At 60.5% G+C, this 230,686-nt stretch carries 196 protein-coding genes, 1 tRNA gene and 6 pseudogenes (2 of these 203 running past the window's edge); 122 read left to right on the top strand and 81 right to left on the bottom strand.

The window, feature by feature from the left end; all coding sequences use genetic code 11:
* From ACWHXD_RS21705 to ACWHXD_RS21530, 36 genes are all read left to right on the top strand, one after another.
* Nucleotides 1–74 carry the 3' portion of a flagellar basal body rod protein FlgF gene (locus ACWHXD_RS21705; protein WP_003192988.1) on the top strand. 667 nt of this gene lie to the left of the window's left edge, so the window shows 74 of its 741 coding nt (coding positions 668–741); the start codon falls outside the window, past its left edge; its stop codon occupies nt 72–74.
* A 62-nt stretch (nt 75–136) separates the two neighbouring features.
* Nucleotides 137–922 (top strand): flagellar basal-body rod protein FlgG, encoded by a 786-nt coding sequence (gene flgG / locus ACWHXD_RS21700; RefSeq protein WP_003192986.1) that lies wholly within the window; start codon nt 137–139, stop codon nt 920–922.
* Nucleotides 923–974: 52 nt separating this feature from the next.
* On the top strand, nt 975–1,670 hold the full coding sequence (gene flgH / locus ACWHXD_RS21695) for a flagellar basal body L-ring protein FlgH (protein WP_032895934.1): 696 nt from the start codon (nt 975–977) through the stop codon (nt 1,668–1,670).
* Nucleotides 1,671–1,676: 6 nt separating this feature from the next.
* Entirely contained in the window at nt 1,677–2,786 is a 1,110-nt protein-coding gene (locus ACWHXD_RS21690) for a flagellar basal body P-ring protein FlgI (RefSeq protein WP_177327585.1), read from the top strand.
* Between the two features lie 4 nt (nt 2,787–2,790).
* A complete protein-coding gene (flgJ, locus tag ACWHXD_RS21685) occupies nt 2,791–4,050 on the top strand; it encodes a flagellar assembly peptidoglycan hydrolase FlgJ (protein WP_032895935.1) in 1,260 nt (419 codons plus the stop codon).
* A gap of 10 nt (nt 4,051–4,060) precedes the next feature.
* The gene (gene flgK / locus ACWHXD_RS21680) at nt 4,061–6,106 is read left to right on the top strand and encodes a flagellar hook-associated protein FlgK (protein WP_138762475.1); all 2,046 of its coding nucleotides are present in this window, start codon (nt 4,061–4,063) and stop codon (nt 6,104–6,106) included.
* A 14-nt stretch (nt 6,107–6,120) separates the two neighbouring features.
* Complete coding sequence (locus ACWHXD_RS21675; protein ID WP_138762474.1) at nt 6,121–7,731, top strand: flagellar hook-associated protein 3; 1,611 nt, start codon at nt 6,121–6,123, stop codon at nt 7,729–7,731.
* A gap of 276 nt (nt 7,732–8,007) precedes the next feature.
* Nucleotides 8,008–8,937 (top strand): ketoacyl-ACP synthase III, encoded by a 930-nt coding sequence (locus ACWHXD_RS21670; protein WP_003192977.1) that lies wholly within the window; start codon nt 8,008–8,010, stop codon nt 8,935–8,937.
* A 386-nt stretch (nt 8,938–9,323) separates the two neighbouring features.
* The gene (locus ACWHXD_RS21665) at nt 9,324–11,036 is read left to right on the top strand and encodes a flagellin N-terminal helical domain-containing protein (RefSeq protein ID WP_138762473.1); all 1,713 of its coding nucleotides are present in this window, start codon (nt 9,324–9,326) and stop codon (nt 11,034–11,036) included.
* 76 nt (nt 11,037–11,112) lie between these two features.
* Nucleotides 11,113–11,460, top strand: a complete 348-nt coding sequence (locus tag ACWHXD_RS21660; protein WP_032895940.1) for a flagellar protein FlaG — start codon at nt 11,113–11,115, stop codon at nt 11,458–11,460.
* Nucleotides 11,461–11,542: 82 nt separating this feature from the next.
* A complete protein-coding gene (gene fliD, locus ACWHXD_RS21655; protein ID WP_044274984.1) occupies nt 11,543–12,910 on the top strand; it encodes a flagellar filament capping protein FliD in 1,368 nt (455 codons plus the stop codon).
* Between the two features lie 128 nt (nt 12,911–13,038).
* Complete coding sequence (gene fliS / locus ACWHXD_RS21650) at nt 13,039–13,428, top strand: flagellar export chaperone FliS (protein WP_014719355.1); 390 nt, start codon at nt 13,039–13,041, stop codon at nt 13,426–13,428.
* 25 nt (nt 13,429–13,453) lie between these two features.
* A complete protein-coding gene (fliT, locus tag ACWHXD_RS21645) occupies nt 13,454–13,750 on the top strand; it encodes a flagellar protein FliT (RefSeq protein WP_003192968.1) in 297 nt (98 codons plus the stop codon).
* A gap of 169 nt (nt 13,751–13,919) precedes the next feature.
* A complete protein-coding gene (locus tag ACWHXD_RS21640) occupies nt 13,920–15,392 on the top strand; it encodes a sigma-54 dependent transcriptional regulator (protein ID WP_138762472.1) in 1,473 nt (490 codons plus the stop codon).
* Nucleotides 15,393–15,502: 110 nt separating this feature from the next.
* Nucleotides 15,503–16,714 carry a sensor histidine kinase gene (locus ACWHXD_RS21635; RefSeq protein ID WP_138762471.1) on the top strand — a complete coding sequence of 404 codons (1,212 nt, stop codon included), beginning with the start codon at nt 15,503–15,505 and terminating at the stop codon, nt 16,712–16,714.
* 7 nt (nt 16,715–16,721) lie between these two features.
* Nucleotides 16,722–18,098, top strand: a complete 1,377-nt coding sequence (locus tag ACWHXD_RS21630; protein ID WP_032897832.1) for a sigma-54-dependent transcriptional regulator — start codon at nt 16,722–16,724, stop codon at nt 18,096–18,098.
* A gap of 282 nt (nt 18,099–18,380) precedes the next feature.
* A complete protein-coding gene (fliE, locus tag ACWHXD_RS21625; RefSeq protein WP_003192959.1) occupies nt 18,381–18,710 on the top strand; it encodes a flagellar hook-basal body complex protein FliE in 330 nt (109 codons plus the stop codon).
* Nucleotides 18,711–18,726: 16 nt separating this feature from the next.
* Nucleotides 18,727–20,502, top strand: a complete 1,776-nt coding sequence (gene fliF, locus ACWHXD_RS21620; protein ID WP_032895944.1) for a flagellar basal-body MS-ring/collar protein FliF — start codon at nt 18,727–18,729, stop codon at nt 20,500–20,502.
* Nucleotides 20,495–21,511, top strand: a complete 1,017-nt coding sequence (gene fliG, locus ACWHXD_RS21615) for a flagellar motor switch protein FliG (protein ID WP_003192957.1) — start codon at nt 20,495–20,497, stop codon at nt 21,509–21,511. Before fliF ends, fliG begins: the two co-directional genes overlap by 8 nt.
* Nucleotides 21,512–21,521: 10 nt before the next feature.
* On the top strand, nt 21,522–22,286 hold the full coding sequence (gene fliH / locus ACWHXD_RS21610) for a flagellar assembly protein FliH (protein WP_138762470.1): 765 nt from the start codon (nt 21,522–21,524) through the stop codon (nt 22,284–22,286).
* Entirely contained in the window at nt 22,276–23,634 is a 1,359-nt protein-coding gene (fliI, locus tag ACWHXD_RS21605) for a flagellar protein export ATPase FliI (RefSeq protein ID WP_138762469.1), read from the top strand. The genes fliH and fliI overlap by 11 nt, the downstream gene beginning before the upstream one ends.
* Nucleotides 23,635–23,637: 3 nt before the next feature.
* Nucleotides 23,638–24,087, top strand: coding sequence for a flagellar export protein FliJ (fliJ, locus tag ACWHXD_RS21600; RefSeq protein ID WP_032895946.1), 450 nt, complete (start codon nt 23,638–23,640; stop codon nt 24,085–24,087).
* A 582-nt stretch (nt 24,088–24,669) separates the two neighbouring features.
* Nucleotides 24,670–24,975: an STAS domain-containing protein gene (locus tag ACWHXD_RS21595; RefSeq protein WP_138762468.1), complete on the top strand. Its 306-nt coding sequence runs from the start codon at nt 24,670–24,672 to the stop codon at nt 24,973–24,975.
* The gene (locus ACWHXD_RS21590; RefSeq protein ID WP_032895948.1) at nt 24,972–26,690 is read left to right on the top strand and encodes a fused response regulator/phosphatase; all 1,719 of its coding nucleotides are present in this window, start codon (nt 24,972–24,974) and stop codon (nt 26,688–26,690) included. Before ACWHXD_RS21595 ends, ACWHXD_RS21590 begins: the two co-directional genes overlap by 4 nt.
* Before the next feature lie 30 nt (nt 26,691–26,720).
* Complete coding sequence (locus ACWHXD_RS21585; protein WP_138762467.1) at nt 26,721–27,077, top strand: Hpt domain-containing protein; 357 nt, start codon at nt 26,721–26,723, stop codon at nt 27,075–27,077.
* Between the two features lie 160 nt (nt 27,078–27,237).
* The gene (locus tag ACWHXD_RS21580; protein ID WP_138762466.1) at nt 27,238–28,521 is read left to right on the top strand and encodes a flagellar hook-length control protein FliK; all 1,284 of its coding nucleotides are present in this window, start codon (nt 27,238–27,240) and stop codon (nt 28,519–28,521) included.
* 221 nt (nt 28,522–28,742) lie between these two features.
* The gene (fliL, locus tag ACWHXD_RS21575) at nt 28,743–29,243 is read left to right on the top strand and encodes a flagellar basal body-associated protein FliL (protein WP_032895951.1); all 501 of its coding nucleotides are present in this window, start codon (nt 28,743–28,745) and stop codon (nt 29,241–29,243) included.
* 9 nt (nt 29,244–29,252) lie between these two features.
* A complete protein-coding gene (gene fliM, locus ACWHXD_RS21570) occupies nt 29,253–30,221 on the top strand; it encodes a flagellar motor switch protein FliM (protein WP_014719344.1) in 969 nt (322 codons plus the stop codon).
* 43 nt (nt 30,222–30,264) lie between these two features.
* Nucleotides 30,265–30,732 (top strand): flagellar motor switch protein FliN, encoded by a 468-nt coding sequence (fliN, locus tag ACWHXD_RS21565; RefSeq protein ID WP_003192941.1) that lies wholly within the window; start codon nt 30,265–30,267, stop codon nt 30,730–30,732.
* A 1-nt stretch (nt 30,733) separates the two neighbouring features.
* Entirely contained in the window at nt 30,734–31,168 is a 435-nt protein-coding gene (fliO, locus tag ACWHXD_RS21560) for a flagellar biosynthetic protein FliO (RefSeq protein ID WP_044274977.1), read from the top strand.
* Nucleotides 31,168–31,911 (top strand): flagellar type III secretion system pore protein FliP, encoded by a 744-nt coding sequence (fliP, locus tag ACWHXD_RS21555; protein ID WP_003192937.1) that lies wholly within the window; start codon nt 31,168–31,170, stop codon nt 31,909–31,911. The genes fliO and fliP overlap by 1 nt, the downstream gene beginning before the upstream one ends.
* Before the next feature lie 4 nt (nt 31,912–31,915).
* The gene (fliQ, locus tag ACWHXD_RS21550; RefSeq protein ID WP_003192936.1) at nt 31,916–32,185 is read left to right on the top strand and encodes a flagellar biosynthesis protein FliQ; all 270 of its coding nucleotides are present in this window, start codon (nt 31,916–31,918) and stop codon (nt 32,183–32,185) included.
* A gap of 4 nt (nt 32,186–32,189) precedes the next feature.
* Nucleotides 32,190–32,975: a flagellar biosynthetic protein FliR gene (gene fliR, locus ACWHXD_RS21545; protein WP_138762465.1), complete on the top strand. Its 786-nt coding sequence runs from the start codon at nt 32,190–32,192 to the stop codon at nt 32,973–32,975.
* Between the two features lie 3 nt (nt 32,976–32,978).
* Nucleotides 32,979–34,115 carry a flagellar biosynthesis protein FlhB gene (gene flhB / locus ACWHXD_RS21540; protein WP_044274975.1) on the top strand — a complete coding sequence of 379 codons (1,137 nt, stop codon included), beginning with the start codon at nt 32,979–32,981 and terminating at the stop codon, nt 34,113–34,115.
* Nucleotides 34,116–34,475: 360 nt separating this feature from the next.
* The gene (locus ACWHXD_RS21535; protein WP_238344567.1) at nt 34,476–34,850 is read left to right on the top strand and encodes a hypothetical protein; all 375 of its coding nucleotides are present in this window, start codon (nt 34,476–34,478) and stop codon (nt 34,848–34,850) included.
* A gap of 17 nt (nt 34,851–34,867) precedes the next feature.
* On the top strand, nt 34,868–35,071 hold the full coding sequence (locus ACWHXD_RS21530; protein ID WP_032895957.1) for a cold-shock protein: 204 nt from the start codon (nt 34,868–34,870) through the stop codon (nt 35,069–35,071).
* A gap of 142 nt (nt 35,072–35,213) precedes the next feature.
* On the opposite strand, the gene ACWHXD_RS21525 is transcribed toward ACWHXD_RS21530, so the two are convergent.
* Together ACWHXD_RS21525 and ACWHXD_RS21520 are read right to left on the bottom strand one after the other, a co-directional pair.
* Nucleotides 35,214–35,477 carry a DUF6124 family protein gene (locus tag ACWHXD_RS21525; protein WP_032895958.1) on the bottom strand — a complete coding sequence of 88 codons (264 nt, stop codon included), beginning with the start codon at nt 35,475–35,477 and terminating at the stop codon, nt 35,214–35,216.
* Between the two features lie 120 nt (nt 35,478–35,597).
* Nucleotides 35,598–35,852: a DUF6124 family protein gene (locus ACWHXD_RS21520; RefSeq protein WP_138762464.1), complete on the bottom strand. Its 255-nt coding sequence runs from the start codon at nt 35,850–35,852 to the stop codon at nt 35,598–35,600.
* Nucleotides 35,853–36,406: 554 nt separating this feature from the next.
* On the opposite strand from ACWHXD_RS21520, the gene flhA reads away from it, so the two are divergent.
* The 15 genes from flhA (at nt 36,407) to yegS (ending at nt 52,197) form a co-directional block, all read left to right on the top strand.
* The gene (flhA, locus tag ACWHXD_RS21515; RefSeq protein ID WP_032895960.1) at nt 36,407–38,521 is read left to right on the top strand and encodes a flagellar biosynthesis protein FlhA; all 2,115 of its coding nucleotides are present in this window, start codon (nt 36,407–36,409) and stop codon (nt 38,519–38,521) included.
* A gap of 11 nt (nt 38,522–38,532) precedes the next feature.
* Complete coding sequence (flhF, locus tag ACWHXD_RS21510) at nt 38,533–39,849, top strand: flagellar biosynthesis GTPase FlhF (protein WP_019818351.1); 1,317 nt, start codon at nt 38,533–38,535, stop codon at nt 39,847–39,849.
* A 105-nt stretch (nt 39,850–39,954) separates the two neighbouring features.
* Nucleotides 39,955–40,788, top strand: coding sequence for a flagellar synthesis regulator FleN (gene fleN, locus ACWHXD_RS21505; RefSeq protein ID WP_003192912.1), 834 nt, complete (start codon nt 39,955–39,957; stop codon nt 40,786–40,788).
* Nucleotides 40,785–41,525, top strand: a complete 741-nt coding sequence (gene fliA, locus ACWHXD_RS21500) for an RNA polymerase sigma factor FliA (RefSeq protein WP_003192909.1) — start codon at nt 40,785–40,787, stop codon at nt 41,523–41,525. Before fleN ends, fliA begins: the two co-directional genes overlap by 4 nt.
* A 167-nt stretch (nt 41,526–41,692) precedes the next feature.
* Nucleotides 41,693–42,067, top strand: coding sequence for a chemotaxis response regulator CheY (locus ACWHXD_RS21495; RefSeq protein WP_003192908.1), 375 nt, complete (start codon nt 41,693–41,695; stop codon nt 42,065–42,067).
* 18 nt (nt 42,068–42,085) lie between these two features.
* Nucleotides 42,086–42,874, top strand: coding sequence for a protein phosphatase CheZ (locus tag ACWHXD_RS21490; RefSeq protein WP_003192906.1), 789 nt, complete (start codon nt 42,086–42,088; stop codon nt 42,872–42,874).
* An 11-nt stretch (nt 42,875–42,885) separates the two neighbouring features.
* Nucleotides 42,886–45,093 carry a chemotaxis protein CheA gene (locus tag ACWHXD_RS21485; RefSeq protein WP_138762463.1) on the top strand — a complete coding sequence of 736 codons (2,208 nt, stop codon included), beginning with the start codon at nt 42,886–42,888 and terminating at the stop codon, nt 45,091–45,093.
* Between the two features lie 48 nt (nt 45,094–45,141).
* Nucleotides 45,142–46,272 (top strand): protein-glutamate methylesterase/protein-glutamine glutaminase, encoded by a 1,131-nt coding sequence (locus ACWHXD_RS21480; protein ID WP_032895963.1) that lies wholly within the window; start codon nt 45,142–45,144, stop codon nt 46,270–46,272.
* Complete coding sequence (locus tag ACWHXD_RS21475; RefSeq protein ID WP_003192902.1) at nt 46,272–47,012, top strand: flagellar motor protein; 741 nt, start codon at nt 46,272–46,274, stop codon at nt 47,010–47,012. Before ACWHXD_RS21480 ends, ACWHXD_RS21475 begins: the two co-directional genes overlap by 1 nt.
* 151 nt (nt 47,013–47,163) lie before the next feature.
* Nucleotides 47,164–48,051: a flagellar motor protein MotD gene (motD, locus tag ACWHXD_RS21470; protein WP_032895965.1), complete on the top strand. Its 888-nt coding sequence runs from the start codon at nt 47,164–47,166 to the stop codon at nt 48,049–48,051.
* 51 nt (nt 48,052–48,102) lie between these two features.
* On the top strand, nt 48,103–48,891 hold the full coding sequence (locus tag ACWHXD_RS21465; protein WP_014719332.1) for a ParA family protein: 789 nt from the start codon (nt 48,103–48,105) through the stop codon (nt 48,889–48,891).
* Nucleotides 48,891–49,682 carry a CheW domain-containing protein gene (locus ACWHXD_RS21460; RefSeq protein WP_138762462.1) on the top strand — a complete coding sequence of 264 codons (792 nt, stop codon included), beginning with the start codon at nt 48,891–48,893 and terminating at the stop codon, nt 49,680–49,682. Before ACWHXD_RS21465 ends, ACWHXD_RS21460 begins: the two co-directional genes overlap by 1 nt.
* A 79-nt stretch (nt 49,683–49,761) precedes the next feature.
* Complete coding sequence (locus ACWHXD_RS21455) at nt 49,762–50,244, top strand: chemotaxis protein CheW (protein WP_003192896.1); 483 nt, start codon at nt 49,762–49,764, stop codon at nt 50,242–50,244.
* Entirely contained in the window at nt 50,245–50,637 is a 393-nt protein-coding gene (locus ACWHXD_RS21450) for a DUF2802 domain-containing protein (protein WP_098950739.1), read from the top strand.
* A 639-nt stretch (nt 50,638–51,276) separates the two neighbouring features.
* Nucleotides 51,277–52,197, top strand: a complete 921-nt coding sequence (gene yegS / locus ACWHXD_RS21445; RefSeq protein ID WP_032895969.1) for a lipid kinase YegS — start codon at nt 51,277–51,279, stop codon at nt 52,195–52,197.
* Here the strand turns inward: yegS and ACWHXD_RS21440 are convergent.
* The 3 genes from ACWHXD_RS21440 to ACWHXD_RS21430 form a co-directional block, all read right to left on the bottom strand.
* Entirely contained in the window at nt 52,156–52,815 is a 660-nt protein-coding gene (locus ACWHXD_RS21440) for a response regulator (RefSeq protein WP_032895970.1), read from the bottom strand. The two genes, yegS and ACWHXD_RS21440, sit on opposite strands and share 42 nt — an antisense overlap.
* Complete coding sequence (locus ACWHXD_RS21435) at nt 52,812–53,705, bottom strand: sensor histidine kinase (RefSeq protein WP_138762495.1); 894 nt, start codon at nt 53,703–53,705, stop codon at nt 52,812–52,814. The genes ACWHXD_RS21440 and ACWHXD_RS21435 overlap by 4 nt, the downstream gene beginning before the upstream one ends.
* A 357-nt stretch (nt 53,706–54,062) precedes the next feature.
* Nucleotides 54,063–54,506, bottom strand: a complete 444-nt coding sequence (locus ACWHXD_RS21430; protein WP_186931852.1) for a hypothetical protein — start codon at nt 54,504–54,506, stop codon at nt 54,063–54,065.
* A 547-nt stretch (nt 54,507–55,053) separates the two neighbouring features.
* On the opposite strand from ACWHXD_RS21430, the gene ACWHXD_RS21425 reads away from it, so the two are divergent.
* Nucleotides 55,054–55,989: a chemotaxis protein CheV gene (locus tag ACWHXD_RS21425; protein WP_003192887.1), complete on the top strand. Its 936-nt coding sequence runs from the start codon at nt 55,054–55,056 to the stop codon at nt 55,987–55,989.
* A gap of 38 nt (nt 55,990–56,027) precedes the next feature.
* Nucleotides 56,028–56,834: an MOSC domain-containing protein gene (locus tag ACWHXD_RS21420; protein ID WP_138762460.1), complete on the top strand. Its 807-nt coding sequence runs from the start codon at nt 56,028–56,030 to the stop codon at nt 56,832–56,834.
* A 49-nt stretch (nt 56,835–56,883) separates the two neighbouring features.
* Here the strand turns inward: ACWHXD_RS21420 and ppnP are convergent, their stop codons facing one another.
* From ppnP to ACWHXD_RS21380, 8 genes are all read right to left on the bottom strand, one after another.
* Complete coding sequence (ppnP, locus tag ACWHXD_RS21415; RefSeq protein WP_003192883.1) at nt 56,884–57,168, bottom strand: pyrimidine/purine nucleoside phosphorylase; 285 nt, start codon at nt 57,166–57,168, stop codon at nt 56,884–56,886.
* Between the two features lie 190 nt (nt 57,169–57,358).
* On the bottom strand, nt 57,359–57,901 hold the full coding sequence (locus tag ACWHXD_RS21410) for a 3'-5' exonuclease (protein WP_019818536.1): 543 nt from the start codon (nt 57,899–57,901) through the stop codon (nt 57,359–57,361).
* 75 nt (nt 57,902–57,976) lie between these two features.
* Complete coding sequence (locus tag ACWHXD_RS21405) at nt 57,977–59,860, bottom strand: acetyl-CoA carboxylase biotin carboxylase subunit (RefSeq protein ID WP_138762459.1); 1,884 nt, start codon at nt 59,858–59,860, stop codon at nt 57,977–57,979.
* Nucleotides 59,861–59,969: 109 nt separating this feature from the next.
* A complete protein-coding gene (locus tag ACWHXD_RS21400; protein ID WP_138762458.1) occupies nt 59,970–60,731 on the bottom strand; it encodes an enoyl-CoA hydratase/isomerase family protein in 762 nt (253 codons plus the stop codon).
* Nucleotides 60,728–61,885, bottom strand: coding sequence for a citronellyl-CoA dehydrogenase (atuD, locus tag ACWHXD_RS21395; RefSeq protein WP_032895979.1), 1,158 nt, complete (start codon nt 61,883–61,885; stop codon nt 60,728–60,730). Before atuD ends, ACWHXD_RS21400 begins: the two co-directional genes overlap by 4 nt.
* A gap of 68 nt (nt 61,886–61,953) precedes the next feature.
* The gene (gene atuC / locus ACWHXD_RS21390) at nt 61,954–63,567 is read right to left on the bottom strand and encodes a geranyl-CoA carboxylase subunit beta (RefSeq protein WP_138762457.1); all 1,614 of its coding nucleotides are present in this window, start codon (nt 63,565–63,567) and stop codon (nt 61,954–61,956) included.
* 4 nt (nt 63,568–63,571) lie between these two features.
* A complete protein-coding gene (locus tag ACWHXD_RS21385; RefSeq protein WP_138762456.1) occupies nt 63,572–64,444 on the bottom strand; it encodes an SDR family oxidoreductase in 873 nt (290 codons plus the stop codon).
* 12 nt (nt 64,445–64,456) lie between these two features.
* The gene (locus ACWHXD_RS21380) at nt 64,457–66,235 is read right to left on the bottom strand and encodes an acyclic terpene utilization AtuA family protein (protein ID WP_138762455.1); all 1,779 of its coding nucleotides are present in this window, start codon (nt 66,233–66,235) and stop codon (nt 64,457–64,459) included.
* A gap of 153 nt (nt 66,236–66,388) precedes the next feature.
* Here ACWHXD_RS21380 and ACWHXD_RS21375 point away from each other — a divergent pair, with 153 nt between their 5' ends.
* Nucleotides 66,389–67,012, top strand: a complete 624-nt coding sequence (locus ACWHXD_RS21375; protein WP_032895985.1) for a TetR/AcrR family transcriptional regulator — start codon at nt 66,389–66,391, stop codon at nt 67,010–67,012.
* 92 nt (nt 67,013–67,104) lie between these two features.
* On the top strand, nt 67,105–67,893 hold the full coding sequence (locus ACWHXD_RS21370) for a substrate-binding periplasmic protein (RefSeq protein WP_138762454.1): 789 nt from the start codon (nt 67,105–67,107) through the stop codon (nt 67,891–67,893).
* A gap of 600 nt (nt 67,894–68,493) precedes the next feature.
* Here the strand turns inward: ACWHXD_RS21370 and ACWHXD_RS21365 are convergent.
* A complete protein-coding gene (locus tag ACWHXD_RS21365; RefSeq protein ID WP_005789991.1) occupies nt 68,494–69,045 on the bottom strand; it encodes an RNA polymerase factor sigma-70 in 552 nt (183 codons plus the stop codon).
* A 301-nt stretch (nt 69,046–69,346) separates the two neighbouring features.
* Here ACWHXD_RS21365 and ACWHXD_RS21360 point away from each other — a divergent pair, with 301 nt between their 5' ends.
* The 3 genes from ACWHXD_RS21360 to ACWHXD_RS21350 all read left to right on the top strand — a co-directional run bounded on the left by ACWHXD_RS21360 (nt 69,347) and on the right by ACWHXD_RS21350 (nt 85,909).
* Entirely contained in the window at nt 69,347–70,099 is a 753-nt protein-coding gene (locus ACWHXD_RS21360; protein ID WP_138762453.1) for a thioesterase II family protein, read from the top strand.
* Between the two features lie 50 nt (nt 70,100–70,149).
* On the top strand, nt 70,150–83,046 hold the full coding sequence (locus ACWHXD_RS21355; RefSeq protein WP_138762452.1) for a non-ribosomal peptide synthetase: 12,897 nt from the start codon (nt 70,150–70,152) through the stop codon (nt 83,044–83,046).
* Between the two features lie 166 nt (nt 83,047–83,212).
* Nucleotides 83,213–85,909: a hypothetical protein gene (locus ACWHXD_RS21350; RefSeq protein ID WP_138762451.1), complete on the top strand. Its 2,697-nt coding sequence runs from the start codon at nt 83,213–83,215 to the stop codon at nt 85,907–85,909.
* A 57-nt stretch (nt 85,910–85,966) separates the two neighbouring features.
* Here the strand turns inward: ACWHXD_RS21350 and dsbG are convergent, their stop codons facing one another.
* The 3 genes from dsbG to dsbD are packed head-to-tail and all read right to left on the bottom strand — an operon-like array spanning nt 85,967 to nt 89,276.
* Nucleotides 85,967–86,728 carry a thiol:disulfide interchange protein DsbG gene (dsbG, locus tag ACWHXD_RS21345; RefSeq protein WP_078803553.1) on the bottom strand — a complete coding sequence of 254 codons (762 nt, stop codon included), beginning with the start codon at nt 86,726–86,728 and terminating at the stop codon, nt 85,967–85,969.
* Entirely contained in the window at nt 86,704–87,549 is an 846-nt protein-coding gene (locus tag ACWHXD_RS21340; RefSeq protein WP_032895990.1) for a TlpA disulfide reductase family protein, read from the bottom strand. Before ACWHXD_RS21340 ends, dsbG begins: the two co-directional genes overlap by 25 nt.
* The gene (gene dsbD / locus ACWHXD_RS21335) at nt 87,549–89,276 is read right to left on the bottom strand and encodes a protein-disulfide reductase DsbD (protein WP_138762450.1); all 1,728 of its coding nucleotides are present in this window, start codon (nt 89,274–89,276) and stop codon (nt 87,549–87,551) included. Before dsbD ends, ACWHXD_RS21340 begins: the two co-directional genes overlap by 1 nt.
* 175 nt (nt 89,277–89,451) lie before the next feature.
* Between dsbD and ACWHXD_RS21330 the strand changes: the two genes are divergently transcribed.
* From ACWHXD_RS21330 to ACWHXD_RS21310, 5 genes are all read left to right on the top strand, one after another.
* On the top strand, nt 89,452–90,132 hold the full coding sequence (locus ACWHXD_RS21330) for a response regulator (protein ID WP_032895992.1): 681 nt from the start codon (nt 89,452–89,454) through the stop codon (nt 90,130–90,132).
* Complete coding sequence (locus ACWHXD_RS21325; RefSeq protein WP_014719306.1) at nt 90,132–91,451, top strand: ATP-binding protein; 1,320 nt, start codon at nt 90,132–90,134, stop codon at nt 91,449–91,451. Before ACWHXD_RS21330 ends, ACWHXD_RS21325 begins: the two co-directional genes overlap by 1 nt.
* A 122-nt stretch (nt 91,452–91,573) precedes the next feature.
* On the top strand, nt 91,574–92,341 hold the full coding sequence (locus tag ACWHXD_RS21320; protein WP_138762449.1) for an N-acetylmuramoyl-L-alanine amidase: 768 nt from the start codon (nt 91,574–91,576) through the stop codon (nt 92,339–92,341).
* Between the two features lie 640 nt (nt 92,342–92,981).
* The gene (locus ACWHXD_RS21315; protein WP_138762447.1) at nt 92,982–94,382 is read left to right on the top strand and encodes an aspartate aminotransferase family protein; all 1,401 of its coding nucleotides are present in this window, start codon (nt 92,982–92,984) and stop codon (nt 94,380–94,382) included.
* Nucleotides 94,383–94,464: 82 nt separating this feature from the next.
* The gene (locus tag ACWHXD_RS21310; RefSeq protein WP_003192847.1) at nt 94,465–94,689 is read left to right on the top strand and encodes an MbtH family protein; all 225 of its coding nucleotides are present in this window, start codon (nt 94,465–94,467) and stop codon (nt 94,687–94,689) included.
* 109 nt (nt 94,690–94,798) lie between these two features.
* Here ACWHXD_RS21310 and ACWHXD_RS21305 read toward each other — a convergent pair whose 3' ends face one another.
* The 8 genes from ACWHXD_RS21305 to minC all read right to left on the bottom strand — a co-directional run bounded on the left by ACWHXD_RS21305 (nt 94,799) and on the right by minC (nt 103,079).
* Nucleotides 94,799–96,145 carry an amidohydrolase gene (locus ACWHXD_RS21305; RefSeq protein WP_138762446.1) on the bottom strand — a complete coding sequence of 449 codons (1,347 nt, stop codon included), beginning with the start codon at nt 96,143–96,145 and terminating at the stop codon, nt 94,799–94,801.
* Between the two features lie 16 nt (nt 96,146–96,161).
* Nucleotides 96,162–98,327 carry a mechanosensitive ion channel family protein gene (locus ACWHXD_RS21300; RefSeq protein WP_138762445.1) on the bottom strand — a complete coding sequence of 722 codons (2,166 nt, stop codon included), beginning with the start codon at nt 98,325–98,327 and terminating at the stop codon, nt 96,162–96,164.
* Nucleotides 98,328–98,399: 72 nt separating this feature from the next.
* Nucleotides 98,400–98,576 carry a hypothetical protein gene (locus ACWHXD_RS21295; RefSeq protein ID WP_164545339.1) on the bottom strand — a complete coding sequence of 59 codons (177 nt, stop codon included), beginning with the start codon at nt 98,574–98,576 and terminating at the stop codon, nt 98,400–98,402.
* Between the two features lie 193 nt (nt 98,577–98,769).
* Nucleotides 98,770–100,059 carry a M18 family aminopeptidase gene (locus ACWHXD_RS21290; protein WP_138762444.1) on the bottom strand — a complete coding sequence of 430 codons (1,290 nt, stop codon included), beginning with the start codon at nt 100,057–100,059 and terminating at the stop codon, nt 98,770–98,772.
* A gap of 171 nt (nt 100,060–100,230) precedes the next feature.
* Complete coding sequence (locus ACWHXD_RS21285; protein WP_032895998.1) at nt 100,231–100,866, bottom strand: RluA family pseudouridine synthase; 636 nt, start codon at nt 100,864–100,866, stop codon at nt 100,231–100,233.
* A 205-nt stretch (nt 100,867–101,071) separates the two neighbouring features.
* On the bottom strand, nt 101,072–101,326 hold the full coding sequence (gene minE / locus ACWHXD_RS21280; protein WP_003175252.1) for a cell division topological specificity factor MinE: 255 nt from the start codon (nt 101,324–101,326) through the stop codon (nt 101,072–101,074).
* A gap of 3 nt (nt 101,327–101,329) precedes the next feature.
* A complete protein-coding gene (minD, locus tag ACWHXD_RS21275) occupies nt 101,330–102,142 on the bottom strand; it encodes a septum site-determining protein MinD (protein ID WP_003192835.1) in 813 nt (270 codons plus the stop codon).
* 199 nt (nt 102,143–102,341) lie between these two features.
* Nucleotides 102,342–103,079: a septum site-determining protein MinC gene (minC, locus tag ACWHXD_RS21270; protein ID WP_032895999.1), complete on the bottom strand. Its 738-nt coding sequence runs from the start codon at nt 103,077–103,079 to the stop codon at nt 102,342–102,344.
* Between the two features lie 119 nt (nt 103,080–103,198).
* On the opposite strand from minC, the gene ACWHXD_RS21265 reads away from it, so the two are divergent.
* A complete protein-coding gene (locus ACWHXD_RS21265; protein ID WP_138762442.1) occupies nt 103,199–104,134 on the top strand; it encodes a lipid A biosynthesis lauroyl acyltransferase in 936 nt (311 codons plus the stop codon).
* Nucleotides 104,135–104,164: 30 nt separating this feature from the next.
* Nucleotides 104,165–105,313, top strand: a complete 1,149-nt coding sequence (locus ACWHXD_RS21260) for a patatin-like phospholipase family protein (protein WP_138762441.1) — start codon at nt 104,165–104,167, stop codon at nt 105,311–105,313.
* A 108-nt stretch (nt 105,314–105,421) separates the two neighbouring features.
* On the opposite strand, the gene ACWHXD_RS21255 is transcribed toward ACWHXD_RS21260, so the two are convergent.
* The 8 genes from ACWHXD_RS21255 to puuE form a co-directional block, all read right to left on the bottom strand.
* Nucleotides 105,422–106,207 (bottom strand): outer membrane protein OmpK, encoded by a 786-nt coding sequence (locus tag ACWHXD_RS21255; protein WP_003192827.1) that lies wholly within the window; start codon nt 106,205–106,207, stop codon nt 105,422–105,424.
* A 23-nt stretch (nt 106,208–106,230) separates the two neighbouring features.
* Complete coding sequence (locus tag ACWHXD_RS21250) at nt 106,231–106,599, bottom strand: hypothetical protein (protein ID WP_138762440.1); 369 nt, start codon at nt 106,597–106,599, stop codon at nt 106,231–106,233.
* Nucleotides 106,600–106,643: 44 nt separating this feature from the next.
* Nucleotides 106,644–107,987 (bottom strand): nucleobase:cation symporter-2 family protein, encoded by a 1,344-nt coding sequence (locus ACWHXD_RS21245; protein ID WP_138762439.1) that lies wholly within the window; start codon nt 107,985–107,987, stop codon nt 106,644–106,646.
* 194 nt (nt 107,988–108,181) lie between these two features.
* Nucleotides 108,182–109,465: a urate hydroxylase PuuD gene (locus tag ACWHXD_RS21240; RefSeq protein ID WP_003192825.1), complete on the bottom strand. Its 1,284-nt coding sequence runs from the start codon at nt 109,463–109,465 to the stop codon at nt 108,182–108,184.
* A 51-nt stretch (nt 109,466–109,516) separates the two neighbouring features.
* The gene (locus ACWHXD_RS21235; protein WP_003192823.1) at nt 109,517–110,020 is read right to left on the bottom strand and encodes an ureidoglycolate lyase; all 504 of its coding nucleotides are present in this window, start codon (nt 110,018–110,020) and stop codon (nt 109,517–109,519) included.
* Between the two features lie 135 nt (nt 110,021–110,155).
* On the bottom strand, nt 110,156–111,151 hold the full coding sequence (gene alc / locus ACWHXD_RS21230; RefSeq protein WP_014719294.1) for an allantoicase: 996 nt from the start codon (nt 111,149–111,151) through the stop codon (nt 110,156–110,158).
* A gap of 41 nt (nt 111,152–111,192) precedes the next feature.
* A complete protein-coding gene (gene uraD, locus ACWHXD_RS21225) occupies nt 111,193–111,708 on the bottom strand; it encodes a 2-oxo-4-hydroxy-4-carboxy-5-ureidoimidazoline decarboxylase (RefSeq protein ID WP_116667581.1) in 516 nt (171 codons plus the stop codon).
* The gene (gene puuE, locus ACWHXD_RS21220; RefSeq protein WP_032896005.1) at nt 111,705–112,631 is read right to left on the bottom strand and encodes an allantoinase PuuE; all 927 of its coding nucleotides are present in this window, start codon (nt 112,629–112,631) and stop codon (nt 111,705–111,707) included. Before puuE ends, uraD begins: the two co-directional genes overlap by 4 nt.
* Nucleotides 112,632–113,070: 439 nt before the next feature.
* On the opposite strand from puuE, the gene uraH reads away from it, so the two are divergent.
* Complete coding sequence (uraH, locus tag ACWHXD_RS21215) at nt 113,071–113,424, top strand: hydroxyisourate hydrolase (protein WP_032896006.1); 354 nt, start codon at nt 113,071–113,073, stop codon at nt 113,422–113,424.
* Between the two features lie 163 nt (nt 113,425–113,587).
* On the top strand, nt 113,588–118,768 hold the full coding sequence (locus tag ACWHXD_RS21210; protein WP_138762438.1) for a dermonecrotic toxin domain-containing protein: 5,181 nt from the start codon (nt 113,588–113,590) through the stop codon (nt 118,766–118,768).
* On the opposite strand, the gene ACWHXD_RS21205 is transcribed toward ACWHXD_RS21210, so the two are convergent.
* Nucleotides 118,743–119,381 (bottom strand): LysE family translocator, encoded by a 639-nt coding sequence (locus ACWHXD_RS21205; protein ID WP_032896007.1) that lies wholly within the window; start codon nt 119,379–119,381, stop codon nt 118,743–118,745. The two genes, ACWHXD_RS21210 and ACWHXD_RS21205, sit on opposite strands and share 26 nt — an antisense overlap.
* A gap of 65 nt (nt 119,382–119,446) precedes the next feature.
* Nucleotides 119,447–120,793 carry an NCS2 family permease gene (locus tag ACWHXD_RS21200; protein ID WP_003192809.1) on the bottom strand — a complete coding sequence of 449 codons (1,347 nt, stop codon included), beginning with the start codon at nt 120,791–120,793 and terminating at the stop codon, nt 119,447–119,449.
* Between the two features lie 290 nt (nt 120,794–121,083).
* Between ACWHXD_RS21200 and ACWHXD_RS21195 the strand changes: the two genes are divergently transcribed.
* Nucleotides 121,084–121,686: a glutathione S-transferase family protein gene (locus ACWHXD_RS21195; RefSeq protein WP_098950761.1), complete on the top strand. Its 603-nt coding sequence runs from the start codon at nt 121,084–121,086 to the stop codon at nt 121,684–121,686.
* Nucleotides 121,687–121,793: 107 nt separating this feature from the next.
* Here the strand turns inward: ACWHXD_RS21195 and ACWHXD_RS21190 are convergent, their stop codons facing one another.
* Nucleotides 121,794–122,690, bottom strand: a complete 897-nt coding sequence (locus ACWHXD_RS21190) for a LysR family transcriptional regulator (RefSeq protein WP_032896009.1) — start codon at nt 122,688–122,690, stop codon at nt 121,794–121,796.
* Between the two features lie 125 nt (nt 122,691–122,815).
* On the opposite strand from ACWHXD_RS21190, the gene ACWHXD_RS21185 reads away from it, so the two are divergent.
* From ACWHXD_RS21185 to ACWHXD_RS21175, 3 genes are read left to right on the top strand one after another with little or no spacing between them, the layout of a single operon-like run.
* The gene (locus ACWHXD_RS21185; RefSeq protein ID WP_098950763.1) at nt 122,816–124,108 is read left to right on the top strand and encodes a CitMHS family transporter; all 1,293 of its coding nucleotides are present in this window, start codon (nt 122,816–122,818) and stop codon (nt 124,106–124,108) included.
* Nucleotide 124,109: 1 nt separating this feature from the next.
* Nucleotides 124,110–125,435: an acyclic terpene utilization AtuA family protein gene (locus ACWHXD_RS21180; RefSeq protein WP_138762437.1), complete on the top strand. Its 1,326-nt coding sequence runs from the start codon at nt 124,110–124,112 to the stop codon at nt 125,433–125,435.
* On the top strand, nt 125,432–125,752 hold the full coding sequence (locus ACWHXD_RS21175) for an AtuA-related protein (RefSeq protein ID WP_138762436.1): 321 nt from the start codon (nt 125,432–125,434) through the stop codon (nt 125,750–125,752). Before ACWHXD_RS21180 ends, ACWHXD_RS21175 begins: the two co-directional genes overlap by 4 nt.
* 468 nt (nt 125,753–126,220) lie before the next feature.
* Here ACWHXD_RS21175 and ACWHXD_RS21170 read toward each other — a convergent pair whose 3' ends face one another.
* The 5 genes from ACWHXD_RS21170 to ACWHXD_RS21150 all read right to left on the bottom strand — a co-directional run bounded on the left by ACWHXD_RS21170 (nt 126,221) and on the right by ACWHXD_RS21150 (nt 128,998).
* Nucleotides 126,221–126,592 carry a glutathione S-transferase N-terminal domain-containing protein gene (locus tag ACWHXD_RS21170; protein WP_138762435.1) on the bottom strand — a complete coding sequence of 124 codons (372 nt, stop codon included), beginning with the start codon at nt 126,590–126,592 and terminating at the stop codon, nt 126,221–126,223.
* Nucleotides 126,593–126,693: 101 nt separating this feature from the next.
* Entirely contained in the window at nt 126,694–127,239 is a 546-nt protein-coding gene (gene folE / locus ACWHXD_RS21165; RefSeq protein ID WP_003192797.1) for a GTP cyclohydrolase I FolE, read from the bottom strand.
* Nucleotides 127,240–127,317: 78 nt separating this feature from the next.
* Nucleotides 127,318–127,875 (bottom strand): Smr/MutS family protein, encoded by a 558-nt coding sequence (locus ACWHXD_RS21160; protein ID WP_003192796.1) that lies wholly within the window; start codon nt 127,873–127,875, stop codon nt 127,318–127,320.
* A 75-nt stretch (nt 127,876–127,950) separates the two neighbouring features.
* The gene (locus ACWHXD_RS21155) at nt 127,951–128,271 is read right to left on the bottom strand and encodes a hypothetical protein (protein WP_032896015.1); all 321 of its coding nucleotides are present in this window, start codon (nt 128,269–128,271) and stop codon (nt 127,951–127,953) included.
* 136 nt (nt 128,272–128,407) lie between these two features.
* Nucleotides 128,408–128,998, bottom strand: coding sequence for a cysteine hydrolase family protein (locus ACWHXD_RS21150; protein ID WP_003192792.1), 591 nt, complete (start codon nt 128,996–128,998; stop codon nt 128,408–128,410).
* Between the two features lie 239 nt (nt 128,999–129,237).
* Between ACWHXD_RS21150 and prmB the strand changes: the two genes are divergently transcribed.
* Nucleotides 129,238–130,146, top strand: a complete 909-nt coding sequence (gene prmB, locus ACWHXD_RS21145; RefSeq protein ID WP_047711471.1) for a 50S ribosomal protein L3 N(5)-glutamine methyltransferase — start codon at nt 129,238–129,240, stop codon at nt 130,144–130,146.
* Between the two features lie 530 nt (nt 130,147–130,676).
* On the opposite strand, the gene ACWHXD_RS21140 is transcribed toward prmB, so the two are convergent.
* Both ACWHXD_RS21140 and ACWHXD_RS21135 read right to left on the bottom strand, forming a co-directional pair.
* On the bottom strand, nt 130,677–131,480 hold the full coding sequence (locus ACWHXD_RS21140; protein ID WP_032896017.1) for a hypothetical protein: 804 nt from the start codon (nt 131,478–131,480) through the stop codon (nt 130,677–130,679).
* 99 nt (nt 131,481–131,579) lie between these two features.
* Nucleotides 131,580–132,542 carry an alpha/beta hydrolase gene (locus ACWHXD_RS21135; RefSeq protein WP_138762433.1) on the bottom strand — a complete coding sequence of 321 codons (963 nt, stop codon included), beginning with the start codon at nt 132,540–132,542 and terminating at the stop codon, nt 131,580–131,582.
* A gap of 143 nt (nt 132,543–132,685) precedes the next feature.
* Here ACWHXD_RS21135 and aroC point away from each other — a divergent pair, with 143 nt between their 5' ends.
* From aroC to ACWHXD_RS21115, 4 genes are all read left to right on the top strand, one after another.
* Nucleotides 132,686–133,777, top strand: coding sequence for a chorismate synthase (aroC, locus tag ACWHXD_RS21130; protein ID WP_032896019.1), 1,092 nt, complete (start codon nt 132,686–132,688; stop codon nt 133,775–133,777).
* A 76-nt stretch (nt 133,778–133,853) separates the two neighbouring features.
* Nucleotides 133,854–135,017: an MFS transporter gene (locus ACWHXD_RS21125; RefSeq protein WP_138762432.1), complete on the top strand. Its 1,164-nt coding sequence runs from the start codon at nt 133,854–133,856 to the stop codon at nt 135,015–135,017.
* Nucleotides 135,014–135,544 carry a cupin domain-containing protein gene (locus tag ACWHXD_RS21120; protein WP_032896020.1) on the top strand — a complete coding sequence of 177 codons (531 nt, stop codon included), beginning with the start codon at nt 135,014–135,016 and terminating at the stop codon, nt 135,542–135,544. Before ACWHXD_RS21125 ends, ACWHXD_RS21120 begins: the two co-directional genes overlap by 4 nt.
* Before the next feature lie 210 nt (nt 135,545–135,754).
* Nucleotides 135,755–136,024, top strand: a complete 270-nt coding sequence (locus tag ACWHXD_RS21115) for a response regulator transcription factor (protein ID WP_003192780.1) — start codon at nt 135,755–135,757, stop codon at nt 136,022–136,024.
* A gap of 59 nt (nt 136,025–136,083) precedes the next feature.
* Here the strand turns inward: ACWHXD_RS21115 and ACWHXD_RS21110 are convergent, their stop codons facing one another.
* Complete coding sequence (locus ACWHXD_RS21110; protein WP_003172952.1) at nt 136,084–136,362, bottom strand: DUF3509 domain-containing protein; 279 nt, start codon at nt 136,360–136,362, stop codon at nt 136,084–136,086.
* A gap of 957 nt (nt 136,363–137,319) precedes the next feature.
* Here ACWHXD_RS21110 and ACWHXD_RS21105 point away from each other — a divergent pair.
* From ACWHXD_RS21105 to ACWHXD_RS21085, 5 genes are all read left to right on the top strand, one after another.
* Nucleotides 137,320–139,146 carry a long-chain-acyl-CoA synthetase gene (locus ACWHXD_RS21105; RefSeq protein ID WP_138762429.1) on the top strand — a complete coding sequence of 609 codons (1,827 nt, stop codon included), beginning with the start codon at nt 137,320–137,322 and terminating at the stop codon, nt 139,144–139,146.
* 106 nt (nt 139,147–139,252) lie between these two features.
* Nucleotides 139,253–139,768, top strand: a complete 516-nt coding sequence (locus ACWHXD_RS21100) for an ankyrin repeat domain-containing protein (RefSeq protein WP_032896022.1) — start codon at nt 139,253–139,255, stop codon at nt 139,766–139,768.
* Nucleotides 139,769–139,809: 41 nt separating this feature from the next.
* Complete coding sequence (locus tag ACWHXD_RS21095; protein ID WP_138762428.1) at nt 139,810–140,340, top strand: hypothetical protein; 531 nt, start codon at nt 139,810–139,812, stop codon at nt 140,338–140,340.
* A 68-nt stretch (nt 140,341–140,408) separates the two neighbouring features.
* Entirely contained in the window at nt 140,409–140,600 is a 192-nt protein-coding gene (locus ACWHXD_RS21090) for a PLDc N-terminal domain-containing protein (RefSeq protein WP_003192770.1), read from the top strand.
* A 408-nt stretch (nt 140,601–141,008) separates the two neighbouring features.
* The gene (locus tag ACWHXD_RS21085; protein WP_032896024.1) at nt 141,009–143,096 is read left to right on the top strand and encodes an LTA synthase family protein; all 2,088 of its coding nucleotides are present in this window, start codon (nt 141,009–141,011) and stop codon (nt 143,094–143,096) included.
* Between the two features lie 168 nt (nt 143,097–143,264).
* Here the strand turns inward: ACWHXD_RS21085 and ACWHXD_RS21080 are convergent, their stop codons facing one another.
* Nucleotides 143,265–143,417, bottom strand: a complete 153-nt coding sequence (locus ACWHXD_RS21080) for a DUF3309 family protein (protein WP_003192767.1) — start codon at nt 143,415–143,417, stop codon at nt 143,265–143,267.
* Between the two features lie 328 nt (nt 143,418–143,745).
* Between ACWHXD_RS21080 and ACWHXD_RS21075 the strand changes: the two genes are divergently transcribed.
* Nucleotides 143,746–144,561 (top strand): SDR family oxidoreductase, encoded by an 816-nt coding sequence (locus ACWHXD_RS21075; RefSeq protein ID WP_138762427.1) that lies wholly within the window; start codon nt 143,746–143,748, stop codon nt 144,559–144,561.
* A 127-nt stretch (nt 144,562–144,688) separates the two neighbouring features.
* Complete coding sequence (csrA, locus tag ACWHXD_RS21070; RefSeq protein WP_138762426.1) at nt 144,689–144,892, top strand: carbon storage regulator CsrA; 204 nt, start codon at nt 144,689–144,691, stop codon at nt 144,890–144,892.
* A gap of 10 nt (nt 144,893–144,902) precedes the next feature.
* Here the strand turns inward: csrA and ACWHXD_RS21065 are convergent, their stop codons facing one another.
* From ACWHXD_RS21065 to mnmC, 5 genes are all read right to left on the bottom strand, one after another.
* A complete protein-coding gene (locus ACWHXD_RS21065; RefSeq protein ID WP_003192759.1) occupies nt 144,903–145,130 on the bottom strand; it encodes a YheU family protein in 228 nt (75 codons plus the stop codon).
* A gap of 72 nt (nt 145,131–145,202) precedes the next feature.
* Nucleotides 145,203–146,387: an osmoprotectant NAGGN system M42 family peptidase gene (locus ACWHXD_RS21060; protein WP_032896028.1), complete on the bottom strand. Its 1,185-nt coding sequence runs from the start codon at nt 146,385–146,387 to the stop codon at nt 145,203–145,205.
* A 135-nt stretch (nt 146,388–146,522) separates the two neighbouring features.
* A complete protein-coding gene (gene ngg, locus ACWHXD_RS21055) occupies nt 146,523–148,268 on the bottom strand; it encodes an N-acetylglutaminylglutamine synthetase (RefSeq protein ID WP_138762425.1) in 1,746 nt (581 codons plus the stop codon).
* Between the two features lie 3 nt (nt 148,269–148,271).
* On the bottom strand, nt 148,272–150,044 hold the full coding sequence (locus tag ACWHXD_RS21050; RefSeq protein WP_138762424.1) for an N-acetylglutaminylglutamine amidotransferase: 1,773 nt from the start codon (nt 150,042–150,044) through the stop codon (nt 148,272–148,274).
* Nucleotides 150,045–150,180: 136 nt separating this feature from the next.
* On the bottom strand, nt 150,181–152,181 hold the full coding sequence (mnmC, locus tag ACWHXD_RS21045; protein WP_138762423.1) for a bifunctional tRNA (5-methylaminomethyl-2-thiouridine)(34)-methyltransferase MnmC2/FAD-dependent 5-carboxymethylaminomethyl-2-thiouridine(34) oxidoreductase MnmC1: 2,001 nt from the start codon (nt 152,179–152,181) through the stop codon (nt 150,181–150,183).
* 154 nt (nt 152,182–152,335) lie between these two features.
* On the opposite strand from mnmC, the gene pap reads away from it, so the two are divergent.
* The 3 genes from pap (at nt 152,336) to ACWHXD_RS21030 (ending at nt 156,770) form a co-directional block, all read left to right on the top strand.
* Complete coding sequence (gene pap / locus ACWHXD_RS21040; protein ID WP_032896033.1) at nt 152,336–153,850, top strand: polyphosphate:AMP phosphotransferase; 1,515 nt, start codon at nt 152,336–152,338, stop codon at nt 153,848–153,850.
* A gap of 92 nt (nt 153,851–153,942) precedes the next feature.
* On the top strand, nt 153,943–155,127 hold the full coding sequence (locus ACWHXD_RS21035; RefSeq protein WP_138762422.1) for a thiolase family protein: 1,185 nt from the start codon (nt 153,943–153,945) through the stop codon (nt 155,125–155,127).
* 686 nt (nt 155,128–155,813) lie between these two features.
* Entirely contained in the window at nt 155,814–156,770 is a 957-nt protein-coding gene (locus ACWHXD_RS21030) for a DMT family transporter (RefSeq protein ID WP_138762420.1), read from the top strand.
* Here the strand turns inward: ACWHXD_RS21030 and ACWHXD_RS21025 are convergent, their stop codons facing one another.
* The gene (locus ACWHXD_RS21025; protein WP_032896037.1) at nt 156,771–158,153 is read right to left on the bottom strand and encodes a class II fumarate hydratase; all 1,383 of its coding nucleotides are present in this window, start codon (nt 158,151–158,153) and stop codon (nt 156,771–156,773) included. It abuts the gene before it with no gap.
* Nucleotides 158,154–158,349: 196 nt separating this feature from the next.
* Here ACWHXD_RS21025 and ACWHXD_RS21020 point away from each other — a divergent pair, with 196 nt between their 5' ends.
* The 4 genes from ACWHXD_RS21020 to ACWHXD_RS21005 all read left to right on the top strand — a co-directional run bounded on the left by ACWHXD_RS21020 (nt 158,350) and on the right by ACWHXD_RS21005 (nt 165,257).
* Complete coding sequence (locus tag ACWHXD_RS21020) at nt 158,350–158,868, top strand: DUF2059 domain-containing protein (protein WP_014719258.1); 519 nt, start codon at nt 158,350–158,352, stop codon at nt 158,866–158,868.
* A gap of 6 nt (nt 158,869–158,874) precedes the next feature.
* The gene (locus tag ACWHXD_RS21015) at nt 158,875–159,168 is read left to right on the top strand and encodes a BolA family protein (protein ID WP_032896038.1); all 294 of its coding nucleotides are present in this window, start codon (nt 158,875–158,877) and stop codon (nt 159,166–159,168) included.
* A 145-nt stretch (nt 159,169–159,313) separates the two neighbouring features.
* The gene (locus ACWHXD_RS21010) at nt 159,314–162,064 is read left to right on the top strand and encodes an RHS repeat-associated core domain-containing protein (protein WP_138762419.1); all 2,751 of its coding nucleotides are present in this window, start codon (nt 159,314–159,316) and stop codon (nt 162,062–162,064) included.
* A gap of 205 nt (nt 162,065–162,269) precedes the next feature.
* Nucleotides 162,270–165,257, top strand: a complete 2,988-nt coding sequence (locus ACWHXD_RS21005; RefSeq protein ID WP_138762418.1) for an RHS repeat-associated core domain-containing protein — start codon at nt 162,270–162,272, stop codon at nt 165,255–165,257.
* Between the two features lie 39 nt (nt 165,258–165,296).
* On the opposite strand, the gene ACWHXD_RS21000 is transcribed toward ACWHXD_RS21005, so the two are convergent.
* The 3 genes from ACWHXD_RS21000 to ACWHXD_RS20990 are packed head-to-tail and all read right to left on the bottom strand — an operon-like array spanning nt 165,297 to nt 177,522.
* On the bottom strand, nt 165,297–169,871 hold the full coding sequence (locus tag ACWHXD_RS21000; RefSeq protein ID WP_138762417.1) for a SpvB/TcaC N-terminal domain-containing protein: 4,575 nt from the start codon (nt 169,869–169,871) through the stop codon (nt 165,297–165,299).
* The gene (locus tag ACWHXD_RS20995; protein WP_138762416.1) at nt 169,868–174,706 is read right to left on the bottom strand and encodes a Tc toxin subunit A-related protein; all 4,839 of its coding nucleotides are present in this window, start codon (nt 174,704–174,706) and stop codon (nt 169,868–169,870) included. The genes ACWHXD_RS21000 and ACWHXD_RS20995 overlap by 4 nt, the downstream gene beginning before the upstream one ends.
* Nucleotides 174,707–174,750: 44 nt before the next feature.
* The gene (locus tag ACWHXD_RS20990) at nt 174,751–177,522 is read right to left on the bottom strand and encodes a Tc toxin subunit A (RefSeq protein ID WP_238344568.1); all 2,772 of its coding nucleotides are present in this window, start codon (nt 177,520–177,522) and stop codon (nt 174,751–174,753) included.
* 349 nt (nt 177,523–177,871) lie between these two features.
* Between ACWHXD_RS20990 and ACWHXD_RS20985 the strand changes: the two genes are divergently transcribed.
* Nucleotides 177,872–178,678 (top strand): hypothetical protein, encoded by an 807-nt coding sequence (locus tag ACWHXD_RS20985; protein WP_499084641.1) that lies wholly within the window; start codon nt 177,872–177,874, stop codon nt 178,676–178,678.
* On the opposite strand, the gene istB is transcribed toward ACWHXD_RS20985, so the two are convergent.
* Both istB and istA read right to left on the bottom strand, forming a co-directional pair.
* Nucleotides 178,629–179,369, bottom strand: coding sequence for an IS21-like element helper ATPase IstB (gene istB, locus ACWHXD_RS20980; protein ID WP_064491510.1), 741 nt, complete (start codon nt 179,367–179,369; stop codon nt 178,629–178,631). The genes ACWHXD_RS20985 and istB overlap by 50 nt on opposite strands.
* The gene (gene istA, locus ACWHXD_RS20975; RefSeq protein ID WP_081273177.1) at nt 179,366–180,886 is read right to left on the bottom strand and encodes an IS21 family transposase; all 1,521 of its coding nucleotides are present in this window, start codon (nt 180,884–180,886) and stop codon (nt 179,366–179,368) included. Before istA ends, istB begins: the two co-directional genes overlap by 4 nt.
* 179 nt (nt 180,887–181,065) lie before the next feature.
* Between istA and ACWHXD_RS20970 the strand changes: the two genes are divergently transcribed.
* From ACWHXD_RS20970 to ACWHXD_RS20945, 6 genes are all read left to right on the top strand, one after another.
* Nucleotides 181,066–183,084 carry an RHS repeat domain-containing protein gene (locus tag ACWHXD_RS20970; protein ID WP_499084638.1) on the top strand — a complete coding sequence of 673 codons (2,019 nt, stop codon included), beginning with the start codon at nt 181,066–181,068 and terminating at the stop codon, nt 183,082–183,084.
* Nucleotides 183,085–183,216: 132 nt separating this feature from the next.
* Complete coding sequence (trhO, locus tag ACWHXD_RS20965) at nt 183,217–184,158, top strand: oxygen-dependent tRNA uridine(34) hydroxylase TrhO (RefSeq protein WP_032896045.1); 942 nt, start codon at nt 183,217–183,219, stop codon at nt 184,156–184,158.
* Between the two features lie 3 nt (nt 184,159–184,161).
* Nucleotides 184,162–184,797 (top strand): DsbA family protein, encoded by a 636-nt coding sequence (locus ACWHXD_RS20960; protein WP_032896046.1) that lies wholly within the window; start codon nt 184,162–184,164, stop codon nt 184,795–184,797.
* Nucleotides 184,790–186,592 (top strand): ABC transporter ATP-binding protein, encoded by a 1,803-nt coding sequence (locus tag ACWHXD_RS20955; protein WP_044274460.1) that lies wholly within the window; start codon nt 184,790–184,792, stop codon nt 186,590–186,592. The genes ACWHXD_RS20960 and ACWHXD_RS20955 overlap by 8 nt, the downstream gene beginning before the upstream one ends.
* 71 nt (nt 186,593–186,663) lie before the next feature.
* Nucleotides 186,664–189,126: an EAL domain-containing protein gene (locus tag ACWHXD_RS20950; RefSeq protein ID WP_032896048.1), complete on the top strand. Its 2,463-nt coding sequence runs from the start codon at nt 186,664–186,666 to the stop codon at nt 189,124–189,126.
* 78 nt (nt 189,127–189,204) lie between these two features.
* Nucleotides 189,205–189,978 carry an iron-containing redox enzyme family protein gene (locus tag ACWHXD_RS20945; RefSeq protein WP_178110423.1) on the top strand — a complete coding sequence of 258 codons (774 nt, stop codon included), beginning with the start codon at nt 189,205–189,207 and terminating at the stop codon, nt 189,976–189,978.
* A gap of 44 nt (nt 189,979–190,022) precedes the next feature.
* Here ACWHXD_RS20945 and ACWHXD_RS20940 read toward each other — a convergent pair whose 3' ends face one another.
* Together ACWHXD_RS20940 and lldD are read right to left on the bottom strand one after the other, a co-directional pair.
* A complete protein-coding gene (locus ACWHXD_RS20940; protein WP_032896050.1) occupies nt 190,023–190,949 on the bottom strand; it encodes a GGDEF domain-containing protein in 927 nt (308 codons plus the stop codon).
* A 412-nt stretch (nt 190,950–191,361) separates the two neighbouring features.
* Nucleotides 191,362–192,492 carry an FMN-dependent L-lactate dehydrogenase LldD gene (gene lldD / locus ACWHXD_RS20935; RefSeq protein ID WP_003192725.1) on the bottom strand — a complete coding sequence of 377 codons (1,131 nt, stop codon included), beginning with the start codon at nt 192,490–192,492 and terminating at the stop codon, nt 191,362–191,364.
* 100 nt (nt 192,493–192,592) lie between these two features.
* Here lldD and ACWHXD_RS20930 point away from each other — a divergent pair, with 100 nt between their 5' ends.
* From ACWHXD_RS20930 to ACWHXD_RS20920, 3 genes and pseudogenes are all read left to right on the top strand, one after another.
* Nucleotides 192,593–193,516: a LysR family transcriptional regulator gene (locus ACWHXD_RS20930; protein ID WP_098950786.1), complete on the top strand. Its 924-nt coding sequence runs from the start codon at nt 192,593–192,595 to the stop codon at nt 193,514–193,516.
* Between the two features lie 33 nt (nt 193,517–193,549).
* Nucleotides 193,550–193,625 (top strand) — tRNA-Asn (locus ACWHXD_RS20925).
* 70 nt (nt 193,626–193,695) lie between these two features.
* A pseudogene (locus ACWHXD_RS20920) lies at nt 193,696–193,878 on the top strand (ParA family protein); the annotation flags it as partial.
* Here ACWHXD_RS20920 and ACWHXD_RS20915 read toward each other — a convergent pair.
* The 5 genes from ACWHXD_RS20915 to tnpA all read right to left on the bottom strand — a co-directional run bounded on the left by ACWHXD_RS20915 (nt 193,830) and on the right by tnpA (nt 197,483).
* Nucleotides 193,830–194,033: a hypothetical protein gene (locus ACWHXD_RS20915; RefSeq protein ID WP_044274449.1), complete on the bottom strand. Its 204-nt coding sequence runs from the start codon at nt 194,031–194,033 to the stop codon at nt 193,830–193,832. The pseudogene ACWHXD_RS20920 and the gene ACWHXD_RS20915 sit on opposite strands and share 49 nt — an antisense overlap.
* 161 nt (nt 194,034–194,194) lie before the next feature.
* The gene (locus tag ACWHXD_RS20910; RefSeq protein ID WP_044274447.1) at nt 194,195–194,569 is read right to left on the bottom strand and encodes a hypothetical protein; all 375 of its coding nucleotides are present in this window, start codon (nt 194,567–194,569) and stop codon (nt 194,195–194,197) included.
* Nucleotides 194,570–195,180: 611 nt separating this feature from the next.
* Nucleotides 195,181–196,737, bottom strand: coding sequence for an IS66 family transposase (gene tnpC / locus ACWHXD_RS20905; protein ID WP_019818069.1), 1,557 nt, complete (start codon nt 196,735–196,737; stop codon nt 195,181–195,183).
* Nucleotides 196,738–196,818: 81 nt separating this feature from the next.
* Nucleotides 196,819–197,154: an IS66 family insertion sequence element accessory protein TnpB gene (gene tnpB / locus ACWHXD_RS20900; RefSeq protein ID WP_019719038.1), complete on the bottom strand. Its 336-nt coding sequence runs from the start codon at nt 197,152–197,154 to the stop codon at nt 196,819–196,821.
* The gene (gene tnpA, locus ACWHXD_RS20895) at nt 197,151–197,483 is read right to left on the bottom strand and encodes an IS66-like element accessory protein TnpA (RefSeq protein ID WP_019818068.1); all 333 of its coding nucleotides are present in this window, start codon (nt 197,481–197,483) and stop codon (nt 197,151–197,153) included. Before tnpA ends, tnpB begins: the two co-directional genes overlap by 4 nt.
* 150 nt (nt 197,484–197,633) lie before the next feature.
* Between tnpA and ACWHXD_RS20890 the strand changes: the two are divergent.
* Nucleotides 197,634–197,734, top strand: a pseudogene (locus tag ACWHXD_RS20890) (integrase domain-containing protein); the annotation flags it as partial.
* A gap of 7 nt (nt 197,735–197,741) precedes the next feature.
* Here the strand turns inward: ACWHXD_RS20890 and ACWHXD_RS20885 are convergent.
* Nucleotides 197,742–198,587 carry a helix-turn-helix domain-containing protein gene (locus ACWHXD_RS20885; protein ID WP_032896055.1) on the bottom strand — a complete coding sequence of 282 codons (846 nt, stop codon included), beginning with the start codon at nt 198,585–198,587 and terminating at the stop codon, nt 197,742–197,744.
* 83 nt (nt 198,588–198,670) lie between these two features.
* Here ACWHXD_RS20885 and ACWHXD_RS20880 point away from each other — a divergent pair, with 83 nt between their 5' ends.
* From ACWHXD_RS20880 to ACWHXD_RS20865, 4 genes are all read left to right on the top strand, one after another.
* Nucleotides 198,671–199,294 (top strand): glutathione S-transferase family protein, encoded by a 624-nt coding sequence (locus ACWHXD_RS20880; protein WP_138762972.1) that lies wholly within the window; start codon nt 198,671–198,673, stop codon nt 199,292–199,294.
* Between the two features lie 126 nt (nt 199,295–199,420).
* Nucleotides 199,421–200,764: a SidA/IucD/PvdA family monooxygenase gene (locus tag ACWHXD_RS20875; protein ID WP_138762971.1), complete on the top strand. Its 1,344-nt coding sequence runs from the start codon at nt 199,421–199,423 to the stop codon at nt 200,762–200,764.
* A 49-nt stretch (nt 200,765–200,813) separates the two neighbouring features.
* The gene (gene ectB / locus ACWHXD_RS20870) at nt 200,814–202,151 is read left to right on the top strand and encodes a diaminobutyrate--2-oxoglutarate transaminase (RefSeq protein ID WP_238344582.1); all 1,338 of its coding nucleotides are present in this window, start codon (nt 200,814–200,816) and stop codon (nt 202,149–202,151) included.
* Nucleotides 202,141–203,046, top strand: coding sequence for a DMT family transporter (locus ACWHXD_RS20865; RefSeq protein WP_032896059.1), 906 nt, complete (start codon nt 202,141–202,143; stop codon nt 203,044–203,046). Before ectB ends, ACWHXD_RS20865 begins: the two co-directional genes overlap by 11 nt.
* Nucleotides 203,047–203,405: 359 nt before the next feature.
* Here ACWHXD_RS20865 and ACWHXD_RS20860 read toward each other — a convergent pair whose 3' ends face one another.
* Entirely contained in the window at nt 203,406–204,329 is a 924-nt protein-coding gene (locus ACWHXD_RS20860; RefSeq protein WP_222615078.1) for an Abi family protein, read from the bottom strand.
* A 299-nt stretch (nt 204,330–204,628) separates the two neighbouring features.
* Here ACWHXD_RS20860 and ACWHXD_RS20855 point away from each other — a divergent pair.
* Nucleotides 204,629–204,781 (top strand): annotated as a pseudogene (locus ACWHXD_RS20855) (transposase domain-containing protein); the annotation flags it as partial.
* Here ACWHXD_RS20855 and ACWHXD_RS20850 read toward each other — a convergent pair.
* Nucleotides 204,712–205,722 (bottom strand): annotated as a pseudogene (locus tag ACWHXD_RS20850) (zinc-dependent alcohol dehydrogenase family protein). The pseudogenes ACWHXD_RS20855 and ACWHXD_RS20850 overlap by 70 nt on opposite strands.
* 183 nt (nt 205,723–205,905) lie before the next feature.
* On the opposite strand from ACWHXD_RS20850, the gene ACWHXD_RS20845 reads away from it, so the two are divergent.
* Nucleotides 205,906–206,805 carry a LysR family transcriptional regulator gene (locus tag ACWHXD_RS20845; protein WP_098952639.1) on the top strand — a complete coding sequence of 300 codons (900 nt, stop codon included), beginning with the start codon at nt 205,906–205,908 and terminating at the stop codon, nt 206,803–206,805.
* A 91-nt stretch (nt 206,806–206,896) separates the two neighbouring features.
* Here the strand turns inward: ACWHXD_RS20845 and ACWHXD_RS20840 are convergent, their stop codons facing one another.
* From ACWHXD_RS20840 to ACWHXD_RS20815, 6 genes and pseudogenes are all read right to left on the bottom strand, one after another.
* On the bottom strand, nt 206,897–207,448 hold the full coding sequence (locus ACWHXD_RS20840) for a hypothetical protein (RefSeq protein WP_032896061.1): 552 nt from the start codon (nt 207,446–207,448) through the stop codon (nt 206,897–206,899).
* 211 nt (nt 207,449–207,659) lie between these two features.
* Nucleotides 207,660–208,025, bottom strand: a complete 366-nt coding sequence (locus tag ACWHXD_RS20835) for a BrnA antitoxin family protein (protein WP_032896063.1) — start codon at nt 208,023–208,025, stop codon at nt 207,660–207,662.
* Nucleotides 208,000–208,209, bottom strand: coding sequence for a BrnT family toxin (locus ACWHXD_RS20830; RefSeq protein WP_098950790.1), 210 nt, complete (start codon nt 208,207–208,209; stop codon nt 208,000–208,002). The genes ACWHXD_RS20835 and ACWHXD_RS20830 overlap by 26 nt, the downstream gene beginning before the upstream one ends.
* A gap of 286 nt (nt 208,210–208,495) precedes the next feature.
* Nucleotides 208,496–208,630: pseudogene (locus ACWHXD_RS20825) on the bottom strand (benzoate transporter); the annotation flags it as partial.
* 125 nt (nt 208,631–208,755) lie between these two features.
* Entirely contained in the window at nt 208,756–209,103 is a 348-nt protein-coding gene (locus ACWHXD_RS20820; protein WP_032896065.1) for a hypothetical protein, read from the bottom strand.
* A complete protein-coding gene (locus ACWHXD_RS20815) occupies nt 209,084–209,257 on the bottom strand; it encodes a hypothetical protein (protein WP_164692209.1) in 174 nt (57 codons plus the stop codon). Before ACWHXD_RS20815 ends, ACWHXD_RS20820 begins: the two co-directional genes overlap by 20 nt.
* Before the next feature lie 137 nt (nt 209,258–209,394).
* On the opposite strand from ACWHXD_RS20815, the gene ACWHXD_RS20810 reads away from it, so the two are divergent.
* Both ACWHXD_RS20810 and ACWHXD_RS20805 read left to right on the top strand, forming a co-directional pair.
* Nucleotides 209,395–210,069, top strand: coding sequence for a response regulator transcription factor (locus ACWHXD_RS20810; RefSeq protein ID WP_098950791.1), 675 nt, complete (start codon nt 209,395–209,397; stop codon nt 210,067–210,069).
* Entirely contained in the window at nt 210,062–211,372 is a 1,311-nt protein-coding gene (locus ACWHXD_RS20805) for a sensor histidine kinase (RefSeq protein WP_138762969.1), read from the top strand. Before ACWHXD_RS20810 ends, ACWHXD_RS20805 begins: the two co-directional genes overlap by 8 nt.
* 75 nt (nt 211,373–211,447) lie before the next feature.
* On the opposite strand, the gene ACWHXD_RS20800 is transcribed toward ACWHXD_RS20805, so the two are convergent.
* Nucleotides 211,448–211,888: a hotdog fold domain-containing protein gene (locus ACWHXD_RS20800; protein WP_499084633.1), complete on the bottom strand. Its 441-nt coding sequence runs from the start codon at nt 211,886–211,888 to the stop codon at nt 211,448–211,450.
* 134 nt (nt 211,889–212,022) lie between these two features.
* Here ACWHXD_RS20800 and ACWHXD_RS20795 point away from each other — a divergent pair, with 134 nt between their 5' ends.
* The 5 genes from ACWHXD_RS20795 (at nt 212,023) to ACWHXD_RS20775 (ending at nt 216,348) form a co-directional block, all read left to right on the top strand.
* On the top strand, nt 212,023–212,640 hold the full coding sequence (locus ACWHXD_RS20795) for a TetR/AcrR family transcriptional regulator (protein WP_138762968.1): 618 nt from the start codon (nt 212,023–212,025) through the stop codon (nt 212,638–212,640).
* Between the two features lie 340 nt (nt 212,641–212,980).
* A complete protein-coding gene (locus tag ACWHXD_RS20790) occupies nt 212,981–214,192 on the top strand; it encodes a YeeE/YedE family protein (RefSeq protein ID WP_138762967.1) in 1,212 nt (403 codons plus the stop codon).
* Complete coding sequence (locus tag ACWHXD_RS20785) at nt 214,182–214,715, top strand: GNAT family N-acetyltransferase (protein WP_098950794.1); 534 nt, start codon at nt 214,182–214,184, stop codon at nt 214,713–214,715. Before ACWHXD_RS20790 ends, ACWHXD_RS20785 begins: the two co-directional genes overlap by 11 nt.
* Nucleotides 214,716–214,805: 90 nt before the next feature.
* Nucleotides 214,806–215,348: a cysteine hydrolase family protein gene (locus ACWHXD_RS20780; protein ID WP_138762966.1), complete on the top strand. Its 543-nt coding sequence runs from the start codon at nt 214,806–214,808 to the stop codon at nt 215,346–215,348.
* A 4-nt stretch (nt 215,349–215,352) separates the two neighbouring features.
* The gene (locus ACWHXD_RS20775) at nt 215,353–216,348 is read left to right on the top strand and encodes a GlxA family transcriptional regulator (protein WP_138762965.1); all 996 of its coding nucleotides are present in this window, start codon (nt 215,353–215,355) and stop codon (nt 216,346–216,348) included.
* On the opposite strand, the gene ACWHXD_RS20770 is transcribed toward ACWHXD_RS20775, so the two are convergent.
* Nucleotides 216,320–216,490, bottom strand: coding sequence for a DUF2986 domain-containing protein (locus ACWHXD_RS20770; RefSeq protein WP_084571028.1), 171 nt, complete (start codon nt 216,488–216,490; stop codon nt 216,320–216,322). The genes ACWHXD_RS20775 and ACWHXD_RS20770 overlap by 29 nt on opposite strands.
* A gap of 43 nt (nt 216,491–216,533) precedes the next feature.
* Nucleotides 216,534–217,562 carry an alpha/beta hydrolase family protein gene (locus ACWHXD_RS20765; protein ID WP_138762964.1) on the bottom strand — a complete coding sequence of 343 codons (1,029 nt, stop codon included), beginning with the start codon at nt 217,560–217,562 and terminating at the stop codon, nt 216,534–216,536.
* Nucleotides 217,563–217,877: 315 nt separating this feature from the next.
* On the opposite strand from ACWHXD_RS20765, the gene ACWHXD_RS20760 reads away from it, so the two are divergent.
* A complete protein-coding gene (locus ACWHXD_RS20760) occupies nt 217,878–219,239 on the top strand; it encodes a hypothetical protein (protein ID WP_138762963.1) in 1,362 nt (453 codons plus the stop codon).
* Between the two features lie 29 nt (nt 219,240–219,268).
* Here the strand turns inward: ACWHXD_RS20760 and ACWHXD_RS20755 are convergent, their stop codons facing one another.
* Entirely contained in the window at nt 219,269–220,099 is an 831-nt protein-coding gene (locus tag ACWHXD_RS20755; protein WP_032896079.1) for an alpha/beta fold hydrolase, read from the bottom strand.
* Between the two features lie 177 nt (nt 220,100–220,276).
* Between ACWHXD_RS20755 and ACWHXD_RS20750 the strand changes: the two genes are divergently transcribed.
* The gene (locus ACWHXD_RS20750; RefSeq protein ID WP_138762962.1) at nt 220,277–220,735 is read left to right on the top strand and encodes a MerR family transcriptional regulator; all 459 of its coding nucleotides are present in this window, start codon (nt 220,277–220,279) and stop codon (nt 220,733–220,735) included.
* A 14-nt stretch (nt 220,736–220,749) separates the two neighbouring features.
* On the opposite strand, the gene ACWHXD_RS20745 is transcribed toward ACWHXD_RS20750, so the two are convergent.
* From ACWHXD_RS20745 to ACWHXD_RS20735, 3 genes are all read right to left on the bottom strand, one after another.
* Nucleotides 220,750–221,676 (bottom strand): acetoacetate decarboxylase (ADC), encoded by a 927-nt coding sequence (locus ACWHXD_RS20745; protein WP_138762975.1) that lies wholly within the window; start codon nt 221,674–221,676, stop codon nt 220,750–220,752.
* Between the two features lie 106 nt (nt 221,677–221,782).
* Nucleotides 221,783–222,523, bottom strand: coding sequence for a type 1 glutamine amidotransferase domain-containing protein (locus ACWHXD_RS20740; RefSeq protein ID WP_138762961.1), 741 nt, complete (start codon nt 222,521–222,523; stop codon nt 221,783–221,785).
* Nucleotides 222,524–222,711: 188 nt separating this feature from the next.
* Nucleotides 222,712–223,047, bottom strand: coding sequence for a DUF6124 family protein (locus ACWHXD_RS20735; protein WP_032896083.1), 336 nt, complete (start codon nt 223,045–223,047; stop codon nt 222,712–222,714).
* 624 nt (nt 223,048–223,671) lie between these two features.
* Between ACWHXD_RS20735 and ACWHXD_RS20730 the strand changes: the two genes are divergently transcribed.
* From ACWHXD_RS20730 to ACWHXD_RS20715, 4 genes and pseudogenes are all read left to right on the top strand, one after another.
* A complete protein-coding gene (locus ACWHXD_RS20730) occupies nt 223,672–223,974 on the top strand; it encodes a type II toxin-antitoxin system RelE/ParE family toxin (RefSeq protein ID WP_032896084.1) in 303 nt (100 codons plus the stop codon).
* Nucleotide 223,975: 1 nt separating this feature from the next.
* Nucleotides 223,976–224,359, top strand: coding sequence for an addiction module antidote protein (locus ACWHXD_RS20725; RefSeq protein WP_138762960.1), 384 nt, complete (start codon nt 223,976–223,978; stop codon nt 224,357–224,359).
* 209 nt (nt 224,360–224,568) lie between these two features.
* Complete coding sequence (locus ACWHXD_RS20720; protein WP_032896086.1) at nt 224,569–225,204, top strand: lytic polysaccharide monooxygenase auxiliary activity family 9 protein; 636 nt, start codon at nt 224,569–224,571, stop codon at nt 225,202–225,204.
* A gap of 40 nt (nt 225,205–225,244) precedes the next feature.
* Nucleotides 225,245–226,246 (top strand): annotated as a pseudogene (locus ACWHXD_RS20715) (chitinase); the annotation flags it as partial.
* 196 nt (nt 226,247–226,442) lie between these two features.
* Here the strand turns inward: ACWHXD_RS20715 and gudD are convergent.
* Together gudD and ACWHXD_RS20705 are read right to left on the bottom strand one after the other, a co-directional pair.
* Nucleotides 226,443–227,768 (bottom strand): glucarate dehydratase, encoded by a 1,326-nt coding sequence (gene gudD, locus ACWHXD_RS20710; protein WP_138762958.1) that lies wholly within the window; start codon nt 227,766–227,768, stop codon nt 226,443–226,445.
* Between the two features lie 19 nt (nt 227,769–227,787).
* Nucleotides 227,788–229,137: an MFS transporter gene (locus tag ACWHXD_RS20705; protein WP_138762957.1), complete on the bottom strand. Its 1,350-nt coding sequence runs from the start codon at nt 229,135–229,137 to the stop codon at nt 227,788–227,790.
* 335 nt (nt 229,138–229,472) lie between these two features.
* Here ACWHXD_RS20705 and ACWHXD_RS20700 point away from each other — a divergent pair, with 335 nt between their 5' ends.
* Nucleotides 229,473–230,186, top strand: coding sequence for a FadR/GntR family transcriptional regulator (locus tag ACWHXD_RS20700; protein ID WP_138762956.1), 714 nt, complete (start codon nt 229,473–229,475; stop codon nt 230,184–230,186).
* A gap of 10 nt (nt 230,187–230,196) precedes the next feature.
* Nucleotides 230,197–230,686, top strand: the 5' portion of a protein-coding gene (locus ACWHXD_RS20695) for a tRNA (adenine(22)-N(1))-methyltransferase (protein ID WP_138762955.1). Its footprint extends 206 nt past the window's final position; the window shows 490 of its 696 coding nt (coding positions 1–490); its start codon is at nt 230,197–230,199; the stop codon falls past the right edge of the window.

Genomic DNA, 230,686 nt, shown 5'->3' with positions numbered 1-230,686 from the left:
AGCTGCACATCAAGATGATGAACAGCGCTAAAGAAGACGACCAGGCCATGACGCGCGTCATGCAGATGAGCTGATTCAAGCCCACTAACTAATTTGCAACGCAGCGCCAACCATCCGGCGCACGAAGGAGAACAGCATGCTTCCGGCTCTATGGGTTGCCAAGACAGGCCTGTCCGCCCAGGACACCAACCTGACGACCATTTCCAACAACCTGGCAAACGTGTCGACCACGGGCTTCAAACGTGACCGCGCCGAGTTCCAGGACTTGCTCTATCAGATCAAGAAGCAACCGGGCGCCCAATCGACCCAGGACAGCGAACTGCCGTCGGGCCTGCAACTGGGTACCGGTGTGCAGATCGTCGGCACCCAGAAAAACTTCAGCGCCGGTAACCTGCAGCAAACCGGCCAGCCCCTGGACATGGCGATCAATGGCCGCGGCTTTTTCCAGGTGCTGCAGCCAGATGGCACCACCTCTTACACCCGTGACGGCACCTTCCACTTGGATTCCAACGGCCAGATCGTGACCGCCAACGGTTTCGCCCTGGAGCCTGCTGTCGTGGTGCCGCCAGACGCCAAGACCTTCACCGTCGGCAACGACGGCACCGTGTCCATCACCGTGGCTGGCAACCCGGCCTCCCAAGTGATCGGCAACCTGCAAACCGCCGACTTCATCAACCCGGCCGGCCTGCAGGCGATGGGCAACAACCTGTTCCTGGAAACCGCCTCCAGTGGCGCGCCGCAAATCGGCACCCCTGGCTTGAACGGCTTCGGCACCACGCTGCAAAGCACCCTGGAAACCTCCAACGTCAGCACCGTTGAGGAGATGGTCAACATGATCACCACCCAGCGCGCCTACGAGATGAACTCCAAGGTGATTTCCACCGCCGACCAGATGCTTTCGTTCGTTACGCAGAATCTGTAATCAGTCTATGGGGCGCCCTTGAGGGTGCCTGCAACACCGTGAGGTTAGGGTCATGAATCGCTATGTTTGTGTGTTGGCATTGAGTGGGATCGCCGTGCTTGCGGGCTGTGTCGCCCCCTCGCCAAAGCCTAATGACCCGTACTACGCGCCGGTGTTGCCACGCACGCCGCTGCCGGCGGCGGCCAACAATGGCTCGATCTACCAGGCCGGGTTCGAGCAGAACCTGTACAGCGACCGCAAGGCGTTCCGGGTCGGTGACATCATCACCATCACCCTGAACGAGAAGACGCAGGCCAGCAAGAACGCCAACTCGCAGATCGGCAAGAACAGCAAGACCAGCATCGGCCTGACCTCGCTGTTCGGCGGTGGCCTGAACACCAATAACCCGCTGGGCAGCGGTGACCTGAGCCTGGACGCCGGCTACAGCGGCGACCGTGCCACCAACGGCAAGAGCGCGGCAGGGCAGGGCAACAGCCTGACCGGTTCGATCACCGTAACCGTCGCCGATGTATTACCCAACGGCATCATTGCCGTGCGCGGTGAAAAGTGGATGACCCTCAACACCGGCGACGAACTGGTGCGCATCGCCGGCATGGTTCGCGCCGATGACATCTCCACCGACAACACCGTGCCGTCGACGCGCATTGCCGATGCACGCATTACCTACTCGGGCACCGGTTCGTTTGCCGATGCGAGCCAGCCGGGCTGGTTCGACCGCTTCTTCCTCAGCCCGCTGTTCCCTTTCTAGGTGGCCATTTTGAAGTTCAAACAGCTGATGGCGATGGCGCTCTTGTTGGCCTTGAGCGCTGCGGCCCAGGCCGAGCGCCTGAAGGACATCGCCAGTATTTCCGGCGTGCGCTCCAACCAGTTGATCGGCTATGGCCTGGTGGTGGGGCTCAACGGTACGGGTGACCAGACCACCCAGACGCCGTTCACCCTGCAAACCTTCAATAACATGCTCTCCCAGTTCGGTATCAAGGTACCGCCTGGCTCGGGCAACGTGCAGTTGAAGAACGTCGCAGCAGTGTCGATCAGCGCCGATCTGCCTGCGTTCGCCAAGCCGGGGCAGGTGGTGGACATCACCGTGTCGTCCATGGGTAACTCCAAGAGCCTGCGCGGCGGTACCTTGCTGATGACGCCGCTCAAAGGTATCGACGGCAACGTCTACGCCATCGCCCAGGGCAACCTGGTGGTGGGCGGTTTTGACGCCGAAGGCCGCGACGGTTCGAAGATCACCGTCAACGTGCCGTCAGCCGGGCGTATCCCCGGTGGCGCCACGGTTGAACGCACCGTGCCGAGTGGTTTCAACCAGGGCAACAGCCTGACCCTGAACCTCAACCGCTCCGACTTCACCACCGCCAAGCGCGTGGTCGACAAGATCAATGACATGCTCGGCCCTGGCGTGGCCCAGGCCATCGATGGCGGCTCGATTCGTGTCACTGCGCCGCTGGACCCAAGCCAGCGCGTGGACTACCTGTCGATCCTGGAAAACCTTGAGGTGGACCCCGGCCAGGCCGTGGCCAAAGTCATCATCAACTCGCGCACCGGCACCATCGTGATCGGCCAGAACGTCAAGGTCTCGCCAGCGGCGGTGACCCACGGCAGCCTGACGGTGACCATCACCGAAGACCCGATCGTCAGCCAGCCTGGGCCGTTGTCCGGTGGCCAGACTGCCGTGGTCCCGCGTTCGCGCGTCAATGCCCAGCAAGAAGCCAAGCCGATGTTCAAGTTCGGCCCGGGCACCACCCTGGACGAGATTGTCCGTGCGGTGAACCAGGTGGGCGCTGCGCCCGGCGACTTGATGGCGATCCTCGAAGCTTTGAAGCAGGCCGGCGCGTTGCAAGCCGACCTGATCGTGATCTGAGGCCATGGCCATGGATATGCGCAAGAGCGGCATCAGCAGCACGGCGGACTCGGGGTCTTACTCCGACCTGAACCGGCTTAACCAGCTCAAGGTGGGCGACGACAAAAACAGCGAAGGCAACCTGCGCAAAGTGGCGCAGGAATTCGAGTCGCTGTTTTTGAACGAGATGCTCAAGTCCATGCGTTCGGCCACCGAGGCCCTGGGCAAGGACAACCCGCTGAACACCCCGGCCGCCAAGCAGTACCAGGAAATGTACGACCAGCAACTGGCGGTGTCGATGTCCCGCGAAGGCGGCGGTATCGGCCTGGCCGATGTGCTGATGCGCCAGATGCAGAAGAACAAACCGGTGGAGGCCCAGGCCGCCACCTTGCAAGGCCCGGCGGCGGATGTGCCGGTGAAGAAAGTCGATGTGCCGACCGAGATTGCCGCCGGTACCCAGGCTGAAGGCCCGTTGGGCCGCTCCAATGGCCAGCGGCCTTTGTGGGCGTATCGCGTGGCTGTGCCTGAGGGGGCCAGTACCCATGCCAACGACATGGAGCTGATGAACCAGCGCCGTATCGCCTTGCCCAGCAAGTTGGCCGACCGCCTGCTGGCGGGCATCGTGCCGAACGCCCCGGTCGAAGCCAAAGCCGCGCCCCTGCGTAACAGCGCTGCCGACGATACGGTCATCAACAGCAGTGCGCGTAGCTTTGCCGTGCCGAGCGGGCGCATGCAAGTGTATGGCCGCGCCATTGCCCAGCCACCGCTGGCGCCGGCCAAGAAAGCCTTCAGCTCCCAGGATGAATTTGTCGCCACCATGCTGCCGATGGCCAAGGCCGCCGCCGCACGGATTGGTATCGACCCCAAATACCTGGTGGCCCAGGCGGCACTGGAAACCGGTTGGGGCAAATCAGTCATGCGTGCCGAAGACGGCAGCAGCAGCCACAACCTGTTCGGCATCAAGGCCGGGCAGAGCTGGCAGGGCGGTCAGGCCCGGGCGATCACCAGCGAGTTTCGCGATGGGGCGATGGTCAAGGAAACGGCGCAATTCCGTTCCTACAGCTCCTACCAGGACAGCTTCCACGACCTCGTGACCCTGCTGCAAAGCCATGATCGCTATAAAGAAGTTGTGAAATCAGCCGACAACCCGGAACAGTTTGTACGCGAGTTGCAAAAAGCCGGTTATGCAACCGACCCGGATTACGCCAGCAAGATTTCGCAGATCGCAAAAAACATGAACAGTTACCAGAACTACGCTGCCGCTGGCGCAACCACACATTTATAAGGTCTGAACCATGAGTTTGCTCAGTATCGGGATGTCAGGGCTCAATGCCGCTCAAGGATCGTTGTCGGTCTTGAGTAATAACATCGCCAACGTGAATACCCCGGGGTACTCGCGTCAGCAGACCACGCAAAATACCAACGCGTCGAACCCGTTCGGCGGCGTGTACATCGGCAGCGGCACCACCCTGGCCGATGTGCGCCGGGTGTACAACGAGTACCTGGACACCGCTTACCAGAACAGCACGGCGCTCAATAACGATGCCAAGGCATACCTGGACCAGGTGGGGGCCGTCGACAAAGTACTGTCGGACAAAACCACCGGCTTGTCCTCGGTGCTCAGTTCGTTCTTTGCCACCCTGCAAACCGCCGCGTCCAACCCCAGCGACCTGTCGGCCCGCCAATTGCTGGTGACCAACGCCCAGACCCTGAGCAGCCGTTTCAACGCGATCTCCACGCAGTTGACCCAGCAGAAAGAGACGATCAACAACCAACTGAGCAGCATGAGTGACCAGGTCAACCAATTGACCGCCTCGATTGCCTCCCTTAACCAGCAGATCTCCCAGGCCCAAGGCAGCTCCAACAGCGCCCCGGCCAACCTGCTGGACTCGCGTAACGAGGCAGTACGCTCGCTCAATGAGTTGATTGGCGTGACGGCCACCGAGAAAAACGGCCAGTTCAGCGTGACCACAGGCAGCGGCCAGTCCCTGGTAGAGGGCGGGATCTCCAACAAGATTTCCGCCGCGCCAAGCAAAACCGATAACAGCCAATACACCATCCAGCTGGACATGAACGGCACCACCCTGGACCTGGGCTCGGTGATCAGCGGCGGCAGCATCGGCGGCCTGTTGCGCTATCGCAGCGATGCCTTGATGCCGGCCATCAATGAACTGGGCCGTATCGCCATCGCCACGGCAGATACGCTCAACAACCAACTGGGCCAGGGCCTGGACCTCAACGGTGACTTTGGTGTTTCGCTGTTCAAAGACATCAACAGCGCCGCCGCCATTGCCTCGCGCAGCCAGGGTGCCTCGGGCAACAGCGCCGGGGCGGGCAACCTGAACGTGACGATCAAGGACAGCAGTCAGTTGTCCACGTTTGACTACACCGTGACCTTCAACGACAAGACCGATCCTAACAAGATCACGGTGTTGCGTTCGGACGGCAAGGCCATGGGCACCTTTGACATGAGCGCTACACCGCCGCCGACCATGGATGGTTTCACCCTGGCGCTGGACGGCAAGGGCACCATGGCGTTTGGCGACAGCTTCAAGGTCAGCCCCACCGCCACGGGCGCCAGCGGTATTGGCGTGGCGCTCACCGATGCGAACAAACTGGCGTTCGCCGGCCCGTTGGCAGGTACCAGCAGCACGACCAACAGCGGCACGGGTACCTTCACCCAGCCGGCCTTGACGGTGCCGCTGGATATCCATGGCGGCACCGACACCGCGCAGCTGCGCGCCGGTATTGAAAACTCGATGCCGGTGAAGATGGTGTTCGGCAAGCCCGCCGCCGACGGTACGCAGTCCTATACCATCAACGATTCCAAGGGCAACCCGATTGGCACTGGCTCGATCATTCCGGGGCAGGGCAACAAGATCACCGTGGACGTGCCGATGCGCGACGCCAGCGGTGCCGCCATTCCCGGCAAGAGCTTCAAGTTCGACACCACCGTCAACGGCTCGCCGGCAGACGGCGACAGCACCACCTTTGCCTTCAACAGTGGCGGTAAGTCCGACGGCCGCAACGCCCAGGAACTGCTGAACCTGCAAACCAAGGCCACCGTCGGCATGGGCGACGGCAACGGGGGCACCAGCCTGGTGGGCGCCAATAGCAAGCTGGTCTCGACCGTAGGTGCCAAGGCCAGCCAGGCCGGGGTCGACACCGCCGCCACCGGCGCGTTGCTCAGCGCCAACAAGGAAGCACGCAACTCGGTATCCGGGGTCAACCTGGATGATGAAGCGGGCGACATGATCAAGTTCCAGCAGTACTACACCGCGTCGTCGCAGATCATCAAGGCTGCGCAGGAAACCTTCACCACACTGATGAATGCTCTTTAAGGGAGGCTGGGACGATGCGTATTTCTACACAGCAGTATTTTGAGACCAGCTCTGCCAAGTACCAGAGCAACTATTCCAGCGTGGTCAAGGCCCAGGACCAGGCCAGCTCCGGCGTGCGCGTGCAAACCGCCGCGGATGATCCGGTGGCGGCGGCGCGGTTGTTGATGCTGCAGCAGCAGAAAGACATGCTGGCGCAGTTCAATGGCAACATCGACACCTTGAAGAACTCGCTGACCACCCAGGACGGCGTGCTGGAAAATATCAATATCGCGATTCAAAGAGCCAGTGAGTTGGCGCTCAAGGCGGGTAACGTCGGCATCAGCGACGCCGACCGCAAGTCGACGGCCGCCGAGATTGGCGCCATTGAAGACCAGGTTTTGGGCCTGCTCAATACCAAGGACGCCAGCGGCAATTACTTGTTCTCCGGCAGCAAGACCGACACGCCGCCCTACGCCCGCAACAATGACGGCACCTACAGCTACCAGGGCGATGACACGCCGCTGAGCTTGAAGATCGCAGAGAACCTGTCGGTTGCCATGGGCAATACCGCCAAGAGCATGCTTGAAAGCTCGGCGAATACGGGCCGTACGCAAACCGCGCCAATCCTCGTGCCGCCAGCGGTCGACGATGGCAAGGTCACCGTTTCTGCCGGGCTGATCGCGGCCAACAGCAGCTATAACAGCAGTTTTTCCGATGGCCAGCCGTATAAACTGACCTTCACCAGCAGCACCCAATACGTCGTCACGGACAATGCCGGCAAGGACATCACCTCGGAGATCCCGGGCAACGGTACTTTCGATGCCACCAAGGAAGGCGGTTCGACTGTCAGCCTGCGCGGGGTCAAGTTCGACATCGGCTTGAACCTGGGCAAAGACGCACTGGGCAAGGACATACTGCCTGGCGCGCCGTCGGACGCCATCGTCAAGGATCGAGAGTTCAGCCTGTCGGTCAAACCAGACACCTTCAGCGTTTCGCGCACCCCGAGCAATCCTTCCACCGCGCAACTGAGCGGCGGCACGGTGAGCGATCCGGCGGCATACGCCAGCACCTTTCCCAACTCGGGTGTCGTCGTCAAGTTTGGCGCGGCCGGTGCTTATGACCTGTATGCGCAGCCGTATAGCGCAGACAGCAAATCCATCGCCAGTGGCACCCTGGCGGCCGGCGCAACCACCATCACGGCGGCAGGGGTGACCTTTGATGTCACCACCGCACCGGCGCCGGCCGCCGGCGACCAGTTTGCGATCAGTGCCACCAGCAACAAAAACGAGAACGTTCTCGATACCCTGAGCCATCTGCGCAAAATTCTGGAAACGCCGTCAGACGGCAACCCAGCGGCGCAGAAGGAGCTCAAGGATGTGGTGGCCAAGTCGATTGGCAACTTGACCAATGCCTACGGGCAGATCGACCAGGCGCGTGGCTCCCTGGGCGCGCGCCTCAATGGCCTGGACATTCAGTCCAAGGAAAACGTCAGCCTGGACCTGGCCAATACCACCACCATGAATGCCCTGGGCAACGTCGACTTCGCCGAAGCCGCCGTCAACCTGAGCTTGCAGCAAACCATGTTGCAGGCTTCGCAACTGGCCTTCGTGAAAATCTCGCAGTTGAGCCTGTTCAACAAGATGTAAACGGCGTTCAGTCAAGCGGCCCGCTCTGGAAACAGGGCGGGCCGTTGTCGTTTCTGGGGGTTAATTGTTGAAACGTTTTGCATAAACCACGCAAAATTGAGTGACCTGTGAGTCATAAAGCGCATCTTCACTGTATCGTGTGAAAAGGATAAGTCGTCACAGGGCCTTCATCGGGCGGCTTTCAGCGAGTTTTTCATGGGGTTATCCCCTTTATTGTCAGCACTCCCGGCGTAGCCCGAGGGGTGTTCTCCAGCTATTTAGTATTGGGAAGCCACAATGATTGGCATAAAAAGCATCGCCAGTTACGTGCCGGCAGACGGGATCGATAACTACGCCCAGGGTGCCAAATTCGCCAAGGATGAAGAGTTCATCATCGGCAAGATCGGTTCGGCGTTTCTGCCGCGCAAGGAAGCTGCACAGGAGACGTCCGACCTGTGCGTCGAAGCCGTCAACGCATTGTTCGCCAATAACCCGGATTTAAAGCGCGAGTCCATCGACGCGCTGATCGTCGTTACCCAGAACGGCGATGAAGAGGGCTTGCCCCACACCGCCGCCATCGTGCAGGACAAACTGGGCCTGCCGACTCACGTGGCCGCCTTCGATATCTCCCTGGGCTGCTCCGGCTACGTCTACGGCATCTACGCGATGAAGGGCTTCATGGAAGCCGCGGGCCTTAAAAACGGCCTGCTGATTACCGCAGACCCGTACTCCAAGATCGTCGACCCGGAAGACCGCAACACCACCATGCTGTTCGGCGATGCCGCCACCGCCACCTGGATGGGCGAGGACGCACCATGGCTGCTGGGCAAATCCAAGTTCGGCACCGACGGTTCCGGCGCGCCGCACTTGAAGGTCAGCGATGGTGTGTTCTTCATGAATGGCCGCCAGGTGTTCAACTTCGCCTTGCTCAAGGTGCCGGCGCACTTGCACGAGCTGCTCAATGAGTCGGACCTCAAGGCCGATGACATCGATGCGTTCTGCATCCACCAGGGCAGCGCGGCCATCGTCGACGCCGTGGCGCGCCGCTTTGAAGAGGCGCCGGTGGACAAGTTCATCAAGGACATGGTCGAGACCGGCAATACCGTGTCGTCGAGCATCCCGCTGCTGCTGGAAAAGCACGTGATGGACGCCACCTGGAAGCGCGTGGCCATCAGCGGCTTTGGCGTGGGCCTGTCGTGGGGCTCGGCGATTCTCTATCGTCCGTGATGCTTTAGCAGCTGTACAAAAAAACGCCGATGATCCCACGATCATCGGCGTTTTTTTTTCGCCCCCTCCCTGTAGGAGCGAGCTTGCTCGCGAAGAACCTGAGAACGCCGCGTGCATCCTGAATACCCGCGTCATCGTTAACGTTCTTCGCGAGCAAGCTCGCTCCTACAAGGGCGGAGTTTTGGCGCCAGTAACCCGTGATTGGGGCGTTTCACGCCTTTATAAGGCCTTGAAATACAAGGGCTGGCACAGGGCTACTAAAAAAAATCAAAAAAATCCTCAAGCAACCGGCTACCACGACGATAACTATTACGTAGGTTCTCTAGGCCACACCCGGCGGTCGCCAGGGCCGGAAGCCGCAGTATCCAAACCACGAGGATTTCGTCATGGCATTATCAGTAAACACCAACATCACCTCCCTGGGTGTCCAGAAGAACCTGAACAAAGCTTCCGACGCTCTGAGCCAGTCGATGAACCGTCTGTCCTCCGGCCTGAAAATCAACAGCGCCAAAGATGACGCTGCCGGCATGCAGATCGCCAACCGTCTGAACAACCAGGTCAAAGGCCTGAACGTTGCCATCGCCAACGCCAACAACGGCGTGTCGATTGCCCAGACCGCTGAAGGCGCGATGCAAGAATCCACCAACACCCTGCAGCGTCTGCGTGAACTCGCCCTGCAAGCGGCCAACGGTGATAAAAGCGACGCTGACCGTGTTTCCCTGCAGCAAGAATTCACCGCTAAAGTGGGCGAGCTGAACCGTATCGCCAGCACCACCACCTTCGGTGGTCGTAACCTGCTGGACGGTTCGTTCAGCAACGTAGCATTCCAGATCGGCGCCAACGCCAACGAGACTATCTCGTTCGGTATGACCGACATCAGCTCGACTGCGCTGAAGGGTAACTACAAAGAAGCGGCGGTTGATGGCGCTGCGATGAAAGGCCTGGCCGCTACCGCTACTGGTTCGGTATTGGGCAATAGCGCAATGAAAATTGGCGCAGCCGCAGCATCCGCTACCGTTGCTACCGACGCGTTCACTATCAACGGTACTGAAATTGCTCTCGGTGTTGCCGCCGCAGGTGTTCCGGCAGCTACTGCTGCACTGACTGCCATCAACGCTCAAACCGCAACCACTGGCGTTACCGCTACTGCCGATGCCGCTGGCGTCGTAACCCTGACCTCGAAGAATGACATCGTTCTGGGTACTTCGGGCGTGACTGGTGCAACAGACGGTCTGGCCAAGCTCGGTCTGGGTGCAGCAGCCACCGTTCCTTCCAACAGCAACCTTAAAGCTGACGGTGCCATCTCTGTCAATGGCACTGCCGTGACTTGGGCTGCTAATGACACCATGGCTACCGTGTTGACCAAGCTTGAAAACGCGGCAGGTGGTGCTGCTGCAGGCGCTTCGGCCACGTTCACCGACGGCCGTGTCAAATTGACTTCGGGTGACGGTGCAGACATCAAGCTGTCCAACACTTCGAGCGGTTCGCTGTCCCAGTTGGGTCTGTCGGCCGGCACTACCCAAGCCAAACTGACCGCTGACACTTCGATTGACGTAAACGGCGTTGAAGTCAAGTTCAAGAAGGGTGACACCGCTGACGCAGTTGTAGCTTCGATCAACAGCGCCAGCACCGGTGTTCAAGCCAGCAAAAACGCTGACGGCACCCTGAACCTGTTCGCCGACAAAGACATCACCATCAAGGACGGCAGCGCCGGTACTGGCCTGGCTGCACTGGGTCTGACTACCGTTGCTAGCAACGGCACCAAAACCGCCGTCACCATGGAAACCAGCGTTTCCGACCTGAACATCCTGACTGCCGCTTCTTCGCAGCAGGCCATCCAGGCTCTGGACGACGCCATGCAGCAGATCGACAGCCAGCGTTCGCAGCTGGGTGCCGTACAAAACCGCTTCGCCAGCACCGTGGCCAACCTGCAGAGCATTTCGCAGAACTCCTCCGCTGCCAAAGGCCGCGTAGAAGATGCTGACTTCGCTTCTGAAGCCGCTGAGCTGACCAAGCAACAAACCCTGCAACAGGCTTCCACTGCGATCCTGTCCCAGGCCAACCAACTGCCATCGTCTGTTCTGAAGCTGCTTCAGTAATAGCGCTAGCGGTTAAATAACGGGAGGGTGCGTTTAACAACGTGCCCTTCCGTTTTTTCAGTTTGGAGGTGGTGACATGGACATGAGCATCAAGCTGACCTCGTCTTACCCCGCAGCCCCGGCCCCGGCCAACCTTGGCGCAGTGGTGACCCAGGCCAAGCCTGTGGCCAGCAATGAGCCGATCAAAAGTGAAGAGCCTCAGCGCGTTGCGCTGGAAAAGGCTGTGACCGATATGCGTGAGTTTGTGCAGGCTTCACAGCGCAACCTGGATTTTTCCATCGATGACTCTACCGGTAAGGTAGTGGTCAAGGTGATCGCCACTGACAGTGGTGAAGTGATTCGACAGATTCCATCGGAGACCGCGCTGAAATTGGCGCAGAACCTGAGCGATGCCGGCAGCCTGTTGTTTGATAGCAAGGCTTGAGTTGGCACGAAACATGTTTCTGATTGCGGTCTAGGCGTATAAGCGCCAAAAAACGGCCGCTGCAGGACAAGGAGAATGGCAAATGGCTAGTTCAACGATTTCCGGCCCAGGTTCGGGCTACGACACCCAAGCAATCGTCAAGGCGCTGGTCGGGGCCGAGCAGGCACCCAAGCAGGCTCAGATCACCAACGAGCAGAAGAAAGCCACCGTGCAGTTGTCTGCCGTGGGCTCGGTCAAGACGGCGTTGGAAGCCTACCAGGCGGCGATCACCAAGTTGAACAATGCCTCGGCCTTCAACGGGCTGGCGGCGACTTCTTCGGAAGAGAAAAACGCCAAGGTCACCCTGACCGACGGTGCGTCCAGCGGCAAGTACCGCTTGGAAATTGCCAACCTGGCCACTGCTTCGAAAGTCACTACGGCAGTCAATGCCGAAGGCGCATCGGGCAAGGCCAACAGCACCGACGAAGACCAGACGCTGACCATCAACCAGTCGGGCAAAAGCTACGACGTGGTGATCCCTGGCGGCGCGACCTTGCAACAGGTGCGCGAGTCGATCAACACCCAGCTCTCGTCCCAAGGCATCAGTGCCAACGTACTGAGTGACTCCAATGGCGCGCGGCTGGTACTGACCTCGACCACCATGGGCGAGGGCACCGACATCACCCTCAGCGGTGATTCGCAGCTGGCTGTCGGCTACGACAAAGGCACGCCGCCAACCAATGCCAAGTACTCCATCGACGGCATTCAAATGTCATCGAACAGCAACAAGATCACCTCGGCGATCAGTGGGGTGACCCTTGATCTGCTGGACACGGTAGACATCACCAAACCGACCACCATCACCGTGGCCAGCAACACCGACACCTTGAAAACCTCGGTGCAGTCCTTCGTCAGCGCTTACAACACGCTGATGACGGCGATCAACACTCAAACCAAGGTCACCGCAACCGGTGATGCCTCCACCACCACCGCAGGTGCATTGACCGGCGATGCGTCGATGCGTCAATTGGTGAACAGCCTGCGTTCCGAGTTGGTCAACGGCTCCGGCGCGGGCACGATGACCAGCCTGGCGCAGATGGGCATTACCACCGACCAGAAAACCGGCCTGCTGAGCCTGGATGACAAAACCTGGGACAAGGCCGTGGTCAAGGGCGCTGGCGACATTGCCAAGCTGTTCACCGGCGACACGGGCTTGATCACCCGTATGAACAAGGCGACCAACAGCTACGTCGGCACCACCGGCACCCTGGCGACACGGGCCACCGATCTCAATAACAAGTTGACCGACTTGAACAAAGAGACCGACGACCTGACGCGGCGCATGGATGCCTTGCAGAAGTCCCTGACCGCCAAGTACACGGCGATGGACACCATGATCGCGCAGATCAACGCCAGCAGCTCCAGCATCCTGACCACCCTCAACTCGCTGAACAATCCTAAGTCGAACTGATGAGCGGTGCGCGCCAGGGCCCTGTCCAGGGGCTCTCGCGCAGGGTGCTGGATTAAAGTTTTTATCGCCGTGGTCGAAAAACTGGTTAAGCAAACCTATTCGATTGTCGCCAGTAACGAGGTAGCAACATGAACCCGATGAGAGCCCTTCGCCAGTACCAGAAGGTCAATGCCCACGCTCAGGTCTCTGAAGCCAGCCCGCACCGCCTGGTGCAGATGCTGATGGAAGGTGGCCTGGACCGCATGGCGCAGGCCAAGGGTGCGTTGAGTCGCGGGGACATCGCGCAAAAAGGCCTGATGCTGGGCAAGGCGATCGAAATCATTTCGGGCCTGCGCGATGGCCTGGAGCCGGAGAAAGCCGAAGATCCAGCCGCGATCCAGCGTCTGGATGCCTTGTATAACTACATGGGCAATCGCCTGGTCGAGGCCAACCGAGTCAATGATGTCGAGATGATCGACGAAGTCGCCCGTCTGCTGATCACCGTCAAGACCGGCTGGGATGCCATCGCTCCACAATAAGGCCGATTGCCTTGAGGTACACATCATGAGCCACGCACTGCAACGCATCGACGAAACCCGCGAAGCCCTGATCGGCGCGCTGGCCGAGCGCAACTGGGAAGCTGTCGGCGAGTTGGACCTGGGGTGCCGGGCGGTGATTGATGAGGTGCTCAGCGAGGCGCCGGTAGATGAGGATGCACTGCGCGAGAAACTGGAAAGCCTGCTGGTGGTGTATCGGCAGTTGCTGGAGGTGACGACCGGCGAGCGCCAGGCGATTTTCGAAGAGATGTCGCAGATCAACCAAGCGAAAAATGCGTCAAAGGTTTACCATCTGTTCGGTTGAACGGGCGCAGTTAATCCGAACGGCGCGTCATATATTTGACTGTGCCAACATTTTTGACTTAACTAGTGCTGTTTTCAGATTTCAGACGTCTAGAAGGTAAGAAATCTTACAGACGTCTAGATTGCCCTCATTCCGGGGCAGGAAGTTTTACTAGGGAAGTTGCTATTGCATGTGGCGTGAAACCAAAATTCTGCTGATCGATGACGATAGCGTCCGCCGCCGCGATTTAGCGGTGATTTTAAATTTTCTCGGTGAAGAAAATTTACCCTGCGGCAGCCACGATTGGCAGCAGGCGGTCAGCTCGTTGTCGTCGAGCCGTGAAGTCATTTGCGTATTGATCGGGACGGTAAACGCTCCTGGCGCAGTTCTGGGCCTGTTAAAGACACTGTCTACCTGGGATGAGTTCCTTCCGGTGTTGCTAATGGGCGATATTTCTTCCGTGGACCTGCCGGAAGACCAGCGCCGCCGCGTGCTGTCCAACCTGGAAATGCCGCCCAGCTACAGCAAATTGCTCGATTCCCTGCACCGCGCCCAGGTCTATCGCGAGATGTACGACCAGGCCCGCGAGCGCGGCCGTCATCGTGAGCCCAACCTGTTTCGCAGCCTCGTCGGCACCAGCCGTGCCATCCAGCACGTACGCCAGATGATGCAGCAAGTGGCCGACACCGACGCCAGCGTGCTGATCCTCGGCGAGTCGGGCACCGGCAAGGAAGTGGTCGCGCGTAACCTGCACTATCACTCCAAGCGCCGCGACGGGCCCTTCGTGCCGGTCAACTGCGGGGCGATCCCGGCAGAGCTGCTGGAAAGCGAATTGTTCGGCCACGAGAAGGGCGCCTTTACCGGGGCGATCACCAGCCGTGCCGGGCGCTTTGAGCTGGCCAATGGCGGCACCCTGTTCCTCGACGAAATCGGCGACATGCCACTGCCGATGCAGGTCAAGTTGCTGCGCGTGTTGCAGGAGCGCACCTTCGAGCGAGTGGGCAGCAACAAGACCCAGAGCGTGGACGTGCGCATCATTGCCGCCACCCACAAGAACCTCGAAAGCATGATCGAGGTCGGCAGCTTCCGCGAAGACCTGTACTACCGCCTCAACGTATTCCCTATCGAGATGGCCCCGCTGCGCGAGCGCGTGGAAGACATCCCGTTGCTGATGAACGAACTGATCTCGCGCATGGAGCACGAAAAGCGTGGCTCCATTCGCTTCAACTCCGCGGCAATCATGTCCCTGTGCCGCCACGGCTGGCCGGGCAACGTCCGCGAGCTGGCCAACCTGGTGGAGCGCATGGCGATCATGCACCCGTACGGGGTGATCGGCGTGGTCGAGTTGCCGAAGAAATTCCGTTACGTCGACGACGAAGACGAACAGATGGACAGCCTGCGCACTGACATGGAAGAGCGCGTGGCGATCAACGGCCATACCCCGGACTTCGGCGCCACCGCGATGTTGCCGCCCGAAGGCCTGGACCTCAAGGACTACCTCGGCAGCCTGGAACAAGGGTTGATCCAGCAGGCCCTGGACGATGCCCATGGCATCGTGGCCCGCGCCGCCGAGCGCCTGCGCATCCGTCGCACCACCCTGGTGGAGAAGATGCGCAAGTACGGTATGAGCCGCAAAGAAGGTGATGAACAGGCGGATGATTGACGCCTGTTTTTCAACTGCCTGATTTATAGGTAGATTTTTTTCGGCACGGGTATTGCTACAGCCCTCGCAACGTTCCGTTTAACTGACGGTCAGCCAAGCGAGAGAGCATCATGCCCCACGCCGCCCAACTATCTTCGGCCCCTGCCATCCAGGGGCTGGTTCCGCCTGTAGAACCGCCGACCCGCCAGGGCCTGGAGCACGCGTTCTCGCAGTTCAACCAGATGTCGAGCCAGCTGACCGACTCCTACAGCCTGCTTGAGGCTCGGGTTTCCGAGCTTAAAGGCGAACTGGCGGTGGTCAGCGCCCAGCGCATGCAAGAGCTGGCCGAGAAAGAACGCCTGGCCAACCGCCTGCAAAACCTGCTGGACCTGTTGCCCGGTGGCGTAATCGTCATCGACGACCAGGGCCGCGTGCGCGAAGCCAACCCGGCCGCCTGCGACCTGCTCGGCCTGCCGCTGGAAGGCGAGCTGTGGCGTGAAGTCATCACTCGCTGTTTTGCCCCCCGTGAAGACGACGGCCACGAAGTCTCCCTCAAGGACGGGCGCCGGCTGTCCATCGCCACCCGTTCCCTGGACGCTGAGCCTGGCCAGCTTGTGCTGCTCAATGACCTGACAGAAACCCGGCACCTGCAAGATCAGTTGGCCCGCCATGAACGGTTGTCGTCCCTGGGCCGGATGGTCGCTTCCTTGGCGCATCAGATTCGTACGCCATTGTCGGCGGCATTGATCTACGCCAGTCATTTGACTGACGAGCAATTACCGGCGGCCACCCATCAACGCTTTGCCGGGCGCCTCAAGGAGCGCCTGCATGAGTTGGAGCACCAGGTGCGCGACATGCTGGTGTTTGCCCGTGGCGAACTGCCGCTGACCGATCGCGTTACCCCTGCCGGCTTGATGCAGTCGCTGCAAGCGGCAGCGGCGACCCATGTGCAGGAGGCCAACCTGCGCTGGCAGTGCGACAGCCACCAGGGCGAGTTGCTGTGCAACCGCGACACCCTGGTGGGCGCGCTGCTCAACCTGATCGAAAACGCCACCCAGGCCAGCGGCCCAGGTGCGCGATTGAAGGTGCACTTGTACACCCGCGAGCAAACCCTGCGCCTGTGCATCAGCGACAGCGGCAGCGGTATTGCCCCGCAAGTGCTGCAACGCCTGGGCGAGCCGTTTTTTACCACCAAGACCAACGGCACTGGCCTGGGCCTGACCGTGGTCAAGGCAGTGGCCCGTGCCCATCAGGGACAATTGCAGCTGCGTTCCCGCGTGGGGCGTGGCACCTGTGCATTGATGACCTTGCCGCTGTTTTCCAGCGCGGCAAGCGCGGAGTAAGAGGATGATGGCTATCAAGGTTTTATTGGTGGAAGACGATCGCGCCCTGCGTGAAGCATTGGCAGACACGCTGCTGTTGGCGGGCCATGACTACCGTGCGGTCGGCTCTGCCGAGGAAGCCTTGGAGGCGGTCGAACAGGAAACCTTCAGCCTGGTGGTCAGCGACGTCAACATGCCCGGCATGGACGGCCACCAGTTGCTCGGCCTGCTGCGCGTGCGCCAGCCGCAACTGCCAGTGCTGCTGATGACCGCCCATGGCGCGGTGGAGCGGGCGGTGGATGCCATGCGTCAAGGCGCGGCGGATTACCTGGTCAAGCCGTTCGAGCCCAAGGCGTTGATCGAACTGGTCGCCCGGCATGCCCTTGGCGTGATGCCCGCAGCCGACGGCGATGGCCCGATTGCCTTTGAGCCGGCCAGCGCGCAATTGCTGGAACTGGCGGCGCGGGTGGCGCGCAGTGATTCCACCGTGCTGATTTCCGGCGAGTCCGGCACCGGTAAAGAAGTGCTGGCGCGGTATATCCACCAGCAATCGGGCCGTGCCAAGCAACCGTTCATTGCGATTAACTGCGCGGCGATCCCCGACAACATGCTCGAAGCCACCTTGTTCGGCCATGAAAAGGGCTCGTTCACCGGCGCCATCGCGGCCCAGGCCGGCAAGTTCGAACAGGCCGACGGTGGCACCATCCTGCTCGACGAAATCTCGGAAATGCCCCTGGGCCTGCAAGCCAAGTTGCTGCGCGTACTGCAGGAGCGGGAAGTGGAGCGCGTGGGCGCACGCAAGCCGATCCAGCTGGATATCCGCGTGGTCGCCACCACCAACCGCGACCTGGCGGGCGAAGTGGCGGCGGGGCGCTTCCGTGAAGACCTGTTCTACCGGCTGTCAGTGTTCCCCCTGGCCTGGCGCCCATTGCGTGAGCGCCCGGCGGACATCATTCCGTTGGCCGAGCGCCTGCTGAACAACCACGTCAAAAAAATGAAGCATGCCCAGGCGCGCTTATCGCCTGAGGCCCAGGCGTGCCTGGTCAGTTACCCATGGCCGGGCAACGTGCGCGAGCTGGACAACGCGATCCAGCGTGCGTTGATTTTGCAGCAGGGCGGTTTGATCCAGCCGCAAGACTTTTGCCTGGCCATGGGCAATGGGGCTGCGCCGCTGCCGAGCCTAGCCCCGGCTCCCGTGGTCGCCGAGGCGGAATCGGCCGGCGCCCTGGGCGATGACCTGCGCCGCCGCGAATTCCAGATGATCATCGACACCCTGCGCGCCGAACGCGGCCGCCGCAAAGAAGCGGCCGAGCGCCTGGGCATCAGCCCGCGCACCTTGCGCTACAAGCTGGCGCAGATGCGCGACGCCGGGATGGACGTGGAAGCCTATCTTTTCGCCACCTGACCTCGCGCCAATCCCGTCTGTAGGAGCGAGCTTGCTCGCGAAGAACCCATAGGCGCCGCGGGCATCCTGGAAGCACGCGTTATCGTTGACGTTTTTCGCGAGCAAGCTCGCTCCTACAAAAAAGCGGGCGGTAAGAAGGGCCAAAAAATCTGCGGTAACAAGTTTGACAAGCTTTGTCGCCTTTTCTTACGAGTTGCTCCAGAGCTGGCACCCTTGTTGCTACCACCCCTGGTAACCGCTGCGTAGTGTCAAAAAATTGCGGGTCGTCGGAGAGAGAAGGTCATGAGCCAGGGTATTGAGTTCAATCGGTTGATGTTGGATATGCGCGCCATGCAAATGGATGCCATGGCTCAACCGAAATCCGTCGCGCCAGCGCCGGAATTGGGCCAAAGCAATTTTGCCGACATGCTCGGTCAGGCAATCAATAAAGTCAGCGATACCCAGCAGGCATCCAGCCAGTTGGCGACGGCTTTCGAGATCGGTAAAAGCGGCGTGGACCTCACCGATGTGATGGTCGCCTCGCAAAAGGCCAGTGTGTCCTTCCAAGCCTTGACCCAAGTGCGTAACAAGCTGGTTCAGGCGTATCAAGACATCATGCAGATGCCGGTTTAAGGACGAGATTTAAGTCATGGCTGAAGCACTCTCCGACAACCTCCCCGCCAAGGCCGACGGCAAACCGCCGTTGTTTGGCCTGTCGTTCCTGGAAAACCTCTCGGAAATGACCATGCTGCGTCAGGTGGGCCTGATGGTGGGCCTGGCAGCCAGCGTGGCGATTGGTTTTGCCGTGGTGCTGTGGTCGCAGCAACCCGATTACCGCCCCCTTTACGGCAGCCTGTCGGGCATGGATTCCAAGCAGATCATGGAAACCCTCGCCGCCGCCGACATCGCCTACACCGTAGAGCCCAACTCCGGGGCCTTGCTGGTCAAGGCCGATGACGTGGCCCGCGCACGGATGAAACTGGCCGCCGCTGGCGTGGCGCCGTCCGACAGCAATATCGGTTTTGAAATCCTCGACAAAGACCAGGGCCTGGGCACCAGCCAGTTCATGGAAGCCACCCGTTATCGTCGTGGCCTGGAAGGCGAACTGGCGCGCACCATCTCCAGCCTGAATAACGTCAAGGCCGCCCGTGTGCACCTGGCGATTCCGAAAAGCTCGGTGTTCGTGCGTGACGAACGCAAGCCCAGCGCCTCGGTGTTGGTCGAGCTGTTTGCTGGCCGCTCCCTGGAGCCTGGCCAGGTACTGGCGATCGTCAACCTGGTGGCAACCAGTGTTCCCGAATTGAGCAAGTCGCAAATCACCGTGGTGGACCAGAAGGGCAACCTGCTGTCCGACATGGCCGAAAACTCCGCGCTGACCCAGGCCGGCAAACAGTTCGACTATAGCCGCCGCATGGAAAGCATGCTCACCCAGCGCGTGCATAACATTCTGCAGCCGGTGTTGGGCAACGACCGCTACAAGGCTGAAGTGTCGGCCGACGTGGATTTCAGCGCTGTCGAATCCACCTCCGAGCAGTTCAACCCCGACCAACCGGCCCTGCGCAGCGAGCAGTCGACCAGCGAACAACGCACCGCCAGCAATGGCCCCCAAGGTGTGCCGGGCGCCCTGAGCAACCAGCCGCCTGCGCCGGCCTCGGCACCGCAGACCACCGGTGGCGCCGCCGCTACCGCTGGGGCGATCCAGCCTGGCCAGCCGCTGTTGGACGCCAACGGCCAGCAAATCATGGACCCGGCCACCGGCCAGCCGATGCTTGCGCCGTACCCTGCGGACAAGCGTAACCAGTCCACCAAGAACTTCGAGCTCGACCGTTCCATCAGCCACACCAAGCAGCAACAGGGCAAGATCAATCGCCTGTCGGTGTCGGTGGTAGTCGATGACCAGGTCAAGGTCAACCCCGCAGACGGCGCGGTGACCCGTGCGCCCTGGACGGCTGACGAGCTGGCGCGTTTCACCCGCCTGGTGCAGGACGCGGTTGGCTTCGATGCCAGCCGTGGTGACAGCGTCAGCGTGATCAACATGCCGTTCTCCGCCGAGCGCGGTGAAGTGATCGCTGACCCTGCGTTCTACACCCAGCCGTGGTTCTGGGACATCGTCAAGCAAGTGCTCGGGGTGTTGTTCATCCTGGTGCTGGTGTTTGGCGTATTGCGCCCGGTGCTCAACAACATCACCGGCGGCAGCAAGAAGCAACTGGCGCTGGCCGGTGGCGACGTCGAGTTGGGTGGCATGGGCGGCCTGGACGGCGAACTGGCCAACGACCGCGTCAGCCTCGGCGGCCCGCAAAGCATTCTGTTGCCAAGCCCGAGCGAAGGCTATGACGCTCAGTTGAACGCAATCAAGAGTCTGGTGGCAGAAGACCCGGGCCGTGTGGCTCAGGTCGTGAAAGAGTGGATTAACGCAGATGAATGATCGAGCCGCTGTGGCCAAGCTGTCCCGGGTCGACAAAGCCGCCGTGCTGCTGCTGTCCCTGGGTGAAACCGACGCTGCCCAAGTGCTGCGCCACATGGGCCCTAAAGAGGTCCAGCGAGTGGGCGTGGCCATGGCGCAAATGCGCAATGTGCACCGCGAGCAAGTCGAGCAGGTGATGAGCGAGTTCGTTGAGATCGTCGGCGACCAGACCAGCCTGGGCGTCGGCTCCGACAGCTACATTCGCAAGATGCTCACCTCGGCCTTGGGCGAAGACAAGGCCAACGGCCTGATCGACCGTATCCTGCTGGGTGGCAACACCAGCGGTCTGGACAGCCTCAAGTGGATGGAGCCGCGCGCAGTGGCCGACGTGATCCGCTACGAGCACCCGCAGATCCAGGCGATCGTGGTGGCCTACCTCGACCCGGACCAGGCCGGTGAAGTGCTCGGCCACTTCGACCATAAAGTGCGCCTGGACATCATCCTGCGCGTGTCGTCGCTCAACACCGTGCAGCCGGCGGCGCTCAAAGAACTCAACACCATTCTGGAGAAGCAGTTCTCCGGCAATTCCAACGCCTCGCGCACCACCCTGGGTGGCATCAAGCGCGCGGCCGACATCATGAACTTCCTCGACAGCTCGGTGGAAGGCCAGTTGATGGACTCGATCCGCGAGATCGACGACACCCTGTCCGGCCAGATCGAAGACCTGATGTTCGTGTTCAACAACCTGGCCGATGTCGACGACCGTGGCATCCAGGCGTTGCTGCGCGAAGTATCCTCGGACGTGCTGGTGCTGGCGCTCAAGGGCTCGGACGAAAACGTCAAAGAAAAGATCTTCAAGAACATGTCCAAGCGCGCCTCGGAGCTGTTGCGCGACGACCTGGAAGCCAAGGGCCCGGTGCGCGTCAGCGACGTGGAAACCGCCCAGAAAGAAATCCTCACCATTGCCCGCCGTATGGCCGAAGCCGGAGAAATCGTTCTCGGCGGGAAGGGCGGCGAAGAAATGATCTAAGGCGCCTTGCATGTCGAATAAAGATGAGGCGCCCAGCGATCTGATTCGCGCGCGGGATGTCGGCGGTTTCGACATCTGGTCGCTGCCCAGCTTCGACCCCCATGTGCCGGAGCCCGAGCCTGAACCGGTGGAGGAACCTCCAGCGGAAATGGAAGAAGTGCCGCTGGATGAAGTCCAGCCACTGACTCTCGAAGAGTTGGAAACCATCCGCCAGGAGGCCTACAACGAAGGTTTTGCCGCGGGGGAAAAAGACGGTTTTCGCAGCACCACCCTCAAGGTTCGCCAGGAAGCCGAGGCGGCGCTGGCCTCCAAGTTGGGCAGCCTGGAGCGCCTGATGGGCAACCTGTTCGACCCTATCGCCGAACAGGACTCACAGCTGGAAAAATCCATGGTCGGCCTGGTGCAGCACATCGCGCGCCAGGTGATCCAGCGCGAACTGGTGCTTGATTCCAGCCAGATCGAAGCGGTGATGCGTGAAGCCCTCAAGCTGCTGCCCCTGGGCGTCGGCAATGTGCGGCTGTACATCAACCCCCAGGATTTCGAACAGGTCAAAGCCCTGCGCGAGCGCCATGAAGAAACCTGGCGCATCGTCGAAGATGCTTCGTTGCAGCCCGGCGGTTGCCGCGTCGAGACCGAACACAGCCGCATCGATGCAACGGTGGAAACCCGCATCAGCCAGATCATGGCCAAGCTGTTCGATCAACTGCATGAACAGGCCCTGCACCCCGCTGAGCCGGACCTGAGCGTTGACCTGGACGCCACCGATGCGTCTTGACCGCACCAGCTTCGCCAAGCGCCTGGGCAGCTACGCCGAGGTCACCGAGTTGCCCGGCCAGCCGATCCTCGAAGGGCGCCTGTTGCGCATGGTCGGCCTGACCCTCGAAGCCGAGGGCCTGCGCGCCGCCATGGGCAGCCGCTGCCTGGTGATCAACGACAACAGTTACCACCCGGTGCAAGTCGAAGCTGAAGTGATGGGCTTCTCTGGCAGCAAGATCTTCCTGATGCCGGTCGGCAGCCTCGCCGGCATTGCCCCGGGTGCCCGCGTGGTGCCACTGGCCGACACTGGCCGCCTGCCCATGGGCATGAGCATGCTGGGCCGCGTACTCGATGGCGCCGGCCGTGCGCTGGACGGCAAGGGCGGCATGAAGGCCGAAGACTGGGTGCCGATGGACGGCCCCACCATCAACCCGCTCAAGCGCAACCCCATCAGCGTGCCGCTGGACGTGGGCATTCGCAGCATCAACGGTTTATTGACGGTCGGTCGCGGCCAGCGCCTGGGCCTGTTCGCCGGTACCGGTGTGGGTAAGTCGGTGTTGCTGGGCATGATGACGCGCTTTACCGAGGCCGACATCATCGTGGTGGGGCTGATCGGCGAGCGGGGCCGCGAAGTGAAGGAGTTCATCGAGCACAGCCTCGGTGAAGAAGGGCTCAAGCGTTCTGTTGTCGTCGCTTCTCCGGCAGACGATGCACCGCTGATGCGCTTGCGTGCGGCGATGTACTGCACACGCATCGCCGAATATTTTCGCGACAAGGGCAAGAACGTCCTGTTGCTGATGGACTCGCTCACGCGTTTCGCCCAGGCCCAGCGCGAGATCGCCCTGGCCATCGGCGAGCCGCCCGCGACCAAGGGTTACCCGCCATCGGTATTTGCCAAGCTGCCCAAGCTGGTGGAACGTGCCGGTAATGCCGAAGCCGGCGGCGGCTCGATCACCGCGTTCTACACGGTGTTGTCCGAAGGCGACGACCAACAGGACCCGATTGCCGACTCGGCGCGGGGCGTGCTCGACGGCCACATCGTGCTGTCGCGGCGCTTGGCGGAAGAGGGGCATTACCCGGCCATCGACATCGAAGCGTCCATCAGCCGGGTGATGCCGGCGGTGGTCACGCCGGAGCATATGGCCCGTGCGCAGCAGTTCAAGCAGCTGTGGTCGCGCTACCAGCAAAGCCGTGACCTGATCAGCGTCGGCGCCTATGTGGCCGGTGGCGACCGCGACACCGACCTGGCCATCGCCTTGCAGCCGCAACTGGTGACCTACCTGCGCCAAGGCCTCAACGACAAGATCACCATGGGCGAAAGCCAGTCGCACTTGCAGTCCATCTTCGCCCCGGCGCCGGGCGGCTAAGCCATGGCCAACAGCCGCGCCGCCCGCCTGGCCCCGGTGGTGGACATGGCCGAAAAGGCCGAGAAAGCCGCCGTACAGCGCCTTGGCTACTTCCAGGGCCAGGTGCGTTTGGCCCAAAGCAAGCTGGGCGACCTGGAGCGTTTTCGAGGCGAGTACCAGCAACAGTGGATCGAGCGCGGCAGCCAGGGCGTGTCCGGCCAGTGGCTCATGGGATACCAGGGCTTTCTCAACCAGCTTGAAACCGCCGTCGGCCAACAACGCCAAAGCCTGGCCTGGCACGAGGCCAACCTCGACAAAGCCCGCGAGGCCTGGCAAGCGGCGTTTGCCCGGGTTGAGGGGTTGCGCAAACTGGTGCAGCGCTACATCGACGAAGCGCGAGCCATCGAAGACAAGCGCGAGCAAAAACTGCTCGATGAACTCTCCCAGCGCCTTCCCCGCCCAGAACAGTTCTAAGTGTGGGAGCTGGCTTGCCTGCGATGGGCATAGGTATCTACACGACTCCGTAGCGCTCACCGGTAACCACGATGCGAAGCGAGCCGCTCTTGATCTGCTTTTGATCTTGATCTTAGGCGCCCCATCAAACCACGCTGGCCGTAATTCGACAGTGATTTGGGGGGTAAACCGGCAGGGATGCCGGTTTAGCCGCCCCGCGCCATGGATGGCGCGTGGCGGCGGCCCCCCAAATCACTGGCGGATTACGGGCACACCGAGCCCAAGCGAGGTGCCGAGTGGTGGGGCAAGAGCCTTTTGCTTACTTTTGGGCTCTTTTCAAAAGTGAGCCGCTGTCAGAGCGGAACCCTAAGTGGCCGTTACCTAAATAACGGATATGTACCCGGTCCAACTGTGTTGACTGTTAGGCCGCCTTCGCGAGCAAGCCCGCTCCCACAGTTGGGTTGTGGGGTGTCAGGGAGAGAAGTATCGGCTGGCAGGCCGCCATCGCAGGCAAGCCAGCTCCCACAGTTGATCCACCGTGTTGCTCAGATGCTCTTCAGCTGCTACACCTTGTGTCTAGCGCAATGACAAGGAAGCAGTCACATGTCAGTCGAGTCAGAAGTATCCCTGGATGGGAAGAAGTTGACGATCGCAATCAGGGGCCGGTTCGATTTCGGCAGCCACCAGGCGTTTCGGGATGCGTACGAGCGTTTCTACAAGGTCCCCGAGACCTATATCGTCGACCTCAAAGAGGCCACCTACATGGACAGTTCAGCCCTCGGCATGCTGCTGTTGCTACGGGATCATGCCGGCGGTGATGACGCCGAGGTCCGCGTGACGAACAGCAACTCCGACGTGCGCAAGATCCTCGCCATCTCCAACTTCGACAAGCTGTTCGACATCAGTTGAGCGCCTTGGCCCCTGTTCTTGAAGCGCTGACCATCCTGATCGCCGAAGACAGCGCCGCCGACCGCCTGTTGCTGGCGAGCATCATCCGTCGCCAGGGCCACCAGGTGCTGACGGTGAGCAATGGTGCCGAAGCGATTGAGGTGTTTGCCCGCGAGCGCCCGCAACTGGTGTTGATGGACGCGCTGATGCCGGTGATGGACGGCTTTGAAGCCGCGCGGCAGATCAAGCAACTGGCGGGGGAGGCGCTGGTGCCGATCATCTTCCTCACGTCGCTGCGCGAAAGCGAAGCCCTGGCCCAGTGCCTGGACGCCGGTGGCGATGACTTTTTGCCCAAGCCCTATAACCCTTTGATCCTGGCGGCGAAGATCAACGCCATGGATCGCCTGCGCCGCCTACAGGCCACGGTTTTGCAACAGCGTGACCTGATCGCCAAACACCACGAACACCTGATGCATGAACAGCGGGCGGCCAAGGCAGTGTTCGACAAGGTTGCCCATTCGGGTTGTATCAACGCCGCGCCCAACATCCGCTACCTGCAATCGCCTTATGCGCTATTCAACGGTGACTTGTTGCTGGCGGCCTACACGCCATCCGGCGATATGCACGTGCTGCTCGGTGATTTCACCGGCCATGGCTTGCCGGCCGCCATCGGCGCCATGCCCCTGGCCGAAGTGTTCTACGGCATGACTGCCAAGGGCTACGGCCTCACGCAGACCCTGCGGGAAATGAACGCCAAGCTCAAGCGCATCCTGCCGGTGGACATGTTCTGCTGCGCCACCTTGCTGTGCCTGAGCGCCCAGCGGCGGGCGGTGGAGGTGTGGAACGGCGGCATGCCCGAAGGCTATGTGCATGAAGTCGCCACCGGCAGGCGCACGCCGTTGATGTCGCGGCACCTGCCCCTGGGGGTGTTGTCGGCAGAGGCGTTCGATGACAGCACCGAGGTCTGGCCCATGGCGTTGGGCGACCGGGTGTTTTTGCTCTCCGATGGTGTGTTGGACACCGCTGACGCCAATGATCAACTGTTCGGCGCCGAGCGCTTGCAGCAGGTGTTCGCCGCCAACCGCGAGCCTGACCGCCTGTTCGAGGACATCGAGCAGGCCCTGGCGGCCTTTCGCGGCCAGGCGCGCGATGACGTCAGCATGGTCGAGATCACCTTGCAGGCGGGCCAGCCCTTGCGGGCGGCCGAACCGATGTATGCCGACAGCGGCCAGTCGTGCCCACTGGATTGGTCGGTGAGTTTCGAATTTCGCGCCCAGACCCTCAGAACCTACAACCCGCTGCCGTACCTGCTGCAACTGCTATTGGAGATCCACGGCCTGCGTGAGCAGAGCGGGGCGCTTTACAGCGTGATGGCCGAGTTGTATTCCAACGCGCTGGAGCATGGCGTGCTGGGCCTGGACTCACGGCTCAAGCGCGATGCCCAGGGGTTTGCGCAGTATTATCACCAGCGCCATGAGCGGCTGGCGCAGTTGGACAGCGGTTACGTGCGCGTGCATGTTCAGGTGGTACCCACCGACAAGGGCGGCAAACTGACCTTGCGCCTCGAAGACAGCGGGCAGGGTTTTGATGTGGAGCAGGAGCTGGCACGCCCCGTGGACATCGACCGTCTGTCTGGTCGGGGCCTTAGCCTGGTGCGTCAACTGAGCAGCGCTGTAGGCTGGTCCGATGGCGGGCGCAGTGTCTGCGTGGAGTTTTGTTGGGAGGCTCTGGCATAATCCGCCGATTCTTGATCAAGGAGCGAGCAAGTGGCTGAGATTCATTTGGACCCCGAGGTGTTGTCGGACTTGCAGGAAGTGATGGAGAGCGAGTACCCGACGTTGCTCGACACCTTTATCGAGGACTCGCAAAAGCGCGTCGCAGCACTGCGCAAGGCTGGGGGCGACGCCAAAACGTTGGGACGGATTGCCCACAGCTTCAAAGGCAGTAGCGGCAATCTAGGGGCGGTGCGTTTGGCCCGATTGTGTGAGCTGCTGGAGACCGAGGCCGTCGAGGCGGCCTCTGATCTAGGTGCACTGGTTGATCAGATTGATCATGAGTTCGCGCTGGTCAAGCCACTGTATGAATGTAGGAGCGAGCTTGCTCGCGAAAAACGTCAACGATAACGCGTGCTTCCTGGATGAATGCGGCGCCTGTGAGTTTTTCGCGAGCAAGCTCGCTCCTACATTGAATCGGATATGTCCAGGCATTTTGTAAACCTGGCCCGACTCTTGCTGTACCTCCACAGACTGCATCCCCGACCCCATGCAGTGGAGACCCTTACTTATGCCAGTCGCCCCCAATTCGCTCCTTCAGGCTGCCACCGCAGCCAAGCCTCAAGCGCCGGCCGCCACGCCTGCGGTAGCGCCTGTGGCCCCGCGGGAAAAGGGCCCTGGCTTCGCTCAAGTGTTTGCCAACCAAGCTGCCAAGCCGCAGGCCAAGAGCGACGACGCGCCAGCCAAACCCGTGCGCGACAAAGCGCCTGACGCCAGCGATAAACCTGCCGCCAGCGCGCCAGCGGTTGCCGATAGCGGCAATCCCTTGCCTGCCAAGCCGGCCAAGAGCGACGACAGCGCAGACAGTGAAGGCGAGCCACCGGCCGACCCGTCCCTGGTGCAGCACCCGGTGGCCGACCCGGCGCTGGTCGCCGCCGTGACGCCCGTGGCGGTCCCTGTGCCCGTACAAGCGCCTGCCGTCGCTGCCGAAGATGACCAGGCCCTGCCGCTCATTACCGTGACCGAGGAGCCCAAGCAGCCGGCCTTCGACCCGCAGGCTGATCCCCTGGATTCGATGCCGGCCGTGCGCCTGGCGATGGAGCAGGGCGGTCACGTCTCGGCCAGCAGCCAGGCGCCGCAGAAAGCCGCGCCCACCACCCAGGACCAACCGACCGCCGCGCAGAACTTTGCCGCTGGCCTGGCCAACATGGTTGACCAGCAAGCCACCAAGGACAGCACCGACCAAGGCGGTGACAAGGCCTTCGGCGCGCTGATCGATGACGGCCTCAAGGACCTCAAGAACGCCAGTAGCGACACCCGCGTAGATGACTTCGCCAACCGCCTGGCCGCGCTGACCCAGGCGGCCACACCGAAAACCGCGAATGCCTTGCCGCCCGTCACCAATGCACCCCTGGCCATGCACCAGAGCGGCTGGACCGAAGAGGTGGTCAACCGCGTGATGTACCTGTCCAGCGCCAACCTCAAGTCGGCCGAGATCCAGTTGCAGCCCGCTGAGCTGGGGCGCCTGGACATCAAGGTCAACATGACGGCGGACCAGCAGGCCCAGGTCAACTTCATGAGCGGCCATGCGGTGGTGCGTGAAGCGCTGGAGAGCCAGTCCGGCCGCTTGCGGGAGATGTTTGCCCAGCAGGGCATGGGGCAGGTGGATGTGAATGTCTCCGACCAATCGCGGGGGCAGGACCAGCAGCAACAGCAGAGCCAGGCGCGGGGCATCAGTGGCAGCGGCAGGCGTGCTGACAACGGCGACGCCGGTGGCCCTGTGGATGTGGCCGAAGTGGCAGCGCCCGTGAGCCAGAGCGTGATCGGCTCCAGCGCCGTCGACTACTACGCCTGACTTGAGGGCTGTATAGGCCTGAATGTGGGAGCGGGCTTGCTCGCGAATGCAGAGTGTCAGTCAGTATATGTGTGACTGATACACCGCATTCGCGAGCAAGCCCGCTCCCACATTTGTTTTGTGGTGTTCGCTCTTCCCTCATTACCAGCCAACTCTGGCATAACACTTGCTCTTGCCTTGCCATAGATCTACGAATCCCCGAATAGTGACGGATTATTGGCATGGCGAAGAGCGACGACGCAGCAACTCCCCCCGCAGGCAAAGGCAAGCTCAAGCTGATCCTGTTGATTGTGCTGGGCCTGCTCCTGGCCATCGGTGCCTCGGTGGGCGGCACCTGGTACATCATGCACAGCAGTGCGAGCAAACCGGCGCCCGCTGCCGAAACCGCCACTAACGTCAAGCAACCGGCAATCTTCGAGCAGATGCTTCCGGCCTTTGTCGCCAACTACAACCAGAATGGTCGCCAACGCTACCTGCAGGTGAGCATCACCTTGCTGGCGCGCAACCAGGCGGACCTCGATGCCCTCAAGGTGCATATGCCGGTGATCCGCAACAACCTGGTGATGCTGTTCTCCGGGCAGAGCTTCGACAGCCTGGCCACGCCCGTCGGCCAGGAAATGCTGCGCCAGAAGGTCACTGCCAGCGTGCAGGAAGTGGCCCAGAAAGAACTCGGCAAAGTCGTGGTCGAGCAGGCGCTCTTCACTAACTTCGTATTGCAGTAGGATCACGACATGGCCGTGCAAGACCTGCTGTCCCAGGATGAAATCGACGCGCTGTTGCATGGCGTGGACGATGGTCTGGTACAGACCGAAATGGCTGCCGAACCCGGCAGCGTCAAAAGTTACGACCTGACCAGCCAGGATCGCATCGTGCGGGGACGCATGCCGACCCTGGAGATGATCAACGAACGTTTTGCCCGCTACACCCGCATCAGCATGTTCAACATGCTGCGCCGCTCGGCGGACGTGGCCGTGGGCGGTGTGCAGGTGATGAAGTTCGGTGAATACGTACACTCGCTGTACGTGCCCACCAGCCTCAACCTCGTCAAGATCAAGCCGTTGCGCGGCACTGCGCTGTTCATCCTCGACGCCAAACTGGTGTTCAAGCTGGTGGACAACTTCTTCGGTGGCGACGGCCGTCACGCCAAGATCGAAGGGCGTGAGTTCACCCCCACCGAACTGCGCGTGGTGCGCATGGTGCTGGAGCAGGCCTTCATCGACTTGAAGGAAGCCTGGCAGGCGATCATGGAAGTCAATTTCGAGTACATCAACTCGGAAGTGAACCCGGCCATGGCCAACATCGTCGGCCCCAGCGAAGCCATTGTGGTGTCGACCTTCCACATCGAACTCGATGGCGGTGGCGGCGACCTGCACGTGACCATGCCGTATTCGATGATCGAGCCGGTGCGCGAGATGCTCGATGCCGGTTTCCAGTCCGACCTCGACGACCAGGACGAACGCTGGGTCAAGGCCCTGCGCGAAGACCTGCTGGACGTCGACGTGCCGCTGAGCGCCACTGTGGCCCGCCGCCAGTTGCGCCTGCGGGACATTTTGCACATGGCGCCTGGGGACATCATCCCCGTCGACTTGCCGGAAGAGTTGATCATGCGCGCCAACGGCGTGCCGTCATTCAAGGTCAAGCTCGGTTCCCACAAGGGCAACCTGGCGCTGCAAGTGGTTGAGCCGATCAACCGCCGCTGATTCAACCCTAATTCATGATTGTTTGCTGCGCCGAGGACATGTAATGGCTACCGAACACGAAAACACTTCCGCCGAAGACCAGGCCCTGGCTGACGAGTGGGCTGCGGCCCTGGAAGAAACCGGCGATGTTGGCCAGGACGACATCGACGCGCTGCTGGCCGCCGACGCCGCCACCGCACCGGCCGGCAACCGCCTGGCCATGGAAGAATTCGGCAGTGTGCCGAAGAACAACGATCCGGTGAGCCTTGATGGCCCGAACCTGGATGTGATCCTCGACATCCCGGTGTCGATTTCCATGGAAGTGGGCAGCACCGAAATCAACATCCGCAACCTCTTGCAGCTTAACCAGGGCTCTGTGATCGAACTGGACCGCCTGGCCGGCGAGCCGTTGGACGTGCTGGTCAACGGCACCCTGATTGCCCATGGCGAGGTGGTGGTGGTCAACGAGAAGTTCGGCATCCGCCTGACTGACGTGATCAGCCCGAGCGAACGCATCAAGAAGTTGCGCTGAGATGAAGTACGCGATGGCGGGACTGTTGCTGGCGCTGCCATTGAGCGCCCTGGCGGCTGAACCGGTGGCGCAGGCAGTCACGGCACCTGCGGTCGGCAGCGTCGGCGGGCAGTTGACGCAACTGGTGCTGGGCCTGTTGCTGGTGATCGGCCTGATCTTTGTGCTGGCCTGGCTGATGCGCCGCGTACAGCGCATCGGCCCGGGCAACGGCCAGGTGATCGAGCTGGTGGGCTCGCGCGCCCTCGGCCCGCGTGATCGGTTGGTGCTGGTGCAGGTGGGCGAGGAGCAGATCCTGCTCGGCATCACCCCTGGTCGCATCACCCCGCTGCATGTACTCAAGACCCCGGTGGATGCGGTCAAGACCGAAGCCGCCACGCCAGAATTCGCCCAGCGCCTGATGGAATTGCTGGGCAAGGATCAGAAGGATAAGAAGTAATGCGCGTTTTGTTGACGCTCATGCTGTTGTTGGCCGCGCCGATGGCCCTGGGCGCCGACCCGTTGTCGATCCCGGCGATTACCCTGGGCACCAACGCGGCCGGCGCGCAGGAATATTCGGTCAGCCTGCAGATCCTGCTGATCATGACGGCGCTGAGTTTCATCCCGGCGTTCGTCATGCTGATGACCAGCTTTACGCGGATCATCATCGTCTTCTCGATCCTGCGCCAGGCCCTGGGCCTGCAGCAGACACCGTCGAACCAGATCCTCACCGGAATGGCGCTGTTTTTGACGCTGTTCATCATGGCGCCGGTGTTCGACAAGGTGAACCAGCAAGCCCTGCAACCTTATCTGGCAGAAAAGCTCACGGCCCAGGATGCGATCGACAAGGCCCAGGGCCCGATCAAGGACTTCATGCTGTCGCAAACTCGCTCCAGCGACCTTGAACTGTTCATGCGCCTGTCCAAGCGCACCGACATCGCCACCCCAGACCAGGCACCGCTGACCATCCTGGTGCCGGCGTTTGTCACCTCAGAATTGAAGACCGCGTTCCAGATCGGCTTCATGATCTTCATCCCGTTCCTGATCATCGACCTGGTGGTGGCGAGCGTGCTGATGGCCATGGGTATGATGATGCTGTCGCCGTTGATCATCTCGTTGCCGTTCAAGATCATGCTGTTTGTGCTGGTGGACGGCTGGGCGCTGATTATCGGCACCCTGGCCGGCAGTTTCGGAGGGGTATAGCGCCATGACCCCAGAAGTCGCCGTCGACCTGTTCCGTGAAGCGCTGTGGCTGACCACCCTGATGGTCGCCGTGCTGGTGGTGCCGAGCCTGTTGGTCGGCCTGCTGGTGGCGATGTTCCAGGCCGCCACCCAGATCAACGAACAGACCTTGAGCTTCCTGCCGCGCCTGCTGGTAATGCTGGTGACCCTGATTGTCGCCGGCCCGTGGCTGGTGCAAACCTTCATGGAATACATCCTGCAGTTGTACGGCAGTATTCCGCAGTTGATCGGCTGAGCCGATGCAATCCTTGCTGGCCTTGACTGACACCCAGATCAGTACCTGGGTGGCCTCGTTCATCCTGCCGCTGTTTCGCGTCACGGCCATGCTGATGGCCATGCCGGTGTTCGGCACCACCCTGGTACCGCGTCGCGTGCGCCTGTATTTTGCCGTGGCGATCACGGTGGTGATCGTGCCTGGCCTGCCGCCGATGCCGCCGGTGAACGCCCTCGACCTGAGCGCCTTGCTGCTGATTGCCGAACAGATCCTGATCGGCGCCATGCTGGGGTTTTCCCTCACGTTGTTCTTCCAGGCGTTTGTGATCGCCGGGCAAATCATTTCGATCCAGATGGGCATGGGCTTTGCGTCCATGGTCGACCCCACCAACGGGGTGTCGGCGGCGGTGATCGGGCAGTTTTTGACCATGCTGGTGACCTTGCTGTTTCTGGCCATGAACGGTCACCTGGTGGCGTTTGAAGTCTTGACCGAAAGCTTCGCCACCTTGCCGGTGGGCTCGGGGTTGGTGGTTAACCATTTCTGGGAACTGGTGGGGCGCCTGGGTTGGGTGTTGGGCGCAGCGCTGTTGCTGGTGCTGCCGGCGATCACCGCGCTGCTGGTGGTCAATATCGCGTTTGGCGTGATGACCCGGGCGGCGCCGCAACTGAACATCTTCTCGATTGGTTTTCCCTTGACCCTGGTGCTGGGCATGGGGATTTTCTGGGTCGGCCTGGCTGACATTCTCAATCAGTATCAACCGCTGGCGAGCGAAGCCTTGCAGTTCTTACGTGATCTGGCACGGGCGCGCTGAGCCATGGCCGAGAGCGAGAGTGGTCAGGACAAAACAGAAGACCCCACGGAGAAACGTAAAAAGGACTCCAGGGAAAAGGGCGAAATCGCGCGCTCCAAAGAGCTCAACACCTTCGCCACCATGATCGCCGGCGCAGGCGCCTTGCTGATCTACGGCGGTGGTCTGGCGCTGGACCTGCTGGAGATGATGAAACACAACTTCAGCCTGCCGCGCGAAGTGTTGCTCAACCCCGACGCCATGGCCCAATACCTGCTGCACTCGGGCAAAATCGCGCTGCTGGCGGTGCAGCCGATCCTGATCACCTTGCTGCTCGCCGCGCTGATAGGCCCGGTGGCCCTGGGCGGCTGGCTGTTTGCGGCGGGCAGCATGGCGCCCAAGTTCAGCCGCATGAACCCGGGGGCAGGGCTCAAGCGCATGTTTTCGGTCAAGGCCCTGGTGGAATTGCTCAAGGCCCTGGCCAAGTTTTTCTTGATTCTGTTCGTGGCCTTGGCGGTGTTGTCGTCCGACATCGACGATTTGCTGCGCATCGCCCATGAGCCGCTGGAGTCCGCGATCATCCACAGCGTGCAGGTAGTGGGCTGGAGTGCGTTGTGGATGGCGGCCGGGCTGATCCTGATCGCCGCCGTGGATGCGCCGATTCAACTGTGGGAAAGCCACAAGAAACTGCTGATGACCAAGCAGGAAGTGCGCGACGAGCACAAGGACCAGGAAGGCCGCCCCGAGGTCAAGCAACGCATCCGCCAGCTGCAGCGGGAAATGTCCCAGCGCAAGATGATGGCCTCGGTGCCCGACGCCGACGTGATCATCACCAACCCGACCCACTACGCCGTGGCCCTCAAGTACGACCCCGAAAAGGGCGGTGCACCGATGCTGCTGGCCAAGGGCAGCGACTTTACCGCGTTGAAAATTCGCGAAATCGCGGTGGCCAACGACATTCTGCTGCTGGAGTCGCCAGCATTGGCGCGCTCGATTTTCTACTCCACCGACCTGGACCAGGAAATTCCGGCCGGCTTGTACCTGGCTGTTGCCCAGGTGTTGGCCTACGTGTACCAGATCCGCCAATACCGCGCCGGCAAGGGCAAGCGGCCTGATCCGCTCAAAGACCTGCCGATCCCGCCGGACCTGCGCCGCGATTCCTAGTGGGAGCGAGCTTGCTCGCGAAAAACTCACCGTCGCCGCGTTCATCCTGACTCCCCGCGTTATCTTTACCACCTTCGCGAGCAAGCTCGCTCCTACAACCTGTCAACTTTGACAGTAGCCAATACGCCGCCTTCACTGTTTGATACAGCGATGAGACGTGCAGCCCTGCGCGACTCGGGAGGCGGTGATGGATAGGGGTACGGTCAGGTGGTTTGATGCGGTCAAAGGCATCGGCTTTATTGCCCGGGATCGTGATGGCAACCCGGTTGCCGTCCAATCGGCAGGCACGCAATGCAGTGACCTGCCACCCAATCCTCCCAAGCTGCGAAAACCCCGCAAACGCAAGAAATCATCGGATGCATGAATCGCTTGCTGTTCCACCGCTACCACCCATCGGCAGCTCGCGTCTACCTGTCAACTCTGACAGTAGCCAAAGCTCGTTTCCCCGTTGTTTTATGGATGAACCAAACACTGCGCGTACGTAGTCAACGAGATGCAGGGAGAGCGGGATTGAACGAGGTCACAGGGACTGTCAGATCCTACGACTGGATCAGGGGCGATTGGCTGGTCGAATTGGATGAGGGGACAGAAGAGGTATTTATCAATCGCAAGGATTGGCGCTGCACCGCGCTGTCGGTGGGTAAGCGTCTGAGGTTTCAAATGGTCCATCGGCCCAAGGGCATCTATGCGGTGCCCGTCAGGGGGCATGATCGAGGTGGATTGGGTTCTGAGTAAGGGTAAGGAGAGCGGCAATGGCAACGGGTACTGTGAAGTGGTTTAGCACGGAGAAGGGGTTTGGTTTTATTACCCCGGAGGATGGAGGGGCGGACGTGTTCGCTCATTACTCGGCTATTCAGACTAGCGGGTACAAGAGCCTGGATGAGGGCCAAAAAGTAGAATACGAGGTTGCTCAAGGCCCCAAAGGCCCGCAGGCCGAACGTATACAGTTGCTCTAGCGCCCAAATAACCGCTTATTTCAAGACAGGACACAGTCCAAATGTGGGAGCTGGCTTGCCTGCGATAGCTAACTCACAGCCAATACCCTTAGCGACTGGCACACCGCATCGCAGGCAAGCCAGCTCCCACCCTTGCCCCGTATTATCCGCTGCTTGCTTTGCCCGCCATTGCTGCGCCAAGGTGCAAGCGATCAGCCAATAACTGCGCCAGTTCGATCAACTGCGCAACGCCGAGCAATTCCTCTCGTTTGGAACCTTCCAAGTCAAAGGCCAGGTCGCAGCTCAAGGCAGTGGCCGAAGCGAGTGTTTCACTGAGGTTGACCAGCAGGTCTTCGCTGCTGATGCCGTCGGCTACGGTAAACAGCCGGGTGGGGGCATGATCGTTCCCACGCTCCCGCGTGGGAATGCATTGCGTGACGCTCTGCGTCGCCCTTGCGCAGTGCTCAAGTCGTGCGCCTGGCTCGGGACGCGGAGCGTCCCAGGCGGCATTCCAACGCGGGGCGTGGGAACGATCGAGGGGGCCGCGTTATCCGCTGTTTGCGGTGTCCAACATTCCGCCTTCACCGTGCAAGCGATCAGCCAATAACTGCGCCAGTTCGATCAACTGCGCAACACCGAGCAATTCCTCTCGTTTGGAACCTTCCAGATCAAAAGCCAGGTCGCAGCTCAAGGCATTGGCCGAAGCGAGTGTTTCGCTGAGGTTGACCAGCAGGTCTTCGCTGCTGATGCCGTCGGCTACGGTAAACAGCCGGGTGGGGGGATTTGGGGTAGGTTTGATCACTGTGAAGCTCCTTATGAAAGTGAAGCCGCCACTGATCGCCGCGACGCGATGGAGGGTGGCAGCTGTACGCAGGTTCGCGGACCGGTGAAGGAGCAACCCGGCATACCCGAAGGTATCCCGCGCACAGCCGCCATAGCGCCGCACAGTAGACGATAAAAAACCGCTTACTGAAAGGGAGATGGTGCTTTTGCTCCTTTGTGAACCGGGCCGCGACGCCCGTCCGCTGCGTTTGCAGCGGTGTACGGAGACTAGAGATCACATTTCCTAGGGGCAACCCCAAATCCATGTCGGAAATTTCCTCGATATCCACGATGCACACAAATCCAAATGTGGGAGCTGGCTTGCCTGCGATGGCTGACTCGCAGCCACTATCCCAGTGGCTGACACACCGCAATCGCAGGCAAGCCAGCTCCCACACTTGAATCGGTTACCACCCGAAAATCGCCCCAAAAGCAAAGTTGGAAGGCTTCTTGCAACCCCGCCTCCAAGTCGCCCTCCAGCGTCAAAACTTTGCTTCAAGGACCCGAGGAATACCGGTGGTAGATCGCTCTCAAATGCTCAACACGGCCCGTGGCACCCTGACTGACTTGTCGCGGGGCAATCTGGGTGTGCCGTTGTTGTTGCTGGTGATGCTGGCAATGATGATGTTGCCGATGCCGCCGTTCCTGCTCGACGTGTTCTTTACCTTCAACATTGCCCTGTCCGTCGTCGTGTTGCTGGTGTGCGTGTACGCCTTGCGACCACTGGATTTTGCGGTATTCCCCACCATTCTGTTGGTGGCGACCCTGCTGCGCCTGGCATTGAACGTGGCCTCCACGCGGGTGGTGATGCTCCACGGCCAGGACGGCCACGCCGCCGCCGGTAAGGTGATCCAGGCGTTCGGTGAGGTGGTGATCGGCGGTAACTACGTGGTTGGTATCGTGGTGTTCGCGATCCTGATGATCATCAACTTCGTCGTGGTGACCAAGGGCGCCGGGCGGATTTCCGAGGTGAGCGCGCGGTTTACCCTCGACGCCATGCCCGGCAAGCAAATGGCCATCGACGCCGACCTCAACGCCGGCCTGATCGACCAGGGCCAAGCGAAGGCTCGCCGGGCCGAAGTCGCCCAGGAGGCCGAGTTCTACGGCTCCATGGACGGTGCCAGCAAGTTTGTGCGCGGTGACGCCATCGCCGGCCTGTTGATTCTGTTCATCAACCTGATCGGCGGCGTGGCCGTCGGTATGTTCCAGCACGGCATGACATTCGGCGATGCTGGCAAGGTGTACGCCTTGCTGACCATCGGTGACGGTTTAGTGGCGCAATTGCCATCACTGTTGTTATCCACAGCGGCGGCCATCATGGTCACCCGTGCTTCGGGCTCCGAAGACATGGGCAAGCAGATCAGCCGGCAGATGTTCGCTTCGCCCAAGGCCCTGGCCGTGGCGGCGGGCATCATGGCGATCATGGGTATTGTGCCGGGCATGCCGCACTTCTCGTTTTTGAGCATGGCGGCCCTGGCGGGGGGGGCGGCGTACCTGTTCTGGAAGAAGCAGAACCAGGTCAAGGTCCAGGCCGAGCAGGAGATCGCCCGTCAACAGGAGCTGCTGCCATCCCCGGCCCGTGCCCAGGAAACCAAGGAGCTGGGCTGGGACGACGTCACGCCCATCGACATGATTGGCCTGGAAGTCGGCTACCGCCTGATCCCACTGGTCGACCGCAACCAGGGTGGGCAACTGCTGGCGCGGATCAAGGGCGTGCGCAAGAAGCTGTCCCAGGACTTGGGCTTCCTGATGCCCACCGTGCATATCCGCGACAACCTCGACCTGGCCCCCAGCGCCTATCGCCTGACGCTGATGGGGGTGATTTTGGCCGAAGCCGAGATCTACCCGGACCGCGAACTGGCGATCAACCCAGGGCAGGTGTTCGGTACGCTCAACGGCATCACCGCCAAAGATCCGGCTTTCGGCCTGGAAGCGGTGTGGATCGAAGTGAGCCAGCGCAGCCAGGCGCAGTCCCTGGGTTACACCGTGGTGGATGCCAGTACCGTGGTCGCCACGCACCTCAACCAGATTCTCTACAAGCACTCCCACGAGTTGATCGGCCACGAGGAAGTCCAGCAATTGATGGGCTTGCTGGCCAAATCGTCGCCAAAACTGGCCGAAGAACTGGTGCCGGGCGTGCTGTCGCTGTCGCAGTTGCTCAAGGTGCTGCAAGCGCTGTTGGCCGAACAGGTGCCCGTGCGCGACATTCGCAGCATTGCCGAGGCCATCGCCAACAATGCCGCCAAGAGTCAAGATACTGCCGCTCTGGTGGCGGCGGTGCGTGTCGGCGTGTCCCGCGCAATCGTGCAAAGCATTGTAGGCACTGAGTCCGAGCTGCCTGTGATCACCCTGGAACCCAGGTTGGAACAAATATTGCTCAATAGTATTCAGAAGGCAGGGCAAGGCCAGGAAGAGGGCGTTTTACTGGAGCCAAGCATGGCTGAAAAGCTGCAGCGTTCGTTGATCGACGCCGCACAGCGCCAGGAAATGCAAGGCAACCCGGTGATCCTGCTGGTGGCCGGCCCGGTTCGCGCGATGTTGTCGCGGTTTGGACGCCTGGCTGTACCGAATTTGCACGTGTTGGCTTACCAGGAAATTCCTGACAATAAGCAAGTGACTATCGTCGCGACAGTTGGGCCCAATGGCTGAGGTAGTGGGTTATGCAAGTTAAGCGTTTTTTCGCCGCCGATATGCGTCAGGCCATGAAATTGGTCCGCGATGAGCTGGGCGCCGATGCCGCGATTATCGGTAACCGTCGGATTGCCGGCGGTGTCGAGCTGACGGCTGCCCTGGATTACACACCCCAGGCGCTGGCCCCGCGCGTGCCGAACATGGAACTCGAAGACGAGCTGCGCAAGACCGCCTCGCGTATTGTGTCGGCCCAGGCTGAGCTGAGCATGCGTGGCGACAGCGATGCCAGCACCAATCGCCAATTGTTCGCCGGCCTGCCGCTGACCGCCGCCGAGCCGCTGGTTGAACCCACCTTTGTCGAACCGCCGCGTCCTGCAGCGCCTGCCCCGGCTGCCGCAGTTGACCAGCGCGTGATCGACTCGATGCGTTTTGAACTCAATGGCCTGCGTGAATTGCTCGAAGTGCAGCTCGGCTCGCTGGCCTGGACCCAACTGCAAGGCAGCAAGCCGCAGCAAGCCAACCTGTGGCGTCGCTTGCAACGCATCGGCCTGTCCGGCCCGTTGTCCCGCGACCTGCTGGCCTTGACCGCTGAAGTCGAAGAGCCCCGTCAGGCCTGGCGCATGTTGCTGGCGCACTTGGCGCGCATGATCGCCACGCCGGAAATCGAACCCCTGGAAGAGGGCGGTGTGATCGCCATGGTCGGCCCCGCCGGCATGGGCAAGACCACCACCCTGGCCAAGCTGGCCGCCCGTTATGTGCTCAAGTACGGTGCGCAGAATATCGCGCTGGTGAGCATGGACAGCTACCGCATCGGTGCCCAGGAGCAGCTCAAGACCCTGGGCCGCATCCTCAATGTGCCGGTGACCCATGTCGACCCGGGCCAGTCCCTGGCCAATGCCCTCGAGCCGTTGCTGCGCAAGCGCGTGGTGCTGATCGACACCGCCGGCCTGCAAGCCAGCGACCCGGCGCTGCGCATGCAGCTCGAAAGCCTGGCCGGGCGTGGCATCAAGTCGAAAAATTACCTGGTGCTTGCAACCACCAGCCAGAAACAGGTTCTTACCGCTGCCTATCACAGCTACAAGCGTTGCGGCCTGGCCGGCTGCATCCTCACCAAGCTCGACGAAACCGCGAGCCTGGGCGAGGTATTGAGCCTGGCCATCAGCCATGAATTACCGGTTGCCTACCTCACCGACGGGCCGCGGATCCCGGATGATCTGCATCTGCCGCGCCGTCATCAGTTGGTCAGCCGTGCCGTGAGTGTGCAAATGCAAGACGAGCCTAGCGAGGAAGCGATGGCCGATATGTTCGCCGACCTTTACCACCACCCCGCAAAACGGGTGGGTTGAGGCAGGATGAACACCGTGAAATGTACCTACATCGATGGTCTGCAAGCGATTCACGCGGCCAAGCCATGTAGCCTGCGTCTAAGCAAGACAAGGTAAAGAAATAAAATGGGCAGCATGCATCCCGTACAGGTGATCGCGGTGACCGGCGGCAAAGGTGGCGTCGGGAAAACTAACGTGTCAGTGAATTTGTCCCTGGCGCTGGCAGAGCTTGGCCGTCGCGTCATGCTGCTGGATGCTGACCTGGGCTTGGCGAACGTGGACGTTCTGCTGGGGCTGACACCCAAACATACCCTGGCCGATGTGATCGAGGGCCGCTGTGAGCTGCGCGATGTGCTGCTCCAGGGCCCCGGAGGCATTCGCATCGTGCCGGCGGCCTCGGGCACCCAGAGCATGGTGCACCTGAGCCCCGCGCAGCATGCCGGGTTGATCCAGGCGTTCAGCGACATCGGCGACAACCTCGACGTGCTGGTGATCGACACCGCCGCCGGCATCGGCGAATCCGTGGTCAGCTTTGTGCGCGCCGCGCAAGAAGTGCTGCTGGTGGTGTGCGACGAACCCACCTCGATCACCGATGCCTACGCACTGATCAAACTGCTTAACCGTGACTACGGCATGAACCGCTTTCGCGTGCTGGCCAACATGGCCCAGAGCCCGCAGGAAGGGCGCAACCTGTTCGCCAAGTTGACCAAGGTCACGGATCGTTTCCTCGATGTGGCTTTACAATACGTCGGCGCAGTTCCCTATGACGAGTGTGTGCGCAAGGCCGTGCAAAAGCAGCGTGCGGTCTATGAAGCGTTCCCTCGTTCGAAATGCGCACTGGCGTTCAAGGCCATTGCCCAGAAGGTCGATACCTGGCCGTTGCCCGCCAACCCGCGGGGGCATCTGGAGTTTTTCGTCGAGCGTTTGGTGCATCAGACGAGCGCAGGACCGGTGCTATGACATCCAGCGGCTACAACCTTTACAAAAAGTCGGCACGTGACAGCCAGGGCGAATTGATCGAGCGCTATGCGCCGCTGGTCAAGCGCATTGCCTATCACCTGTTGGCGCGCCTGCCCGCGAGTGTGCAGGTTGAAGACTTGATCCAGGCCGGCATGATCGGCCTGCTGGAAGTCTCGACCAAATACGACGCCAGCAAGGGCGCCAGTTTCGAAACGTATGCGGGTATCCGTATCCGTGGCGCGATGCTCGATGAAGTGCGTAAAGGCGATTGGGCGCCGCGTTCGGTACACCGCAATACGCGCATGGTCAGTGATGCAATTCGTGCAATTGAAGCAAAAACCGGTCGTGACGCTAAAGATCATGAAGTTGCGGCCGAACTCCAATTGAGTCTCGACGATTACTACGGGATTTTGAACGATACCTTGGGCAGCCGCCTGTTCAGTTTCGACGACCTTTTACAGGACGGCGAACACGAAGGGCTGCACGAGGACGGCGCGAGCGCCCATACGGAGCCGTCGCGCGACCTGGAAGACGAACGTTTCCAGGGCGCGTTGGCCGATGCAATCGCCAACTTGCCGGAGCGTGAGCGGCTGGTGCTGGCGCTGTACTACGACGAAGAGCTGAACCTCAAGGAAATCGGTGAGGTCCTGGGGGTCAGCGAATCGCGTGTCAGCCAGTTGCATAGCCAGTGCGCAGCCCGCTTGCGGGGGCGATTGGCCGAGTGGCGCGCGCGCTGACAGGCAGTGTGGGGACACTGCAGACGCTACCGTGAAACCGCAGGGTTTTGCGGGTGAGTACCGTGGTGCCCTGGGCAGTCCTTTTTGTGTAACGCCTGTTGATTGAAATGGCGCGTCCAGGTGCTGGGCGCGTTTAAGACTGCTTGGAGGTCGAATTGGACAAGAACATGAAAATCCTCATCGTTGATGACTTCTCAACGATGCGGCGGATCATTAAAAACCTGTTGCGTGACCTTGGGTTCACCAACACGGTCGAGGCGGATGACGGCCTGACGGCCATTCCGATTCTCAACAGCGGGAGCATCGACTTTCTGGTGACCGACTGGAACATGCCGGGCATGACTGGTATCGACCTGCTGCGCCACGTGCGCGCCGATGAAAAACTGCGCAGCCTGCCTGTGCTGATGGTGACCGCCGAAGCCAAGCGTGAACAGATCATCGAAGCCGCCCAAGCCGGGGTCAACGGTTACGTGGTCAAGCCATTCACGGCACTGGCCTTGAAAGAGAAGATCGAGAAAATCTTCGAACGCATCCACGGCTAATGCCATCGCGGGGGAGCTATGGAGCATAACGAAACGTCACAGGGCGACTTTGAGTCGACCCTGAAAAAACATGCTCACCAGTTGGTCGACAGCCTGGAAAAAGGCCAGTTCGCCGATGCGGTGCAGTTGATCCATGAGCTTAACCAGACCCGTGACCGCGGCCTGTACCAGGAAGTGGGCAAGCTCACACGCGAGCTGCACAGCGCAATCGTCAATTTCCAGATTGACCCGCGCATGCCCCAGGCCGAAGAAATTTCCCAGATTACCGATGCCACTGAACGCCTGTCCTATGTGGTCAGGCTGACTGAGGCGGCGGCCAACCGCACCATGGACCTGGTGGAAAACGCCACGCCTCTGGTCAATGGCATGGCCACCGAAGCCCAGGCCTTGAGCCAGGACTGGGGCCGCTTCATGCGCCGCGAAGTCGGTGCTGAAGAGTTTCGTGAATTGGCGCGTCGCGTCGACGGGTTCTTGTCGCGCAGCGAACAGGAAAACCGCACGGTGGCCAGCAACCTCAACGACATCCTGCTGGCCCAGGATTACCAGGACCTTACCGGTCAGGTGATCAAGCGCGTGACCCAGTTGGTCACCGAAGTGGAAAGCAACTTGCTCAAATTGGTGCTGATGGCCGGCCAGGTCGATCGTTTTGCCGGCATCGAACATGACCGCGAAGCGATCCTCTCGGAAAAAGATCCACAAAAACATCTCGCCAAGGGTGAAGGTCCGCAGATTCATGCCGATAAACGTGAAGACGTTGTGTCAGGTCAGGATGACGTAGATGACCTGTTATCCAGTTTAGGCTTCTAAGGAGCACCCACATGAGCTTCGGCGCCGATGAAGAAATCCTTCAGGATTTCCTTGTAGAGGCCGGCGAAATTCTAGAGCAACTGTCCGAACAACTGGTCGAGCTGGAAAGCCGACCGGATGATGCGAACCTGCTCAATGCAATTTTTCGCGGTTTTCACACTGTAAAAGGGGGCGCCGGCTTCCTCCAGCTCCATGAGCTGGTGGAGTGCTGTCACATCGCCGAGAACGTTTTCGACATCCTGCGCAAGGGTGAGCGTCACGTCGACTCGGAACTGATGGACGTAATTCTCGAAGCACTGGATGCGGTCAACGGCATGTTCAGCCAGGTGCGTGAACGTGCACCGATCACCGCCGCCACGCCGGAACTGCTGGCCGCCCTGGCGCGCCTGGCCGAACCTGCCGACACCGCGGCTGCGCCGGTGGTCGAGGCCGCGCCGGAGCCGGTGGCGCAAGCCGAGCCGGACGTGACCGACAGCGAGTTCGAACAACTGCTCAACTCCCTCAGCGCGGTCAAGGCCCAAGCTGAATCGCCGGTGCAGCCTGCCGCGACGCCGAGCAGTGAAGACATTACCGACGCTGAGTTCGAGTCGTTGCTCGACCAGTTGCACGGCAAAGGCCAGTTCGCAGCAGATGCCGTGGCACCGCCTGCCGCAGCGCCAGAAGCGCCCGCTGCCAACGCCAGCACCGATATTACCGACGACGAATTCGAGGCACTGCTCGACCAACTGCATGGCAAAGGCACCTTTGTGGCCGAAGCCCTGCCCGAGGTTGCTGCCACGGCCGCCGCTGCGCCAGCGGCCAGTGCCGCACCGGCCGGCGACGGGCTGATCTCTGATCACGAATTCGAAGCCCTGCTCGACGAGTTGCACGGCAAAGGCAAGTTCAGCGAAGTGGCCCCGGCCGCTGCCGCCCAGGTTGCAGCGCCAGCCGCTGCCACTGCGGCACCGGTTGCTGCCAAACCTGCGCCGGCTGCCAAGCCTGCACCTGCCGCCGCCCCGGCCCCTGCGCGTGCAGCGGCGCCGGCAGCAGCGGAAAAACCCGCCAGCGAAGCCGAGACCACCGTGCGCGTGGATACCGCGCGCCTGGACGACATCATGAACATGGTGGGCGAATTGGTGCTGGTGCGTAACCGCCTGGTGCGCCTGGGCCTGAACAGCGGCGACGAAGCCATGCAGAAGGCCGTGTCGAACCTCGACGTGGTCACCGCCGACCTGCAAACCGCGGTGATGAAAACGCGGATGCAGCCGATCAAGAAAGTCTTCGGCCGTTTCCCGCGTCTGGTTCGCGACCTGGCACGCCAACTCAAGAAAGAAATCAACCTGGAACTGGTGGGCGAAGAAACCGACCTCGACAAAAACCTTGTCGAGGCCCTGGCCGACCCGCTGGTCCACTTGGTGCGCAACGCGGTCGACCACGGCGTAGAAACCCCGGAAGAACGCGAAGCCGCCGGCAAGTCCCGCAACGGCAAAGTGATTTTGGCGGCGGAACAAGAGGGCGACCACATCCTGCTGTCGATCACCGATGACGGCAAGGGCATGGACCCGACCATCTTGCGCAATATCGCAGTCAAGCGCGGCGTGATGGACAAGGATGCCGCCGACCGCCTGACCGACACCGAGTGCTACAACCTGATCTTTGCCCCGGGCTTTTCGACCAAGACCGAGATCTCCGACGTGTCCGGGCGTGGCGTGGGCATGGACGTGGTGAAGACCAAGATCAGCCAGCTCAACGGCTCGATCAATATCTACTCGACCAAGGGCCAGGGCTCCAAGATCGTCATCAAGGTGCCGTTGACCCTGGCGATCATGCCGACCCTGATGGTAATGCTGGGCAACCAGGCGTTCGCCTTCCCGCTGGTCAACGTCAACGAGATCTTCCACCTCGACCTGTCGCGCACCAATGTGGTGGACGGCCAGGAAGTGGTGATCGTGCGCGACAAGGCGTTGCCGCTGTTCTACCTCAAGCGTTGGCTGGTGGCCTCGGCTGCCCACGAAGAACAGCGCGAGGGCCATGTGGTGATTCTGTCCGTGGGCACCCAGCGCATCGGCTTTGTGGTCGACCAATTGGTGGGCCAGGAAGAAGTGGTGATCAAGCCTTTGGGCAAGATGCTGCAGGGCACCCCAGGCATGTCGGGCGCAACCATTACCGGTGACGGTCGCATCGCACTGATTCTCGATGTTCCGAGCATGCTCAAGCGTTACGCCGCACGGCGTATTTGATTCTGGTGGGGCAGGGCGGTCATGCCCGCCCCGCCTAACGGAGTGTTTATGGCAGTCAAGGTCCTGGTGGTGGACGATTCGGGTTTCTTCCGCCGCCGCGTCTCGGAAATTCTTTCCGCTGATCCAACGATCCAGGTGGTCGGCACGGCCACTAACGGCAAAGAGGCGATCGATCAAGCCATTGCCTTGAAGCCAGACGTGATCACCATGGACTACGAGATGCCGATGATGGATGGCATCACGGCCGTGCGCCACATCATGCAACGTTGCCCCACACCGGTATTGATGTTTTCCTCGCTGACTCACGAAGGCGCGCGGGTGACCCTCGACGCCTTGGATGCCGGCGCGGTGGATTTTTTGCCGAAGAATTTCGAAGACATCTCGCGCAACCCCGACAAGGTCAAGCAGATGCTGTGCGAGAAGGTGCACAGCATTTCCCGCAGTAACCGTCGCAGCCTGTTCAGCACACCCGCGCCAGCCCCCACGCCTGCGCCCGCAGCAGCGGCGCCGACGTCGTCGTTTGCGCGCCCGGCGCCTGCGCCCGTGGCCCGGCCTGCGGCAGCGCCGGTACGTGCCGCCGCAACGCCGAGTGCCCATTCGCCCGCGCCCAAGCGCAAGGCTTACAAGCTGGTCGCCATCGGCACCTCCACCGGCGGCCCGGTGGCCTTGCAGCGGGTGTTGACCCAACTGCCGGCCAACTTCCCGGCGCCGATTGTGCTGGTGCAGCACATGCCTGCGGCGTTCACCAAAGCCTTCGCAGAGCGCCTGGACAAGCTGTGCCGCATCACCGTCAAGGAAGCCGAGGATGGCGACATCCTGCGTCCTGGCCTGGCCCTGCTGGCGCCGGGCGGCAAGCAGATGATGGTGGACGGGCGTGGCGCGATCAAAATCCTGCCGGGCGATGAACGCCTGAACTACAAGCCGTGTGTGGACATCACCTTCGGCTCGGCAGCCAAATCCTATGGCGACAAAGTTCTGGCGGTGGTGCTCACCGGCATGGGCGCCGATGGCCGTGAAGGCGCGCGCTTGCTCAAGCAGGGCGGCAGCGCCATCTGGGCCCAGGATGAAGCCAGTTGCGTGATCTATGGCATGCCCATGGCCATCGTCAAGGCTGACCTGGCCGATGCGGTCTACAGCCTGGACGACATCGGCAAGCATCTGGTGGAGGCCTGCCTCTGATGGATGTGTTGAGCCTGATCGGCATCACCATGGCGTTTGTCGCCATCATTGGTGGCAACTACCTGGAAGGCGGCCACCTCGGCGCCTTGGCCAACGGCCCGGCAGCGCTGATCGTGATCGGTGGCACCGTGGGCGCGGCGTTGTTGCAGTCGCCCCTGAGCTCGTTCAAGCGTGCCATGCAGATTCTGGTGTGGATCATTTTTCCGCCACGGGTCGATCTGGCAGGCGGCATCGACCGCGTGGTCAATTGGAGCCTTACCGCCCGCAAGGAAGGCCTGCTGGGCCTGGAAGGTGTGGCGGATGCCGAGCCTGACAGCTACGCGCGCAAGGGCCTGCAACTGCTGGTCGATGGCGCCGAACCGGAAGCGATCCGCAGCATCCTCGAAGTGGATTTCTACACCCAGGAAAGCCGTGACATCAATGCGGCCAAAGTCTTTGAAAGCATGGGCGGCTACGCGCCGACCATCGGCATTATCGGTGCGGTGATGGGCCTGATCCACGTGATGGGCAACCTGGCCGACCCTTCGCAACTGGGCAGCGGCATTGCCGTGGCGTTTGTCGCCACCATCTACGGCGTGGCCAGTGCCAACCTGGTGTTGCTGCCGGTGGCCAGCAAGCTCAAGTCGATTGCCATGCGCCAGTCGCGTTATCGCGAAATGCTGCTCGAAGGCATCCTGTCGATTGCCGAGGGCGAAAACCCGCGCTCCATCGAATTGAAGCTTCAGGGCTTCATGGATTGATGCACATGAACACCCGTCCCCCCGTAGGAGCGAGCTTGCTCGCGAAGAACCCGAGAGCGCCGCGTGCATTCAGGATGCCCGCGTTTTCGTTAACGATCTTCGCGAGCAAGCTCGCTCCTACGGTGGGGTGGGTGTGTGGGGGGGAGTGCCCGTGAGCCGTCGCCGTCGCGAGCCTGAAGAACACGTCAATCATGAGCGCTGGCTGGTGTCCTACGCGGATTTCATCACCTTGCTGTTCGCGTTTTTCGTGGTGATGTACTCGATCTCGTCGATCAACGAAGGCAAGTACAAGATCATTTCCCAGGCGCTGGTCGGTGTGTTCAACGATGCCGAGCGGTCGCTCAAGCCCATTCCTATCGGCGAAGAGCGGCCCAAGACCGTGACCCCGGCCAAGCCTCTGGTCAATGACAGTGATGAAACCGCCGCTGGCATCCAAGGCACCAGCGACCCGCTCAAAAGCATCGCCGACGATATCAGTGCCGCCTTTGGCGACCTGATCAGTTCCAACCAGATGACCGTGCGTGGCAATGAGCTGTGGGTGGAGATCGAACTGAACTCCAGCCTGCTGTTCGCCAGTGCCGATGCGTTGCCCAGTGACCAGGCATTCACCATCATCGACAAGGTCGCGGCGATCCTCAAACCGTTTGAAAACCCCATCCACGTGGAAGGCTTCACCGACAATTTCCCCATCAGCACCGCGCAGTACCCGACCAACTGGGAACTGTCCTCGGCCCGTGCGTCGAGCATCGTGCGCATGTTGGCGATGCAGGGTGTGAACCCCCAGCGCCTGGCGTCTGTGGGCTATGGTGAATTCCAGCCGGTGGCCAATAACGCCACGGTCGAAGGCCGCGCCCGTAACCGCCGGGTGGTGCTGGTGGTCTCGCGCAACCTGGATGTGCGTCGCAGCCTGACCGGTACCGGCACCGCCAATGCCACCCCGGATGCAGCGTTGAAGCGTGCTGGCACACAAACTGCACCGCCCGTTGTCAAGCCGCCGGTCCGACCGAGTAACGTCAATTCTCCGTCGCCGGCTCAATAACCGTATGCAATGTCTCGGTCGCGCCTGTGCCCGCCGGGAGGAACCAACCGAATGAGAGTCTGGGCAGTTGCCAATCAAAAGGGTGGAGTCGGCAAGACCACCACTTCCATCGCCTTGGCCGGCTTGCTGGCCGAAGCGGGCAAGCGTGTGGTCGTGGTGGACCTGGACCCCCACGGTTCCATGACCAGCTATTTCGGCTACGACCCGGATGCGCTGGAACACAGCTGCTATGACCTGTTTTTGCACAAGGGCAGCGTGCCAGCGGATCTGCCTGGGCAACTGCTGTTGCCCACCAGCAACGAGAGTATTTCGCTGTTGCCGTCGAGCACCGCCCTGGCCACCCTGGAGCGTCAGTCGCCGGGCCAGAGCGGCCTGGGCCTGGTGATCGCCAAGACCCTGGCGCAACTGTGGCAGGACTTCGACTACGCGATCATCGACAGCCCGCCGTTGCTCGGCGTGCTGATGGTCAACGCGTTGGCGGCCAGCCAGCAATTGGTGATCCCGGTGCAGACCGAGCACCTGGCGGTCAAGGGCCTGGAGCGCATGGTCAGCACCCTGGCGATGATCAACCGCTCGCGCAAGCAGGCGCTGCCGTTCAGCATCGTGCCGACCTTGTTCGACCGTCGCACCCAGGCGTCCCTCGGCACGTTGCGCGTGTTGCGCGATGCCTACCCGGACACCATCTGGAACGGTTACATCCCGGTGGACACGCGCCTGCGTGACGCCAGCCGTGCCGGGCTCACACCGTCGCAGTTCGACGGCAAGAGCCGTGGCGTGCTGGCCTACCGTGCGTTGCTCAAGCACCTGCTGTCGCAACAGCTTGTGGCGCAGGTGGCGTGATGAACCGTCCTGTCCAATTCAAGACCCGCCCGCAACTGGCACTGGAATCCTACCTGGATGCCTTGCTGCAGGATGCGACGGCCGAAGAAATGCCCGAACCTATTCTGGTACTCGAGCCTGCTGTCGAGCCCGACAGCCCGCTGGATGAGTTTCAGCAGGCGGTGATGGAAGAACAGGCGCGGGATGCGCAGGTGGTGGAGGCGCCCGTCGTGGTGCCGAGCGCCCCGGCAGTGGCGGCGCCGCCGGTGGTCGAACCGCTGGTGGACGTGCACCTGCCGCCCAGCATCACGCCGCCACCGGTGACGGGCGACGGTCGCCCTTCGTGGGCTGCCGAGCCGTTCGAGTGCCTGCTGTTCGACGTTGCCGGGTTAACCCTGGCGGTGCCGTTGGTGTGCCTGGGATCGATCTATTCCCTGGAAGGCCAGGAGCTGACGCCGTTGTTCGGGCAGCCAGAGTGGTTCCTCGGCATCCTGCCCAGCCAGGCCGGCAACCTCAAAGTGCTGGACACCGCGCGCTGGGTGATGCCCGACCGCTACCGCGATGATTTTCGCCAGGGCCTGCAATACGTGATCTCGGTGCAGGGCTACGAGTGGGGGCTGGCAGTGCATCAAGTCAGCCGCTCGTTGCGCCTGGACCCCAATGAAATCAAATGGCGCAGCCACCGTGGCCAGCGGCCGTGGTTGGCGGGCACTGTGATCGAACACATGTGCGCGTTGCTGGATGTCGCCGAACTGGCCGAGTTGATCGCCAGCGGTGCGGTGAAGGCAATGCCACAGAACAAACGCAGTTGATTGAACAATAAGGGCCGTGCGGTTGCGCGGCCCACTTGCACACACGCCGTCGATAGCGGCATTTGAAGGGGTCAGATGAATGAACAAGTCAGCGTCCGCACAAGGTTTGGATGATCCGATCCTGCAATGGGTGACCTTCAAGCTGGACAACGAAACCTACGGCATTAACGTGATGCGCGTGCAGGAAGTGCTGCGCTACACCGAGATCGCCCCGGTGCCAGGTGCGCCAAGCTACGTGCTGGGCATCATCAACCTGCGCGGCAACGTGGTGACGGTGATCGACACCCGCCAGCGGTTCGGCCTGGACACGGTTGAAGTCAGCGACAACACCCGTATCGTGATCATCGAAGCCGACAAGCAAGTGGTCGGCATCCTGGTCGACAGCGTGGCCGAGGTGGTTTACCTGCGCCAATCGGAAGTGGAAACCGCACCGAACGTCGGTAACGAAGAGTCGGCCAAGTTCATCCAGGGCGTGTGCAACAAGAACGGCGAACTGCTGATTCTGGTTGAGCTGGACAAGATGATGAGCGAAGAAGAGTGGTCGGAACTGGAGAGCATCTGATTGTTCCTTGAGGCAGCGGTGATTGTCCTGGCCCTGTTGTGGGCCGGGACCTTGGCGTTTGTGCTGCGCTATCTGCGCCAGCAGCGGGAGTTGGCCTTGCAACAGGCCGAGCGCGATGCGGTGCGTGACCGGCGCATTCTGGAGCTGGTCAAGCGCGTTGATCATTTCCAGCAAAGTGCGGTGCGGGTGGGGGATGAGGTGCATGAATTGCGTGCGATTCTTGCGCCGTTGCCGGACAGGTTGGTGCAGTTGGAGCAGCGTGATCCGTCGAACCTGTCGTTTGCCCAGGCGGCCAAGCTGGTGGGCATGGGGGCGACGGTGGATGAGTTGACCCAGTCGTGTGGGTTGACTCAGGCTGAGGCGCAGTTGATGAGCAAGTTGCACAAGAGCTGATTGGGGCTGGGCTTGCTTGGTTCATGTGGGAGCTGGCTTGCCTGCGATGACGCCCTGACAGCCGACGCCTATCTACCTGACACCCAACGATCCAACTGTGGGAGCGGGCTTGCTCGCGAAGGCGGCCTGACAGGCGACACAGTTGGATTGTGTGCATATCCATTGCTGCGGTAACGGCCACTTAGGGTTCCGCCCTGACGGCGGCTCACTTTTGAAAAGCGCAAAAGTAAGCAAAACGCTCTTGCCCCACCACTCGGCACCTCGCTTGGGCTCGGTGTGCCCGAACACAGGCTTGAATCCGTGGGCCGCCGCCACGCGCCATCCATGGCGCGGGGCGGCTAACCCGGCGTCCTGCCGGGTTACCCACGAATTCAAGCCTGCGTTCGGCCAGCGTGGTTTAACGGGGCGCCTAAGATCAAAAGCAGAGCAAAAGCAGATCAAGAGCGGCTCGCTTCGCATCGTGGTTACCGTTGGGTGGCAGGTTTGAGATGTTTGTCGATTGAGCCGCCGCCATCGCAGGCAAGCCAGCTCCCACAGGTTGATTGGTGTACTTCAATCAATTTTCTTCAGCCCACAGACTTTTCCGGTGCCCCAAGGGTCAACATCCTTCATGCACCTTGACCCAGGAGATTCCCTCAAATGACCGCCCCCAAAGCCCTGTTGATCCTCCACGGCAAACAAGCCCTCAACGAGGATGTGCGTGCTGCCGTGCTGGCGCGGCGGGAGCAGGGTGGGGAGTTGGCCGTGCGGGTGACGTGGGAGGGCGGCGATGCTCAGCGCCTGGTCAATGAAGCCTTGGCCGCGGGCTACACCCACATCATTGCTGGCGGTGGCGACGGCACCCTGCGCGATGTGGCTGAAGCCATGGCCCATGCCAACACTGATGCCAGCCTGGTGCTGATGCCCCTGGGCACCGCCAATGATTTCGCCAAGGCGGCCGGCGTGCCGTTGGAGCCGGCTGGCGCCCTGGCCTTGCTGGACGTGCAGCCTAGGGCCATCGACCTTGGCCAGGTGGGTGGGCAAATTTTTCTGAACATGGCCACCGGTGGGTTTGGTAGCCAGGTCACGGCCAATACCTCCGAAGATTTGAAGAAGGTTTTGGGCGGTGCTGCTTACCTGTTTACCGGTTTAACCCGCTTCAGTGAATTGAAAGCCGCCTATGGTGAATTGGAAGGCCCGGATTTCCACTGGAAAGGCGAGTTGCTCGCGCTGGGCATCGGCAACGGTCGCCAGGCCGGTGGTGGGCATGTGTTGTGCCCCGGTGCATTGGCTGATGACGGGCTGCTGGATGTCAGCATCCTGCCGGCGCCGCAGGAAGTGGTTGGCACGCTGCGTGAGTTGATGAACAACGGCTGGGGCCTGGACACCATGTTTGTGCGCGCACGCCTGCCGTGGGTGAAGATCAAGGTGGCGCAGGGCTTGTACATCAACCTCGACGGTGAGCCGCTGGAGGGCGACGACCTGCATTTCGAGGCGCTGCCCAAGGCCCTGCGCGTGCACTTGCCGCTGGGTTCGCCGTTAGTCGTCCAGGCTGATGATCTGCTCACGCACGGCAAATAACACCAGGCCCGCCACGTCAAAAATCTGCAAGCGTTTCATGATCTGTGAGCGGTGGGCTTCGACGGTCTTGATGCTCAGGCCCAGGCCGTGGGCAATTTCCCGGGTGGATTTGCCGCGCACGATCAAGCGCAGGATCTCCAGTTGCCGCGCCGTCAGGTTGTGGCTGTGGGCAACAGGCGTGCTCGGGCCCTGGCTGCGAACCAGCGCCTGATTGATCACCGTGTGGGCAATGGCGGGGCTCAGGTAGCGTTCATTGTGACGCAGCGCCTGCAGGGCGTGTTCCAGCTCGTTGGCGGTGGTGTCCTTGAGCAGGTAGCCGTGGGCGCCAGACTCCAGGGCGCGCATGATCATCTCGGGGTCGGTGTGCATCGACAGGATCAGCACCTTGCACTTGGGGTAGGCGCGCTTGAGTTGCTGCAAGGCATCCAGGCCGCCGGTGTGTTTCATCGACAGGTCCAGTAGCACAATGTCGGGCTGCAGGGCGCTGAATGCCTCAAGCAGTTGTGCGCCATCGCTGGCCTCGCCCACCACGGCGTACCCGGGGATATCCAGGATCAGTGCGCGCACGCCGGCGCGGATCAAGGCATGGTCATCGACCAGGAGCAAATTGCAGGTCACTGCAGAACCTTATGGGCACTGGCCCGTTCGAGGGCGCGGGGTGCCCAGGGGAAAAGTGCGTGGATGCGTGTGCCGTTGCCCGGCTGGCTGCTGACGGACAAGGTGCCGCCCAATTGGTGCGCCCGTTCGCACATGCCGGCCATGCCCCGTTGGCCTACCTTGGCGGGGTCGGCGGCAGGTTCGAAGCCTTGGCCGTCATCGCAGATCATCAGCGACAGCCCTTCAGGCAAGCGTTGCAGGCGCACGAGCAGGTTGTGCGCGTTGGCATGGCGCAGCATGTTGGTGACCGCTTCCTGGGTGATGCGAAAGGCCGCCACGGCCATTTCTTCGGGAATGCCGGTGAGCCGTTGCTGGCACTCCAGGCTCCAGCACACCTGGGTATTTTCCAGGGTCTTGAGCAGGTGCGCGCGCAGGCTCGCTTCCAGCCCCAGGCTTGCCAGTTGGCGCGGGTTGAGGATGGCGGACACGTCGCGCACCTTGGCCAGGGTTTCATTGAGGGTGTTGCACAGCACCGAGCAATGGCTTTGCAGGTCTTGGGGCAGGCGACGCTGCAGCCATTCGCTTTGCAGCTTGGCGGCGGTCAGCAATTGGCCGATGTCATCGTGCAATTCGCGGCTGAGGCGGTGGCGCTCGTTTTCCTGGACTTGCAGCAAGCGGTCGGCCAGTTCCTGGGGCTGGAACTTGATGGCGTTGCGCGAGCGCCACTGGTGCAGGGCTACCACCGCCAACGTGACCAGGTTGAGCAGCACAATCAGTAACGGCAACGGCGCGCCTTGCAGGTAAACCCATAGGCTGACCAGCAATGAACACAGGCACAGGGCAAGGATGAGGCTGCGCGCATGGCAGTGGGACACGAACCTTGCGATGAGTGACTTGAGGCTGGCGTACATAGCGGATGGAGCCAATGAGGGTTCACTGCGCGAAGACCGGTCACGGCGGTTGACTGGGCTCTGTCGAGCGTGCGGTGCCGGATCGTGGTTATCCATAATGAAGTTGCTTCATTTCGAGCGGGGCATGGTACCACCCCTGTTACCGTTGGTCGCCTGGCATATTCCTCGGTCGATATATTAACCACGGAAATGCCCTGGCAGCCCGGCCAGCGCTATTGAGTTGTATTAGTTAGCCTGGTTTGTACAATTTTTAAGGTGCTGGCTAATTGATACTTCTTCAAGCTCTAAAAGCGCTTTCATAGTTGACGTAAAGGGTCGTTTTTAGATAACTCTGATATTAAATACGACCTTTTTGCTTTAAGACCTCTGCTGTAAACGCGGCTGATGGCAGTAGTCTTTTTGCGGAATCTGCGAAGTCACCGTGGCAATCAGCGAAGTTTGCTCACTCTCATCCAGGCCCAGTTCCCCGGTACGGATGTCAATCAGTTCCAGTTGCCAGGCCAGCAACGTCAGGCAGTCGTGCAACGCATCCAGGGCTTGGTCATGCAGTTGCACCGGGCTCACGGCATTGGCAATCAGGTATTGAATATGCCGGGAGAATTCGCTGATCGCCTGCAGGGCCAGGCCGTCGGCCTTTTCAGCCAGTTTGGCCAGGCTGGTTTTCATGCAGTCGATGGCGTCGCTGTCATTGCGGATCAAATGCAGGTGGTTCAGGCATTCCTCGGACTTGGCCAGCAGCATTTCGGCTTCCAGCAAAAACTCGGGAAGTGCGGTTTGCCATTCGTTCGCGCTATTCATCATGCAAGTCTCCACAACTTAAGGTCGGGTGATGAGATGTCGCACCGGGTGAATGGCTTAAAACTAGCGCTGAAATACGACTGGGGCGTGTAGGCTGCTTCCGATAATCCAGTAGGACGTTTATTGAATCGCTCACGAATGCCGCCTTTAGCCGCTGTTATGCGAGATGACGCAACTTCAGTTGCCGATACGTGAGTGCCTGAAAGGCCCGTAGACCAAGGGCTTGGGTTGGCAAACAAAAGCCTGACTCCATTCATGCAATGAGAATGGCGTCACATTAATGGCTATTAGATATCGCGAATATCAGGTTGGGCCCGATTGCGCATAGGGGAATCCCTTACAAGGCGGAACCGCGCGCCGATTCGAGTGTCGTGCGGGGTCGTTGCAAGCGTTCTGAGGGGTGAATGCAGTAAAGCATGATGTCAGTGTGACATCAATGTGTTTGCGTGGCATTTTAACAGGGTCAAGGTTTGGCGCTTGCCGCCGATAACCGCCTATACGAACCGCACATCCCTTCAGCGCACACCTGCGTGTACACCAGGAGCTTTCAATGGCCGGCATTCTCGACACGGTAGATCAACGCACGCAATTGGTGGGTGAGAATCGCCTGGAAATTCTCATGTTCCGCCTCTTCGGACGGCAGTTGTTCGCGATCAACGTGTTCAAGGTGCAGGAAGTGCTGCAACTGCCCAAACTGACCCTGATGCCCCAGCGCCATCCCTTTGTTTGCGGCGTGGTCAACCTGCGTGGCCAGACCCTGCCGGTGATCGACCTTTCCCAGGCCATCGGCATGCGGCCTTTGGTGCCGGGCCCCAACAGCACCATTATCGTCACCGAGTACAACCGCTCGGTGCAGGCGTTCCTGGTGGGCGGCGTGGACCGCATCGTCAACATGAACTGGGAAGCCATCCTGCCGCCGCCGACCAGCGCCGGTCGCCAGCACTACCTCACGGCCATCAGCAAGGTCGATGAGCAACTGGTGGAAATCATCGACGTGGAAAAAGTCCTCGCCGAGATCGTGCCCTACAACGCCAAGGTCTCCCGGGACAAACTTGAAGACCCGGTGCTGGAGCGAGCCCGTGGTCGCGAAGTACTGCTGGTGGATGATTCCAACGTGGCCTTGTCGCAGTTGCGTGACACCCTGGGCCAGTTGGGCGTGAAGATGCACATTGCCAGCGACGGCCTCAAGGCACTGAACATGCTCAAGGCCTGGGCCGACAGCGGCCAGGTGATGACCGACAAACTGCTGATGATCTTCACCGACGCCGAAATGCCCGAAATGGATGGCTACCGTCTCACCACCGAGATCCGCAATGACCCGCGCCTGCGTGGCCTCTATGTGGTGATGCACACCTCGTTGTCGGGCAGCTTCAACGACTCGATGGTCAAGAAGGTCGGCTGCGACAATTTCCTCTCCAAATTCCAGCCGGACAAGCTGGTGGATGTGGTGCGTCAGCGTCTGATGTTGGACGAAATGCCCGCCTGACTTTAGGATGACACTTTGTTTCCTAGGAAGGCAGGCCCATGCTGCGTCTCAGCGCGTTGTACCGTTACCCCTTGAAGTCCGGCAAGGCCGAAGCCTTGCAGCAGATTGGCTTGGATAAACTCGGGTTGGACGGGGATCGACGCTGGATGCTGGTGGATGAAGCCAGCGGACGGTTCCTGACGCAGCGGGCCGTTGCGAAGATGAGCCAGCTCATCGCGTTGTGGAACAGCAGCGGGGGCCTGACCCTGAGTTCGCCGGGCTACGCGCCGCTGGACGTGGCATTGCCGGGCAGCGCCAGCGAACTGCGCGGTGTGACCATCTGGCGTGACACCCTGCGCGTGCCGGATGCTGGCGATGAGGCTGCGGCCTGGGTCAGCGAGTTCATTGGCAAGCCGACGCGCCTGGTGCAACTGCCCCTGGAGCGAGCGCGCACCACTGAAGCCGGGTATGGCAAGGATGACGACAAGGTCGGCTTCGCTGACGGCTACCCCTTGCTGTTGATCGGCCAGGGCTCCCTCGACGACTTGTGTGAAAAGATCGGCCGCCCGATGCAGATGCTGCGTTTTCGTCCCAACCTCGTCATCGAAGGCGCCGAGGCCTTCGCCGAAGATGGCTGGAAGCGCGTGCGCATCGGCGACGTGGAGTTTCGGGTGGTCAAGCCGTGCTCGCGGTGCATCCTCACCACCATCGACCCCCAGACCGGCGAACGCAGCCCCGACCGCGAGCCCTTCGCCACGCTGGAAACCTACCGCAAGACCGAAAAGGGCGCGATGTTCGGCCAGAACCTGGTCAACGATGGCATTGGGCGCCTGGAAGTCGGCATGCCGGTAACGGTGCTGGAATAAAAAAAGCCCGTCTCGTGGGAGACGGGCTTTTTTGTGGGGCGGGTACTGCTTAGCCGCGGTATTCGCACAGGTAAGCGGTGTCCACCGCGACCTTCAACTGGAACTTGCTGTTGGCCGGTACGTGGAACTGGCTGCCGGCGGCGAAGGTTTCCCAGTCGCTGCTCTCAGGCAGCTTCACGGTCAGGGCGCCGGAGACCACATGCATGATTTCACGCTGGGCGGTGCCGAATTCGTATTCACCCGGAGCCATCACGCCGATGGTCGCTGGCCCTTCTGCGGTGCCGAAAGCGATCGACTTGACGGTGCCGTCGAAGTACTCGTTGACTTTGAACATGGGTGAATCCTCGGAAAAAGGTCAAGGCTTACGCCAACCACTGTAGGAGCGAGCTTGCTCGCGAAAAACCTGAGAACACTGCGTTTAAGCAGAGGCGCTGCGTTTTCGTTGGCGATTTTCGCGAGCAAGCTCGCTCCTACAGGGCAGCAGGAAAATGGTTGGCCAGTATGCCCAAGGCTGCAAGCGCTGCCTAGACCGGCAAAATCAAGGGCAGCAGGCGCGCGGTATTGCGTGCATCCTCCAGGGCGCGATGCTGCTGGCCATTGAACTGCATCCCGGCCAATTGCAGCGCCCCATTGAGCCCCAGTGGTTTGTCCAGGCGCCGGGCCTTGGCAAAGCGTTGCTTGAGGTTCACATGCGGGGTGTCGCCCAGGGCGCTGGCGAGGCCATGGCGCTGCCACTCCAGCTCAAGCTGCACGCGGTCATAATCCCCCCAGCTGGCCCAGCCTTCCAGGCGTGGCTGATGTTGGCCCAGCCAGCGCTCGAACAGCGGCCACACCTCGGTGATCGGCGCGGCCATGTCGATATTGGCCTGGGTGATATGGGTGAGTTTGCGGCAAAAGGGCGTCAGCAATGGCCGCCGCAAGGGCCGCACAAAGCGCTGGAAGTGATCCAGTTCGCGGCCTTGGCGGTTGACCAGGCTGGCGCCGATCTCGATGACTTCCATCTCCGTCACGGGCCAGCCGCCGTCATCCGTTGTGGCTTCAAGGTCAATAATCAGCCAATGAGGCATGGTGCAGGTTCCCGTACTCGTCCCTTCCTGATGGGGATAGAGCGTAGCCCGGCCCTGTAGTTCCGCCTAGGGGCGTTATTCGATCTCCAGCAAAACCTGGCGGTTGCGCACCTGATCGCCCGTCACGACGCGCAGTTCCTTGACCGTGCCATCGATACCGGCCTTCAACGGGTGCTCCATTTTCATCGCTTCGAGCACCAGCAAAAGCTGGCCTTTGCTGACGCTTTCACCGACGCACACCCGTATATCGACGATGGCGCCGTCCATGGGCGCCTGGACCGTGCCACTGCTGGCATCGGCCGGGCGGCTGGCGACTTGCTGGGTGCGGTCGGTGACGGTCAGCCCTGGCAGCCACAGCCGGTTGCCGTCCAGGTGATAGGCGATGCGGCGGCGAACCCCCTTGATGACAAAGGTGGCGTGGCGACCGTCGGTGGTGAGTGGCAGGTCGTCAACGCTGACGCTGTGGACTTGGCCGTTGACCTCCAGGCGGTATGTCACCGGGGCACTCGCCGTGTTGCGCCAGCGTGCGAGGGGGTGTGAGTGCTGGTTGGCGCTGTGTTGATAAAACAGCGCGGCGGCCAGCGAGAGCTGTTCAGCGCTCGCTGTGTGCTGTGGGATGACGCTGAAATGTTCGGCGATCAAGCCCGTGCTGAAGTCGCCGGCGATAAAGTCCGGGTGCTTGAGCAGGTCGATGAGCAAGCGCTGATTGGACGCCACGCCGAGTAACACCGTGTCTTCCACGGCGCGCAGCAATTTTCGCCGGGCTTCTTCGCGGCTGACGCCGTGGGCGATGATCTTGCCCAGCATCGGGTCGTAGAACGGGCTGATGGTTTGGCCTTCACGCAAGCCATGGTCGATGCGCACGCCGGGGGCGGGTTCCCAACGCAACACGTCACCGGTTTGCGGCAGGAAGCCCTGGGCCGGGTCTTCGGCGTACAGGCGCACTTCCATGGCGTGGCCGGTCAGGGACACCTGTGATTGGGTCAGTGGCAGCGCTTGCCCGGCGGCGATCTGCAACTGCCAGTCCACCAGGTCGAGGCCGGTGATCATCTCGGTGACGGGGTGCTCCACTTGCAGGCGCGTGTTCATTTCCAGGAAATAGAACTGGCCGTTGCGGTCGAGCAGAAACTCCACAGTGCCGGCGCCCACGTAGTTCACCGCACGCCCAGCCTTGAGCGCGGCGTCACCCATGGCCTGGCGCAGTTCGGCGGTCATGACGGGGCAGGGCGCTTCTTCGATGACTTTTTGATGGCGGCGCTGGATCGAGCAGTCGCGCTCGCCGAGGTAGATGAGGTTGCCATGGCGGTCGCCGAACAGTTGCACTTCCACGTGGCGCGGGTCGATCAGCGCCTGTTCGAGGATCAGCTCGTCGCTGCCGAACGCATTCATGGCTTCCGAGCGTGCGGTGCGCAGTTGCTCCAGCAACTGTTCGCGCTGGTGCACCAGGCGCATGCCACGCCCGCCGCCACCGGCGCTGGCCTTGATCATCAGTGGGAAGCCGATGCGCTCGGCTTCCTGCTGCAAGGTGGCGTCATCCTGGGCACTGCCCTGGTAGCCGGCGATGCAGGGCACGCCGGCGTCGAGCATGGCGAGTTTGGACAGGCGTTTGCTGCCCATCAGTTCGATCGCCTCGACGCTGGGGCCGATGAAGGTGAGAGTGGCCTGCTGGCAGGCGCGGGCGAAGTCAGGGTTTTCCGAGAGGAAGCCGTAACCGGGGTGAATGGCGTCGGCGCCGGTCAATTCGGCGGCGGTGAGGATGGCCGCTGTGTTCAGGTAGGACTGATGCACGGGCGCCGGGCCGATGTGTACGGCTTCGTCGGCCATCTGCACGTGCAGGGCATCGGAATCCGCGTCGCTGTAGACGGCCACGGTGCGGTAGCCCAGGGCCTGGGCGGTGCGCTGGATGCGGCAGGCGATTTCGCCGCGGTTGGCGATCAGGATCTTGGTGAATGCGGGCATTGGGTTATCCCTTGATGAATGCGGCGTGCGTTGGGGCCTCTTCGCAGGCAAGCCAGCTCCCACATTTGAAATGTGTTCCCCTGTGGGAGCTGGCTTGCCTGCGATGGCGTCATCCAGACCAACTCGGCTTTCGCTTCTGCACAAACGCCTGCGTCCCCTCAACCCCTTCCTCACTCCTCACCGCCTCGGCAAACCACTGCGCCCCGCGATCCAGCACGGTCTCAAGCGGCTCATCCGCACTGGCCAACAACAAGGCCTTGGTCCGCGCATTCGCCCCCGGCGCACACTGCAACACCTGCCCCAACACCTCATCCACACGCTGCGCCAATGCCTGCGGGTCGTGCTCGACAAAATGCACCACGCCCAACCGCCCAGCCTCCGCCCCATCAAACCGCGCCGCCGTCAGCGCCAGGCGCCGCGTGTGAGTAAGGCCAATACGCTTGACCACAAACGGCGCAATCTGCGCCGGTAGCAACCCCAGGCGGGTCTCGGGCAAGCCGAACTGCGCCTGGCCCGCTGCAATCGCAATATCACTCACGCACGCCAGCCCGAACCCACCGCCTAGCACCGCGCCTTGCAGCACCACGATCACCACCTGCGCCAGCGCCTGAATCTCTTGCAGCAAGGTGCCAAACGCACGGTTCAATGCTTGCAACTGATCCCCGGCGCCGGCCAGATCCTTCACATCGGCCCCCGCGCAAAAATGCCCGCCCGCGCCGCTGATCACCACGGCACGCACCTGGCTGTCCAACTGCGCCAGTACCGCACGCAGTTCATTGACCATTTCAAGGCTCATCGCATTGCGGCATTCGGGGCGGTTGAGGGTGATGTGCAGCACGCCGTTATGGGCTTCGAGCAGCAAGGTATTCATGGCTTTTTACCGGGCAGGGTGCCCATCAGTTTGCAGATGATGCCCAGCATGATTTCGTCGGCACCGCCGCCAATCGACACCAGGCGCACGTCGCGATAGGCGCGGGCCACCGGGTTGTCCCACATGAAACCCATGCCGCCCCAATATTGCAGGCAACTGTCGCTGACCTCACGGCCCAGCCGCCCGGCCTTGAGCTTGGCCATGGAGGCCAGCCGCGTGACGTCCTGGCCCTTGATGTACTGCTCGGTGGCCTGGTAGACCAAGGCGCGCAGGCATTCGATTTCGGTGGCCAGTTCTGCCAGGCGAAAGTGGATCACCTGGTTGTCGATCAGCGCCTTGCCGAAGGTCTGGCGCTCTTTGCAGTACTCGATGGTGCTGTCGATGCAGTGCTCCAGGCCCTTGATCATATTCGCCGCGCCAAACAGGCGTTCTTCCTGGAACTGCAACATTTGCATCATGAAGCCTGCGCCTTCGTGGCCGATGCGGTTGCGTTGCGGCACGCGCACGCCGTCGAAAAACACCTGGGCGGTCTCGGAGCTGTGCATGCCGAGTTTTTCCAGGGGCGGGCTGACGCTGATGCCGGGGCTGTTCATTGGCACCATGATCAGCGACTTGTTGATGTGCGGCTTGTCATCGGACGTGTTGGCCAGCAGGCAGATGAAGTCGGCGCTGGGCGAATTGGTGATCCACATCTTGCTGCCGTTAATCACATAGTCGTCGCCATCCTTGCGCGCATGGGTCTTGAGCCCGGCCACGTCGGAGCCGGCACCGGTTTCCGAGACGCCGATGCAGCCGACCTGTTCACCGCTGATGGCTGGGCGCAGGAACTCCTCGCGCAGCTCATCGGAGCCGAAGCGCGCCAGGGCCGGGGTGCACATGTCGGTCTGTACGCCGATGGACATGGGGATGCCGCCGCAGCGGATGGTGCCGAACTCTTCGGCGGCGACGATGGAATAGCTGTAGTCCAGGCCCATGCCGCCGAATTTTTCTGGTTTGGAAATGCCCAGCAGGCCGAGGTCGCCGGCCTTGCGGAAGATCTCGTGAATGGGAAAACGCCCGGCTTTTTCCCATTCATCCACGTGCGGGTTGATCTCGCGGTCGACGAAGGCGCGCACGGTGCGGCGCAGTTCCTGGTGTTCCTGGGTGAAGATCATTTTTATTGTTCTCCCGGTTGGGACGCGCAGCGTCCTGGTTGGCGTTACCACGCGGAGCGTGGGAACGATCAGCGCGCTACGCCGAAGGTGTTGGGTTGCAGTTGCCGCCGTTCGGCTTCGTGACAGATATCCAGCAAAAACCCGAGCAAGGTGCGGGTGTCCCGTGGATCAATCAGCCCGTCGTCCCACAAGTTGGCGCTGCCGTAGAGGGCAGTGGACTGGCTGTCGAGCTTCTGCGCGGTGACCTGTTCAAGCATGTCGAGCACCTTGGGGTCGGGCACCAGGCCGTCCTTGAGTTGCTTGGCCTCGGTGACAATGCGCAGCACTTTGCCGGCCTGTGCACCGCCCATCACCGCAGTACGGCTGTTGGGCCAGGCGAAGATAAAGCGCGGGTCCAGGCCGCGGCCGCACATTGCGTAGTTGCCCGCACCGTAGGAACCACCGACCACGATAGTGAGTTTAGGCACACGGGCATTGGCCACTGCCTGGATCATCTTCGCGCCGTGCTTGATCACCCCTTGCTGTTCCGACTCGGTGCCCACCATGAAACCGGTGGTGTTGTGCAAAAACAGCAGCGGCGTGCGGCTTTGGTCGCACAGCTGGATAAACTGCGCGGCCTTGCTCGCGCCCTTCGGCGTAATGGGGCCGTTATTGCCAATCACCCCCACGGCACGCCCCTGGATGTGTAAATGGGCACAGACGGTGTGGGGGTCGAACTCGCCCTTGAATTCCAGCAGGTTGGAACCGTCGGCCAGGCGCGCCAGGATCTCGCGCACGTCGTAGGGTTTTTTCGGGTCATCGGGGATCAGCCCCAACAGCTCATCAATCGGGTACAGCGGTTCGCGATAGGCGCGTTGGGGCTCGTGCGCCAAGCGGTCATTCCAGGGCAGCAGGCCCACTATCTCACGCACGATGCGCACGCCATCGGCATCGTCCTGGGCCAAGTACTCAGCGGTGCCGGCGGTTTGCGCGTGCATCTGCGCGCCCCCCAGTTCTTCATCGGTGGCGATTTCGCCAGTGGCGGCCTTGAGCAACGGTGGCCCGGCGAGAAACAGCTTGGCCTTGCCGCGCACCACCACCACGTAATCCGACAAGCCCGGCTGATACGCACCGCCCGCCGTGGCCGAGCCGTGCACCACGGTGATCTGCGGCAAGCCCATGGCCGACATGCGCGCCTGGTTGGCAAAGCTGCGCGCGCCTTCGACGAAAATTTCGGCGGCGTAGTTGAGGTTGGCGCCGCCGCTTTCGGCGAGGGTCACCACCGGCAGTTTGTTCTCCATGGCGATCTGTTGCAGGCGCAGGGATTTCTTCAGCCCGGAGGGGGAAATGGTGCCGCCCTTGATCGCGCTGTTATTGGCGACCACCAGCATGCGCACGCCGCTGACATAGCCGATACCGGCGATCAGCCCGCCGCCGGCGGCACTGCCGTCTTTGTCGTCGTGGAGCTTGTAGCCCGCCAGGCTGGCCAGCTCCAGGAACGGCGCGCCGGGGTCCAGCAGCAGGTTGAGGCGCTCGCGGGGCAGCAATTGGCCGCGCTTGTCGAACTTGGGCTTGGCTTCCTGGGCTTTGGCCAGCAGGGTGTGTTCCAGCTGGCGCAACTGGGCGATGGACGCCAGCATGGCTTCGCGGTTTTGCGCGAACGCTGGGCTGTTGGGGTCGATCAGGGTTTCAATGACTGGCATGGCGTTATTGCTCCGCCTTGAGCACATCCGGCAGGTAGGCGCGGTGGAACCCATTGAACGGCTCGCTCGGCGCCTGCGCCTTGTGCAGCGGCCATGCGCGGCTGCCCAGGCTGGCGGCGCCGTCGATGCGCAGGGTGCTGCCGCTGATAAAGGCCGCAGCCGGGCTGAGCAGGAAGACGATGGCCGCGCTGACTTCCGACTCGGTGCCGATGCGCTTGAGCGGTACATGCTCACGCAGGGTGGGAATCACCGCCTTGAAGGCGCCTTCGTAGGTGTCCATGCCGCTGGAGGCGATCCAGCCAGGCGCCACGGCGTTGACGCGCACCCCGGCATAGCCCCACTCAAACGCGGCGGTCTTGGTGAAGTTGTCCATGCCGGAGCGCGCCGCGCCGGAGTGGCCCATGCCGGGCATGCCGCCCCACATGTCGGCGAGCATGTTGACGATTGCGCCGCCGTGCTTGCTCATCGACTGGTTGAACACCTCCCGGGCCATCAGGAAACCGCCCACCAGGTTGGTGCGCAGCACGGTTTCAAAGCCCTTCTGGTTGATCGCGGCCAGTGGCGACGGGTATTGGCCGCCGGCGTTATTCACCAGGCCATGGATGGGGCCGTGGTCGTGCAGGGTTTGCGTGACCAGTGCCTTCACCGCCTCTTCATCGCGGATATCACAGGCCTGCCAATGGGCGACCCCGCCGTCTTCGGTAATTTCCTGGGCTACCTGCTGCAACTTGTCCGGCTTGCGCCCCACCAGGATCACGCGGGCGCCCAGGGCCGCCAGTTCATGGGCGGTGCAGCGGCCAATGCCACTGCCGCCACCGGTGACGATCAGGGTGTGCCCCTGGAACAGGTCGGCTTTGAAGATCGAATCGAAGGCCACGGCGACGGTCCTTTAGCTGAGTTGATCGGCAATGTGTTGCGGTACGGCGATGGGGATTTCCAGCAGTTGCTGGGCGAAGGCCTTGCCTTGGGGATCGATGCGCAAACTGGCGATGCCGCCGCCGCCCAGGGCATTTTCCAGCAGGAAGTTGAGGCTGTGGGTGCCGGGCAAGTACCAGCGCTCGACGCGGCCATGGATCGGGTCGAGCACGTGGTCCATCCAGTCGACGATCACCTCCGGGGTCAGGGCTTCGGCGATCCACGGCAGGTAGTCCGGGTGGCGGGCGATCACCCCGATATTGCTGTGGTTGCCCTTGTCACCGGAGCGCGCCACGGCGAGTTTGACCAGCGGCACGCTGGCGTCGGCACGGCCCTGGGGCTTGGCCGGCTCGATGGGCGCGGCAGGTGTGAGCATAGGCGCGCAGGCGGGCAACTCAACGGCATGACGTTGGCCCTGGTAATCGATGGCGACGGAGCAGGACGATTTGTCGACCAGGAACGAAAACAGCCGGATCAGCGGATACACCGTCGGCCGCCCGCCGACAATGCCGGTCAGGCCCGGCGCCATGCCGGTGGCCGCCTGGGCGATCTCGCGGGCGAACAGCACCAGCGCCTGCTTGCTCGGGTGCCGCACCGCCAGCTTCACCACCACTTCACGGCAATCCGCACGCCGGGCATGGGCGCCGTAGGTGGCTTCGCTGCCCAGCAGTTCGATGTTGACGTCGGTGTAGGGCGCCCAGCCGCGCTGGCTGAACAGCTCCGAGGTCTTGTTGATGAGCGCCTGGCTGACCCGCTCGGCCTTGGCCACCGCGTCGATGCCGGCGATCAGGCAGCTGGCGGTACAGCGAAAACCATCGGGGTAGGTGGCGCTGACCTTGTACTGATCGGTGGGTGGCAGGCCCTTGGCGCCGTGCAGGCGCACCGCGTGTTTGCCTTGTTGCTGCAGTTTGACCTGGCTGAAATCGCAGATCACATCCGGCAGCACATAGGCGCGCGGGTCACCGATTTCATACAACAGTTGTTCGGCCACGCTGAGTTCGCTGATCAGGCCGCCGCTGCCTTCGACCTTGTTGACGGTGAACTGGCCGTCGGCGCTGACTTCGACGATAGGGAAACCGATGTGTTCGTAGTCGGGCACGTCACGCCAGTCGGTGAAGTTACCGCCGGTGCACTGCGCGCCGCACTCGATGATATGCCCGGCCAGGGCGGCCTGGGCCAGGTGATCGTAGTCCTGCCACGACCAGTTGAATTCATGCACCAGTGCCGCGCTGACCACTGCGCTGTCGACCACCCGGCCGGTGATGACAATATCGGCGCCGAGCTCCAAAGCCTGGGCAATGCCCGGTGCGCCGAGGTAGGCATTGGCGGACACGCACAGGGGCGGCAGTGGGGCGCCGTTGTAAAGGTCGGTGACAGGCGGCAGGTGTTTGAGTTGAGGGTGCAGGTCATCGCCGAGCAACACGGCGATTTTCAGCGGGATGTGCGCGTTATCGCAGGCCGCTTGCAGGGCAGCGGCGCAGGCCTGCGGGTTGATGCCGCCAGCGTTACTGATCACCCGGATGCCCTGGCGCTGGATATCCGCCAGCAGGGGCGTCAGCACCTCGACAAAATCTGTGGCGTAACCGGCCTTGGGGTCTTTCAGGCGGGCACCGGCGAGGATCGACATGGTGACTTCCGCCAGGTAATCGAACACCAGGTAATTCAGGGCGCCGCCCTGCACCAATTGGGCGGCGGCGGTGCAGGTGTCGCCCCAGAAGGCGCTGGCGCAGCCGATACGTACCGTCTTGCTCATGAGAAATCCTTCCTCCAAGGGCTGGCGTCGAGACTACCAAGCAAGCGCTTGGTTTGTAAACTCCAGTCACAAGTTTTACCCAAGCGCTTGCTTGGGTGGCAGTCACGGCCTAAATTGCCGGCCAAGACGACAGTAGACGTGAAGGAGAGCAGCATGGATGAGCACAAAGCCCTGGGGGTGATGCGCACCATGGTCGATGGTGGCCAATTGACCGACCCCGAGAGCGCCCGCGGCAAGTTGCTGCAAACCGCGGCTCATCTGTTTCGCAACAAGGGGTTCGAGCGCACCACCGTGCGAGATCTGGCCAGCGCCGTGGGCATTCAGTCCGGCAGCATCTTTCATCACTTCAAGAGCAAGGATGAGATCCTGCGCGCAGTGATGGAGGAAACCATCCATTACAACACCGCGATGATGCGCGCCTCACTGGAGGAGGCGAGCACGGTGCGCGAGCGCGTGCTGGCGCTGATCCGCTGCGAGTTGCAGTCGATCATGGGCGGCAGTGGCGAGGCCATGGCGGTGCTGGTCTACGAATGGCGCTCGCTGTCGGCTGAAGGCCAGGCGCACGTGCTGGCCCTGCGTGACGTGTATGAGCAGATCTGGTTGCAGGTGCTGGGCGAGGCCAAGGCCGCTGGCTACATCCGGGGCGATGTGTTTATCACCCGGCGCTTCCTCACCGGCGCTTTGTCCTGGACCACCACCTGGTTTCGCGCCCAAGGCAGCCTGACCCTTGAAGAGTTGGCCGAAGAGGCCTTGTTGATGGTGCTGAAGGCGGACTGAGGCGCAAGCCATTAATTTGCTGGCGAAAGTTGTCTCCCCCGGTAAAAACGCCTAGCTTATCGGCATTGAACTCTTCAACGGTGTGTGCCTCGATGTTTTCGCCATGGCGGCTGGCTGCAGGACTTACTTTATGGGCACTGGGCACCGCCGCGTGGACGCAGGCCGGTGCCGCGCAGTTGGTGAGAATCGGCGCTGCGCATTTTCCGCCCTACACCGTGCGCCCCGAGCAAGGGGCCGACACCGGGTTGTTGCCGCAATTGGTCGAAGCGTTGAACGCTGCGCAAACCGATTACCAGTTTGTGGTGGTGCCTACCTCGATCCCCCGGCGTTTTCGCGACTTCGAGCAAGGCCGGGTCGACATGGCGATCTTCGAAAACCCGGCCTGGGGTTGGCAGAATATTGCGCATACCAGTGTTGATATGGGGCTGGAAGATGCGGAGATTTTTGTCGCTCAGCGTCAGCCCGGGCGCGACCAGGGTTATTTTTCCGACCTTACCGGTAAACGTCTGGCGGTGTTCAGTGGGTATCACTATGCCTTTGCTGACTTCAATCCTGATCCCAAGAACATGGCCGAGCGTTTCAATGCGACGTTGACCTATTCCCATGACAGTAATCTGCTGATGGTTGCTCGTGGGCGTGCGGATATTGCGTTGGTTACCCGTTCGTACCTGAGTGATTTCATGGTGCGCAACGCGGACATGGCGGGGCAGTTTTTGGTGTCGGAGCGTATTGACCAGGTGTATCACCACTATGCGTTGCTGCGGCCAAAGGCACCGATCACCGGGCCGGCGTTTGCCGGGTTGCTCAAGGGGCTGCGTGATAATGGTCAGATGTTGAAGATTTTCGAGCCGTATCGTATTGATGTGACGCCACTGCCTTGAAATCTCAATAAATAAAAGCCTTCGGGCCCAGCGGGATCAACTGTGGGAGCTGGCTTGCCTGCGATGATGGCCTGCCAGCCGACACCTATCGACCTGACACCCCACGATCAAAAGTGTGGGAGCTGGCTTGCCTGCGATGACGGCCTGAAAGCCGACACCTATCGACCTGACACCCCACGATCCAACTGTGGGAGCGGGCTTGCTCGCGAAGGCGGCCAGACAGTCAACACAGTTGGATTGTGTACATATCCATTGCTGCGGTAACGGCCACTTAGGGTTCCGCCCTGACGGCGGCTCACTTTCGAAAAGCGCGAAAGTAAGCAAAGCGCTCTTGCCCCACCACTCGGCACCTCGCTTAGGCTCGGTGTGCCCGAACGCAGGCTTGAATCCGTGGGCCGCCGCCACGCGCCATCCATGGCGCGGGGCGGCTAACCCGGCGTCCTGCCGGGTTACCCACGAATTCAAGCCTGCGTTCGGCCAGCGTGGTTTAACGGGGCGCCTAAGATCAAGATCAAAAGCAGATCAAAAGCAGATCAAAAGCGGCTCGCTTCGCATCGTGGTTACCGTTGGAAGCTGCCGCCCATACATTTTGCGCTTCTCTCAAACCCGCCGCGCAAACGTATCGCTATGGCTACCCGACACCTTGCGGCAATGCACCAGCGCATCGCGAATCATGAAGTTCACCAGCGTCGGCGACACCCCAAGCTCCTTGGCGATGTCTTTTTGCGGCACGCCATGCAGGCGGTACATCTCGAACGCGTAGCGGGTGCGCTGTGGCAACTCCGTCAGGGCGTCGGCGATGTTTTCCAGGGTGTTGAAATTGATGTGCGAGGTTTCCGGTGAAGCGCCGTGAATAACCACATTCAAGCCTTCCTCTTCGGTCCCGGAGTATTTGAGCTCCAGGGCCTGCTTGCGGTAGTGATCGATCGCCAGGTTGCGCACGATCTGGAACAGATAACTCAGTTGGGCCTTGAACGATGAGGTGATGGTCGGTGCCGACTGCAGCCGAAAATAGGCGTCTTGCACCACGTCTTCGGCGCGGGAGCGGCACCCGGTGATGCGGGCCGCGATCTTCACCAGGATCAGCCGATTGTCGACGAACGCCTGAAGAAGGGGTGAATCGCACCTGCCTGTGGATACTTGTTCCGTCATGGAAATCACCTTGTTGCTAATAGGTTAGGGGAGGGCTTCCCTGCTGAGGCCTCCTACACATCGGGCAACAAATTATGCTGAATGATAATGATTGTCAAATGAGAAGACGAACTAATCTTATGCCTTGGGCAAAGGTGTGAACCACGTCTCGCTCGCCCCCGGCGACTAATTATTTGAAGGCTCCGTCCGTTCTCATGGGTGACAGGTTCGTTAGTACAACGGCCAAGGATCAGCACCCGCAGGAGGACCAGATGGGTTTTTATCGTGCATTCAGCGTGTTTCAGTTTGGAGTACTCGCCGGATGAGTACGCCCCTGCGGCTACGCCTGTTTTGCCTGCCCCACTCAGGCGCCAGCGCCTCGGTCTATGCGCGCTGGCGCCGGGTGCTGCCGGACTGGCTGCAGGTGTGCCCGCTGGAATTGCCGGGGCGCGGCATGCGCATGGACGAGCCGTTGCAGCGCGATATCAAGGCCTTGGCCGCGCAGCTTGCTGAAGAGATCAGCCGTGATCTGGATGGCCCTTATGCCTTGTTCGGTCACAGCCTTGGCGGGCTGTTGGCGTTTGAATTGGCCCACGCTTTAAACGCACGCAGTCTGCCTGCGCCGCTGGCGTTGTTCGCGTCTGGCACGGCGGGCCCGGCGCGTCGTGATGTGAGCGAGTACGCCGTCGAAAAGACCGATGCCCAACTTGTAGCCCGCCTGCGCGAATTGCAGGGCACCGCCGAAGAAGCCCTGGCCAACCCTGAGTTGATGCAACTGATGTTGCCGATCCTGCGCGCCGATTTCCTGCTGTGCGGCAGTTTCACCTATGGCGAGCGCCAGCCCCTGGCGCTGCCGATCCATGTGTTCGGTGGCAAGCAGGACAGCGTGCGTGCCGACCAGTTGCTCGACTGGCAACTCGATGCCGCCAGTGGGTTTTCCCTGGACATGTTTGACGGCCACCACTTCTTCCTTGTGCAGCACGAAAGCGCGGTGCTGCGCTGTGTGCGTCGCTATGCCGACGAGCACCTGACGCGCTGGCGCATTGGCGCGGCGCGGCAGCTCGCCGCCGGCTGAACTCCACCGTTTCCCGAATTTCCCGTAAGCCGATTTCAGGCAGGAACCCCATGATGGACGCCTTCGAACTCCCCCGCACCCTGGTCCAGTCCCTTCAACAGCGTGCTGCGCAGACGCCGGACCAGGTGGCGTTGCGCTTCCTCGCCGAGAGCGCCGAGCACAGTGTGGTGCTCAGTTATCGCGACCTCGACCAACGCGCCCGCACCATCGCCGCTGCCTTGCAAGCCAATGCTGGCTTGGGCGAGCGCGCGGTGTTGCTGTTCCCCAGTGGCCCGGACTATGTGGCGGCGTTCTTTGGTTGCCTATACGCCGGGGTGATCGCGGTGCCGGCGTATCCGCCCGAATCCACGCGCCGTCATCACCAGGAGCGTCTGCTGTCGATCATCAGCGATGCCGAGCCGCGGCTGCTGTTGACTATTGCCAGCCTCAGCGAAGGCCTGGCGCAGATTGAAAATGCGCCCGCGGTGTTGAGCGTCGACACCCTGGAGGCGCAGCAGGCCGACCAGTGGGTCGAGCCCGACCTCAAGGCCGACGACATCGCGTTTCTGCAATACACCTCCGGCTCCACCGCCTTGCCCAAGGGCGTGCAAGTCAGCCACGGCAACCTGGTAGCCAACGAAGTGCTGATTCGTCGCGGCTTCGGGATCGACCTCAACCCTGACGACGTGATCGTCAGCTGGTTGCCGCTGTACCACGACATGGGCCTGATCGGCGGCCTGCTGCAACCGATTTTCAGCGGCGTGCCCTGCGTGTTGATGTCGCCGGCCTATTTCCTCGGCCGGCCCTTGCGCTGGCTGGAGGCGATCAGCGAATACGGCGGCACCATCAGCGGTGGCCCGGATTTCGCCTACCGCCTGTGCAGCGAACGGGTCAGTGAGTCGGCCCTGGAACGCCTGGATTTGAGCCGCTGGCGCGTCGCCTATTCGGGTTCCGAACCGATCCGCCTCGACACCCTGGAACGCTTCGCGGAAAAATTCGCCACCTGTGGTTTCACCCCGAATAATTTCTTCGCCTCCTACGGCCTCGCCGAAGCCACCCTGTTTGTCGCTGGCGGCAGCCGTGGCCGTGGCATTCCCGCCCTGCGCCTGGACGAACAGGCGCTGGCCGCCAACCGTGCCGAACCGGGGCAGGGCCCTGCGATCATGAGTTGCGGCACTAGCCAGCCGGACCACGCCGTGTTGATCGCCGACCCGCACACCCTCACCGAGCTGCCCGACCAGTGCGTCGGCGAACTCTGGGCCGCCGGCCCGAGCATCGCCCACGGCTACTGGCGCAACCCTGAAGCCAGTGCCAAGACCTTCGTCCAGCATGCTGACCGCACCTGGTTGCGCACCGGTGACCTGGGCTTTATCCGCGACGGCGAGGTGTATATCACCGGGCGCCTGAAAGACCTGCTGATCGTGCGCGGCCACAACCTCTACCCCCAGGACATCGAACAGACCATCGAGCGCGAAGTGGAAGTGGTGCGCAAGGGCCGGGTCGCCGCGTTTGCGGTGAATGACCAGGGCGTGGAAGGCATCGGCATCGCTGCGGAAATCAGCCGCAGCGTGCAGAAAATCCTGCCGCCCGAAGCGCTGATCAAGGCGATTCGCCAAGCCGTGGCCGAGGCCTACCAGCAAGCCCCGAGCGTTGTGGTACTGCTCAACCCCGGCGCGTTGCCGAAGACCTCCAGCGGCAAAGTGCAGCGTGCAGCCTGTGCGCTTCGGCATGCCGATGGCAGCCTCGACAGCTACGCGCAATTCCCCGGGCTGCAGGGGCCGGCGAGCGAAGTGGCGCTGGAATCGGACCTGCAACAGCAGATTGCGGCGATCTGGTGCGAGCAACTGCAACTGGCTCATGTGGCGGGCGATGATCACTTTTTCCTGCTGGGTGGCAACTCCATCACCGCGACCCAAGTGGTCGCCCGCCTGCGCGAAAGCCTCGGGCTGGAGTTGAACCTGCGCCTGCTATTTGATGCGCCGACCCTCGCGGCCTTTGCTGCGGCTGTGGCGCAACTGCAACAGGACGGCGGCGTGGCCCAAGGCGCAATCCACGCGCTGTCGCGTCAAGAAGACCTGCCCCAATCCCTGGCACAGAACAGACTGTGGATCACCTGGCAATTGGACCCCAACAGCAGCGCCTACACCATTCCCGGCGCCTTGCACCTGCGCGGCGAGCTGGATGAAGACGCACTGCGCCACAGCTTCCAGCAACTGATCCAGCGCCACGAAGCCCTGCGCACGCGCTTCTACGAACGCGACGGCCAGGCGTTCCAGCGTGTCGAGGCGTCGGCGGATTTCGAACTGCCGATCATCGACCTCAGCGACTTGCCCCACGCCGAGCGCGAAGCCCGTGCGCAACAGGTGCGCGAAGAGCAGGCGCGCAGCCCGTTCGACCTGGAAAAAGGCCCGTTGCTGCGGGTAACCCTGGTGCGCCTGGACGATGAAGAGCACCAATTGCTGGTGACCTTGCACCACATCATTGCCGACGGTTGGTCGCTGAATATCCTGATCGACGAGTTCTCGCGCCTGTACGCCGCTGCCGCCCAGGGCCAACCCCTGGAGCTGCCGCCGTTGGCCTTGCAATACGCCGACTACGGCAGCTGGCAGCGCCAATGGCTGGCCGAAGGCGAGGGCCAACGACAGCTGGCGTACTGGAGAGCGCAGTTGGGTGACGAGCATCCGGCCCTGAACCTGGCCACCGATCACCCGCGTGCCGGCCAGCACCGGCACAGCGCCGCGCGCCATAGCGTTCGCCTGGATGCGCGCCTCAGTGCGGCGATACGCCAGACCGCCCAGGCCCATGACTCGACGCCGTTCATGCTGCTGCTGGCGACGTTCCAGACCTTGCTCTATCGCTACAGTGGCCAGCGCGATATCCGTATCGGCGTGCCCAATGCCAACCGTCCGCGCCAGGAAACCCAGGGCCTGATCGGCTTCTTTATCAACACCTTGGTGCTGCGCGCCGATCTGGACGGGCGCCTGCCGTTCAACCAGTTGCTGGCCGCCACTCGCGAGACCACACTGGCTGCCCAGGCCCATCAGGACCTGCCCTTTGAGCAACTGCTGGAAGCCTTCCCCCAGGCCCGCGAACAGGGCCTGTTCCAAGTGATGTTCAACCACCAGCAACGTGACCTCAGTGCCTTGCGCCGCCTGCCGGGCCTGCTGGCCGATGAGTTGCCCTGGCACAGCCGCGAAGCCAAGTTCGACCTGCAACTGCACAGCGAAGAAGATCGCAATGGACGCTTGAGCCTGTCGTTCGACTACGCCGACGAGCTGTTCGATTGCGCGACCATCCAGCGCCTGGCCGAGCAGTTCATTCATCTTCTTCAAGCTGTGTGTTCGCAACCGCAACACGCCATCGGCGACCTGCCGTTGATGCAGGCTGACGAACAGCAACCCTGGAGCGAAGCCCCCTGCGCGCCGGCCCGGCACTGGCTGCCCGAGTTGCTCAGCCAACGGACGTCGGACGCCACCGCGCTGGTCTGGCAAGACGGCAGCCTGACCTTCGCCCAACTGCACACCCAGGCCAACCGCCTGGCCCATTACCTGCGCGACAAGGGCGTGGGCCCGGACGTGTGCGTGGCCATCGCCGCCGAGCGTTCGCCGCAACTGCTGATCGGCCTGCTCGCCATCATCAAGGCCGGTGGCGCCTACGTGCCGCTGGACCCGGATTACCCCGCCGAGCGCCTGGCCTACATGCTCAAGGACAGCGGCGTGCAACTGCTGCTCACCCAGACCGCCTTGCTGCCCCAACTGCCCAGTGCCGAAGGCGTGTGCGTGATCGCCATGGACAGCCTGCACCTCGACAGCTGGCCGACCCAGGCGCCCGGCTTGCACCTGCATGGCGATAACCTCGCCTACGTGATCTACACCTCCGGTTCCACCGGCCAACCCAAAGGCGTGGGCAACACCCACGGCGCCCTGGCCGAGCGGTTGCAGTGGATGCAGGCCACCTATCAACTGAACGACACCGATGTGCTGATGCAAAAGGCGCCGATCAGTTTCGACGTGTCGGTGTGGGAGTGCTTCTGGCCATTGATTACCGGCTGCCGCCTGGTACTGGCCGGGCCGGGCGAACATCGCGACCCGCACCGTATCGCGCAGCTTGTGCAGGAACATGGGGTGACCACGCTGCACTTCGTACCGCCGCTGTTGCAGCTGTTTATCGACGAGCCGCTGGTGGCCGAATGCACCAGTCTGCGTCGCCTGTTCTCCGGTGGCGAAGCCTTGCCCGCCGAGTTGCGTAACCGCGTATTGGCGCGCTTGCCAGCGGTGCAATTGCATAACCGCTACGGCCCGACCGAGACCGCGATCAACGTCACCCACTGGCAATGCGCCGCCTCGGATGGCGAGCGCTCGCCGATTGGCCGGCCACTGGGCAATGTGATCTGTCGCGTGCTGGACGAGCAGCTCAACCCGCTGCCGGTCGGTGTGCCGGGCGAACTGTGCATCGGCGGCATCGGCCTGGCGCGGGGTTACCTGGGCCGTGCCGGGTTGACGGCCGAACGTTTTGTCGCCGACCCGTTGGGCGCGGCGGGCACCCGCCTGTATCGCACCGGTGACCGTGCGCGCTGGAACGCCGATGGCGTCCTCGAATACCTCGGGCGCCTCGATCAGCAGGTCAAGCTGCGGGGTTTCCGGGTGGAACCGGAAGAAATCGAAGCGCGCCTGCTGGCCCTCGCAGGCATCGCCCAAGCCGTGGTGCTGGTGCGTGATGCCCAGTTGATCGGCTACTACACCGCCGACGCCGAACTGGATGAGCAAACGGTCAAAATCGCCCTGGCCGCCGAGTTGCCAGAGTACATGGTGCCCGCGCTGCTGATGCGCCTGGACGCCATGCCCCTGAGCCCCAGCGGCAAGCTCGACCGGCGTGCCTTGCCAGAGCCAGTATGGCAAACCCGCGAACACGTCGAACCGCACACCCCCTTGCAGCTGCAAATCGCCGCGATCTGGCGCGAGGTGCTGGGCCTGCCACGCATCGGCCTGCGCGATGACTTTTTCGCACTGGGCGGGCACTCGTTGCTGGCCACGCAAATCATCTCTCGCACCCGCCAGGCTTGTGACGTCGAGCTGCCGCTGCGCACCTTGTTCGAAGCCAGCGAGCTGGGCGATTTTGCCGAGCAGGTCGGGCTGATCCAGGCGGCGGGCCAGAGGAACCAACAGACTGCCATCGCCAAAGTCGACCGCAGCCAGCCGGTCCCCTTGTCCTATTCCCAGCAGCGCATGTGGTTCCTCTGGCAGATGGAGCCGGACAGCCCGGCCTACAACGTCGGTGGCATGGCGCGCCTGCGCGGGGTACTGGATGTGGGGCGTTTCGAGGCGGCCTTGCAAGCCTTGATCATGCGTCATGAAACCCTGCGCACCACCTTCCCCAGTGTCGACGGCGTGGCCTGCCAGAAGGTCTCGGCGCAAACCACTGTGCGCATGGGTTGGCAGGATTTCTCCGCGCTGAATGAGCCGCAGCGCCAGCAGCGTTTGCAGCAACTGGCCGATGTCGAGGCGCACACGCCGTTCAACCTGGAAACCGGGCCACTGTTGCGGGCCTGCCTGGTCAAGGCCGGCGAGCAAGAGCATTACCTGGTGCTGACCCTGCACCATATCGTCACCGAAGGCTGGGCCATGGACATCTTTGCCCGTGAACTCAGCGCCCTGTATGAAGCCTTTATCGACGAGCGCGACTCGCCGTTGCCAGCGTTGCCGGTGCAGTACCTCGACTACAGCGTGTGGCAACGCCAGTGGATGGAAGCCGGTGAGCGCCAGCGCCAGCTGGACTACTGGACCGCGCAACTGGGCAACGAACACCCTTTGCTGGAACTGCCCGGCGACCGTCCACGGCCACCCGTGCAAAGCCACCGGGGCGAGCTTTACCGTTTTGATTTAAGCGATGAACTGGCCGCCCGCGTGCGTGCCTTCAACGCGCAACACGGCCTCACGCTGTTCATGACCATGACCGCGACCCTGGCGGTGTTGCTGTACCGCTACAGCGGCCAGACCGACCTGCGCATCGGCGCGCCAGTGGCCAACCGAATCCGCCCGGAAAGCGAAGGCTTGATTGGCGCGTTCCTCAATACCCAGGTGCTGCGTTGCCAGCTCACTGGGCAGATGCAGGTCAGCGAGTTGTTCGAGCAGGTGCGTCACACCGTGATCGAGGGCCAGTCCCATCAGGACCTGCCGTTCGACCATCTGGTAGAGGCTCTGCAACCACCGCGTAGCGCGGCGTACAACCCGTTGTTCCAGGTGATGTGCAACGTGCAGCGCTGGGAATTCCAGCAAAGCCGCCAACTGGCCGGCATGACCGTGGAGTACCTGGCCAACGATGCGCGGGCGACCAAGTTCGACCTCAACCTGGAAGTCACCGACCTCGACCATCGCCTGGGTTGCTGCCTGACCTACAGCACCGACCTGTTCGACGAGCCGCGCATTGCTCGCATGGCCGCGCATTGGTGCAACCTGCTCGAAGCGCTGATCGCCGATCCCGGCCAGCGCCTCAGCGAATTGCCGTTGCTGAACGCGGATGAGCAACGCGCCTTGCAAGACAGCATGGGGGTGGAGAAGGGCGAGCATCGCCTCGACCAGTACATCCATCAGCTGTTCAGCCAGCAGGCGAGCCAGCGGCCGGATGCCCCGGCGCTGACCTTTGCCGGTGTGACTCTCACGTATGCGCAACTGGATGAACGCGCCAACCGCCTGGCCTGGATGCTGCGCGAGCGTGGCGTGGGCCCGCAGGTGCGCGTGGGCCTGGCGCTGCCGCGTTCGCTGGAAATGGTCATCGGTTTGCTGGCGATCCTCAAGGCCGGCGGCGCCTACGTGCCGCTGGACCCGGAATACCCGCTGGACCGCCTGCATTACATGATCGAAGACAGTGGCATCGGCCTGCTGCTCAGTGATGCGGCCCTGTTCGAAGCCCTGGGTGAATTGCCGGCGACGGTGGCGTGCTGGTGCCTGGAGGATGACTCGCCGGTGCTGGCCAATTACCCCGCCGAGGCGCTGCCGTTCGTGAGTCTGGCCCAACACCAGGCGTACCTCATCTACACCTCGGGTTCCACGGGCAAGCCCAAAGGCGTGGTGGTGTCCCATGGTGAGATCGCCATGCACTGCCAGGCGGTGATCGAGCGCTTTGACATGCGCCCGGATGACTGCGAGCTGCACTTTTACTCGATCAACTTTGACGCTGCCACCGAGCGTTTGCTGGTGCCGCTACTGTGCGGGGCGCGGGTGGTATTGCGCGCCCAGGGCCAGTGGGATGCCGAAGAAATCTGCGCGCTGATCCGTACCCATCGCATCAATGTGCTCGGTTTTACCCCCAGCTACGGCAGCCAGCTGGCGCAGTGGCTGGCGACCCAACAACAGACGCTGCCGGTGCGTATGTGCATCACCGGTGGCGAAGCCTTGACCGGCGAACACCTGCAACGCATCCGTGCGGCGTTCACGCCCCAGCTGTTCTTCAACGCCTACGGCCCCACCGAAACCGTGGTGATGCCCTTGGCCAGCCTGGCGCCCGAGCAGTTAGAGGAGGGCGCCGGCAGCGTGCCGATTGGCAGCATCGTCGGCGAGCGCGTGGCCTATATTCTAGACGCCGACTTGGCGCTGGTGCCCCGGGGCGCCAGCGGTGAGCTGTACATCGGTGGCGCCGGCCTGGCCCAGGGTTATCATCAGCGGCCGGGGATGACGGCGGAGCGCTTTGTCGCAGACCCGTTTGCCGCCAAGGGCGGGCGCCTGTACCGCACCGGCGACCTGGTGCGCCAGCGTGCCGATGGCCTGGTGGAGTACCTGGGGCGTATCGACCATCAGGTGAAGATCCGCGGTTTCCGCATCGAGCTGGGCGAAATCGAAACGCGCTTGCTCGAACATGAAGCTGTACGCGAAGCAGTGGTGCTGGCTCTGGATGCGCCGAGCGGCAAACAGTTGGTGGCGTACCTGGTCAGCGATGCCGAGCACGTCGCCTTGCGCGACGCGTTGAAGGCGCACCTCAAGGCGCAGCTGCCGGACTACATGGTGCCCGCGCATCTGATCGTGCTGCAAAGCATGCCGCTGACCGCCAACGGCAAGCTCGACCGCCGCGCCTTGCCGGAGCCGGACCCAGAGGCCAATCGCCAAGCCTACGTGGCCCCTCGCAGTGAGCTGGAACACAGCCTGGCCGCCATCTGGTGCGCGGTGCTGAACGTGGAGCAAGTCGGCCTCGACGATAATTTCTTTGAACTGGGCGGCGACTCGATCCTGTCGATCCAGGTGGTGAGCCGTGCGCGCCAGGCCGGGATTCATTTCAGTCCCCGTGACCTGTTCCAGCACCAGACTGTACAAAGCCTGGCGGCCGTGGCGACCCGCTCGGAGCGCGTCATCGCCGAGCAAGGGCTGCTGACCGGTCCTTCGGGCCTCACGCCGATCCAGCACTGGTTCTTCGACACCGACATCCCGGCTCGCCAGCACTGGAACCAGGCGTTGGTGCTCAAGCCACTGCAACTGCTCGATGCCCATCGCCTGGAGCAAGCGCTGCTGGCCGTGCTGGAACACCACGACGCGCTGCGCTTGAGCTTTACCCCGCGTGGCGCGCAATGGCATGCCGAGCACTTGGGCGTGCCGGAAGGTGGCGTGCTGCTGCAGGCGCAGGTGCGCGACATGCAGGCGTGCACGGCGTTGTTCACCGACACCCAGCGCAGCCTCGACCTGGCACAGGGGCCGCTGCTGCGCGCCTTGCTGGTGGATGGGCCGCAAGGCCAGCAACGCTTGCTGATCGCCATCCATCACCTGGTGGTGGACGGCGTGTCGTGGCGCGTCCTGCTGGAAGACCTGCAAAACGTTTATCGCCAACTGAGTGAAGGCCAGTCCGTCAGCCTGCCGGCCAAAACCAGCGCGCTGCGCGATTGGGCCGCGCGCTTGCACGCCTATGCCCACAGTGAATCCCTGCGCGAAGAGCTGAGCCTGTGGCAAGCGCAATTGGCTGGCCCGGCCGTGGCCTTGCCGGTGCAGCGCCCACAAGGAGCATTGCGAAACTGTGATGCCGAGACGGTCAGCGTGCGCCTGGATGCCGAGCGCACCCGGCAGTTGCTGCAACAGGCGCCGAGTGCCTATCGCACCCAGGTCAACGACCTGTTGCTGACCGCCCTGGCCCGCGTGCTATGCCGCTGGAGCGGGCACGCCTCGGCGCTGATTCAACTGGAAGGCCATGGCCGCGAAACCTTGTTCGATGACATCGACCTGACCCGCAGCGTGGGCTGGTTCACCAGTGCCTATCCGCTGCGTCTGACGCCCCAGGCCGAGCAGGGCGACTCGATCAAGGCGATCAAGGAACAACTGCGCGGTGTGCCCCATAAAGGCTTGGGCTATGGCGTGCTGCGTTACCTGGCCGATGACCTGTGCAAGCAGAGCATGGCCGCGTTGCCGAGCGCGCAGATCACCTTCAACTACCTGGGCCAGTTCGACCAGAGCTTTGGCACTGAGGCGCTGTTCCATCCACTGGAGGAATCCGCCGGCCTGGCCCATGACCCGGATGCGCCGTTGCCCAATGAACTGAGTATCGACAGCCAGGTCTACGGCGGCGAGCTGGTGCTGCGCTGGACCTTCAGCCGCGAGCGTCATGATCAACAGGTGATTCGCGATCTGGCCGAGGCTTACCTGGGCGAATTGCACAGCCTGATCGCCCATTGCCTACAGGACGATGCCGGTGGACTCACACCGTCCGACTTCCCCCTGGCGCACCTGACCCAGGTGCAACTGGACGCCTTGCCGGTTCCGGCCAGCGCCATCGAAGACGTCTACCCGCTGACCCCGATGCAGGAGGGCCTGCTGCTGCATACCCTGCTGGAGCCCGGCACCGGCCTGTATTACATGCAGGACCGCTACCGCATCAACAGCGCCCTGGACCCGGAGCGTTTTGCCCAGGCCTGGCAAGCGGTGATCGCCCGCCACGAAGCCTTGCGTGCCTCGTTCTGCTGGAACGTCGGCGAAGACATGCTGCAAGTGATCCACAAGCCCGGCAGCACGCCGATTGAGTACCTGGACTGGAGCGCCGACCCGCAGGACGAGCAGGAGCCGCGTCTGCAAGCCTTGCTCAAGGCCGAACGCGAAGCCGGTTTTGACTTGCTCAACCAGGCGCCTTTCCACTTGCGCCTGATCCGCGTGGGCGAGGCGCGCTACTGGTTCATGATGAGCAACCACCACATCCTGATCGATGCCTGGTGCCGTTCGCTGCTGATGAATGACTTCTTCGATATCTACACGGCCCTGGGCGAAGGCCGCGACGCGCAACTGGCGACGCCGCCGCGCTACCGCGACTACATCGCCTGGCTGCAACGCCAGGACCTCAACGAAGCGCGCCAGTGGTGGCAGCAAAACTTGCAAGGCTTCGAGCGCGCCACGCCGATCCCGAGCGACCGCCCGTTCCTGCGCGAACACGCCGGTGGCAGCGGCGGCATGGTGGTGGGCGACTGCTACACCCGCCTGGATGCCCGCGACGGTGCGCAACTGCGCGAACTGGCCCAGGCGCATCAGCTCACCGTCAACACCTTCGCGCAAGCGGCGTGGGCCCTGGTGCTGCGGCGTTTGAGTGGCGATCGCGACGTGCTGTTCGGCGTCACCGTGGCCGGGCGCCCGGTGGACATGCCCGAGATGCAACGCACCGTCGGCCTGTTTATCAACAGCATCGCGTTGCGGGTAAAACTGCCCGAGGACGGCCAGACGTGCAGCGTGCGCCAGTGGTTGAGCGCCTTGCTCGACAGCAATATGCAACTGCGCGAGTACGAATACCTGCCCTTGGTGACGATCCAGGAACACAGCGAATTGCCCAAGGGCCAGCCGCTGTTCGACAGCCTGTTCGTGTTCGAGAACGCGCCGGTGGAAGTCTCGGTGCTGGACCGAGCGCAAAGCCTGAACGCTACCTCGGATTCTGGCCGCACCCACACCAACTTCCCGCTGACGGCGGTGTGTTATCCGGGCGATGACCTCGGTTTGCACCTGTCCTACGACCAGCGTTATTTCGACGAAAGCACCGTGCAAGGCATGCTCGCTGAGTTCAAACGCCTGTTGCTGGCGCTGGTGCAGGGCTTCCATGGCGACATGGCCGAGCTGCCATTGATTGGCGAGCAGGAGCGTGAATTCCTTGTGGAAGGCTGTAACCAGAGCGCACATGCCTACCCGCTGGAACGCAGCTACATCGAGTTGTTCGAGGAGCAGGTCGCGCAGCATCCGCAGCGCATCGCCGCCAGTTGCCTCGACCAGCAATGGAACTACGACGAGCTGAACCGCCGCAGTAACGGCCTCGGCCACGCGTTGATTGCGGCCGGTGTGGGCCTAGACCAACCGGTGGCGTTGCTGGCTGAACGTGGGTTGGACTTGCTCGGCATGATCATCGGCAGCTTCAAGGCCGGTGCCGGTTATCTGCCGCTGGATCCTGGGCTGCCTGGGCCGCGCCTGAGTCGTATCATCGGCATGAGCCGCACGCCGTTGCTGGTGTGCACCGAAGCATGCCGGGAACAGGCGATCGAACTGCTTGAAGGCTTCGACTGCCAGTTGCTGGTGTGGGAGGAAATCCCCGCCCGTGGCGAAAACCCAGGCGTCTACAGTGCCCCGGACAACCTTGCCTACGTGATCTACACCTCAGGCTCCACCGGCTTGCCCAAGGGCGTGATGGTCGAACAGCGCGGCATGCTCAACAACCAGTTGAGCAAGGTGCCGTACCTGAACCTGAGCGATGCCGATGTGATCGCCCAGACCGCTTCGCAAAGCTTCGATATTTCCGTCTGGCAGTTCCTCGCCGCGCCGCTGTTTGGTGCGCGGGTGGACATCGTGCCGCCTGCCATTGCCCATGATCCGCAAGGGCTTTTGGCTCACGTTCAAGCACAGGGCATCACCGTGCTGGAAAGTGTGCCATCGCTGATTCAGGGCATGCTGGCCCAGGAGCGCATCAGCCTCGACGGCCTGCGCTGGATGTTGCCGACCGGGGAGGCCATGCCGCCGGAGTTGGCCCATCAGTGGCTGCTGCGTTATCCGCAGATCGGCCTGGTGAACGCCTACGGCCCGGCGGAATGCTCCGATGATGTGGCGTTCTTCCGCGTCGATCTGGCCTCCACCCGTGGTACTTACCTGCCGATTGGCACGCCGACCGACAACAACCGTTTGTACCTGCTCGATGGCGCCTTGGAGTTGGTGCCCCAAGGGGCGGTGGGCGAGTTGTGCGTCGCCGGCACCGGTGTCGGTCGCGGCTACGTCAGCGATCCGCTGCGCACTGCCCAGGTGTTTGTACCCAACCCCTTTGGCGCGCCTGGCGAGCGGCTCTACCGTACCGGCGACCTGGCACGGCGCCGCAGCGATGGCGTGCTGGAGTATGTCGGGCGTATCGACCACCAAGTGAAGATTCGCGGCTATCGCATCGAACTGGGTGAAATCGAAGCGCGCCTGCATGAACAACCCCATGTGCGTGACGCGGCGGTGGGTGTGCAAGAGGGGGCCAACGGCAAGCACCTGGTCGGCTATCTGGTGGCAGCCGATGCCACGCTGGAACCGAATGAACAGCTGGAGCGCATCAAGCAACGCCTGCGTGCCGAACTGCCCGAATACATGGTGCCGCTGCATTGGCTCTGGCTTGACCGCCTGCCCCTCAACGCCAACGGCAAACTCGACCGCAAGGCCCTGCCGGCCCTGGAAATCGGCCAGTTGCACAGCCAGGACTATGTGGCGCCACGCACTGAACTGGAAATCACCTTGGCGGCTATCTGGGCCGAGGTGCTGAAGGTGGAGCGGGTCGGGGTGCAGGACAACTTCTTCGAACTGGGCGGGCACTCGCTGCTGGCTACGCAGATTGCTTCGCGGGTGCAGAAGACGTTGCAGCGGGATGTGCCGCTGCGGGCGATGTTCGAGTGCAGCACGGTGGCGGAGTTGGCCGGGTATATCGAGGGGTTGGCCGCCAATGAAATCGGTGCCGAGAAGGTGGATCGGTTGAGTGATTTGATGGCTGAACTGGAGGGGTTCTAAGGCGCAAAGGGCGCTGTCCGTTGGTCGGGCAGCGCCGTTTTTTCAGCGCGAACTGTCAATTCTGACAGTAGGCGGGGTCGAAAAAATAGGACTCACTTAAGGGAGTGCCTTGGCCGGATTGGGCTGGTCGAGGATACCTACCTCTCTTGAACACGGAGTTCTGAAAATGGCCAAGCAAACCTCCACGCGTGAAACCCCCTCAAATACCGACAATGCGCCAACGCCTTCAATTACGCCACAGCCGCAGGCGCTGGAAGTCGACGCGCCCATCATCTCCAGTGAGCTGTACGGGACGATTACGGCAGAAGCGATGGAGAAGGACTCATACCTGACTGTCGACTCGCGCATGGACAGGTTGGACATCACCATAAAGTTCAGCATAAAGGAGGCGCCAGAGATCCGCTTGAATGATGTTGTTGACTCAAGCGGGCAGCCGGGTGCCAGGGAAATCCTGATTCCGCAGAAATACCTGACCATGTCCATGGGGTACACGCTGGTCGTATGGTACGAGGGCACAGTGAGCGGTAAACCAGCTGTTTCACTGACCAAGGAAGTGGGGGTGACTTTTTACTCGGCAGAACAAAGTAAAGCGCTAGCGCCTCGATTAAAAGATGAACATATATACCAAAATACGCCAACCTATGACATGCACGATCACCAAGGCGATGAGATAGTTGAAATACCTATTCCTCCACTCGCCCAGGTTGGAGATAAAATTTATTGCAGTGTCGTTATTGAGCAATTCAGTGGAAAACCCGTTTTCTATATCGTGGCTTACGGGGATGCATTAACGCTCAAAGATATAGCATCAGGAAAAAAACTTGAATTTGAGATTCCTCGTGGTTGGCTGGCACGTCAAAAGCCACTTTACGAATCAATTACTTGTCAGGCTGCCTGGATCACCAGTGGCGAGGAGCCCCAACCGCCGGCTGAAGTTGAAAATCCTGATGAAGAGACCCGTCTTCCCAGGAACGCTCTTCAAATCCAACATCGTCGTACCGCTGCTTTCATTGGGGATCAAGGCCTGGAGAATTTGCAGCCGCCCCATTTGCGGCAATCTGCGTTTTTCGACGATAAGTGGTGCCTTAACCCGGAACTCACCAAAAACGGGGGCGATGTGGACGCGCCGCAGCTGGACACTTATGCAGGTGATCAGGTCTGCTTCTATGTCAGCGGGCCCGGCTATGGATCGAAGTTACTGGGTTGTGTGGAGATTAAAAACGATGGGGACCCGGCGTCCGTCAAGTTACCGCGCTGTGTGATTGCTTGTTTCTTTAATAAATCGATGACGCTGAGCTATACCGTTCAATTTCCTAATCTGATGGGGCCAGAGCCTCAGTCGCCGGAGCGGGTGGTCGATGTGCTGAAGCCTAGACTTTCCATGTCTGAGATCGCAGAGGCCACTCACGGTAAGATTAACCTCAATATTTTTTCAGAGGACGCAACGGCGTTTGTTCATCTAGGGGACTATGCCACCTGCTCCGCATATTGCTGGATGTGGGTCACGGGCGAACATGAGGACGGGAGTGACTACCGTTTCGATATTTTGACCGGGGCCCCCGTCACTGAAGAATGGCAGGCTAAAGGGGTAGAAGTATTGGTCTCCAGGCATAAGCTGCAGCAACTGGCCGATTGCAGCGACTTTACGTTGTGCTTTGCCGTGTCGTTCTGCGAGGGTTCCGATCGATCAGAAGCCATTGAGGCTCCGCCGGCGAGTTTCCATGTCATCCAGGAATACCTAGTGTTGCCCGCACCTGAAGTGGACAAGGCTGAGGGCGACGAGTTGGAGCCGTGGAACGCCCAAGATGGCGTTGATGTGGTAGTGAGTTACCAGCGTATGAGTGACAGGCAAACCATCAAACTCTGCTGGAAGGACGATGAAGGCAATTATTGGCCGGTGGCCCCTCAAAAAGGTAACGCAACAGGTACCGTAAGCTTCCATATACCGGTAGACGCGGTGATTGCCGCCATCGGTACCATGGTGGAAATCAGGTACACAGTGACCACCTCCTGTGGGACTACGACGTCCGAGAGCCTGCCCCTGAAGGTGCTGGTGCCTCACCGTTTACCGACGCCTGTGGTGCGCCAGGCAACACCCGTCGCTACTCAGGACGGTGTCTTGAATCTAAGTACCTTTGCCGGTAACGCCGATATCGACATAGAGAAATGGTGGTTTATCCTGCTGCAGCAAAAAGGCAGGATGCACGCAGAAGGAACGCGGCAAAACGGCAGTCCATATGTGTTTGATGTATATCTGAAAAAACCAGTGACAGATACCAGCGTAGGATTATCAGATATCGTCAGGCGATCTGACTTGGCGGTTTTGAAGAATAACTCTGCGCTGACGTTTACATTTTTTGCCAGGCCCAACCCTCGTTCCGATCAAGGTGTTGAGGTCGAGTTTCCATCGTTAAGGCTGATTGCCCGCTATCAGTACAGAGATTTCACATCGTTTGCAGGCGGCAATCGAAACGGTTGGCTAGACGGAGCGGCATCTCAAGGCGAAAACAGAAGCGCCACGTTCTTTGGCAAGCCTTGCATAGCCAACGGCACGGCTTCCTCGGGCACCGCTGGCGTCATTCTGTACAAAAATCTGACTGGGCTTGAGGTGGGCCGTAGCTATCGCTTCAGTATGCTCGGCTGCACCTATAATGGGGCCGCCCCGTTACCACAGTTATATCTGCGTACTGATGCAGGTAACGTTGGCGCGGTAACAACGTTCACAGCCATGGCATGGAGAGAAATAGCGTTGGTTTTCGTCGCTTCCCGCTCCTCGATGCAGATGCAAATTCTATCTGACGTCGGTTCGGGAGCCAGCGGCAACGACTTCGCGATGACGGATTGTTTGATCGAGGACGTATAGCCTTGATGAAAGCTTGATCGAAAATGCTCCCGCCACATTGGCGGGAGCGTTTTGCGTCTACTGACTGCCCAAAATCTTCACCAACTTATCCGGCGACGGCGCCCCCTGCTGCTGTTGCAACCCCCCCTTGTCATCCAGATAGAAAATCGCCGGCGTCGCCGACAACTCCAGTTCATCCATCAGCTTCATATTCGCATCAAGCTTGGCCTCGACCTCGGCCGGGATCTTTTCCAAGGCCTTGAGCTTGCTGCCCTTGCCGGCCGCTTCGTGCTCTTGCAGGGCTTTTTGCGGGTCTTTGGCGGCGAGCAGGGCGGCGGATTTGCCTGGGCTGTCTTCGCGAATGATGCCGACCATGATGTGGCGCAACTGCACCTTGCCGGCCTTGACCCACGGGCGGGCCTGTTCCCAGAACATGTTGCAGTACGGGCAGTTGGGGTCGCTGAACAGGTAGACGGTGCGCGGGGCGTTTTTGTCGCCGTCCTGGATCCAGCTGCTGTTTTCCATCTTGGCCCAGACTTCCTTGGCCATCGGCGCATACACCAGTTTTTCCAGGGGCGCGGTGCTCAGGTCATTGCCCTGGGCGTCGTACAGGTTGCCGGCGATGACGTTTTTGCCGTCGGCGGTCAAGTACAGGGCCATGCCACGGTTCTGGTACTGGGCGGCGTAGCCGGTGAGGCCGCTGGGGGCATCGAATTTGCCGATGATCTTGGCGCCCTTGGCTTCGATCTGTTTGATCGGGGCCGGCAGGTCTTCGGCCTGGGCCAGCGCAGCGGCTAGCGTCAAAGGCAGCAGGGTCAGCAGGTGGCGGAGGCGAGGCATGTCGGTTTCCTTATCGTGGCGTTGTCGAAGGGTTCCATGGCGCGGGCCAGGCTGGCTTCGGAGAGTTCGCCCAGGTGGCTGTTGATCAGGCGCCCATCGGCTTGGTAGAACAGCGTAGTCGGCAGGGCCATGGAACCCACGGCCTGGCCAAGGCGGCCGCTGGCGTCGAACAGCACGTTGTCCAGGTTCAGGCCCTGGGTGGCCAGGTAGGTGCTGACGCTTTGCATGCTTTCGGCCTGGTTGACGAACAGGAAGGTCACGTCGGGGCGCATGCGCTGGGCGTTTTCCAGCACCGGCATTTCGCGTCGGCACGGCGGGCACCAGGTGGCCCACAGGTTGATCACCAACGGGCCGCCCTGATAATCCGCCAGTTGCACCACGTCGCCATTGGCATTGCGCAGGGTGATGTCCGGCAGGCGCGTGCCTTTTTCATACAGGCTCAGGGACAGGCTGGTCATGCCCCAGAACAACAGGCCGGTGATCACCCCGGCGCTGAGGGGCTTGCGCAGGGCTGGGCGACGCCAGCCGTACGCCAGCGCGCCAAGGATCAGCGCGATGATCCCGGGCCAGGCGAGAAAGCCGCCGTCACGCAGGTCGACCATCTCCACCCAGTCGTTGCTGTAATAACTCCAGTACATCAGCACAAAGCTGACCCGGGCGGCGAGCAGGCCCAGCAGGAACAGGCTGAACAGCACCGACTCCGGGTTTTCGCCGCCGCGCTTGGCCACGCGCCAGCCCACCAGGGTGGCGAGAATCAGCGCGCTGATCAGCAGCAGGTGATTCAGGGCGATGGCGAAGGTGCCGATGGTGAGGGTCAGCATCAGAGAGCGTCCCGCGTCTGGGTCCAGCGTTGTAGGAACGCGGCGGCGTCTACTTCGCCGGTGATGCGTTGGGCGCGGCGTTCTTCACCGTCCGGGCCGATCCACACGAAGCTCGGTGGCCCTGGCACTTTGTAGCGGCCCAGCAGCTCGCGGCTGGCGGCGTTGTCAGCGGTGACGTCCAGGCGTAACAGGCGCACGTCTTTGAGCGCGTCCATCACCTCGGGTTTGCCGAACACCTGTTTCTCCATGATCTTGCACGACACGCACCAGTCGGCGTAATAGTCCAACAGCACCCACTGGCCCTGGGCTTTGGCGCTGTCGAGCTGACTTTGCAATACCGCCGGGTCGCTTACGGTGGTGAAGGCATCGTGAGCGCTGGGTGCAGCGGCGAGCCGCGAGCCGCTGTAGACCTTCAACGGCTGCCACAGCTCATCGCTGCCACCGGCCGCACCCACCACCAGCACCGCGCCCCACAGGCCCAGCACCAGGGAACCGGCGCCGAATACCTTGGCCGCCAGGCCGGACTCACGGGCCAGCGCCCAGCCACAGTACGCCATCACCAGCGCCAAGGCGCCCCACAGGCCGATCCACAGGCTGTCGCCGACCACCGGGCGAATCATCAGCACCGCGGTGCCCAGGAACAGGAAACCGAAGATGCCCTTGAGCACGTTCATCCAGGTGCCCGGCTTGGGCAGGAAGCGATTGCCCACGGTCACCAGCAGCAACAGCGGAATGCCGATACCGATGCCCATGGCGAACAGGATCAGCCCACCGTGCAGCGCATTGCCGCTCTGGGCGATGTACAGCAGGGCGCCAGCCAGGGGCGCGGTCATGCACGGGCCCACCAGCAGGCCGGACAACGCGCCGAGCACACCGGCACCCACCAGGCTGCCACCGCTTTGCTGGCGGCTGACGTTATCGAGGCGGTCGCGCAGGAAGGCGGGCAGTTGCAGTTCAAAGAAGCCGAACATCGGCAGGGCGAGCAGCACGAACAACGCCGCAAAGCTGCCGAGGATCCACGGCGTTTGCAAAAGCGCGGCGAGGTTGGCGCCGAGCAACGCGGCCATCACCCCCAGGGCGGCATACACCAGCGCCATGCACACCACGTAGCTGCCGGCCAGGGCAAAGCCACGGCGCGGGCTGGCGCCACTGCCCACCACCAGGCCGGCGAGGATCGGCAGCATCGGCAACGAGCAGGGCGCAAACGCCAAGAGCAGGCCCAGGCCGAAGAAGACCAGCAGGCTCCACCCCAGGCTGCGCTGCTGCAGGCCGCTGGCCAGGCTTTGATCCTGGGCTTGTGCGGTGACGGCGACGGCCGGGTTGCCGCCCAGGTCCACGGTGATCGACTGCGGCGGATAGCACAGGCCCGCATCGGCGCAGCCCTGCCAGCCGAGCTTGACCTGGCCGGTGGTGCCGGCGGGGATCTTCACTTCCAGGCCCTGGCGATACACTTGCTGCTCGCCAAAGAACTCGTCGCTATGGGCTTCACCCTCGGGCAGCACGGGTTTTTCGGCCAGGCCGTCGAACTTCATGCGCTGCTGGTACAGGTAATAACCGTCGGCAATCTGCCAGAACAGCTGGGTTTCGCCGCTTTCAAGACGTTCGGAGGTAAAGGCGAAGGCTTTGCCCACCGGGAGGAAGTCGGGTTTGGTTTCGAAGGGGTTGCCCGGCGCTGCCTGGGCGAATCCCGCGAACAACACCAGCAGAAAGGTAAACAGATGCCGCATGGTCAAGCCTTAGTTCGATGCAAGTGAGGCACACAATGTGTGGCGTTGATTAACCGATGATTAAACGCCGCTATTCTAGAGTGTAGGGATTATCCGGTGTTGCCAACTTTAACGGCATAATGCGCGCTTAATCCGTGGCTTTTCTAATCGCGCCATCATTCATGAAGGGTTAACCATGCACGTACTGGTCTGTGAAGACGACGAACTGATCGCCAGTGGCATCGTGGCCGGCCTGACCGCCCAGGGTTTTACCGTGGAACGCGTGGCCACGGCCTCGGCTGCGCGGGCGATGCTCAAGGCCGCCGCCTTCGACATCATGGTGCTCGACCTTGGCTTGCCCGACGAGGACGGCCTCAAGCTGCTGCAACAACAGCGCAGCCAGGGGCTGGAGATTCCGGTGCTGATCCTCACCGCGCGGGACTCGGTGACCAACCGCGTCGACGGTCTGCAAGCCGGCGCCGACGACTACCTGCTCAAGCCCTTCGACCTGCGTGAACTCGCCGCGCGCCTGCAAACCCTGCTGCGCCGGGTGGCGGGGCGTAGCGTCAACCTGATCGAGCATGGCCGCCTGGCCTACGACCCCAGCAGCCGCGAGACCTTCCTCGGCGGCCAGCCGGTGGACCTGTCTCGGCGTGAACAGGCGTTGTTGCAGGCGCTGTTGCACAACAAGGGCCGCGTACTGTCCAGCGAACAGCTCAAGGACAGCGTCTACGGCTTCAGCGACGAACTGGAAAGCAACGCCCTCAACGTGCATATCCACCACCTGCGGCGCAAGTTGGGCAACGGCATTGTCGAAACCGTCAGGGGGCTGGGCTATCGCCTGGGCACGGCTGATGGGGGAGAAAACACCCCGTGATGAGCTTGCGTCTGCGCCTGACGTTCAAGCTGGGCGCCGCTTTTGTACTGATCTGGGTGCTGGCGGCTGCCTGGATGCTCAACGATTTGCGCAACCAGATGATGTTTTCCCTCGACCAGCGCCTGGTGGCTTCGGCGCGCATGGTGGCCGGGCTCACCGAGCAGATGCCGGGCCTGGCCAGTGTCAGCGGTGGCGCGCATTTGCGCACCGAACAACTGAATGTGCCGGGCGGCATGGCCTGCCAGGTCAGTTCGTTGCGCGGCGAGATCCTGGCGCGCAGCCATACCACGCCTGAGGAAGGGCTGGAGTCGCGCCGCAGCGGCTTTCGCGACCAGATCATCGACGGCGTGGGCTGGCGCAGTTTTACCCTGTCCCGTGGCGACTTGCTGATCACCACCGCCGACCGCCAGGTGGAGCGCGAGGCCCTGAACCTGTCGATCCTGCTGGCGGCGTCGGTGCCGGTCGGCGTGGCGTTGCTGGGCTGCCTGTGCCTGCTGTGGTTGGGCATCGGCCAGAGCCTGGTGCCGCTCAACCGGATGCGTGACGCGCTGATGCGGCGCAGTGCCGATTCCCTCGAACCCTTGCAGATTCACCCATTGCCCAGCGAACTCAAACCGTTGCTCGACACCCAGAACCAACTGCTGCAACGCATTGCCAAGACCATCGAGCGCGAACGTCGCCTGACCGGTGACGCCGCCCATGAACTGCGCAGCCCGTTGACCGCGATCAAGACCCACCTGCAAGTCGCACGCATGACCGAGGGGGCGGCCCGCGACCAGTCTCTGGCGCACGCCGAGGAGGGCGCCGACCGCTTGCATCGCACCCTGGAGCAACTGCTGTTGCTGGCGCGGGTGGAGGGCAGCCTGTCGTTTGATGATGGCCTGCAATCCAGTGCCGAGGAAGTCGCCAGGTTGGCGATCCAGGATGCCAACGCCGGTGACAATTCACGCATCGATCTGATCCTGGCGCCGGATCTTTCCCCTGTTCCAGTGGCAATGCCCGTGGGCTTGGCCGTCGCGGCCTTGCGTAACCTGCTGGACAACGCCTTGCGCCATACCCCGGCCGATACCCGCGTGGAACTGCAGGTGTTTTCTACCCCGGATAACGTGGTGTTCCGCGTGCGTGACCATGGTCAGCAGATCTCCAGCGAAGACCTGCAATACCTCACCCAACGTTTCTGGCGCAATGGCAGCAGCGAAGGCTGTGGCTTAGGCTTGGCGATTGTCCAGGCGATCGTGCAGCGCTGTTCTTGCTCGTTGCATTTTGACAGCCAGCCCGATGGTATGCGGGTCGACCTGGGTATGCCATTGCGGCGCTGAACTGACTTTTCACGTGGCAAATAATTACCGCCCGCCTGAGGCTCAAGCCTTCAGGATGGCGGTAATTTTTTTGCGTTTGAACGGGCCGAATGAGTCGGCCTGAATTGAAAAGGACCGTTCTTATGTTGGTGATCGACACCAGTTTCCCCGCCAGGGATTTCAACGACCGCCGCGGCGAAACCGTGCAACAGGTGGTTTTGCACTACACCGCTTCGCCCTTTGCTTGCTCGCTGCGCACCCTCACCCAAGATGGCGTCAGCGCCCACTATCTGCTGCCCGACCCCGATGAACCCAGCTACCGCGCTGCCGGTTATGAAGAGCTGCGGGTGTTTCGCCTGGTGGACGAGGGGCAGCGCGCCTGGCATGCAGGCGTGAGTTATTGGGCGGGGAAGGCCGACCTCAACAGCCGCTCGATGGGCATTGAAATCGTCAACCTGGCGCGCGATGACGCGGGCGTCTTTACCTTTCCTGAATATGCACCGGCGCAGGTTGATGTATTGATTGCATTGCTTCGCGACCTGCTGGAACGCTATCCGCAGGTCGGCCCTACGGACTGGCTCGGGCATTCGGACGTGGCCTACTGGCGCAAGAGCGACCCAGGGCCTCGGCTGCCCTGGCGGGTGCTGCATGAAGCCGGCATCGGGGCCTGGTTTGATGAGTCGACCCGGGCAATGTACCAGCGCCGCTTTTGTGTTGGCTTGCCGCCGGAGGTGGAGGTGGAGCGGGCGTTTCAGCGGTATGGTTACAAGCCCGCGCAGAATCGCAGAGCCTTTGAGCAGCGCACCCGAGCGTTCCAGATGCACTTTCGGCCACGGGATTATTGTGGGTTTCTGGATGCAGAGACTTGCGCGATCTTGTATGCACTGAACGAAAAGTACCGTGGGATTTGATGCCGAGCACTGTTCAAATGTGGGGCCCGATGTGGGGGAGGGCTTGCCCCCGTGTCGGCCTGACAGCCGACACCTATCTCTCTGACACCCTGCAATCAAACTGTGGGAGCGGGCTTGCTCGCGAAGACGGCCTGACAGTCAACACAGTTGAATTGTGTACATATCCATTGCTGCGGTAACGGCCGCTTAGGGTTCCGCCCTGACGGCGGCTCACTTTCGAAAAGCGCGAAAGTAAGCAAAGCGCTCTTGCCCCACCACTCGGCACCTCGCTTAGGCTCGGTGTGCCCGAACACAGGCTTGAATCCGTGGGCCGCCGCCACGCGCCATCCATGGCGCGGGGCGGCTAACCCGGCGTCCTGCCGGGTTACCCACGAATTCAAGCCTGCGTTCGGCCAGCGTGGTTTAACGGGGCGCCTGAGATCAAAAGCAGATCAAGATCAAGATCAAGAGCGGCTCGCTTCGCATCGTGGTTAGCGGTGGCTGCGGCGAACTGCATAGTCGGTAAATATCCGACCAACCTCCTAAATCCCTATGCATCTGAAGCGTCTCCACAACAGGAAATCCGTGCGCATGCCCTTGGGCCAGACGCCAACGGATCGGCAGTTTGGTCACGATCATCAGCGTATTGAGGGATCCAGAGATGTCAGTCGCTACCAGCCGTATCGAAGACGCCCCGGTGCAGGCCGCGGAAACGCTCTATCAGTTTGACGAAAGCCCGCTGCTGGCCCGTCAGCGCCAGCAGGAATCCAACGCCCGCAGTTACCCACGGCGCATCCCCCTGGCGCTCAAGCGCGCCAAGGGCATTTATGTGGAAGACGTTGAGGGACGCCGGTTCATCGATTGCCTGGCCGGTGCCGGCACCCTGGCGCTGGGGCATAACCACCCGGTGGTGATCCAGGCCATCCAGCAAGTGTTGAGCGACGAACTGCCCCTGCACACCCTGGACCTGACTACGCCGGTCAAGGATCAATTCGTGCAGGACCTGTTCGGTTTGCTGCCTTCGGAGCTGGCGCGGGAAGCGAAAATCCAGTTCTGCGGCCCCACCGGTACCGATGCGGTGGAAGCCGCGTTGAAGCTGGTGCGCACCGCCACCGGGCGCAGCACTGTGCTGTCGTTCCAGGGCGGCTATCACGGCATGAGCCAGGGCGCGCTGAGTTTGATGGGCAGCCTGGGGCCGAAGAAACCCTTGGGCGCCTTGCTCGGCAATGGCGTGCAATTCCTGCCCTTCCCGTATGACTACCGTTGCCCGTTCGGTCTTGGTGGCGCTGAGGGTGTGCGGGTCAACCTGCATTATCTGGAAAACCTGCTCAACGATCCGGAAGCCGGCGTGTTGCTGCCAGCGGCGGTGATTGTCGAGGTGGTCCAGGGTGAGGGCGGTGTGATCCCGGCGGACCTCGACTGGCTGCGTGGCCTGCGCCGTATCACCGCGCAAGCGGGGGTGGCGTTGATTGTCGATGAAATCCAGAGTGGTTTTGGGCGCACCGGCAAAATGTTTGCCTTCGAACACGCCGGCATCACCCCCGATGTGGTGGTCATGTCCAAAGCCATTGGCGGCAGCCTGCCCCTGGCGGTGGTGGTGTACCGCGACTGGCTCGACACCTGGCTGCCGGGCGCCCATGCCGGGACCTTCCGTGGCAACCAGATGGCGATGGCGGCGGGCTCGGCGGTGATGCGCTACCTCAAGGATCACGACCTGGCGGGCCATGCGGCGGCCATGGGCGAGCGCCTGGGTGAGCACCTGCGCCTCCTGCAGCGCGATTTCCCGCATCTGGGGGATATCCGTGGGCGTGGGCTGATGCTGGGGGTGGAGCTGGTAGACCCGACGGGCACGCCTGATAGTCAGGGCCACCCACCGGTGCATCGCCAGTTGGCGCCGCTGGTGCAGCGCGAATGCCTCAAGCGCGGGCTGATCCTGGAACTGGGCGGGCGCCATGGCAGTGTGGTGCGCTTTTTGCCACCGCTGGTGATCACCGCTGGCGAAGTCGACCAGGTGGCCGAGATTTTCGGGCGCGCCTTGGCGGCGGCCGTAGCCAGCGTCTAATTTTCCAGGCCCTTGGTACGTTTCTACAGATATCAGTGCTGCGCGTGGTGCGCAGCCAGCCTTTGAGCGACGGAGAACAGCAATGACCTCAGTATTTGACCGCGACGACATCCTCTTTCAGGTAGTGGTCAACCACGAAGAACAGTATTCGATCTGGCCCGACTACAAAGCCGTGCCGGAAGGCTGGCGCACCGTGGGCAAGAGCGGCATGAAGAAGGAATGCCTGGCCTACATCGAGGAGGTGTGGACCGACATGCGCCCGCTGAGCCTGCGCCAGAAAATGGATGGCGCGGCCCTCGCCAACTGATTCACCCCAATACCCTGTAGGAGCGAGCTTGCTCGCGAAGAACGCAAGAACGCCGCGTTTACCCTGAATAAACGCGGCGTTCTGAAGTTTTTCGCGAGCAAGCTCGCTCCTACAGGGGAGGGTGGGTGTAGAGGTAATCCGTCGCCAACGACGCCAGTGTTCTCACGCCCACCACCAACGCCGATTCATCCACAAAGAACCCTGGGTTGTGATTCGGCGCCGCCTTGCTCATGTCCTGGTCCCTTGGGGTCACCCCCAGGAACACAAACAGCCCCGGCGCCTCCTTGGCATAGAACGAGAAGTCTTCGGCGCCACCTACCAATGGGCCTTGCACCACGTCATCCTGAGCCGCCCAGCGCAGGCTTGGCAGCATCTTCTCGGTCAGCGCCGGGTTGTTGATGGTGGGGTCGTACTTCTCGATGATCGTCACTTCGGCCTTGGCGCCACCGCTTTCGGCGATTTTCTCTACGGTTTGACGCACGTCTGCATGCAGCTTCTGGCGAATGCCGTAGTCGTAGGAGCGAATGGTGCCGCTCATGTCCACCGACTCGGGGATGATGTTGTAGCGGGTGCCGCCGTTGATGGTGCCGATGCTCACCACAGAGGGGAATGACGAAATATCGGTACGGCGGCTGACCACGGTCTGCAGGCCGACAATGGTTTGCGCGCCGACGGTGATCGGGTCGATACCGTCCCAGGGGCGGCCGGCGTGGGTCTGTTTGCCGAGGATTCTGATGCGCAGGTCATCGGAACTGGCCAGGGTCGGGCCCGGGCGGTAGGCGATTTGCCCGGCAGGTACACCGGCCCACACATGCAGGCCGAACACCGCGTCGGGCTTGGGCGCTTTCATCACGCCTTCCTGCACCATCATCTTCGCGCCCCAGGTGTTCTTGCCGTCAGGGATAAAGTCGCTGGGGCCTTCTTCCGCCGGTTGGAAATAAAACACCACGGTGCCGGGCAGGCGCTCGCGCATCCCCGTAAGAATCTTCGCAGTGCTCAGCAGGATAGCGGTATGGGCGTCGTGGCCGCAGGCATGCATCACGTCGACTTCCTTGCCCAGGTAGGTGCCCTTGGCTTTGGAGGCGAAGGGCAGGTCGGCGACTTCCTTGACCGGCAGCGCATCCATGTCGGCGCGCAGGGCCACGGTCGGGCCGGGCAGGGCGCCTTTCAAGATGGCGACGACGCCGGTGCGGGCCACCCCGGTCTTCACTTCAAGGCCGAGTTCGCGCAACTGTTTGGCGACCAGCTCGGCGGTGCGGGTTTCGGTATTGCCCAGTTCGGGGTGGGCGTGGATATCGCGGCGGGTTTCCAACAGGCTGGGTTCGAGGATTTTCGCCTGGGCGGCAATTTCCTCCCGGGCGTTGTCCTGGCCGCTGTTGGCGGCGATCACTGCGCTACTCGCCACCGCGCACAGCAAACCCAATACCCATTGGTGTGTCAGACCGTTCATACGCATACCAACCTCTCCTTGCTTATTGTTGTGGATCTTTCTCCTGCACGCTGCCGGCGGTCAGCACCTGCACGCTCAAACGCGGCGTTGCCAGGTCAAGCCCGGCTTCATCCAGGTGCCGCTTGAGCGACAGGTTGAATGCCCGCGACACTTCCCACTGCTTGATCGGCGCGGTCTTGAAGCGTGCGCGCAGGATCGCGCTGCCGGACTCGAAACTTTCCACGCCCTGGATCTCCAGCGGCGACCAGATATTGCGGCGTTGCAGCGGGTCGTTGCGCATGGCATGGCCGACCTCACGCATCAGTTTGATCGCGTCGTCGATTTCCATGTTGTAGGGGATCGCCACGCGGAAGATCGCGTAGCCGAACTCACGGGAGTAGTTCTTGATGCTCTTGATTTCGCTGAACGGGATGGTGTGCACGATGCCGTCGATATCGCGCAGGCGCACGGTACGGATAGTCAGGCCTTCCACCGTGCCGAGGTGGCCGCCCACATCCACGTAGTCGTCGATGGCCAGGGAGTCTTCGATGATGATGAACAGGCCGGTGATCAAGTCCGCCACCAGCGACTGCGCACCAAAACCGATGGCGATACCGATCACACCCGCACCGGCCAGCAGGGGCGTGACGTTCATGCCCATATTGGCCAGGGCGACGATGGCGGCGATGATGAAAATGGTCACGAACAGCACGTTGCGGATCAACGGCATCATGGTCTGCGCACGGGCGTTGGCCAGGCCTTTGCGCGAGCGCGTCAGGGCGTGGTGAATGGCCGTGTCGCTGAGGATCCAGATCAACCAGGCAAACAGCAAGGTCCCGCCAAGGCCCACCAGCTTGACGGCGATTTCATGGCCGTCGCCTTCGGCAAAGCGAATCATCGACAGGCCCCATACGCGCAAACCCAGCTCGATGAATACCAGCCACACCGCCAGGTGCACCAGGGTGTAGACGAAGCCTTTGAGGCGCTCGGAATACAGCGCGTGGCGCTTGTGCCCGCGTTGCGGCTTGAGGGCATGGCGGCGCACCAGGCCGTTGATCACCATGCACAGCACCAGCAACACCGTGCACAGCAGCGACTGGCGCAGGGCGGTGCTGGTGTCGCCGGCGGACAGGAAGGTGGCGAACAGCGAAATGCCCACCAGCAACAGCGCCGGCAGGTACCAGAAGGTGCCGATGATCGACAGAGTATCGGTGAGGGCGCGGCGGGTCAGTCGGCGCGACAGCGGCTGGTTGCGGATCAGGTGCGCAATGGGTCGGCGGAAACGCAGGATAAACACCCCGGTGGACAACGCCGCCATTACATTGGCCACGGTCGCGGCGGTGTGGGCCAGATGCTGGCCGAGCGCGGCAACCAGGCGCGGGTCGCTCAAGGCTTCACCGAAGGCGGCAAAACTGCCGATCCACCACAGCGGGCGGAACGCCTGGTGGCGCAGGATATACAAGGCGCGGTGGCGGTGCGGGCCGTCGAGCAGCGAGAAGGCAATCACACAGATAGCCGAGAAGCAGGTGCCGACCACCAGGGCATAGGCCAGCACCATGGCCAACGATTTACCCAGGGATGAGGGCAGGGCGTAGCTCAGGTACACCGTGATCACCAGGGCGATCAGCCAGGGGCCCAGCTTGCGCAGGGCGAAGCGCAGCATGTCCCAGGTGCGCGGATGCTGCGGCAACTCTTCGGGCAGGCCGAAGCGCTCGCGCACCCGGTGGCTGAGCCAGATCAGCGCGGCGGCCAGCAGGCTCCAAACGGCCAGAATCACAGCAAAGCCGAAGATGATCGGCAGCCATTCGCTGGCCGGCAACATCAGCGCGGCGAGTTCATCCTTGGCCAGGTCGACTTCATTGGACCAGCGCCCCAGCGGGCTGTCGGCGCCGGAAAACTGCTGCTCAAAGCCCGACAACGTACTGCCGATCAACCCGAGTACCCCGAGTTCGGCGGCGGGCTGGGCCTTTTGCGTGGCGGCGCGCAGCTTCTTCAGGTCGCTGAGCAACTGGGTGCGTTGCTGGTCGTTTTCGAGGGTCTTGATCACTTCGTCCAGCGACTGCCCCAGGGGCACTTCGGCCTGGGGTTGGGTCTTGCTGGAACCGCCCAGCATCCCCGGCAAGCCTACGGCTTGGGCGGACGTTAGCGGCAGCAGCGTGAGCAGGGCGATCAGCAGGTAGCAGGGCAGGGCAAACAGACGGGAGAACACGAGGCGGTCAACCTTGAAAACGACGAATTGACCGAGTGTACGAGGCCGCTATGCCCAATGCGAGCGCATTTGTCACTGCGCCAGTTTGGCGAGGATCTTGTAGAGCACGGTGCCGAGGATCAACAGCATGCCGATCCACATGCCAAACACGCCCAGAGGCTTGTCGCGAAAGTTGAAGCCGACCGCGAGCATGATCATGCCGATCAGGATGGGGATCAGCATGGCGTGGAACGAGGACATTGAGATCATGGCGGGGGCGGCCTTGTCGGATTGGAAGTTCTGACAAGTCTAGGCCGGATTGTAAAAGTTGCAGATGATTCAGGTCAGGTGTACTCAGCGTTAAATGTGGGAGCGGGCTTGCTCGCGAATGCGGTGTGCCAGTCACTGAATCTGTTGGCTGATGTACCGCATTCGCGAGCAAGCCCGCTCCCACAGTGCGCTATCAGGGCAAATCGCGGCTGGCGTAGAACGCTCCCAGCACCTTGACCAGATGCGCCAGGTCATGGCTGCCGCACAGCTCGCGGATCGAGTGCATGGCAAAGGTCGGCAAGCCGATGTCCACCGTGCGCACGCCCAGGTGGCTGGCGGTGATGGGGCCGATGGTCGAGCCGCAGCCCATGTCACTGCGCACCACGAAGCTTTGCACCGGCACTTCTTGGGCCATGCACAGGTGGCGGAAGAACCCGGCGGTTTCGCTGTTAGTGGCGTAGCGCTGGTTGCTGTTGACCTTGATCACCGGGCCGGCGTTGAGTTTCGGGCCGTGGTTGGCGTCGTGTTTCTCGGCGTAATTAGGATGCACGCCGTGGGCGTTGTCTGCCGACACCAGCAGGGATTTCTGAATGGTGCGTACGAATTCTTCACCTTCGGGCAACAGGCGACGCAGGGTCTGTTCCAGCATCGGGCCATCGGCACCGCAGGCCGAGCAGGAACCGACTTCTTCGTGGTCGTTGCACACCAGCACGCAGGTTTCATCGGTGTCGCTGGTGAGCAAAGCCTGCAAACCGGCGTAGCACGACAGCAGGTTGTCCAGGCGCGCGCCGGCGATGAAGTCGCCATTGAGGCCGATCACGGCAGCATTCTGGGTATCGTAGAAACTCAGCTCGTAGTCGAGCACCACATCGGCATTCAACCCATGCTCGCGGGCCAACTGTTCGGTGAGCACGGCGCGAAAGTCCACGCGCTCGTCACCGGCAAACTGCGCGAGGATCGGCGGCAGCTCGGTCTGGGCATTGATCGCCCAGCCTTGGTTGGCTTCACGGTTGAGGTGAATGGCCAGGTTGGGAATGATGGCGATCGGCAGCTTGAAGTCGATCAGTTGGCTCTCGACCTTGCCATCGCGGCGGAAGGTGACACGCCCGGCCAGGGACAGGTCGCGGTCGAACCAGGGCGCCAGCAGCGCGCCGCCGTAAACTTCCACGCCCAGTTGCCAGAAGCCCTGGCGTTGCAGCTCCGGCTGGGGCTTGACCCGCAGGCATGGGCTGTCGGTGTGGGCGCCGACCATGCGGATACCGTCTTGCAGCGGCGATTGGCGGCCGAGCTTGAAGGCGATGATCGAGGAGTCGTTGCGGGTCACGTAGTAGCGCCCGTTGGCCTCGGTGGCCCAGGTGTCGCGCTCGTCGAGACGCTGGTAACCGGCCGCTTCCAGGCGCTGGGCCAGGGCGGCAGTGGCATGAAAAGGAGTAGGGGAGGCCTTGAGGAAGTCGATCAGGCCTTGATTCAACGCTTCGCGCATAAATAGCTCCAGACAGCAATGCGCGGAGTTTACCGTATTGGCCCCGCCGATTCATTGTAGGAGCGAGCTTGCTCGCGAAAAACTCAATGGCACCGCAGTCATTCGGGTTGTACGCGGTGTTCTTAGGTTCTTCGCGAGCAAGCTCGCTCCTACAGGTAAGCGTCTGTGCCTTCAAAAAGGTGCTGGGCACTCGAAGCGCAGGCGCTCGCCGCTTTGCGGATGGGTGAAGCTGAGCATGCTTGCATGCAGGCACAGGCGTGGCCAGGCGGCCAGGGCTTGTTCATGGGCATACAAACCATCACCCAGCAACGGATGCCCGATGGACAGCATATGCACGCGCAACTGGTGCGAGCGCCCGGTGATCGGTGTCAGTTCCACGCGGCACCAGTCGCCGCAACGCTCCAGCACTTTCCAGAAGGTCAGTGCATGTTTGCCGAACTCATGGTCGACCACATGGCGGGGCTTGGTCGGCGGGTCGTAGCGCAGGGGCAGGTCGATGCTGCCGCTGTCCAGTGCCGGTTGGCCCCAGGCCAGGGCGGTGTAGGCCTTTTCTGTTTCGCGGTCGTGAAACTGGCGGGACAGCTCGCGGTGGCTATCCGCGTCCCGGGCCAACAGGATGATCCCTGAGGTTTCCCAGTCCAGGCGATGGACGATACGGGCTTCGGGGTAGCCGTTTTCCTGCAGGCGGGTGATCAGGCAGTCCTTGTTGTCATCGGCGCGGCCAGGCACCGAGAGCAGCAGGGTGGGCTTGTTCACCACCAGGACAGCGTCGTCCTGATGCAGGATATGGATATTGGACAGCGGCATTAAACAGCCTCGTAACAAACGCCAACGGCGGCTCCGCTGACTGCCCCCTCACCCTGTAGGAGCGAGCTTGCTCGCGAAGAACCTCAGAGCACCGCGTTTCACCTGAATGAACGCGGTGCCGTTGAGTTCTTCGCGAGCAAGCTCGCTCCTACAACAGCAGTACAGGGGCCAGGTAGCAGAGCCGCCGTGGCGACCGCCCGTTCGATCAACGATCGGGCAGGGTGATATTGAGTTCCAGAATCGAGCAGCTGCCGTCATTTTCCAGGGCGACATGCACGTCATCGTTGCCGATATTGACGTACTTGCGGATCACCTCGACCAGTTCCTTCTGCAAGGCTGGCAGGTAGTCCGGGGTGCTGCGTTGGCCGCGTTCGTGCGCCACGATGATCTGTAGACGCTCTTTCGCGACCGATGCGGTACTGGGTTTTTTGTTGGCGCGAAAGAAGTCGAGAAATTTCATTGTTTAGTTGCCTCCAAAGATACGCTCGAAGAATCCCTTCTTCTTGACATCGAGGAAGCGGTGTTCCACGGTCTTGCCCAGCAAGCGATCCACGGCATCGCTGTACGCCTGGCCGGCGTCGCTCTGGTCGTCGAGAATCACCGGTACGCCCTGGTTGGATGCCTTGAGCACGGCCTGGGATTCTGGAATCACGCCCAGCAGGGTCACGGCGAGGATTTCCTTCACGTCTTCAACACCGAGCATTTCGCCGTTGTTGACGCGCTCCGGGTTGTAGCGGGTGAGCAGCAGGTGTTCCTTGATCGGGTCCTGGCCTTCTTCGGCGCGCTTGGACTTGCTGGCCAACAGGCCCAGCATGCGGTCCGAGTCACGTACCGAGGACACTTCCGGGTTGGTCACCACGATGGCTTCGTCGGCGAAGTACATCGCCAGGTGAGCACCGGTTTCGATACCGGCCGGCGAATCGCATACTACGTATTCGAAGGTTTCCTTGAGCTCGGCCAGGACTTTGCCCACGCCTTCTTTGGTCAGCGCGTCTTTGTCACGGGTCTGGCTGGCGGCCAGCACGTACAGGTTCTCAAGGCGCTTGTCCTTGATCAGGGCCTGTTGCAGGTTGGCTTCGCCGTTCACCACGTTGACGAAGTCGTACACCACGCGGCGCTCGCAGCCCATGATCAGGTCAAGGTTACGCAGGCCGACGTCGAAGTCGACGATGACTGTCTTGTGGCCGCGCAGAGCGAGGCCGGTACCGATAGCGGCGCTGGTGGTGGTCTTACCCACACCACCCTTGCCGGATGTAACCACGAGAATCTTGGCCAAGGTGTTTCACCCCTAAGGAAAAAGGACTTTCGGTCCCTGAAAAACATCTCTTGAAACTCGCCGCAGGCGGACAGCCTTTGCAGGAAAAAGCCGGGGTTTCCATGGGAAAACACCAACTTCAAAAAAGTCCTACACAAGTCTTGCCGGTTTCGCTTTGCTATCAGAGTCTAGAGATGCTTGGAAAATGCGGCAGTATCCGTTAAAGACGGATGATGTTCAACACATCGCCCGACAGGTTGACCTGTACCGAAGCGCCCCACAGTGGATCGCGGCGCAAATCTTCGGAAACCTTGTACTGACCCGCGATGGAAACCAGCTCAGCGGTCAACTGCTGGCAAAAAATACGCGCCTTGGTATCACCCTTGATGCCGGCCAGGGCGCGTCCGCGCATCGGGCCGTATACATGGATGTTGCCATCGGCAAGAAGTTCCGCCCCCGGGCTGACCGAGGAGACCACCACAAGGTCGCCGCCCTGGGCGTAAATCTGCTGCCCGCCGCGCACCGGCGAGGTGATGATCTTGGTAGGCCTGATCGTAGGCTCGGGCGGTTTTTCCGGTTTTTTCTTTTCTTCGCCGACCGATGGTTCCAGCGCACGCTCGCGAGCGCCGGACGGTGGCAGTACTGGCAGTTCAATGGCGATGGCGGCGGCAATGTCTTCGATGCGGCTGGCGCGGATGGCCAGTGTACGCAGGCCATGGGAGCGGCATACGCGCATCAGCCCGGGCAAATCAATCACGCCCTGGCCGGCCGGCAGCTTGTCCAGGGCCAGCACCAGCGGGGCGTTGTTGAAGAAGTTCGGCGCCAGGGCGACCTTGGCGGCCAGTTGGCGGTCCAGGGCGTCGAGGTCATTGCGGGCCAGTTCCAGCACGGTAATGGCGAGCATGCTGCCTTTTAGCTGGAACACGGGATCTTGGTCTAGCGGTTCGGTTTGGCTCATGGTCGGCGAAAGCGGCTTGTCACGAAAAGTGTCGAGACTTATAACGAGAACACTCACCCGCCGCAAGCCGAGTCGAACCGTTGTAGAATGCGCGGCCCTTGTCTTTACCGGAATCTGTAATGGATCGCCCGCGTTTTCGAGCTGTATTTCTTCACCCGCGTTTTTGGCTGTTATGGCTGGGGCTCGGCCTGCTGTGGCTGGTCACTCAATTGCCGTATCGGGCGCTGTTGACCATTGGTCGCCTGCTGGGCGCGGGCATGTACCGCGTGGCCGGTGATCGTCGCCGTATCGCGGCGCGCAACCTCGAGCTGTGCTTCCCGGAAAAATCCGCCAAGGAACGCAAACGCCTGCTCAAGGAAAACTTCGCTTCCACCGGCATCGCCTTCTTTGAAATGGCCATGAGCTGGTGGTGGCCCAAGCCGCGCCTGGCGCGCCTGGCCCATGTCGAAGGGCTGCAGCACCTCACGCAGGCGCAGTTGGAAGGCAAGGGCGTGATCCTCATGGCGCTGCACTTCACCACCCTGGAAATCGGCGCGGCGCTGCTGGGGCAAAAGCACACCATTGACGGCATGTACCGCGAACACGGCAACCCGTTGTTCGACTTTATCCAGCGCCGTGGCCGCGAACGCCACAACCTCGATTCCCTGGCCGTGGAGCGTGACGACGTGCGCGGCATGCTCAAGCTGCTGCGCGCCGGCCGGGCCATCTGGTACGCGCCAGACCAGGACTATGGCGCCAAGCAAAGCATCTTCGTGCCGCTGTTCGGCATCCAGGCCGCCACCGTCACCGCCACCAGCAAGTTCGCCCGCCTGGGCAAGGCGCTGGTGGTGCCGTTTACCCAGGAGCGCCTGGCTGACGGCAGCGGTTACCGCCTGGTGATCCATGCGCCGCTGACCGACTTCCCGGGTGAAACCGACGAGGTCGACTGCCTGCGCATCAACCAGTGGGTGGAAGCCTCGGTGCGCGAATGCCCCGAGCAATACCTGTGGACGCACCGCCGGTTCAAGAGCCGGCCAGCGGGTGAGCCCAAGTTGTACGAAAAGCGCCGTCGATAACCCCAACCCCTTCTCACATGGAGTGACGCAATGCGCCCAGCGGAACCGGTCACAGGCCTGATTCTTTCCGGCGGCGGGGCGCGCGCGGCGTATCAGGTGGGGGTGTTGGCGGCGATTGCCGAGTTGCTGCCTGCGGGGGCAGCGAATCCTTTTCCGGTGATCGTCGGCACCTCCGCTGGCGCGATCAATGCGGTGAGCCTGGCCAGTGGCGCCAGCGATTTTTCCGCGGCCATCCAACGGCTGACGGCCTTCTGGCAGGGCTTTCGTAGTCATCAGGTGCTGCGCAGCGACTGGCCGGGGGTGATGCGCCAGGCCAGTCGTTTCCTGATCCACAGCCTGCTGGGCCTGGGCGCCCAGGTGCCGGTGGCGTTGCTCAACAGCTCACCGCTGCGCGAGCTGTTGCAGGAGCGCTTGAACCTGGACGGCATCGACGAGGCGATCCGTCGCCAGCATTTGCAGGCGGTGGCGGTGACCGCGTTTGGCTATGAGTCCGGGCAAGCGGTGACCTTCTATCAGGGCGGCGGCACCATCGATGCCTGGTTGCGCCATCGGCGTATCGGCGTGCCCACCCAATTGACTGTGGAGCACCTGCTGGCCAGTTCGGCGATTCCGCTGCTGTTTGCCCCGGTCAAGCTTGGCCAGGAGTACTTCGGCGATGGCGCGGTGCGCCAGTCCGCCCCCATCAGCCCGGCCTTGCACCTGGGTGCCAGTCGCGTGTTGGTGGTGGGGGTGAGTGGCAACCCACGGGGCAATGAACCGTCGGTGCAACGCACCTACACCGGCCAGCAACCGACCCTGGCGCAAATTGGCGGGCACATGCTCAACAGCACGTTCATTGACAGCCTGGAAAGCGATATCGAGCTGCTGGAGCGCTTGAACCAGTTCAGCCGCGTCGTGCCTGCGGATGCGGCGGTACAGGGCCTGGCGCCGGTAGAGGTGCTGGTGATTGCCCCCAGCCAGCCCATCGATGAAATCGCCGCGCGACATCGCCAGGAATTGCCGGCGGCACTGCGTGTGTTTTTGCGAGGGCCTGGGGCGACCAAGACCAGTGGGGCGGGGGTGTTGAGTTATCTGTTGTTCGAGGCGGGGTATTGCAGCGAGTTGATCGAGCTGGGGCGCAAGGATGCGCTGGCCAAGCGCGAAGAAATCACCCGGTTCCTCGGCCTGATGCCGAACTGACTGTGGGAGCTGGCTTGCCTGCGATAGCGGTATGCCAGCCAACACTTCTGGCACAGACACACCGCGATCGCAGGCAAGCCAGCTCCCACAGGGAACCGCGATCAACCTTTAGAAGTGGTACTTGACCAGGAAGCTTGCTGTGTCCTGAGTCGTCTTGAAGGCGCCGCTGTCTTCAATCCCGTATTTGTTCTTCCAGTAGTCGTACTCAAAACCCACATACAACTGCTTATCGCCCCAATGCAGCGCCTTGCCCAAGTCGTATTTGACCTGTGGGTTGAAGTGCAGGTTGGCGTGGTAAGTGCCACGGGCGTTCTTGTCGTTGTCCACCACCCAGTCCATAAAGCCGTCGATCAACACGTCGGAATTGCCCACCGGAATCGTGTAAGACCACACCGGGGTGATCTGCCATACGCCGTCACCTGGGCGATTGCCTTCGGTCTGGCGCTGGTAGAAGTTCAACTGGAAGTAGTCGAAACCGGGGATGTTCAAATCGAATGCCGGGCCCAGCAAGTAGGACTCGTTATCGCCTTCGCCGAACTCGTAGGTGAAGGCCAGCAACACATCCTTGATTGGGCCGAATGACAAGTCCTTGTCCAGGATCTTGCCGAACGACAAGCGCGGGCTGAACTCGCCGTAGTAAGTGTTGGGCCCGACGTTGCCGTCTTCCTTGCCGTTGTAAAAGATACGGTCGAGGAAGAAGAAGTTGTCGCCATACTTCCACGCGTCGGCATGTTCGAAGGTGACGGTTTGCTGGATCTGCGGGTTGACGGTAAAGCTCTTGCCCCATAGGTAAGTCAGGCTGTTGTTTTGCCACTGCAACAAGTCACCAGCCACGGCTTGGCCACCGGCCAACAGCGATCCTGCCAGCATCAGGCCTTTGAACATAGGTTTCATTCGGTTGCTCCCGAGTTAAAGTTTTATGGTTTTTCTTCTACGCAGGCGCTCTGGTGTGGCGCCTTTTGGTTCGCTGCAAAAATCGTCTGTTCGGTCAGCTTTGATGCTTTTAGCAAGAGCTGCGCCAAGGTGTTCAAAAAGCCAAAAAATCCCCGTCGGCTGCAGCGAATGCAGTCGAATTCAGGGGACTTTTGCGCACTTTGGCAGCAAACATCAGGCCGGGATAAGTTGGCCTTGAGGTCAGCTTTTACATTCGCTGTTTTTTTTTGAGTCGATTCGAGCGGGCGCGGAGAATACTGGCTCCCAGGCCTGGGCTCAAGTGCGCTGTAACAGAGCGCGAGGGGCAAGAATGGGGCGCGGCGTATGGCCGGCCCCACGTCAAGGCTGTGCATGTGGGTGTTCCCTGTTTGTTGTTATTTTTGTACTAACAAAGGAATCAATGCGTATGGGCGACTTCGGGGCGCTCAGCGCCACCAAGGATGTTGAACAGAATGTTCAGCGACAACGCGCTGAGGGTCGCCATGGCGATGCCGCTGTGGGTAATCGGGCTCATCCACAACGGCAGATGTGCGAAGAACTCCGGGCGCACCACGGGGATCAGTCCCATGCCGATGCTCACCGCCACCAGCAACTGGTTACGCCGATCAGCGATGTCGGCTTCCTGCAGGATCTTGATCCCGGTCGCCGCCACCATCCCGAACATCGCAATCGCCGCGCCGCCGAGCACTGCGGGCGGAATCGACGCCACCAGATAGGCCGCCTTGGGCAACAGGCTCAGCACGATCAAGAATGCCCCGGCCATCAGCGTGACCGAGCGGCAGCGCACGCCGGTCATCTGCACCAGGCCGATATTCTGCGCGAAGGAGGAGTGGGTAAAGGTGTTGAAGAAGCCGGCAAAGAACGACGCGCCGGCATCACACAGCAGGCCGCGCCGCAGCATCTTCGGCGTGACCTCCTGGCCAGTGATCTTGCCCAGAGCGAGGAACATGCCGGTGGACTCGACAAAAATGATCACCACCACCAGGCACATCGACAGGATCGGCGCCAACTCGAACTTGGGCATGCCAAAGTGCAACGGCGTCACCACCTGCACCCACGGCGCCTGGGCCAGGCCGCTGAGGTCGACCATGCCGATCACACCACACAGCGCGTAACCCAGGCCCATGCCGATCAGCACCGAGATGTTCACCCAGAAGCCGCGCATGAAGCGGTTGATCAGCAAGATCGTGGCCAGTACCAGGGCGGCAATCGCCAGGTAGACCGGCGAGCCAAACGTGGCGGCGGCGCTGCCTCCGCCGGCCCAGTTCACGGCCACGGGAAACAGCGAAAGGCCGATGGCCGTGATCACCGTACCGGTCACCAGCGGTGGGAAAAAGCGCACCACCTTGGACATGAACGGCGCGATCAGCATGCCGAAGAACCCGGCGGCGATGGTCGCGCCGAAGATGCCCTGCAAACCGATACCGGGCATGCCGGCCATGGCGACCATGCTGCCCACGGCGGCAAAACTGGCGCCCATCATCACCGGCATGCGGATCCCCATCGGGCCGATACCGAACGACTGCACCATGGTGGCAATACCGGCTACGAGTAGGTCGGCGTTGATCAGAAAGGCGATTTCTTCACGGCTCAGGCCGGCGGCCTGGCCAATGATCAGAGGCACGGCGACGGCACCGCCGTACATCAGCAAGACGTGTTGCAGGCCTACCAGAATCAATTGCAAGAGGGGCAGCCGCACCATGGCGGGCGCGGCAGGAGTCTGCGTTTCTAACTGGGACATGCAACACCTCGAATCTTTTTATTTTTGTGTTGTTTGGCATTCAATTGCCATTTGGAACGCGATTTCAAATCACCGCGTATCCCCTGTGGGAGCGGGCTTGCTCGCGAAAGCGCCGGTTCAGTCACCTTAAGGGTTGAATGACACACCGCATTCGCGAGCAAGCCCGCTCCCACATTTGGATCTGCGTCAGACTGTCAGTTGGTGCGCGCCCCCTGGTTGATCCAGGTGCCAATCAAATCCCGCTCCTGCTGGGTCATCTGGGTAATGTTGCCCAGTGGCATGATCTGGCTGGCCACGGCCTGCGCTTGAATGCGCGCGGCTTGCTGCTGGATCTGCGCCGGTGTGTCGAACATCACCCCAGCCGGAGCGGTGCTGAATAGCGGGCTGGTGGGCTTGGCCGAGTGGCACACGGTGCAGCGTTGCTCGATCACGTGGTGCACCTGGCCGAAGTCCGTGGTGGCCTGGGCCGGTGCCGGTTCAGCGGCGGGTGCGGCAGGCGCGGCCGGTTTCAAGCCACCGCCCAAGGCGGTTTCCGGCAGGGGTTGGTACTCGATGGCAGCCGGTGCCTTGGCAATCGGCTCAGCGGGCTTGGGCCCGGTCACGTAGGCCAGGCTGATCATCGCCAAGGCGCCCACGGGCAAGGTCCACGCATACTTCTGGCTGTCATGCCGGGTGTTGAAGTAGTGGCGCACCAACACCGCCGCCACCGCGATCCCGGCCAGGATCAGCCAGTTGTATTGGCTGCCATAGGTGCTCGGGAAGTGGTTGCTGATCATGATGAACAGCACTGGCAAGGTGAAGTAGTTGTTGTGGCGTGAACGCAGCAGGCCCTTGGCCGGCAGCGCCGGGTCGGGCGTGCGGTTCTCGGCGATGGCCGCCACCAGCGCACGTTGGGCCGGCATGATGATGCGGAACACGTTACCGACCATGATCGTGCCGATCACCGCACCCACGTGTAGGTAGGCACCGCGGCCGCTGAACACCTTGCTGAAGCCGTAGGCCGCTGCAATCAACAGCACGAACAGGATCAAACCGAGCAGGGCAGGGCGTTTGCCCAGGGCCGAGTCGCACAGGAAGGAGTAGATGAACCAGCCGGCGAACAGTGAGCCGATGCCCAGCAATACGCCTTCGGTGCCGCTGAGGCTGCTGCCGGGGGCGAGCAGGTACAGCGTGGGGTTGAGGTAGAACACCACGCACAGCAGCGCGACGCCCGACATCCAGGTGAAATAGGCTTCCCATTTGAACCAGTGCAGGTTGTCCGGCATGGTCGGTGGGGCCAGTTTGTATTTTTCCAGGTGGTAGATACCGCCACCGTGGATCGCCCACAAGTCGCCGGCCAGGCCGTTCTTGGGGTTGACGCGATTAAGGTTGTTTTCCAGCCAGACGAAGTAGAAAGAAGCGCCGATCCAGGCGACGCCAGTGATCATGTGAACCCAGCGCACGCTCAGGTTCAGCCATTCCAACAGATGTGCTTCCACAGTCTTTACCTCTCGCCTGTCACCCTTGTTGTCGGGTGATCAGACCTTCTCTTATTGGTGGGGGGCGAGGATCAACCGCTCATCCTCTTTGAAAAAATGCTCATCGCAGTTATTGCCTGTGCCACTGCGATCAACCACCAGGAAGTCATCCCGCTTTTCGATCGTCAGCACCGGGTGGTGCCAGACGCCGCGATGGTAATTAATGCCCTGCCTGCCGTTGGTGACGAAGGCACGGACCAAGCCCGATACAGGTTCATCGCCAAGTGGCGCGACCACGATCAGAAAGGGGTTGCCGAGCAGCGGGATGAAAGCCTGGCTGCCCAGCGGGTGTCTCTCCAGCATGCACACAGTCAGCGGCATGTCCTGCGCATCGGCGCGGAAGATGCTGATGATGGCGTGGTCTTCCGGCTTCGCGGTTTCGACCGTGGCCAGTTTGTGAAAGCGCATGGTCGACCCGTTGTTGATCATGAAGTGGTCGCTGCCGTCGGTTTCGATAACGTCTCCGAAGGGGGCGAAGGCTTCTTTGGTCAAAGGTTCGATCATCAGTGTGCGCATGGCTGTCTTCTTGTCTTGTCTATAGATCGTTCCCACGCTCTGCGTGGGAACGCTGCCCTGGACGCTCTGCGTCCGCTGTGTGACGCGGAGCGTCACGGGGTGCATCCCCACGCAGAGCGTGGGGACGATCGGGTGTTATTTCGACACTTTGCCCAGGACACGCAGGCGACTCACACCACCATCCGGGAACACGTTCAAGCGGATGTGGGTAATCGGCCCCAGCGCCTTGATCTGCTCGGCGAAGGTGTGTTCGGCGTGCATTTCCAGCTTCTGTGCCGGCAGCAGTTCGCGCCAGAACAGCGATTGGGTTTCGATCTGGCTGTCGGTGCCGCCTTTCACAAAGGCGCCCTGGATCGAGCAGGTGTCCGGGTAGTTGCCCTTGAAGTGCAGGGTGTCGACCACGATTTTCTCGATCTCGCCCGGGTGGCCCAGAGCTACGATCACCCAGTCATTGCCTGGCGTGCGACGACGCGCGGTTTCCCAGCCGTCGCCCATGTTGATGCCACGGCCCGGGTTGAGGATGTTGCTCATGCGGCCGAAGTGTTCGTCGGAGCAGGCCAGGGCACGGCCCCCATTGAGCGCGGCGGCCAGGTCGACCTGTTCGTTGTCGCCCACCGAAGACCAGTCGCGGAACGGCACACCGTACACCCGCAGACGCGCTACGCCGCCATCCGGGTAGATGTTGAAGCGCAGGTGGCTGAACGCCTGGTCATTGTTGATCTCGTGGTAGTGATGGCTGTTGCCTTGCAGCTCGACGGCCGACAGCACTTCCACCCACTGGGTGTTGGCATCCGGCTCGCCCGAGGCCAGGAAGCAGGCTTCCAGGGAGGCCGACGGCGGGAAGTTGCCGGTGAAGAATGAAGTGTCGATGTCCACGCCTTTGATCGAGCCCGGTACGCCCAGGCGAATCACCGCGCTGTCGTAGCCTTCGAAGCGCTTGCGGCGTGATTCCCAGCCGTCCATCCACTTGCCGTTGTCATCGAAAACGCCCTCCTTCCACACGGCCGGGGTCGGCTGGAACAGGCGGTTGGCGTCAGCGAACCAGTCATCGGTCACCGAGATGATCTTGGTGCCCAGGCGGGCGTCGGCCAGGTTGACGAACTTTTCGAAAGGTACGGCGTAAGCTTTCATTCTTCTTGTCTGCCTTAGATAGAGTGGCTGGGGATGGACTGCTAGAGGGTCAGTAAACGGAACAACGCGATCTTGTTGATCTCGTCCAGCGCGCACTTGAACTCAGCGTCTGCCGAGTTGTGGATGCGCGTTTCGAACGCGGCGAGGATCTGGTGCCGGTTGCTGCCTTTTACCGCCATGATGAAGGGAAACTTGAACTTGGCTTTGTAGGCCTCATTCAGCTCGGTGAAGCGAGAAAACTCTTCGGCCGTGCATTGGTGAATACCCGCGCCCGCTTGTTCATCGGTGCTGGCTTGGGTCAGTTGGCCCTGGACGGCCGCACGGCCTGCCAGGTCCGGGTGAGCATTGATCAGCGCCAGTTGCGAGGCGTGATCAGCGCTCAACAGGATATCGCTCATGCGCTGGTGCAGGGTTTCGATCTGGTCGATCGATGCGTCCTGGCCCAGGTCGAAGGCCTTTTCGGCCACCCATGGCGAGTGTTCGTAGATATCGGCGAAGGCCTGGACGAAGGCGTCGCGGCTCAAGGTCGAAGGTTTCAGGGTTTGGAACGCAGTCATTTCGCCGCTCCCGGGAAAGGGTGGGTTTGGTGCCAGTGACGGGCGATGTCCACGCGGCGGGTGAACCACACCTGGTCATGGCCTTTGACGTATTCAATGAAGCGCTTGAGCGAGGCCAGGCGTGCCGGGCGGCCGATCAGGCGGCAATGCAAGCCGATGGACAGCATCTTCGGCGCCTCGGCACCTTCGGCATACAGCACGTCGAAGGCGTCCTTGAGGTACTCGAAAAAGTCGTCGCCCTTATTGAAGCCCTGCACCTGGGTGAAGCGCATGTCGTTGGTGTCCAGGGTGTAGGGGATCACCAAATGCGGCTTGCCGTTGGGGGTGTTGGGTTCCCAGTAGGGCAGGTCGTCGTCGTAGGTGTCGCAGTCGTACAGGAAGCCACCTTCCTCCATCACCAAACGGCGGGTGTTGGGGCCGGTGCGGCCGGTGTACCAGCCCAGTGGGCGTTCGCCGGTGAGTTCGGTGAGGATGCGAATGGCTTCGAGCATGTGCTCGCGCTCCTGGGCCTCGTCCATGTACTGGTAGTCGATCCAGCGGTAGCCGTGGCTGCAGATCTCATGGCCGGCCTCGACCATGGCGCGGATCACATCCGGATGACGCTGGGCGGCCATGGCCACGGCGAAGATGGTCAGCGGGATGTCGAATTCTTTGAACAGCTTGAGGATGCGCCACACGCCGGCACGGCTGCCGTACTCGTACAGCGACTCCATGCTCATGTTGCGCTCGCCTTGCAGCGGCTGGGCCGAGACCATTTCCGAGAGGAAGGCTTCTGACTCTTTGTCACCGTGCAGAATGTTGCGCTCGCCGCCTTCTTCGTAGTTGAGTACGAACGACAACGCAATGCGTGCCTTGCCCGGCCAGTGGGGGTGAGGAGGGTTACTGCCGTAACCGATCAGGTCGCGTGGGTAGTCAGCGCTCACTGCAGTCTTCCTTCTTGTTCGTGGTAGCAAATGTGTGGCGGCCGGGCAGTGGAATGACTGAGTGGCGTCACAGCGATAAGTGATTGTATACAACTTATCGCGAACTTTGTAAGCCTGCATTTCTGCATTTTTTCTGAACGGGCTCTCTACGGGTCTCTGCAAGAAACTTGCCTAAGTGGTCAGGTTAAGATCAAAAAGCCCACTGTAGGAGCGAGCTTGCTCGCGAATAACCTGAGGGCGCCACTTTTCATCCTGAGAGCCCGCGTTATCGTTGGCGTTTTTCGCGAGCAAGCTCGCTCCTACGGGGGGTTGAAGCGCTGTGAAATTTATTGTGTACAATTTTCTTTGAAAATGTCTTAATCAGCCATCGCCGGCTTTTTCACTGCCCTGAAAGAGTGCGGGTTTTTCTATGACTGACTTCGGGAGGCGCATAAAAGCCATGGGACGTTTGACCACACACGTTTTGGACGCCGCGCACGGCTGCCCCGGCAGCGCCATCAAGGTTGAGCTGTACCGCGTCGAAGGCGCGCAGCTGGAACTGGTTGCCACCGCCACCACCAACAGCGATGGCCGTTGCGACGCGCCGCTGCTGCAAGGCGACGACTACCGCAGCGGCGTGTACCAACTGCAGTTCAGCGCCGGTGATTACTACCGTGCCCGTGGCGTGCAGTTGCCCGAGCCGGCTTTTCTGGACGTGGTGGTACTGCGCTTTGGCATCAGTGCCGAACAGGACCATTACCATGTGCCTTTGCTGATTTCGCCTTACAGCTACTCCACCTATCGCGGTAGCTGAGTCGTCACCTCGCTTCACACCCCCAAATGCTCTTCGTTGGTTTCGCCCGCGCACACTGCGGGCTTTTTTTTGCCCGTGGCTTGTGAATTGGCCGCTCAAGTATGTAACGCACCCTGGGCGGCAGCGGTGCCTAGTCTCGGCTTTTCTGAACGGAATAGTCGCTATGAGCACCGACACCACGGCCTGGGCCGACAAGCTTGATTTCGATGACCCACACACCTCTTCCCTGGAGCGTGACGAGGCCATTCGCGTGTTGCTGACCCGTCGGCTCAATGCGGTCGCGCACCCCAGCCACGAAATCAACCAGATCCACCAGGCTCAGGTCAGGGGACGCGAATCGGCCAAAGCCCTCAGCGGCCTGATTGGACGCGCACCGAGGATACTGGGGGTCATTCGTGGCGCATTGCGCGAAGCCTTCTCCCTCGACCCTGACACCTTACTGTTCACCGAACCTCTGCCCCCGGCTCCCGCGCGCAAGGTCAACAGCTTGACCGAGCGGGCCCTGGCGTTGCTGATCCAGCCCAATGTACCGCTCAATATCAACCAGTTCACCTCATTGAGCCTCAAGGATGATCCGACCAAGCGTCTAACGTTTACCGCCAGGGAAGCATTGGTTCGGGTCAAGGACTTGGCGCTGCTCGCTCGGTTCGAGCGCGCGGTAGCCGAGTATTGGCAGCAGTTGGCCCACGGTTCCTGGCTGACACGTCGAGAGCGCTGGGTGCAATTGCGCACATCGTTGTTCGCCGAAAATGCGTTTTTGGCCCATCGCACGTCTCAACTGACGGACAGTGGCTATGACATGCTAAGCAAACTGCTGCAAATACCTGACGCCGGCTTGCGTCAGAAGGCCGGCGGCGAATGGGCTGCGATTCAGGTGAGCCACATCATGTGGCCTGGGACTAATCGGGCCATGGTGGCCATCCCAGGGGCTCTGCATATTTATCGTGATGGCGTCGTCGGGGGGACGCCCCAGGTTATTTATCTGCCCGGTCTGTTCCGCGAATTCTATGAGTTCGACTCCTTTAACCAGATGCAGTGTGATTTGCCGCTATTGGTCAACGGCCCCTTGAGCAGCGCTTTATGGCAATGCCTGCCGCTGCGTCGTAGGCATGAGGCGTGTAACACCATAGGCGCAACGCCCATGACATTCGTCCGGCAACATGGGGACGCGTTGCAAAACAGTGCGCGCGAATTGCTGGACGGGCAATGGGATAATGAGCTGGCGTGTGCGTTATCGATCAATCATGGGGTGATGGGCATTCAGGACGCGGGACAGCCAGCTATCGCCGGTATCCAACGCTTTCTCAGGTTTATCCAAAAAGGGCGCCAGCGTGTGGTGGCGTTCACTCGGTTGGGCCGCACCCTGGATGCCTTGTTGGAGTGGGATTACAAGCGCCGCAGTGACGAAATTGTACTTGGGCGCCTGACGCCGGACCTCGCGTTCAAAACCCAGCAAGCACAGCTCAAGCGTTACGAAAAAAAACTGATGGGCTTGCTGGACGCCAAGGATGTGGGCAGCCCCAGCGCGGACTACCAGGAATTTTTGCGCCTTGAACGCCAATGGCAGGACCAGGTTGCGGTGGCGCGCAAGTGGGCGCAAAGCCCGCTTGAACGCGTGTTTCAGAGTGATTACTGGCTGGAGAAACCCGAGGGCTCACGCACACGTGGTTCGTTGGTAATGCAAGCACAGCGTGACGCCCTGCTTGGGGAGGCGCAGATGCAACACCGCTTGGGCCTGATGAGTCGCGCCCATCTGGAGTGTCTGGATGCTGTGTTGAATGAAGCATGGGTACCCGGGGCCAAGTCCACGGACAGCTGTGTACTGCAAGTATCCGTGGGTGGCAAGGCAACCAAATTGTACCCATTGCTGGGCGCAGTAGTGGTAACCACCCAAGCGGCTCGGACTCAGCCGGGGGCCCTGTATCCCGTAGTGTTATATGTGATGGGCCAGCACGGCGGGCTGGTGACGTTCGATAGCTTGAACGCCTTTGTCGCGGGCCTGCAAGCCAGCCTGAAAAGCCGCGATGGCTCGGTGTTATGGCGCTGCATCGAGCGTCACCGGCGCGAGGCGGTGCGCACGTCGATCGGTTTGCTGCCGCAGACGGCTGCACTGGTGGTGAGCTACACCGCGATCGAGCGTTACATGTTCAAAGACCTGTTCATGAAACTGACGGTACACCATATCGCGCTGAACAAGCGTATTGACAAGGGTAAGAGACTGTTCAGCGAAGTGAGTGATCCGCAGCTTAGCCGGATGTTGCTGGCTCGGGAGCTGTTCGAGTGTCTGCAAGTACCTGACAATGATGCTCGAACACTGGCCTTGGCCAACATCGACTTGTTGCAGGCGGCAGCCACTCAGGCCAAAAAACTCCCTTCTTGGCTCGGCATCGCATCGCCCGCTGAGCGCAAACACTATAAGCGTTTGTTACGCCGCTATCTGGTCAGCATTTTTGCACTGGAAACCAAGCTCTGGCAGGACTTGCCTGACTTGGAGCCCTTTGCTCGCAAAGCCCTGATTGCCAAATTGACCGAGGACGGTTTCTACCCGCAATTGGATATCGATACCCCCCTGTTCGACATGCCCGATGATGTCAGCACTCACTACGAGGGCTGGACGAGCCAGGGGGCGTTGGGTGATCGTCAGATTAAAACGGTGGTCAGTAAGGAACGTACCACCTTCAGCATGCTGCAATTGGCGTTGCACAACCTCGACCCTGAAGCGCCTTGGACCCGCTGGCGCTTGAACCGGGCGCGCTGGCTGGAACCCGCCTGGAAAGAACGCTTGAGTGTGAGCTACCTGATCAAAACGATCGCATCCCTGAATGTGGGGGGCGAATACGACAAGCAGATACGTAGCGCTTTTTATCCGAGCCCTGGCTCGTCCTTCGGGTTGTCTCAGGCGCTGATTGATCGAGGCTTTAAACAGCGCGCCGAGATGCAGTTGTACTCGGCGGTACGACAAGGCTTGAAGGATTGGGGTCAGCGTCTGTTTACCTTCGCCATGGCCGCGCGCAAGGCGGGCGATTTGAAAAACGACGAGTTTGACGTGCAACTGGCTGTCCTGCGCCTGGTGGGCGTTACGCTGGAATATGATCGCCACATCGCCGGGGTACTGGTGATTCATGACAAGCCCACGGGGAAATGCGTGGTGTACTGGCCCACGGCAGTGGCAAGTCGGGTGCTGGTCGGGTACCCCAGTTTGGCCGAGGCCGAGCAAGCCCTGAATCGGTTGGGCGCATTACCTGCCAACCTGAAAGAGTTGGCGCGCCTGGTGGCTCCCGGCTGGGAGCATCAGGCGGTGCAAGATTATCCCGGCGAAAGCCTCCAGGTAGAGCCCAGGCTGCCTGACTCGGCCCAGCATCGTCTCACCGGCGGGGTCGACCTGATCGCTGTTCTCGTTGAGTTTTTCCTGCTCAAGCATAAAGACCCGGCTGCCGGGCTTGAAGCTGTCGAAGCGCAAATCGAGGAGCAGATTGCGCTGCAACCAGAAAGTTGGTTGGAGGTTGTGACCACCTCCCATTCCAATCCCACGGCGCTGCTGGCCCATGCCCGGGTGTTCGAGCTGCAACGACGTACGCAGGCTCGGTCCAATTCCTCCCAGGCACTGGGGGAGTACCGTGAGCGACGCCTGAGAGAACAGTTCGAGGCCACGATTCGTGGGTTACTGGCATTTATTCCAGTGCTAGGGGTGGGCATCAGCTTGTATGAGATGCTGCTGGCGGCGCGGCGCTATCATTTGAGCGGTTCTGGTCATGACGCGGTAGATGTGGTGGCTTTGACGCTCTTTGCATTTATTGATGTGCTGTCTACCTTTGCCCCAGGCCCCAAGGGTGCTCGCGTCGCACGGGGCGCTCTGCCTCGCTATAAAGGCAACACACTCGCTCTCACAGGCCTGAAGGCGCCGTCGACCAAGCCGACTCATCTGCTTGCGCGCTTCAAATCAACCGACGTATTGGAAGGCGCCGTTGAGTTGAAGGGGCCAGCAAGCAAGACTCAGTACGTGAAGAATGGCCAGCAGTTGCTTGCCGAGGGGGGCGAGCTCTACACGGTGTATCAGCGCAAGGCCGAATCAGTCGTGCGCTTTAAAGAATCGCAAAATGAACTGGTATTGAATATCCATCAGCCCCCAGAGTGGTTACTGGGGGCCGATACGCCTCAACCGGTGGCGGGAAGCAGTTCGGCGGCCCGTCAGCCGTGGCCTGCGGCCGTGCCGACCTGGCGGCCATCCACTGCACGCGGGGTGACTGAAAGCGCCATTCTTCAGTCGTCTGCAATGGGGGACCATTGGTTCAGTTGGCGTATTTCACCTGGGTTGGATGCCGATTTTGCTTCTGCCGCTCCTGGGGTTTTTTACATCGGGAAGGATGCCCGCAGGGGGCCGCACCACGTTCTCAGGGTGGCTCCTGTTTATACCAACATAAGGGACCCTTCGAACGTTTATTACAGGTTGCTGCCCCAAGGTGATCAGGCGCCGTTGACGGGTATCGTGTTTATCACCAGGGACTGGACGCCGGTTTCAGCCGCACGGGTTGATATTGGGCGTTGGACAGCCACTGAACTCGCGGAACAACCCCTTCCGGCGTCATATAACACCCTGACGAACCAATGGCGGTTCCATGCGCGCTTGTTTGACAGGCCGCTGCAGCAGTATATCGGTACGGCATTCCCTACCATGACCGTCAATAGCCAAAGGTTCGCCGCCGAAAGGCTGATTGAGTTGTCAGGCTCTACGCGCCAGGTAACGGCCACTCACTTACTTAATGTGCGTTCGACGCTCGATACGTGGTTAACCCCGACCCAGGGGAACATTGGCCAGACAGATGATTTATTGCGAATGTTGCGGCCCACTGATAAGCCGTACACCAGGGTACACATCGGTTACGAAGACCAGGCGCCTGGTTTCACCCGCGTTGACTTTAACGTGGCGGGATTAGACCCATCGCTTTTATTCGGTGGCCGGTCGGTCGCGGTTGAGCGAAGCACTGCCCAACGCGCGGCGATCAAGAGCGTATTGGAGCAGCAGGGTTTCAATGTCCGCGAAGTAAAAGTGAAGCACGGTAGGGCAATGGATGATCTGATCGCGACTCACCCCAACTCAAACCAGCTGTACTACGTGTCACCCAGCTGGGTGGAGGAGGGCAGTATTCAGCTAAATACCCGACTCTCGGATCTTTGGTTTAGCGACGCACTCAGCAAACACTCCAATGCGCTTCCATTGCAGGGCGTCAAGCTCGCGCTGGACGAAGGGCGCCTGGTTCGGATCGTGGCAGGCATTCAATGGCCGACCAAGAGGACGCTTTCTCCCACCGTCTATTTCGTCAAAGTGAGCCCCTCGCCCCGATAAGCGACACCGCGCCGGCGCCGCCGAACAGCGCGGCGCTGACCCGGTTGAACCAGCTCTGGCCTGCGCCAGAACGCAAGTACCGCGCCGCGCCATGGGCGCCGAGGCCGTAAGCCAGCTTGCACAGCAGGTCGAGCACCGTCCAGGTGGCGATCATGATCAGCAACTGCGGTAAAAAGGCCTGCTGGGCATTGAGAAATTGCGGCAGGAAGGCGGCGAAAAACAGAATGTCCTTGGGGTTGCTGGCGCCCAGTACAAAGGCACGGCCAAACAAGGCGCGAAAGCGCGGCACGGCTGGCGTCTGCGGTACTTGCGCCCCTTGGCTGGGCTGGCGCGACTGTTGCCAGCTCTGCCAGGCGAGGTAGAACAGGTACAGCGCGCCGACGATCTTCAGCGCGCTGAACAACTGCTCGGAGGCCAGCAACAGCGCGCCCAGGCCCAGGGCCGAGGCGCTCAACAGGCAGATCGAGGCGAACACGCCGCCGAGAAACGCAGGGTACGAGCGGCGCAGGCCGTAGTTGAGGCTGTTGCTGATCATCAACAGCGACAGCGGGCCAGGTATCAGGATTACCACCAGCGCAGCACCACTGAACAGAAGCCAGGTTTCCAAGGTCATTTACAGTCCTCCCTTCATGCAAAAGCCCCACCCGAAGGTGAGGCGGTTTTTCAGCCGTTCCCGAACTACAGGAAGATGAACTTGGCGATAAAGATCGCGCACAGCACCCACAGGCTGATGGAAATCTCGCGGTACTTGCCGGTGCCGGCCTTCAACGCCACATACGTGATAAAGCCCAGGGCGATGCCGTCGGCGACCGAAAACGTCAGCGGCATCATGATCGCGGTGACGATCGCCGGAATGCTGTCGGTAGCCTCATCCCAATTGATATGGGCCATGCTCGCCATCATCAGCATCGCAACATAAATCAGCGCGCCGGCCGTTGCGTAGGCAGGGATCATGCCGGCCAGCGGCGCGAAAAACATCGCCGCCACGAACAGCACACCCACGGTCACTGCAGTCAAACCCGTACGGCCGCCGGCAGCCACACCCGCGGCACTTTCCACATAACTGGTCACCGGCGGCACACCGACCATGGCGCCGAACACGCTGGACGCACTGTCAGCCTTCAATGCGCGCGACAGGTTGTCGATCTTGCCATCGGCATTCACCAGGCCTGCGCGTTGCGCAACGCCCATCAGTGTACCGGCAGTGTCGAACATGTGTACAAAAAGAAAGGCAAATACCACGCTGATCATGCTCACATTGAACACACCCATCACGTCCATTGCCATCCAGGTCGGTGCCAGGCTCGGTGGGGTGGCGAGAATGCCGTTGTAGTGCACCAGGCCCAGGCCCCAGCCGGCCAGGGTTACGGCGATGATGCTGATCAGGATGGCGCCGAAGACGCGGTGATAACTGAGGATGGCGATCAGCAGGAAACACACGGCCGCCAGCAGCGGTGCCGGCTCGTGCAGGGAACCGAGCTTGATCAGCGTGGCGGGGCTGTCGACGATGATGCCGGCGGTTTTCAGGCCGATCACCCCCAGGAACAAGCCCACGCCGGCGCCCATGGCATGGCGCAGGCTGACCGGAATGCTGTTGAGCAGCCACTCGCGGATGCGCGACAGCGTCAGGATCATGAACAGCACGCCGGAAATAAACACCGCGCCGAGGGCGGTCTCCCAGGTGTAGCCCATGGTGCCGACCACGGTGTAGGTGAAAAACGCGTTCAAGCCCATGCCCGGCGCCAGGCCCACGGGCCAGTTGGCGTACAGGCCCATCAGCAGGCAACCCAGCGCCGCCGCGATGCAGGTGGCGACGAAGGCCGCGCCGTGATCGATACCGGCATCGGCCATGATATTGGGGTTGACGAAGATGATGTAGGCCATGGTGATAAAGGTGGTGAGGCCGGCGATCAGCTCGGTCTTCACTGTGGTGCCATGCAAGCGCAGTTTGAACAGGCGTTCCAGCCAACCGCCTCGGGGCGCGGCCAGGTCCAACGTAGGGGCTTCGGTTTTGCGGCTATCCACAGCGAGTACTCCTCAATCGTTTTATTGTTATTTCCAGCGCCGGTTACATGAGTGGGCAACGGCGCTTTGAGGTACTGGCGGGTTTGTTGACCAAAAGGTCAGGAACTCGCACGAAGCGAATTATGCTTTTGTATACAAATAAAGCAAATAATGTTTTCGATTATCTGGGCGAAAAGGGATGAAAGGCCCACGCCAGGGGATTTATTCTGCGGCACGCCTTGAAACAAGCTCTCGATACCCGCACCTTGTGGGCGCAAGCATTCGGTCAGCGCGGCGAAAAGGGGAGCCCCATGTACAAGGTTTATGGCGATTACAAGTCGGGCAATTGCTACAAGGTCAAATTGATGCTCACTCTGTTGGGCATCCCGTATGAATGGATCGATATCGATATCCTCAAGGGCGATACCCAGACCCCTGAGTTCCTGGCCAAGAACCCCAATGGCAAGGTCCCGGTATTGGAGCTTGAAGACGGCACCTGCCTGTGGGAGTCCAACGCGATCCTCAACTTCCTCGCCGATGGCAGCGAATTCCTGCCCACCGAACCGCGCCTGCGTACCCAGGTATTGCAGTGGCAGTTTTTCGAGCAGTACAGCCATGAGCCCTACATTGCGGTGGCGCGGTTTATTCAGTTCTACCTGGGGCTGCCGGAAGATCGCCTGGAGGAATACAAGAAACTGCACAAAGGCGGCTACAAGGCCCTTAAGGTGATGGAGCGCCAACTGCAGTTGACCCCGTATCTGGTAGGCGACCAATTCTCCATCGCCGATGTGGCGTTGTATGCCTATACCCATGTGGCCCAAGAGGGCGGCTTTGATCTGGATGCTTATCCGGGTGTACAGGCATGGTTGCAGCGGGTGGCCAGCCATCCCAAGTACGTGGCGATGCTCGACTGAGTTAACGCCGTCAAACTGTGGGAGCGGGCTTGCTCGCGAATGCGGTGGGTCAGTCTCAGTATTCAGTGACTGACACTGCGCATTCGCGAGCAAGCCCGCTCCCACATTTAGCTCAATGGTGAGTCAGATAATTCTCTATTTAGCAGTTCAAAGCAGCGCTGCGCCGCCGGGCTCAAGCCCATCCCGCTGCGGCTGATCAAGCCGATCTCCCGATTCACCCCGGGATGATCGATGCTGATCCGCTGCAAACCCTCCAGGCTATCCGCCGCCGATTCCGGCAGCACACTGATGCCCAACCCCTGGCGCACCAGGGCCAATACGGTCGACATGTAGTTGGCTTCCATGCCGGCGTTCAACGTCAGCCGTGTCTCATCGAACAACGTATCCACTTGCTCGCGCACACTGCTGTCGCGCCCGGTCAGGATGATCGGCTGGTCTGCCAGTTGCTCCAGGGTCAATTGGCGGTGATGGGCGAGCGCATGACCCGACGGCACAAACGCGCACAGCCGATCATTGAGCACCGGCACGAAGTCCAGGCCGTGGCTCAGGCGGGCGCGCACGCCGATGCCGAAATCCACTTCGCCGTTGCGAACCTTTGCGTGAATGCGTTGGGCCACCAGGTCATGCAGGCGCACTTCGATGCCGGCGAAGCGTTCGCGGAACAGGCGCAAGGCCGGGGGCAGAGCGCCGGCGCAAACTGAGGGCAGGGCGGCGATGGTCACCACGCCACGGCGCAAGGCGGCCAGGTCGCGGGAGCCGGTGACGATGTTGTCCAGGTCCAGCAGCAGTTTTTCCATGGGCCCGCGCGCGTCCTGGCCCGCAGCGGTAATGCTCACATGGCGCGGGCTGCGGTCGAGCAGGGCGACGCCGAGCCAGTCTTCCAGTTGCTGCACCTGCACGGTGAGGGCCGACGGCGACAGATGCAGTTCGTTGGCCGCCTTGGTGAAGCTGCCCGTACGGGCAACCGCGAGGAAGGCTTGAATGTGCTGGATGCTGTTTTTCATAAGCGTCGCTTCATTTTGTTTTTCCGAACGCTGGTGACTGAATATTGCAATTTACAAAGCCTAGCGCGATTCCAATACTCCAGGGAAAACAATAACCGGCCAACCAGGCCGCCCTGGAGTAACCCATGCTCGCAACCCTGGGTGTCATCACCATCCTGTGCCTGCTCGCTGCCGTCATGAGCAAACGCCTCTCGCCGCTGGTGGCCCTGATCGCCTTGCCGATCATCGCTGCACTGCTCGGTGGCTTCGGCCTGCAGACCAGCGCCTTCATCATTACCGGTATCAAGAACGTCGCCCCCGTGGTGGGCATGTTTGTGTTCGCGATCCTGTTTTTCGGGATCATGACCGATGCGGGCATGCTCGATCCCATTATTGATCGCATCCTGCGCACGGTCGGGACCCGTCCTACACGGATTGTCGTCGGTACTGCGACCTTGGCGTTGCTGGTACACCTGGACGGCTCTGGCGCGGTGACCTTTCTGGTGACAGTGCCGGCGATGCTGCCGCTGTATACGCGCCTGGGCATAGATAAACGCATCCTCGCCTGCGTGTGTGCGATGGCCGCCGGGGTCAACTTCCTGCCCTGGACCGGCCCGGTGCTGCGTTCTTCGGCGGCGCTGCATGTGCCGGTGGCCGACCTGTTCCAGCCATTGATCCCGGTGCAGATCGTCGGGCTGATCTTTGTCTTCGCCTGCGCCTGGTGGCTGGGCCATCGTGAAGAAAAACGCTTGGGCCTGGGCGCGGGTTCCAGCGTGGAGGCGGTACCGCAACGAGTGCTCAGCGATGACGACATCAAGCTGCGTCGTCCACGGCTGTTCTGGGTCAACCTGATCCTCACTGTGCTGGTGATGGTGGTAATGATCGCCGGCTGGGTCGACCCGGTGGTGATGTTCATGCTCGGCACGGTGGTTGCGTTGTGCATCAACTACCCCAACGTCGACGCCCAGCGTGCGCGCATCGACGCCCATGCGAAAACCGCGCTGACCATGGCCAGTATCCTGCTCGCCGCCGGGGTATTTACCGGCATCATGCAAGGCACCGGCATGCTCAAGGCCATCGCCGAAGTGGCGGTGGCGCAGATCCCGGCGGGCCACGGCAAATTGATCCCGGCCGTCGTGGGTTTTTTGTCCATGCCCCTGAGCATGTTGTTTGACCCCGACTCTTACTATTTCGGCGTGATGCCGGTGATCGCCGAAGTCGGCAAGGCCCTGGGCGTCGACCCGCTGCAAGTGGCCCAGGCTTCGCTGCTGGGCGTGCACACCACCGGTTTTCCGGTCAGCCCGCTGACGCCTGCGACCTTCCTGCTGGTGGGCCTGTGCAAGATCGAACTGGCCGATCACCAGCGCTTCACCATTCCTTTCCTGTTTGCCGCTTCGGTGTTGATGACCCTGACGGCGTTGCTCCTGGGAGTGATTTGAGATGAACACCTTGCGCATCGGCTCCGGCGCCGGCTACTCCGGCGACCGTATAGAACCTGCCGTGGAACTGGCCGAACACGGCGACCTGGATTACCTGGTCTTCGAATGCCTGGCCGAACGTACCATCGCCCTGGCGCAACAGGCGCGTATCAGCGACCCGCAGGGCGGTTATGACCCGCTGCTGGCTGAGCGCATGCGCCGTGTCTTGCCCTTTGTGGGGCAGCGGGTGGGACGTCGACGCCTGCGGGTGATCACCAACATGGGCGCGGCCAACCCGCTGGCGGCGGCCAGGGAAGTACGGCGTATTGCGGGCGAGCTGGGCCTGGGCCTCAAGGTTGTGGCCGTGGTCGGCGATGACGTGCTGCACGCCTTGCCTACCGAGCAGATGCTGGATAACGGCCAGACCGTGGGTGCGCTGGGCGAGCGGCTGATTTCCGCGAATGCTTACCTGGGCGTGGAGGGCATTGTTGAGGCGCTACGCGCCGACGCCGATGTGGTGATCACCGGGCGCGTGGCCGACCCTTCGCTGTTCCTGGCGCCGCAGATGTTTGAATTCGGCTGGGCCTTCGATGATTGGCAGCGGTTGGGCCGGGGCACGTTGGTGGGGCATTTGCTGGAGTGCGCGGGGCAGGTCAGTGGGGGTTACTTCGCCGATCCCGGCTTCAAGGATGTGGAGGATCTGGCACGCCTGGGCTTTCCCCTGGCCGAGGTCGACGCCGACGGCAATGCAGTGATCACCAAGGTGGCAGGCTCCGGTGGGCGGGTCAGCCGCGCGACCTGCGCCGAACAACTGATTTACGAAGTTCACGACCCGGCAGCCTATTTGACCCCGGATGTGACGGCTGATTTTTCCGGGGTGGGGTTTGTCGAGGAGGGCGTGGACCGGGTGCGCGCCCAGGGAGCCAGTGGGCGTGCCCGGCCTGATCTACTGAAGGTCAGCGTCGGTTATCTGGACGGTTGGATCGGTGAGGGGCAGATGTCCTACGGCGGTCCCGGTGCTGTCGCACGGGCCGAGTTGGCGCGGGAAGTGGTGCTCAAGCGCCTGGCGTTGATCGGCGTAAAGATGCAGGACCTGCGCGCCGAGTTGATCGGCATGGACTCACTGCACGGCCCACGCAGCAGCGTCGAGCCTTGGGAGGTGCGCCTGCGGGTCGCCGCCCGGTGTGACGAGCGCGGCGATGCCGTACGGGTTGGCAATGAAGTAGAGACCCTCTACACCAACGGCCCGGCCGGCGGCGGTGGGGCGAGCAAGAGCGTGCGCCAGGTGGTGGCGGTGGCGTCGTTGCTGTTGCCCCGTGAAGCGGTCAAACCGAGGATTGAAGAATGAAACTGCATACGCTGGCCCATTCCCGCACCGGGGATAAGGGCGATACGTCGAACATCTCGATCATTGCCTATCGCGTGCAAGACTATCCGTTGCTGTGCGAACAGCTGACGGCCGAGCGCGTGGCAGCGTTCTTCGCGGATTTACTGGAACCCGGCGCTGAGCCGGTTCGGCGTTATGAATTGCCGAACGTGCAGGCGCTTAACTTCGTGTTGCCGGGCATCCTGCGTGGCGGCGTGACCCGCTCGCTGGCGCTGGATGCCCACGGCAAGTGCCTGGGCTCGGCACTGCTGGATCTAGACCTGGCAATACCGACTTAAGAACACCGCAGAGCAAATGTGGTGGCTTGCCTGCGAAGACGGCCTGAAAGCCAACGCTTATCTACCCGATACCCCACGGTCCAACTGTGGGAGCGGGCTTGCTCGCGAAGGCGGCCTGGCAGGCGACGCAGTTGGATTGTGTACATATCCATTGCTGCGGTAACGGCTACTTAGAGTTCCGCCCTGACGGCGGCTCACTTTTGAAAGGAGCCCAAAAGTAAGCAAAAGGCTCTTGCCCCACCACTCGGCACCTCGCTTAGGCTCGGTGTGCCCGAACACAGGCTTGAATCCGTGGGCCGCCGCCACGCGCCATCCATGGCGCGGGGCGGCTAACCCGGCGTCCTGCCGGGTTACCCACGAATTCAAGCCTGCGTTCGGCCAGCGTGGTTTAACGGGGCGCCTAAGATCAAAAGCAGATCAAGATCAAGAGCGACTCGCTTCGCATCGTGGAGTGTGTGGCCGTGTGCTTCAGATCGCCGCGAAGCGCTTGTCCAGATACTCGATGATCACCTTGGAGTCATACATCCAGGTGGTCTGGCCGTTCTCTTCGATGCGCAGGCACGGCACTTTGATCTTGCCGCCTTGCTCCAGCAGGGTCTGGCGGTCCTGTTCGTTGTTCTTCGCGTCCCTCAAGGCGACCGGCACATTCAGGCGGTGCAGGGTGCGACGGGTCTTCACGCAGAACGGGCAGGCGTGGAACTGATACAGGGTCAGGTCCTTGGCGGCAGCATTGACCTTGGCCTGTTGTTCGGCAGGGCGTTGTTTTTTGCGTGGGCGGGTAAGAAAGTCGCCCGCGATGATGACGTGGCCGAGGCCCACTCGAAGTGCTTTGACGAACATGGCTGAAACCTCTTGCCCATGACTGAGGGGGCGCAGCTTACCTGATTTCTGCAGGCGAAAAAAAACCGGCGATGAACGCCGGTTTTTTCCTGCCTGGCCGGTTATTTGATCAGGCTGAGAAATTCGCTGCGGGTGGCCGCGTTTTCGCGGAACTCACCCAGCATCACCGAGGTGATCATCGACGAATTCTGTTTCTCGACACCGCGCATCATCATGCACATGTGCTTGGCCTCGATCACCACGGCGACGCCCAGGGCGCCTGTCACTTCCAACACGGCGTCAGCGATCTGGCGGCTGAGGTTTTCCTGGATCTGCAGGCGGCGTGCATACATGTCGACAATGCGCGCGACCTTCGACAGGCCCAGCACTTTGCCGCTCGGGATATACGCCACGTGGGCCTTGCCGATAAACGGCAATAGGTGGTGTTCGCACAACGAGTACAGCTCGATGTCCTTGACCAGCACCATTTCGCTGTTGTCAGAGCTGAACAAGGCACCGTTGGTGACTTCTTCGAGTGTCTGTTCATAGCCGCGGCAGAGGTACTGCATTGCCTTGGCGGCACGCTTTGGCGTGTCGAGCAGGCCCTCGCGGGACACGTCCTCGCCGAGTTGGCCGAGAATCTCTGTGTAATTCTGTTCCAGGGACATGAAACTACCTGTGGGATTTTCGCAAAGCGCAAGGTTACGGTGGCGGACACATCGCTGCAAGCCTGACGATGGCACTTGTTACTCGTCGCGCCCTTCCATCATGGTGCGCTTGAGCATCACATACACCGCGCCGGCACCGCCGTGACGGGCCTGGCAGGAGGTAAAGCCGAGCACCTGGGCATGCTGGCGCAGCCAGGTGTTGACGTGGCTCTTGATCATCGGCCGCTTGCCGTCCAGCCGCACAGCCTTGCCATGGGTGACGCGCACGCAGCGAATTTCGAATTTGGTCGCTTCGGCCAGGAAGGCCCAGAGGGTTTCCCGGGCTTTTTCTACGGTCATGCCGTGCAGGTCGAGGCTGCCTTCAAAGGGGATCTGGCCGGCCTTGAGCTTGCGCATCTGGCTTTCCTGCACGCCGTCGCGGGCCCACATCAGTTCATCTTCAGGGCCGACGTCGATCACAAACTGGTCTGACAGGCCGTCCACGGTAGTGGCATCGGTGCGCACGGTCGCGGCCTGGCGCAGCTTGGCGATCTGCGCCCGGTCAGTCTTGGGTTTGCCGGTGTCGGCGCGGTCGTGCTTGATCGGCTTGACGCCGCGCAGCTCGTTTTTGAACAGGGAAAAATCGTCGTCTTGCATGTCAGCCTCCGCGAAGGGCGGGCAGTTTACCTAAATCGCGGCGGCCAGGGCGCAGGAAACGCTATCCAAGCGCCATCAGTCGTGCTTTTTCATCAGGTGAGAGGCGATATTCAACGACAGCGGTTGGCGCATTTTCCGACGGCTGCGACGCCACAGCCACACACCCAACCACAGCACCAGCAAGCCGACACCCAGCAGGAGCGCCGAGCCGCCCGGGCTGGCATTCAGTTCGCCGAGTGCCGGCGAACGTCCAAACAGGCCGGCGCCACCAGCGCCCGCCAACAACAAGCCTACTATCGCCAGCAACGCGGCAATGCACGCTACCAGGCGCAGACGCCAATTGCTCGGGCCCTTGGGGCGCAAGCGACGAGCATCAAAACCATCGGATATCTTCATTCCGACCTTTCCTCCAGGGTATCGGCCCTTCGACCGGAAGATACACAGGTTGTTCCGGGGGGAGGGGTAAATGCGCCAAATGAAAGGGCTTTGCGGATGAGCGGAGCAATAAACACGCCGCTCACCGCCAACGGGATCAGATCAGATCTTTGGCCAGCGCCAGGGTGGCGAAGTTGTCGGCCATGATGGCCATTTCAGTTTGCTGCACGTGCTCGGCGCTCAGGATGCCGCCTTTGTACGGCAGGTCGCGGGTAGCGCAGGCGTCTTCCACCAGGGTGCAGCGAAAGCCCAGGTTCTTGGCGGCGCGCACGGTGGTGCTGACGCTGGAGTGGCTCATGAAACCGCAGACGATCAGGTCCAGTGAGCCCAGGTCTTGCAGGTGTTTTTCCAGGCCGGTGCCATGGAAGGCGCTGGGCAGCAGTTTGCCGATGATGGTTTCGTCACCTTCAGGCTCAAGGCCCGGAATGAATTCGCCGCGCTCGCCCTGGGGGTCAAACAGGCCGCCCACGGTGCCCAGGTGGCGCACGTGCACAATCGGGCGCCCGGCACTGCGCGCTGCGGTCACCAGTTGCTTGATGTTCTGCACCGCTGCGTCCATGCCCGAGAGGGCGAGCGGGCCGCTGAGGTATTCTTTCTGGGCGTCGATGATCACCAGGGTCGCATGATTGAGGTTGGCTGCTGCGTAACCGCGACCGCTGAGTTGAAACATCGTCTTTGGAACGGACATTCTGGGGCTCCTGTGAGTGGGGCTTTTGCGACATTGTCCACTGGCTGAGCGCTTCTGTGAATCGCTACTATCGTAAGGTACGCCGTTGCTGGCGTGCAGCCATGTCAAGAGGCAGGCCTGTTTAACACAATGCGGGCAAATTGGATGAAATCCGACGTACGGTGCCAGGTGTTTCGTACATCGTCGGTACAGGTGAAGGCTGTTAGAATCGCCAGTCGTTTTTTCCAGGAGCTTGCCCCGTGATCACTTCCCGCCTGCGCACCTTGCGCGACCATATTCGTTGGGCTGTCAGCCGTTTCCATGGGGAAGACCTGTTTTTTGGCCATGGCACCGACAATGCCTGGGACGAAGCCCGGCAATTGGTGCTGGGCGCCTTGCACCTGCCGTGGGAAATCGCCGACAGCTATTTGGATTGCAACCTGGAAGAAGAGGAAATCTCCCACGTGCAGCGCCTGCTGCATCGGCGTATCCATGAGCGAGTGCCTACCGCATACCTGTTGAACGAAGCCTGGTTTTGCGGCATGTCGTTTATCGTCGATGAGCGCGTACTGATTCCGCGTTCACCGATAGGCGAGCTGATTGAAGACCGTTTTGAACCCTGGCTGGCCCAGCCGCCGGCACGCATCCTCGACCTGTGCACCGGCTCCGGCTGCATCGGCATTGCCTGTGCCTATGAATTCCCGGAGGCCGAAGTGGTGCTGGGAGACCTGTCCTTCGAAGCCCTGGAAGTGGCGAACCAGAATATCGAGCGCCATGGCGTCGACGAGCGCGTCTACACCGTGCAGGGCGATGGTTTTGACGGTTTGCCCGGCCAGCGTTTCGACCTCATTGTGTCGAACCCGCCCTACGTGGATGCCGAAGATTTCGCCGACATGCCCGATGAATACCAGCACGAACCGGAACTGGGCCTGGCCTGCGGTGACGACGGCCTGAACCTGGTACGTCGGATGCTGGCTGAAGCGGCGGACCATCTGACCGAGAAGGGCTTGCTGATTGTCGAAGTGGGTAACAGCCAGGTGCATGTCGAGGCGCTGTACCCGGAAGTGGACTTTGCCTGGCTGGACTTCAAGCGCGGTGGGCATGGGGTGTTCATGCTCACGGCTGAACAGTGCCGTGCGCACCAGGCAGTATTTGCCGCGCGGGTATAACTGCACAAACGCGGTCAATGTGGGAGCTGGCTTGCCTGCGATAGCGGCCTGTCAGCCGACGCCTATCTACCTGACGCTCCGCAATCCAACTGTGGGGGCTTGCTCGCGAAGGCGGCTTGGCAGTCAACACAGTTGGATTGGGTACATATCCATTGCTGCGGTAACGGCCACCTAGGGTTCCGCCCTGACGGCGGCTCACTTTTGAACAGCGCAAAAGTAAGCAAAACGCTCTTGCCCCACCACTCGGCACCTCGCTTAGGCTCGGTGTGCCCGTAATCCGCCAGTGATTTGGGGGGCCGCCGCCACGCGCCATCCATGGCGCGGGGCGGCTAAACCGGCATCCCTGCCGGTTTACCCCCCAAATCCCTGTCGAATTCCGGCCAGCGTGGTTTAACGGGGCGCTTCAGATCAAAAGCAGATCAAAAGCAAGATCAAGAGCGGCTCGCTTCGCATCGTGGAGTGTGTGGTCGGGCGCGGTTAACTGTGGGAGCAGGCAAGCCAGCTCCCACATTGGATCGTATTTCAGTCTGTTAACGGTGTGTGGCAATCCAGATCAACAACCCCGCTTGGAACACCGTAAACGCCACCAGGCAGGTGATGGTAAAGCGCAGCCCGCTGTCTTCTCGCTTGAACTTGGTGACTTTCTCCTCTTCCTTGCGCAGCTTCACTTCCTGCTCCGCCAGGTTCTGCTCGGCCTGTTGCAGCATTTGCGCGGCTTCCAGGATCTCCACGAACTGCACTTTCTCGGTGTTCCAACTGTCCAGCACGTCGCTGACCTTGCCCGGTTGCACATTGCCTTTGAGGTGCTGCACATCGGCGTAGGCCACATCGAAACCTTGGATGCGCAGGAAGTGATCGCGGCGCAGGCGCGTGGCTTCGTTGAGGGCGTCTTTGTTGGCCAGGTCCACGCCGTCGACGCGGTAGTGGGACCACTTCTTCTTCGCCCAGGCAGCGCCTTGGGCCACCAGGAATCGCCCGATACCGCGGTTGGCCGGCTCGATTTCCAGGCTGTTGCCGGGGCCGAAGTGCACGCGGTGTTTATCGTGATCCACCCAGATATCCAAATGGTTCTGCTCGCGCCGTACGCGCTGGCCCGGTAACTGGATGACCATGCGCAACAGGCTGTGGTGTTTGTCATGGCGTTCGGCATAGCCGAACTGCACAAAGCGCAAGGGCCGTGCGCCGGTGGCGCGGTCGGTGGCCAGTGGGGCCAGGCGCAGCATCTTGAAATGTTCGGCGTGAACGTCGGCCCACGGCAGTGCCGCTGCTGCGCTAGCCTCGGTTGCGGCCGGGGTCTCGGCGGTCGATTCGGGTGTTGTTTCGGTGGTTGTCATGCGGCGCGATCCTGTCCAAGCCCTGCGAGCCGACAGTCTTTTTACTGTCGACTCTGGACTTATCGGCCGTTTTTTCCAGGACTGGAGGCCAATTGCCGCTTAACGGGGTTGAAGTCCTTCGATAAAGCTGACGATACGTTGGCCTAGCTCCGCAGCCAGCGGTAGTTTCGGGTCGTTGTAGGAGGCCAGTTGCTGCTTCACGTTATTGGGCACGATGCGCATCACGTGGTTCATGCCTTCGATCACCGTCAACTGCGCGTCGGGCTTGGCCTTCTTCAGTTGTCTGGCATCGCCTACGCCAACCTGGATATCGTTGGTGCCCTGGATAATCAGCGCCGGCATATCCAGGCAGGCAAAAGCGGCCGACGGATCGGCGCGGAACAGGCTGATCAGATACGGCTGCACGCTGGGTCGGAAAATGCCTTCCAGCGGGCGCGGCACATCGGCGTCCACCTGGCCGGCCTTGAGGTGATCGAGGATTTCATTGCTGCGCAGCAGCAGGGCAGGGGGCAAGTGATCGGCCAGTTGCTGGCGGATGACCTGGTCCACCGGGCGGGCGCTGCCAGACAAGGAAATGACCCCGGCCGGTTCCAACTGGGGCGCGGCGAGGGCGGCGACCAGCGCGCCCTCACTGTGGCCCAGCACAATCAGCGGGCCCATGCGCTTGTCGGCCTTGAGCAACTTGCCCCAGGCCACGGCGTCGGCCACATAGGCCTCCAGGGTCAGGTTGCGCTCGTCCGGCGTGGCCGCCAGGCTCGCGGCCACGCCGCGCTTGTCGTAGCGCACGCTGGCGATGTTATGCCTGGCCAGCACCCAGGCCAGGCGCTTGAGGCTGTCATTGCGCGCGCCGTCGGCGCTGTTGCCGTTGCGGTCGGTGGGGCCGGAGCCGGCGATGATCAGCACCACCGGCACCGGTTTATCCGATTGCGGCAACAGCAACGAGCCAAAGAGTTGGCCGCTGCCGGTGTCCAGGCTGATCGGGCGTTGCAGCACCACAGGGGAGGCGGCCTGGGCCACGGCGGTAAACAGGGTGAGGGTGAACAGCAGAACTCGCAGCATCATAGCGCCATCATTGGAGAGGTGCCGGTTGGACCAACGTCTACCGGTAAGGTTTCGAGGATGAACTAGTCGGTTAGCCTGCGTATACTGGCCGCCTTAAGTTATTACGGTTGACTTGATTCAACTGATTTCACGGAGCGCCCTGCATGTCCGGCAATACCTTCGGCAAGCTGTTCACTGTCACCACCGCGGGCGAAAGCCATGGCCCGGCGTTGGTCGCCATTGTCGACGGCTGCCCGCCAGGCCTCGAGCTGAGCCTGGACGACCTGCAGCGTGACCTCGACCGCCGCAAGCCCGGCACCAGCCGCCACACCACCCAGCGCCAGGAACCGGATGAAGTCGAAATCCTCTCGGGCGTGTTCGAAGGCCGCACCACGGGCTGCGCCATTGGCCTGTTGATCCGCAACACCGACCAGAAGTCCAAGGACTACTCGGCGATCAAGGACCTGTTCCGCCCGGCCCATGCCGACTACACCTACCACCACAAATACGGCGAACGCGACTACCGTGGCGGTGGCCGCAGTTCGGCGCGGGAAACCGCCATGCGCGTGGCCGCCGGCGCCATCGCCAAGAAATACCTGGCCACCCAGGGCATCGTCATCCGTGGCTACATGAGCCAGTTGGGCCCGATTGAAATCCCGTTCAAGACCTGGGACAGCGTCGAAGACAACGCCTTCTTCTGCCCCGACCCGGACAAGGTGCCGGAACTGGAAGCCTACATGGACCAGTTGCGCCGCGACCAGGACTCGGTCGGCGCGAAGATCACCGTAATAGCCGAGGGCGTAAAGCCGGGCCTGGGCGAGCCGATCTTCGACCGCCTCGACGCCGAACTGGCCCATGCGCTGATGAGCATCAACGCGGTGAAGGGCGTGGAAATCGGCGCCGGGTTCGCCTGCGTCTCCCAGCGCGGTACCGAGCATCGCGATGAGATGACTCCTGAAGGTTTCCTCAGCAACAACGCGGGCGGCATCCTCGGCGGTATTTCTTCCGGCCAGCCGATCGTGGCGCACCTGGCGCTCAAGGCGACGTCGAGCATCACCACGCCAGGCCGTTCGATCGATGTACACGGCAACCCGGTGGACGTGATCACCAAGGGCCGCCACGACCCGTGTGTCGGCATCCGCGCCACACCGATTGCCGAAGCCATGATGGCCATCGTGCTGATGGACCACCTGCTGCGTAACCGTGGGCAAAATGCCGATGTGCGCGTGAGCACCCCGATACTGGGCCAGCTGTGATCGCCTGGGGCAATGAGCGCGCTTGTTGTGGCGAGCGAGCTTGCTCGCGCTGGGCTGCGAAGCAGCCCTGAATAAAATGACCCCAGCCCTCCCATACTGGCGCCTCTCCAGCTTCTACCTCTTCTACTTCGCCCTGCTGGGGGCGACCGCGCCGTTCCTGGCGCTGTACTTCGATCACCTGGGCTTTTCCAGCGCACGCATCGGCGAGTTGGTAGCCATCCCCATGCTGATGCGCTGCGTGGCCCCCAACCTGTGGGGCTGGATCGGCGACTACACCGGCCGGCGCCTGGCCATCGTGCGATTCGGCGCGGTGTGCACCCTGGCCAGCTTCTGCCTGATTTTTGTCAGCAAGACCTACGCCTGGCTGGCGCTGGTGATGGCCCTGCATGCGTTCTTCTGGCACGCGGTGCTGCCGCAGTTCGAAGTCATCACCCTGGCCCATCTGCACAGGCAAACCTCGCGCTACAGCCAGATCCGTCTGTGGGGCTCCATTGGTTTTATCCTCACCGTGGTGGTCATGGGGCGCCTGTTCGATTGGCTGAGCCTGGATATTTACCCGATGGCGGTCGTGGTGATCATGGCCGGCATCATCGGCGCCAGCCTTTGGGTACCGAACGCGCAGCCGGCCAGCCACGGCAACCGCCTGGCCGGCGATGGCTTTCTCAAGCAATTGCGCAGCCCCGGCGTGCTCGCGTTTTATGCCTGCGTGGCGCTGATGCAAATGAGCCATGGCCCGTATTACACCTTCCTCACCCTGCACCTGGAGCACTTGGGCTACAGCCGTGGTGTGATCGGCCTGCTGTGGGCGCTGGGGGTGGTGGCGGAAGTGCTGATGTTCCTGGCCATGAGCCGTATTCTTACGCGCTTTTCGGTGCGCCGGGTGCTGCTCGCCAGTTTCCTGCTGGCCGCGCTGCGCTGGTGGCTGCTGGGTTCATTTGCCGAGGTTTTCTGGCTGCTGCTGGTGGCGCAACTGATGCACGCCGCCACGTTTGGCAGCTTCCATGCGGCGGCGATTGCCTTTGTGCAACGCAGCTTTGGCGACCGCCAGCAAGGCCAGGGCCAGGCCCTTTATGCCGCACTGGCCGGCACCGGCGGCGCGCTCGGCGCCCTGTATTCCGGCTACAGCTGGAACCTGCTGGGGCCAACCCTCACGTTCAGTATCGCCAGCCTCGCGGCCCTGGCCGCCGCCATTATCATTGGCCTTCGATTGCAAGAGCCGAACCAAGGAACCGTGCAATGAGCTATGTAGCCGTCTACTCCATCGCCACCCCGGACACCCCAAACAAAGTGTTGACCCATGCCGACGACATCCAGTCGACCCTGGCCGACCACGGTGTGCGGTTCGAACGCTGGCAGCCCAGCCCACTAGAAAAGGGCGCCACGGATGCTCAAATGATTGCCGCCTACCAGGCTCAGATCAAAGCCCTCGGCTACGCCGCTGTGGAAGTGGTGCGCGTGACCCAAGACCATCCACAGAAGGACGAGTTACGTGCGCAGTTCCTGGATGAACGTACCTACAGTGAAGACGAGGTGCGTTTCTTTATCGCAGGCCAGGGGCTGTTTACGCTGCACATAGGCGACTATGTGTACAGCCTGCGCTGTGAGAAGAATGACCTGCTGATCATCCCGGCCGGTGTACCGCACTGGTTCGACATGGGCGAAAACCCGCACTGTGTGACACTGCGCTTGTTCAACACAGCCCAGGGCAGCGTGCCCTCATTGACGGGCAATGAGATTGCCACACGCTTTCCAGGACTCGATGACTAAGCACAGATAACTGAATGTTCAACCCTGGCAAGTTGGAAGTTGCTGTGGGAAGAAACTTAATTATTTGTAGGGCAAAGCTGTTTGTTCTGTGCTGTGCGCTTTGATTCCACTGATTATGTAACTCTCTGCTTAACGTCAATGTTTATGCCATCTGTCAATAGGAGGAATCCGAAAAGTGGCAGCGCATCAGCAGACATAAAGGAGAGAACAATGAGTGGCCCCGAGGAGACGTATCGCCCGTTGGTTATTGTGCCGACGGCTATCAGAAAACGCCTGAGCTTGTGCGGCAAGCCCCTGACTGCCACAGAGCTGGAAATCCTGCGATGGGCCTCCGAGGGCAAGACGGTCTGGGAAATCAGCCAGATTCGCGCCACCTCTGAAGCCACGGTGAAATTTCATCTGCGCAACATCTACGGCAAGTTGGATGTCACCAACCGCGTACAGGCAAAGAATGAGGCCGCCCGCCAGGGCTTATGTTAACGACATGAAAAAGGGCCGCGACGCTGAGTAGCGTCGCGGCCCTTCTTCAGATGTGTAGCTTAGGCCGAGTGATAAGTCGGCAGCGCAAAGCGGTTCTGGCTTTGCAACATCGAAATCTGCGGCAGTTCGCTGGCTTGTTCGGCCAAGTCACGACGAATGGCGCTGATCACCCAAGTCAGTTGGTCGGCAGTGTGCAGCTGCTGATAAGAGATCGAGCGCTTGACCTGCTTACCTTCGCTGTTGCGCAGGGTCAACAGGATGCCGCCGTCCGGACGTGGCTGGGTGGTGACGTCGTAGTTGGAGAATACCGAAGCGAATTTATCTTGGATCAGGCTCATGTCTATCAGCTCCATTGGCTCAAGTTGGCAAGCATGGAGTGATAGGTGCAGTGATTGTGCCAGTATTGGATTTTCTAAAAAATCCTTATAAATCAGCAGCTTATAAATTTATAGGATTTTCATTTTCGTGCAATTTGCATGAAGGGCCATCGTGCATCCTGCATTTTGCGCTATCTGCCCGGCGATTTTCCGCAAGGAGCGGGAGGGCTGTAATCATACTGACCGCCTTTTGCTCGGAAAAATCCATCTACACGATATTGGTGGTATCCCCCGCCCTAACCACGATGCGAAGCGAGCCGCTCTTGATCTTGATCTGCTTTTGATCTTGATCTTAGGCGCCCCGTCAAACCACGCTGGCCGGAATTCGACAGGGATTTGGGGGGTAAACCGGCAGGGATGCCGGTTTAGCCGCCCCGCGCCATGGATGGCGCGTGGCGGCGGCCCCCCAAATCACTGGCGGATTACGGGCACACCGAGCCTAAGCGAGGTGCCGAGTGGTGGGGCAAGAGCGTTTTGCTTACTTTTGCGCTTCTCAAAAGTGAGCCGCCGTCAGGGCGGAACCCTAAGTGGCCGTTACCGCAGCAATGGATATGTACACAATCCAACTGTGTCGCCTGTCAGGCCGCCTTCGCGAGCAAGCCCGCTCCCACAATTGAATCGTGGGATGTCAGGTAGAGAAGTGTCGGCTGGTAGGTCGTCATCGCAGGCAAGCCAGCTCCCACAGTTGGATTGTGGGGTGTCAGGTAGATATGGAGCGGCTGGCGGGCCGTCATCACAGGCAAGCCAGCTCCCACAGTTGGAGCGCGGGACGGCAGGGAGATAAGCATCGGCCGGCCGCCACGGGATACAAAACTTTTCAAATCCCGCATGTACAGCCAAAGAACCGCTGACGTACTTTCCGCTACACCAGTCGATGTACCTGGACCCGACCAAGAATAAGAAAAGAGACGTCCCGCCATGACTCACCAGCAAAACGACATGATCACCTGGAGCATGATGCTGCGTAAGGTGCCTGCCATCGTTCGAGCCCTCCCACGCGTGGTGCGCGGCATGCGCGCGGCCAACGTCACCGACCCCAGGCAACCCTGCGGCCTGGGCTGGCATTTCGAACAAGCCACCTTGCGCAACCCGGACGGTGCTGCACTGCTTTATGGGGACAGCGTGATCAGCTACCGCGACGCCAATCAGCGCGCCAACCGTCTTGCCCACCACCTGCAAGCCCAAGGCATCGGCAAGGGTGACGTGGTGGCGCTGTTTATCGAGAATCGCCCCGAGTTGCTGCTCAACGTACTGGCCGTGGCCAAGCTGGGCGGCATCTGCGCCATGCTCAACACGGCGCAAACTCAAGGGGCACTGGTACACAGCCTGACCCTGGTCAACCCGGTTGCCATCGTGGTCGGTGCCGAATTGCTGAGCCCTTACGCAGCAGTGCGTGAACAAGTGCAGATCCCGGCCGAGCGCACCTGGTTCGTGGCCGATCAGCCCGGCAGTGCAGTGCCCGATGGCTATATCGACCTGATGGCCGCCAGTGCCGAAAGCCCGGTGGACAACCCGGTGAGTTCCGCGCAGGTGTTCTTCAATGATCCCTGCTTCTATATCTATACCTCCGGCACCACCGGCTTGCCCAAGGCCGGCATCATGAAGCACGGGCGCTGGACCAAAACCGCCGTGAGCTTCGGCAGTATCGCCCTGGACATGGGCCCGCAGGACGTCCTCTATTGCACCTTGCCGCTGTACCACGCCACTGGCTTGTGCGTGTGCTGGGGGTCGGCGATTATCGGCGCATCGGGCTTTGCCATTCGACGCAAATTCAGCGCCAGCCAGTTCTGGGATGACGCGCGCAAGTTCAAGGCGACCACCCTGGGTTATGTCGGTGAGCTTTGCCGCTATCTGCTCGACCAGCCTGCCAGTGCGCAGGATCGCGATAACCACGTGACCAAGATGGTCGGCAACGGCTTACGCCCCGGTGTGTGGGCGCAGTTCAAGCAGCGTTATGGTGTGGCGCATATCTGCGAGCTGTATGCCGCCAGCGACGGCAATATCGGCTTTACCAACGTGCTGAACTTTGACAACACCATCGGCTTTTGCCTGCAGCATTGGGCGCTGGTGGATTACGCCCATGACACTGGCGAACCCCTGCGCGGCAGCAATGGGTTGATGGTCAAGGTGCCCACCGGCGGGCAGGGCCTGTTACTGGCGCGCATTGATGAAAAGTCGCCCTTCGACGGTTACACCGACCCGGAAAAGAACCGCAAGGTGGTACTAACGGACGTGTTCGAAAAAGGCGACCGCTATTTCAACACCGGCGACCTGGTGCGCAGTATCGGTTTCGGCCATGCGCAATTTGTCGATCGCCTGGGCGATACCTATCGCTGGAAGGGCGAAAACGTCTCGACCACCGAGGTGGAAAACGTTTTGCTGCAACACCCGCAGATTGCTGAAGTGGTGGCCTATGGCGTCGAGATCGACAACACCAACGGCCGCGCCGGCATGGTCGCCATCACCCCCAGCGAATCCCTGGCCAGCCTGGACATGCGCGAACTGCTGCAATTCGCCCACGGCCAGTTGCCCCCTTATGCGGTGCCGTTGTTTTTGCGGATCAAGGTGAAGATGGAAACCACCGGCACGTTCAAGTACCAGAAAGTGACGCTCAAGGAGCAAGGGTTCGACCCGGACAAGGCCGGCAATGATCCGGTTTATGCCTGGTTGCCGGGTTCGGACAGCTATGTGCCGGTGACCGGGCAATTGCTGGCGCAGATCCAGGGCGGCCACTTCCGTTATTGATTCTGGCTATGGCGGCTTTTGACAAAAAAGCCATGACACCGGGGAACTCCCTCGCGACACTGGGCGCCTTAAACAGTTATATCAGTCGCCTCAGCAAGGAGCCCCCATGTCACAACAGCCTAAACAAATGACCGAAGACGAAGCCGCCGAATTTGCCGAGCAAGTCTTTGACGTGGCCCGTCGCGGCGACGCCGCCATGCTTGCCGCACTGTTGGCCAAAGGCCTGCCGGCCAACTTTCGTAATCACAATGGTGACACCTTGTTGATGCTCGCGGCTTACCACGGCCATGCCGAGGCGGTCAAAGTGCTGCTGGAGTTCAAGGCCGATCCCCTGATCGCCAACGACAAGAACCAATTGCCGATTGCCGGTGCGGCGTTCAAAGGCAACCTGCCGGTGGTCCAGGCGTTGATCGAAGGCGGCACGCCGGTTGAGGCGGCCTCCTCGGATGGGCGTACGGCGTTGATGATGGCGGCGATGTTCAACCGCGTTGAGATGGTTGATTACCTGCTCGGTAAAGGCGCAAACCCCAAGGCCACTGATGCACAGGGCGCGACGGCGCTGGCTGCGGCCCAGACCATGGGTGCGGTGGATACGGCGGCGAAGTTGCAGAAACTGGTGTAGGCTACGCGCCCTTCAAAACTTGCCCGTTACAGGATCGCCCCATGAAAACCGCCCTCGTCGAACTCATCAGCAAAATCAGCGCCGGCGTCATGGGTGAGGACGAAGTAGCGCGTATCGCCGACGAAGCGGCCCAGGCCTATGCGGACCCGGCAGCGTTCCTGGCGGCCAACCCGGATATCAACTACGACGACAGTTTCACGATCCCGCTAGGGGAGTGGGTGGTGGTGGGTAGCTTGCCGGACACGGTGTTGTTCCAGGCTGATACCTATGGCGACCTGTTTGCCCAGATCGTCGCGTCGTTCGGTCCGGGTGTGGCGTTCAACCTCAAGCCCAAGCAACTGGCCAAGACCGAAGACCTGACCGCGCTCAACCGCATCCAGATCCAGATGAGCGCCCTGAGCCCGGAAGACGGCGGTTATGTGCTGGTGAACTTCAGCCAGTTGCTGGACGACGAGATCCAGGCGGTGCTGGTGTTCGGCAACGACCTGCCACGAGTGCTGGAACTGTGTGCCGAAGTCGGCATCAAGGCCGAGCCCTCGCTTGAAGCCTTGAAGATTGCCGTACACGTCTGAAATAAAACGGAACCCCCGCCAAGGCTGACTATCCTACAAGGGCATGCCCTCACTTTAGGAGCGACACCATGGGTTCCACGTTTAATAGCCTGATTGGCCTGATCATCCTCGCGCTGGACATCTGGGCGATCATCAACGTGTTCAAAAGCGGCGCCAGCACCGGTGCCAAAGTGCTGTGGATTCTGTTGATCCTGCTGTTGCCAGTGCTGGGCCTGATCATCTGGGCTATCGCCGGGCCGCGCGGTAACGTGCGGATCTGACGACCTGCTCGATTTGCGGTGGGCACCGTCAATGTGGGAGCTGGCTTGCCTGCGATTGCGGTGTGTCAACCAAGACAATGCGAGCTGACCCACCGCTATCGCAGGCAAGCCAGCTCCCACACGGGTTTCACGGCATTAAGTAGATTTGTGTGTCGAAACTATTCGCCGCACGAAATTTTCACATCCCATCCAAGACAATTCGCCGGCTTTAACCGGCTGCCAGGGCTCTATCTCCAGTGCCCTTAAAGGCATGGCCGTGCCTTACGTTCAGTAATTAATAGCCTTGCCGGCCTTGATCGGGCACCATTTGTGCCACCGCGTTAACCGCCTACCCCAGCCAGCCTGGGCGAGGGACGGACGCCACTGCATTATTTCGCAACTTAAACTTCCAATGGGTCCTAAAACGACATGGCAAACCCGGACGCCCTGAATCAGCAGCGAGCTTCAAATCGCCTGCTGCAACCGACCGTCAAATCCCATCTGGCGTACACGCTGCTCTGCGCACTGGTCATGATGGTGATGTTTTCCCTGCTGCGCCTGGCGTTGCTGGTCTACAACCGCGAGATGATCCTGGACACGCCGGCCTCGACGTTCCTTGAAGCGTTCGCCAACGGCCTGCGCCTGGACATTCGCCTGGTAATGTACCTGCTGATTCCGCTGCTGCTGGCGCTGTTCAGCGTGCGGGCCATGGCGGCGCGTGGGTTCTTCCGTTTGTGGCTGACCGTCGCGTCCAGCATCGCCTTGTTCCTGGGCCTGATGGAGATGGACTTCTATCGCGAGTTCCACCAGCGCCTCAATGGCCTGGTCTTCCAGTATGTGAAGGAAGACCCGAAAACCGTGATGAGCATGCTCTGGTACGGTTTCCCGGTGGTGCGCTACCTGCTGGCCTGGGCCGTGGGCACGCTGATCCTGAGCATGGCCTTCAAGGGCGCTGACCGCGCAACGCGCCCACGCGGCCCCTTCAGCGGCGGCACGATCAGCACGCGCCAGGTGGCGCCGTGGTACAGCCGCATCGCGGTGTTCATGGTCTGCCTGCTGGTTGCCGTGGTCGCCATCCGTGGCACCTTGCGCCAGGGGCCACCGCTGCGTTGGGGTGACGTCTACACCACCGATTCGAACTTCGCCAACCAGTTGGGCCTCAATGGCACCTTGTCGCTGATCGCGGCGGCCAAGGCGCGCTTTGGTGAAGACCGCGCCAATATCTGGAAGGCCACTCTGGAACAACCGCTGGCCACCCAGACCGTGCGCGACATGCTGGTGCTGCCGCAAGAGAAGCTGGTAGACACCGACACCGCTGCCGTACGCCGTGACTTCACGCCACCGGCCGAGAAAACCCTGCCGATCAAGAACGTCGTGGTCATCCTGATGGAAAGCTTCGCCGGTCACTCGGTGGGCGCATTGGGACGTCCGGGCAATATCACCCCGTACTTCGACAAGCTGACCCAAGAGGGCCTGCTGTTCGACCGCTTCTTCTCCAACGGCACTCACACCCACCAGGGTATGTTCGCCACCATGGCCTGCTTCCCGAACCTGCCGGGTTTCGAATACCTGATGCAGACCCCGGAAGGCAGCCACAAGCTGTCGGGCCTGCCGCAGTTGCTCAGTGCGCGTGATTTCGACGACGTGTATGTCTACAACGGCGATTTCGCCTGGGACAACCAGTCGGGCTTCTTCAGCAACCAGGGCATGACCAACTTCATCGGCCGTAATGACTTCGTCAACCCGGTGTTCTCCGACCCGACGTGGGGCGTGTCCGACCAGGACATGTTCAACCGTGGCCTGGAAGAACTGAAGGCACGCGAAGGCGGCAAGCCGTTCTACGCACTGCTGCAAACCCTGTCCAACCACACGCCGTACGCGTTGCCGACCCCATTGCCGGTTGAGAAAGTCACCGACCGTGGCAGCCTCAACGAGCATTTGACGGCCATGCGCTACTCCGACTGGGCCCTGGGCCAGTTCTTTGAAAAGGCCCGCAAGGAACCGTACTTCAAGGAAACCCTGTTCGTGATCGTCGGTGACCACGGCTTCGGCAACGAGCAGCAGATTACCGAGATGGACCTGGGCCGCTTCAACGTGCCGATGCTGATGATCGCACCGGGCATGCGCGAGAAGTTCGGTGAGCGTGACCACACTGTGGGCACCCAGATCGACATCGTGCCCACCATCATGGGCCGCCTGGGCGGCGACACCTTGCACCAGTGCTGGGGCCGTGACCTGCTGAACCTGCCGGAAGGTGATAAAGGTTTCGGCGTGATCAAGCCATCGGGCAGCGACCAGACCGTGGCCTTGCTCACCGGTGACCGCGTACTGGTATTGCCCAAGGAAATGCCACCCAAGTTGTGGGAATACACACTGGGCGCCGAGCCGACTGGCAAGGTGATTCCTGAGTCGCCGGACGAAGCCGCACTCAAGCAGAAACTTGAGTCGTTCCTGCAAACCGCGACCAAGAGCCTGCTGGATAACACCGCAGGTGTGGTGGACGGTAAGCCGGACTAACTGACCGGCAATAAAAAAGAGGCCTTCTAGAAGGCCTCTTTTTTTTGCTTCTCAATTGTAGGAGCGAGCTTGCTCGCGAAGAACCTCAACGCTAACGCGCGCGTACTGAGTAAACGCGGCGCTTGCAAGTTTTTCGCGAGCAAGCTCGCTCCTACAAAACCGCGGCGTTTATATCTTGCCGAGCAACAACAGCACCAGCAGAACAACCAGTACCACACCCAGGATACCCGACGGTCCATAACCCCAGTTACGCGAGTGCGGGAACACCGGTAGGCCGCCGACCAGCAGGAGGATCAGGATAATAATCAGAATGAGGCTCATGGTTTTATTCCTTATAGGTTCTTTGTAAAAACCGGCTGTTTAACCGTTGGTTCGTCCATGTACAGTGGGACGCCTTACCCCTTCCGACTCTGCCGCTTCGTAGAAAATTCATTGTTTTTATAAAACATTTTGATGCGTTGCTTATTTCTTTTAACGCGTACGCAACTTGAACTAATTAGTTGAAAAAAATTGAACTTAGTCTATGCGCGCAGCTGCGACCGAGCCCGTGGTTTGCCTGGGGCATTCATCACCCTGATGGTGCGTGGGTGGAGCAAAAACCTTCGCTACACTGCCGGTCACTTCTTCGTGAACCACAAGGCTACCTCCTATGCAAAACCGCATGATGATCACTGGCGCCGGGTCTGGCCTGGGTCGCGAAATCGCTCTGCGCTGGGCCCGTGAAGGCTGGCAGTTGGCGTTGTCCGATGTCAGCGAGCCCGGTTTACAGGAAACCCTCAAGCAGGTTCGCGAGGCGGGCGGTGATGGTTTTACCCAGCGGTGTGACGTGCGTGACTACAGCCAGCTCACAGCCTTTGCCCAGGCCTGTGAAGTAAAGCTCGGCGGCATCGATGTGATCGTCAACAACGCCGGCGTGGCCTCGGGTGGGTTCTTCGCTGAATTGTCCCTGGAGGATTGGGACTGGCAGATCGCAATCAACCTGATGGGCGTGGTCAAAGGTTGCAAGGCGTTCCTGCCGCTGCTGGAAAAGAGCAAGGGGCGCATCATCAACATCGCCTCAATGGCCGCGCTGATGCAAGGCCCGGCCATGAGCAACTACAACGTGGCCAAGGCGGGGGTGGTGGCATTGTCCGAGAGCCTGCTGGTGGAGCTCAAGCAACAGGAAGTGGGTGTGCATGTGGTGTGCCCATCGTTTTTCCAGACCAACCTGCTCGACTCCTTCCGTGGGCCAACCCCAGCCATGAAGGCCCAGGTGGGCAAACTGCTTGAGAGTTCGCCCATCTCGGCGGCGGATATCGCCGACCACATTTACCAGCGCGTGGCCGCAGGCGAATTCATGATTCTGCCCCATGAGCAAGGCCGCATGGCTTGGGCGTTAAAGCAGAAAAATCCGCAACTGCTGTATGACGAAATGACACTGATGGCCGACAAGATGCGCGCCAAGGCGCAGGCTGTGAAGGGCTGATTCGGCTGGGGTCTGTCAGACAAATTACCTACCTGCGTAGGCAGTGCCTGATTTTCCCGCAAGCCATTGCCGGCCCAGCGCCAAGGGGGCATGGTCAAGGTCCTGCTACTGGAAAAGGACAACCGCCATGCTGGTCTTAAGCCGTGCCACAGGCGAAGCCATCGCCATTGGCGATGACATCACCGTGCATATCCTGGAAGTGAACGGTACTCATGTGAAATTCGGCATCGAGGCGCCCGTGGGCGTCAACGTGCACCGCGCCGAGGTGTACCGCAAGATACTCAAAGGTGAGGGCCAGGCTACCCATCCCGTGCCGGCGCCCAACCCTTAGGCGCCGCTGTTCAGTCGAACAGGTGCTTGGGCACATCGTGCTTGAGCATCAACTGGCATTGCTCGCTCTCGGGGTCGAAGACGATCAGCGCCTGGCCTTTGGTCAGCGCCTGGCGCACGCGCAGCACGCGTGTTTCCAAGGGCGTGTCGTCGCCATTGTCGGTGCCGTCGCGGGTGACGAAGTCTTCGATGAGGCGGGTGAGGGTGTCGACTTCAAGTGCATCGTAGGGAATCAGCATACAAGCCTCAGGTGTCAGGTCCCGGCGATGCTACTGCGCCGGGACCTTTGTTGCCAGTATCAACTCACCGCGTCAGGACTTCTGGCCGACCAGGCTGTCCACCGACGGCACACGGGTGTCGCTCTCCATTTGCGTTTCATGCTCGATCTGATGACTGAACCGGTCCAGTGAACCCTGCGCCGGTTGCGCATCGCTGGCAAACACCGGCGGGCTGAGGATGTAGGCGCCCAACAAGCGGCTCAGGGCGGCCAGGCTGTCGATATGGGTACGCTCGTAGCCATGGGTGGCGTCACAACCGAAGGCCAGCAACGCGGTGCGAATATCATGGCCGGCGGTGACCGCCGAGTGGGCATCGCTGAAGTAATAGCGGAACAGGTCGCGGCGTACCGGCAGGTCGTTGTCCGAGGCCAGGCGCAGCAAGTGGCGGGACAGGTGATAGTCATAGGGGCCGCCGGAGTCCTGCATGGCCACGCTCACTGCATGTTCGCTGGACTGCTGGCCGGGGGCGACCGGGGCGATATCGATGCCGACAAACTCACTCACATCCCAGGGCAGGGCGGCCGCTGCGCCACTGCCGGTTTCTTCGGTGATGGTGAACAGCGGGTGGCAGTCGATCAGCAGGGGCTGGCCACTGTCGACGATGGCCTTGAGCGCAGCGAGCAGGGCGGCGACGCCGGCCTTGTCGTCCAAGTGGCGGGCGCTGATATGCCCGCTCTCGGTGAACTCGGGCAATGGGTCGAACGCCACGTAGTCACCGACGCTGATTCCCAGGGAATCGCAGTCGGCGCGCGTGGCGCAGTAGGCGTCCAGGCGCAGTTCCACATGGTCCCAGCTCACCGGCATTTCATCCACGGCGGTGTTGAATGCGTGACCGGAAGCCATCAGCGGTAATACGCTGCCGCGAATCACGCCGTTGTCGGTGAACAGGCTGACGCGGCTGCCTTCGGCAAAGCGGCTCGACCAGCAGCCCACCGGTGCCAGGGTCAGACGCCCGTTGTCCTTGATCGCACGCACGGCGGCGCCGATGGTGTCCAGGTGCGCGGAGACGGCGCGGTCAGGGCTGTTTTTCTGGCCCTTGAGGGTGGCGCGAATGGTGCCGCGCCGGGTCATTTCAAACGGAATGCCGAGTTCTTCCAGGCGTTCTGCGACGTAGCGCACGATGGTGTCGGTAAAGCCGGTGGGGCTGGGAATGGCGAGCATTTCCAGCAGCACTTTTTGCAGGTACGCCAGATCAGGTTCGGGAATGGTTCGGGTCATGGAAACTCCTGATGAGTTGAGGGCGATCGTTCCCACGCTCTGCGTGGGAACGCCTCAGGGACGCTCTGCGTCCGCTGTGGTGACGCAGAGCGTCACAGGCTGCATTCCCACGCGGAGCGTGGGAATGATCGGTAGTCAGGTAGTCGGCTGACTGTGTGGAAACAACAAATCCACAAACTTCTCAGCCGTAGGTTGCGGTTCATGGTTGGCCAGGCCGGCCCGTTCGTTGGCTTCGATAAACACATACTCCGGCTGGTCGGCCGCAGGCACCATCAGGTCCAGGCCGACCATAGGGATATCCAGGGCACGGGCCGCACGCACGGCCGCATCCACCAGTGTGGGGTGCAGGATCGCCGTGACATCTTCCAGGCAACCCCCGGTATGCAGGTTGGCGGTACGTCGCACGGCCAGTTGCACGCCACGGGGCAGGATGCTGTTGTAGTCGTAACCTGCGGCTTTGAGGGTGCGCTCGGTTTCTGCATCCAGCGGGATTTTGCTCTCGCCGTCGGTGGCCGCCTGGCGACGACGGCTTTGTGCCTGGATCAACGCACGAATCGAATGTTGGCCGTCGCCGATCACTTCGGCAGGGCGGCGAATCGCAGCCGCGACCACTTCAAAACCGATCACCAGAATGCGCAGGTCCAGGCCTTCGTGGAAGCTTTCCAGCAACACGCGGCTGTCGAACTGGCGCGCCGCTTCAATCGCCTGCTGCACCTCTTCGATGCTCTGCAAATCCACGGCGACGCCATGGCCTTGCTCGCCATCCAGCGGCTTGACCACGATGCGCTGGTGTTCGTCGAGAAACTCCAGGTTGTCGTCGGCACTACCCGCCAACTGTTGCACCGGCACCTGCAGGCCAGCAGCCTTGAGTACCTTGTGGGTCAGGCTCTTGTCCTGGCACAGGGTCATGCTGATGGCGCTGGTCAGGTCGCTCAGGGACTCACGGCAACGCACGCGACGCCCGCCGTGGCTAAGGGTGAACAGGCCCGCATCGGCATCGTCGACCTGCACATCAATGCCGCGCCGATGGGCTTCTTCGACAATGATGCGCGCGTAAGGGTTGAACTCCGCCTGCGGCCCCGGGCCTAGAAACAGCGGTTGATTGATGCCGTTCTTGCGCTTGATTGCAAAGGTGGTCAACGCCCGAAAACCGAGCTTGGCGTAAAGGCTCTTGGCCTGGCGGTTGTCGTGCAGCACCGACAAGTCCAGGTAGCTCAAGCCTCGGCTCATGAAGTGTTCCACCAAGTGGCGCACCAACACTTCACCGACCCCAGGGCGTGTGCATTGAGGGTCGACGGCCAGGCACCAGAGGCTGCAACCGTTCTCCGGGTCGTGGAAGGCCTTGTGATGGTTGAGGCCCATCACGCTGCCAATCACCGCGCCGCTGTCTTCATCTTCGGCCAGCCAATACACCGGGCCGCCTTGATGACGTGGGGTGAGGCGTTCCGGGTCAACCGGCAGCATTCCGCGCCCCTGGTACAGGTGGTTGACCGCTTGCCAGTCGGCCTCGCTCTGCACCCGGCGAATGCGAAAACCGCGAAACACCCGGGTGGCCGGACGGTAGTCGGTGAACCACAGGCGCAGGGTGTCGGACGGGTCGAGGAACAGTTGCTGCGGGTCAATGCCCAGGATTTGCTGGGGCGCGGCTACGTACAGCGCGATATCGCGCTCGCCGGGCTGCTCGTTGAGCAGTTCCTGGGCCAGGCTTGCCGGGTCGGGAAAGGTGTGGCCGATCAACAACCGGCCCCAGCCGCAATGCACGGCAATCGGGTCGGCGGCCAGTGCGCTGCCATCTTCGGCCAGGCGCGCTTGCAGGCGCTCGTAGGTCGGCGCCTGGCCTTTGAGTAAGCGTTGGCTGTAAGCCGCGGCATTCGGTTTCATGGATCAGATTCCTTGTTCGCTCAGCCACAGGTTCAGCGCCGCCAGCTGCCACAGCTTGGAGCCGCGCAGCGGGGTCAGTTGGCCTTGCGGGTCGGTGAGCAAGCGGTCGAGCATGGCCGGGTTGAACAACCCACGGTCCTGGCTCGGGTCCAGCAGCAACTCGCGCACCCAGTTCAAGGTATCGCCCTGCAGATGCTTGAGGCCGGGCACGGGGAAGTAGCCTTTCTTGCGGTCGATGACTTCGCTGGGGATCACCCGACGCGCCGCTTCCTTGAGCACCTGTTTGCCACCGTCGGGCAGCTTGAATTTGGCCGGCACTCGGGCCGAGAGTTCCACCAGGCGGTAGTCGAGGAACGGTGTGCGCGCTTCCAGGCCCCAGGCCATGGTCATGTTGTCTACGCGTTTGACCGGGTCGTCTACCAGCATCACCGTGCTGTCCAGGCGCAGGGCCTTGTCCACGGCCGCGTCGGCGCCCGGCATCGCGAAATGCTCGCGCACGAAGTCGCCGGCAGCGTCGTTGGCGGTCAGCCATTTGGGCGCGACGGTGGCCGCGTAGTCGTCGTAGCTGCGGTCGAAAAACGCCTCGCGATAGGCCGCATACGGGTCGCTGGCGCCATCCACTTGCGGGTACCAGTGGTAACCGGCGAACAATTCATCGGCGCCCTGGCCGCTTTGCACCACTTTGCAATGCTTGGCCACTTCCCGCGACAGCAGGTAGAAGGCGATGCAGTCATGGCTGACCATCGGCTCGCTCATGGCGCGGAAGGCTGCCGGCAGTTGCTCGATGATCTCGCTTTCGGCAATGCGCAGTTGGTGGTGATGGGTGCCGTAGTGCTTGGCGATCAGGTCTGAGTACTGGAACTCATCGCCACGCTCACCGCCAGCGTCTTCAAAACCGATGGAGAAGGTCGACAAATCCTCCACGCCCACTTCGCGCAACAGGCCGACGAGCATGCTCGAGTCGACGCCGCCAGAGAGAAGCACGCCCACATCCACCGCCGCACGTTGGCGAATGGCCACGGCTTCGCGGGTGCTGTCGAGCACGCGGTCGGTCCAGTCTTCCAGGGTCAGGTGTTTTTCGTCCTCATGGGGGCCGTAGGGCAGGGTCCACCAGGTTTTCTGTTCAGTCTTGCCGCTGGCGTCGATGCGCATCCAACTGGCAGGCGGCAGTTTTTCGATGCCGGCCAACAGCGTGCGCGGTGCGGGCACCACGGCGTGGAAATTCAGATAGTGGTTGAGGGCGACCGGATCGAGGATCGGGTTGATGTCACCACCCTTGAGCAACGCGGGCAACGCCGAGGCAAAGCGCAGGCGTTGGCCGGTGCGCGACAGGTACAGAGGTTTGACCCCCAGACGGTCGCGGGCGATGAACAGGCGCTGGGCATCACGCTCCCAAATGGCAAAGGCGAACATGCCGTTGAGCTTGGGCAGCAACGCTTCGCCCCAGGCGTGATAACCCTTGAGCAATACTTCGGTGTCGCCACCGGAATAGAAGGCGTAACCCAGGGCTTCCAGCTCTTGGCGCAGCTCCGGGAAGTTATAGATGGCGCCATTGAACGCCAGGGACAGCCCCAGATGGGCGTCGACCATCGGCTGGGCGGAGCCGTCCGACAGGTCCATGATTTTCAGGCGGCGGTGGCCCAGGGCAATCGGCCCTTGGGCATGAAAACCCCAGGCGTCGGGGCCTCGGGGGGCGAGGTGATGGGTGATGCGTTCTACGGCTGCCAGGTCGGCAGGTTGATGATCAAAGCGTAACTCGCCAGCTAATCCACACATAAATTCCTTACCGGTTTTTCCGTTGGGGAGGGGTCAACACTCAATACGCCCAAAAGGGCGCGTACCCAGAAACTGACCCAGTGCTATGCGTGGAGTTTTAGACCGATAAGTTATAAGGCGGCTAATCACTTTGCCATCAATCGGTCTCTTTGCGAGGCGCGGCTTGGCCTCGAACCAGAGCCCGCAGGGCAAAGCGGTTGGGGTGGCAAGCCTCGGCTACGCTGGTTGGCACTGGCAGGGGCTCATCACTCAGCCACGCAGCCAGCAGTTCGCCGCACAACGGCGCAGTGATCAATCCACGCGAGCCATGGCCGCTATTGAGAAACAGACCCGGCAGCCACGGGCATGGCGTTTGCGGCACTTGCCGGGCGTCTTTGCCCAGTACCGCATAAGCCTGCTCAAACGCCGCATGGTCAGCCAGTGGCCCAACGATGGGCAAGTAGTCAGGGCTGGTACAACGAAACGCGGCACGCCCCTCCAGCTGTTCGGGCGCCAAGCGATCAGCACCCAGGCGCTGCAGCAGGTCGGTAGAAATCTCACCCAGCATCTGCAGGTTGCCGTGGTGTTCGGCCGGCGTGGGCGTGAGGTCCTGATTGGTGAAGTCAAAACTGGCGCCCAGGGTGTGTTCGCCAAGCCGAGCCGGTGCGACGTAGCCCTCGGCACAGACGACAGTGGCCAGGGCCTTACTTGCCGGGGTTTGCGCCAGCCGCGTGATCTGCCCACGGATGCGCTTGAGCGGTATGTCAGCACTGAAGGGGAAACGCTTGATCTCCGCAGCCCCGGCGAGCACCACGACACCGGCGCTGGCCAGTACGCGGTCACCGGCGCGGGCTTGCCATTGGTCGTCGAGCCGGTGCAGTTCCAGTGCCTCGTGGTGGGTGAGCACTTCAATCAGGGGATGTTTCGCCTGCCACTGGCACAGCGCGGGTGGATGCACCCAACCGCCCTGTGGGAAAAACAACCCGCCGTGGGCCAGTTCGATTCCCGCCTTGTGCTGCGCCTGCTCGCGGTCCAGCAGGTGCAGCAGGTCTGGAGCGAAGGCGTGTGCCAATTGAGCCTGACGCTGGCTCTCCTTGGCATCAAACGCCAGCTGCAACACGCCACAGCCGTCCCAATCGACGCCTCGGTGCAAGTGTTCCAGCAGACGCCGGGTGTGGCCAAAACCGCAGAGTATCAGTTGGGACAAGGCCGTGCCATGGGCCGAAAGCTTGAGGTACAACACACCCTGTGGGTTGCCCGAAGCTTCCTGTGCCAAGCCGGCATGGCGCTCCAGCAGGCTGACACGCCAGCCCCGGGCGGCGAGGCTGGCGGCGGTCGCACAGCCGGCCAAGCCGCCGCCGATGACCAGGGCGTGACGTTCACCCTCGATGGCGGGAGGCCGGGCGAACCAGGGTTTACGTGGGGCTGGCGCGGGAGCGTCCTCGGGCCAACCGACAAACTCCCCACGCAGGATCTCCCATTTATGCCCGATGCCCGGCGTGCGTTTCATCTTGAACCCGGCGGCATTGATCAACCGCCGTACCCAGCCGGTGCTGGTGAAGGTGCTGATGGTCGAGCCCGGTGCCGCCAGGCGTGCCAGTTCGGCGAACAGCTCGGCGGTCCACATGTCGGGGTTTTTCGCCGGGGCGAACCCGTCGAGAAACCACGCATCGATTTGGGCGTCCAGTTGCGGCAACTGTTCCAGCGCATCGCCGATCAACAGGGTCAGAGTCACTCGGCCGTTGTCCAGTACCAGGCGCTGGAAGCCCTGGTGGATGGCAATGTAGTGCGCCAGCAGTTGCTCAGCCAAGGGTTGCAGCTCGGGCCAGAGGGCGAGGGCGCGTTGCAGGTCGGCGTGGCTGAGGGGGTATTTCTCCACGCTGACAAAGTGCAGCCGCGCACCGGCCACCGCGTGCTGTTGGAACAACTGCCAGGCGCAGAGGAAATTCAAGCCGGTGCCGAAGCCGGTCTCACCAATCACCAGGCGCCCACCTGCCGGCAAGGCGGCGAAGCGTTCCTGCAAGCGGTTCTGCTCCAGGAACACGTAGCGGGTTTCTTCCAGGCCCGACTGGTCGGAGAAATACACATCGTCGAACACCCGCGAATGCGGGCGGCCTTGATCATCCCAGTCGAGCTGGGCGTGGGTGATGGGGTTCATGGCGACTCATAAAATGAAAGCGGGCAAAGACAAGGCGGCCATTCTAGCCGATCAACAGGCATTGAATTGATCCATGGCAAGGCTGGGTTGTATTTCCTTGCGCGTGTCGGGGCCCAATCCGCTAGTCTTGAGCCATCTTGAAACGGAGCTGCCCATGTTCGAATCCGCCGAAATCGGTCACGCCATCGACAAAGACACCTACGACGCCGAAGTGCCGGCCCTGCGGGAAGCCTTGCTGGAGGTTCAATACGAGCTGCAACAGCAGAAGCGCTTCCCGGTGATCATCCTGATCAACGGCATCGAGGGCGCAGGCAAGGGCGAAACCGTCAAGCTGCTCAATGAATGGATGGACCCGCGCCTGATCGAAGTGCGCACCTTCGACCAGCAGACCGACGAAGAACTGGCGCGCCCGCCGGCCTGGCGCTACTGGCGGCAACTGCCGGCCAAGGGCCGCATGGGTATTTTCTTCGGCAACTGGTACAGCCAGATGCTGCAAGGCCGCGTGCATGGGCAGATCAAGGATGCGCGCCTGGACCAGGCCATCGCCGGCGCCGAGCGCCTGGAAAAGATGCTCTGCGATGAAGGTGCACTGATCTTCAAGTTCTGGTTCCACCTGTCCAAAAAACAGATGAAGGCGCGCCTCAAGGCCTTGGCCGACGACCCGCTGCACAGCTGGCGCATCAGCCCGCTGGACTGGCAGCAGTCCAAGACCTACGACAAGTTCGTGCATTTCGGTGAGCGCGTGCTGCGCCGCACCAGCCGTGATTACGCGCCGTGGCATGTGATCGAAGGTGTCGACCCGCATTACCGTGGGCTGACGGTGGGCAAGATCCTGCTGGATGGGCTGCAAAGTGCCCTGAAGCAGGCCAAGGTCAAGGCCAGCGGCATGAACCCGGCGCCGTTGCTGGCCTCGGTGGACCGCAAGAGCCTGCTCGACAGCCTCGACATGACCCTGCGCCTGGACAAGGACGATTACGAAGAACAACTGATTACCGAGCAGGCGCGCTTCTCTGGGCTGATGCGCGACAAACGCATGCGCAAGCACGCGCTGGTAAGCGTGTTCGAGGGCAACGACGCGGCGGGCAAGGGCGGGGCGATCCGTCGTGTGGCAGCCGCGCTGGATCCGCGCCAGTACCACATCGTGCCGATTGCCGCGCCCAGCGAAGACGAACGTGCCCAGCCGTATCTCTGGCGGTTCTGGCAGAAAATCCCGGCGCGCGGCATGTTCACCGTGTTTGACCGCTCCTGGTACGGCCGCGTGCTGGTGGAGCGCATCGAAGGCTTTTGCACCCCGGCGGACTGGATGCGTGCCTATGGCGAGATCAATGACTTTGAAGAGCAACTGCGCGATGCGGGGGTGATTGTGGTCAAGTTCTGGCTGGCCATCGACAAGGAGACGCAGCTGGAGCGCTTCCAGGCCCGAGAGGAGATCCCCTTCAAACGCTTCAAGATCACCGAAGACGACTGGCGCAACCGCGACAAGTGGGACGACTACCGTGCGGCGGTGGGCGACATGGTTGACCGCACCAGCACCGAGGTGGCGCCCTGGACCCTGGTAGAAGCCAACGACAAGCGCTGGGCGCGGGTCAAGGTGCTGCGCACCATCAACCGTGCGCTGGAAGAGGCGTTTGATAAAAGCGATAAGCACGACAAAAAGAAAAAGAAATAGCCCATGCTTTTGCATCCACGCAGTGAATGATCATCGCGGTCGGCCAGGCATGGATCTATCCTCGATCCACAACCACAAGATCGAGGTAGCCCATGCGTGAAGTAGTGATCGTCGACAGCGTGCGAACCGGCCTGGCCAAATCCTTTCGCGGCAAGTTCAACCAGACCCGTCCCGATGACATGGCGGCCCATTGTGTCAATGCGCTGCTGGCCCGCAATGGTATCGACCCGGCGACGGTGGAAGACTGCATCGTCGGTGCCGGCTCCAACGAAGGCGCCCAGGGCTATAACATCGGGCGCAACGTGGCGGTGCTCTCGCAACTGGGCACCGGTACGGCGGGCATGACCCTCAACCGTTTCTGTTCGTCGGGCTTGCAGGCGATTGCCATTGCCGCTAATCAGATCGCTTCGGGCTGTAGCGACATCATTGTCGCCGGTGGCGTGGAGTCCATCAGCCTGACCATGAAGAGCGTCAACACCGATAACCTGATCAACCCGCTGCTTAAAGAACAGGTGCCGGGCATTTACTTCCCCATGGGGCAGACCGCCGAAATCGTTGCGCGGCGCTATCACGTCAGCCGCGAAGACCAGGACCTTTATGCGCTGCAAAGCCAGCAGCGCACCGCAAAGGCCCAGGCTGATGGCTTGTTCAACGATGAAATCGTGCCGATGGCGGTCAAGTACAAGGTCGAGGACAAGAACACTGGCGCGGTGCAGATCCTGGATGACGTGGTCGACCGGGATGACTGCAACCGCCCGGACACCACCCTGGCCAGCCTCAGCGGCTTGAAGCCGGTATTTGCCGAGGATGGCTCGGTGACGGCAGGTAACTCCTCGCAGCTTTCCGACGGTGCGTCGATGACCCTGGTGATGAGCCTGGAAAAAGCCTTGGAGCTGGGGCTCAAGCCCAAGGCGTTCTTCCGTGGTTTTACCGTGGCTGGTTGCGAGCCGGATGAAATGGGCATTGGCCCGGTGTTCTCGGTGCCCAAGTTGCTCAAGGCCAAGGGCTTGCAGGTGGCGGACATCGACCTTTGGGAACTCAATGAGGCTTTTGCTTCTCAGTGCCTCTACGCGCGTAACCGCCTGGAGATTGATAACGCCAAGTACAACGTCAACGGGGGTTCGATTTCCATTGGGCATCCGTTTGGCATGACTGGTTCGCGGCAGGTGGGGCATCTGGTGCGGGAGTTGCAACGGCGCAATCTGCGTTATGGGATTGTCACCATGTGCGTGGGGGGCGGGATGGGGGCCACCGGGCTTTTCGAAGCCGTGCGCTGACTCAGGTTGGAATAGCGCCAGTGTGGGAGGGCTAATGTGGGAGCTGGCTTGCCTGCGATAACGGCCTGCCAGCCGACACTTCTCTCCCTGACACCCCAAGATCCAATTGTGGGAGCTGGCTTGCCTGCGATGACGGCCTGCCAGCCGATACTTCTCTCCCTGACACCCCACGATCCAATTGTGGGAGCGGGCTTGCTCGCGAAGGCGGCCTGACAGGCGACACAGTTGGACCGGGTACATATCCGTTATTTAGGTAACGGCCACTTAGGGTTACGCCCTGACGGCGTCTCACTTTTGAGAAGCGCAAAAGTAAGCAAAACGCTCTTGCCCCACCACTCGGCACCTCGCTTAGGCTCGGTGTGCCCGAACACAGGCTTGAATCCGTGGGCCGCCGCCACGCGCCATCCATGGCGCGGGGCGGCTAACCCGGCGTCCTGCCGGGTTACCCACGAATTCAAGCCTGCGTTCGGCCAGCGTGGTTTAATGGGGCGCCTGAGATCAAGATCACAAGCAGATCAAGATCAAGAGCGGCTCGCTTCGCATCGTGGTTACCGTTGATCGCGACAGCGTTGTACCTATGGCCATCGCAGGCAAGTCAGCTCCCACATTCAAAACTGTGACGTATCCCAATTCAGTGACTTGCCCCTAGAATGCCTGCTCCACTTCCTCTGGCATCTGGGGCTCTCATGCACATTTCTTCCGGCCGCTGGGTCTACGGTTTTTTCCTGACCCTGCTGACCGCGTTTCTGTGGGGCATTCTTCCGATCAAGCTCAAGCAAGTGTTGCAGGTGATGGACCCGATCACCGTGACTTGGTTTCGCCTCATGGTAGCGGGCACTTGCCTGTTCGTTTACCTGGCCGCTACCAAACGCCTGCCCAGCCGCAAAGTGCTTGGCCCCAAGGGTGGTTGGCTGGTGGGCATGGCGGTGTGTGGCCTGGTGGGCAACTACGTGTTGTACCTGGTGGGCCTGAAAATGCTCAGCCCAGGCACGGCGCAGTTGGTGGTGCAGATGGGGCCGATCTTTTTGATGGTTGCCAGTGTGTTTGTGTTCAAGGAGCGCTTTAGCCTGGGGCAAGTTATCGGGCTGGTGGTGTTGATCGCAGGCTTTGGCTTGTTCTTCAACCAACGCCTGGTGGAACTACTGACCTCCATGGGTACCTACACCGCCGGTGTGCTGACGATCCTGCTCGCTACCACCATCTGGGTGTTCTATGCACTGGGGCAGAAGCAGTTGCTGACGGTGTGGAATTCATTGCAGGTGATGATGGTGATTTACCTGTCGTGTGCGCTGTTGCTCACGCCCTGGGCACATCCGCTGGAGGCGTTGCAGTTGAGCCCATTGCAAGGCTGGCTGTTGTTGGCGTGCTGCATGAATACCCTGGTGGCCTACGGGGCATTTGCCGAAGCCCTGGCGCATTGGGAAGCCTCGCGGGTCAGTGCAACCCTGGCGTTGACGCCTTTGGTGACCTTTGTGGCCGTGGCCGTGGCGGCGTGGTTGTGGCCGGACTATGTGCAGGCTGAGCAGATCAATGCCCTGGGGTATTTCGGCGCCTTGGTGGTGGTGCTGGGTTCGGCGACCGTGGCGCTGGCACCTTCGCTGCTCGCCGGGCTCAAGGCCCGGCGGCTGCGTACGGCGGTGTAGTCAGCTACCCAGCATGTTTTCCGGGCGTACCCACTGGTCGAACTCGGCATCGGTGAGGTAGCCCAGCTCCAGCGCGGCCTCGCGCAGTGTCAGGCCCTCGGCGTAAGCCTTCTTGGCGATCTCGGCCGACTTGTCGTAGCCGATATGCGGGTTCAGCGCGGTAACCAGCATCAGCCCGCGTTCCAGGTGTTGGGCCATTTGCTCGGCGTCGGGTTCGAGGCCGGCAATGCAATGTTCCTGGAAGTTGTTGCAGCCATCGGCCAGCAGGCGGATGGACTCCAGCAGGTTGTGGATGATCACCGGTTTGTACACATTCAACTGCAAGTGCCCCTGGCTGGCGGCCATGCCGATGGTCACGTCGTTGCCCAGCACCTGGCAGGCCAGCATCGACAGCGCTTCGCATTGGGTGGGGTTGACCTTGCCCGGCATGATCGAACTGCCCGGTTCGTTGGCCGGCAACTTGACTTCGGCCAGCCCGGCGCGAGGGCCGGAACCCAGCAGGCGCAGGTCATTGGCGATCTTCATCAGCGCCACGGCCAGGGTTTTCAGCGCGCCGTGCAGGGTCACCAGCGGCTCATGGCCGGAGAGGGCGGCGAATTTGTTCGGCGCGGTTACAAAAGGCAAGCCTGACAATGCGGCCAGTTCGGAGGCAATCGCCTCGCCAAAGCCATGGGGTGCATTGAGGCCGGTGCCGACGGCGGTGCCGCCCTGGGCCAGCTCGCACACCGCGGGCAGGGCGCTGCGGATCGCCCGCTCGGCGTAATCGAGTTGGGCGATAAACGCCGACAGCTCCTGGCCGAAGGTGATTGGCGTAGCGTCCATCATGTGGGTACGGCCGGTCTTGACCAGCTTCATATGCCGCGCGGCCAATTCCGCCAGGCCGCCGGACAAGGTGGCGATCGCCGGCAGCAGTTGCTTGTTCACCGCTTGCACCGCAGCAATGCTCATGGCGGTGGGGAAGCAGTCGTTGGAACTCTGGGAGCGGTTGACGTGATCGTTAGGGTGTACCGGGCTCTTGCCGCCTCGGTTGTTGCCGGCCAACTCGTTGGCGCGGCCGGCGATCACTTCGTTGGCGTTCATGTTGCTCTGGGTACCACTGCCGGTCTGCCAGACCACCAGCGGGAACTGGTCGTCATGCTGGCCGTCCAGGACCTCGTCGGCAGCCTGTTCGATCAGGCGGGCGATGTCGGCAGGCAGGTCGCCGTTACGGTCGTTGACCCGTGCCGCAGCCTTCTTGATCAAGGCCAGGGCATGCAATACCGCCAGCGGCATGCGCTGCTCGCCAATCGCGAAATTGACCAGCGAACGTTGGGTTTGCGCGCCCCAATAGGCGTCATCAGGGACCTGTACTTCCCCCAGGCTGTCGGTTTCGATACGGCTCATCGGTCACCCTCCTTATGCTGTCGTGATTGGTCAGTTTAGGCCCTGGCGGCCAGCGTGGGTTCCCTAAAAGCGCTTTTGTGTCACCGCGCCCCGTGAAACCGGGGCTTGCGATGGGGTGGGGTTGAGCCGCGAGGTTTTTTAGGCGCAGAATGGTCGCCCTTGGGGTCTTACCTCGCCTGCTAGAAAAGGAAACTCGATGACTCGTCTTCGTGCCATCTGTACCGCGGTTGCTCTGGTTTGCGCCAGCGGCCAGGTTCTTGCCGATACCGCCAGCCACAACGCCAGTGCCGAAGCCTTCCTTACCCTGGCCCATGCTGACAAGCTGGGTACCCCGGTGTACATGCAAGTGCAGCAAATGTTCGCCCAGCGTTTCGAACAGACCAAGGCGCCTGCCGCCAAGCAGTCCGTACTGGACAGCTACCAGGCCAAGGCCAACGCCGCTCTGGACCAGGCCATCGGCTGGCCGAAGCTCAAGCCTGACATGGTCAAGCTCTACACCACCAACTTCAGCGAATCCGAACTCAAGGACCTGGTAGCGTTCTACCAGTCGCCACTGGGTAAGAAAGTCCTGGAAAAAATGCCCCAGCTGACCCAGCAATCGGCCCAGATGACCCAGGCCAAGCTGGAAAGCGCCGTACCGGTGGTGAACAAGCTGTTGGAAGACATGACCAACGAGCTGGCGCCCAAAGCCGCCGCACCGGCCAAGAAGAAGTAAGCAGGAATGAGCATGCAACAGCGTATCGAAACGGCCCTTGCCGCCCTGGAGCCGGAACATTTGAGCGTGCTGGATGAAAGCCATATGCACAGCCGTGGGTTGCAGACCCACTTCAAGGCCGTGCTGGTCAGTAAGCAGTTCGCGGGGCTCAACCGCGTCAAGCGCCACCAGAAGGTCTACGCCACCCTGGGTAGCCTGATGAGCGAGTTCCATGCGCTGGCGCTGCATACCTACACGCCTGAAGAATGGGCGACAATCGACGCAGCCCCGGCCTCGCCGACCTGCGCCGGCGGGCACTGAAAACCTTTGAGACCGGCAGGTGCCAGCCTGCTGGTCTCGATAGGTGCTATCAGGATCTGGTTACAAAAGGCCGTCTTCAATACCCCCTTCCCAATGCCGAGACCTCTAGGATTTTTTGACCTTAGTGCAAACAGGTCATGAATTCATGTCTAACGCTCTTCATCGAAATACACCTACCTTGACGGCCATTGACCCTCGCGGGTTAGCCGTGCGCACTGTGCAGTATCACCGCGCAACGCTTGCGCACTCCCCACAGCCGCGCGTCAATCGCCAAGTGTTTGGGGCCAGTGGCTTCTTACTGGAACAGTGGGACCCACGTCAGTTCGCCCTCGGCTCGACCGGGGTGGCGGCGCAATCGAACCTTTATAGCCTCTCCGGCGAGGCCGTGCGTACCCTGAGTGCGGATGCCGGCTGGCGCCTGATCTTGCACGGCGCAGCGCGGCAGCGCCTGCATAGCTGGGACTCGCGTGGCGCCCATCAAGCGTTTCACTATGACCGTTCGCTGCGCCCTGTGGCGGTGTTCGAACAATCGGCAGAGGACCCGTCACCCCGTTGTGTCGAGCGTATGACGTACGCGCCCGCAGTCCCTGCCGAGGCCGTCGGTAATCGCTGCGCACGCCTGATTCGGCATACCGACCCGGCAGGCGTTCTGCTGATGGAGGCGTACGGGATCGATCAACGCGTCATCAAGCAAACCAGGCGGTTTCGCGCCGACACCGCGCTGGTCGACTGGCCACAAAGCGATGAGGCCCAAGATGAGCTAGTGGAACGCCAGGCCTATACCACTACTTGGCGTTACGATGCATTGGGTGCGCTGCTTGAGCAGACCGACGCCAAGGACAACCGCCAACAGTGGCGCTATGGGCAACAGGGCTGGCCGGCGGAAGTGGCGCTGACGTTGAAGGATGGCGAGCGCCAGGTGTTAATGGATCAGCGCGCTTATAATGCCGGCGGCCAGATCGTGTCCGAGCGGGCGGGTAATGATGTCACTAAAGTCGCCCGTTATTGCGAGCAAGATGGCCGGTTGCTGGAACTTAAGGTCTATCGTAAAGGGCAGGCCGCCGCGCCGTTGCAGCAGCTTGTTTATGAATACGACCCAGTGGGCAACATTCTCAGTCTTAGCGATCTGGTCCAGCCGACGCAATGGCACAGCAACGCCCGGATCGACGCAATCAGTCGATACCAGTACGACACGCTTTATCAGTTGATCCAGGCCAGCGGCCGGGAAAACAGCGCCAACACTGGCGGCCAGAAGTTCCCGACCGCGGTGCAGTTCGGGGCGACGGATCGGGGGCTCTGGCGCAATTACACCCAGCATTATGCCTATGATGCGGCGGGCAATCTGACGCGCCTTCGACACGTGCCCTCCAGCGGCACAGGCTATACCCGCGAAATGCAGGTGGCTGCGTTCAGCAACCGCGCCGTGCCTGCGGTGCAAGGGCGGCAGGTTCAATGGGATGAAGCGTTCGATGCCAATGGCAATCAGTTGTCGCTCGACGGCGTACAGCAAGCCGTCTGGGATGTGCGCAACCAATTGACCTACACCACCCAGGTACAGCGTGAGAACGGTGACCCGGATGTGGAGAGTTACCTGTATGACAGTCAAGGCCTGCGCGCACTCAAGGTGCGCAGCCGCGAAGCGCGTACAAAACCCTACACCCAGGGAACCTATTACCTGCCAGGCCTGCAGGTCCACAAGCAAAGCACACAGCGCTTCAATGTGCTGGACATCGATACGGGCGGTGGGCGAGTCACCGTGGTGCAATGGGAGTCGGGTAAGCCCCGCGAGATGAGCACCCATCAGTTGCGATTCAGCGTTCTGGATCACCTCAAGAGCTGTGCGCTGGAACTGGACGAACAGGCTCGGTTGTTGAGCCAGGAGCATTACTATCCTTATGGCGCAACGGCGTGGTGGGCAACCAGCAATAGTATTCGGGGGGACCACAAGGTTCGTCGTTACTCAGACACGGAGCGCGATGCCACGGGCTTGTATTACTACGGCGCCCGTTATTACGCGCCGTGGTTGCAGCGTTGGATCAGCCCGGACCCGATGGGCGATGTGGACGGCTTGAACCTGTATGCGATGGTCCGGGGCAATCCCGTGGGGTTCAGGGATGCCGGTGGCACGCAAACGACGTTTGGCGAGCAATTCCAGCCCAGTCGAGGGGATATCATTTTCGGCCTGGCCGCCACAATTACTGCCTACAGGAGTTTCTGGTCGAAGCTGAGTGCGCGAGGGGATGCGATGGTGGCCTATTTTTCAGGCGCGGAACTGCAGCGCTGGACTGCCGGGCTGGCGTCTCCCGTTCGCGCCTTCTCTGCTTTTCGCAACGCGAATGCGGACCTCTTCAGAGACTTGACGCAAAACCCAGACGATCCAGCGAAAGCTAACGAACTCAAGGCTGAGCTCATTGAGCAGCTTTCGGTCGGCGTCCGGCCGTTTTACGAGGGCATTGTTTTGAAGTACTCAGGGTGTACGTCAACTGCCTGCAACCAGCAATTCGCCAGGAAGTTTGTCAGTGATCTTGGCGCAGGCAAATATTCACTTGTAGCGACGGCTCACCAATACATTGGCACAGACCTTTTGACCATCCAGCAAAAGATCGTCACTCGAAGCAGCAAATCCGCTTTGGAAACCTTGACCAGCTTGCACAGTGCGGCGGTGGTCCATTTCGCTCTCGACAATTTGGACATAGGAGCCGTCATCAGCAAGCAGGGGGTATCTGCTACGGCTTCCGAGCTGCGCTGGCTCTATCGGCACAGGACGCAACTGGCAGGCCGCGTGAGGTTCTATCAAAACCAACAACGGGTCGACGCGCCTTGGGAGTCAAACGCGTCTGCTTGGCGTCGCTACACCCCGCGGCGTCCCGGGGTATCAGGGCGGGCGGCACGCTGACCAAACGCCTCGGCCTGTGAGCACATACCCTATGGGAGCGGGCCCCTGCCACATTTGATCTTCAAGAGCGCCGCCTCGACCCGCGTGAGCGGGGCGGGGCGATGCCAGTACCCGGACACACAAAAGCATCCTCCTGCACCACCTTTCTCGCCCCCCCGTCCCTAGGCTTTCAGGACTACTTATTCAGCAATAAGGTCTTGAGATCATGTCTGCTTCCATCCATCGAAACACACCGTCCCTGGTCGCAGTCGACCCACGTGGGTTAATTGTTCGTAACGTCAATTACCACCGCTCAAGCGCGGAGGATGAACCGCAGGTGCGCATTCATCGCCAGGTCTTTGGCAGTACAGGCTTGATGATTGAACAATGGGACCCACGTCTGTTGCAGTTGTCACGCTCACAACCCGACACCGCGCCTAATCAACGCACGGTCTATAGCCTTGGTGGACAAGCGTTGCGCACCCACAGCGTGGATGCCGGCTGGCGACTGACGCTGATGGGGGAAGCCGGGCATTTACTCGAAGAATGGGATGGGCGGGGTGCTCACCAGGCTCATCACTATGATCAATATCTGCGGCCGATCGCCGTCTTCGAGCAGGCGGCCAGTGACGAGCAAGCGTTGTGCGTCGAGCGTCTTGCCTATGCCGTGTCCTCGGATGAGGAGGCTGCGCGCAACCGCTGTGGCCGGGTGGTTCGCCATGATGACGGCGGCGGCTCGTTGTTCCACGAGCGGTATGGGCTGCACGCAGAAGTTGCTCAGCAGACCCGACGCTTTCGGCAGGCGGATGCCGCGCTGGATTGGCCGCAGCCCGCTGCACAACGCGAGGTGCGCCTGGAGCCCGAGAGGTTCCAGACATCCATTGGGTTTAACGCGCTGGGTGAGCGCCTGCATCACACGGACGCCAAGGGCAATCGCTTTGACTACGCCTACGGCATTGACGGCCAACCGGCGAGTATTGTTGTGACGCCCAAGGGCGGCGTGCGTACGCAGGTGCTGGGCCAGCGGGACTACAACGCAGCGGGTCAGGTGCTCAGCGAACGCGCCGGCAACGGCGTGGTGCGTGCCATGCAATACCGTGAGTTTGACGGTCGCTTGCTGCAAATGACTGCCCATCTACCCGCACAACCGGGCGCAGCGTTGCAAGACCTGCGCTACGACTATGACGGCGTTGGCAACATCGTGCGGATCGACGACCTTGCCCAGCCGACGCAATGGTCCAGCAACACCCGAATCAGTTCGGCCAGCCTCTATGAGTACGACTCGTTATCGCAACTGACCAAAGCCACTGGCCGCGAAACCGCCGGTAACACGGGAGGCCCGGCGTTGCCGGCGAATGTGACGTTTGGCTCGACTGACGACAGCGTATGGCGTCGCTACACCCAGCGATTTTACTATGACGCCGCCGGCAATTTGCTCAAGTTGCAACATGTGCCCAGCAGCGGCGCCGGCTTCACGCGGCAGATGAGCGTGGCCGCGGGCAGCAATCATTTTTTGCCGCAGGCTGATGGCAAGACCGCGCCGGGGTTGGGCCAGGGCTTTGACCGCAACGGCAATCTGCAAGCGTTGGCAGGTGATCACAAGATGAGCTGGGATGTGCGCAATCAACTGGTGCGCCTCACGCAGGTGCGACGCGAGGGCGGCAATGACGATGAAGAACGCTACGCCTACGATGCCACGGGCCAGCGCATCCTCAAACGCAGGGTCTCCCAGGCCAGGGGCGTGGTGCATACGGCCCAGGTGCGCTACTTGCCGGGGCTGGAAATTCGGCATGACAGCGCAACGGGTGAGCAACTGAATGTACTCAACCTTGATGCCGGTACGACCACGGTGCGCATCCTGCTTTGGGATCGCCACCCTTCGGGAGGGCGCCAAGAGGCGCAGATCCGTTACGGCTTGTCGGACCACTTGGGCAGCAGCAGCCTGGAGTTGGGCGAGCAGGCGCAACTGCTCAGCCAGGAAAGTTATTACCCTTACGGCGGGACCGCGTGGTGGGCGGCGAAAAGCTCCAGCGAGGCGAGTTACAGGTTCATCCGTTATTCGGGCAAGGAGCGCGATGCCAGTGGGCTGTCTTACTACGGCTTCAGGTATTACGCGCCGTGGTTATGCCGCTGGATCAGCCCGGACCCGACCGGCGATGCTGATGGCTTGAATCTGTACGCCATGGTTGGCGGTAACCCAGTCACCCAGGTCGATGTGCAAGGGCTGGCCGCCACACCGGCTTTGGAGGAGCCGCAGGACAAACAAATACGCAGGCTTTCCGTCAGTCGCAGGCTCGCGAATGTAGGGCGGGTTATGCGCCCCAGGATACAAGCAGCCTCGTCGGCCGCGATTCGCGATGGATTATCCACCTATATCGCCAATGCAATCGCAACGGGCGTCGATCTGGCGATCTTCAGCAACCTGCAGCCCACGGCGCAACGCAACCAGATTTTGCGTATTAGCGTAGCGGTGCTTGATGCCGTGTCCTCGGCACATATGAGCACCGGTATCGTCGCTAACTGGACGCACTATGCGCCACAGGTCGGTGCTGTTTTTGCAGGTGCCGCAGGTATGGGTTATGCCATGTATGGCGACTCGATAGGTGATCAAGCCGAGCACAGCTGGGACCCGGTGGCGGTTCAGCGTTTGGGCGGGCATGTTCGCGCGCTCTCCAGGGAACTGGTGCAGCAAGTCTTGCGTGGGCACGGTACTGGCATCTCCTGGGGCAGCACGCCCCTGAGCGGCAGGGTCACGCGTACCGCCGGAACGACGGCGGCCTATGCCCTCGCTACCGTGGCCAATGCTGTTTATGGCGGGCAAGTGCCTGCGCTGATGCAACCCAATGTCTCACCTGCAATAGAAGCCTACGACGGGGCGGTGGGAACGATGATTCGCGGCGGTCACCTGACCGCTGCCCACGACCCCCATGGCCAGACCCTGCAACTGCCGGACCCTGCCGCGACGATACACGGTGGGTTGAGCCGAATGTTCAATCAGGTGTGGACGCATTGGGCCGCGTCCGGTGTCGAGGCATTGGCCGTTGCGCTGACGGGCCTGCCCCAGGCCGCCCAAAGCCGGACCACTCGAACGATTGTCATGGCGGCCCGCGGCGTGATTGCATCACTGACCGAATGGCGCGGCTTTTTCGTAACGTTTGCCCGGCGCGGGTATACAACTTTGGCCTCGCGCTGGGGCGCAGCCCGGCGATCCTGAGGAGAAGATGAATGGGCCGGCGCCGCGGCCCATGGTTCCTCAGTCAGTAGTTTGGCTTGCGTTCAGCTCTTCATGGGTGTCGTTTTCGTCCTCATTGACGGTGTACCAGGCCCAATAGGTGGTACGCCGCATGAATCCCCCCGCAGTGAACGTCTGCGTCGGGCGTCCGAGGGGGTCATACAATTGCCGGTCGCTGTGGCCCAGCTCACGCATGGAGTGATCATTGACGTAGGTGTGGTTATTGGCGAAATAGGGGCGATAGGCACGTATGACCAAGCCCTTGTTGTTGTATTCGACACGCTCGCTGACGCGCCAGCGGGGGTCGGCATCCACTTGGCGCAGCTGTTTGCTCAAGGTGCCGGATGCATCCGCCACCTCGTCGACCAGCAGGTTGCCCTTGTCGTCCACTGCATAGGCCTTGCCTGGTTCGGTCTTTTGCTTGGTCTGTAACGAGCGGCCGAAGCCGTCCCAGCAGGTCAGGGTCATGCGAACCTGTTGGTCGGCATCGCCGGGGTAGCGGTCGGCTTGCGACATGAGCCCGTGTACCGGCACGCGGCTGGCCTTATCGATCAACGCCTTGAGTTGTTTTTCGCTGTCGCCGAGGGGCTGGCGACCACCACTCAGACGCGCCCGCGCGCTCATGCGGATATGCCCGCTGGGGAGCAGATAGTTCTTGGTGACCCACTCAGGCTTGACCACGGCCAAGTCGATGCTGCCCATCCAACTGAACGGCGCGTAGCAGTGCGCGCTGGCCATGTCTTGCAACACGCTTTGCGCCTGTTCGATGGCTAATTCGGGCGTCACATGGTTGAGCGTGCGGTAGCTTTCCAGGGCAGCGAAACCCACTCTGAGGCCTTGTTCACTGCCGTAAAACGTGCTGGCGAGCAACTGCCCAAAACCGTCATAAAGCGCTTCTTGAACAGTGCCATTGGGGTCGACGACTTTTATCGGCAGCATCACTTGATAGTCGTATTCGGCCGTGGTCACACAACCGTCGGGCATTTTTACGCGCACGGTTTGCAACGTATAGGGGTCATAGTTGAGCGTTGTTTCGCCATGGGCCTCGGTGGCCCGCAGCGCCCTTATCCGATAAAACTGGGTGGCCTTGCCATAGCGGGGAAAATGCCGGCGAATCGACCACAGGCGGTTTTCCTTGAGCGGTGCCTCGCCGTCGAAGAGAAAAAACAGCTCCATGGTGTGATAGCCGCTGTCGGTGAGCTTTTGCACCAGGTCCACCTTGGGTTGGTTGGGCATGGCCGGGATGTCGTTGTAGGCGCTCAGGGCTTGGTCATCCAGCTCGGCGGTTTCCAGGTAGTCAGTCAATGCCTGGGCAGTGGCGACGCCTGGTGCCAGGGTTTTACCCAGGCCACCGGCCTGCCGGTAGTGCTGCACCGACAAGCCGCTCAGTGTGCGCCTGGCCCCAGCGGCCAGTGGCCCGTCGTGGGTGTCGATGAACACCTCATAGGTGATACGCGCAGGGTCCAGCCCGCCAGGCGCCGGTGCCTTGCCGAGCACCAGGGCGTTGTCTCGTTGGCGGTAGGGCAAGCCCAGGCACCACTGCTGTGCGTCGTCCAGATGAATAGGCTGCGCCAGCGTTTCGCTCAGGTAATAGAACTGTTGCGCGTTGTCATGGGTGTCGCGCCACCAGCGCTGCTGGTGCTCATCCACCAGCACGGCGGGCGGCGGGCTGTCGGCGGTGCTACGGCGGGCATAATGCAGGGACACGCCATGCACCAGGTAACCATAGGCATCCCAGCGCAGATTGATCTGGTGCTGGCAGAGGGGATCGTCTTTCACGCCTTCATACTGGTAGCTGATCGACTCCAGGGCTAATGGCAGCAACCGGGCGTAAGGGGTATGGGCACTGGCCGGCGCGAGTTCGCGGACCAGATACCGCTGGTGGTGAACTGAGTAGGGCACGACGCCTTGCGCCGGCTCCGCCGCCATCAGCTCGACCCGCAGCACCCTGCCACTGAGTGCACGGGCCACCTCGCGTGCCAGCGCCGGAGCGGGGTCGCTGATCAAGTCGTCATGATGCTCCAGCGGCTCTGCCTGAACCGTCCCCCTGTAGCGGCTGACCAGCGTGCGGCCGAGAGCCTTGGCGTGCGGGTCATGAGTGCTCTGGTCGAGGCTGGGCATGTCAAGGGATCGCCCGGTATGAAACCAGGTTTTGCTGAGCAAGGGTGCGCTGGAACCCTGCGTGAGGGGGGCGTCCTTGCGGCTGTCGGTGTCGGTTTGCAGCAACAGCCCAAAGCCACGAAACTCACGGTCCACGCGGTCGTAATAAGCCTGGCGATAACTCACGCGCTGGGTCAACTGGTTGCCGGTAATCTCGTCCCGTTGGGCTTGTTGGCTGACCAGCAGCAGCGCAAAGGGTAACTGGCTGATCGCAGGCTGGCCCTTGGCATGCAGCTCGCGTTTTTCGTCCAGCCACTCCTGGGCACTGCTGCGATATTTGATCGAAGCCTGAGCGCCCATGTTGTTGTCGGTGCGTATGAGCAGCCAGGGCTTCTGGCTGTAAAAGTCGTAGCGCCAATGGATGGGGGTCTGGTGGGCGGCGGTCAGGATCAGGCTCGGACAGCCCAGGCCGAGCACGTCGATAATGCTGACCTGGCAGTGGTCGTCGTACTGCACGCCTTCTGGCCACGGCACGTTGATCGCCTTTGTCTCGAAGCCGTTGCCGCCTTTGTTGAGGAAAATACTCAGATGAGTGGTGCTCAAATACAGCAAGTCTGCGGCACCGCCGCCATTGAGGTCGACGAGCAGTACATGCGCCGCGTTGAACGTTTGATAACGCAACGGCAATGTGGCCAATACAAACCCCTGGGCAAAACGGCCGCGACCCAGGTTCGGCCAACATTTCACTTCGTTATGCCGGATACGCACCAGATGCTGTTGGCCTGTGGCGAGTACATCGCTGAACGCCACCAGTTCGTTGGGCGAGGCGGAAATGATCGGCAGGCCATCGTCGGGCGTGTGCGGTACCTCGATGGCGGGGGCGAAGCCGGATGCTCGGCGATTTTCATACAGGCGCACGCTGCGCGGGCCGATCATCGTAAAGTCATGACGACCTGTCCCCATCAAGTCAGCAAGCATGCCCTGGGGGTGGAAGAACTCCGAGGGGAATGCATCGAACGGTGTATAGGCTGACCAGTTGCGCTGTTCGTCCAGGCTGAAAAATCCGTTCATCCCGGGCCCGGCCACCTGCCATTCCAAACGCCCGTCGCCATCCACATCGGCCAGCGCCTGATGGAGGGGGCGAGTGCTGTCGGCGACCGGCACCCGCGTTAATTCCACGGCCTCGCCGTAGCTCACCTGGTCGCGGGTTTGCGGGTTTTGCGGCCGCTGCGGTTCGCGGTAATACCAGCTTTTATCTGCGCGATACAACACACCGGGCAAGCCTTCGCCATACAGATCCACCAGTTGATAACGAGCGCCGTCATGCAGCTTGGGAAATGCACCAAATGCCTGGTAGCGGCTCGGGTCGACGTTGAGTTGGCTCGACTGATAAAGGCACTCCAGCGGCGGGCGGCTCACCCTATTGCCCGCGCTGTCGAAGGCTTGCTCATGCACCCCGCTTAACAGGCTGACATGGCTGGATGTGTGGTATTGCAGTAGCAGGCGCTTGGACAGCACGGGGTCGAGGCCCATTTTTTTTTCTTTAGGGAAGTGGTGAAACATCAGAATCTGGCTGCAGCGGCGCAGGGTGCGTAACTCGAAGCCAAAGGCAAAATCCGAGCAGGGATCGGGTCGCACAGGCCATTGCTGAGTTTTCTGATACGTGGGCCGCTGTTCCAGATCAAGGGAGCGTTCGCCATAATCAAAAAGCAATTGGAAGTGCCAGCCTACGTCCGGTTTATCCTCGGTCTGCCACAGATACAGCTGCTCTTGCTCCCTGGCGGTGAAGTTGCCGTAGCAGACACTTTCCAGGTAATGCCGGGCGCGACAATCCCTGGGATAGCGCGCGTTGTCGGTTTCTTTTGTGTAGTGATAATAAATGTGCTCGCCGTGGGCATTCAGGCTTTCCTGCAACAACCACTGCGCCACATGGTGCGTCTGGTCCGGGTCGGCAATCCGGGCCAGCGAGGTTTTTCCGTAAAAGTGCTGGCTGCCATCGGCACTCTGTATCAACCAGAAACCCGCCGTGTCGGTTGCCGTTTGCCAGTGTTCGATACGGTCGAAGTGGCTCTGGACCCTGGGGAAATACCGGGTGGCCGTGTAGGCGATGGTCAGTGGCAAACCATTGAAAGAGGACGTGGAACGGCTGACGATCGTCCCTTCAGCGTCGCGCTCGGGTAGCCATATTTGCGCGTCGGGGCCCACCAGTACGTCGTGCTCCGTGTAGGCCGGCACGCCATGGGAGGTACGCCGGCTGACGGCCGGCAGGGCAACCTCCCAACCCAATCCGAAGGGGCCGTTACCGGCGCCGCTTCGGTAGGTCAGCGACATGGCGGGTGCGTAGCCGCGCGCGGGAGAGATCGGCAAGGGAATCTCAAAGCTTGCCGTACCACTGGAGCCGATATCGCCCCAGCCCTTACCCGTGCCTTGAATGGCACCGCCGCCTTTTGGCAGGGCCGGGGTATTGACCTGGAGGTTGAGCGTATCGTCGTTCATGCCTTGCCCCCGCTGACCGTCGGCACCCTAGCGGTGTAACGCAGGTGGATGACGATATCGTTGATCGATTCGAGTACGGCTTTTTGCAGGTTGTGATTGGGGAACTCCAAGGTCCAGTTGGAGATGGCTCCGGTGTATTCGAAAGGCAAGTAGCGATCGTTGCTCTCGAAGTTGAGGGTGAACAGGCCGTTGTCATCCAGTCCGGTGGACAGTGCGATTTGCTGATGGGCACGCATGTCGCGGCGCCGTTCGCCTGTGGGTAATACGATTTCGTTGTGGGTCTGGGTCAGTATCGCCTTAATGTCCTCATAGGGGCCTAGCGTCGCGGGCAACGACACGCTGATGCCTTTTATTCGCCGCAGGATGTGGTTGGGGTAATCCTCTTCAAACAGAACCTCGGACAACATGAAGCACAGCGTGCCGGTATCGACCAGTTGTCGTTTATGCTCGGCCCATTTGTTTTGCGTACTCGATGATTGAGTGCCGGTTGTGCCGGTTGTGGGCGTGGTGACTTTGCAATCGATCATGCGATGACGCAGGGAGATGGTCTTGACGATCTCCAGGTCCCGGACGTTATGGTTCAAATAGGCCGCATTCATCTTCAACAGCGACAGCTTCAGGGCCTCACCCGCCAAGTAACCGCGGTAGTTGTTGTTCCAGGCACCGGGCTGGATAAACGTGCTCGCATAGTCTGCGACTTCGTACTGCCAGCACGCTTGTGCGGTGCTGCACAGGGAAAGGCTCAGGTCATAAACCTGATAGTAGAACTTGCTCAGTTGTGCGTTGAGCCAGTCATACAGCTGGGCCCTGGTAAAACGCTTGGCCAGCAATTGGTAGTTCGACCAGGCCTGGGCCAGGGAGGTCTCGGCCAGGCGTAATTGCAGGCGCGTGGCGTTTTCCTGCTCGGCATAGGCTTGTAACTGGGCGTCGACCTGGGCCAGTTCGAGTCGGGCCTGATCCTGGGCATGCGCCCATTCTTGCTCCCGGCGGTTGAATTGCTGGGAGCGGTCCAGGTCTGCGGCAGTGCCGCGCAACGCCGTCGCGACGCCTTGGGCCAAGGCCTGGGCTGCATAGAACGGGCCTTCCCAGCGCGACCCGCCGGTACTTGTACCGAAGATGTTCGGCGCTATCATCGCGATGCCGGCCCCTGCAGCGGCGGCGGAACCTGCGGTCTCGAATCCGCTACTGATCAGATAGAGTTGGCCTGCATGCGCTTCTGCGGGGCTGATGCCTTCGGTGAGCAGGTGTTCGTAGTGGCGCATCCGCGATTTGATCATGCTCCGACTGGCGCCGAGTGCCTGGCGGTTTTTCTCGTCGAGCAACAATGCCTGGTGTTGCTGGGTTACGACGATATTGGCCAAGTCCCAGGCTTGTTGTTGCTGCAACTCCAGGTATTCAGTCTGTTCCTTGCGCTCAATCAGGCTCAGCATCGTGTTGCCGAATTGAATCACCGCCTCGGTTGCCGTGAGTGCGTGGCCGTGCATGATCTGGAAGCGATAATGGCCGACTTGCGCGTCAGTGAACGGCGCCGCGCCGCCTGCGCCGAAGGCACCGCTGTTGCGGCTGGCCAACAGTTTGAGCGGTGAAAGTGGAGTTGCGTACAGCGACAGGCGCAAGGGTTTGCCGGTGATGTCGAGATTGTACCGTAGGTTATGCAGGCGACTTTCGAGCTTGTCCCAGCGCGCTACCAGCTCGGTATTGAAGGGTAGGCACAGATTATCGGTGTCCGTGAGCGAAGCCAGTGCGGCGCCTTCGGTCGCAGGGGTGACATTGATGGGTGGGTTTTCCTGCTCCAGTTTTTCCAGGGCTTTAGAGCGCGTCGTCGTCAAACTTTCGAGGGTGATTTCATCCCACGGTTCAGTGGTGGTGACGCGGGGGCGTGGCCCCAGAAAGTGATTGGCTCGCGTGTACCAGAGTTTGGCTTGGGTCAGGCTGTCGGGGGTGAGTTGCCGATAGGCGGCATCGCCACGATTAAGCAGTATATCGAGATAAAACAGGTAGATTGCTTTGCGAAAATGCACCGGTGAGCGAATCGCCAGTTTGTGTGGGTCGTGGCTGACGCAACCTTCGAGCGGAGCTGTACGAACGAGCTCGTTGAACCCCCAGAATGCAGGGCGTTCGCTGGCCTTATCGGCCAACCGCCTTGGGTCGAAGATGTATTTGAGCCAGGCTTGGGCTTCGACATACTGCTGCTCCTGATTCAGGCGGTGGGCAACCAGCCAGGGCACGTACAGGAACAGCTCCCAGAAGTACTTGCCGTGAGCCCCGTTAAAGTCAATGTCGTCTGCCGCGCCACTTGGCGTGAGTGGAGGTTCTTGCCACGTTTTGGGCGTTAACGAAAACAAATGCTCAAGGCTGACATTGGTCTCCTTGACCAGCTTGCCGGCAAAACAGGTATTCATGCGAATGCGCAGCGGGGTGTCGGCAGGTGGGGTAGAGGTGTTCGTTGGGAAATCAATAAATTCGGCGGTGCCGAGTGTTTCCGATGTCAGCCTTTTGATCATCGGCGCCAGTTGTTGGGTGAGCGGAGTGCCAGAGGTGGAATCGGCCAACTTCAAGGTGGTCGCTTTCAGGCTATACCCGAGAATTGTGGAGTCGCCTTCTTTGGTAGGCTCAAGCGTCATCACTCCGTGTATCAAGGTGATGCCCGACGTTATTTCCTTCGTGGTCACTGGAATACGCGCCGTGACCCGATGCCCGGTGGGTAATTCGGGAGTTGATCCGGTGAGGCTTTCGTGGACAGCGTCCTGATAGTTGGTGATTTTATGTGAGTTGGCATTGATTTTTTCGGTGAATGGATAGTCTTTAAAGTTGGCTCTCATAATAATGTGCTTGTAGGCACGCAAATCAGAGGTGCTCACTTTGGGCCTTTTGATAGTCAACGTACTTTGTGAGTGCAGTGACGTCTTTTTGTCTGCGTCTGCATCTGTGTATTTACTGTAACGGTCAATGGCGATCTGGATGGAATTTTCTGTACTTGTATATAAGCTGATGAACGCATTCTTATCGATGTAATGATCTTCTAGCGAGCTAGTGTCTGTGTCTGTGTCTTTGGGTTGAGCGACGATGAGTAACCCGCTCGCGGTATGGACAGCGTTGGGGAACTCATCATGCGTGGCCGTGTTTTTAAAATAAAGAGCGTAAAAATCAGTTTTTAACGTGTCAGTTGGGCCGGTAATTTGAGAGCCGCTGGTCAGTTTAAGCTGAGTGGCTGTCGGATCATCCAGAGCGTCGTCTACTATCAGTACGATGCGGATATTTTTAGGCGCTGCTTTTGTTAGTGTCACACTGTACGATTGCCGAAAATTGCCATTGAGGGTGGAAGTAAATACGAGTTCATTGGTGTTTGAATCAAAAGAGACGTCACTGGCGTCAGGGGTTTTTATTTTTTCTCGATTTTTTTCAAAGTTCCAATGGTTGTTGTTTTCGGTAATTGTTTCCTCTGTGGGGGAAATCGAGTGTTTGTTTGGGGACATTACCTTGAACTGCAAGTTGTCTTGGTTTTTATGAGCAAAGAACGTGAGGTACTGCCGAGCGGTGTCAGGCAGCAATTCGCTGTAGTATCCACTCACGCTTTGATCTTCGCCTTGAACCACAGCCTGCACTTTTTTCTTCTGCGACGGATCGAAGTGCTCCAGGAGCCGGTTTATCTCCTCCTCCACCTGTGAGCCGGGCAGCACGCTGTAGCGCTCGGGGCTGCCGCCATCGGCGATGGTGGTGATATTGAAGGACTGATCGATGTGGACAGCCTGGAAAAATTTGCCAATAAAATTCTCCTGCTGTTTGGGGTCTTTACGGCTGGTGGCCAGGACACTTAAAAATAGGACAGGGGGGCCGTTACTGTCGACGATAGCCACTGTCTGTGTAATGGTTTTCAGGAAGGCAGAGGTCAATGCGTTGACGTCTTCGGTGGCACAGTGCTCCTCAATACACGCTTTGGGTGCGCTCCAACTGCCATCGTGCTTTTTATAAGAAAAATTGAGGCGAAACTTGACGTAGCGGCTGTTGATCCATTCGGCCAGCTGTTTTTTTTCCTCTGAATTTGTTTGCGCCGGTGGGACGGAACTGGTGGGGGCGGGTTTGATGCATTCGGCCCAGATGAAAAATAGCCGGTTATTGAAATACACCGGCCGGATACTTTGCTCGGCGGTGGCGTCAGACACCGACAAGTTGATGTTCTCCCAGTTTGACCAAGCGTCCTGGAAAAGTACCGAGCCTGCGCGCTTGGACAGGTCGAGGGAGCGCCAGTAATAGGTGTTTGCCGAGCTCGATTTACCGACGAAGTAATAGATGCCGCCATACAGGTTGCCCACGTCGGCGTCGATATAACCGTTGATCGTGCGTATGTTGGCGGTTTCCTCGAACCTGGCCAGGTAATTCTGAACCGCCGTGGTGACGGTATCCGCTTGAATTCGATACTGGCTCAGGTCGTTTTCCAACTGCTCAAAGCTGTCGGTTTTGTCACGCCGTAATGTCGGGTCCAAGTAGTTGGCGGGGTGATAGTGCAACTGCTGATTGGCGTTCCAGAGTGCGTAGGTGTGTAACTGTTCGCGCCATAATTTGTCTTGTGGTGCGGTCATGCCCTGGTTTTCATAGCCCGGTTCCAGGCCGAGCTGGATGCGCGTGATGTACTGCTGCAGGCTGGAGATGGCACAGGCTACCGGACTGGTCGGTACGGCTTGGCTGACTTGTACGTCGAGCAGCCAGTATTCGTAAAGGTCGTCGGCAAGGGTGATCTTTTCCTTTAAGTCGGTAGGTACCTTGTAGGTCAGGTAGTACGCGAGCATGGCGTCGCGCAGGCTTTCATTGAGCTGTTGATTAAGCGAGTGAGACATGATCAATCCTTGAACAGGTCGAATGTGAGTAGTGTGTGAATGGGTTATGGATACGCACTGGTGATCGCCTCACCGACGCTCTTCCAGTCAGCAAACGCAGAATCGGCTTTCAGTTCGCTGGCTTTGATCAGCATGTGGGCAGGCAGGCCTGTGTCGATGCTGGCTCGGCGGCAGCGCAGCACCCAGTCCAGGCGGTTCATTGAGGTAATGCGTGGAGGTTTGAGTTGGTTGCTGAACACATCGATTTCACTGGCACTCCAACCTAAAAGTTGAGCGAGATGCTCGTTCGTGTCTTCGCTGGTATTTTGCGCAGTGCTGTTGGGCAGGGCATTGGCGTGTTCGAAGTAGTTCAGAAGCTGCTCTTCCGTCAGGCCGCAGTGGTGGATGCAGTGTTTGAACTGCTGCATGAGGTAGAGGTTGTACGGGGTCAGTTCAAGCAGCGAGGGCATCTTGTACTTGCGCGCGAGCCAGTGCGGATTGACCAGGAACTGGTGAAGGGCTTGTGAGCTAAGGGGAAGTTGCAGAATATCGGCGGCGTGAGGTAACAGCAGTATCAGATAACTGAGGGTTTGCAGCGGCGCAGCAGCGGGGGCATATAAACGCAGGAAATGCTGGTCATTGTCGTATTTCTGATAGCCGTTGGCATCGCTTGGGGCTTGTGGGACGGCTTGGATGATTGCTTTAAGGCGTAGATATAAAGACCACAACTCATCACGCACCGTGCTCAGCAATGTGTGGAGCTTGGACTTCGCTTGGTTGATCAACTGTGTCGTACGGGCAGGCGCCGTGCTGATTTGAACGGAAGAGAGCACGTGATCGAGCGCTGTCTCGATGTTGTTACTGGGACGCATCTGTTGCAGCGCCATATAGGCCAAGGCTTCCCAGTCAACGGCGGGTAAACGATCTTTTTCGTCAATGGGTTGCTGAGGAAGATCAAGCGGTTGCAACGCTTTGGAAAGGGACGCTTGGTCATAGAGAGCGAACTCCTTCAATAGCTGATTGATGACCGGGTCCTGGACCTGGCGATCCAGCAATAGCTGGCATCTGAGCAACGCCAGGCTGCTGCCGTTTTCTTTAAACCAACGGCTGGCCCATTCCAGTTGCATGAGCACATCGAGAAAGTCAGTCATGCCCTTCGGTTTGTTGCGTAACGTTGGGTTGCGCAACTGCATGAGAAGGTTCGCATTCCCGAGCATTTGCACCAGTTGTCGGCATTCCACGACCGATACCCCAAACAGGCGAGCGATTCTTGCTTGCCGATAGATCTCGCTGACTGTCTCGATCGTACGGGTTGCAGGCTTGTTGGGGTTGATCAGTAGTTGAAGCGAATCCTGGGTGTCTTGCAGGCCCAACCCAGCGCAGAGCTGTTGCCGGGTGGTATCGTCGAACCTGGCACTGTCCAGATACAGGGGCGGCAGGGCAGACCCGGTGCGATTAAATACCTGGTCGAACAATGACACGCGGTCGCCTGAGGCATGAACGGGTAATTGATGAAGCCAGGCAGCAAACTCTTCGGCTTGCAATGTGTAGCGTTTGCTCAAATAGCAAAAGACCCCCAGCGCCCGGAGGGTGTTATGGGTGATCAGCAGCGTGTTGTTGCGATTGCCTTCGCAGCGCATGGCGCTGACTATCAGGGTGTCCAATTGCGCGAAAGGCAGGCCGAGCCAGCGCTGTAGACGAATCATGCGTTGCAGCCTGTCAAAGCGCTCAAGGCTGATGTTGGTCAGCTTGGCGTTGTCCAGGCTGATAGCGGGTGTGGTCGTGCCGTTGATGTAGCACGCACCGTAGCTGAGGCTGGTTTTTTGCTTGCAGTTAGGCGATTGGCGTGGTGACTGAGTCTGTAGTGCAAGCAGTGCCTGAAGCTGGTCGGCATCCAGTTGTGTGTGGCTCAGAAAGTCAGTGAGTTTTGCCGGTCCGATCAGATCAGACTTCCAGTTGTAATAGTTGTGATAGAACGCTTTCGCGCCCGTTTCGGCTACCCAGCTACTTTTCAGCAGTGTCTGTTGTTGAGGGCTCAACCCCGATAACTGACATTGGACCTCGTTGTTCTGTTCGCCGACCTGCCCGTAACTGCTGGTTTCTTCCGCCAGCGGCAACTGGCGACTGATGCGATAGTTCAACTCACCCAGCGCCGGCTTGTCGCCCGACAAGCCCTGTTGGCATTGCTGATGGTGGAAGTGATAGGGCAGAGAAAACGGGTACCAGGTTTCACTCAGCACCTTATAGGTATCTTCTTCTTTGGCTTGCGCGATATTTTTGAGCAGGATCTGGTTGACGATCGACAACATGGGAACCTGGCCCGAAACGCTATGTTGGTTGAGTACCAGGTCTTTGAGTTCCGGGCGTCGCTGCGACAGCTTGAGTGCGCGGGTGTCCTTGGTGTTTTCTTCCAGCTGCAGGGCGAATAAATAGAGCGCCCGCAGGTAGGCAATCGGCGAATCGACCGCTGCAATAGACGAACTGGAGCAGAACTGGTCCCACTTTTCCTGGAACAAGGCCTGGTAGATTGCGCTGGTCTTGGGGGGGATACTGCGTTTATTGCGCGGTGAAGACGCGGGAGGCGAGACTTGCTGTTCGCGAAATAAGGTTTCCAGTTGCGTGGCAGCGTTCTGGGCCTTGAGATACACCGTGTGGGCATCGTCATCGTTGTACTTTTTCAGTTGCTCGGTAAAGGCCTCTTCGGACAAACGTACGATGTCCAATATCGAGTGAATGTTGAGGCGCCGCAGGGCGGTCTTGAAATCGTCCCGACCGGGAGCGGGCGGGCGTGAGTGATCAATCAGTTGAGCGAGCAACGGGCTGTTGTCGGTTTGCATATTCATACGTTCCTTCACGCCCGCCGATGGGGCCGGCGGGCAATGAAAAACGCTATCACGCAGGTTAATGGCGTCAGGTATAGGTATTTACAGGCAGCGTCGGCGCCCGCCGGTTGAGGTGCCCGTACACCGATACCACCTCGCTGCAAGACATGAGTCCTAGGCTTTCTGACCATTGTGCAACTCAGGTCATGTGATCATGTCTACTTCACTTCATCGAAACACACCCTCGCTTGTGGCATTTGACCCCCGTGGGTTGGCGGTCCGTAGTGTCGCTTATCTGCGCGCTACCCCTCAGGCTGCTCCGACGGCCCGTATCAGGCGTCAAGTCTATGGGGCCAGCGGCCTGATGCTTGAGCAGTGGGACCCTCGTCTGCATACCCTTAAATCCCGCGAACCATTGACCGAGGCGAATCAGGTGTCGGTGTATAGCCTGTCCGGTACGCTGATCCGCCGCAACGATGTGGATGCAGGCATGCGGCTGATGCTGTCGGCGCCCTCCGGGCAACTGTTGCATGCCTGGGACGGGCGGGGTGCTTATCAGCGCCACGACTACGATGCTTTGCAGCGTCCGGTGGCAGTGTTCGAACAAGCTGGCGACCAAGCGCGCCCCCGATGTGTCGAACGCCTGGTGTATGCCACGCCAACACCCGAGCACCGCGCACTTAACCGCAGCGGCCGTTTGGTACACCATGCCGACCCGGCGGGCACGCAGGTGTACGACCAGTATGGGATCACTGGGCAAGTGCTTGGGCAAACGCGGCGGTTTCGCGAGGCGCCTGGCGATGTTGACTGGCCGCTTGCCCAGGCCGATCAGAACCCGCAGTTGGAAAGCGCGCATTACGCTACACGCTGGGCGTTTGACGTCCTTGGCGGCACCTTGGAACAGGTCGACGCCAAGGGTAATGTTCGGCACTTTGCCTATGGTCTGGACGGACAGGTGAAACATATTCATCTGACCTTGAAAAGTGGCGCGCGCAAGACCGTGATAGAGCGCTACGTCTACAACGCCGCCGGTCAGGTGGAGGAGGCCCTGTTGGGCAATTGTCAATGGCCATTAATTTTGACCCACTTTTGGCCAATAGAATTGACCCACTTGCTCACCGCTAACCGCCGGTTTTCTGCTTCAAACGATAGCTCTCACCTCCCAGCATAAAGATGTGTGAATGGTGGATCACGCGGTCGATGATGGGCACGGCCACGTTGTCGTCATGGAAGAACTCGCCCCAGCTGGTGAAGTCCTTGTTGGTGGTCAGGATGACCGAGCGGTACTCGTACAGGTTGTTGATTAACTGGAACAGGTTGTACCGGGCTTGGCGCGTCATCGGCAGGTAGCCCAGCTCATCGATGATCAGCACGTCGTATTTGCTCAGCTGATTAAGGCGCTTCTTCAGCTCGCCCTTCATTTCCGCCAGCTCCAGATCCTCGACCAACGCCAGAGCCGTGCGGAACAGCACCTTGTAGCCCGCCTGAACCGCCTTGTGGCCAATCCCAATGGCCAAGTGGGTCTTGCCCACACCCGGTGGTCCGATGAACACCAGGTTGTCGCGGTTGTCGATAAAGCTGAAGTCCAGCAAGGTGCTGACCTGGCGCTTGGTGATGGTGGTCTGGTGCCGGTAATCGAAGGCCTCCAGATGCTTCTCCGAGGGGAACTGCGCCTGCTTGAGGTTGCGGCTTACGCGGCTACTGGAGCGGGCGTTAAGCTCATGCTCGACCAGTGACTGGGCGAAGCTCAGGTAGGACAGTTCATTGGCTTCGGCTCTGGCCAGCAGGGTGGCCAGCTCACCCGCGGTCGCGCTGAGGCGCAGGCTTCGGTACTGCGCGATAGTGCTGTCGAGCAGGCTCATTGGGTCACCCCGTGGCCAGTCGACTGGCCAATGCGGGCATAAGCGTTCAGGTCGGCGTGACTAACCTGGCTACCGGCCTCTGGCGCATAGTCATGGTCGCCGATGATCCGGCCCCGCGCCTTGGCTTGCTGCCATGCTTCGAGGTAGCGCTTGAGCCCGGTGGCGGTCAGTTCACTGCGCTCGCACAACTCGCCGAGCAACGCCGTATCAACCGGCGCATGGGCCATGAGCAGGTCGCGTGCAGCAACCAGCTGATCCTTGTAGATACGCGGCGAAGTACGCTTGAGCAGTTGGCACAGGGTTGCCCCAAGGGCATCGGGCAGGATCGAGTCGATGCCGCGCTCCAGGTCGGTAATGCGCTGGGCATGGTCTCGGTAATGGTTGTTGTTCTTGATCATCCGGCCCTTGGCCTTGCACAGGTCATGGGTGGCTATGAGTTCACCGCTCTCCAGGTCATGGATCAGCAACTGGTTGTCCTGTGCGCTGACACCGACACGGGCTTGCTGCCAGGCCATGGGTACCGAGTACTTGTTGGCCTGCCATGAGATCAAGCCGGTCTTGTCGACCTTGCGGGTCTCCCTTGTCGGCGCCACGTGCAGCAGGTTCTGCGGGACGAGATAGGGCTTGAGCTGACTACGCTCCAGTGCCTCGAAATGCGCTCTTGGATGCTGCCCCGTCGTGCCGTGCACGCGTGCGTTGGCGACAGTCTCGAGCCAATCATTCAGGTGCTGTCGGACGGCGGCCTCGTCCTGGAAGTGCTCGCCGTAGAAGCAGTCACGCTTGACGTACTTGACCCCGGCCTCCACCTTGCCCTTGCTCTCCGGGTCATAGCCCTCGCAGGCATGGATGCGGTACCCGACGGTAGTCGCATACTGGTGGAAGCGCTGGTTCAGCGTCAGCTCACGGTACTGCTCGTTGATCACCACCATCTTGGTCTGATCGTAGATGCACTCCTCGGTGACGCCGCCGAAGTAGCGGAAGGCCTCGTCGTGCATCTGGATAAACCGTTCGGTATCCAGCGGCCGGAAGTTCAGACCGACATACATCAGCCGTGAACAGGACAGCACAAACACCACAAAATGAACGACACGCTCCAGGCCGCCAATCATGACGCCTCGCAGCTCACCGGGGTCGACCTGACACTGCACGCCAGGCACTGACTCAACGACCGGCTCGTAATAGCGCAACTGGCCACTGGCAACCTGCTGCTTGAGCGCTTGCACATAGCGGCGAATGCTCCGGTCTGACACCGCCAGCTCGGTGGTGCGCTCCCTCAGGCGACGGGCCAGCTTGACTGCGCTCAGGGCTGGAAACTGACCCAACTGATTAATCAGATAATCGCGGTGCTCGTCGAGCACCTTGGTGCGTGAAGGGTCAGCAATGGTAGCGCTGATCTGCATCTCATCCAGGTGGAGATACTTGCGTACGGTGTTCCGGGAAATCCCCAGCTCACGACTGATGGCACGGACCGACAGGCCTCGGCCCTGGTCATACAACCCCTTGATCTTGTGAATCACAACCCACTCCTTCAATGATCTGTCCCCGGCCTGTGCATAAGGCGGGTGACGCTACATGGTCGGTGGCCAATGCCACTATGGGTGGGTCAAAATTGTTGGCCAGAGGTGGGTCAGTTTAATTGGCCATTAACAGCAATGGCGTGAGCAGCCTGGCCACTTATCGGGCCGAGGATGGCCGTATGCGCCGACTGGTGGCCCATCGCAAAAATGAGCGGGCGGCGCCGTTACAGGATTTGAGCTACGACTATGATCCGGTGGGAAATATTTCAAACCTGCAGGATCAGGCGCAACCGACGAAATGGAGCCACAACACGCAAGTGGAGGCTTCATATCACTACGAATATGACTCGCTGTACCAATTGACCCAGGCGGCGGGCCGGGAAAGTGTCGCCGCCGCCATTGGGCCGGCGCTCCCCTCGCGTATTTCGTTCGGTTCAACCGATACCGGTCTATGGCGCACCTACGCCCAGTACTATGCCTATGACGAGGGGGGCAACCTGACTCGGCTGCGCCACGTGCCCTCCAGTGGTGTCGGCTACACCCGCGACATGCAAGTCGCAACGGGCAGTAATCGCGCGTTGTCGAGCGAGCATCCGGTTGGCGAATTGGCGCAGGGTTTTGATGCCAATGGCAACCAGAAACAGCTTGGGCGTGGTTTGCCGATGGCGTGGAATGTGCGTAATCAGTTGTCCAGGGTCACGACAATTCAGCGCGAGAAAGAGGACTCGGATGAGGAGGCTTATGTGTATGCAAGCGACGGCCAGCGTGCGCTCAAGCTGACCCGCCAGAAGGTTGCTGGCAGTCTGCAAACGGCTCGTGTGTATTACCTGCCAGGCCTGGAACTGCGCCATCGGCCGTTGCGTAAGCTCAATGTAGTGCGTCTTGAAGTGGCATGTTGCACGGTGGAGGTCTTGCAATGGGAGGTGGGACTCGACAAGGCGGCAGCCGATGAGACCCTGCGCTTTTGCCTGAAGGATCAGCAGTCAAGTCATGGGTTGGAGGTGGGCGAACAGGCTGAGTTACTGAGCCAGGAGAGTTATTTTCCGTATGGGGGGACGGCGTGGTGGGCATCGCGCAACGCGGTGGAGGGCAGCTACAAAACCCGCCGATACTCCGGCAAGGAGCGTGATGGCAGCGGTTTGTATTACTACGGTTTGCGCTACTACGCCCCATGGTTGCAGCGCTGGATAAACCCCGACCCCGCAGGGGGAGGCGCGCAGCTCAATCCTTATCTCATGGCGTTTAACAACCCGGTCACGTTCGTTGATTCAATGGGGTTGCAGCCTGCCGCCATGGAAAATATCAAGTTACAGGACGAAATCGTGATGATCCTGGTGCTGGTCTTGCTGGGCCTGGGGGCGGGAGCGCTGCTGGGCAATGGGGGGGCGGGGGCTGCCGTGGGGGCTCTGGTGGGAGGCTTACTGTTTGGTGCCAGCCGCTTCAGTGCCTATCAAAGCAGGCAACCGCAGGCCATGGCTAGCGCAGCGCAACAAAAGGAAGAAAATTTCGCCAGGGCTGTTTCGGAGACGGCAATCGCTGCGGCGGAGGATGCGGGGCTGAGTCACGAAGAAACGGAGCGGCTGGTGAGTTTTGCCTATGCGCGCCGTCATGGTGAAGAAGGCATTACCCTTATGGTCCATCGGCATCAGGGGACCCTGCGTGGCTACGTGGGGCCTGTGGACCAGTCGGGAGACATGGAACGCGCACTGAGGGCGAATCGTAACCCGATGCCTGAGTTGAAACGCATGGGCTATGGCGCGATAGTGCTGCGAAGCCCAGAGCGTGAGTCCGCTGCCGTGAGCAGTCAGCAGGCGGGGTCAAGGGCGTTCGAGGTTGGGGTGACGACACAGGTGGCCGGTCCAAGTCGCGCACGCGGTGGTCGGCAAGCACAGGCGCAGGTGCCGTGGGTAGCGCCGGCAGCAGCGAGAGCCGCTGCCCCGCAGATGGAGTTCGACACCGCGAGGCTTGTAGATACCCAACTATCGGGCCGCGAGCGTCGCAGTATTGCCCTTACCCTCAGCCACTTGCGTGAAGGGCGGTTCGGCGCGGTTCATTGGCATGCTCACAGAGACCAACTATGGTCCGCTGATTTGCATGGCTACGCCTCTTCTCGCGGGCGTGGTGCCTATCGATTGATGTTCAGCCATCTCGGTGGCCCGCGGTACCGCGTGGAGGGGGTACGTAACCCACACCGTTGAGGGCATATCAGCGGCTGCATGCCGATGCGGTGGCGGCGTGGTTTTGCTAGAATGCGCGCCGCGTCGCCTTGGCCGACGCCTTTTTGCATCCGGTTCACCCCTTACGAGGGTAGCCACCTGGAGAGAACACCCATGACTCAACCGATTGTCGTGGCGGCACTGTATAAGTTCGTCACCCTTGAAGATTACGTCGCCCTGCGCGAGCCCCTGTTGCAGGCGATGGTCGACAACGGCATCAAAGGCACCTTGCTGATCGCCGAAGAAGGCATCAACGGCACCGTTTCCGGCAGCCGCGAAGGCATTGACGGCCTGATGGCCTGGCTGAAAAAAGACCCGCGCATGGTCGATATCGACCACAAGGAATCCTACTGCGACGACCAGCCGTTCTATCGCACCAAGGTCAAACTCAAGAAAGAGATCGTGACCCTGGGCGTTGAAGGCGTCGACCCGAACAAAAAGGTCGGTACCTACGTCGACCCGCAGGATTGGAACGCGCTGATCAGCGACCCGGAAGTGTTGTTGATCGACACCCGTAACGACTACGAGGTGTCGATTGGCACGTTCGAAGGCGCAATCGACCCGAAAACCACCAGTTTTCGCGAATTTCCCGACTACATCAAAGCCAACTTCGACCCGGCCAAGCATAAGAAGGTCGCCATGTTCTGCACCGGCGGCATTCGCTGTGAGAAGGCGTCGAGCTACATGCTCAGCGAAGGCTTCGATGAGGTCTACCACCTCAAGGGCGGTATCCTGAAGTACCTCGAAGAGGTGCCCCAGGAAGAAACCAAATGGCAGGGCGACTGCTTTGTGTTCGACAATCGCGTGACCGTGCGCCACGACTTGAGCGAAGGCGACTACGATCAATGTCATGCCTGCCGCACACCCGTGAGCGTAGAAGACCGCACCTCTGAGCATTATGTGGCCGGCATCAGTTGCCCCCATTGCTGGGATAAGCTGCCGGAGAAGACCCGTCGCAGTGCGATCGACCGCCAGAAGCAGATCGAACTGGCCAAGGCCCGCAACATGCCGCACCCGATTGGTTACAACTACAAGCAAACCCCTTCCGAGGCCTGAGCCATGTCTGCGCGCCTGCTCTATGTAATGGACCCGATGTGTTCCTGGTGCTGGGGCTTTGCCCCGGTGGCACAAGCGCTGGTAGAGCAGGCCCAGGCGGCCGGCGTGGACGTGCACCTGGTGGTGGGCGGCTTGCGCACCGGCAGCGGCGCGGCGCTGGAGCCGACTACCCGGCGCTACATCCTTGAACACTGGCAGGCCGTCACCGACGCCACCGGCCAGCCGTTCAAGCGAGAAGGCGCGTTGCCCGACGGGTTTGTCTACGACACGGAGCCTGCGTGCCGCGCGATCGTCACCGCACGCAGCCTGGCGCCGGATTGTGCCTGGAAGCTGCTGGGGCTGATCCAGCGCGCGTTCTATGTCGAAGGTCGGGACGTGACCCTGGCCCCTGTGCTGGTGGAACTGGCCGAGCAGGCCGGTATTCCACGCATCGAGTTTGCCGGCGAGTTCGACCGTGCCGATCAGCACGCGGCCACGGCGGCTGATTTTACCTGGGTGCAGGACCTGGGCATTGCCGGGTTCCCGACCCTGCTGGCCGAGCGCAACGGCCAGTTGGCCTTGCTGACCAATGGTTACCAGCCGCTGTCCGAGCTGTCGCCGTTACTGGGTCGATGGCTGGAGCGAGCTGCCTGTGTATGAACAGCCTCCACGCACCGACCGGCTGACCTGGGCGGAAATTCGCCGCCTGGCCCTGCGTCACAAGAAATCCCTGTGGGTCGCCAACGGCGTCGCCGTGCTCGCCACCCTGTGCAGCGTGCCTATCCCGCTGTTGTTGCCGTTGCTGGTGGACGAAGTGCTGCTGGGCCATGGCGATGCGGCCCTCAAGGTGATGAACCACGCGCTGCCCCTGGGTTGGCAAAAAGCTGCTGGCTATATCGGCCTGATGCTCATGGTCACCCTGGCCCTGCGCTGCGGCGCGCTGGTGTTCAACGTGGTGCAGGCGCGGCTGTTTGCACGCTTGGCCAAGGACATCGTGTACCGCATCCGCGTGCGCCTGATCGAACGTCTCAAGCGTATCTCCCTGGGTGAGTACGAAAGCCTGGGCAGCGGTACGGTCACCACCCACCTGGTGACCGACCTGGACACCCTGGACAAATTCGTCGGCGAAACCCTCAGCCGTTTCCTGGTGGCGATGCTGACCCTGGTTGGCACTTCGGCGATCCTGGTGTGGATGCATTGGCAACTGGCCTTGCTGATCCTGTTGTTCAACCCGTTGGTGATCTACGCCACGGTGCAGTTGGGCAAGCGCGTCAAGCATCTCAAGAAGCTGGAAAACGACAGTACTTCACGCTTTACCCAGGCGCTGACCGAAACCCTGGATGCCATCCAGGAAGTGCGCGCCGGCAACCGCCAGGGCTTTTTCCTCGGGCGCTTGGGCCAGCGTGCCCAGGAAGTGCGTGACTACGCCATCCATTCCCAGTGGAAAACCGACGCGTCGAGCCGCGCCAGTGGCTTGCTGTTCCAGTTCGGCATCGACATCTTCCGCGCCGCGGCCATGCTCACCGTGCTGTTTTCCGACCTGTCCATCGGCCAGATGCTCGCGGTATTCAGTTACCTGTGGTTCATGATCGGCCCGGTGGAACAACTGCTGAACCTGCAATACGCCTATTACGCGGCAGGCGGCGCGCTGTCGCGGATCAACGAGCTGCTGGCGCGTGCCGATGAACCGCAATACCCAGGCGGCGCAGACCCGTTCAGCGGGCGCGAGACGGTCGGCATCGAAGTGCGTGGCCTCGACTTTGGCTACGGCGAAGACCTGGTGCTCAACCAGTTGAACCTGGCCATCGCACCGGGTGAAAAGGTGGCAATTGTCGGCGCCAGCGGCGGCGGCAAAAGCACCCTGGTGCAACTGTTGCTGGGGCTCTATACGCCCCAGGCCGGCAGTATTCGTTTTGGCGCTGCCACCCAGCAGGAGATCGGCCTGGAGACCATCCGCGAGAACGTCGCGGTGGTGCTGCAACACCCGGCGCTGTTCAACGACACCGTGCGCGCCAACCTGACCATGGGCCGTACCCGCACCGATCAAGCCTGCTGGCAGGCGTTGGAAATCGCCCAACTGGATGCTACTGTCAAAGCACTGCCTTTGGGCCTGGACAGCGTGGTCGGGCGCTCGGGCGTGCGTTTTTCCGGGGGCCAGCGCCAACGCCTGGCCATTGCCCGCATGGTGCTTGCCGAGCCTAAAGTGGTGATTCTGGATGAGGCCACGTCTGCATTGGACGCGGCCACCGAGTACAACCTGCACCAGGCACTGGCGCGGTTTCTCAGTGGGCGTACTACACTGATCATCGCCCACCGGCTGTCTGCGGTGAAGCAGGCTGACCGAGTGTTGGTGTTCGATGGCGGGCACATTGCCGAGGACGGCGACCATCAGCAGTTGATTGCCGATGGCGGGTTGTACGCCAAACTGTACGGACACTTGCAACAAGTACGTTGATTTAGCTTAGGCTGTGCTATCGGGAGCGGATTTTCGCGTGCGTATCAAGCTGTGCATGTGCAAGGGACTTCATGAAGCAAAAGCGGACTCTCGGAACGCCACGCCTGTTGGGTATTGTCTGGCCCTTTATCGCCGTCGTGTTGTTCCAGGCATTGTTAGGCTGCGTCAGTCTCTACGTGCTGTCGGCAGTGCGGGGCTATGTGGCAGGCGAAAGCCTGTGGTCCAAGGGCCAGAAAGATGCCATTTACTACCTGACCCTCTACGCCGATAACCGCAACGACGCCACCTACCTCAAATACCAGCAGGCCATTGCCGTGCCCCAGGGCGGGCATGAATTGCGCATTGCCCTGGACCGTCCCAATCCCGACATGGAGGCCGCGCGCCTGGGGATTCTCAAGGGCGGCAACCATCCGGACGACGTTTCCAGCCTGATCTGGCTGTACCTCAACTTCCGTCATTTCAGCTACCTGGAAAAAGCCATTGAGCTGTGGACGGTGGGCGACGGCTACCTGGTGCAGTTGGATGAGCTGGCCCAGGAGATGCACGGCGCCATTACTTCCGGCTACGTCAGCGATGATGATGTCCATAGTTGGAAGGCGCGCATCACGGCCATCAATGAAGGGGTGACACCCGCTGCCAAGGCGTTCAGCGATGCCCTGGGCGAAGGTTCGCGGATGATCCTGCGCCTGTTGTTGATCACCAACCTGGCGACCGCCCTGGGCCTGATCGTGTTGGCGTTGCTGCGCACCCACAAGTTGCTGGCCCAGCGTCATGCCTTTGCCGATGCGCTGCAAGCGGAGAAGGAGCGGGCGCAGATCACGTTGGAGTCGATTGGCGACGGGGTGATTACCACCGATGTCGACGGGGCCATTGCTTACATGAACCCTGCAGCCGAAGCTTTGACCCACTGGCGCTCGGAGCAGGCCCAGGGCCTACCGCTGGCGGCGCTGTTCAAGCTGTTGGATGAAAACGCCGAGCCCGACGGCTTCACCCTGATTGAACACATCGTCAAGGGCCAGTTCAGCGGCGGCAGCGAGCATTCCAAGCTGATCCAGCGCCTGGACGGCAGCACCGTCTCGGTGACCCTGGTGGGCGCGCCGATCCGCAGCGCCGGCAAGATCAGCGGTGCGGTGCTGGTGCTGCACGACATGACCCAGGAACGCCAGTACATCGCCAACCTTTCCTGGCAGGCCACCCACGACGCCTTGACCGGCCTGGCCAACCGTCGCGAGTTCGAGTTCCGGCTTGAACAGGTGCTGCAACAGGTCGCGCGCCAGCAAAGTGGGCGCCATGCCTTGATGTTCCTCGACCTCGACCAATTCAAGTTGGTCAATGACACCTGTGGCCACGCGGCGGGCGATGAATTGCTGCGCCACATCTGCGCGCTGCTGCAGTCGGACCTGCGCGAGGGCGATACCCTGGCTCGGTTGGGCGGCGACGAGTTTGGCATCCTGCTGGAAAACTGCCCGGCGCCGGTGGCGGAAAAAATCGCCGAGAGCCTGCGCCATACCGTGCAGAGCTTGCACTTCGTGTGGAAGGGCCGGCCCTTCATGACCACTGTCAGCATCGGCCTGGTGCATATCTCGCAAACCCCGACCACCCTGGAAACCTCCCTGCGCGCCGCCGACATGGCGTGCTACATGGCCAAGGAAAAAGGGCGCAACCGCGTGCAGGTCTACCACGTCGATGACTCGGAGTTGTCTCTGCGGTTTGGCGAGATGGCCTGGGTACAGCGGCTGCATATTGCCCTTGAGGAAGACCGCTTTTGCCTCTACGCCCAGGAAATTGCGCCGTTGGGCACTACCGACGCCGGCACTGGGCACATTGAAATTCTCTTGCGCTTGCATGACGAAGCGGGGCGGATCATTTTGCCCAACAGTTTTATTCCGGCCGCCGAACGTTACGGTTTGATGACGTCCCTGGACCGTTGGGTAGTGGAAAACGTATTCAAGATTATCGCCCGCTGCATGCATGAGCGTCCGGGCCGACCCATGGCCATGTGTGCGATTAATCTGTCAGGAATAACCATTGGCGACGATGACTTTTTAGGATTTTTACGTCAGAAATTCGATACTTACAACATTCCACCGGAAATGATTTGTTTTGAAATAACTGAAACCAGCGCTATCGCCAATTTGGGCAGCGCGATTCGATTTATTAATGAACTCAAAGCGTTAGGCTGCCATTTTTCCCTCGATGACTTTTGCGCCGGAATGTCCTCATTCGCATATTTGAAACATTTACCTGTAGACTTCCTGAAGATCGATGGAAGTTTCGTAAAGGATATGCTGGACGACCCGATTAACCGCGCCATGGTCGAAGTGATCAACCACATCGGCCACGTCATGGGTAAGCGCACAATTGCCGAGTTTGTTGAAACACCGCAGATCGAACAGGCTTTACTTGAGATAGGTGTGGATTACGCTCAGGGCTACCTGATTGAACGCCCGCAATTGTTTACCTTTGATAGCCTGCAGTGCCGCCCTGAGCGGCCGCAGCCACTGTTATTCAAGGCGCCCGGCACTTTCCGCTGAAACATTTGCTGGTCTGTACAATCACACTTGAAAAGGAGCCCCACAGTGATCGACACCTTCAACAGAACCGGCCCGCTTATGGAAGCCTCGAGTTACCCTGCCTGGGCGCAACAGCTGATCCAGGACTGTAGCGAGAGCAAGCGCCGGGTTGTCGAGCACGAACTGTATCAGCGCATGCGTGACAACGCCCTCAGCGCCAAGACCCTGCGCCACTACCTCATTGGTGGTTGGCCGGTGGTGGAACAGTTTGCCTTGTACATGGCGCAGAACCTGACCAAGACCAAGTTTGCCCGTCATCCTGGGGAGGATATGGCGCGCCGTTGGCTGATGCGCAACATTCGTGTGGAGCTCAACCATGCCGACTACTGGGTCAATTGGGCACGGGCTCACGGCGTCAGCCTTGAAGAGCTGCAAGCGCAGGAGGTGCCGCCCGAGTTGCACGCCCTGAGCCATTGGTGCTGGCACACCAGCTCGGCGGATGCGTTGATCGTCGCGATTGCCGCCACCAACTACGCGATCGAGGGGGCGACGGGGGAGTGGTCCGCCGTGGTCTGCTCTACCGGTGTGTATGCTGCCGCCTTCCCGGAGGAAGATCGCAAGCGGGCGATGAAGTGGCTGAAGATGCACGCCCAGTACGACGACGCCCACCCTTGGGAAGCCCTGGAAATCATCTGCACCCTTGCCGGGACCAACCCGAGCAAGGCCCTGCAGGAAGAGTTGCGCCAGGCGGTGTGCAAGAGCTACGACTACATGCACTTGTTCCTGGAAAGCTGCATGCGTCTAGAGAATGCGGAGAAAGACAAGGCGCCAGCCGTGCGCGAGCGTCCTGTGCGCATCGCCAGCGAGGCGTAGTGGTAACAGTGGAGAGGGAGCAAGCTCCCTCTCCACAACTGACCTTACCCCGCCATAGCCAGGCGGTTACGACCTTCGCGCTTGGCCACATATAACGCATTGTCGGCCCGACGCAGCAGGCTTTCAGCCGATTCTGCCGCCAGCAACGTCGAGCAACCGAGGCTCACGGTCAGTTCGATTCGCGTGCCCTCCACCCAGTAGTCCTGGGCTTGTGCCGCCTGGCGCAGGCGCTCTCCCACCATCCTCGCAGCATCGCGACCGGTGTTGGACAGCAGGATCAAAAACTCTTCCCCGCCAAACCGGAACACCATGTCCACGTTGCGCAGCTGGCGTTTGATCGCCCCGGCCACGGCGCGCAGGACGTTGTCACCGGCGGCATGCCCATGGGTGTCGTTGATTTTCTTGAAGTGGTCGATGTCCAGCATCAACAACGACAGCGGGTGCAGGTGCCGGCGTGCCATGTCGATTTCTCGCTGCAGCGTCTGGTCCATGGCCACACGGTTGCCGGTTTCGGTCAACGGGTCACGCAGGGCGCTGCGGGTGGCGGCGCGGTAGAGCAGGGCGTTACGCATCGGATAAAGCAAGGTCACCAGCAGCAGTTCAAGCTGGCTCAACTCCTCTTCAAGCAACCGCTGGTTGCGACGAAAGACCAGTTCCCCCAGGTGCTCGCCTTCATGGCTCAGGGTGTAGCTGACGGAGTGATGACCCCGGTGGCCGAACTCCAGGCGCAGGTCGCTGGCGGCGTGACGGTATTGCAATGCGTCCAGCGGCACCAGTCGCTGTACCTCTCGAAAGAACAGGCCCAGGATGCGCTCCGGCTCCAGGCTGGTCTGCAACTGCTGGTTCAGTTGCTGGCGAAGTTCGGCGAGGGTGGCGGGGCGGCGTGGGCGTAAGGATGGCTGGCCAAATCCCAGGCGTTGCAATTTGGCACTGTCAAAGTCAATTGCGTTGGTCTGGGTGGGGGTTTTCATAAGCGCGTGGCCTCTAAGCACTGGGCTGTCTTACAGGCGGGATGAGAGTGGCGAGTGCCAAGCGTCTTACTGATCCGTCAGTTCCGTAAAACATCGGAAACAGTTTAAACCGCTTTTCCTTGGGTTATAACCCCGGGGCACTGCCGCACGTCTTGTCATCGCCGAACCTGCTTGAACAGTACTAGAGCGAGATTCATGCCAAGTGTATTTAGTTGGAAAAATTCTTTAGAAATCAATTAACTAATTTTTAAGTAAGAAAAGTCCGTTAAAGCATGGCGCCAGTTATTTGGCTGATTTGGGCCAGCGTTGCTGCCGGCCCGGTTAACGTAACTGTTTCGGTGGGGCGAGTTGCTTGTCGCAAATAAACAACGCTTCGGTTATTCGTGAACAAAGTACACCGCACCCATCACCACTAGACCAGGGTGGTACGGTCGATTTGCGCGATGGAGGTGACCCCGGTCAGGGTCATGGCCACGCGCATTTCCTTGGCAAAGATGTCCAGCAGGTTCTCCACCCCATGCTGGCCCTCGGCGGCCAGCGCATAGGCGGTAGCGCGCCCCAGCAAACACGCCTTGGCACCCAGGGCGAGCATGCGCACCACGTCGAGCCCGGAGCGAATGCCCGAATCCACCAGCACGGTCAGGTCATCGCCCACCGCTTCGGCAATCGGCGGCAACGCCTTGGCCGTGGAGAGCACCCCGTCGAGCTGGCGGCCGCCATGGTTGGAGACCACGATGCCGTCGGCACCGAAACTCACCGCGTCCTTGGCATCCTGCGGGTCGAGGATGCCCTTGATGATCATCGGGCCTTTCCAGAACTCGCGGATCCACTCCAGGTCTTTCCAACTGATCGACGGGTCGAAGTTGTTGGCCAGCCAGCCAATGTAGTCTTCCAGGTGGGTGGGTTTGCCCAGGTATTTGGAGATATTGCCCAGGTCGTGAGGGCGACCCATCAAGCCCACATCGAAGGCCCATTGCGGCTTGGTCACCGCCTGCAACATGCGCCGCTGCGCCGCGTAGGGGCCGGACATGCCCGAGTGAGCGTCGCGGTAGCGTGCGCCGGGTGTGGGCATATCGACGGTGAACACCAGCGTGGTCACCCCGGCGGCCTGCGCCCGTTCCAGAGCATTGCGCATAAAGCCGCGATCCTTGAGCACATACAGCTGGAACCAGATCGACTGCGGGCTTTGCGAAGCCACTTCCTCAATCGAACACACCGACACTGTCGACAGGCAAAAGGGGATATGTTTGTTGGCCGCCGCCTTGGCCGCTTGCACTTCACCGCGCCGCGCGTACATGCCGGTCAGGCCGACCGGGCTGAGGATCACCGGCATCGCCAGTTCGGTGCCGAACAGCTGGGTGGTAAGGCTCAGGTCATCGACATTGCGCAGGATGCGCTGGCGCAGGCTGATCTCGGCCAGGTCCGAACTGTTGGCGCGCAGCGTGTGCTCGGCGTAGGCGCCGCCGTCGATGTAATCGAACAGAAAGCGCGGCAACTTGCGCTTGGCCGCAGCGCGGTAGTCGGAAGCGGACGAGATGATCATCGACGGTGTCTCCACAGGGCAAAGTGCTACACCCTAAGCAAAGTTATGCCATGATGAAAACAACTTTTATCACTGCCATCCAGTCGCAAAAGGAATACTGATGAACCTGCGAACCTTGCGTGCGTTTGTCGAAGTGGTGCGCCAGGGCGGCTTCTCCCAAGCAGCCGAAGTGGTTGCCCTGACCCAGTCCACCGTCAGCAAAGCGGTCAAGACCCTGGAGGACGAGTTGGGCATGCCACTGCTCAATCGTCTGGGACACAAGAACGAACTCACCGCCGCCGGTGAAATTGCCTACCGCCGCGCCTTGGTAATGCTCGCCGAACGCACCGACCTGATGGCCGAAATCAACGACCTGCGCGGCCTCAAGCGCGGCGTGCTGCGCATCGGCCTGCCGCCGGTAGGCTGCGGCGTGCTGTTCGCGGCCATGTTTGCCACCTACCGCAGCCGCTACCCAGGCATCGACATCGAACTGACCGAGTACGGCAGTAAAAGACTGCGCGAATGCCTGGAAGCGGGGGAGGTGGACCTCGCCGCCTTGCTGCTACCGGTTGATGAAGGCTTCGACTACCAACCGGTGCGCAACGAGCCATTGATCGCCGTGTTGCCCATGGGCCACCCACTGGCCCGGCGCGAGCGCATCGACTTCACTGATCTGGCCGACTCGCCGTTCATCCTGTTCGAAGCCGGCTTTGCCCTCAACGCCAAGATCCTCAGCGCGTGCGAGCGTAAAGGCGTGACCCCCAAAGTCACCGCCCGCAGCGGGCAGATAGATTTTATCGTCGACCTGGTCACCGCCGGGCTGGGCGTCGCCTTCCTGCCGCGGATGCTGGCGCACAAACACCAACACCCCGGCATCGCCTTGATCCCCCTGGACGAGCCTCATACCGATTGGCACATCGCCCTGGCCTGGCGCGCCAGCGCCCACCTGCCACCGGCAGCGCGGGCCTGGTTGGAGCTGGCCAGGGAACCGTCGTATTCAAGCGAGCAGGGGGGCGATTTACGGAAAGTGTCAGAGGATGCTTGACTTCTTCTTTTTAATCAGTAACATACGGCGCATTCCGCGATAGCTCAGTTGGTAGAGCAAATGACTGTTAATCATTGGGTCCCTGGTTCGAGTCCAGGTCGTGGAGCCAGATAGAGAAAAGCCTGTAGAGATACAGGCTTTTTTTTGCTTGGGATTTGACCCAGCAATCCAAACGCTTACAGGTCATTTCCAAGACCTGCATCCCTAATCTCTCACTGATCCATTCCAATGATCCGTTAAATCAGCTTGGACGTTTGTTGCTTCATGCTGCTGATGGACGCTTTCGCCTCAAGAATTTGATACCGGCGTTCGCTCAAGATTTCGATTTGATCCTTGTCGACACCGGGGGGAAGAGGCATGTATAGGCAGCTTCGAGGGTGTCGCCTAAGCGGCTGTCCAAGTCGCCGAAGCTCGCAGGTTGCTCTAGGTAGGCAGCCTCATACCAAGCGCACTCTGTGAAGACGACTGGCAGTTTGAACAGCTGGGTTTGCAACGATGTGAGGTTTTCGAGTTTCATGTGTCTCTCCGCAAAAAGCCCAAAACGGCGAGACACGTCGCCCATACGGCGAGTGTTCCCCGCATGGCTGAATAGCTACAAATCAGGACACGGACAAGGCCGGCGTCTTAAAGCTAATAGGCCACCGGTTGGTTACTGATGGCTGAGGGTGTCGCGATGGATCAAGAAGTGACGACTTTCCCGTAAACCTCGTAAAGGCTCTTTAAAATGGGGAAGCCAAAACAGAGAACCAGGAGCCAGAATTGCCAACGAAGCACCGTTATGTTTGATTCTAGTTTTGACACTGAGCTTTGAAATTGACTGGCTTGGCGTTCGACCAGTGTTCGCAAATCCGCGCCTTGCTCCTTAATCAAGGCGGTGAGGTCAGTACGTAATGCAGTGATCGAACCCTGAAGGTGCGACTCGGTACGCTCTAAGTCGGATATTGAAGCGAAATCTTTCACATCGTCCTCCCATGCATCTACAACAGCTTTAGCTTTGTTATTTGGCACACTGATGGATGTCAGCGCGTCATATAAGGCAAGCGATATTTTCATCATGTCTCCTGCGATTGGCAAGTGACGTAAAGACCCCACCTGACGGCAGGCTCCCGTCACAGTGAGGGTTGGTGCATTCGGTCGGCGAGAATGTCGACGACTGTCCGCGCTACCGAATATTTTGCGAACTACAGCTGATCAACACGGATAGCGTGGTGACCTTCAAGATCCATGTCACCTCGGCAAGTGCTGTCTACGACAGCGAACCAGTCCAGATAATCGACTTAAACGTTATGGCGATCCAGTCAGACGTTTCTTGGAATCTTGTAGGGAATGTGCGGCATCTAGTGAACTGCGCGTTCTGGACCCGTTGGAGGGAGCTAATGACAGCCAAATTGATCCGATTTGCCTGTGGCTCCGCCTTAGATTTATGACTGGTGTTCTGTAAGTCTATCGCTGTAATTACTCTTACAAGGCTTTGCGGCATCCCCCCTCGTAAAAATCGGCGTGACAAACACCGAAGTCACCCGCAACGGCGATACAGATAAGGGGGCTGCAGCCCACGCAATGGAGTGCACCTGACTGACAGTCAGGCATGGCCCGGTCATCGCTTCACGGCCTTCACCCGACTCAGGATCTCGCGGCGCCGGTTTCGTGTAAGCGAACGGGCATTACAGGTTGCGTAACGGCAGCCAGTTATGCGGCAACAACTCGGCGATCTCACTGGCGCGCTGCGTCGGCAGCCGCATCAGCACATCCTTGAGATAAGCATACGGATCATGCCCGTTAAGCTTGGCCGATTGGATCAAACTCATCAGCGCAGCCGCGCGTTGTCCGCTGCGTAACGACCCTGCAAAGAGCCAGTTCTTGCGTCCGAGCGCCCATGGCCGGATTTGCTGCTCGATGTGGTTGTTATCAATAGGCACCGCGCCGTCATCCAGATAACGTGACAACGCCGTCCAGCGTTTCAGGCTGTAATCCAGGGCCTTGGCGATGGCCACACCCTCGTGTACCAGCTCGCGCTGGGCGATCATCCAAGTGTGCAGCATGTTCATCACGGGGACGGCTTTTTCTTGTCGTATTCGTCGCCGTACATCGGGCTCCAAATCGCGGATTTCACTTTCGATTTCGTACAGCAACTGGATATAGCGCAGAGCTTGCTCGGCGAGCGTGCTTTTGTTCGTGGCGTGCAGGTCGAAGAACTTACGCCGCGCATGGGCCATGCAGCCGATTTCAGTGACACCGAGTGCAAAACTGGCTTTGTAACCACCAAAATCATCGCAGACCAGCTTGCCCTTCCAGTCTTGCAGGAAGTTGCGTGCATGTTCGCCCGAGCGGCTGGGGCTGAAGTCGTACACCACTGCGCGGATATCGGCAGACGCGGTGGTTGCATAGGCCCAGACGTAGGCCCGATGGGTTTTCTTCGAGCCAGGCATGAGCACCTGTACCGGCGTTTCATCGGCGTGCACCACGTTGTGTCCAAGCACCACTTCGCGCAGAGCATCAACCAGTGGTTGCAGTTGCACACCGCAAGTGCCGACCCACTGCGCCAAGGTCGAGCGCGGGATGGCGAGGCCGGCCCGGCCAAAGATCTTTTCCTGACGGTACAGTGGCAAATGATCACCGTATTTGGCGATCATCACTTGAGCCAGCAAACCTGCTGTGGGGATGCCTTTATCGATGACCTGCGCAGGAACAGGTGCCTGGATCAGGGTCTCGCAGTCCTCACAGACCCACTTGCCACGGATGTGTTGTTCAACCGTGAACACGCCGGGCGTGTAGTCGAGTTTCTCGCTGACATCCTCGCCGATACGCTTGAGGGCGCAGCCGCATTGGCAGTGAGTGTTGTCCGGTTCGTGATGGATGGGCGTGCGTGGAAACTCGGGCGGCAAGGCGGTGCGTTTAGGTTTTTGCCGAGCCACGGTCGGGGCTGGAGCGGGTTGCAACGTCTCAAGCTCGGCTTCGATGGCCGCGATATCGGCATCGATCACGTCATCGAGCAGGCTGGTTTGATACGGATTTAGCTGCTCGCTGCGCTTGGCAAACTTGAAACGCTTGAGCTGTGCGATCTCGTGGGTCAGCTTGTCGTTGACCGTTTTGTAGTGATGGATCTGCTTGTCCATGGACTCGACTTTTTGATCGAGAGTCTCGACACGCTGCATCAGCTGCGCGGCGATAGCGCGCAGTTGTTCAGGGTTTAATTGGTCGAAATCAGGAAGCAAAGTCATGCCGCCGATTTTGTCAGAACAGGCCAACACTGACGATAGGCTCATCGGACAATTGCACGGCGACGCTGGCCATGGCAGTGATTACATCAGGGTAATCGCACTGTTTTGCCCAACTCTTTGCCAAGGTAAACCCAGCACCAGGGCATGCAGTTGTTCGGCACCCAATTCCATCTGCGAGCCGTGCCGAGATCCCGGCCAGAAAAATTTGCCTTGATGCAGTCGGCGCGCCGCCAGCCAGATGCCCAACCCATCGTGCACCAGCACTTTCATGCGATTGGCGCGGCGGTTGGCAAACAGATAAGCACAGTGCGGCTGCGCCGCACCGAACACGGCCACCACCCGCGCCAGCGCTGTGTCAGTGCCGGCGCGCATGTCCATGGGCTCAGTGGCGAGCCAGATGGCGTCGATACGAATCATCGCAACAGGTCTCGAAGAAAGGTTGCACAGGCAGCAGCACTTTCAGTTGGCCAGTTCACTTTAACGGTGCCGCGCGGATGCTGGATCTCAACGCTGATAGTCGATGATGCCGATTGCGACTCAGTGCTGGCGAGTGGCATGGGCAGTGAAACAAAAGCGGGATGCAGCGCCATGCTTTTCTGCGTTTGCAGCCGAATCCACTTGTGGACGAGGTTCGCGTTGAGGCTGTGGCTCAGCGCAACGTTGGCAATCGAGGCCCCAGGTTGGGCGCACTCTTGAATGACTTGGGCCTTGAACGACCTGGAATAGGAACGGCGTTGTGGCTGCATGAAAGACCCTCTTAAAAGGCTAGAAGTGGTGTCCACTTAAATAGGTGGACACCATCGCCTTTGGCGGTGGGGTCAGAAAGGTGTGTTTGCTGGCCGGTTACGGTTTCGTCAGCCAATGCAGTCTCCACCCGCCCGCTTCTGCGCAAGTGAGCCACCGGCATGCGGCTGCGCGAGGCCATTTTTTGGCCGGCTTAACGCGCTTAAAACGTGAGGCCGAGCACTACGGCAAGATCAACATCCAAGATGGCACTTACAGGCTCAGGCACTGCTGTTACGGAAACTGCCCGGTGTAATGCCGACTACTTTTTTGAAGGCCCGGGTCATGTGGCTTTGATCGAAGAAGCCGCAAGTGAATGACGCTTCTGCGAGACTGGACCCGGTGCGCAGCAGTTTTTGGACCTGGGCGATTCTTTTCTGGATTTGATAGCTGTGGGGGGAGATGCCAACGCTTTTTTTGAACACCCGGATCAGGTAAAGAGGGTCGAGGTTCACCAGTTGCGCCAGCTCTTCCAGCGACAGATGTTTGTCGAACTCGTCTTCGAGCTTCTTCTTGATCTTTTGCACGGCGTGCTGCTCAGCCGCACTGACTGGTTCGATGGGCGCTCCGCTGCGCTCGAAAAGCTCTGTCACCAGATCCAGAAGGATAGTTTCCCGCTCAAGGCTGGGTGGGGATTTTTCAATGAGTTGATGCTGATGCAAAAAGATGCGGGCGAAGTCGGGGGCCTGGCTCAGAGCTGTTTGAAAAAGATGAATATGATCCTCTGAAAAGCGCCCTTGAAACACCGCACGATTGACCCACTCGGGGTCGATATAGAGCATTCGATACATCCAGCCCTCATCGTGGCCTGGCAAGCCGTCGTGGATCTCCCCAGGGGTAATGGTGACCACACTGCCAGCGACACCCATGTAGTAACTGCCGCGATAAAATAGCTTTTCAACACCGCTACTTATAACGCCGATAGCGTATCTGTCATGTGAATGTCGGCCGAAAGATTGGGTGCTATAACGCGCAGATAGCAACTCGCAGTCGCCTTCGGGTATACGCCAGAATTGAACAAAATCCTTATCTTTTTGAGGGGCTTTTTCACTGCGAATCCCGTCCATCCATTGTCCAGTTTTGTGCAATACGTATGAAAAAAAGGTCGCTAAATTTAGCATCTATTTCATAAAACAAGCTAGGGGATGCGATGTCTACAAAACTGGTAATTGGGGATTTTAATAAGTCGTCATGGTCATTTCGTGCGTGGCTGGTTCTTGTGACAGCCGACGTTTCGTTTGAAACCCTTCAGCTGAAACTGGAACAGAGCGACACCCGCCAGCAAATCCTCGAACACTCGCCTTCTGGCCGAGTCCCGGCACTGTTACTCAATGGCATAGTGATCAACGACAGCCTGGCCATCAGCGAATACGTTGCCGACGCCTATCCTGGCGCCAACCTCTGGCCCCAGGACCCGCAGGTCAAAGCACTCGCGCGCGCCGCAGCGGCGGAGATGCACTCCGGCTTCACGCACCTGCGCACACAGATGTCGTTCGGCCTGAACACCGGTGATACCCCTGAAACGCTTACCGCCCAGACGCGTGAAGAAGTCATGCGCGTGTTCGATATCTGGAACAACCTGCGCGCGCTGAGCGGTTCGAAGCAGTTCCTCTGCGGCGACTTCGGCATTGTCGATGCCATGTTTGTTCCGGTGGTATTTCGTTTCCGTCGTTATGGCATTGCCATACCGGCACAAGTGCAGGGATATGTCGACAACATCCTGGCGTATGCACCGGTACAACAATGGTTGAAGCTGGCGGCACAAGAAGTTTAAAGAACAGCACTACCGATATCGATTAAAGATAACGACAAACAACTTTTGTTGACCGCATGCAGGAAAGACCTCAGGGGCTTTTCTGCTTTGCTGAGTCTGACTTTTGTAATAAATGGGGATAAAGCTGTGAGCGTTCATAACGTTAATACCAGTGATTCAGGGCGTGACGGGCAAGTCTACGATGTCATCGGTATAGGTTTTGGGCCCGCGAACATCGCCTTGGCCATTGCCTTGGAAGAATTAGGCTTTGCCGGAACACGCCTGTTCCTGGAGCGCCAGGGCAGTACGAAATGGCAACCGCAGATGATGCTGTCGGGCAGCGATATCCAGAATCATCCGAGCCGCGATCTGGTGACGCCACGCAACCCGCGCAGCCGCTACACCTTCACCAACTTCCTGTTCGAAAATGATCGGCTTTTCGAGCACCTCAATCTTGGTTTGGAGTTTCCGCTGCGCAGCGAATTCGCCGAGTACGTGCGCTGGGTCGCGGGTTTCTTTGCCAAGGACGTGGTTTACAACCAGGCCGTGACATCGATTCAGGCAGACCCTGTCAGCAACCTGTATTGCGTGACTACGCAAACCGGGAGCAAGTTTTTTGCCCGCTCGCTGGTCGTCGCACCCGGGCGGACACCCGTGATCCCGCAGGCATTCACCGACTGCGCCGCCGACCAGGTTTTCCATTTGACCCAGTACCTCGGGCGGTTGGCGCAACTAGCGCAACAGCGCGAGTTGAAGCGGGTCGCGGTAGTAGGCGGCAGCCAGAGTGCGATCGAGATCATGCTGCACCTGCGCCATAGCTACCCACACCTCGAGATCATCAACATCCAGCGCGGCTACGGTTTCCGCCTCAAGGACACCAGCCAGTTCAGCGAGCATGTGTACTTCCCGTCCTTTGTTGACCAGTACTACAACAGTTCCGCCGAAGCGAAGAAGAACATCAACCGCCACTTGCATTACACCAACTACTCCGCTGCCGACGCCGACGTGATCTCGGAGTTGTATGTAGGCATGTATGAAGACAAGTTGCAGGGTAAAAACAGAACCACCATCAAGAGTTTCAGTGACATCCAGGCTTGCACAGCCACCGGCCACAGCTACTCGCTGACGCTACTCGACACCCAGGCCGGGACCACCGAACAACTGCCTGAGTTGGACGCTGTCGTGCTGGCTACCGGATTCCGCAACCTGGGCACCGGCGCCCAAGACGAACATTTCCCCTCCATTCTGCGCGACCTGGCCGAAAGCCTGGACTGTGATGCCCAGGGCGTGATTCGCATCGGACGTGATTATCGCCTGTCTGCGCGCGCAGGCTGCAACTTACCGGCGCTTTACCTCAACGGTTTGTGCGAGTCGTCCCACGGCTACGGCGATGCAGGCTCCTTCAGCCTGTTGTCGCTGCGGGCCCGGGAAATTTTCACGTCGTTGAGCGAACAACTGGGGCTGGAAGACGCCGCAGAAAAAATCGCCTGAGTCGCCTTTGATCGCACGCACCTCGACCCCTTATATGAGTAGGCCGTAAATGGAAATTTCAGGAATGGATGAGTTGGGTATATTTGCCGAGGTCGAGTCCCAGGCGCGAAGTTATTGCCGCAGTTTCCCCGTGGTCTTCGACCAGGCTCAGGGCAGCTATCTGTACGACCTCAAGGGGCAGGCCTACATCGACTTTCTAAGTTGCGCCGGCTCGGTCAACTATGGTCACAACCCTAAACCGGTCAAGGCAGCGGTAATCGACTACTTGCAACGTGACGGGATCCAGGCGGCGCTGGACATGCACAGCCGGGCCAAGCAGGAGTTTCTCTTCAACTTGCGCAAGATCATTCTTGAGCCACGGGCGCTGTCTTACAAAATGCAGTTCACCTCGCCCACGGGCACCAGCGTGGTGGAGTCGGCCATCAAACTGGCGCGCAAGGTCACCGGGCGGCAGCACATCGTCGCGTTCACCAATGGCTTTCACGGGATGTCGAACACCTCGCTGGGGCTGACCGGAAACCGCGATAATCGCCAACCTGGCGTCGATCCCTATGTGTTCCGCATGCCCTACGACGGTTACCTAAAAGGTCTGGATTCCGTCGAGTATTTCGAACGTTTGCTGAACGACAACAGCTCTGGCATGGATCTTCCGGCGGCGGTGATTCTGGAAACCATTCAGGGCGAAGGCGGGATCAACGTAGCGTCCGCCGACTGGCTGGTGCGCTTGCGCAAACTGACGGCTGAGCACGACATCCTGCTGATCATCGATGATATCCAGGCCGGTTGCGGCCGCACCGGGACCTTCTTCAGTTTCGAGCCGTCCGGTATCACCCCGGACATGGTCTGCCTGTCGAAATCCCTCAGTGGTTACGGACTGCCGTTCGCCCTGCTGCTGCATCGTCCAGAGCTGGATCAATGGTCGCCCGGCGAAGACAACGGCACCTTCCGTGGCAACACCCTGGCCTTCGTCGCCGCGACCAAAACCTTGCAGGAATTCTGGAGCGATGACCGTCTGGTCAAGCACATCCAGGCCAATGAAACACTCCTGAAGTCCTGGTTCGCCAAGGTCACCGAGCGCTTCGCTGTGCATATCAAGCAGGTGCGTGGGCGCGGGCTGTTTTATGGCATCGAGTTCTACGATGCGTCATTGACCGCCGCGGTCACGCGCGCGTGCTTTACGCGCCGATTGATCATCGAGCGCTGCGGCCCGCAAGATCAGGTGCTCAAGTTGATGCCGGCCCTGACCATCGACGCAGAAACCCTGCAGACCGGACTGGCGAGTATTTTTGAGGCCATGCAGCAGGTACTGGAATACCCCTCGTCCAGCGAATCGGACACGGATACAGATACGTTGCGCTTTACCAATGAGGTCTCCCATGTCGACTAATAACAACCGGGCAATCATCGAGTTGACCATCGGCGGGCTGATGCTCAGCCTGTCAGCACTGGCGGTGGCTTTCGCCCATATCGGCGCCGGTGGTGCCGGATTCTATCGGATGCTGATCGCCTCGATCCTGTTCTTCCTGCTCCTCAAGGTGCGCAAGACGCCGGTGCGACTCAAAAGCGCCAAGGCCCAGCTCTACACTGCACTGGCCGGAGTATTTCTGGCGATCGACCTGGTGCTGTGGCATCAGAGCATCTACATCGTTGGTCCGGGCATCGGATCGATCCTGACCAACTGCCAGGTGTTCTTCATGACCTTGCTGGGGCTGTACCTGTTGAAGGAAAAGCCCTCGATCTACTTCCTGATTTCCATCTCGCTGGCCTTCGTCGGGCTGTACCTGTTGCTGTTGCCGGAAATGACCAGCGGAGTCGGGATCAAAGGCGTGGTGTATGGGGTGCTGTCGGGGCTGGCGTATGCCATTTGCGTGTACTTCCTGAAGCTCAATACTCAGCTGCCTGATGGTGGCGGTGACAAAATTGCGCAGATGCTCAACTTGAGTCTGTGGGCAGCCCTGGTATTGCTGGTATACGCGCTGGCGACCGGGGAAAGCCTGGCCATTGTGGACGGACAAACCTTGGTGATGCTGGTGATTTACGGGGTACTGGTGCAATTCGTCGGTTGGTTGCTGGTCAATCGTTCGATCGGCGCCCTCAGCCTGGGGCTGGCCGGACTGATCCTGCTGCTCGAACCGGTGATCACTTACTTCATCGACGTCGCTTTTCTCGGCAAGGCAAGCTCCTCGCTACAGATCGCCGGCGCGCTACTGACTATCTTCGCGGTGTACATCGGCTCAATCAAGCCGCCGGAAAAGGCTCAGAACTTACCTGAGGCTATCTGACGGATGAGGGGGGGGGGCACGGCATCTGTGAACCTGGTTGCGTGCCGCCAATCGGTAAGCTACGTGCAGGCCTACAAGGTTTGCGCGTAGTCGTTTATATCCGTTGCAGCCAACTTCTCGGACCGGGCAGATCGTGCCAGCTCACAAATAAGGACGAGAAAAAGCTGCTGAATCTGCGGCTAATCGTTCTTGCGGGATCTTCGCTTCCTCGCGCATCTCAACGACTAGTGTTTCCGGGATCATTTGAGCCGTGTACTGGGCGTGTTTGGTTAGATCGATGTAACGCTATGCGCAGTGATAGCGCCTGAGGCGCGTGATGGTGCTTGTTATTGCTGACACCGGACGGTAAAGACGGGATTTCAGATGCCGAACAAATGCCGCGGAAAACCATCTTCAGAAGGAAGCCCGAGGGACCCGAACGGGCACCCAGGAAGGTTAGGTTTGGAATCTATGACATACGCAACATGTCGGATCCAGTCTGAGCTTGGTCCGATACGTTGTACCAGGAACCAGATGATAGCGATCTGTCCGTAAAGACGGGTGAGTGCACTGTGATCCAACTTCAACGTTTGGAAGTAAGGCTCTGCAGGAAGATCAGGAAGCGCATTCGCTGATACCTGATTCCAAATACGACTGTGATGTGCGCAGCGATTTCTAAGAGTGTTAATTTCTTGCAGCCAAAGCTTGAGTGTCCTGGTGTTCGAGACGCCCAGGCGCTGTGCGATACGGTTTTGGTGGTTGCCCTTGAGTATCTCGTAGTACTTGGAGAGCGTACCGAAGTCCCAGGCCTCAATGGCTACCCAGAAAGGAATCGCCTTGCGATTTCGTTTGTGCCACTCAATGCAGTCCTCTTGGCTGCGGGCAACTAGACCGTTTTGTCTTTCAAGCCACTCTAGCCAAGTGTTGCGTTGCCTTTTGCTTCTATCCGTCCAGTTTTGGGTCTGCTTTGGGACGATGAAACTGGGATCCGTATAGGCCAACGCCCCGTAATACCCGACTTCATGGGCAGTGACAGTTCGAACGTGGATCTCGATTCGCTCGATGGCATCAAGCATTAATTGGCGCAACTTTTTGTCGAAAAGGTAAAGGCTAAACGCGTCGTCGAATGTGGTATCGGGAAGGAAGGAGTTTTGTCGAAGGGGCTTTTGGGTCACATCGCAGAGCACAACATTCTGCAAGTTGTCTCGTACAAAATCCCGCGCCGGGAACCAGTAACCACTCAGACGGTAGTAGCCTACCTGAGCAAGTTTGCGTTCCGAACGGGCTGGGTTGGCAATGCCCATACCGCGTTCAATCAGTAACGCAACGAGGTCTGGGTAAGTCCGAAAGGGCTTCGGTGGCGAGAGCTGTTGCAACTGCCATGTTCCATAAACAAGAAGGCCCGAACATAGAGCTGGACGAGCCAGCCCCAGAGGATCGGGCGCTATTGGGTCCAATTTTCGGCTATCAGCGTCTCAGTGTCAATCGACTGGCAGCGTGCGTGAGTAGGCTGAGTGTATAGGACTATCAGCGCCTGAGAGCTTTGGAGAATTTATGAATTTGTCACTTTTGATTAATCTTGAGTGGGCTGGAGAAGGGCGGAGGGCATGATCCGCATGCTTATTTGAAGGCCGTGCTCACGCGCCTGCCGTCGCAGCGGGCGAGTGAGATTGAAGCGGCCCGGTCCTACGCGATTTTGATTACTACCTTGCCAAAGGCGCCTCTGGCCAAATGTTCGTACGCTTCGCGTGCTTGATCGAACGGATACACGTGGTCGATGACCGGGCGAATCTTGTGCTCATTCATGAATTCGTTCATTCGGTCAAATGACGAGCGTGGAGCAACGGCTATGCCGCGGATCGTTGTTTGCCGGAAAATCATAGGCATCAGGTTCAAGGCAGAGGTCTGGCCTGTCAGAAAGCCGATCTGTGCGATACGTCCACCTGCCTTTGTTGCAGCAATCGATTGATTGATGCCGTCACGGCCTGCCACATCCAGCAGGAGATCCACTCCCTTGCCGTCAGTGAGTTTCAAAACTTCCTCTGCCCACTCAGGGGTAGTGCGATAATTCACACCCGCAACCGCGCCCAGTTTTTTTACAGCTTCAAGATTGTCATCACGGCTGGAGGTGACGATAACCTTGGCTCCCAAAGCCGTAGCAATTTGTGCTGCAAACACAGAAACACCTCCAGATCCCTGAACCAAGACGGTTTGGCCGGCCTCGATCTGGCCATAATCGACGAGCGCATACCACGCCGTCAGAGCCGCAATGGGAAGGGTCGCTGCTTCCTCATCTGACATGTTGTCGGGGGCACGTACTGCGCTGTCTTCATGGATGATCATGTATTGCGCCAGACCACCAGGCAATGGCGAGCCGAAGCAGTAGTTGGGTTCATCTGGCCCAGGCATGCCGTCCAACCAACGTGAGTAGAGGTGTGAGTTGACCCGATCTCCGATAGCAAAGCGGCTGACACCTTCACCTACTGCCACGACAGTCCCCGCCGCATCGCTGATGGGGATCAGCGGCTTGGGCACCATGTGCGGTTCATAGATGCCGTCAACGATGGCCTTGTCCCGGAAATTGAGTGATACGGCGCCTACTTTTACCAGCAGCTAACCCGCTTGGGGCGCGGGGGGTTCCGTTTCGCCCTGCACCAGATTATCCAAGCCGAAATCTTTCAGAAGCCACGCTTTCATTTTCTGTCTCCAACAATTTTGAATGTGCAGGGGAGGAACGCTCCTCCTTTACGCTGAGGACATTGTTGAGGTTTCGCGGCTCTAGATAAATGTGCAGAAACCAACAGGATTGTTATCCTGATCAGCAACAATCATCCCGTTAACACGCTTCACGAGAAGAGACTTATGGAGCTTCTACAGTCGATGCAAGTATTCGCCAAGCTAGCGGAGCTGGGGAGCTTCACCAAAGTCGCTGAGGCAATGCAGGCCGGGCGCCCTCACGTCACACGCACCATTCAGGATTTGGAAGCCTCGCTGGGTGTTCGTCTGTTCCAGCGCACTACGCGTAAAGTAAAACTGACTGCTGAGGGCGAGCGGTTTTACGAACGCGTCAAAGAGATTTTGGCAACCATCGCAGAAACCACTTCCATGTTCGACCGTAGTGGGTCGACGTTGCGTGGGCGGCTTCGAATTGACATCCCCACTGCATTTTCCCAGCACAGTTTCATGGAAAGCCTCAGGAGATTTACCGAGGCATTTCCCGACATCGAGCTTGCGCTAGGCGTGACCGACCGTACGGTAGAACTCGTAGCCGAGGGCATCGACTGTGTATTGCGCATTGGTGACCTCCCGGATTCAAGCATGGTGGCTAGAGAAATTGGCACCGCCACCATGGTGACCTGTGCGTCTGCAGGTTATCTCCAAGCCTGCGGTGCACCCATAACCCTACAAGATCTAGTAGACCACCAATGTGTCAGCTTCCTTTCCGGTCAAAATAACAGACCGCTGCCTTGGCACTTCTCGGTAGACGGCGAAGATCGTCCACATACGCCTCGGGGTGGAATCACCGTGAATGAGTCGAATGCCTACGTTCAATGCGGTGTTGCAGGCTTCGGCATTGTTCAAGCGCCTGGAATTGCCGTTGAGACATTCCTCGCAAGCGGAGAACTGGTTGAGGTGCTCAAGGCATTTCGTCCAAAGCCTCGTCTGGTTTCCGTGCTTTATCCAAGCAGAACGCATCTTGCGCCTCAGGTCGAGGCATTTGTGGATTGGCTGAGGGAGCATTTTCCGGTGCTACACCCCAACTGGTTCACCGCGCACTAACCTTGGCTCATAGGCTGACTCCGCACCAAGACGGACTAGTGCAAGATGTGTTCGGTAGACGCTTAAGGTGGGGGAGCCGGACGGTTACCCTTCAAATCGAACAAGGATTGACCAGGTTTACGATGGAGGTCATCGTCATCCCCGCTCTCCCTCGCCCCGTGTCCCTTACATAATCCTTTTCAGTGCCCACCAAGGTTCGCTTTCCTGGTTGGAGCAGGGTTTCCACAATGAGCTTTTTCTTCGCGATATCCGGTTTAAAACTCGGCTCTACTGGCCAAATCTGCACGGCGTAGTCTTGGGTGAACAAAAACAGATTTGGAGCGGTATCTACCGGCGTTTGTAAGTGCGCGCACATGACGTCGCTGGCTTGTACTTCAACCATTGTTTTGTAGTGGGGCTTGTCGTAACTGGCCAATATCAATTTCGTGCGAGTCTGAACCCCCAGCGCTTCCTGAGGGTGGCAAGGCGTCACTTCTCCATAGGCGTAGGCGCACCAATTCACCTGGGTCATTGTGACGATTTCCTCAGGTTTTAAAGACAGATCTTTCTGGATGTTCAACCGGTCTTGCGGTTTTTCGTAGGGGATTGTCGTGCAGCCAGTGAGCAATGCGAGTGCGAGCAGAGTGATGAACTTGAAGTACATGGCTTTCATTTCCTATGAATTACATCGACCTGATAGAAACAATTTCCACAAAACGGAATTTTTTCCTGGCCGCCTTGGTAGCGTCTGGCTCAGCCAGGATACCGGGGAGAGACTCTTGCTCGGAAGGCGCGCTGCAGAGATGCAGGCTTTTTTTGCCTTGGATTTGGCCTGCATGGCGCGATTCGCAAGAAGCAAACTCTAGCCCTTCGATTCAGACAGGTTTGCTTTTTGATTTGGCAGGCAGTGGATTAACAAGCATTCGATTCAATTCTCCAGCGAGCGCTATCAACTGCTGTTCCAACGCTTCGACCTCTGAGACGCTGATGCCATTGTTGAGGACTTGCAAGGTTTTGGCTTGCTTCTTCGAGGCTGGCGCTAGGTTATAGGTGTCCTGGGAAACCAATGCCTGTCGCAGTAGATTGTTGATCACGGTCTGATAGCCGGTGCCTGCACTCTGGGCACGTTCACGGGCGGCTTCGATCACAGCATCGTCCAGCATGATCGTGATACGGGTTTTGCCTTTGTTGCTGGCGATGGCGCCGCGCTTGGCGTTACTGAAGTCGTATTCGTCTTTCATGGCTCAAACCTCCAGATACTCCGTTTGCGTCGGTGCCCATGATCACCCAGCGTTCTTCTCCGTGATCGTGATCTTGCATGGCCAGGGCTGCCTCGTCGTAAAACACCGGTTCGGCATCAGCAAGGCTTACGCCTTTATGCTTGCGCTGATTAGCGATGTTTTTGGCGTTATCGAATTGAACCATGAAAGTTTTCATTATGCATATTTTATATGTATAAAAAAGCGATGAATGGACGATCAGGCAGGATGATCGGCTGTGACGATCTATATCGTGCACACGCCATTTTCCCTCCGATCAGTTGGAGCTTGATCTTGCAGAGATTGCCTGCGGATTTCCGTGCGCAACGGGCGTCTGTTTACGTAGCCATGTTCTGTTTTCTTTGTCGGAAGGCGTGTATAGACATGACCGAATGTCATATCGAAGCGTTTGCGTGGTAGGCGGGCAGGGTTTGAGCCCAGGTCGTGGAGCCTCAGTTAGCCGCGTTCTCACGAGTATCAAGCTCCCGACGCGGCAACCGCCCATTAAGCACGACGTACGCCGCCAACCCAATCAGCAGCCCCCAAAACGCCCCGCCAATCCCGAGCAACGTGATGTTGGCGGCCGCAATAGGCTCGTAGGAGCGAGCTTGCTCGCGAAAAACTCATAGGCGCCGCGTTCATTCAGGGAGCACGCGTTATCGTTGACGTTTTTCGCGAGCAAGCTCGCTCCTACAGAGGTCACTGAACGGATCTAGAGCCTGCTCGGGGTTTGAATTGCAGGCAGGAGGTAGTCGAACCATTGCGCCAGGTTCGAGCCTGATAGCCGCTGCGCCTCATCGACCTCCATCGATTCATCCTCACCGGCGGTGTAGCACTGGTCACCGCTGCGCCTGTCATCGGGATAGACCATAAAACCACCGCGGCCGTCAGGGCAGTCGGGCAGATACACCGAGGACAGGTCGCGTTGCTCATCGAGGTGCGCATTCAAGCGCGCGATATAGATACCCATCGAAACCGCCACACCAATAACCAGCACCACGCAGGCGACCAACTGGCCGGTATAGCTGGCGCCAATCTCATCACGACGCACGGGCGACATCACACGACCCTGTCTGCTCAACGTTCTGGCCAACCAGAAACCAGCCATTGCCTCCCATGCGTACCAACTGCGTTTGCTGTGGAAGGATGCCCACCATCAGCGCGAGGAAAATCACGGCTAACAGCACCCCTTTGATCATCGAATACAGGTTCATGACGGTGACGAGCTCTGGATAAGAAGAGCCTTAGCCTAAGCAGCACGGGGTTAACGTCAGGTAAACATCAGGGGAAAGCGCCCGACTTCCGCTATCCTTCACACCGCTGCGCACTGCCTGCCCGAGGGGTTTTTTCCGTGCATATTCATCTGCTGCTGGTCGAGGACAACCTGGACCTGGCCACCACCGTCATCGAGTACCTGGAGATCAGCGGCATCGTCTGCGACCATGCCAGCAATGGCCAGGCCGGGCTCAACCTGGCGCTCAACCAGCATTACGACGTCATTCTGCTAGACATCATGCTGCCTCGACTGGACGGCCAGCAGGTGTGCGCAGGGTTGCGCCAGCAAGGCATCCAGACCCCCATCCTGATGCTGACCTCGCTGGATGCGTTGCCCGACAAGCTCGCCAGTTTTGCCGCGGGCGCCGACGACTACTTAGTCAAACCGTTCGAACTCGCCGAACTGGTGGCGCGGATTCGCGCCTTGAGCCTGCGGCGCAGCGGCCAGACCAGCCGCCTGCAAGTGGACGACCTGGTCATGGAGCTGACCACCCGCAAAGTCAGCCGGGCAGGGCAGGAGCTGCATCTGTCACCCATCTGCTGGGCCTTGCTGGAGCACCTGATGCGTGCCAGTCCCGAGCCTGTTCCCAGGGAGCGGTTGGAAAGCAAAATCTGGGGCGATGAGCCGCCCGACAGCAATACCCTCAAAGTGCATATGCACCGGCTGCGCAAGGCGGTAGACAAACCGTTTGGCCGGCCATTGATCCATACCCTGGCGGGTGTCGGTATTCAGGTAAAACCCCATGCGTAACGGCCTGAGCTTGAAGTGGGTGATCAGCGGCAGTTTCCTGTGCCTGATTGCGGTGGTGCTGGTGATCTACAGCAAGCTGCTGCCTGAATTCACCGTGCGCGGCCTGTTCTACACCGCCAGCGCGATGATGGAGGAGGAGGCTCAGTATTTTCTCCGGCACTACAAACAGGACCCGACCACGCCGACGCCGCACAATTACTTCTATACCAGCGTCATCGGCAAGGAGGCGTTGCCGCAGGACGTGCGCGAGTTGCTCACGACATCGCCGAGCCTGTCCTTCGGCGCGGTGAATATCTTCGGCGATCTCTATTCCGATGACGACGACGAGCCGTTCCAGATCATCCTCGAACAGCCCCTGGGTGACGGCAAAACCCTCTACATGTACGACATCGACCACGATAAGGAAGCAGGCGGGGAGGTGGAGACGCCGTTGTCTGACGCCTATTTCGATCAGGTCATAGAGAGTGTCAAGTTCATCAGCCTGGCGGTATTCGTGCCGGCGCTGATCATCATCGCCTTGCTGGTCTGGTGGCTGGTTCGGCCGCTGGGGCGCCTGGTGCAATGGTCCGGCACACTCAAAGACCCTGAGGCACTGACTGGCTCACGGCCGGGTTTCAGCTTCAAGGAGTTCAATATGCTGGCCGATGCCCTGGCCAAAAGTGTTGAGCAGGTGCAGGCCGCCAGCGAACGAGAAGGCCGCTTGTTGCGTTACACCAGCCATGAACTGCGCACGCCCCTGGCGGTGCTCAAGGCCACCATCGAATTGTTGGCCCTGCAATCGGGCGGTGCGCTGCCACCCTCATTGCAGCGCATAGAACGTTCGGTGATGAACATGCAACTGATCGCCGAGACATTGCTGTGGATGAGCCGCGAGCGTCCCGAGCCGCTGCCGGAAGAAGACGTTGACCTGAGCGAGCTGGTGGGCGAGCTGATTGAAAAACACCGCTACCTGATCGGTAACCGGGATATTGAGCTGAGCATCTACATCCACGACGGCCCTTGCCGATTGCCTCCTACCGCCTGCCGCATTGTGATCGGCAACTTCCTGCGCAATGCGCTGCAATACGCCGAAGAAGGCACCGTGGAAATCCGCTTCAAATACCCGCGGCTGATGATTGCCAATCACATCAGGGAGACAGGGCCGCAGCAGGAGTCCGATGATTTTGGCTATGGGCTGGGGTTGCAGTTGATGCGCGAGTTATGCGCAAAGCTGGGCTGGCAGATTGAGGTGATTCGTGAGCAGCAGCGGTTTACGGTCATGCTTGATGTGGTGAAGTTGCGGGCTGTGGAGTCGGTAGGGTAGAGGCAGGCTGTGCATTTCACCGGGTGAGTGAGCTGGCCTGCCTGCGCGGTGGCGGGGCACTGAACGAGCGAGTACCTAAGCGAGTTTCACATTCATGGTGATGTGGGCGGTGAATACCTTGATGCCGTCCGCATCGAACACCTCTACCGGGACGATCTTGTCCCCCGCGGTTTGCCAGTCGATCGCGCTGCCATCGGCCACGGCGCGGATATCGGTTTTCGCCTTGGCCAGGTATTCCACAGTCATGCCCTTGGGTATCCAGCGTGCGCCTGCGGGGATCGACGCGTCGGTCATCATGCCACCGGCCAGTTCGGCGGCGTTGCACAGCGCGATGGCGTGCACGGAGGCCAGGTGATTGGTGATTTCCTTGCGAAACGGCACAGTGACCACCGCATGGTTGGGTTTGAGCTCCGCGATCTGAGGCGTGATGGTGCTGAAGTAGGGGGCCATCTGGCAGGCCAGGTTACTGAATGCGGCGGGGCCTACGCTATTGAACATTCTCAGGGCTTGGCTCATCGAAGTATCCTCAGGGGTCAGTTACAGAATAATATTCTGTAACGGAACAATATTCTGTAAATTCCATGTCTGTCAACCTGAGCTTTCTCTGCCGGGCGCTCAGCCTATAAACTGTTTTGATTTGGCCCTCTTCCATGCACTCCACCGATCTTATCGAGCGCACCTTCCCCGGCAGGCGCAGCGACCTCAAGCGCATCATCCTGCGCGAAGCACTGGCGTGTTTTAACGAGGTGGGCATCGAGGCGACCTCTATCGAAACCATTCGCGCGCGCTGCGACACCAGCGTGGGCGCTATCTATCACCACTTCGGCAATAAAGAGGGCCTGGTCGCTGCGCTGTTTTTTGCGGCGCTGGAGGACCAGGCCAGCCTGCGTGACCACTATCTGCAAGCGGCGGATACCGCCCACGCGGGCGTCGTCGGGCTGGTGTACAGCTATGTTGAATGGGTGACTGAACAGCCGGATTGGGCGCGGTTTGTGTTCCAAAGCCGCTTTGCCGTGTCCAGCGGCCCGTTCAAGGAAGAGCTGCTTGCACGCAACAAACAGCGCAACCAGCAGTTGAAGGAATGGATGAGCGGGGAAGGGCGCAAGGAGCATTTCAGCCACTTGCCGGCAGAACTGATTCCCTCGTTGATTATCGGCGCGGCGGAAAGTTACTCGCGTGCGTGGTTGTCGGCGAAGGTCAAAAAGAGTCCATTTGAATACCGCGAACTGCTGGCTGAAGCGGCGTGGAAGTCGATCAGCCTGGGTTAGTCAGGCCTGCTCATCTCCTGTGGGAGCTGTCGAGCTTTAGCGAGGCTGCGAAAGCGGTGGTTCAGGCGATGAAAGTGTTGCCTGTGCCGCCGCCATCGCAGCCTCGCTGGGGCTCGACAGCTCCCACATTTTGAGCGGTGTTGTTGTCGGGAGTTGTGTTTGGCGCGGTGGCCCTGCAAAGCGTGATTCCACATACACCGCCGATCCCCTGTGGGAGCTGTCGAGCTTTAGCGAGGCTGCGAAAGCGGTGGGTCAAATAATGAGCCTTTGGGCAATGCCCACACCTGATCAAATTCCCTCTGAGGCTATACTTGCCTCCTTCCAACCAATCGAGATCCCCATGAGCACCTCTCTTTCCCTGTCGCCAGTGCGCAAGCCCGTCGCGCCACTGATCGCTTTTGTCATCCTGGTGGCGGGCGCTCTGTTCCTGCAAAACACGGTGGGCGCGCGCCAGGTGTTGTTGCTGGTGGTCGGCGCCGCGCTCGGCCTGACCTTGTATCACGCTGCCTTCGGTTTTACTTCAGCCTGGCGTGTGTTTATCAATGATCGGCGTGGCGCCGGCTTGCGTGCGCAAATGGTGATGCTGGCGGTGGCGGTGGTGCTGTTTTTCCCGGCGCTGGGCGCGGGCACTTTGTTTGGCCAGCCGGTGACCGGGCTGGTGGCGCCGGCGGGTGTGTCGGTGGTGTTCGGGGCGTTTATTTTCGGGATCGGCATGCAGCTGGGCGGCGGGTGTGCGTCGGGCACCTTGTTCACCGTCGGCGGCGGTAATGCGCGGATGTTGGTGACGCTGCTGTTCTTTATCTGTGGCTCGTTGATCGCCACCCATCACGTCGACTGGTGGTTTGCACTGCCATCGTTCCCGGCGGTTTCCATCGTCAAAACCTTCGGTGTGCTGCCGGCCTTGGTCCTGAGCCTGGCGGTGTTCGCGCTAATTGCAATGGTCACCGTGCGCCTGGAAAAACGCCGTCACGGCCAACTTGAACAAGGCGTACAAAGCGAGCACCGAGGGCTGCGCCGCTTCCTGCGCGGGCCATGGCCGTTGGTATGGGGCGCGATCGGCCTGGCGCTGCTCAACTACGCCACCCTGGCCCTGGCCGGGCGGCCGTGGGGCATTACCTCGGCGTTCGCGCTGTGGGGCGCCAAGGTGGCGAGCGGGCTGGGTGTGGACGTCGCCAGTTGGGCATTCTGGCAGATGCCGGGCAATGCCAAGGCCCTGGCTGCACCTGTGTGGGAAGACATCACCAGCGTCATGGACATCGGCATTGTTCTCGGTGCGTTGTTGGCCGCAGGCCTGGCTGGGCGTTTTGCTCCCAGCCTGAACATCCCGCTGCGCTCGTTGATCGCGGCTGTGATCGGCGGCCTGATGCTCGGCTACGGTTCGCGCCTGGCCTATGGCTGCAACATCGGCGCCTACTTCAGCGGCATCGCCTCGGGCAGCCTGCATGGCTGGGTGTGGCTGGTGGCGGCCTTTATCGGCAACGGCGTGGGCGTGCGCTTGCGGCCCTTCTTCTTCGCGGGTGAACGGCCCAAGGTGGCCTTGAGTGGCTGCTGAGCCGTGCACTCACATTCGCCTGGCGCGAGCGCAAGATGCCGGGTTATTACCCGCCATCGAGCATTGCGCTGCCCAGGCATTCCGGGCCATTGAAGGCCTGGGTTGGCTGGCGGATGCTGCGTCGATCAGTGTCGAGTGCCATCGCCAGTGGATCGCGCTATCGACCTGCTGGGTGGTGGTCGACACCCATGACCAGCTCCAAGGCTTCCTCAGCGCAGAACGTTTTGGCGACGACCTGCATATCCATGAAGTCTCGGTTGCCCAGCCATTGCAAGGCCAGGGCTGGGGACGCAGGCTGGTGGAAACGGCGATCCACCACGCACGCGCCCAGCAACTGCGTGCGGTGACCTTGACCACCTTCAAGCATGTGCCCTGGAATGCGCCGTTCTATCGGCGCCTGGGCTTTGAGCCCCATACCGATCAGCGCCTGGAAAATACCCTGGCGGATGAATACGCCCAAGGTTTCGTCCCTGGCAGCCGCTGTGCCATGGCGTACAAAGTGGTATGTCCGAATCCGTCCTGAAGTAGTCCTCCTCTTGCCTGTCGTCCTCCGAGCGTTGTCCTTACCATGGCTCTATCGTCTCCCCATAGACACAAGCCAGAAGGACAACCCGTGAGTCATAAAGCCCTGATCGTGATCGACGCCCAACATTCCTTCCGTCATTCAACCTACTGGTCCGAAAATGACCTGCCCGATTATCTGGAAAAACAGCAGGCCCTCATCGATGGCTGTGTTCAGCAAGGCATCCCGGTGATACAAGTCTTCCATGTTGAAGACCAAGGGCATTTCTCCATGCAATCGGGCAACGTCAGGGCCTTGAGCGAGCTGTCGATCAATCCACAGTTGGTGATCCATAAGCGCTACCACAGCGCCTTCGCCGGTACGCCTCTGGCCGCTCGCCTTACGGAGATGGGCGTCACCACGCTGATCATCAGTGGCATCCGGACCGAGCAATGCTGCGAGACCACCACACGGCAGGCGTCGGACAGCGGCTTCAAGGTGGACTTTGTCAGTGAAGCCACACTGACATTCCCCATGACCCACCTGCGTAGCGGCCGGGCGTACACCCCGGCGCAGATTCGCGAACGCACGGAGCTGGTGCTGGAAGAGCGTTTTGCGCGCATCGTCACGGTCGCCCAGGCCTTGGAGGAGTGAAGCCGTGAGCGTACCGGTGCTGTTCGTGCTATTGCCAAACGTGCTGATGCTCGACCTGGCGGGGCCTGCCGAAGTATTACGCCTGGCCGCGCAAGCCGAGGACCCGGCGGCGGTGGATTTCGACTTGCATTACGTCAGCCCGGTGGAGTCGCTGTACAGCTCCATCGGCTTGCCACTGACCGGGCTGGCGCCCCTGCCACCGACCCTGGCCCCCGGCACGCTGGTGGTGCTGGTGGGCTCCACGATGAACGTATCAAAGGCCTACCAAAAGGCTTTCGAATCGGCCTGCCATCAGCTCACCCATTGGTTGCAAAACGTGTTCGCGCCCTCGGCCGAACGCCTGGTGTGCGTGTGCGCCGGCGCGTTGAGCGCCGCCAGGGCCGGGCTGCTCGATGGGCGCCAATGCACCACGCACCATTCGTTGTGTGCCACCTTGCAGGCCCTCGCCCCCAAGGCCCGGGTTCTGGAAAACCGCCTGTACGTCACCGATGGCCCGGTCAGTTGCAGCGCCGGTATCACGGCGGGTATCGATCTGATGCTGCACCTGGTTGCCGAACTGGCCGGGCCACGCTTGGCGTGCGCCGTGGCGCGGGACATGGTGGTGTACCTGCGCCGCAGCGGCAGCGACCCACAGCTATCGCCTTGGGTGAGCGGGCGCAATCACCTGCACCCGGCGGTCCATCGCGTGCAAGACGCCATCGCCGCCGCCCCCTGCGAGGCCTGGACGCTCACCCGCATGGCAAGCCTGGCCTGCACCAGCAGCCGACACCTGGCGCGCCTATTCCAGGAGCATGTCGGCATCAGCCCGTTGGATTACCTGCACCGCCTGCGCCTGGCCGTGGCCCGTGAACTGCTGGCCGAGTCGGCCCTGGACATAGAAACCATCGCCGAGCGCGCAGGCTTTGGCTCGGCGCGGCATCTACGGCGTATCTGGAGCAAATATGACGCGGCCACCCCTTCAGCCATGCGCTTTACTCAGCAAGCGTCTCGACAGCCGTGACCGGCTCTTGACCGGCCTCGGTGGCCAGCTTCAAACGGTCCGCCTTGCTGATGTATTTGTCTTTGCTTTTAGGCGCCAGCTTGGCGCTGGCCTTTTTCGCTTTGGCTTTGAAGAGTTGCTGAAGTTTTTTCTGGCGGTTCATGTTCCGTTGCCTGAAGGGGAAAGGCGCGGATGATACTACCGGTTCAGCTTGCCAGGAACTCGCTGATCAGTGTGATCACCTGCTGCTGGATCACGGGCCGTGGCCGCGCGCCTTTGCCGTCCTGGCAAATGATGCTGTCGCCGGGCACATCAGCGTCAAGCACCGCTGCCGCGCCCGGTTTGCACTGAGACATAAAACTGAAGTGGTTGGCGTCCTGGATCTCCACGTACTGAGTCGACGTTTTTGGCAGCCGCTTGGCCATGTCGGCCGATTCCATCTGCGCCGGCAAATCCGCTGACGGCACACCGGCGGCGATCACCAGGGCCGGCACTGGCAACGCCGCCAGGCTCGCATCGGTAAAACCGCGCGACAGGCCCAGGTCCAGGGACACCACAGCGCTCACGCGTTTGTCGCTCAAGTCCGCGGCCACTTGAGCCTTCCCGCTCGGCGTACCTTCAGGGTTCATCTCACGGTAAGCCGTGCACGCCACCAACGTCGGATGAGCCTCGCAATCCCGGGCAAACAACGCCGGGTCAAAACGCGCCCCTGCGCTCTCCATGACCGTCCAGCCGCCCAGGGAATGGCCTATCACCGCGATCCGGCTGCTATCTACCGCGCCAAATGGCGTGGCCTGCGCCAGCAGCGCATCAATGGCCCGGCTCAAATCCCTGGGCCGTTGCCACAACTGCGCGGCGGCTTGCGCGCTGCGATCCTGGCTGGTGGTGCCAGGGTGGTTGACCGCCGCCACGATATAACCCCGCCGGGCCAGTGCACTGGCCAGCCACGCCTGTTTACCCCAATTGCCACCGTAGCCGTGGGAGAGCACCACCACCGGGTGTTTGCCGGGCGTCGGTGCGGCATCAGGTACCGCAAGCACACCGATGAACACCAGGTTGTCAGCGATCAGCTTGGGTTGGGCGGTGGTGGCGGCGGGGTACCACACGGCCATCTCCAATGGGCGAATGTTGTGAGTATCGGGGAGGGTGGTGGTTTGGAAGCCGATGGGGTTGTCGTTGGCGAGTGCAGGCGCGGTGAGGCTTATCAGGAGCAGGGCGGCAAAGGGGGCTTTCATTGTTTTTATCGTCCTTGAAATGAGGTGCGCAGCATGAACTGAAATGGGCGGCTTAGGTAGAGGGCAGGCGGGACTAGGAGGTGGCCTACGAATTCCTACTTTCGGGTATTACAGATGGGGACTTCATGTTTTTAGGAAGTGGCCGGCTTACTTGGCGCTATGAATCGTGCACTGTCGGAGCGTGAGTCCTACTGCCGTATCGATGATGATCTGAGTTGTGTGCTTTTTAACTTAAGTTGCGAGCCTCGCGTGAGGTCCGTATGCAGGGCTTACTTGCCGATCAGAAAACATTCTTAGTCGATGGCGGGTGTAATCATGATGAACGTCAGTGTTTATACATCGTTAACTAATAACCACTTGGGCAGTGCTGTTCCCACCCGCCCTAGCCCGGTTTCTGTGTCGTCTATTCAAGACAATACCGGCTCCTCTAGCGATAACGTTCAAGCCAGTACCGTCAGCACCGTTTCGATCCTGGCGGGGCAATTAAGTGATGCTGCTAGCCGTGAAGTCCGCCTTCGCCAGCTGGACCCAAGGCATAACGCCCTCAGTCCGCTCGATGGGATAAGTGACGAACAATATTTCGCCAACAAGGCTCAGCATGATGCTGAGGTCCCCGATACACCGTTCTTGGAATTGCATGAGCGCGCCAAGCAAGCCACCGCCTTCGCCAACGGTTCTGCCAGTAACCCATTCACAGGCCTTACGGTCGATCAATTGACTCTGATTGCCCGCGACGACAGCGGTGCGTTCACCGTCAACGAACGGCGGGCTGCCTGGCAAGAGGCTCGCTTGAATGAGCAGAGGGCCAGCGCTTCTTCAGGTTCTACCATAGGTCGTGAACTGATGATTTCTCGCCTCTTTCTGGGGCATGAACCTGCGGTGGCCGAAGGCACCCTGAACCGCAGCAACATGGCCCAAAGCAACTACGATTTTCTCACTCGCGAGGATCGCACTCTGCTGTCTGATATGTACGCTTATGCGCAGGAACACGGTGCCGACTTGGCGTATGTCGATATGTTGGCTTACGACCTCGGTAACTATCGTCATCATGATAACGGTCGCCAACTGTTGAGTGGCAATGAAGGCTACAACCAAGAGGGGCGTAGGGTGACGTTCAATTTCAAGGCACACGATATAGCGACAGCCTCACGCATTCTGAGCGGTTCGGCGATTAGCTCAACCCGGCTCGATCAGGGTTTTTTGCGGCATGTCCTGAACCCGGACTTCGGCGCATTGAGCAACATGGGGAGCATTGCCTTCCTTGAACAGATGGTGCTGAGATTTTCCAGCGAGGGCGCCGCGCAAGCTTCGTTGGGCCGCGAGTTCACCACTTACGTGCCGACAAGTATCAAGGACAACATGGTAGTCACAGTGGCCGAAGAGGTGACGCTTATATTCGATGACCCCGTGCTTATCAACACGGATGGCCTATGGACGATTACCGAAAAAGGCAAGGCTGCTGGCTACACGATGGACTCGGCGACCGGCAAGCCGCGTCGGGCCGTTGCGCCGACGGTCGACGAACGACAGGCGCACAGTGGCGTTGCGGGTGCTGTAGCAGACGCCCTGACGACGCGCTCTCTTGTAGACACCCTTGCAGTCAACCAAGACCAGTCCAGTGCGCAACGGCTCTGGCCTGGGCATTTACTCAAATGGATGAAGAATCTAAAACCCTGAAGAAGGGGCGGTTACCCGCCCCCAATCAATCAGCTCCTTATAAACGCCAGCAAATCCGCATTAATCGTATCGGCATGGGTGGTAGGCATGCCATGCGGGAAGCCCGGGTAGATTTTCAGCGTGCTGTTTTTCAACAATTTGGCGGACAGCACCCCGGCATTTTCATGGGGGACGATCTGATCATCGTCGCCATGCATGACCAATACGGGAATCTGGATGCTCTTCAGGTCTTCGGTGAAATCGGTCTGGGAAAACGCCACGATCCCGTCATAGTGCGCCTTGGCACAGCCCATCATGCCTTGCCGCCACCAGTTCAGGATGATGCCCTCGGACGGCTTGGCGCCTGGGCGGTTATAGCCGTAGAAAGGTCCGGCGGGAACGTCCTGATAGAACTGTGCGCGGTTGGCTTTCAGCTGCGCCTGCAAGTCGTCGAACACTGACTTGGGCAGGCCACCAGGATTGCTCGGGGTCTGGACCATCAAAGGAGGGACGGCACTAATGATGGCGGCCTTCGAGACGCGCTCTTCACCGTGGCGGGCGATGTAATGAACCACTTCACCGCCGCCGGTGGAGTGACCGACATGCACCGCAGTTTGTATACCCAGGTGCTCGACCACCGCCGCAACGTCGTCGGCATAGTGGTCCATATCGTGCCCGTCCCAGACCTGGCTGGAACGCCCGTGGCCACGCCGGTCGTGGGCAACGACCCGGTAACCTTCGCCCAGGAAAAACAGCATTTGCGCGTCCCAATCATCTGCGCTCAGTGGCCAGCCATGATGGAAGAAAATGACCTGGGCATCGCGTGGGCCCCAGTCCTTGTAGAAAATTTCAACACCGTCTCGCGTGGTGACGTAGCCCATGTTCGCCTCTCCCAAATGAAATGATGGCCTGATCGAACCGCGATCATGGCGCTGGATTGACCCACTGCGGCCCATGCGTGTCTGGCAAGCGCGCCGCCTACCAATTGCCGCCTTGGCCGCCCAATGACTTTAGGTTTAAAGTCAACTTTAAGGTCAATGGTTTTTTGTGGGTGGTACATGAGAATAGGCGAGTTGGCAAAAATCAGCGGGTTGGCGGCCTCACGTATCCGTTTCTACGAAGCGAGCGGCCTGATCCAATCGGTTGAGCGTAAATCCAACGGCTATCGGGACTATTCGCCCGGCACCGAGGCGGTGTTGGAGATCATCAAGGGTGCCCAGGCAGCCGGTTTCTCTCTGGAAGAAATCCGGCAGTTAATGCCCCGCAGTGCCGGTGGTTGGCAGCATGACGAGCTGCTCTGCGGGCTCAAGCACAAGGTCGAGGAAATCGAGGTTCTGCAACAACGGCTGGCCCAGAACAAGGCGCAGTTGCTGAACGTCATCAAGGGCATCGAAGGCAAGCCCGAGGGCATGGCCTGTGCGGAGAATGCGCAGATGCTGATTAACCGTCTGCGCGAGGAAGGGGGAGCTCCAGCCTTATCCAAGAGAAAAAGCGCCCGCCGGGCCCCGAGGGCCTGACCGGCGCACAAGGGTCAGCGTTCGCCAATCAGGTTGACGAGCGGCTCTGGCGCATAGAGTGCGCTCTGGAACTCGGGTACGTATTCGTATTTCAGCATTTTCCCCAGTTTGAGGGCGCGCAGGTAATTGGACAGGCTACCATCGCCCAACGTGAGGGTAGCTGAGTCTGCGTCACGGCTGGAGCCATGGCTGAGCTGGCGGGAAACCGCATACCCATAAGCCAGTTGGCCGTGGTGATCCAGATTGGTGAAACTGCTGGTGACCAGGTCCACATCACGGGACAGTTTCTCAAGCTTTTTAACCTTGAACGACACGTCCAGTTTGCCGGTCTGGCTATCGGTAATGTCATACACCACCGAGTGCCTATCCTCTTTGCGATCAATGCCGGTGAGCCATTTCGGCAGGTTGTAACCGACCACCCCGCGCACCCGCGCCAGTTCGGTATTCACCGGCAGCTTGAGCACATAGCCCCAAAAATCCTGCGACATCGACTGGCCCACCAGCGTGAAGGGACCCAGGTTGGCTTTGCCAGGTTTGTTCGTGATGATCGACACGGCGACTTCGTTATAGGCGTCGTTATCGCAATGCTCATAGGTATACGCAGTAAACGCGATCAGCCCGCGACCCGGCCAGACTTGCAAGGGCTGCACGGCGGCCAGTACCTGCGGCGGCATCAACGCCCGCAGCTTATCGATGTCGGCTGTATAGACTGCTGTTACCCGACTGTTCTGGTAGTAAAAATTGGGCGAGTAGGATTCAAAACCGATGTCGACCTTGTGCTTTTGCAACCCTTTGAACCAGCTTAAATCAACCCCAGGCACTTCAGCCGCAATCACCGACAACGGCGGATTGGAGCGAAAGCGGTCGTACAAGCCGCCTTTGACGACGGGCACCTGTTGGCCGGCGATATCGATGTGGGTTGTGTCGTTCGGGCTGGGCATCTCGGGTGTTCCCGCCAACGCAAGGTTGGCAAAAGGGGTGAGCAGCAATGCGGTTAACACGGCGCTTGGAATGTTCAATCGGTTTTCTCCAGGGAGGGGCTAGGCGCTATCGTTCGTGGGACAGCTCGGTTATCACGGCGAGTGCGACGGCCTTGGGCGATTGCGGGTTCTGGCCCGTGATCAGGCGGCCATCGGTGATGACAAATGAGGTGAACGGCACCCAGCCCTTGCGGTAACGCGCCCCTTGGCTCAGCAGCCGGTCTTCAAGCAAGAACGGCACCTCACGCTTCATGCCCGATAGCAGTTCTTCGCGATTGGAGAAGCCGGTGATGTTTTTGCCCTTGATGATCGCGTTGCCCTGTTCATCCTTCAGGTCCAGCAGGCCCGCCACACCGTGGCACACGGCCGAGACGATGCCGCCCTGGTTGTAAATGGTTTGGGCGACACGTTGCAGGTCGAGGTTGCCTGGGAAGTCCCACATGACACCGTGGCCGCCGGTGAAGTAGATCGCGCGAAATTGCGCCGGATCGACATCGGCAATGGGCAGCGTGTGTTGCAGCCGGGCGCGAAAGGCTGGGGACTGCAGCTGTTCACGCGCCGGCTTGTCCATGTACAGCCAGCCGAGGCTGCGCTCATCCAGAGGCACAGCACCCCCTTTGGGGCTGGCAAACACCGTCGTGTAGCCAGCCGCTTCCACGACCTCGGTGAAATGCGTCAGCTCGGTCAGCCACAGGCCCGTGGTATCGGTCCTTGAGGGGTAGCTGGCGTGGTTGGTCATGATCACCAGGATCTGGCGATTGTTCGCAGCGGCCGTGGAAGGGCCGGGTTCAGCCTGTGCAAATGTCATAAGCGCGCCACCTATCGCTACCAACGCAAAAGAAATAAGGGTTTTGAGCATGATCCAGGGTCCAGTAATCCTGTCGGTTGGTGCATGCTCACCTTAAACCTCGCTTTAAGGTCAACCCCTGCTTTGGCAAAAAAAACCGAGTCGTCTTGGGGCGCGACGGCTCGGCTTTTTTTGGGCGTGTTGAACGTTTAGCCAGCTGCTACAGCCGCCTCGCGCTCCATCAACTTATCGACCAACAACATTCCCAGCTCACTTAACTGATGAATCGCCAACGCGACGTCGCGCTGTTTACCGGTCAGTTCATCCGACAGGTCGAGCAGCAGGGCGGTTACTGAGGAAAAGGTTTCATAGCTATTGGCGACGAGCATTTCATTGCTGGCATCGTCGGCAACGCTGAACAGCGGTGTCGAGGGTGGAGGAGAGGGTTCGGCGTTGGGGTTGAGGGCGTGATCGATCGCACGACGGACTGCCTGATCAAGCTTCAGGTTTGGATCGTTTGGAGGGTTTGGGGTGACTTTGTACATATGCGTAATTCCTGAATGGGGCCGACACCGTTTCGCTACTAAACGAAAGGGTGGCAGCTGTACGCAGGTTAGTAGACCGGGGAATTACACAAAGCCGGCGCGCCCGAAGGCGCCCTACGCACAGCCACCATCAGGCACAGACAGGAACGTCTGATAGATGAAGCTCATGCACTAAGTGTAATTGACCCTCGGGCTACTAAACCCGATCACTGAGTTGTCAGCGACCGGGCCACCTTAGAGACGCCCATCCAAGCGCACAAGCCGGCGGATTCTGACGCAACTGTAGGCAATGGAGCAAGGTGGTGCAGCTTGCTGTAGGACGGGTCTACATCAACGCCGGCCCACTCACCTCCCTGTAGGAGCGAGCTTGCTCGCGAAAAACCATAGGCGCCGCGTTCATTCTGGATGAACACATTATCTTTACGTTCTTCGCGAGCAAGCTCGCTCCTACAGAGAGGATGCCTCAGTCGCGACGCAACGTTTCGGTCTTGAGGACACAAGCGCTAATAGTATTGCTCGGCTGCCTGCGCGGCGGCTGGACTAGGATTTTTTCTTGCGGTGCACACCAACATTAAAAATTCACTGGCATCTACAAGGAGTAGCCAGTAGGCTACATGTGACTCTGTGATCAATACGATTGGCAGGACGCCCGAGTTCGATACATGGCTCGACGGTATGAGGGATGTGTGGGGAAAAACGGCTGTGCTGATCCGCCTGGATCGAGCCGAAGAAAACAATTTTGGCGATTGCCAGCCTGTAGGCGATGGCATGAGTGAAATGCGTGTGTTTGTCGGGCCCGGCTACAGGATTTACTTTGTGCGCACGGGCATCACCGCTTACCTGATGCTGTGGGGAAGCGATAAAACCGACCAGAAACGAGGAATCAAGCGGGCAAAAGAGATTCTCGATGCCTTGAGAGGTCAATGACATGAGTAAGTCAACATTCAAACCAGAGGACATGCCGGTCCTCGAGCTGGATACATCCGGCACCAGTGCCTATGAGGCTTCGCGCTTCCTTGATAGCCCGCAAACCATCAGTGCTTATCTTGCGCAAAGCATGGCGTGCCATGACCCGCAAGTCCTTATGAAGGCGCTGGCCGAGGTTGCCAAGGCCCTGGGTGTAAACAAGGTTGCCGAAGCGGCGGGGGTGAATCGGGAGAGCCTGTATAAAACCCTGAAAGGCGGCTCAAAGACGCGTTATGAGACGGTCCAGAAGCTGATGCTGGCATTGGGGGTGGAACTGACGGTACGACCGATTACCGCGACCCCCCCTAAAAAAACGGCTGCCATCGGTACAGAGAAGCTGTATTGAAATGCGCATGGTCTTGTAGGAAATCGACCTCTGGAAGCGTAAGGGTTTTCCTATAATACTGTTTATATATCCAGTGTTTGCAGGTCTGCGCGCTCATGAACCGAAAATGAGTGAAAAATGGGCCTGTGGCAAAAAAAAGCCACTCCGTTAGGTTGAGGTCCTCTCCTTCAAGAAAGGAGAGTTCTTAATCAAACCAATGGAGTTACAAAATGAACAAACCACAAACCCAGACACCTCTTCGCCATGGTCGTGTCACATCCCCTTCCAGCCGTGGCGCAGTCGCCGTGGATCTCGGCCTGCTGGAGACCTGGCAGGTCAATGAAATGGAAGGCGGCAAGAACTTCCCGGCACTGACGGCCGGTTCGTTCCCGGCGCCTTATCAAACCGACACTGACAGCGTCACCCCTCCCGCCGACGGCTTTATCCTCAGCGGTGGCAAGACCGATGCCCGTGACTGCGTCAACTTCACCCACGAGGAAATGGCCAAGAAACTCGGCCGCGCCTTCACCTGGCCGTTGCTCAATGTCGAGCCGGGCCAGACCTTCAAGGTCACCTGGGCATACACCGCGCCGCACACCACCCGTGGCTATCGCTGGCTGATCACCAAGGATGGCTGGGACCCGAAACAGCGCATCACCCGCGCACAACTGGAAACCCAGCCGTTCGCTGAAGACTTCTATGCCCAGGTGCCTTACTACAGCCATGCAGGCGAACTGAAGGCCAAGGTTAATCATGAAGTGAAACTGCCGGCCAACAAAAAGGGCCAGCATGTGATTGTGTTGATGTGGATTGTCGCCAACACCGGCAACGCCTTCTATCAAGCCTTCGATGTGGACTTCAAATAAGCCCGCACCGTTAAACCCACGCGTTCTGAAGGATTAGAACATGTCAAAGATTGACTTTACCTCACTGCAATCGCCGCTCAACGATGCCGCTTCGCTGATGCCGAGCATTGCTGGCAAAAAGATCCTCATGGGCTTCTGGCACAACTGGCCTGCCGGTCCGAGCGATGGCTACCAGCGTGGCCAATTTTCCAATATCAGCCTGGCGGATGTACCCAAGGATTACAACGTGGTGGCCGTGGCCTTCATGAAGGGCAACGGTATCCCAACCTTCAAGCCGTACAACCTGCCCGACGCCGAGTTTCGTCGCCAGGTGGGCGTGCTGAACAGCCAGGGCAGGGCGGTGCTGATTTCCCTTGGCGGCGCCGATGCACACATCGAACTGCATAAAGGCAACGAACAGCCACTGGCCAACGAGATTATCCGCTTGGTGGAAACCTATGGCTTTGATGGCCTGGATATCGATCTTGAACAGAGCGCGATTGATTTCGCCGACAACAAGACTGTCCTGCCCGCCGCGTTGAAACTGGTCAAGGACCACTACGCAGGTCAAGGCAAACACTTCATCATCAGCATGGCGCCGGAGTTTCCGTATCTGACCACTGCCGGCAAATACGTCGGTTACATCCAGGCGCTGGAAGGTTATTACGACTTCATTGCCCCGCAGTATTACAACCAGGGGGGCGACGGCATTTGGGTGCAGGAGGTCAACAAGGGCAACGGCGCCTGGATTGCTCAGAACAACGACGCGATGAAAGAGGACTTCCTGTTTTACCTCACCGAAAGCCTAGTGAGCGGAACGCGCGGGTTTACCAAAATCCCGGCAGACAAGTTCGTCATTGGCCTGCCCGCGAACGTCGACGCGGCTGCCACTGGTTATGTGATCGACCCAACAGCCGTGACCAATACCTTCAAGCGTTTGCACGACAAAAGATTGTCGATCAAGGGACTGATGACCTGGTCGGTGAATTGGGACAACGGCATCAACAAAGACCACGTGCCCTACAACTGGGAATTCAGCCGCCGTTATGGGCCGCTGATCAATGGCACTGCTCTCTCTGGCCTGGAACAGGATGCGGCGGATCTGGCGGTCGCCAATCGGCAGTAGCGCAAAGAGACCTCTGGCAGACGTGCCAGAGGTCAAATCGCTAAGCTTCTGATCTGACTAAAATCCGATGCCTGTTTGGGCATCGGATTTTTTGCGTCACGCTCAAATGGCGCTGAGCATTCCTAAAGCCGATTTACCGCACCAAACAAGGCCGCTTGTTATCAAAGCTCCAACCCGGAATCAGAAACTGCATCGCCACACTGTCATCCCGCGCCCCAAGGCCCATGCTTTTGTACAGTTCATGAGCCTTGGCCACCGCGTCCATATCGATGTCCACACCTAGGCCCGGCTTGGCCGGCACCTTTACGTAGCCCCCTTCGATCTTCAACGGCTCCCGGGTCAGGCGCTGGCCGTCCTGCCAGATCCAGTGGGTGTCGATGGCGGTGATCTCGCCGGGCGCGGCCGCCGCCACCTGGGTAAACATCGCCAGGGAGATATCGAAGTGGTTGTTGGAATGCGAGCCCCAGGTCAGGCCCCAGTCGTTGCACATTTGCGCGACGCGCACCGAGCCTTGCATCGTCCAGAAGTGCGGGTCGGCGAGGGGAATGTCCACCGATTGCAACTGGATGGCGTGGCCCATTTCGCGCCAGTCGGTGGCGATCATGTTGGTGGCGGTTTTAAGGCCCGTGGCGCGGCGGAATTCGGCCATGACTTCGCGGCCCGAGTAGCCGTTTTCTGCGCCGCAGGGGTCTTCGGCGTAGGCCAGCACATGATGCTGGTCGCGGCACAGGCGGATGGCTTCTTTCAACGACCATGCGCCGTTGGGGTCAAGGGTGATGCGTGCATCGGGAAAGCGCTCGGCTAGCGCGGTGACGGCTTCGATTTCTGCGTCGCCACTCAATACGCCGCCCTTGAGCTTGAAATCGTTGAACCCGTATCTGGCTTTGGCCGCTTCTGCCAGGCGCACCACCGCGTCGGCGCTCAGGGCTGTTTCATGGCGCAGGCGGAACCAGTCGTCATCGGCGTCGGCCTCGTTGCGATAGGCGAGGTCGGTGGCGTTGCGATCTCCCACATAGAAGAGGTAGCCGAGCATTTTTACCGCATCGCGCTGTTGTCCTTCACCGAGCAGGGCCGCCACCGGCACCTCAAGAAATTGGCCCAGCAAGTCGAGCAGTGCGGCCTCCATGGCGGTGACGGCGTGAATGGTGATGCGCAGGTCGAAGGTTTGCAGGCCGCGACCGCCGGCGTCCCGCGAGGCAAAGGTGCTGCGCATTTGGTTGAGCACGCGCTGGTATTGGCCAATCGGCTGACCGATCACCAGGCTGCGAGCATCTTCCAGGGTTTGGCGAATGCGCTCGCCGCCGGGCACTTCGCCCACGCCGGTGTTGCCGCTGCTGTCCTTGAGGATGACGATATTGCGCGTGAAGAAAGGGCCGTGGGCGCCGCTGAGGTTGAGCAGCATGCTGTCGTGGCCGGCGACGGGAATGACTTGGAAGTGGGTGACTACAGGGGTATTCATGGCGCGTTCCTGGCTGAGTTCAAAGAGGTTTGCTGATGGCCGCGCCGCTGGGCACGGCCGTTACGGCAGAAGGTGAAGTCTTGGCAAAAAACACCAGGATGGCCGCCAGCACCGAGGTGCCGGCCAGGCCATACAGCCCGCCCTGAATCGACCCGGTGGTTTGTTCCAGAAGGCCAAAGGTGGTCGGCGCAACAAAACCGCCCAGGTTGCCGATGGAGTTGATCAGCGCGATTACGGCGGCGGCGATGCGCACATCCAGGTAGCCCTGGGGGATCGGCCAGAACAGCGAAGACGCGGATTTGAAACCGATGGCCGCAAAGCAAATCGCAACGAAGGCGAAGATCGGCCCGCCCGTGGTGGACATGAACATCCCCACCGCGGCGATCAACAGCGCCGCCGCGACCCAGGCCTGCTGGAACTTGAACTTGCCCGACAACGAGGCGAAGGCGTACATGGCAATGATCGAGATCAGCCACGGGATCGAGTTGAAGAACCCCACCTGTACATCACTCAGGTCGCCCATCTTTTTGATGATGCTGGGCAGCCAGAAGGTGGCGGCGTAGATCGTCAGTTGGATGCAGAAGTACAGAGCGCAGAACAGCAGGATCTGGCGGTCCTTGAGCAGCTTGCCGAGGGTAGGTTTGACCGTGGTCAGGGCTTCGCGATCACGCTGTTCCTGATCGATAGCGCCCACCAGCGCATCCTGTTCTTCGCGACTCAGCCACTTGGCGTCATGGGGTTTGGAGTCGAGCCAGAACCACACAAAGAAACCCAGCGCCACCGACGCCAGGCCCTCGATGCCGAACATCCATTGCCAGCCATGCAAACCAAAGCCTTCGATCTGCAACAACGCGCCCGACAACGGCCCAGAGATCAATGAGGCCACCGCCGAACCACTGAGGAAGATCGCGATGGCCTTGCCACGCTCCACGCCGGGCAACCAGCGCGTGAAGTAATAGATCACACCAGGGAAAAACCCCGCTTCGGCCACGCCCAGCAAGAAACGCAGGATGTAGAAGTGGGTTTCGTTCTGGATGAACGCCATCAGCGTGGCGACGATGCCCCAGGTGAACATGATGCGGGTCAGCCAGATACGCGCGCCGACTTTTTGCAGCAGCATGTTGGACGGCACTTCGAACAACGCATAGCCAATGAAGAACAGCCCGGCGCCGAAGCCGTAGGCGGCTGCGCCGATGCCCAGGTCATGCTCCATGTGCGTGCGCACGAAGCCGATATTGACCCGGTCGATGTAGTTGAGGATGAACATGACCACGAACAGTGGGAGCACATGGCCCTTCACTTTGCTCACGGCGCGGGTGAGTGCTGAATCATTTTCGGGTGCGGCTGACGCTGGGCTTGAATGCTTCACGAATGAAAACTCCCCCTGATTATTTTTATGCGGGTTTGGTGTTTTGTTGCCAGACATCATACAAGTTGTTTTTTAAAGGCCGCAATCCTGTGAGAGGTGATTTTGTTCTTATAAGCCGGTGTTGTGGTTGGCTATTTTGGTTATTTGCCAGATTTCATTGGGTTTAACCCCGTTGGTGACGGCTCGGCGTATGCGCTTCTCTCAAAGCGAAGACATAGTCCGGTGAGGTGGTACGAGTGTGTTGTCATACAAGTTGAGTGTTTTTCGCCGCCACCCGTCGCCCCGTGCGCTCAGGGTGATAAGCTCCCCCCAGCCCAACCCGTGGACCCGTCTCGATGCCGATTAAAAGCACACCGCCTGTGCGTAAACGTTCCGCCAACCTGGCCCAAGGTGTGGTCGAGGCACTGACCCAGCGCATCCAGCTGGGGCAGCTCAAGCCGGGTGAAAAACTGCCGTCCGAATCCACCATCGTGCTTGAGCATGGGGTGAGCCGTACCGTGGTGCGAGAAGCCTTGTCCAAGCTGCAGGCGTCGGGGCTGGTGGAGACGCGTCACGGCATCGGCACCTTTGTGCTCGAGCAGCACACCCAGCCAGGCCTGCGCTTGCACGTAGACACAGTCGCCAGCGTGCGCAACATGCTCGAATTGCGACTGGGCCTTGAAGTGCAAGCGGTGGCCTTGGCCGCGCTGCGCAGGAGCGAAGTGCAACTGGCCCACATGCGCCAGGCGCTGGACGACTACCAAGCCTCCCTGGCCAACAACGACAGCTGCGTGGAGGAGGACAAGCGCTTTCACCAACTGATCGCCGAGGCCACCGGCAATACGTTTTTCACCGACATCATGCAGCACCTGGGCACGGCGATGATTCCGCGTACCCAGGTGAATGCCGTCGAGCGCGGCGGCGCGGACTTTGCTCAACTGGGGCAGTTGGCGAACCTGGAACACGAGGCCATCTACAACGCTATCAAGCGCCAGGACCCGGACGCCGCACGGGCGGCCATGGTGCTGCACTTGACCAACAGCCGGGATCGATTTTCCGGGCAATCTTAAGGAACCACCGTTGAACGAACACACCTTGTCCCAGCGCCTGGAGCGCGTGGCCGCACATGTGCCGGCCGGTGCCCGCCTGGCCGATATCGGCTCGGACCACGCCTACCTGCCGGTGGCGTTGATGCGCCGTGGCGTTATCACAGCAGCGGTGGCGGGAGAGGTGGCCGCCACGCCGTTTCACGCGGCCAACCGTACCGTTGGCGATAACGGCCTGGAAAAGTGCATCAGCGTGCGCCTAGCCGATGGCCTGGCGGCGATTGAAGCGGGCGATGACATTACCGCCATCAGCCTGTGCGGCATGGGCGGCGAGACCATCCGCGACATCCTCGACAGCGGCAAGGCGCACCTGAACGGCCGCGAGCGCCTGATCCTGCAACCCAACGGCGGCGAGCAGCCGCTGCGCCAATGGTTGATGGACAACGGCTACCAGATCCTCCATGAAGAGTTGCTGCGGGAAAACCGCTTCTACTACGAAATCATCGTCGCCGAACGCACCGAGG

The sequence above is a fragment of the Pseudomonas fjordensis genome (assembly GCF_976987115.1).
The sequence above is the reverse complement of the archived record's forward strand: the minus strand, read 5'-3'. Positions and strand labels throughout refer to the sequence as shown.

What these genes read in the sequence shown, in the direction of transcription:
- ACWHXD_RS20990 (WP_238344568.1), bottom strand. Translation starts at nt 177,522, where the DNA reads ATGCAAACCGACAACAGCCCGTTGCTCGCTCAACTGATTGATCACTCA.
- ACWHXD_RS20735 (WP_032896083.1), bottom strand. Translation starts at nt 223,047, where the DNA reads ATGTACAAAGTCACCCCAAACCCTCCAAACGATCCAAACCTGAAGCTT.
- ACWHXD_RS21205 (WP_032896007.1), bottom strand. Translation starts at nt 119,381, where the DNA reads ATGACCTTGGAAACCTGGCTTCTGTTCAGTGGTGCTGCGCTGGTGGTA.
- ACWHXD_RS20770 (WP_084571028.1), bottom strand. Translation starts at nt 216,490, where the DNA reads ATGAACCGCCAGAAAAAACTTCAGCAACTCTTCAAAGCCAAAGCGAAA.
- ACWHXD_RS21660 (WP_032895940.1), top strand. Translation starts at nt 11,113, where the DNA reads ATGGACATGAGCATCAAGCTGACCTCGTCTTACCCCGCAGCCCCGGCC.
- flhB (WP_044274975.1), top strand. Translation starts at nt 32,979, where the DNA reads ATGGCCGAGAGCGAGAGTGGTCAGGACAAAACAGAAGACCCCACGGAG.
- ACWHXD_RS20720 (WP_032896086.1), top strand. Translation starts at nt 224,569, where the DNA reads ATGAACAAACCACAAACCCAGACACCTCTTCGCCATGGTCGTGTCACA.
- ectB (WP_238344582.1), top strand. Translation starts at nt 200,814, where the DNA reads ATGGAAATTTCAGGAATGGATGAGTTGGGTATATTTGCCGAGGTCGAG.
- fliD (WP_044274984.1), top strand. Translation starts at nt 11,543, where the DNA reads ATGGCTAGTTCAACGATTTCCGGCCCAGGTTCGGGCTACGACACCCAA.
- fliA (WP_003192909.1), top strand. Translation starts at nt 40,785, where the DNA reads ATGACATCCAGCGGCTACAACCTTTACAAAAAGTCGGCACGTGACAGC.
- ACWHXD_RS20970 (WP_499084638.1), top strand. Translation starts at nt 181,066, where the DNA reads ATGCGCCGACTGGTGGCCCATCGCAAAAATGAGCGGGCGGCGCCGTTA.
- ACWHXD_RS21490 (WP_003192906.1), top strand. Translation starts at nt 42,086, where the DNA reads ATGGAGCATAACGAAACGTCACAGGGCGACTTTGAGTCGACCCTGAAA.
- uraH (WP_032896006.1), top strand. Translation starts at nt 113,071, where the DNA reads ATGGGACGTTTGACCACACACGTTTTGGACGCCGCGCACGGCTGCCCC.
- ACWHXD_RS21405 (WP_138762459.1), bottom strand. Translation starts at nt 59,860, where the DNA reads ATGCCCGCATTCACCAAGATCCTGATCGCCAACCGCGGCGAAATCGCC.
- pap (WP_032896033.1), top strand. Translation starts at nt 152,336, where the DNA reads ATGTTCGAATCCGCCGAAATCGGTCACGCCATCGACAAAGACACCTAC.
- ACWHXD_RS20960 (WP_032896046.1), top strand. Translation starts at nt 184,162, where the DNA reads ATGTCTGCGCGCCTGCTCTATGTAATGGACCCGATGTGTTCCTGGTGC.
- tnpC (WP_019818069.1), bottom strand. Translation starts at nt 196,737, where the DNA reads ATGACTTTGCTTCCTGATTTCGACCAATTAAACCCTGAACAACTGCGC.
- ACWHXD_RS20940 (WP_032896050.1), bottom strand. Translation starts at nt 190,949, where the DNA reads ATGAAAACCCCCACCCAGACCAACGCAATTGACTTTGACAGTGCCAAA.
- minE (WP_003175252.1), bottom strand. Translation starts at nt 101,326, where the DNA reads ATGAAATTTCTCGACTTCTTTCGCGCCAACAAAAAACCCAGTACCGCA.
- ACWHXD_RS21635 (WP_138762471.1), top strand. Translation starts at nt 15,503, where the DNA reads ATGCCCCACGCCGCCCAACTATCTTCGGCCCCTGCCATCCAGGGGCTG.
- ACWHXD_RS21535 (WP_238344567.1), top strand. Translation starts at nt 34,476, where the DNA reads ATGAATCGCTTGCTGTTCCACCGCTACCACCCATCGGCAGCTCGCGTC.
- ACWHXD_RS21075 (WP_138762427.1), top strand. Translation starts at nt 143,746, where the DNA reads ATGCAAAACCGCATGATGATCACTGGCGCCGGGTCTGGCCTGGGTCGC.
- ACWHXD_RS20820 (WP_032896065.1), bottom strand. Translation starts at nt 209,103, where the DNA reads ATGTCGCCCGTGCGTCGTGATGAGATTGGCGCCAGCTATACCGGCCAG.
- ACWHXD_RS20945 (WP_178110423.1), top strand. Translation starts at nt 189,205, where the DNA reads ATGGAAGCCTCGAGTTACCCTGCCTGGGCGCAACAGCTGATCCAGGAC.
- ACWHXD_RS21210 (WP_138762438.1), top strand. Translation starts at nt 113,588, where the DNA reads ATGAGCACCGACACCACGGCCTGGGCCGACAAGCTTGATTTCGATGAC.
- ACWHXD_RS21290 (WP_138762444.1), bottom strand. Translation starts at nt 100,059, where the DNA reads ATGCGCGAAGCGTTGAATCAAGGCCTGATCGACTTCCTCAAGGCCTCC.
- ACWHXD_RS20865 (WP_032896059.1), top strand. Translation starts at nt 202,141, where the DNA reads ATGTCGACTAATAACAACCGGGCAATCATCGAGTTGACCATCGGCGGG.
- trhO (WP_032896045.1), top strand. Translation starts at nt 183,217, where the DNA reads ATGACTCAACCGATTGTCGTGGCGGCACTGTATAAGTTCGTCACCCTT.
- ACWHXD_RS21015 (WP_032896038.1), top strand. Translation starts at nt 158,875, where the DNA reads ATGAGCATGCAACAGCGTATCGAAACGGCCCTTGCCGCCCTGGAGCCG.
- ACWHXD_RS21115 (WP_003192780.1), top strand. Translation starts at nt 135,755, where the DNA reads ATGAGTGGCCCCGAGGAGACGTATCGCCCGTTGGTTATTGTGCCGACG.
- fliL (WP_032895951.1), top strand. Translation starts at nt 28,743, where the DNA reads ATGGCGAAGAGCGACGACGCAGCAACTCCCCCCGCAGGCAAAGGCAAG.
- fleN (WP_003192912.1), top strand. Translation starts at nt 39,955, where the DNA reads ATGGGCAGCATGCATCCCGTACAGGTGATCGCGGTGACCGGCGGCAAA.
- folE (WP_003192797.1), bottom strand. Translation starts at nt 127,239, where the DNA reads ATGTCCCTGGAACAGAATTACACAGAGATTCTCGGCCAACTCGGCGAG.
- atuC (WP_138762457.1), bottom strand. Translation starts at nt 63,567, where the DNA reads ATGCCAGTCATTGAAACCCTGATCGACCCCAACAGCCCAGCGTTCGCG.
- flgG (WP_003192986.1), top strand. Translation starts at nt 137, where the DNA reads ATGCTTCCGGCTCTATGGGTTGCCAAGACAGGCCTGTCCGCCCAGGAC.
- fliM (WP_014719344.1), top strand. Translation starts at nt 29,253, where the DNA reads ATGGCCGTGCAAGACCTGCTGTCCCAGGATGAAATCGACGCGCTGTTG.
- ACWHXD_RS21245 (WP_138762439.1), bottom strand. Translation starts at nt 107,987, where the DNA reads ATGTCCCAGTTAGAAACGCAGACTCCTGCCGCGCCCGCCATGGTGCGG.
- ACWHXD_RS21160 (WP_003192796.1), bottom strand. Translation starts at nt 127,875, where the DNA reads ATGCAAGACGACGATTTTTCCCTGTTCAAAAACGAGCTGCGCGGCGTC.
- ACWHXD_RS21380 (WP_138762455.1), bottom strand. Translation starts at nt 66,235, where the DNA reads ATGAGCAAGACGGTACGTATCGGCTGCGCCAGCGCCTTCTGGGGCGAC.
- yegS (WP_032895969.1), top strand. Translation starts at nt 51,277, where the DNA reads ATGACCGCCCCCAAAGCCCTGTTGATCCTCCACGGCAAACAAGCCCTC.
- ACWHXD_RS21260 (WP_138762441.1), top strand. Translation starts at nt 104,165, where the DNA reads ATGCGCCCAGCGGAACCGGTCACAGGCCTGATTCTTTCCGGCGGCGGG.
- ACWHXD_RS20985 (WP_499084641.1), top strand. Translation starts at nt 177,872, where the DNA reads ATGCTTGAGCAGTGGGACCCTCGTCTGCATACCCTTAAATCCCGCGAA.
- ACWHXD_RS21125 (WP_138762432.1), top strand. Translation starts at nt 133,854, where the DNA reads ATGACCCCAGCCCTCCCATACTGGCGCCTCTCCAGCTTCTACCTCTTC.
- fliI (WP_138762469.1), top strand. Translation starts at nt 22,276, where the DNA reads ATGCGTCTTGACCGCACCAGCTTCGCCAAGCGCCTGGGCAGCTACGCC.
- ACWHXD_RS20765 (WP_138762964.1), bottom strand. Translation starts at nt 217,562, where the DNA reads ATGAAAGCCCCCTTTGCCGCCCTGCTCCTGATAAGCCTCACCGCGCCT.
- ACWHXD_RS20795 (WP_138762968.1), top strand. Translation starts at nt 212,023, where the DNA reads ATGCACTCCACCGATCTTATCGAGCGCACCTTCCCCGGCAGGCGCAGC.
- ACWHXD_RS21665 (WP_138762473.1), top strand. Translation starts at nt 9,324, where the DNA reads ATGGCATTATCAGTAAACACCAACATCACCTCCCTGGGTGTCCAGAAG.
- ACWHXD_RS21580 (WP_138762466.1), top strand. Translation starts at nt 27,238, where the DNA reads ATGCCAGTCGCCCCCAATTCGCTCCTTCAGGCTGCCACCGCAGCCAAG.
- fliN (WP_003192941.1), top strand. Translation starts at nt 30,265, where the DNA reads ATGGCTACCGAACACGAAAACACTTCCGCCGAAGACCAGGCCCTGGCT.
- flhA (WP_032895960.1), top strand. Translation starts at nt 36,407, where the DNA reads ATGCTCAACACGGCCCGTGGCACCCTGACTGACTTGTCGCGGGGCAAT.
- ACWHXD_RS20750 (WP_138762962.1), top strand. Translation starts at nt 220,277, where the DNA reads ATGAGAATAGGCGAGTTGGCAAAAATCAGCGGGTTGGCGGCCTCACGT.
- ACWHXD_RS21320 (WP_138762449.1), top strand. Translation starts at nt 91,574, where the DNA reads ATGTTGGTGATCGACACCAGTTTCCCCGCCAGGGATTTCAACGACCGC.
- uraD (WP_116667581.1), bottom strand. Translation starts at nt 111,708, where the DNA reads ATGACTGCGTTCCAAACCCTGAAACCTTCGACCTTGAGCCGCGACGCC.
- ACWHXD_RS20845 (WP_098952639.1), top strand. Translation starts at nt 205,906, where the DNA reads ATGCAAGTATTCGCCAAGCTAGCGGAGCTGGGGAGCTTCACCAAAGTC.
- ACWHXD_RS21025 (WP_032896037.1), bottom strand. Translation starts at nt 158,153, where the DNA reads ATGAGCCGTATCGAAACCGACAGCCTGGGGGAAGTACAGGTCCCTGAT.
- ACWHXD_RS20830 (WP_098950790.1), bottom strand. Translation starts at nt 208,209, where the DNA reads ATGGTTCAATTCGATAACGCCAAAAACATCGCTAATCAGCGCAAGCAT.
- ACWHXD_RS21100 (WP_032896022.1), top strand. Translation starts at nt 139,253, where the DNA reads ATGTCACAACAGCCTAAACAAATGACCGAAGACGAAGCCGCCGAATTT.
- ACWHXD_RS21030 (WP_138762420.1), top strand. Translation starts at nt 155,814, where the DNA reads ATGCACATTTCTTCCGGCCGCTGGGTCTACGGTTTTTTCCTGACCCTG.
- aroC (WP_032896019.1), top strand. Translation starts at nt 132,686, where the DNA reads ATGTCCGGCAATACCTTCGGCAAGCTGTTCACTGTCACCACCGCGGGC.
- ACWHXD_RS21310 (WP_003192847.1), top strand. Translation starts at nt 94,465, where the DNA reads ATGACCTCAGTATTTGACCGCGACGACATCCTCTTTCAGGTAGTGGTC.
- ACWHXD_RS20910 (WP_044274447.1), bottom strand. Translation starts at nt 194,569, where the DNA reads ATGAAAATATCGCTTGCCTTATATGACGCGCTGACATCCATCAGTGTG.
- dsbD (WP_138762450.1), bottom strand. Translation starts at nt 89,276, where the DNA reads ATGCGGCATCTGTTTACCTTTCTGCTGGTGTTGTTCGCGGGATTCGCC.
- ACWHXD_RS21485 (WP_138762463.1), top strand. Translation starts at nt 42,886, where the DNA reads ATGAGCTTCGGCGCCGATGAAGAAATCCTTCAGGATTTCCTTGTAGAG.
- ppnP (WP_003192883.1), bottom strand. Translation starts at nt 57,168, where the DNA reads ATGTTCAAAGTCAACGAGTACTTCGACGGCACCGTCAAGTCGATCGCT.
- ACWHXD_RS21095 (WP_138762428.1), top strand. Translation starts at nt 139,810, where the DNA reads ATGAAAACCGCCCTCGTCGAACTCATCAGCAAAATCAGCGCCGGCGTC.
- ACWHXD_RS21375 (WP_032895985.1), top strand. Translation starts at nt 66,389, where the DNA reads ATGGATGAGCACAAAGCCCTGGGGGTGATGCGCACCATGGTCGATGGT.
- ACWHXD_RS21420 (WP_138762460.1), top strand. Translation starts at nt 56,028, where the DNA reads ATGCTGCGTCTCAGCGCGTTGTACCGTTACCCCTTGAAGTCCGGCAAG.
- fliP (WP_003192937.1), top strand. Translation starts at nt 31,168, where the DNA reads ATGCGCGTTTTGTTGACGCTCATGCTGTTGTTGGCCGCGCCGATGGCC.
- ACWHXD_RS21080 (WP_003192767.1), bottom strand. Translation starts at nt 143,417, where the DNA reads ATGAGCCTCATTCTGATTATTATCCTGATCCTCCTGCTGGTCGGCGGC.
- ACWHXD_RS21085 (WP_032896024.1), top strand. Translation starts at nt 141,009, where the DNA reads ATGGCAAACCCGGACGCCCTGAATCAGCAGCGAGCTTCAAATCGCCTG.
- ACWHXD_RS21360 (WP_138762453.1), top strand. Translation starts at nt 69,347, where the DNA reads ATGAGTACGCCCCTGCGGCTACGCCTGTTTTGCCTGCCCCACTCAGGC.
- ACWHXD_RS21035 (WP_138762422.1), top strand. Translation starts at nt 153,943, where the DNA reads ATGCGTGAAGTAGTGATCGTCGACAGCGTGCGAACCGGCCTGGCCAAA.
- ACWHXD_RS21195 (WP_098950761.1), top strand. Translation starts at nt 121,084, where the DNA reads ATGTACAAGGTTTATGGCGATTACAAGTCGGGCAATTGCTACAAGGTC.
- ACWHXD_RS20800 (WP_499084633.1), bottom strand. Translation starts at nt 211,888, where the DNA reads ATGAGCCAAGCCCTGAGAATGTTCAATAGCGTAGGCCCCGCCGCATTC.
- ngg (WP_138762425.1), bottom strand. Translation starts at nt 148,268, where the DNA reads ATGAAACCGAATGCCGCGGCTTACAGCCAACGCTTACTCAAAGGCCAG.
- ACWHXD_RS21190 (WP_032896009.1), bottom strand. Translation starts at nt 122,690, where the DNA reads ATGAAAAACAGCATCCAGCACATTCAAGCCTTCCTCGCGGTTGCCCGT.
- ACWHXD_RS21235 (WP_003192823.1), bottom strand. Translation starts at nt 110,020, where the DNA reads ATGCGCACACTGATGATCGAACCTTTGACCAAAGAAGCCTTCGCCCCC.
- ACWHXD_RS21530 (WP_032895957.1), top strand. Translation starts at nt 34,868, where the DNA reads ATGGCAACGGGTACTGTGAAGTGGTTTAGCACGGAGAAGGGGTTTGGT.
- ACWHXD_RS21410 (WP_019818536.1), bottom strand. Translation starts at nt 57,901, where the DNA reads ATGCCTCATTGGCTGATTATTGACCTTGAAGCCACAACGGATGACGGC.
- istB (WP_064491510.1), bottom strand. Translation starts at nt 179,369, where the DNA reads ATGAGCCTGCTCGACAGCACTATCGCGCAGTACCGAAGCCTGCGCCTC.
- ACWHXD_RS20815 (WP_164692209.1), bottom strand. Translation starts at nt 209,257, where the DNA reads ATGAACCTGTATTCGATGATCAAAGGGGTGCTGTTAGCCGTGATTTTC.
- dsbG (WP_078803553.1), bottom strand. Translation starts at nt 86,728, where the DNA reads ATGCCTCGCCTCCGCCACCTGCTGACCCTGCTGCCTTTGACGCTAGCC.
- ACWHXD_RS21120 (WP_032896020.1), top strand. Translation starts at nt 135,014, where the DNA reads ATGAGCTATGTAGCCGTCTACTCCATCGCCACCCCGGACACCCCAAAC.
- ACWHXD_RS20950 (WP_032896048.1), top strand. Translation starts at nt 186,664, where the DNA reads ATGAAGCAAAAGCGGACTCTCGGAACGCCACGCCTGTTGGGTATTGTC.
- ACWHXD_RS21285 (WP_032895998.1), bottom strand. Translation starts at nt 100,866, where the DNA reads ATGCCGCTGTCCAATATCCATATCCTGCATCAGGACGACGCTGTCCTG.
- fliT (WP_003192968.1), top strand. Translation starts at nt 13,454, where the DNA reads ATGAGCCACGCACTGCAACGCATCGACGAAACCCGCGAAGCCCTGATC.
- ACWHXD_RS21425 (WP_003192887.1), top strand. Translation starts at nt 55,054, where the DNA reads ATGGCCGGCATTCTCGACACGGTAGATCAACGCACGCAATTGGTGGGT.
- ACWHXD_RS20840 (WP_032896061.1), bottom strand. Translation starts at nt 207,448, where the DNA reads ATGTACTTCAAGTTCATCACTCTGCTCGCACTCGCATTGCTCACTGGC.
- ACWHXD_RS21455 (WP_003192896.1), top strand. Translation starts at nt 49,762, where the DNA reads ATGAACAAGTCAGCGTCCGCACAAGGTTTGGATGATCCGATCCTGCAA.
- mnmC (WP_138762423.1), bottom strand. Translation starts at nt 152,181, where the DNA reads ATGAACCCCATCACCCACGCCCAGCTCGACTGGGATGATCAAGGCCGC.
- ACWHXD_RS21250 (WP_138762440.1), bottom strand. Translation starts at nt 106,599, where the DNA reads ATGCACAGCCTTGACGTGGGGCCGGCCATACGCCGCGCCCCATTCTTG.
- fliO (WP_044274977.1), top strand. Translation starts at nt 30,734, where the DNA reads ATGAAGTACGCGATGGCGGGACTGTTGCTGGCGCTGCCATTGAGCGCC.
- ACWHXD_RS21155 (WP_032896015.1), bottom strand. Translation starts at nt 128,271, where the DNA reads ATGAAGATATCCGATGGTTTTGATGCTCGTCGCTTGCGCCCCAAGGGC.
- ACWHXD_RS20700 (WP_138762956.1), top strand. Translation starts at nt 229,473, where the DNA reads ATGCCGATTAAAAGCACACCGCCTGTGCGTAAACGTTCCGCCAACCTG.
- fliH (WP_138762470.1), top strand. Translation starts at nt 21,522, where the DNA reads ATGTCGAATAAAGATGAGGCGCCCAGCGATCTGATTCGCGCGCGGGAT.
- ACWHXD_RS20755 (WP_032896079.1), bottom strand. Translation starts at nt 220,099, where the DNA reads ATGGGCTACGTCACCACGCGAGACGGTGTTGAAATTTTCTACAAGGAC.
- flgK (WP_138762475.1), top strand. Translation starts at nt 4,061, where the DNA reads ATGAGTTTGCTCAGTATCGGGATGTCAGGGCTCAATGCCGCTCAAGGA.
- lldD (WP_003192725.1), bottom strand. Translation starts at nt 192,492, where the DNA reads ATGATCATCTCGTCCGCTTCCGACTACCGCGCTGCGGCCAAGCGCAAG.
- flgJ (WP_032895935.1), top strand. Translation starts at nt 2,791, where the DNA reads ATGGCCATGGATATGCGCAAGAGCGGCATCAGCAGCACGGCGGACTCG.
- ACWHXD_RS21110 (WP_003172952.1), bottom strand. Translation starts at nt 136,362, where the DNA reads ATGAGCCTGATCCAAGATAAATTCGCTTCGGTATTCTCCAACTACGAC.
- ACWHXD_RS20790 (WP_138762967.1), top strand. Translation starts at nt 212,981, where the DNA reads ATGAGCACCTCTCTTTCCCTGTCGCCAGTGCGCAAGCCCGTCGCGCCA.
- ACWHXD_RS21475 (WP_003192902.1), top strand. Translation starts at nt 46,272, where the DNA reads ATGGATGTGTTGAGCCTGATCGGCATCACCATGGCGTTTGTCGCCATC.
- ACWHXD_RS20915 (WP_044274449.1), bottom strand. Translation starts at nt 194,033, where the DNA reads ATGAAACTCGAAAACCTCACATCGTTGCAAACCCAGCTGTTCAAACTG.
- ACWHXD_RS21135 (WP_138762433.1), bottom strand. Translation starts at nt 132,542, where the DNA reads ATGATGCTGCGAGTTCTGCTGTTCACCCTCACCCTGTTTACCGCCGTG.
- ACWHXD_RS20860 (WP_222615078.1), bottom strand. Translation starts at nt 204,329, where the DNA reads ATGGGCATTGCCAACCCAGCCCGTTCGGAACGCAAACTTGCTCAGGTA.
- ACWHXD_RS21495 (WP_003192908.1), top strand. Translation starts at nt 41,693, where the DNA reads ATGAAAATCCTCATCGTTGATGACTTCTCAACGATGCGGCGGATCATT.
- ACWHXD_RS21595 (WP_138762468.1), top strand. Translation starts at nt 24,670, where the DNA reads ATGTCAGTCGAGTCAGAAGTATCCCTGGATGGGAAGAAGTTGACGATC.
- ACWHXD_RS21060 (WP_032896028.1), bottom strand. Translation starts at nt 146,387, where the DNA reads ATGACCCGAACCATTCCCGAACCTGATCTGGCGTACCTGCAAAAAGTG.
- fliS (WP_014719355.1), top strand. Translation starts at nt 13,039, where the DNA reads ATGAACCCGATGAGAGCCCTTCGCCAGTACCAGAAGGTCAATGCCCAC.
- ACWHXD_RS21265 (WP_138762442.1), top strand. Translation starts at nt 103,199, where the DNA reads ATGGATCGCCCGCGTTTTCGAGCTGTATTTCTTCACCCGCGTTTTTGG.
- ACWHXD_RS21480 (WP_032895963.1), top strand. Translation starts at nt 45,142, where the DNA reads ATGGCAGTCAAGGTCCTGGTGGTGGACGATTCGGGTTTCTTCCGCCGC.
- ACWHXD_RS21370 (WP_138762454.1), top strand. Translation starts at nt 67,105, where the DNA reads ATGTTTTCGCCATGGCGGCTGGCTGCAGGACTTACTTTATGGGCACTG.
- ACWHXD_RS21255 (WP_003192827.1), bottom strand. Translation starts at nt 106,207, where the DNA reads ATGAAACCTATGTTCAAAGGCCTGATGCTGGCAGGATCGCTGTTGGCC.
- ACWHXD_RS21365 (WP_005789991.1), bottom strand. Translation starts at nt 69,045, where the DNA reads ATGACGGAACAAGTATCCACAGGCAGGTGCGATTCACCCCTTCTTCAG.
- ACWHXD_RS21305 (WP_138762446.1), bottom strand. Translation starts at nt 96,145, where the DNA reads ATGCGTATGAACGGTCTGACACACCAATGGGTATTGGGTTTGCTGTGC.
- fliQ (WP_003192936.1), top strand. Translation starts at nt 31,916, where the DNA reads ATGACCCCAGAAGTCGCCGTCGACCTGTTCCGTGAAGCGCTGTGGCTG.
- ACWHXD_RS21295 (WP_164545339.1), bottom strand. Translation starts at nt 98,576, where the DNA reads ATGATCTCAATGTCCTCGTTCCACGCCATGCTGATCCCCATCCTGATC.
- tnpB (WP_019719038.1), bottom strand. Translation starts at nt 197,154, where the DNA reads ATGATTCGTATCGACGCCATCTGGCTCGCCACTGAGCCCATGGACATG.
- ACWHXD_RS20760 (WP_138762963.1), top strand. Translation starts at nt 217,878, where the DNA reads ATGATGAACGTCAGTGTTTATACATCGTTAACTAATAACCACTTGGGC.
- ACWHXD_RS21350 (WP_138762451.1), top strand. Translation starts at nt 83,213, where the DNA reads ATGGCCAAGCAAACCTCCACGCGTGAAACCCCCTCAAATACCGACAAT.
- fliR (WP_138762465.1), top strand. Translation starts at nt 32,190, where the DNA reads ATGCAATCCTTGCTGGCCTTGACTGACACCCAGATCAGTACCTGGGTG.
- ACWHXD_RS21355 (WP_138762452.1), top strand. Translation starts at nt 70,150, where the DNA reads ATGATGGACGCCTTCGAACTCCCCCGCACCCTGGTCCAGTCCCTTCAA.
- ACWHXD_RS21325 (WP_014719306.1), top strand. Translation starts at nt 90,132, where the DNA reads ATGAGCTTGCGTCTGCGCCTGACGTTCAAGCTGGGCGCCGCTTTTGTA.
- ACWHXD_RS20805 (WP_138762969.1), top strand. Translation starts at nt 210,062, where the DNA reads ATGCGTAACGGCCTGAGCTTGAAGTGGGTGATCAGCGGCAGTTTCCTG.
- ACWHXD_RS21140 (WP_032896017.1), bottom strand. Translation starts at nt 131,480, where the DNA reads ATGACAACCACCGAAACAACACCCGAATCGACCGCCGAGACCCCGGCC.
- ACWHXD_RS20885 (WP_032896055.1), bottom strand. Translation starts at nt 198,587, where the DNA reads ATGGACGGGATTCGCAGTGAAAAAGCCCCTCAAAAAGATAAGGATTTT.
- flhF (WP_019818351.1), top strand. Translation starts at nt 38,533, where the DNA reads ATGCAAGTTAAGCGTTTTTTCGCCGCCGATATGCGTCAGGCCATGAAA.
- ACWHXD_RS21630 (WP_032897832.1), top strand. Translation starts at nt 16,722, where the DNA reads ATGGCTATCAAGGTTTTATTGGTGGAAGACGATCGCGCCCTGCGTGAA.
- ACWHXD_RS21430 (WP_186931852.1), bottom strand. Translation starts at nt 54,506, where the DNA reads ATGATGAATAGCGCGAACGAATGGCAAACCGCACTTCCCGAGTTTTTG.
- csrA (WP_138762426.1), top strand. Translation starts at nt 144,689, where the DNA reads ATGCTGGTCTTAAGCCGTGCCACAGGCGAAGCCATCGCCATTGGCGAT.
- ACWHXD_RS21020 (WP_014719258.1), top strand. Translation starts at nt 158,350, where the DNA reads ATGACTCGTCTTCGTGCCATCTGTACCGCGGTTGCTCTGGTTTGCGCC.
- ACWHXD_RS20725 (WP_138762960.1), top strand. Translation starts at nt 223,976, where the DNA reads ATGAGTAAGTCAACATTCAAACCAGAGGACATGCCGGTCCTCGAGCTG.
- gudD (WP_138762958.1), bottom strand. Translation starts at nt 227,768, where the DNA reads ATGAATACCCCTGTAGTCACCCACTTCCAAGTCATTCCCGTCGCCGGC.
- ACWHXD_RS21170 (WP_138762435.1), bottom strand. Translation starts at nt 126,592, where the DNA reads ATGTTCGTCAAAGCACTTCGAGTGGGCCTCGGCCACGTCATCATCGCG.
- ACWHXD_RS21315 (WP_138762447.1), top strand. Translation starts at nt 92,982, where the DNA reads ATGTCAGTCGCTACCAGCCGTATCGAAGACGCCCCGGTGCAGGCCGCG.
- fliE (WP_003192959.1), top strand. Translation starts at nt 18,381, where the DNA reads ATGAGCCAGGGTATTGAGTTCAATCGGTTGATGTTGGATATGCGCGCC.
- atuD (WP_032895979.1), bottom strand. Translation starts at nt 61,885, where the DNA reads ATGATCTTCACCCAGGAACACCAGGAACTGCGCCGCACCGTGCGCGCC.
- ACWHXD_RS20740 (WP_138762961.1), bottom strand. Translation starts at nt 222,523, where the DNA reads ATGACATTTGCACAGGCTGAACCCGGCCCTTCCACGGCCGCTGCGAAC.
- ACWHXD_RS21065 (WP_003192759.1), bottom strand. Translation starts at nt 145,130, where the DNA reads ATGCTGATTCCCTACGATGCACTTGAAGTCGACACCCTCACCCGCCTC.
- flgH (WP_032895934.1), top strand. Translation starts at nt 975, where the DNA reads ATGAATCGCTATGTTTGTGTGTTGGCATTGAGTGGGATCGCCGTGCTT.
- ACWHXD_RS21175 (WP_138762436.1), top strand. Translation starts at nt 125,432, where the DNA reads ATGAAACTGCATACGCTGGCCCATTCCCGCACCGGGGATAAGGGCGAT.
- alc (WP_014719294.1), bottom strand. Translation starts at nt 111,151, where the DNA reads ATGAAAGCTTACGCCGTACCTTTCGAAAAGTTCGTCAACCTGGCCGAC.
- ACWHXD_RS21000 (WP_138762417.1), bottom strand. Translation starts at nt 169,871, where the DNA reads ATGAACGACGATACGCTCAACCTCCAGGTCAATACCCCGGCCCTGCCA.
- tnpA (WP_019818068.1), bottom strand. Translation starts at nt 197,483, where the DNA reads ATGCAGCCACAACGCCGTTCCTATTCCAGGTCGTTCAAGGCCCAAGTC.
- ACWHXD_RS20745 (WP_138762975.1), bottom strand. Translation starts at nt 221,676, where the DNA reads ATGCCCAGCCCGAACGACACAACCCACATCGATATCGCCGGCCAACAG.
- ACWHXD_RS21180 (WP_138762437.1), top strand. Translation starts at nt 124,110, where the DNA reads ATGAACACCTTGCGCATCGGCTCCGGCGCCGGCTACTCCGGCGACCGT.
- ACWHXD_RS20835 (WP_032896063.1), bottom strand. Translation starts at nt 208,025, where the DNA reads ATGAAAGACGAATACGACTTCAGTAACGCCAAGCGCGGCGCCATCGCC.
- ACWHXD_RS21465 (WP_014719332.1), top strand. Translation starts at nt 48,103, where the DNA reads ATGAGAGTCTGGGCAGTTGCCAATCAAAAGGGTGGAGTCGGCAAGACC.
- minC (WP_032895999.1), bottom strand. Translation starts at nt 103,079, where the DNA reads ATGAGCCAAACCGAACCGCTAGACCAAGATCCCGTGTTCCAGCTAAAA.
- ACWHXD_RS21150 (WP_003192792.1), bottom strand. Translation starts at nt 128,998, where the DNA reads ATGTCCGTTCCAAAGACGATGTTTCAACTCAGCGGTCGCGGTTACGCA.
- ACWHXD_RS21400 (WP_138762458.1), bottom strand. Translation starts at nt 60,731, where the DNA reads ATGAATACCTTGCTGCTCGAAGCCCATAACGGCGTGCTGCACATCACC.
- ACWHXD_RS21005 (WP_138762418.1), top strand. Translation starts at nt 162,270, where the DNA reads ATGTCTGCTTCCATCCATCGAAACACACCGTCCCTGGTCGCAGTCGAC.
- ACWHXD_RS21090 (WP_003192770.1), top strand. Translation starts at nt 140,409, where the DNA reads ATGGGTTCCACGTTTAATAGCCTGATTGGCCTGATCATCCTCGCGCTG.
- ACWHXD_RS21185 (WP_098950763.1), top strand. Translation starts at nt 122,816, where the DNA reads ATGCTCGCAACCCTGGGTGTCATCACCATCCTGTGCCTGCTCGCTGCC.
- ACWHXD_RS20880 (WP_138762972.1), top strand. Translation starts at nt 198,671, where the DNA reads ATGTCTACAAAACTGGTAATTGGGGATTTTAATAAGTCGTCATGGTCA.
- ACWHXD_RS21050 (WP_138762424.1), bottom strand. Translation starts at nt 150,044, where the DNA reads ATGTGTGGATTAGCTGGCGAGTTACGCTTTGATCATCAACCTGCCGAC.
- ACWHXD_RS20930 (WP_098950786.1), top strand. Translation starts at nt 192,593, where the DNA reads ATGAACCTGCGAACCTTGCGTGCGTTTGTCGAAGTGGTGCGCCAGGGC.
- ACWHXD_RS21640 (WP_138762472.1), top strand. Translation starts at nt 13,920, where the DNA reads ATGTGGCGTGAAACCAAAATTCTGCTGATCGATGACGATAGCGTCCGC.
- ACWHXD_RS21460 (WP_138762462.1), top strand. Translation starts at nt 48,891, where the DNA reads ATGAACCGTCCTGTCCAATTCAAGACCCGCCCGCAACTGGCACTGGAA.
- ACWHXD_RS21010 (WP_138762419.1), top strand. Translation starts at nt 159,314, where the DNA reads ATGTCTAACGCTCTTCATCGAAATACACCTACCTTGACGGCCATTGAC.
- ACWHXD_RS21675 (WP_138762474.1), top strand. Translation starts at nt 6,121, where the DNA reads ATGCGTATTTCTACACAGCAGTATTTTGAGACCAGCTCTGCCAAGTAC.
- fliJ (WP_032895946.1), top strand. Translation starts at nt 23,638, where the DNA reads ATGGCCAACAGCCGCGCCGCCCGCCTGGCCCCGGTGGTGGACATGGCC.
- fliF (WP_032895944.1), top strand. Translation starts at nt 18,727, where the DNA reads ATGGCTGAAGCACTCTCCGACAACCTCCCCGCCAAGGCCGACGGCAAA.
- ACWHXD_RS21105 (WP_138762429.1), top strand. Translation starts at nt 137,320, where the DNA reads ATGACTCACCAGCAAAACGACATGATCACCTGGAGCATGATGCTGCGT.
- ACWHXD_RS21340 (WP_032895990.1), bottom strand. Translation starts at nt 87,549, where the DNA reads ATGCTGACCCTCACCATCGGCACCTTCGCCATCGCCCTGAATCACCTG.
- ACWHXD_RS21330 (WP_032895992.1), top strand. Translation starts at nt 89,452, where the DNA reads ATGCACGTACTGGTCTGTGAAGACGACGAACTGATCGCCAGTGGCATC.
- ACWHXD_RS20995 (WP_138762416.1), bottom strand. Translation starts at nt 174,706, where the DNA reads ATGTCTCACTCGCTTAATCAACAGCTCAATGAAAGCCTGCGCGACGCC.
- ACWHXD_RS21670 (WP_003192977.1), top strand. Translation starts at nt 8,008, where the DNA reads ATGATTGGCATAAAAAGCATCGCCAGTTACGTGCCGGCAGACGGGATC.
- fliG (WP_003192957.1), top strand. Translation starts at nt 20,495, where the DNA reads ATGAATGATCGAGCCGCTGTGGCCAAGCTGTCCCGGGTCGACAAAGCC.
- ACWHXD_RS21435 (WP_138762495.1), bottom strand. Translation starts at nt 53,705, where the DNA reads ATGTACGCCAGCCTCAAGTCACTCATCGCAAGGTTCGTGTCCCACTGC.